The 226,239-nt window shown below is 72.5% G+C and carries 219 protein-coding genes, 5 tRNA genes and 1 pseudogene (2 of these 225 running past the window's edge); 94 read left to right on the top strand and 131 right to left on the bottom strand.

Annotated elements, in window-relative coordinates; translation table 11 throughout:
* From ABD230_RS08430 to ABD230_RS08395, 8 genes are all read right to left on the bottom strand, one after another.
* Positions 1-1,076: the 5' portion of a hypothetical protein gene (locus ABD230_RS08430; protein WP_344371704.1), read on the bottom strand. The gene continues 52 nt to the left of window position 1, outside the view; only the first 1,076 of its 1,128 coding nucleotides appear in the window; it begins with the start codon at positions 1,074-1,076; its stop codon lies beyond the left edge, outside the window.
* A 153-nt stretch (positions 1,077-1,229) separates the two neighbouring features.
* Positions 1,230-2,051: a mechanosensitive ion channel family protein gene (locus ABD230_RS08425; RefSeq protein WP_344371702.1), complete on the bottom strand. Its 822-nt coding sequence runs from the start codon at positions 2,049-2,051 to the stop codon at positions 1,230-1,232.
* An 85-nt stretch (positions 2,052-2,136) separates the two neighbouring features.
* Positions 2,137-2,544: a DUF7144 family membrane protein gene (locus ABD230_RS08420; RefSeq protein WP_344371696.1), complete on the bottom strand. Its 408-nt coding sequence runs from the start codon at positions 2,542-2,544 to the stop codon at positions 2,137-2,139.
* Between the two features lie 93 nt (positions 2,545-2,637).
* Entirely contained in the window at positions 2,638-3,135 is a 498-nt protein-coding gene (locus tag ABD230_RS08415) for a DUF2017 family protein (protein ID WP_344371694.1), read from the bottom strand.
* Positions 3,132-3,428, bottom strand: a complete 297-nt coding sequence (clpS, locus tag ABD230_RS08410) for an ATP-dependent Clp protease adapter ClpS (protein ID WP_425546206.1) — start codon at positions 3,426-3,428, stop codon at positions 3,132-3,134. The genes ABD230_RS08415 and clpS overlap by 4 nt, the downstream gene beginning before the upstream one ends.
* A gap of 63 nt (positions 3,429-3,491) precedes the next feature.
* Positions 3,492-6,182 carry an adenylate/guanylate cyclase domain-containing protein gene (locus ABD230_RS08405; RefSeq protein WP_344371692.1) on the bottom strand — a complete coding sequence of 897 codons (2,691 nt, stop codon included), beginning with the start codon at positions 6,180-6,182 and terminating at the stop codon, positions 3,492-3,494.
* A gap of 69 nt (positions 6,183-6,251) precedes the next feature.
* Positions 6,252-7,409 carry a class I SAM-dependent methyltransferase gene (locus ABD230_RS08400; protein ID WP_344371689.1) on the bottom strand — a complete coding sequence of 386 codons (1,158 nt, stop codon included), beginning with the start codon at positions 7,407-7,409 and terminating at the stop codon, positions 6,252-6,254.
* A gap of 9 nt (positions 7,410-7,418) precedes the next feature.
* The gene (locus tag ABD230_RS08395) at positions 7,419-8,783 is read right to left on the bottom strand and encodes an ion channel protein (protein ID WP_344373272.1); all 1,365 of its coding nucleotides are present in this window, start codon (positions 8,781-8,783) and stop codon (positions 7,419-7,421) included.
* A gap of 313 nt (positions 8,784-9,096) precedes the next feature.
* On the opposite strand from ABD230_RS08395, the gene ABD230_RS08390 reads away from it, so the two are divergent.
* A complete protein-coding gene (locus ABD230_RS08390; protein ID WP_344371687.1) occupies positions 9,097-9,690 on the top strand; it encodes a hypothetical protein in 594 nt (197 codons plus the stop codon).
* A gap of 37 nt (positions 9,691-9,727) precedes the next feature.
* Here ABD230_RS08390 and ABD230_RS08385 read toward each other — a convergent pair whose 3' ends face one another.
* Positions 9,728-10,096, bottom strand: a complete 369-nt coding sequence (locus ABD230_RS08385; RefSeq protein WP_344371684.1) for an ArsR/SmtB family transcription factor — start codon at positions 10,094-10,096, stop codon at positions 9,728-9,730.
* Between the two features lie 87 nt (positions 10,097-10,183).
* Here ABD230_RS08385 and ABD230_RS08380 point away from each other — a divergent pair, with 87 nt between their 5' ends.
* The 6 genes from ABD230_RS08380 (at position 10,184) to ABD230_RS08355 (ending at position 14,440) form a co-directional block, all read left to right on the top strand.
* The gene (locus ABD230_RS08380; RefSeq protein ID WP_344371679.1) at positions 10,184-11,584 is read left to right on the top strand and encodes an FAD-dependent oxidoreductase; all 1,401 of its coding nucleotides are present in this window, start codon (positions 10,184-10,186) and stop codon (positions 11,582-11,584) included.
* Entirely contained in the window at positions 11,581-11,871 is a 291-nt protein-coding gene (locus ABD230_RS08375) for a GNAT family N-acetyltransferase (RefSeq protein ID WP_344371676.1), read from the top strand. The genes ABD230_RS08380 and ABD230_RS08375 overlap by 4 nt, the downstream gene beginning before the upstream one ends.
* A gap of 90 nt (positions 11,872-11,961) precedes the next feature.
* Positions 11,962-12,858, top strand: a complete 897-nt coding sequence (locus ABD230_RS08370) for a metalloregulator ArsR/SmtB family transcription factor (RefSeq protein ID WP_344371673.1) — start codon at positions 11,962-11,964, stop codon at positions 12,856-12,858.
* Between the two features lie 66 nt (positions 12,859-12,924).
* Complete coding sequence (locus ABD230_RS08365; protein ID WP_344371670.1) at positions 12,925-13,341, top strand: arsenate reductase ArsC; 417 nt, start codon at positions 12,925-12,927, stop codon at positions 13,339-13,341.
* Complete coding sequence (locus ABD230_RS08360) at positions 13,338-14,012, top strand: arsenate reductase ArsC (protein WP_344371668.1); 675 nt, start codon at positions 13,338-13,340, stop codon at positions 14,010-14,012. Before ABD230_RS08365 ends, ABD230_RS08360 begins: the two co-directional genes overlap by 4 nt.
* A 110-nt stretch (positions 14,013-14,122) precedes the next feature.
* Positions 14,123-14,440 carry a hypothetical protein gene (locus tag ABD230_RS08355; protein ID WP_344371666.1) on the top strand — a complete coding sequence of 106 codons (318 nt, stop codon included), beginning with the start codon at positions 14,123-14,125 and terminating at the stop codon, positions 14,438-14,440.
* Between the two features lie 57 nt (positions 14,441-14,497).
* Here ABD230_RS08355 and ABD230_RS08350 read toward each other — a convergent pair whose 3' ends face one another.
* From ABD230_RS08350 to dnaK, 4 genes are all read right to left on the bottom strand, one after another.
* Positions 14,498-14,920: a heat shock protein transcriptional repressor HspR gene (locus ABD230_RS08350; RefSeq protein ID WP_344371663.1), complete on the bottom strand. Its 423-nt coding sequence runs from the start codon at positions 14,918-14,920 to the stop codon at positions 14,498-14,500.
* Positions 14,920-15,918, bottom strand: coding sequence for a DnaJ C-terminal domain-containing protein (locus tag ABD230_RS08345; RefSeq protein ID WP_344371659.1), 999 nt, complete (start codon positions 15,916-15,918; stop codon positions 14,920-14,922). Before ABD230_RS08345 ends, ABD230_RS08350 begins: the two co-directional genes overlap by 1 nt.
* Before the next feature lie 94 nt (positions 15,919-16,012).
* Complete coding sequence (locus tag ABD230_RS08340) at positions 16,013-16,660, bottom strand: nucleotide exchange factor GrpE (protein WP_344371655.1); 648 nt, start codon at positions 16,658-16,660, stop codon at positions 16,013-16,015.
* A 2-nt stretch (positions 16,661-16,662) separates the two neighbouring features.
* Positions 16,663-18,546, bottom strand: a complete 1,884-nt coding sequence (gene dnaK, locus ABD230_RS08335; RefSeq protein ID WP_344371651.1) for a molecular chaperone DnaK — start codon at positions 18,544-18,546, stop codon at positions 16,663-16,665.
* A gap of 628 nt (positions 18,547-19,174) precedes the next feature.
* On the opposite strand from dnaK, the gene ABD230_RS08330 reads away from it, so the two are divergent.
* The 8 genes from ABD230_RS08330 (at position 19,175) to ABD230_RS08295 (ending at position 26,541) form a co-directional block, all read left to right on the top strand.
* Positions 19,175-20,056: a DUF559 domain-containing protein gene (locus ABD230_RS08330; protein ID WP_344371648.1), complete on the top strand. Its 882-nt coding sequence runs from the start codon at positions 19,175-19,177 to the stop codon at positions 20,054-20,056.
* A gap of 157 nt (positions 20,057-20,213) precedes the next feature.
* The gene (locus tag ABD230_RS08325; protein ID WP_344371646.1) at positions 20,214-20,768 is read left to right on the top strand and encodes a hypothetical protein; all 555 of its coding nucleotides are present in this window, start codon (positions 20,214-20,216) and stop codon (positions 20,766-20,768) included.
* 81 nt (positions 20,769-20,849) lie between these two features.
* On the top strand, positions 20,850-22,124 hold the full coding sequence (gene rlmN / locus ABD230_RS08320) for a dual-specificity RNA methyltransferase RlmN (protein WP_344371644.1): 1,275 nt from the start codon (positions 20,850-20,852) through the stop codon (positions 22,122-22,124).
* A gap of 34 nt (positions 22,125-22,158) precedes the next feature.
* Positions 22,159-22,425 carry a hypothetical protein gene (locus ABD230_RS08315; RefSeq protein ID WP_344371641.1) on the top strand — a complete coding sequence of 89 codons (267 nt, stop codon included), beginning with the start codon at positions 22,159-22,161 and terminating at the stop codon, positions 22,423-22,425.
* A 90-nt stretch (positions 22,426-22,515) separates the two neighbouring features.
* Entirely contained in the window at positions 22,516-23,082 is a 567-nt protein-coding gene (locus ABD230_RS08310; RefSeq protein WP_344371639.1) for a hypothetical protein, read from the top strand.
* Between the two features lie 274 nt (positions 23,083-23,356).
* Positions 23,357-24,250: a serine protein kinase RIO gene (locus ABD230_RS08305; protein WP_344373270.1), complete on the top strand. Its 894-nt coding sequence runs from the start codon at positions 23,357-23,359 to the stop codon at positions 24,248-24,250.
* Between the two features lie 89 nt (positions 24,251-24,339).
* Positions 24,340-24,915, top strand: coding sequence for a YceI family protein (locus tag ABD230_RS08300; RefSeq protein WP_344371636.1), 576 nt, complete (start codon positions 24,340-24,342; stop codon positions 24,913-24,915).
* 231 nt (positions 24,916-25,146) lie between these two features.
* Positions 25,147-26,541, top strand: a complete 1,395-nt coding sequence (locus ABD230_RS08295; protein WP_344373268.1) for an MFS transporter — start codon at positions 25,147-25,149, stop codon at positions 26,539-26,541.
* Positions 26,542-26,643: 102 nt separating this feature from the next.
* On the opposite strand, the gene ABD230_RS08290 is transcribed toward ABD230_RS08295, so the two are convergent.
* Both ABD230_RS08290 and ABD230_RS08285 read right to left on the bottom strand, forming a co-directional pair.
* Positions 26,644-29,838, bottom strand: coding sequence for an ExeM/NucH family extracellular endonuclease (locus ABD230_RS08290; RefSeq protein ID WP_344371632.1), 3,195 nt, complete (start codon positions 29,836-29,838; stop codon positions 26,644-26,646).
* A gap of 156 nt (positions 29,839-29,994) precedes the next feature.
* Entirely contained in the window at positions 29,995-30,318 is a 324-nt protein-coding gene (locus ABD230_RS08285; RefSeq protein ID WP_344373266.1) for a MarR family winged helix-turn-helix transcriptional regulator, read from the bottom strand.
* Positions 30,319-30,837: 519 nt separating this feature from the next.
* Here ABD230_RS08285 and ABD230_RS08280 point away from each other — a divergent pair.
* On the top strand, positions 30,838-31,776 hold the full coding sequence (locus tag ABD230_RS08280) for a hypothetical protein (protein WP_344371629.1): 939 nt from the start codon (positions 30,838-30,840) through the stop codon (positions 31,774-31,776).
* A 34-nt stretch (positions 31,777-31,810) separates the two neighbouring features.
* On the opposite strand, the gene ABD230_RS08275 is transcribed toward ABD230_RS08280, so the two are convergent.
* From ABD230_RS08275 to ABD230_RS08255, 5 genes are all read right to left on the bottom strand, one after another.
* Entirely contained in the window at positions 31,811-32,413 is a 603-nt protein-coding gene (locus tag ABD230_RS08275; RefSeq protein ID WP_344371626.1) for a nucleoside deaminase, read from the bottom strand.
* A 45-nt stretch (positions 32,414-32,458) separates the two neighbouring features.
* Entirely contained in the window at positions 32,459-33,259 is an 801-nt protein-coding gene (locus tag ABD230_RS08270; protein WP_344371622.1) for an ABC transporter permease, read from the bottom strand.
* A gap of 10 nt (positions 33,260-33,269) precedes the next feature.
* The gene (locus tag ABD230_RS08265; RefSeq protein ID WP_344371619.1) at positions 33,270-34,259 is read right to left on the bottom strand and encodes an ABC transporter permease; all 990 of its coding nucleotides are present in this window, start codon (positions 34,257-34,259) and stop codon (positions 33,270-33,272) included.
* Between the two features lie 86 nt (positions 34,260-34,345).
* Entirely contained in the window at positions 34,346-35,527 is a 1,182-nt protein-coding gene (locus ABD230_RS08260) for an ABC transporter substrate-binding protein (protein WP_344371616.1), read from the bottom strand.
* A gap of 39 nt (positions 35,528-35,566) precedes the next feature.
* Entirely contained in the window at positions 35,567-36,616 is a 1,050-nt protein-coding gene (locus tag ABD230_RS08255; protein ID WP_344371614.1) for an ABC transporter ATP-binding protein, read from the bottom strand.
* A 153-nt stretch (positions 36,617-36,769) separates the two neighbouring features.
* Between ABD230_RS08255 and ABD230_RS08250 the strand changes: the two genes are divergently transcribed.
* From ABD230_RS08250 to ABD230_RS08185, 14 genes are all read left to right on the top strand, one after another.
* Entirely contained in the window at positions 36,770-37,576 is an 807-nt protein-coding gene (locus ABD230_RS08250) for a FadR/GntR family transcriptional regulator (protein WP_344371612.1), read from the top strand.
* A complete protein-coding gene (locus ABD230_RS08245) occupies positions 37,573-38,376 on the top strand; it encodes a cache domain-containing protein (protein ID WP_344371609.1) in 804 nt (267 codons plus the stop codon). Before ABD230_RS08250 ends, ABD230_RS08245 begins: the two co-directional genes overlap by 4 nt.
* A gap of 158 nt (positions 38,377-38,534) precedes the next feature.
* The gene (locus ABD230_RS08240) at positions 38,535-39,089 is read left to right on the top strand and encodes a hypothetical protein (protein WP_344371606.1); all 555 of its coding nucleotides are present in this window, start codon (positions 38,535-38,537) and stop codon (positions 39,087-39,089) included.
* Positions 39,090-39,251: 162 nt separating this feature from the next.
* A complete protein-coding gene (locus ABD230_RS08235; RefSeq protein WP_344371604.1) occupies positions 39,252-41,153 on the top strand; it encodes a vWA domain-containing protein in 1,902 nt (633 codons plus the stop codon).
* 61 nt (positions 41,154-41,214) lie between these two features.
* Positions 41,215-41,955 (top strand): sirohydrochlorin chelatase, encoded by a 741-nt coding sequence (locus ABD230_RS08230; RefSeq protein ID WP_344371602.1) that lies wholly within the window; start codon positions 41,215-41,217, stop codon positions 41,953-41,955.
* Positions 41,956-42,140: 185 nt separating this feature from the next.
* Positions 42,141-43,901, top strand: coding sequence for a nitrite/sulfite reductase (locus ABD230_RS08225; RefSeq protein WP_425546205.1), 1,761 nt, complete (start codon positions 42,141-42,143; stop codon positions 43,899-43,901).
* Positions 43,898-44,689: a phosphoadenylyl-sulfate reductase gene (locus ABD230_RS08220; RefSeq protein WP_344371600.1), complete on the top strand. Its 792-nt coding sequence runs from the start codon at positions 43,898-43,900 to the stop codon at positions 44,687-44,689. The genes ABD230_RS08225 and ABD230_RS08220 overlap by 4 nt, the downstream gene beginning before the upstream one ends.
* Positions 44,686-45,618 (top strand): sulfate adenylyltransferase subunit CysD, encoded by a 933-nt coding sequence (cysD, locus tag ABD230_RS08215; RefSeq protein WP_344371599.1) that lies wholly within the window; start codon positions 44,686-44,688, stop codon positions 45,616-45,618. Before ABD230_RS08220 ends, cysD begins: the two co-directional genes overlap by 4 nt.
* Entirely contained in the window at positions 45,618-46,985 is a 1,368-nt protein-coding gene (locus tag ABD230_RS08210; RefSeq protein ID WP_344371597.1) for a sulfate adenylyltransferase subunit 1, read from the top strand. Before cysD ends, ABD230_RS08210 begins: the two co-directional genes overlap by 1 nt.
* A 340-nt stretch (positions 46,986-47,325) precedes the next feature.
* On the top strand, positions 47,326-48,081 hold the full coding sequence (locus ABD230_RS08205; RefSeq protein WP_344371594.1) for an ABC transporter substrate-binding protein: 756 nt from the start codon (positions 47,326-47,328) through the stop codon (positions 48,079-48,081).
* Positions 48,078-48,821 (top strand): ABC transporter ATP-binding protein, encoded by a 744-nt coding sequence (locus ABD230_RS08200; protein WP_344371592.1) that lies wholly within the window; start codon positions 48,078-48,080, stop codon positions 48,819-48,821. Before ABD230_RS08205 ends, ABD230_RS08200 begins: the two co-directional genes overlap by 4 nt.
* Positions 48,822-48,900: 79 nt before the next feature.
* Positions 48,901-49,833, top strand: coding sequence for an ABC transporter permease (locus ABD230_RS08195; protein ID WP_425546204.1), 933 nt, complete (start codon positions 48,901-48,903; stop codon positions 49,831-49,833).
* A complete protein-coding gene (gene cobA / locus ABD230_RS08190; RefSeq protein ID WP_344371587.1) occupies positions 49,830-50,684 on the top strand; it encodes a uroporphyrinogen-III C-methyltransferase in 855 nt (284 codons plus the stop codon). The genes ABD230_RS08195 and cobA overlap by 4 nt, the downstream gene beginning before the upstream one ends.
* 32 nt (positions 50,685-50,716) lie before the next feature.
* A complete protein-coding gene (locus ABD230_RS08185; protein WP_344371585.1) occupies positions 50,717-52,141 on the top strand; it encodes an FAD-dependent oxidoreductase in 1,425 nt (474 codons plus the stop codon).
* A 423-nt stretch (positions 52,142-52,564) separates the two neighbouring features.
* Here the strand turns inward: ABD230_RS08185 and ABD230_RS08180 are convergent, their stop codons facing one another.
* Positions 52,565-53,242, bottom strand: a complete 678-nt coding sequence (locus ABD230_RS08180) for a TetR/AcrR family transcriptional regulator (RefSeq protein WP_344371583.1) — start codon at positions 53,240-53,242, stop codon at positions 52,565-52,567.
* 72 nt (positions 53,243-53,314) lie between these two features.
* On the opposite strand from ABD230_RS08180, the gene ABD230_RS08175 reads away from it, so the two are divergent.
* A complete protein-coding gene (locus tag ABD230_RS08175; protein WP_344371581.1) occupies positions 53,315-54,307 on the top strand; it encodes an alpha/beta fold hydrolase in 993 nt (330 codons plus the stop codon).
* On the opposite strand, the gene ABD230_RS08170 is transcribed toward ABD230_RS08175, so the two are convergent.
* Together ABD230_RS08170 and ABD230_RS08165 are read right to left on the bottom strand one after the other, a co-directional pair.
* Positions 54,268-55,476, bottom strand: coding sequence for a glycosyltransferase (locus ABD230_RS08170; protein WP_344371579.1), 1,209 nt, complete (start codon positions 55,474-55,476; stop codon positions 54,268-54,270). The two genes, ABD230_RS08175 and ABD230_RS08170, sit on opposite strands and share 40 nt — an antisense overlap.
* Positions 55,473-56,192, bottom strand: a complete 720-nt coding sequence (locus tag ABD230_RS08165; protein ID WP_344371576.1) for an arsenate reductase/protein-tyrosine-phosphatase family protein — start codon at positions 56,190-56,192, stop codon at positions 55,473-55,475. Before ABD230_RS08165 ends, ABD230_RS08170 begins: the two co-directional genes overlap by 4 nt.
* Positions 56,193-56,270: 78 nt before the next feature.
* On the opposite strand from ABD230_RS08165, the gene ABD230_RS08160 reads away from it, so the two are divergent.
* Genes ABD230_RS08160 through ABD230_RS08140 form a run of 5 tightly spaced genes read left to right on the top strand, consistent with a single transcriptional unit; the run spans position 56,271 to position 62,767 of the window.
* Positions 56,271-58,283, top strand: a complete 2,013-nt coding sequence (locus tag ABD230_RS08160) for a glycosyltransferase (protein WP_344371573.1) — start codon at positions 56,271-56,273, stop codon at positions 58,281-58,283.
* On the top strand, positions 58,280-59,455 hold the full coding sequence (locus tag ABD230_RS08155) for a glycosyltransferase family 4 protein (RefSeq protein ID WP_344371570.1): 1,176 nt from the start codon (positions 58,280-58,282) through the stop codon (positions 59,453-59,455). The genes ABD230_RS08160 and ABD230_RS08155 overlap by 4 nt, the downstream gene beginning before the upstream one ends.
* A complete protein-coding gene (locus ABD230_RS08150) occupies positions 59,452-60,582 on the top strand; it encodes a glycosyltransferase family 4 protein (protein ID WP_344371568.1) in 1,131 nt (376 codons plus the stop codon). Before ABD230_RS08155 ends, ABD230_RS08150 begins: the two co-directional genes overlap by 4 nt.
* A complete protein-coding gene (locus ABD230_RS08145; RefSeq protein WP_344371565.1) occupies positions 60,579-61,637 on the top strand; it encodes a glycosyltransferase family 4 protein in 1,059 nt (352 codons plus the stop codon). Before ABD230_RS08150 ends, ABD230_RS08145 begins: the two co-directional genes overlap by 4 nt.
* Positions 61,634-62,767, top strand: a complete 1,134-nt coding sequence (locus ABD230_RS08140; RefSeq protein WP_344371563.1) for a glycosyltransferase — start codon at positions 61,634-61,636, stop codon at positions 62,765-62,767. Before ABD230_RS08145 ends, ABD230_RS08140 begins: the two co-directional genes overlap by 4 nt.
* A gap of 105 nt (positions 62,768-62,872) precedes the next feature.
* Here ABD230_RS08140 and ABD230_RS08135 read toward each other — a convergent pair whose 3' ends face one another.
* From ABD230_RS08135 to ABD230_RS08125, 3 genes are all read right to left on the bottom strand, one after another.
* Positions 62,873-63,457, bottom strand: coding sequence for a hypothetical protein (locus tag ABD230_RS08135; RefSeq protein ID WP_344371561.1), 585 nt, complete (start codon positions 63,455-63,457; stop codon positions 62,873-62,875).
* A gap of 120 nt (positions 63,458-63,577) precedes the next feature.
* Positions 63,578-64,738, bottom strand: a complete 1,161-nt coding sequence (locus ABD230_RS08130) for a glycosyltransferase family 4 protein (protein ID WP_344371558.1) — start codon at positions 64,736-64,738, stop codon at positions 63,578-63,580.
* Between the two features lie 91 nt (positions 64,739-64,829).
* Positions 64,830-65,417 (bottom strand): hypothetical protein, encoded by a 588-nt coding sequence (locus tag ABD230_RS08125; protein ID WP_344371556.1) that lies wholly within the window; start codon positions 65,415-65,417, stop codon positions 64,830-64,832.
* A gap of 344 nt (positions 65,418-65,761) precedes the next feature.
* Here ABD230_RS08125 and ABD230_RS08120 point away from each other — a divergent pair, with 344 nt between their 5' ends.
* Complete coding sequence (locus ABD230_RS08120; RefSeq protein WP_344371554.1) at positions 65,762-66,826, top strand: glycosyltransferase; 1,065 nt, start codon at positions 65,762-65,764, stop codon at positions 66,824-66,826.
* A 17-nt stretch (positions 66,827-66,843) separates the two neighbouring features.
* On the opposite strand, the gene ABD230_RS08115 is transcribed toward ABD230_RS08120, so the two are convergent.
* Genes ABD230_RS08115 through ABD230_RS08105 form a run of 3 tightly spaced genes read right to left on the bottom strand, consistent with a single transcriptional unit; the run spans position 66,844 to position 70,514 of the window.
* Positions 66,844-67,749 carry a polysaccharide pyruvyl transferase family protein gene (locus ABD230_RS08115; protein ID WP_344371551.1) on the bottom strand — a complete coding sequence of 302 codons (906 nt, stop codon included), beginning with the start codon at positions 67,747-67,749 and terminating at the stop codon, positions 66,844-66,846.
* Positions 67,746-68,957 carry a glycosyltransferase family 4 protein gene (locus ABD230_RS08110; protein WP_344371549.1) on the bottom strand — a complete coding sequence of 404 codons (1,212 nt, stop codon included), beginning with the start codon at positions 68,955-68,957 and terminating at the stop codon, positions 67,746-67,748. Before ABD230_RS08110 ends, ABD230_RS08115 begins: the two co-directional genes overlap by 4 nt.
* Before the next feature lie 3 nt (positions 68,958-68,960).
* Entirely contained in the window at positions 68,961-70,514 is a 1,554-nt protein-coding gene (locus ABD230_RS08105; protein WP_344371545.1) for a tyrosine-protein kinase domain-containing protein, read from the bottom strand.
* A gap of 69 nt (positions 70,515-70,583) precedes the next feature.
* Between ABD230_RS08105 and ABD230_RS08100 the strand changes: the two genes are divergently transcribed.
* Positions 70,584-71,729, top strand: coding sequence for a hypothetical protein (locus tag ABD230_RS08100; protein ID WP_344371541.1), 1,146 nt, complete (start codon positions 70,584-70,586; stop codon positions 71,727-71,729).
* A 37-nt stretch (positions 71,730-71,766) separates the two neighbouring features.
* Here ABD230_RS08100 and ABD230_RS08095 read toward each other — a convergent pair whose 3' ends face one another.
* Positions 71,767-73,140 carry an O-antigen ligase family protein gene (locus ABD230_RS08095; RefSeq protein ID WP_344371539.1) on the bottom strand — a complete coding sequence of 458 codons (1,374 nt, stop codon included), beginning with the start codon at positions 73,138-73,140 and terminating at the stop codon, positions 71,767-71,769.
* A 96-nt stretch (positions 73,141-73,236) separates the two neighbouring features.
* Between ABD230_RS08095 and ABD230_RS08090 the strand changes: the two genes are divergently transcribed.
* Positions 73,237-74,265, top strand: a complete 1,029-nt coding sequence (locus ABD230_RS08090) for a glycosyltransferase family 2 protein (RefSeq protein ID WP_344371537.1) — start codon at positions 73,237-73,239, stop codon at positions 74,263-74,265.
* Here ABD230_RS08090 and ABD230_RS08085 read toward each other — a convergent pair.
* Positions 74,220-75,095, bottom strand: coding sequence for a glycosyltransferase family protein (locus ABD230_RS08085; RefSeq protein WP_344371534.1), 876 nt, complete (start codon positions 75,093-75,095; stop codon positions 74,220-74,222). The genes ABD230_RS08090 and ABD230_RS08085 overlap by 46 nt on opposite strands.
* Positions 75,092-76,096, bottom strand: a complete 1,005-nt coding sequence (locus ABD230_RS08080; protein WP_344371531.1) for a glycosyltransferase family 2 protein — start codon at positions 76,094-76,096, stop codon at positions 75,092-75,094. The genes ABD230_RS08085 and ABD230_RS08080 overlap by 4 nt, the downstream gene beginning before the upstream one ends.
* A gap of 97 nt (positions 76,097-76,193) precedes the next feature.
* On the opposite strand from ABD230_RS08080, the gene ABD230_RS08075 reads away from it, so the two are divergent.
* Entirely contained in the window at positions 76,194-77,210 is a 1,017-nt protein-coding gene (locus ABD230_RS08075; RefSeq protein WP_344371528.1) for a beta-1,6-N-acetylglucosaminyltransferase, read from the top strand.
* A gap of 64 nt (positions 77,211-77,274) precedes the next feature.
* Here ABD230_RS08075 and ABD230_RS08070 read toward each other — a convergent pair whose 3' ends face one another.
* From ABD230_RS08070 to ABD230_RS08040, 7 genes are all read right to left on the bottom strand, one after another.
* Positions 77,275-79,086, bottom strand: coding sequence for an ABC transporter ATP-binding protein (locus ABD230_RS08070; protein WP_344371526.1), 1,812 nt, complete (start codon positions 79,084-79,086; stop codon positions 77,275-77,277).
* A 98-nt stretch (positions 79,087-79,184) separates the two neighbouring features.
* Positions 79,185-79,451, bottom strand: a complete 267-nt coding sequence (locus ABD230_RS08065) for a PqqD family protein (RefSeq protein WP_344371524.1) — start codon at positions 79,449-79,451, stop codon at positions 79,185-79,187.
* Complete coding sequence (locus ABD230_RS08060; RefSeq protein WP_344371522.1) at positions 79,451-80,332, bottom strand: nucleotidyltransferase family protein; 882 nt, start codon at positions 80,330-80,332, stop codon at positions 79,451-79,453. Before ABD230_RS08060 ends, ABD230_RS08065 begins: the two co-directional genes overlap by 1 nt.
* A complete protein-coding gene (locus ABD230_RS08055; RefSeq protein WP_344371520.1) occupies positions 80,329-81,396 on the bottom strand; it encodes a glycosyltransferase in 1,068 nt (355 codons plus the stop codon). Before ABD230_RS08055 ends, ABD230_RS08060 begins: the two co-directional genes overlap by 4 nt.
* Positions 81,393-82,598 (bottom strand): hypothetical protein, encoded by a 1,206-nt coding sequence (locus ABD230_RS08050; protein WP_344371516.1) that lies wholly within the window; start codon positions 82,596-82,598, stop codon positions 81,393-81,395. The genes ABD230_RS08055 and ABD230_RS08050 overlap by 4 nt, the downstream gene beginning before the upstream one ends.
* Before the next feature lie 5 nt (positions 82,599-82,603).
* Complete coding sequence (dcd, locus tag ABD230_RS08045) at positions 82,604-83,209, bottom strand: dCTP deaminase (RefSeq protein ID WP_344371514.1); 606 nt, start codon at positions 83,207-83,209, stop codon at positions 82,604-82,606.
* A 29-nt stretch (positions 83,210-83,238) separates the two neighbouring features.
* A complete protein-coding gene (locus ABD230_RS08040; protein ID WP_344371511.1) occupies positions 83,239-83,439 on the bottom strand; it encodes a hypothetical protein in 201 nt (66 codons plus the stop codon).
* Between the two features lie 128 nt (positions 83,440-83,567).
* Here ABD230_RS08040 and ABD230_RS08035 point away from each other — a divergent pair.
* Positions 83,568-83,638: transfer RNA gene (locus tag ABD230_RS08035), tRNA-Gly, on the top strand.
* On the opposite strand, the gene ABD230_RS08030 is transcribed toward ABD230_RS08035, so the two are convergent.
* Positions 83,630-85,489 (bottom strand): glycoside hydrolase family 15 protein, encoded by a 1,860-nt coding sequence (locus tag ABD230_RS08030; protein WP_344371509.1) that lies wholly within the window; start codon positions 85,487-85,489, stop codon positions 83,630-83,632. The genes ABD230_RS08035 and ABD230_RS08030 overlap by 9 nt on opposite strands.
* 145 nt (positions 85,490-85,634) lie before the next feature.
* On the opposite strand from ABD230_RS08030, the gene ABD230_RS08025 reads away from it, so the two are divergent.
* The 4 genes from ABD230_RS08025 to ABD230_RS08010 all read left to right on the top strand — a co-directional run bounded on the left by ABD230_RS08025 (position 85,635) and on the right by ABD230_RS08010 (position 88,222).
* Entirely contained in the window at positions 85,635-86,327 is a 693-nt protein-coding gene (locus tag ABD230_RS08025; RefSeq protein WP_344371505.1) for an ion transporter, read from the top strand.
* A gap of 121 nt (positions 86,328-86,448) precedes the next feature.
* On the top strand, positions 86,449-87,024 hold the full coding sequence (locus ABD230_RS08020; RefSeq protein WP_344371502.1) for a helix-turn-helix domain-containing protein: 576 nt from the start codon (positions 86,449-86,451) through the stop codon (positions 87,022-87,024).
* On the top strand, positions 87,021-87,590 hold the full coding sequence (locus ABD230_RS08015; RefSeq protein WP_344371500.1) for an SRPBCC family protein: 570 nt from the start codon (positions 87,021-87,023) through the stop codon (positions 87,588-87,590). Before ABD230_RS08020 ends, ABD230_RS08015 begins: the two co-directional genes overlap by 4 nt.
* On the top strand, positions 87,587-88,222 hold the full coding sequence (locus tag ABD230_RS08010) for an N-acyl homoserine lactonase family protein (RefSeq protein WP_344371498.1): 636 nt from the start codon (positions 87,587-87,589) through the stop codon (positions 88,220-88,222). Before ABD230_RS08015 ends, ABD230_RS08010 begins: the two co-directional genes overlap by 4 nt.
* Positions 88,223-88,413: 191 nt before the next feature.
* On the opposite strand, the gene ABD230_RS08005 is transcribed toward ABD230_RS08010, so the two are convergent.
* The 11 genes from ABD230_RS08005 to ABD230_RS07955 all read right to left on the bottom strand — a co-directional run bounded on the left by ABD230_RS08005 (position 88,414) and on the right by ABD230_RS07955 (position 98,223).
* Positions 88,414-89,793 carry a cation:proton antiporter gene (locus tag ABD230_RS08005; protein ID WP_344371495.1) on the bottom strand — a complete coding sequence of 460 codons (1,380 nt, stop codon included), beginning with the start codon at positions 89,791-89,793 and terminating at the stop codon, positions 88,414-88,416.
* 299 nt (positions 89,794-90,092) lie between these two features.
* Positions 90,093-90,512 (bottom strand): hypothetical protein, encoded by a 420-nt coding sequence (locus ABD230_RS08000; protein ID WP_344371492.1) that lies wholly within the window; start codon positions 90,510-90,512, stop codon positions 90,093-90,095.
* Positions 90,513-90,529: 17 nt separating this feature from the next.
* Complete coding sequence (locus ABD230_RS07995; RefSeq protein ID WP_344371490.1) at positions 90,530-90,691, bottom strand: hypothetical protein; 162 nt, start codon at positions 90,689-90,691, stop codon at positions 90,530-90,532.
* Positions 90,692-90,741: 50 nt separating this feature from the next.
* Positions 90,742-90,867 (bottom strand): hypothetical protein, encoded by a 126-nt coding sequence (locus ABD230_RS07990; RefSeq protein WP_268865831.1) that lies wholly within the window; start codon positions 90,865-90,867, stop codon positions 90,742-90,744.
* Between the two features lie 53 nt (positions 90,868-90,920).
* Positions 90,921-92,591 (bottom strand): FAD-dependent oxidoreductase, encoded by a 1,671-nt coding sequence (locus tag ABD230_RS07985; protein WP_344371486.1) that lies wholly within the window; start codon positions 92,589-92,591, stop codon positions 90,921-90,923.
* Between the two features lie 148 nt (positions 92,592-92,739).
* Complete coding sequence (locus ABD230_RS07980; RefSeq protein ID WP_344371483.1) at positions 92,740-93,474, bottom strand: hypothetical protein; 735 nt, start codon at positions 93,472-93,474, stop codon at positions 92,740-92,742.
* A gap of 1 nt (position 93,475) precedes the next feature.
* Positions 93,476-94,123: an RNA polymerase sigma factor gene (locus ABD230_RS07975; RefSeq protein ID WP_344371481.1), complete on the bottom strand. Its 648-nt coding sequence runs from the start codon at positions 94,121-94,123 to the stop codon at positions 93,476-93,478.
* A gap of 81 nt (positions 94,124-94,204) precedes the next feature.
* The gene (locus ABD230_RS07970; protein ID WP_344371479.1) at positions 94,205-95,791 is read right to left on the bottom strand and encodes an ABC1 kinase family protein; all 1,587 of its coding nucleotides are present in this window, start codon (positions 95,789-95,791) and stop codon (positions 94,205-94,207) included.
* A 92-nt stretch (positions 95,792-95,883) separates the two neighbouring features.
* Positions 95,884-96,267, bottom strand: coding sequence for an SHOCT domain-containing protein (locus ABD230_RS07965; protein ID WP_344371477.1), 384 nt, complete (start codon positions 96,265-96,267; stop codon positions 95,884-95,886).
* A gap of 137 nt (positions 96,268-96,404) precedes the next feature.
* Positions 96,405-97,973 carry a multicopper oxidase family protein gene (locus ABD230_RS07960; RefSeq protein WP_344371475.1) on the bottom strand — a complete coding sequence of 523 codons (1,569 nt, stop codon included), beginning with the start codon at positions 97,971-97,973 and terminating at the stop codon, positions 96,405-96,407.
* A gap of 64 nt (positions 97,974-98,037) precedes the next feature.
* The gene (locus ABD230_RS07955; RefSeq protein WP_344371473.1) at positions 98,038-98,223 is read right to left on the bottom strand and encodes a hypothetical protein; all 186 of its coding nucleotides are present in this window, start codon (positions 98,221-98,223) and stop codon (positions 98,038-98,040) included.
* Between the two features lie 147 nt (positions 98,224-98,370).
* Between ABD230_RS07955 and ABD230_RS07950 the strand changes: the two genes are divergently transcribed.
* The gene (locus ABD230_RS07950; RefSeq protein WP_344371470.1) at positions 98,371-99,153 is read left to right on the top strand and encodes an SDR family oxidoreductase; all 783 of its coding nucleotides are present in this window, start codon (positions 98,371-98,373) and stop codon (positions 99,151-99,153) included.
* A 4-nt stretch (positions 99,154-99,157) separates the two neighbouring features.
* Here ABD230_RS07950 and ABD230_RS07945 read toward each other — a convergent pair whose 3' ends face one another.
* From ABD230_RS07945 to ABD230_RS07905, 9 genes are all read right to left on the bottom strand, one after another.
* Positions 99,158-100,945: a SulP family inorganic anion transporter gene (locus ABD230_RS07945; RefSeq protein WP_344371468.1), complete on the bottom strand. Its 1,788-nt coding sequence runs from the start codon at positions 100,943-100,945 to the stop codon at positions 99,158-99,160.
* Positions 100,946-100,965: 20 nt separating this feature from the next.
* Positions 100,966-101,745 carry a phosphatase PAP2 family protein gene (locus ABD230_RS07940; protein ID WP_344371466.1) on the bottom strand — a complete coding sequence of 260 codons (780 nt, stop codon included), beginning with the start codon at positions 101,743-101,745 and terminating at the stop codon, positions 100,966-100,968.
* The gene (locus tag ABD230_RS07935) at positions 101,732-102,565 is read right to left on the bottom strand and encodes a phosphatase PAP2 family protein (RefSeq protein ID WP_344371464.1); all 834 of its coding nucleotides are present in this window, start codon (positions 102,563-102,565) and stop codon (positions 101,732-101,734) included. Before ABD230_RS07935 ends, ABD230_RS07940 begins: the two co-directional genes overlap by 14 nt.
* Positions 102,566-102,652: 87 nt before the next feature.
* Positions 102,653-102,820 carry a methionine/alanine import family NSS transporter small subunit gene (locus tag ABD230_RS07930; protein WP_344371460.1) on the bottom strand — a complete coding sequence of 56 codons (168 nt, stop codon included), beginning with the start codon at positions 102,818-102,820 and terminating at the stop codon, positions 102,653-102,655.
* Positions 102,817-104,418 carry a sodium-dependent transporter gene (locus ABD230_RS07925; protein WP_344371457.1) on the bottom strand — a complete coding sequence of 534 codons (1,602 nt, stop codon included), beginning with the start codon at positions 104,416-104,418 and terminating at the stop codon, positions 102,817-102,819. Before ABD230_RS07925 ends, ABD230_RS07930 begins: the two co-directional genes overlap by 4 nt.
* Before the next feature lie 110 nt (positions 104,419-104,528).
* Entirely contained in the window at positions 104,529-106,019 is a 1,491-nt protein-coding gene (locus ABD230_RS07920; RefSeq protein WP_344371454.1) for a DUF2252 domain-containing protein, read from the bottom strand.
* Complete coding sequence (locus tag ABD230_RS07915; RefSeq protein ID WP_344371450.1) at positions 106,016-107,743, bottom strand: MFS transporter; 1,728 nt, start codon at positions 107,741-107,743, stop codon at positions 106,016-106,018. The genes ABD230_RS07920 and ABD230_RS07915 overlap by 4 nt, the downstream gene beginning before the upstream one ends.
* Positions 107,718-108,557, bottom strand: coding sequence for a class II glutamine amidotransferase (locus ABD230_RS07910; RefSeq protein ID WP_344371448.1), 840 nt, complete (start codon positions 108,555-108,557; stop codon positions 107,718-107,720). The genes ABD230_RS07915 and ABD230_RS07910 overlap by 26 nt, the downstream gene beginning before the upstream one ends.
* Positions 108,558-108,639: 82 nt before the next feature.
* Positions 108,640-109,926, bottom strand: coding sequence for a serine hydrolase domain-containing protein (locus ABD230_RS07905; RefSeq protein ID WP_344371446.1), 1,287 nt, complete (start codon positions 109,924-109,926; stop codon positions 108,640-108,642).
* Positions 109,927-110,155: 229 nt separating this feature from the next.
* Here ABD230_RS07905 and ABD230_RS07900 point away from each other — a divergent pair, with 229 nt between their 5' ends.
* Together ABD230_RS07900 and ABD230_RS07895 are read left to right on the top strand one after the other, a co-directional pair.
* Entirely contained in the window at positions 110,156-110,563 is a 408-nt protein-coding gene (locus tag ABD230_RS07900; RefSeq protein WP_344371443.1) for a DUF4383 domain-containing protein, read from the top strand.
* Positions 110,564-110,574: 11 nt separating this feature from the next.
* On the top strand, positions 110,575-111,129 hold the full coding sequence (locus tag ABD230_RS07895; protein ID WP_344371441.1) for a hypothetical protein: 555 nt from the start codon (positions 110,575-110,577) through the stop codon (positions 111,127-111,129).
* An 87-nt stretch (positions 111,130-111,216) separates the two neighbouring features.
* Here ABD230_RS07895 and ABD230_RS07890 read toward each other — a convergent pair whose 3' ends face one another.
* Positions 111,217-111,552: a DMT family transporter gene (locus tag ABD230_RS07890; RefSeq protein WP_344371439.1), complete on the bottom strand. Its 336-nt coding sequence runs from the start codon at positions 111,550-111,552 to the stop codon at positions 111,217-111,219.
* Positions 111,553-111,593: 41 nt separating this feature from the next.
* Positions 111,594-112,910: an ATP-dependent DNA helicase gene (locus ABD230_RS07885; RefSeq protein ID WP_344371437.1), complete on the bottom strand. Its 1,317-nt coding sequence runs from the start codon at positions 112,908-112,910 to the stop codon at positions 111,594-111,596.
* A 170-nt stretch (positions 112,911-113,080) separates the two neighbouring features.
* Here ABD230_RS07885 and ABD230_RS07880 point away from each other — a divergent pair, with 170 nt between their 5' ends.
* Complete coding sequence (locus ABD230_RS07880) at positions 113,081-114,130, top strand: hypothetical protein (protein ID WP_344371435.1); 1,050 nt, start codon at positions 113,081-113,083, stop codon at positions 114,128-114,130.
* Between the two features lie 14 nt (positions 114,131-114,144).
* Here ABD230_RS07880 and ABD230_RS07875 read toward each other — a convergent pair whose 3' ends face one another.
* From ABD230_RS07875 to ABD230_RS07820, 12 genes are all read right to left on the bottom strand, one after another.
* Positions 114,145-116,142, bottom strand: a complete 1,998-nt coding sequence (locus tag ABD230_RS07875; RefSeq protein WP_344371433.1) for a bifunctional copper resistance protein CopD/cytochrome c oxidase assembly protein — start codon at positions 116,140-116,142, stop codon at positions 114,145-114,147.
* Between the two features lie 109 nt (positions 116,143-116,251).
* Positions 116,252-116,539: an HU family DNA-binding protein gene (locus ABD230_RS07870; protein ID WP_129233735.1), complete on the bottom strand. Its 288-nt coding sequence runs from the start codon at positions 116,537-116,539 to the stop codon at positions 116,252-116,254.
* A 226-nt stretch (positions 116,540-116,765) separates the two neighbouring features.
* Entirely contained in the window at positions 116,766-116,972 is a 207-nt protein-coding gene (locus ABD230_RS07865; RefSeq protein WP_344371431.1) for a cold-shock protein, read from the bottom strand.
* Positions 116,973-117,092: 120 nt separating this feature from the next.
* Positions 117,093-118,199 carry a fatty acid desaturase family protein gene (locus ABD230_RS07860; RefSeq protein WP_425546218.1) on the bottom strand — a complete coding sequence of 369 codons (1,107 nt, stop codon included), beginning with the start codon at positions 118,197-118,199 and terminating at the stop codon, positions 117,093-117,095.
* A 170-nt stretch (positions 118,200-118,369) separates the two neighbouring features.
* Entirely contained in the window at positions 118,370-118,675 is a 306-nt protein-coding gene (gene rpsN / locus ABD230_RS07855) for a 30S ribosomal protein S14 (RefSeq protein WP_344371424.1), read from the bottom strand.
* 3 nt (positions 118,676-118,678) lie between these two features.
* Positions 118,679-118,846, bottom strand: coding sequence for a 50S ribosomal protein L33 (rpmG, locus tag ABD230_RS07850; RefSeq protein WP_021760158.1), 168 nt, complete (start codon positions 118,844-118,846; stop codon positions 118,679-118,681).
* The gene (gene rpmB, locus ABD230_RS07845; RefSeq protein WP_344371420.1) at positions 118,846-119,082 is read right to left on the bottom strand and encodes a 50S ribosomal protein L28; all 237 of its coding nucleotides are present in this window, start codon (positions 119,080-119,082) and stop codon (positions 118,846-118,848) included. The genes rpmG and rpmB overlap by 1 nt, the downstream gene beginning before the upstream one ends.
* Before the next feature lie 147 nt (positions 119,083-119,229).
* Positions 119,230-119,949 carry a hypothetical protein gene (locus ABD230_RS07840; protein ID WP_344371413.1) on the bottom strand — a complete coding sequence of 240 codons (720 nt, stop codon included), beginning with the start codon at positions 119,947-119,949 and terminating at the stop codon, positions 119,230-119,232.
* A gap of 13 nt (positions 119,950-119,962) precedes the next feature.
* A complete protein-coding gene (gad, locus tag ABD230_RS07835; protein ID WP_344371409.1) occupies positions 119,963-121,330 on the bottom strand; it encodes a glutamate decarboxylase in 1,368 nt (455 codons plus the stop codon).
* A 170-nt stretch (positions 121,331-121,500) separates the two neighbouring features.
* Complete coding sequence (locus ABD230_RS07830; protein WP_344371407.1) at positions 121,501-122,403, bottom strand: glycine betaine ABC transporter substrate-binding protein; 903 nt, start codon at positions 122,401-122,403, stop codon at positions 121,501-121,503.
* 157 nt (positions 122,404-122,560) lie between these two features.
* Positions 122,561-123,532: an ABC transporter permease gene (locus ABD230_RS07825; RefSeq protein WP_344371405.1), complete on the bottom strand. Its 972-nt coding sequence runs from the start codon at positions 123,530-123,532 to the stop codon at positions 122,561-122,563.
* Positions 123,529-125,001, bottom strand: coding sequence for a quaternary amine ABC transporter ATP-binding protein (locus ABD230_RS07820; protein WP_344371403.1), 1,473 nt, complete (start codon positions 124,999-125,001; stop codon positions 123,529-123,531). Before ABD230_RS07820 ends, ABD230_RS07825 begins: the two co-directional genes overlap by 4 nt.
* Before the next feature lie 508 nt (positions 125,002-125,509).
* On the opposite strand from ABD230_RS07820, the gene ABD230_RS07815 reads away from it, so the two are divergent.
* On the top strand, positions 125,510-126,127 hold the full coding sequence (locus ABD230_RS07815) for a DUF2202 domain-containing protein (RefSeq protein WP_344371401.1): 618 nt from the start codon (positions 125,510-125,512) through the stop codon (positions 126,125-126,127).
* Between the two features lie 63 nt (positions 126,128-126,190).
* On the opposite strand, the gene ABD230_RS07810 is transcribed toward ABD230_RS07815, so the two are convergent.
* The 5 genes from ABD230_RS07810 to ABD230_RS07790 are packed head-to-tail and all read right to left on the bottom strand — an operon-like array spanning position 126,191 to position 130,192.
* Complete coding sequence (locus ABD230_RS07810) at positions 126,191-126,610, bottom strand: Fur family transcriptional regulator (RefSeq protein ID WP_344371398.1); 420 nt, start codon at positions 126,608-126,610, stop codon at positions 126,191-126,193.
* On the bottom strand, positions 126,607-127,449 hold the full coding sequence (locus ABD230_RS07805) for a metal ABC transporter permease (RefSeq protein WP_344371396.1): 843 nt from the start codon (positions 127,447-127,449) through the stop codon (positions 126,607-126,609). Before ABD230_RS07805 ends, ABD230_RS07810 begins: the two co-directional genes overlap by 4 nt.
* A complete protein-coding gene (locus ABD230_RS07800) occupies positions 127,449-128,324 on the bottom strand; it encodes a metal ABC transporter permease (RefSeq protein ID WP_344371394.1) in 876 nt (291 codons plus the stop codon). The genes ABD230_RS07805 and ABD230_RS07800 overlap by 1 nt, the downstream gene beginning before the upstream one ends.
* A 37-nt stretch (positions 128,325-128,361) precedes the next feature.
* Positions 128,362-129,129: a metal ABC transporter ATP-binding protein gene (locus ABD230_RS07795; protein WP_344371392.1), complete on the bottom strand. Its 768-nt coding sequence runs from the start codon at positions 129,127-129,129 to the stop codon at positions 128,362-128,364.
* A 4-nt stretch (positions 129,130-129,133) separates the two neighbouring features.
* A complete protein-coding gene (locus tag ABD230_RS07790; RefSeq protein ID WP_344371388.1) occupies positions 129,134-130,192 on the bottom strand; it encodes a metal ABC transporter substrate-binding protein in 1,059 nt (352 codons plus the stop codon).
* Between the two features lie 130 nt (positions 130,193-130,322).
* On the opposite strand from ABD230_RS07790, the gene ABD230_RS07785 reads away from it, so the two are divergent.
* Positions 130,323-130,820: a GNAT family N-acetyltransferase gene (locus ABD230_RS07785; RefSeq protein ID WP_344371385.1), complete on the top strand. Its 498-nt coding sequence runs from the start codon at positions 130,323-130,325 to the stop codon at positions 130,818-130,820.
* A gap of 15 nt (positions 130,821-130,835) precedes the next feature.
* Here ABD230_RS07785 and ABD230_RS07780 read toward each other — a convergent pair whose 3' ends face one another.
* From ABD230_RS07780 to ABD230_RS07765, 4 genes are all read right to left on the bottom strand, one after another.
* On the bottom strand, positions 130,836-132,248 hold the full coding sequence (locus ABD230_RS07780) for a dihydrolipoamide acetyltransferase family protein (RefSeq protein ID WP_344371383.1): 1,413 nt from the start codon (positions 132,246-132,248) through the stop codon (positions 130,836-130,838).
* 55 nt (positions 132,249-132,303) lie between these two features.
* Positions 132,304-133,263: an alpha-ketoacid dehydrogenase subunit beta gene (locus tag ABD230_RS07775; RefSeq protein WP_425546217.1), complete on the bottom strand. Its 960-nt coding sequence runs from the start codon at positions 133,261-133,263 to the stop codon at positions 132,304-132,306.
* Between the two features lie 65 nt (positions 133,264-133,328).
* Complete coding sequence (locus ABD230_RS07770; RefSeq protein ID WP_344371379.1) at positions 133,329-134,462, bottom strand: thiamine pyrophosphate-dependent dehydrogenase E1 component subunit alpha; 1,134 nt, start codon at positions 134,460-134,462, stop codon at positions 133,329-133,331.
* 43 nt (positions 134,463-134,505) lie between these two features.
* Complete coding sequence (locus ABD230_RS07765) at positions 134,506-135,531, bottom strand: histidinol-phosphate transaminase (protein WP_425546216.1); 1,026 nt, start codon at positions 135,529-135,531, stop codon at positions 134,506-134,508.
* A gap of 142 nt (positions 135,532-135,673) precedes the next feature.
* Between ABD230_RS07765 and ABD230_RS07760 the strand changes: the two genes are divergently transcribed.
* On the top strand, positions 135,674-136,054 hold the full coding sequence (locus ABD230_RS07760; RefSeq protein ID WP_344371374.1) for a phage holin family protein: 381 nt from the start codon (positions 135,674-135,676) through the stop codon (positions 136,052-136,054).
* Positions 136,055-136,059: 5 nt separating this feature from the next.
* Here the strand turns inward: ABD230_RS07760 and ABD230_RS07755 are convergent, their stop codons facing one another.
* The 3 genes from ABD230_RS07755 to ABD230_RS07745 form a co-directional block, all read right to left on the bottom strand.
* Positions 136,060-137,574: an alpha/beta hydrolase family protein gene (locus ABD230_RS07755; protein ID WP_344371372.1), complete on the bottom strand. Its 1,515-nt coding sequence runs from the start codon at positions 137,572-137,574 to the stop codon at positions 136,060-136,062.
* Complete coding sequence (locus ABD230_RS07750) at positions 137,544-137,927, bottom strand: hypothetical protein (RefSeq protein WP_344371370.1); 384 nt, start codon at positions 137,925-137,927, stop codon at positions 137,544-137,546. The genes ABD230_RS07755 and ABD230_RS07750 overlap by 31 nt, the downstream gene beginning before the upstream one ends.
* Positions 137,928-138,070: 143 nt before the next feature.
* Positions 138,071-138,985, bottom strand: coding sequence for a phosphotransferase (locus ABD230_RS07745; protein ID WP_344371368.1), 915 nt, complete (start codon positions 138,983-138,985; stop codon positions 138,071-138,073).
* Between the two features lie 79 nt (positions 138,986-139,064).
* Here ABD230_RS07745 and ABD230_RS07740 point away from each other — a divergent pair, with 79 nt between their 5' ends.
* Complete coding sequence (locus ABD230_RS07740) at positions 139,065-139,592, top strand: low molecular weight protein-tyrosine-phosphatase (RefSeq protein ID WP_344371364.1); 528 nt, start codon at positions 139,065-139,067, stop codon at positions 139,590-139,592.
* Complete coding sequence (gene purB / locus ABD230_RS07735; RefSeq protein ID WP_344371362.1) at positions 139,589-140,974, top strand: adenylosuccinate lyase; 1,386 nt, start codon at positions 139,589-139,591, stop codon at positions 140,972-140,974. The genes ABD230_RS07740 and purB overlap by 4 nt, the downstream gene beginning before the upstream one ends.
* A gap of 9 nt (positions 140,975-140,983) precedes the next feature.
* Here the strand turns inward: purB and ABD230_RS07730 are convergent, their stop codons facing one another.
* The 6 genes from ABD230_RS07730 to ABD230_RS07705 form a co-directional block, all read right to left on the bottom strand.
* On the bottom strand, positions 140,984-141,634 hold the full coding sequence (locus tag ABD230_RS07730) for an HAD family hydrolase (RefSeq protein WP_344371359.1): 651 nt from the start codon (positions 141,632-141,634) through the stop codon (positions 140,984-140,986).
* A gap of 60 nt (positions 141,635-141,694) precedes the next feature.
* Positions 141,695-141,979 carry a hypothetical protein gene (locus ABD230_RS07725; RefSeq protein WP_344371356.1) on the bottom strand — a complete coding sequence of 95 codons (285 nt, stop codon included), beginning with the start codon at positions 141,977-141,979 and terminating at the stop codon, positions 141,695-141,697.
* Positions 141,976-142,581 (bottom strand): hypothetical protein, encoded by a 606-nt coding sequence (locus ABD230_RS07720; RefSeq protein WP_344371355.1) that lies wholly within the window; start codon positions 142,579-142,581, stop codon positions 141,976-141,978. Before ABD230_RS07720 ends, ABD230_RS07725 begins: the two co-directional genes overlap by 4 nt.
* 167 nt (positions 142,582-142,748) lie before the next feature.
* Positions 142,749-144,164 carry a Re/Si-specific NAD(P)(+) transhydrogenase subunit beta gene (gene pntB / locus ABD230_RS07715; RefSeq protein WP_344371353.1) on the bottom strand — a complete coding sequence of 472 codons (1,416 nt, stop codon included), beginning with the start codon at positions 144,162-144,164 and terminating at the stop codon, positions 142,749-142,751.
* A 32-nt stretch (positions 144,165-144,196) separates the two neighbouring features.
* Positions 144,197-145,756: a Re/Si-specific NAD(P)(+) transhydrogenase subunit alpha gene (locus ABD230_RS07710; protein ID WP_344371350.1), complete on the bottom strand. Its 1,560-nt coding sequence runs from the start codon at positions 145,754-145,756 to the stop codon at positions 144,197-144,199.
* A gap of 236 nt (positions 145,757-145,992) precedes the next feature.
* Positions 145,993-147,063, bottom strand: coding sequence for a hypothetical protein (locus tag ABD230_RS07705; RefSeq protein ID WP_344371346.1), 1,071 nt, complete (start codon positions 147,061-147,063; stop codon positions 145,993-145,995).
* 30 nt (positions 147,064-147,093) lie between these two features.
* On the opposite strand from ABD230_RS07705, the gene ABD230_RS07700 reads away from it, so the two are divergent.
* Positions 147,094-147,453: a GntR family transcriptional regulator gene (locus tag ABD230_RS07700; protein WP_344371342.1), complete on the top strand. Its 360-nt coding sequence runs from the start codon at positions 147,094-147,096 to the stop codon at positions 147,451-147,453.
* 24 nt (positions 147,454-147,477) lie between these two features.
* On the opposite strand, the gene ABD230_RS07695 is transcribed toward ABD230_RS07700, so the two are convergent.
* The 3 genes from ABD230_RS07695 to ABD230_RS07685 are packed head-to-tail and all read right to left on the bottom strand — an operon-like array spanning position 147,478 to position 150,158.
* Positions 147,478-148,209, bottom strand: coding sequence for a trimeric intracellular cation channel family protein (locus tag ABD230_RS07695; protein ID WP_344371338.1), 732 nt, complete (start codon positions 148,207-148,209; stop codon positions 147,478-147,480).
* A gap of 60 nt (positions 148,210-148,269) precedes the next feature.
* Positions 148,270-148,935 carry a hypothetical protein gene (locus tag ABD230_RS07690; protein ID WP_344371336.1) on the bottom strand — a complete coding sequence of 222 codons (666 nt, stop codon included), beginning with the start codon at positions 148,933-148,935 and terminating at the stop codon, positions 148,270-148,272.
* Between the two features lie 29 nt (positions 148,936-148,964).
* Complete coding sequence (locus ABD230_RS07685) at positions 148,965-150,158, bottom strand: adenylate/guanylate cyclase domain-containing protein (RefSeq protein WP_344371333.1); 1,194 nt, start codon at positions 150,156-150,158, stop codon at positions 148,965-148,967.
* 116 nt (positions 150,159-150,274) lie between these two features.
* Here ABD230_RS07685 and ABD230_RS07680 point away from each other — a divergent pair, with 116 nt between their 5' ends.
* Positions 150,275-150,991 (top strand): IclR family transcriptional regulator, encoded by a 717-nt coding sequence (locus tag ABD230_RS07680; RefSeq protein WP_344371331.1) that lies wholly within the window; start codon positions 150,275-150,277, stop codon positions 150,989-150,991.
* Positions 150,992-151,039: 48 nt separating this feature from the next.
* Here ABD230_RS07680 and ABD230_RS07675 read toward each other — a convergent pair whose 3' ends face one another.
* Positions 151,040-153,001: an FAD-dependent monooxygenase gene (locus tag ABD230_RS07675; protein ID WP_344371329.1), complete on the bottom strand. Its 1,962-nt coding sequence runs from the start codon at positions 152,999-153,001 to the stop codon at positions 151,040-151,042.
* A 164-nt stretch (positions 153,002-153,165) separates the two neighbouring features.
* Here ABD230_RS07675 and ABD230_RS07670 point away from each other — a divergent pair, with 164 nt between their 5' ends.
* Both ABD230_RS07670 and ABD230_RS07665 read left to right on the top strand, forming a co-directional pair.
* The gene (locus ABD230_RS07670) at positions 153,166-154,512 is read left to right on the top strand and encodes an aspartate aminotransferase family protein (protein ID WP_344371327.1); all 1,347 of its coding nucleotides are present in this window, start codon (positions 153,166-153,168) and stop codon (positions 154,510-154,512) included.
* A gap of 25 nt (positions 154,513-154,537) precedes the next feature.
* On the top strand, positions 154,538-155,845 hold the full coding sequence (locus ABD230_RS07665) for an FAD-dependent oxidoreductase (protein ID WP_344371324.1): 1,308 nt from the start codon (positions 154,538-154,540) through the stop codon (positions 155,843-155,845).
* A gap of 87 nt (positions 155,846-155,932) precedes the next feature.
* On the opposite strand, the gene ABD230_RS07660 is transcribed toward ABD230_RS07665, so the two are convergent.
* A complete protein-coding gene (locus ABD230_RS07660) occupies positions 155,933-156,592 on the bottom strand; it encodes a fasciclin domain-containing protein (protein WP_425546202.1) in 660 nt (219 codons plus the stop codon).
* Positions 156,593-156,759: 167 nt separating this feature from the next.
* Between ABD230_RS07660 and ABD230_RS07655 the strand changes: the two genes are divergently transcribed.
* Positions 156,760-158,472 (top strand): cytochrome c biogenesis protein CcdA, encoded by a 1,713-nt coding sequence (locus ABD230_RS07655; RefSeq protein WP_344371320.1) that lies wholly within the window; start codon positions 156,760-156,762, stop codon positions 158,470-158,472.
* 65 nt (positions 158,473-158,537) lie between these two features.
* Positions 158,538-158,909 carry a hypothetical protein gene (locus tag ABD230_RS07650; RefSeq protein ID WP_344371318.1) on the top strand — a complete coding sequence of 124 codons (372 nt, stop codon included), beginning with the start codon at positions 158,538-158,540 and terminating at the stop codon, positions 158,907-158,909.
* A gap of 79 nt (positions 158,910-158,988) precedes the next feature.
* On the opposite strand, the gene ABD230_RS07645 is transcribed toward ABD230_RS07650, so the two are convergent.
* From ABD230_RS07645 to ABD230_RS07610, 8 genes are all read right to left on the bottom strand, one after another.
* The gene (locus tag ABD230_RS07645) at positions 158,989-160,131 is read right to left on the bottom strand and encodes an aminotransferase class I/II-fold pyridoxal phosphate-dependent enzyme (RefSeq protein WP_344371313.1); all 1,143 of its coding nucleotides are present in this window, start codon (positions 160,129-160,131) and stop codon (positions 158,989-158,991) included.
* Between the two features lie 166 nt (positions 160,132-160,297).
* Positions 160,298-161,671 (bottom strand): replicative DNA helicase, encoded by a 1,374-nt coding sequence (gene dnaB, locus ABD230_RS07640; protein WP_344371310.1) that lies wholly within the window; start codon positions 161,669-161,671, stop codon positions 160,298-160,300.
* A gap of 476 nt (positions 161,672-162,147) precedes the next feature.
* Positions 162,148-162,600 carry a 50S ribosomal protein L9 gene (gene rplI / locus ABD230_RS07635; protein ID WP_344371308.1) on the bottom strand — a complete coding sequence of 151 codons (453 nt, stop codon included), beginning with the start codon at positions 162,598-162,600 and terminating at the stop codon, positions 162,148-162,150.
* Positions 162,601-162,611: 11 nt separating this feature from the next.
* Positions 162,612-162,866 (bottom strand): 30S ribosomal protein S18, encoded by a 255-nt coding sequence (gene rpsR, locus ABD230_RS07630; protein ID WP_189083988.1) that lies wholly within the window; start codon positions 162,864-162,866, stop codon positions 162,612-162,614.
* Between the two features lie 65 nt (positions 162,867-162,931).
* A complete protein-coding gene (locus ABD230_RS07625) occupies positions 162,932-163,453 on the bottom strand; it encodes a single-stranded DNA-binding protein (RefSeq protein ID WP_344371300.1) in 522 nt (173 codons plus the stop codon).
* Positions 163,454-163,458: 5 nt separating this feature from the next.
* Complete coding sequence (rpsF, locus tag ABD230_RS07620; RefSeq protein ID WP_344371298.1) at positions 163,459-163,830, bottom strand: 30S ribosomal protein S6; 372 nt, start codon at positions 163,828-163,830, stop codon at positions 163,459-163,461.
* 143 nt (positions 163,831-163,973) lie between these two features.
* On the bottom strand, positions 163,974-164,597 hold the full coding sequence (locus ABD230_RS07615) for a DJ-1/PfpI family protein (RefSeq protein WP_344371296.1): 624 nt from the start codon (positions 164,595-164,597) through the stop codon (positions 163,974-163,976).
* A gap of 59 nt (positions 164,598-164,656) precedes the next feature.
* Positions 164,657-166,090, bottom strand: a complete 1,434-nt coding sequence (locus ABD230_RS07610; RefSeq protein ID WP_344371294.1) for a CCA tRNA nucleotidyltransferase — start codon at positions 166,088-166,090, stop codon at positions 164,657-164,659.
* Positions 166,091-166,221: 131 nt separating this feature from the next.
* Here ABD230_RS07610 and ABD230_RS07605 point away from each other — a divergent pair, with 131 nt between their 5' ends.
* From ABD230_RS07605 to ABD230_RS07580, 6 genes are all read left to right on the top strand, one after another.
* A complete protein-coding gene (locus ABD230_RS07605; protein WP_344371292.1) occupies positions 166,222-168,399 on the top strand; it encodes a DUF6049 family protein in 2,178 nt (725 codons plus the stop codon).
* Positions 168,392-170,014, top strand: a complete 1,623-nt coding sequence (murJ, locus tag ABD230_RS07600; protein ID WP_344371289.1) for a murein biosynthesis integral membrane protein MurJ — start codon at positions 168,392-168,394, stop codon at positions 170,012-170,014. The genes ABD230_RS07605 and murJ overlap by 8 nt, the downstream gene beginning before the upstream one ends.
* 173 nt (positions 170,015-170,187) lie before the next feature.
* Positions 170,188-171,198, top strand: a complete 1,011-nt coding sequence (gene trxB, locus ABD230_RS07595; RefSeq protein ID WP_344371288.1) for a thioredoxin-disulfide reductase — start codon at positions 170,188-170,190, stop codon at positions 171,196-171,198.
* A gap of 79 nt (positions 171,199-171,277) precedes the next feature.
* Positions 171,278-171,601: a thioredoxin gene (trxA, locus tag ABD230_RS07590; RefSeq protein ID WP_344371286.1), complete on the top strand. Its 324-nt coding sequence runs from the start codon at positions 171,278-171,280 to the stop codon at positions 171,599-171,601.
* 169 nt (positions 171,602-171,770) lie between these two features.
* On the top strand, positions 171,771-173,096 hold the full coding sequence (locus ABD230_RS07585; protein ID WP_344371281.1) for an aminotransferase-like domain-containing protein: 1,326 nt from the start codon (positions 171,771-171,773) through the stop codon (positions 173,094-173,096).
* Positions 173,097-173,112: 16 nt separating this feature from the next.
* Positions 173,113-174,072 carry a D-alanine--D-alanine ligase family protein gene (locus tag ABD230_RS07580; RefSeq protein WP_344371278.1) on the top strand — a complete coding sequence of 320 codons (960 nt, stop codon included), beginning with the start codon at positions 173,113-173,115 and terminating at the stop codon, positions 174,070-174,072.
* Positions 174,073-174,153: 81 nt separating this feature from the next.
* On the opposite strand, the gene ABD230_RS07575 is transcribed toward ABD230_RS07580, so the two are convergent.
* The 8 genes and pseudogenes from ABD230_RS07575 to rpmH form a co-directional block, all read right to left on the bottom strand.
* The gene (locus tag ABD230_RS07575; protein WP_344371276.1) at positions 174,154-175,131 is read right to left on the bottom strand and encodes a ParB/RepB/Spo0J family partition protein; all 978 of its coding nucleotides are present in this window, start codon (positions 175,129-175,131) and stop codon (positions 174,154-174,156) included.
* Complete coding sequence (locus tag ABD230_RS07570) at positions 175,131-176,033, bottom strand: ParA family protein (RefSeq protein ID WP_344371273.1); 903 nt, start codon at positions 176,031-176,033, stop codon at positions 175,131-175,133. Before ABD230_RS07570 ends, ABD230_RS07575 begins: the two co-directional genes overlap by 1 nt.
* Before the next feature lie 3,192 nt (positions 176,034-179,225).
* Positions 179,226-179,882 (bottom strand): 16S rRNA (guanine(527)-N(7))-methyltransferase RsmG, encoded by a 657-nt coding sequence (rsmG, locus tag ABD230_RS07565; protein WP_344371269.1) that lies wholly within the window; start codon positions 179,880-179,882, stop codon positions 179,226-179,228.
* 29 nt (positions 179,883-179,911) lie between these two features.
* Positions 179,912-180,409 (bottom strand): Jag family protein, encoded by a 498-nt coding sequence (locus tag ABD230_RS07560; RefSeq protein WP_344371264.1) that lies wholly within the window; start codon positions 180,407-180,409, stop codon positions 179,912-179,914.
* A 5-nt stretch (positions 180,410-180,414) separates the two neighbouring features.
* Positions 180,415-181,392 carry a membrane protein insertase YidC gene (gene yidC, locus ABD230_RS07555; RefSeq protein WP_344371263.1) on the bottom strand — a complete coding sequence of 326 codons (978 nt, stop codon included), beginning with the start codon at positions 181,390-181,392 and terminating at the stop codon, positions 180,415-180,417.
* Positions 181,393-181,578: 186 nt separating this feature from the next.
* A pseudogene (gene yidD, locus ABD230_RS07550) lies at positions 181,579-181,866 on the bottom strand (membrane protein insertion efficiency factor YidD); the annotation flags it as partial.
* Between the two features lies 1 nt (position 181,867).
* Positions 181,868-182,284, bottom strand: a complete 417-nt coding sequence (rnpA, locus tag ABD230_RS07545; protein ID WP_344371260.1) for a ribonuclease P protein component — start codon at positions 182,282-182,284, stop codon at positions 181,868-181,870.
* Positions 182,285-182,292: 8 nt separating this feature from the next.
* Entirely contained in the window at positions 182,293-182,430 is a 138-nt protein-coding gene (rpmH, locus tag ABD230_RS07540) for a 50S ribosomal protein L34 (RefSeq protein WP_019181680.1), read from the bottom strand.
* A gap of 412 nt (positions 182,431-182,842) precedes the next feature.
* Between rpmH and dnaA the strand changes: the two genes are divergently transcribed.
* The 13 genes from dnaA to ABD230_RS07480 all read left to right on the top strand — a co-directional run bounded on the left by dnaA (position 182,843) and on the right by ABD230_RS07480 (position 195,025).
* On the top strand, positions 182,843-184,345 hold the full coding sequence (dnaA, locus tag ABD230_RS07535; RefSeq protein WP_344371256.1) for a chromosomal replication initiator protein DnaA: 1,503 nt from the start codon (positions 182,843-182,845) through the stop codon (positions 184,343-184,345).
* 467 nt (positions 184,346-184,812) lie between these two features.
* Positions 184,813-185,967: a DNA polymerase III subunit beta gene (gene dnaN, locus ABD230_RS07530; protein ID WP_344371251.1), complete on the top strand. Its 1,155-nt coding sequence runs from the start codon at positions 184,813-184,815 to the stop codon at positions 185,965-185,967.
* A 70-nt stretch (positions 185,968-186,037) separates the two neighbouring features.
* Entirely contained in the window at positions 186,038-187,270 is a 1,233-nt protein-coding gene (recF, locus tag ABD230_RS07525) for a DNA replication/repair protein RecF (RefSeq protein WP_344371248.1), read from the top strand.
* Positions 187,263-187,745, top strand: a complete 483-nt coding sequence (locus tag ABD230_RS07520; RefSeq protein WP_344371245.1) for a DciA family protein — start codon at positions 187,263-187,265, stop codon at positions 187,743-187,745. The genes recF and ABD230_RS07520 overlap by 8 nt, the downstream gene beginning before the upstream one ends.
* Before the next feature lie 123 nt (positions 187,746-187,868).
* Positions 187,869-188,219: an ATP-binding protein gene (locus ABD230_RS19120; RefSeq protein ID WP_425546201.1), complete on the top strand. Its 351-nt coding sequence runs from the start codon at positions 187,869-187,871 to the stop codon at positions 188,217-188,219.
* Positions 188,201-189,847 (top strand): DNA gyrase subunit B, encoded by a 1,647-nt coding sequence (locus ABD230_RS07515; protein WP_425546200.1) that lies wholly within the window; start codon positions 188,201-188,203, stop codon positions 189,845-189,847. Before ABD230_RS19120 ends, ABD230_RS07515 begins: the two co-directional genes overlap by 19 nt.
* A gap of 76 nt (positions 189,848-189,923) precedes the next feature.
* Positions 189,924-192,437 (top strand): DNA gyrase subunit A, encoded by a 2,514-nt coding sequence (gene gyrA, locus ABD230_RS07510; protein ID WP_425546215.1) that lies wholly within the window; start codon positions 189,924-189,926, stop codon positions 192,435-192,437.
* 5 nt (positions 192,438-192,442) lie between these two features.
* Positions 192,443-192,847 carry a DUF3566 domain-containing protein gene (locus ABD230_RS07505; RefSeq protein WP_344371239.1) on the top strand — a complete coding sequence of 135 codons (405 nt, stop codon included), beginning with the start codon at positions 192,443-192,445 and terminating at the stop codon, positions 192,845-192,847.
* Between the two features lie 65 nt (positions 192,848-192,912).
* Positions 192,913-192,986, top strand: a tRNA-Ile gene (locus ABD230_RS07500).
* Positions 192,987-193,028: 42 nt separating this feature from the next.
* Positions 193,029-193,101 (top strand) — tRNA-Ala (locus tag ABD230_RS07495).
* Positions 193,102-193,204: 103 nt separating this feature from the next.
* Entirely contained in the window at positions 193,205-193,720 is a 516-nt protein-coding gene (locus ABD230_RS07490; RefSeq protein ID WP_344371237.1) for a tetratricopeptide repeat protein, read from the top strand.
* Positions 193,721-193,741: 21 nt separating this feature from the next.
* The gene (locus ABD230_RS07485) at positions 193,742-194,569 is read left to right on the top strand and encodes a N5-glutamine methyltransferase family protein (protein ID WP_344371234.1); all 828 of its coding nucleotides are present in this window, start codon (positions 193,742-193,744) and stop codon (positions 194,567-194,569) included.
* Positions 194,570-194,581: 12 nt separating this feature from the next.
* Positions 194,582-195,025 (top strand): NUDIX hydrolase, encoded by a 444-nt coding sequence (locus ABD230_RS07480; RefSeq protein ID WP_344371232.1) that lies wholly within the window; start codon positions 194,582-194,584, stop codon positions 195,023-195,025.
* A 121-nt stretch (positions 195,026-195,146) separates the two neighbouring features.
* Here the strand turns inward: ABD230_RS07480 and ABD230_RS07475 are convergent, their stop codons facing one another.
* Positions 195,147-195,383: a hypothetical protein gene (locus ABD230_RS07475; protein ID WP_344371231.1), complete on the bottom strand. Its 237-nt coding sequence runs from the start codon at positions 195,381-195,383 to the stop codon at positions 195,147-195,149.
* A 549-nt stretch (positions 195,384-195,932) separates the two neighbouring features.
* Positions 195,933-196,466, bottom strand: coding sequence for a hypothetical protein (locus ABD230_RS07470; protein ID WP_344371230.1), 534 nt, complete (start codon positions 196,464-196,466; stop codon positions 195,933-195,935).
* A 119-nt stretch (positions 196,467-196,585) separates the two neighbouring features.
* Here ABD230_RS07470 and ABD230_RS07465 point away from each other — a divergent pair, with 119 nt between their 5' ends.
* Both ABD230_RS07465 and ABD230_RS07460 read left to right on the top strand, forming a co-directional pair.
* Positions 196,586-197,125: a peptidylprolyl isomerase gene (locus ABD230_RS07465; RefSeq protein WP_344371228.1), complete on the top strand. Its 540-nt coding sequence runs from the start codon at positions 196,586-196,588 to the stop codon at positions 197,123-197,125.
* A gap of 235 nt (positions 197,126-197,360) precedes the next feature.
* Positions 197,361-197,990, top strand: coding sequence for a rhomboid family intramembrane serine protease (locus ABD230_RS07460; protein WP_344371226.1), 630 nt, complete (start codon positions 197,361-197,363; stop codon positions 197,988-197,990).
* A gap of 323 nt (positions 197,991-198,313) precedes the next feature.
* Here ABD230_RS07460 and ABD230_RS07455 read toward each other — a convergent pair whose 3' ends face one another.
* The gene (locus ABD230_RS07455) at positions 198,314-198,553 is read right to left on the bottom strand and encodes a cell division protein CrgA (protein WP_344371225.1); all 240 of its coding nucleotides are present in this window, start codon (positions 198,551-198,553) and stop codon (positions 198,314-198,316) included.
* 71 nt (positions 198,554-198,624) lie between these two features.
* On the opposite strand from ABD230_RS07455, the gene ABD230_RS07450 reads away from it, so the two are divergent.
* Genes ABD230_RS07450 through ABD230_RS07440 form a run of 3 tightly spaced genes read left to right on the top strand, consistent with a single transcriptional unit; the run spans position 198,625 to position 200,236 of the window.
* Entirely contained in the window at positions 198,625-199,440 is an 816-nt protein-coding gene (locus tag ABD230_RS07450) for a class E sortase (RefSeq protein ID WP_344371224.1), read from the top strand.
* Complete coding sequence (locus ABD230_RS07445) at positions 199,437-199,601, top strand: hypothetical protein (protein ID WP_166548281.1); 165 nt, start codon at positions 199,437-199,439, stop codon at positions 199,599-199,601. Before ABD230_RS07450 ends, ABD230_RS07445 begins: the two co-directional genes overlap by 4 nt.
* Positions 199,598-200,236: an anthranilate synthase component II gene (locus ABD230_RS07440; RefSeq protein WP_344371220.1), complete on the top strand. Its 639-nt coding sequence runs from the start codon at positions 199,598-199,600 to the stop codon at positions 200,234-200,236. Before ABD230_RS07445 ends, ABD230_RS07440 begins: the two co-directional genes overlap by 4 nt.
* Before the next feature lie 33 nt (positions 200,237-200,269).
* Here the strand turns inward: ABD230_RS07440 and pknB are convergent, their stop codons facing one another.
* The 9 genes from pknB to ABD230_RS07395 form a co-directional block, all read right to left on the bottom strand.
* On the bottom strand, positions 200,270-201,964 hold the full coding sequence (gene pknB / locus ABD230_RS07435) for a Stk1 family PASTA domain-containing Ser/Thr kinase (protein ID WP_425546199.1): 1,695 nt from the start codon (positions 201,962-201,964) through the stop codon (positions 200,270-200,272).
* Between the two features lie 34 nt (positions 201,965-201,998).
* Positions 201,999-203,690 carry a serine/threonine-protein kinase gene (locus ABD230_RS07430; RefSeq protein ID WP_344371207.1) on the bottom strand — a complete coding sequence of 564 codons (1,692 nt, stop codon included), beginning with the start codon at positions 203,688-203,690 and terminating at the stop codon, positions 201,999-202,001.
* The gene (locus ABD230_RS07425) at positions 203,687-205,141 is read right to left on the bottom strand and encodes a peptidoglycan D,D-transpeptidase FtsI family protein (protein WP_344371193.1); all 1,455 of its coding nucleotides are present in this window, start codon (positions 205,139-205,141) and stop codon (positions 203,687-203,689) included. Before ABD230_RS07425 ends, ABD230_RS07430 begins: the two co-directional genes overlap by 4 nt.
* On the bottom strand, positions 205,138-206,469 hold the full coding sequence (locus ABD230_RS07420) for an FtsW/RodA/SpoVE family cell cycle protein (RefSeq protein WP_344371174.1): 1,332 nt from the start codon (positions 206,467-206,469) through the stop codon (positions 205,138-205,140). Before ABD230_RS07420 ends, ABD230_RS07425 begins: the two co-directional genes overlap by 4 nt.
* 61 nt (positions 206,470-206,530) lie before the next feature.
* Complete coding sequence (locus ABD230_RS07415; protein WP_344371167.1) at positions 206,531-207,763, bottom strand: PP2C family protein-serine/threonine phosphatase; 1,233 nt, start codon at positions 207,761-207,763, stop codon at positions 206,531-206,533.
* Between the two features lie 3 nt (positions 207,764-207,766).
* Positions 207,767-208,303 carry an FHA domain-containing protein FhaB/FipA gene (locus tag ABD230_RS07410; protein WP_344371161.1) on the bottom strand — a complete coding sequence of 179 codons (537 nt, stop codon included), beginning with the start codon at positions 208,301-208,303 and terminating at the stop codon, positions 207,767-207,769.
* The gene (locus ABD230_RS07405) at positions 208,300-209,049 is read right to left on the bottom strand and encodes an FHA domain-containing protein (protein ID WP_344371151.1); all 750 of its coding nucleotides are present in this window, start codon (positions 209,047-209,049) and stop codon (positions 208,300-208,302) included. The genes ABD230_RS07410 and ABD230_RS07405 overlap by 4 nt, the downstream gene beginning before the upstream one ends.
* A gap of 99 nt (positions 209,050-209,148) precedes the next feature.
* Positions 209,149-211,671 (bottom strand): glycoside hydrolase family 65 protein, encoded by a 2,523-nt coding sequence (locus ABD230_RS07400; RefSeq protein ID WP_344371140.1) that lies wholly within the window; start codon positions 211,669-211,671, stop codon positions 209,149-209,151.
* Positions 211,668-212,456, bottom strand: a complete 789-nt coding sequence (locus ABD230_RS07395; RefSeq protein ID WP_344373254.1) for an HAD family hydrolase — start codon at positions 212,454-212,456, stop codon at positions 211,668-211,670. The genes ABD230_RS07400 and ABD230_RS07395 overlap by 4 nt, the downstream gene beginning before the upstream one ends.
* Before the next feature lie 296 nt (positions 212,457-212,752).
* Between ABD230_RS07395 and ABD230_RS07390 the strand changes: the two genes are divergently transcribed.
* Positions 212,753-212,839: transfer RNA gene (locus ABD230_RS07390), tRNA-Leu, on the top strand.
* A 44-nt stretch (positions 212,840-212,883) separates the two neighbouring features.
* Here the strand turns inward: ABD230_RS07390 and ABD230_RS07385 are convergent.
* The gene (locus tag ABD230_RS07385; RefSeq protein ID WP_344371116.1) at positions 212,884-213,423 is read right to left on the bottom strand and encodes a YaeQ family protein; all 540 of its coding nucleotides are present in this window, start codon (positions 213,421-213,423) and stop codon (positions 212,884-212,886) included.
* A gap of 56 nt (positions 213,424-213,479) precedes the next feature.
* Between ABD230_RS07385 and ABD230_RS07380 the strand changes: the two genes are divergently transcribed.
* The 4 genes from ABD230_RS07380 to ABD230_RS07365 all read left to right on the top strand — a co-directional run bounded on the left by ABD230_RS07380 (position 213,480) and on the right by ABD230_RS07365 (position 217,340).
* On the top strand, positions 213,480-214,157 hold the full coding sequence (locus ABD230_RS07380; protein WP_344371088.1) for a phosphatase PAP2 family protein: 678 nt from the start codon (positions 213,480-213,482) through the stop codon (positions 214,155-214,157).
* 134 nt (positions 214,158-214,291) lie between these two features.
* Positions 214,292-216,079: a substrate-binding and vWA domain-containing protein gene (locus ABD230_RS07375; protein ID WP_344371081.1), complete on the top strand. Its 1,788-nt coding sequence runs from the start codon at positions 214,292-214,294 to the stop codon at positions 216,077-216,079.
* A gap of 10 nt (positions 216,080-216,089) precedes the next feature.
* Positions 216,090-217,127 carry a hypothetical protein gene (locus tag ABD230_RS07370; RefSeq protein WP_344371076.1) on the top strand — a complete coding sequence of 346 codons (1,038 nt, stop codon included), beginning with the start codon at positions 216,090-216,092 and terminating at the stop codon, positions 217,125-217,127.
* 137 nt (positions 217,128-217,264) lie between these two features.
* Positions 217,265-217,340, top strand: a tRNA-Gly gene (locus tag ABD230_RS07365).
* A 51-nt stretch (positions 217,341-217,391) separates the two neighbouring features.
* On the opposite strand, the gene ABD230_RS07360 is transcribed toward ABD230_RS07365, so the two are convergent.
* On the bottom strand, positions 217,392-218,555 hold the full coding sequence (locus ABD230_RS07360; RefSeq protein ID WP_344371072.1) for an integrase core domain-containing protein: 1,164 nt from the start codon (positions 218,553-218,555) through the stop codon (positions 217,392-217,394).
* 232 nt (positions 218,556-218,787) lie between these two features.
* On the opposite strand from ABD230_RS07360, the gene ABD230_RS07355 reads away from it, so the two are divergent.
* On the top strand, positions 218,788-219,408 hold the full coding sequence (locus ABD230_RS07355) for a hypothetical protein (protein ID WP_344371055.1): 621 nt from the start codon (positions 218,788-218,790) through the stop codon (positions 219,406-219,408).
* A 9-nt stretch (positions 219,409-219,417) separates the two neighbouring features.
* Here the strand turns inward: ABD230_RS07355 and ABD230_RS07350 are convergent, their stop codons facing one another.
* Positions 219,418-219,960, bottom strand: coding sequence for a YbaK/EbsC family protein (locus ABD230_RS07350; RefSeq protein WP_344371053.1), 543 nt, complete (start codon positions 219,958-219,960; stop codon positions 219,418-219,420).
* Positions 219,961-220,054: 94 nt separating this feature from the next.
* Between ABD230_RS07350 and ABD230_RS07345 the strand changes: the two genes are divergently transcribed.
* Together ABD230_RS07345 and ABD230_RS07340 are read left to right on the top strand one after the other, a co-directional pair.
* The gene (locus ABD230_RS07345; protein ID WP_344371051.1) at positions 220,055-220,693 is read left to right on the top strand and encodes a DnaJ family domain-containing protein; all 639 of its coding nucleotides are present in this window, start codon (positions 220,055-220,057) and stop codon (positions 220,691-220,693) included.
* A gap of 147 nt (positions 220,694-220,840) precedes the next feature.
* Positions 220,841-221,125, top strand: a complete 285-nt coding sequence (locus ABD230_RS07340) for an SHOCT domain-containing protein (protein WP_344371049.1) — start codon at positions 220,841-220,843, stop codon at positions 221,123-221,125.
* Between the two features lie 12 nt (positions 221,126-221,137).
* Here ABD230_RS07340 and ABD230_RS07335 read toward each other — a convergent pair whose 3' ends face one another.
* Together ABD230_RS07335 and ABD230_RS07330 are read right to left on the bottom strand one after the other, a co-directional pair.
* Positions 221,138-221,524, bottom strand: a complete 387-nt coding sequence (locus ABD230_RS07335) for a DUF2255 family protein (protein ID WP_344371047.1) — start codon at positions 221,522-221,524, stop codon at positions 221,138-221,140.
* 35 nt (positions 221,525-221,559) lie between these two features.
* Positions 221,560-222,282 carry an SOS response-associated peptidase gene (locus ABD230_RS07330; RefSeq protein ID WP_344371045.1) on the bottom strand — a complete coding sequence of 241 codons (723 nt, stop codon included), beginning with the start codon at positions 222,280-222,282 and terminating at the stop codon, positions 221,560-221,562.
* Between the two features lie 254 nt (positions 222,283-222,536).
* Between ABD230_RS07330 and ABD230_RS07325 the strand changes: the two genes are divergently transcribed.
* Complete coding sequence (locus ABD230_RS07325) at positions 222,537-224,312, top strand: hypothetical protein (protein ID WP_344371042.1); 1,776 nt, start codon at positions 222,537-222,539, stop codon at positions 224,310-224,312.
* A 108-nt stretch (positions 224,313-224,420) separates the two neighbouring features.
* On the opposite strand, the gene ABD230_RS07320 is transcribed toward ABD230_RS07325, so the two are convergent.
* The gene (locus tag ABD230_RS07320) at positions 224,421-225,080 is read right to left on the bottom strand and encodes a DUF305 domain-containing protein (protein ID WP_344371040.1); all 660 of its coding nucleotides are present in this window, start codon (positions 225,078-225,080) and stop codon (positions 224,421-224,423) included.
* 254 nt (positions 225,081-225,334) lie between these two features.
* Between ABD230_RS07320 and ABD230_RS07315 the strand changes: the two genes are divergently transcribed.
* Positions 225,335-226,239, top strand: partial view of an ABC transporter substrate-binding protein gene (locus ABD230_RS07315; RefSeq protein ID WP_344371037.1) — the 5' portion only. The gene runs 376 nt beyond the window's last position; 905 of the gene's 1,281 nt are visible here — the first part of the coding sequence; the start codon lies at positions 225,335-225,337; the stop codon falls past the right edge of the window.

Raw genomic sequence — 226,239 nt, 5'->3', positions numbered from 1 at the left:
AGGAACAGGATGATCCAGCTGAAGATGAGCAGCCCGGCGACCAGTTCGACCGCGGTGAGGTTGTAGTAGCCCGTCGCGAAGAAGATCGCCAGCACGACGATCACGCCGACGTAGACCCAGCCGAGGATCACGAAGACGCGGGGCATCGAGGGCAGGAAGCGCGGCAGGCCGATCACGATGACGGCGTAGACCACCGCCATGCCAGTGGCGACCGTGTTGTGCACCGCGAAGAACTCGTCGACCGGGAAGATCCCCACGCACGCGAGCAGGATGCCGATGAGCACGAGCCCGTACCGGACGAAGTCCCGACCGCGGCGGTCCTTCTCCGTGGTGGCCGGCAGGCCCGCGGTCGCGTACCTCGCCACGATCGTGACGATCGCGCCGGCGATGACGAGCGTGAGGTTGAACGCGAGGGCCGAGATGTCGTCGGTCATGCCGAGCGCACTGAGGTTCATCTGCCACCAGTGCGGGTCCACGGAGCTGAGCATCGCGGTGAGGACGCCGAACACGAGGAACACGGCCAGCACGATCGACAGGAGCATCGGCGTCATCCGGACCGCGGAGAGGAAGCACACGTAGGCGGTCAGCGCGAGGGCCACGCCGAACAGGAGCGCAGCGGGCAGCGGGTACACCGGCGCGTCGACGAAGCTCTCGTCGAGCACGTCGGCCAGCGCCACCCAGCCGAGCATCGCGATCACGCCGTGCGCCGCGGACAGGGCGATCACGTCGAACCAGTGCAGCCTCGGCGCCTCCGCGCCCCGCGGGCCGGTGGCGCTGCGCGCGGCCGCGGCGTCCTCGACGGCCGGGTCGTCCGGCGCCGGGCCGAACCGCCGGCGCAGCAGCAGGCGCCCGGCGACGAACGCGAGCAGGGCGATGACGGCGGACCCGAGCGCGATGGACATGCCGAGCGAGTCGGGGCCCGAGATCGCCAGGTCGCGCCCCCAGAAGACCAGGAGGCCCAGGGGCGCGGCCACCACGAAGACGACCGCCGCGACGATGAGGGCGGACGACTCGGTCGACTCGGTCGTGCGCGTGGGCTCCCGCAGGATCCGCGCGATCGAGGACGGCTGGGACATCGCTCCTCCGCTCCGCGGTCCCGTCGCGCCGTCCGCCGGCGCGGGCGCCGGGTCCCGCGGCACCAGACTGCCAGTCCGGCGCAGCCGGGTCGAGGACCCCGTCCGGGTCCGCCCGGCGCGCCGCCCGGCCGCGCCGGCCGGGAGCATGCGGTGTCAGCGGCGGTCGGCCTGCACGACCGAGTCCGGCAGCACCGACGTCACCAGCAGCTCGCCGCGCCCGCCGAGCGCGTCCCCGAGCTCCCGGACGACCGCGGAGCACGCGCTCCGGCTCGAGCCGGGATCGTGCCAGACGAGCAGGCGCGCCGTGAGCCGCCCCGCACCGGTCGTCACGGCGAACGCGGTGGGCGCTCGGTCGGCCGGCGCGGTCCGCACGCCGTCGGCCCGGCCGGCCGCCGCGGCCAGTGCGGCGAGTTCCTCGGTCGCGTCCGGCGAGGCCAGCGGCATCCGCACCTCGAGCTCGCTGCGCGAGGCGCCGAAGGCGCTGACGTTCGCGAACGGCGAGTTCAGGAACTCCGCGTTCGGGATGTGGACGGCGCGGCCGTCGTACGTGCGGACGACGACCGCGCGGCTCGTGAGCGCCTCGATGGTGCCCTCGTAGCCGGACGACGTGACGTGGTCGCCGGGCTGCACCGGATGCCGGGTCTGCAGCACGATGCCCGCGGAGAAGTTGTCGGCGATCCCGCGCAGGACCAGCACCACGATGGCGCCGAGGATGAGCACGAGCGCGATGAGCGGCTGCAGCGGGGCGCCGAGGAACGCGAGCCCCACCCCGACGCCGAGGAGGATCACGAACGCGCCGGAGGCGCTGACGATGCCGTCGGCCATCGCCGGCGGGACCCCGGTGAGGCGCGCCAGCAGCGCGCGGACGCCGCGCCGTGCGAACCGCGAGGCGATCCACGCGGCGAGCACCGACGCGACGGCGAAGACGACGTCCCACGGGTCGAGGCTGCCCGTCCAGTCGAGGAGGTCGGTCATGCCGCCACCCTAGTGAGCGCGCGTCGGCGCATCGGCCGCGCACGCGGGCGGGGCGGATGTCGCCACCCGCCCCGCCGCACGATGATCACCTCGCCCTGGCGAGCTCCTTGCCGTGCACGGTGAGCGCGTAGATGACGAGCACGTCGACCGCGATCACGATCGCGGACCACCACGGCTGCAGCGGGAGCACCATGAGGTTCGCGAGCGCGCTGAACGCGGCGAGCACGATCGCGATGACCTGCGCCCATGCGGCGCCGCCGAGCAGCGCGATGCCGACGATCACGAGGCCCGCGCCGACGAGCAGGTGCACCCAGCCCCAGCCGGCCGCGTCGAGGATCAGCAGCTGACCGCTCGACGGCTTCAGGAAGTAGGTGTTGTCGGGGAGCAGGATCGCGATGAACCCCCGGATGGCGTCGATCACGCCCACGAGGATCAGCATCACCCCGGCGAACCACCCCCAGCCGACCCATCCGGTGACGTTCGCGTCGGACATCCGCGTCCCCTTCCGTCCCGCGCGACCTCCGTGGACGCGCTCCCAGCCGCATCGTCCTCCTGATGGACGGCGGGCGGGCGGGACCTTCGGCCCCTACCGGCCGATCGGGTCGAGCACCTCGAGCATCGATCCCTGCACGATCCCGGCCCATTCGTACGCGGCGCGCAGGTAGTCGTCGCGCTCGTCGTCGGCCGGCTCGGCCTCGTCGGGGTCGGTCACGCCGACGCGCTCCGCGAGGATCAGCCGGAGGTCGGTGAGGAAGGTGAGCCAGCCCCATGCCTGCGACTGGTCGAGCTCGATCTCGACCACCCCGGCCCCGCGGTCGGTCGCGGTCGCGTCGCGCACCGACTGGGCGGCCTGCCGCTTGCCGTCGACGAGGCTGTCGCGCGTGTACCGGGTGAAGTCGCGGGCGGCGGCCTGGTCCTCGGGGTAGGCCGACGGGAAGAGCCGGCCGAGCGCCGGGTCGTCGTCGCCGCCGAGCAGCAGCACGGAATCCACCTGGTCGGCGAGCTCGGAGAGCAGCATCGCCTCCTCGGTCTCCAGCACGATGCGCACGCCGTCCGCGCCGCCCTCGCGTCCGGCGACGATCACGGCTCGACCTTCGAGACGGTGGCCTGGAGGCCGTAGCCGTGCATGGCCTGGACGTGCCGCTCCATGGCCTCGCGGTTGCCGGAGGCCACGACCGCGCGCCCCTCGTGGTGGACCTGCAGCATGAGCCGCTCGGCCTCCTCGCGCGGGTAGCCGAAGTAGCTGCGGAACACGTAGGTGACGTAGGTCATGAGGTTCACGGGGTCGTCCCACACGATCGTCTGCCAGGGCAGGTCGGGCCGCACGGCCTCGTCGGCGACGAGGTCGGCGTCGAGCTGCTCGATGGTGGACGTCACCCTCCCAGCCTGACACCTTCGCGGCGCGCTCGCACGTCCCCAGTCGGCCCGACCGACGGGGCCTCAGAGGCCCGGGACGTCGCTCACGTCGCGGCCCAGTGCATAGGCGACGGCCTCCTCGAGGCCCATCGACATGCCCTCGCGATACAGCGGCTGCAGGTCCAGTCGAGACGGGTCGAGCTCGTCGAGCGCGAGCCCCCTGATGCGCGTGATCTCGTGGTCGACGATGTTGGTGCCGGACGCGTTCCGCAGGCCGCGTGCGGCGCCGGCGAGCCGCGCGCCGCGCTCCTCGTCGGCCGACAGGTTCGCGAGGGCGGACGCGAGCGCGAGGAACAGCACGATCGCCGAGACGTCGTGATGGCGGGCGAAGAGCTCGAGCCCCTGCACGAGGTAGTCGGAGGACGTGTCGATGTCGTCGAGCCGCGCCGAGAAGATCGCGACCTCGAACATGCCCCAGCCCATGCCGAACTCGTTGCCGGCGCGGCGGTAGTGGTCGATGCTCTCGTGGAAGAGGTCCAGGGCCCGCTGCACGTCGTCGTCGAGGTCCGAGACGGCGATGCCGCGACCCCAGACGATGTTGCCGAGGCCGTTCTCGTCGCCGAGCCGACGGTAGATCGCCTCGCCCTCGTCGAACAGGGCGTACACCTCGCCCTTCACGACGTCGGGCGGGGGGCCCTCGTCAGGGTCCCCGGTGCGGTTGGCTGCGACGGCCTCGCCGATCGCCGCGTTGTAGATCGCGTTCGCGATGGCCGCGGGATCGCCGAGCTCGCGCTGGATCGCCAGGGCCTCCCGGTACGGCGCGACGCAGCGGTCGATCTCGCCCTGCCACCAGTACACGCCGCCCAGCGCCTCGAGCGCCGCCGCGCGCGATGCGGGCTCGCCGCCGGCGAGCGAGACCACGGTCTGGAGCCGGCTCTTGCCCTCCTGCAGGTGGCCGCGGGACTGCCAGAACCGCCACGACGACGCGGCGAGCCGCAGCGCGAGGTCGGTCTCGCCGTGCACGGCCGCCCAGTCGAGCGCCGTTCGGACGTTGTCGTGGTCGACGTCGAACCGGTCGAGCCAGACCTTGCGGTCCTCGCCCATGAAGTGCGGCACGAGCTCGTCGGCCCACGCGACGTACGCCTCGAGGTGACGGCGGTGCACCTCGGTGCTCGTTCCGCTCGCCTCGAGCTTCACGAGCGCGACCTCGCGGATCACGTGGAGGGTGCGGAACCGGGCGCGCCCGCCGGGCGCGGCGACCTGCCGGAGCAGGCCCTGGTCGACGAGTTCGGCGAGGCCGCTGAGGATGTCGACGCCCACGTCGCCGCAGACCGCCTCGATCTGCTCGAGGTCGGCGCCGCCCGCGAACACGCCCAGTCGCGCGAAGAGCGCCTGCACGGGCGCATCGAGCAGGTCGTGGCTCCACGCGATCGCGCCCTCGATGGTGCGCTGGCGTTCGGGGAGGTCGACGGCTCCCGTGCCCGGGCTCGCGTAGTCGAGCCGGGCGAGGATCTCGGGCACCGGCAGCAGTCGCACGCGCGAGGCGACGAGCTCGATCGCGAGCGGCAGGCCGTCCAGGCCCCGGACCAGCTCGGAGACGGCGGCGGCGTTGTCGTCGGTCACCCGGAAGTCGGGTCGCACCGCGACCGCCCGGTCGATGAAGAGCGCGACCGCATCGGAGCCCTCGAGCGACGCCGGGTCGGGCGCATCCGGGAGCAGCATCGGCTCCAGCGGCAGCTCGTGCTCGGCGGCGATGCGGAGCGGGCCGCGCGAGGTCACGAGGAAGCGCGAGCGCGGCGACGCCGCGACGAGGTCCGCGACGACGGGCGCCGCGGCGATCACCTGCTCGAAGTTGTCGAGGATGAGCAGCACCTCGCGCTCGGCGATCCGCTCGAGGAGCGCGTCGCGCGGCGTGCGGTTGCCCGGTGACGACGAGTCGCCGAGCGCGCGGAGGACCTGCGACGGCACGAGGTCGGCGTCGTGCACCGGCGCGAGGTCGACGAAGAACACCCCGTCGCGGAAGCGGCCGCCGATCTCGGCGCCGACCTGCAGCGCCAGCCGGGTCTTCCCGGTGCCGCCCGTCCCGGTGACGGTGACCACGCGCGACGTCTCGAGCAGTTCGCGCACCCGCGCGCTCTCGGCGCGCCGTCCGACGAAGCTGGTGACCTGGAGCGGCAGGTTGTTCGGCACCGCGTCGAGCGTGCGCAGCTCGGGGAACTCCGTCTCGAGTCCGTCGATGTCGAGCTGGTAGATGCTCTCCGCCTGCGAGAGGTCCTTCAGGCGATGGCGGCCGAGGTCGCGCAGCGCGACGCCGTCCGGGAGGTCGCGTTCGACGAGCGCGACCGTGGGCTCGCTGAGCACGACCTGCCCGCCGTGGGCTGCGGCCGTGATCCGGGCGGCGCGGTGGACGTCGATGCCGACGTAGTCGTCGCCGCCGAGGAGGCCGAGGCCCGTGTGCACGCCGATCCGCACCTTCGGGGCGAACCCCTCCGGCCAATGGTGCGCGATGAGGGCCCGCTGGATCGCGGTCGCGGCGGCCACCGCGGCGACGGCGGACCCGAACGCGGCGAAGAAGCCGTCGCCCTCCGTCTTGACCACGACCCCGCCGCTGCCCGTGATCGCCTCGCGGAGCAGCCGGTCGTGCGCCTCCAGCAGTGCCGGCCAGCGGTCGGCGGCAGCCTGCACCAACCGGGTCGATCCCTCGACATCCGTGAACAGGAACGTGACCGTCCCCGTCGGGAGACGACGACGGCTCGTTGCGGCCGTGGTGGTCACCCTTCGAGGGTGGCACGTCCGGGCGCGGAGCGCATGCCCCAGTTCACGGCATGTCACCCGGCGAGCGCGTCACGGGCGACCCGACGGGGCCCCGTGCCGTCGCACCGACGCCGTCACCGTGAACTTCGGATTGCGCGCCACCTGCCGCGTCGGACCGACGATCCGCTCGAGCAGCGGACGGTAGCGGAGATGCGAGTTCCAGACGCACCAGAGCTCGCCGCCGTCGGCGAGCACTCGGGCCGATTCGGCGAACAGGTGCGAGGCGATGCCCGTGTGCACCGCGGCGTCGGAGTGGAACGGCGGATTCAGCACGACGAGCCGCTCGCTCGCGTCGGCCAGGTGCTCGAGTCCGTCGGCGCGGGCGACGCGCACCCGGTCCGTGACGCCGTTCGCGTCGGCGGTGAGCGGGGCGGATGCCGCGGCCGCGGCGCTCCGGTCCGAGGCGTGCACCACCAAACCCGGGCGCTCGCGCGCCAGCCAGGTCGCGACCACGCCCGAGCCGCACGCGAGGTCGACGGCGGTCGGCGCGTCCGGCACCGCCCCGCCGAGCACGCCGAGGAGGAACCGCGTGCCGATGTCGACGGCGGTGCCCGCGAACACCCCGCCGTGCGCGACCACGACGAGTCCGAGCCCGTCGTCGCGGCGCGCTCGCGGCCAGGACGGCGCGGCGGGCGCGCGCTCGGCCCGGGGCCGCGACGCGACGAGGGCCCGCGACTTCTGTCGCGCGTGGGTGACGTCGACGCGCTCGAACCAGGCGCCGAGCACCTCGTTCATGGCGAGCGACATGTGCTTGATCCGGCCGCCGGCCACGACCCGCACGTCGGGGTCCGCATGGCGCGCGACGAGCCCGGCGACCTCGTCCAGGCGATCGAGCGAGCGCGGCAGGCGGAGGAGCACGAGGCGGGCTCCGGTGACGAGCTCCGGCGAGAGGGGGCTGCTGCGCGGGCGGTCGCGCTCGGGGACGCCGAGACGGGCGGCGTTCTCGGCGAGCGCGCGCTCGCCCGTGATCGGGTCCTGGTGCACCCGCACGCCGCGCGCCCCCGCGTCGACGGCACCGAGCGCGAGCGCGCCGTAGGCGTCGTCGATGACGACGACGCTGCCCGGTTCGTCGCGGAGGGCGGCGAGCGGGTCGGCCGCCTCGTCGAGGATGAGCCGGTCCGCGGCATCCGCTGCGGCGAGGCCGGGCGCCTCGAGGTCCGGCCGCCGTCGGAGCGCGTCGAAGTCCACCTCGGAACCCTATCCGCGCTCCTCTCGCTCCTCGTGCTCCTCTCGCGGCTCGGGGCGGGCGTCCGCCGCGGCCGCCGGATCGGCTCCCGGCGCTCCGGCCGCGGACGTTGCGGGCGGGATGATCCGGAACTCGGGCGCCTTGGAGACCAGCAGCCAGGCGGGCAGCACGATGGCGCAGAGCCAGGCGAGCAGGCTGATGTCGCCGGAGACGGCGATCGCGAGGAACAGCGCGAGCCAGCCGTCCCTCGTCACCACGAGCAGCAGGCCGAGCAGCCCGCACGCCACGGCGAGCGCGAGCGGCACGTCGGGGATGATCGCGTGGGCGAGCATGCCGAACGCGACGCCGACGAACGCCGCGGGGAAGACGCGTCCGCCGCGGAAGGCGGCGCTCGCGGCGACGAGCAGCGCGGCGACCTTGACGACCACGATGAGGGCGAGTTGGCCGGCGTCGTACTGGTCGGGGTCCTGAAGGAGCTCGCCCATCTGCTCGAGGCCCTTGAACAGGGTGATCGGTCCGCCGAGCATGCCGAGGAGGCCGAGCACGAGGCCGCCGGCCGTCGCGATGAGCACGGGCTGCCGCAGTCCGTGGAAGGCGCGGTGGACGAGCGGGAACAGGAACGTCGCGATGAGCCCGAGCACGACCGCCGCGACCGCGATCAGGACGCCCCAGAGGAGGTCGATGGGCTCGAGGTCCTCCGGCGGGATGCTGAACTGCAGGGGCGGGGCACCGAGGAGGTGCATCGTCAGCGCCGCGGCCGTGGCCGAGGCGAGCGGCAGGAACAGCTTGTCCCAGAGGGCGCCGCCGCCGCGGACGGCGGCGAGGATGCCGGTGAACAGCAGCGCCGCGGCGACCGGCGAGCCGAACAGCGCGCCGATGGTGCCGGCGCCGGCCATGAGCATCGCGAGCCGCGGACCGATCCGGGGCATGAACCGCCCGAGCGCCGCGACCGCGATCGCCACGTTGACCGCGATGATCGGGTTCTCGGGGCCGAGGCTGACGCCTCCGGCGAGGCTGAGCGCCGTGACGAGGAGCAGCCCGGGGAGGGTGCGCAGCGGAAGCGGTTCCGAGACGAGCTCGGTCGTGGCCGAGTCCGGGCCGCCGTGGCCCGGCAGGAACTGCAGCGCGAGGCCCACGAAGAGGCCGGTCGCGGTGAGCACCACCACGATCCACCAGCCGTCCGAGGGCACGCCGAGGGCACCGGGGAGGGCGGTCCACACGAACTGCTCGACGGTCGAGGCGATGAGGTCGAGCGCCCTGAGCATGAGGGCGGAGGCGATGCCCACGAGCGCCGCGGGGATCGTGAGGAGGGCGAGCTGCCCGGGCGTCGGCGCCGGCATCGGCTGGGCCGCCGGGTCGTCGGCCGGCTCGGTCATCACGACTCCCCCCTGCGCACGGGCGTGCCCCCTGCGCCGCCGCACCCGCCGACGCGGGCCCGGCCCCTCCGTTCACCATAGGGCTCGGCGGATGCGGCGCCCAGACCGGTTTGCTACCCTCGGCCCCCGAATGCACGACATGGCGGGGCACCAGGGGGAGCGCCGCGCGGCGAGGGACTCGACCACGCGGCGTTCGTCGTCTGCGCCCTCCGGTCGCCGAGCCGCTCCGACCGGCCGTCGGTCCGCGACGCGTCCCGCCCGCCGCCGTCACCGCGCGGGCGCCGCGCTCGCCGCGACCGCGGCCGTCGCCGGGATGCTGGCCACGCTCGCGCTGGCGCCGCTGCCACGGGCGGACTCGCCGGTGGCCGAGGCGTCGGCCACGAGCCTGTCGCCCTTCGTCGGCGACGTGCAGGAGATCCGGGTCGACGGCGACGTCGCCCCGGCGGCCGTCTCGCGCGAGAGCTACGCGAGCGCGACCGGACCGGAGACGCTCGTGAGCTCCGGCACGAACTACGACTGGGCGAAGCTGGTGCTCGTCTCGGGCGGCTGGCCGCTGACGGACGAGAACGTCCGGCTCATGGTCGAGTGGATGCGGGAGGAGAACGGCCCCGACAACTGGTGGAACCGCAACAACCCGTTGAACAACGGGTACGGTTCCGGCGGCGGCAGCGGGCTGGGCAGCTACGACACGCTCGTGACCGCGGCCGAGTACGCGGCGTCGAACCTGCAGAAGCGGTCGTTCTACGCGGACATCGTGGCCGGCCTCGAGGCCGGCACGTCGGCCGCCGTCACGGCGCAGGCGATCTGGGCCTCGCCGTGGGCGTCGAGCCACTACGGCTACGGCTCCTGGTGGTCGACGGCGCCGGTCCCGGTCGTCGCGGCACCGGCGTCGGCCTGGGGCCGCTGAGCGGCGTCGGCCTGGGGCCGCTGAGCGGCGTGCGGCCTCAGCGGGTCGCGTCGGCGGGCACCTCGGCGAGCAGCGCCGCGAGGTCGTCGAGCGCGCCGGGCACGAGGGCGTAGTACGCCCAGGTGCCGCGCTTGCTGCGGGTGACGAGGCCCGCGTTCGCGAGGATCTTCAAGTGGTGCGACACGGTCGGCTGGCTGAGCCCGACGGGTTCGACGAGGTCGCACACGCACGCGCCCTGGCCGTCGGCGGCGGCCACGATCGAGAGCAGCCGGAGCCGCGTGGGGTCGGCGAGCGCCTTGAAGCGGCTCGCGAGCTCGTCGGCTCGGCCGACATCCATCGCCTCGGTGACGAGCGGGCTGCAGCAGACCGCGCCGGGGGTGGGCGTGAGGTCGAGCATCGTCGTCATGGTCCCCATCGTAGCCCATATATTGACAAACTTCGATGTAAGGGCGATGCTGTGCATCGAAGATCATCGATATCCGAGAGGCCCGCCATGACGCTCGTCCATCCCATCCGCACCGCCGACCGGGCCGACGCGCTGACGTCCCTGCCGGTGGCGATCATCGGCGCCGGCCCGACCGGCCTCGCCGCGGCGGCGCACCTGCTCGAGCGCGGCATCGACGTGACGGTGCTCGAGGCGGGCGACGAGGTCGCCTCGAGCGTGCGCGACTGGGGCCACATCCGCCTGTTCTCGCCGTGGCGCCTGCTCGTCGACCCCGCCGCCCGACGGCTGCTCGAGGCATCCGGCTGGACCCGTCCCGACGAGGACCGCCTGCCGACCGGCGCCGAGCTGGTCGAACGCTACGTCGCCCCGCTCGCCGCGCTCGAACCGCTCGCCTCGCGCATCCGGACGGGCGCCGAGGTCGTTGCGGTGACCCGGCAGGGCAAGGACCGCACGCGGACCGCCGCGCGCGCCGCGACCCCGTTCCTCGTCCGCGTGCGCACCGCCGACGGCCTCGAGGACCTCACCGCGCGCGCCGTCATCGACGCGTCCGGGACGTGGCGGACGCCCAACCACCTCGGCTCGAGCGGCCTCGACCCACTCGGGTTCGACGAGGTCGCCGGCGACGTGACGCACGCCCTGCCCGACGTCCGCGGTCGAGACCGCGATCGGTTCGCCGGGCGCCGCGCGCTCGTCGTGGGCGCCGGCCACTCGGCGGCGAACACGCTCCTGCACCTCGCGGCGCTCGCACGCGAGGAGCCGGGCACGCGGATCACGTGGGCGATCCGCAACGCCACGGCGGTCCGCGTGACGACCTCGGAGGACGACGGCCTCGCGGCACGCGCGACCATCGGGCGGCGCGTCGACGACCTCGTCGCCGCCGGCCGGATCGAGGTCCTGGACCGCTTCGAGATCGTTCGGCTCGGCCGCGCCGACGACGGCGCCGTCCGGGTGGTCGGGGCGCGGGCCGGCGAGCTCGTCGAGCACGACGCCGACGTGATCGTCAACGCGACGGGCTTCCGGCCCGACCTCGACCTGCTCCGCGAGATCCGGCTCGAGCTCGACGACGTCGTCGAGGCGCCCCGGAGGCTCGCCCCGCTGATCGACCCCAACGTGCACACGTGCGGCACGGTCGAGCCGCACGGCTTCGCCGAGCTGCGCCAGCCGGAGGACGGGTTCTTCATCGTGGGCATGAAGAGCTACGGCCGAGCGCCGACGTTCCTGCTCGCGACGGGATACGAGCAGGTGCGGTCGATCGCCGCCTGGCTCGCCGGGGACCTCGCCGCGGCGGCGGACGTGCGGCTCGAGCTGCCCGCGACCGGCGTGTGCTCGACGGGGCTCGCGACCGCCGATCCCGACGGCGGCGCCGCCGCGTGCGGCAGCGCCGGCGTCGAACGCGGACCGGCGCCCGCCGCCGCCTCGGCCTCCGTGGCCGACGGATGCTGCGGGTGAGCATCCGGGGCCTCGTCGATGCCGACTGGCCCGGGGTGGCCGAGGTCTTCCGCCAGGGGATCGCGACGGGGGACGCGACCTTCGAACCGGAGCCGCCCGACTGGACCACGTTCGACGCGACGCGGGTCGAACGGCCCCGGCTCGTCGCGGTCGAGGGCGACCTCGTGCTCGGCTGGGCGGCGGCCGTGCCGGTCTCCGCGCGGCGCGCGTACCGCGGGGTCATCGAGCACTCGGTCTACTGGCGCGACACGGTGCTGATCGAGCGCCGGGCGCACCCGATCGCCTGACACGGAGGGTCGGTCGCCACCTCGGGGCCCGTCGGCCTGTCGGGCGGGGCCACGGCGTCCGTGCCGGCACCGTCCCATAGACTCGCATCTATGGAGACGGGCGGGGCGGATGCCGCGGCCGGCGGCCTCTCGCTGATCGCCGAGCCGACGCGCGCCCGCATGCTCGCGCTCATCCTCGCGAGCCCCGCGGGCCGGGCGACCGTGACGGGCCTCGCGGCCGAGCTCGGCCTCCGTCAGCCGACCGTCTCGCACCACGCGAGGCTCCTGCTCGACCACGGCGTGCTCGAGCGGATCCCCGAGGGTCGTCGCGCCTGGTACTCGGTGGCGCCGGGCGAGGTCGATCGGGTGCGCGACCTGCTCGGCACGCCGTCCGTCGCGACCGCTCCGGCCGAGGACGTCGTCACCCGCATCGTCGACGACCTGGCACTCCGCTTCGCGGGCACGTTCGGCCGCGAGACGGTGGCCCGCTACGTCCGCGAGAGCCTCGACCTCGTCGCCGGCCACGCCGCGGGTTCGGCCCGGCTCGCCTCGCGGGCGGCCGGATTCGCGGCCGAGCGCCTCGCGGCCCTCGCCGCGCAGCGCGCCGACGGCGGCGGCACGCCCTCCGAGGTGCTGTTCGTCTGCGTGCAGAACTCCGGCCGCTCGCAGATGGCCTCCGCCATCCTCCGGCAACTCGGCGGCGACCGCGTACACGTGCGGACGGCGGGCTCCGAGCCGGCGGCCGAGGTGAGCCCGGCCATCGTCGCCGCGCTCGACGAGATCGGCGTGCCCGTGGGCGGCGAGTTCCCGAAGCCGCTGACCGACGAGGTCGTCCGGGCGGCCGACGTCGTCGTGACCATGGGCTGCGGCGATGCGTGCCCGGTGTACCCCGGCATCCGGTACCTGGACTGGGAGCTCGACGATCCGGTCGGCCGTCCGTCCGACGTGGTCCGCGGCATCCGCGACGAGATCGACGCGCGCGTGCGCGACCTCCTCGCGTCGCTCTGACCTCGACATCGCATAGATGCTGATCTATGCTTTCTTCAGACCCACCCCAGCGAATCGAGGTTCCCCGTGTCCGAGAAGCCCACCGTCCTGTTCGTCTGCGTCCACAACGCCGGACGGTCGCAGATGGCCGCCGGCTGGCTGCGCGAACTCGGCGGCGACCGCGTCGAGGTCCTGTCGGCCGGATCGGCGCCGAAGGACGAGATCAACCCGGTCGCGGTGCAGGCCATGGCCGAGGAGGGCGTCGACATCGCCGGCAACACGCCCAAGGTGCTCACCACCGAGGCCGTCGAGGACTCGGACGTCGTGATCACGATGGGCTGCGGCGACGCCTGCCCGGTCTTCCCCGGCAAGCGCTACGAGGACTGGGAGCTCGACGACCCCGCCGGGCAGGGCATCGACGCGGTCCGGCCCATCCGCGACGAGATCCGCCGCCGGGTCGAGGGACTGCTCGGCGAGCTGCTGCCCGAGAGGGCCCGAGCGTGAGCACCCGCGACGGGCAGCTCGCCCTCGACGACCCGCACGCGGTCCTCCACCGCGGCGCCGAGCGACTCGCGGCCCACTACGACGGCATCGTGAACGCCGAGACCGTCGAGCGGACCGTGTTCGAGTCCTACGCCGCACTCGCGCGCACCGCGAAGGTCTCCGTGCACCTGCCGAGCCTGGCCGCCAGGTTCGCGAATGAGCGACTCACCGCGCTCGCGCAGTCGAAGGGCGCGATCCCGAAGCCGGTGCCCGAGGTCCTGTTCGTCTGCGTGCAGAACTCCGGCCGCTCGCAGATGGCAGCCGCCCTCGCCCGCGAGCTCGGCGCGGGCCGCGTGCACGTGCGGTCGGCCGGGTCCGAGCCGGGCAGCGGCATCCTCCCGTCGGTCGTCGCCGTCATGGCCGAGCAGGGCGTCGACCTGGGCGAGGAGTTCCCGAAGCCGCTGACCGACGACGTCGTGCGGGCCGCCGACGCCGTGATCACGATGGGCTGCGGCGACGCGTGCCCCGTGTATCCCGGCAAGCGGTACCTCGACTGGCGACTCGACGACCCCGCCGAGCTCGACCTCGACGGCGTCCGCCGGGTCCGCGACGAGATCCGGCGGCGGGTCGAGGAGCTGCTCGCCGAGGTGCTGCCGGCCCCGGTCGCGCACGGCGCAGGTCCGACGGCCTGACGGCCCGACCACGTTCGCGAGGCGGCCCGAGCACGGCCAGGAAGCCCCGCGAACGAACCGGGGACCCTCGGACCCTCGACGCGCACCGTCGCGCGTGCGATCATCGCCGCATGACGCCAGACGTCGAGCCGGTCGGACCCGGCGCCACCGCCCGTGACTGGGCAGGGCTGCTCTTCATCTTCGGGGTGCTGGTCGCCGCCGTCTGCGGCGGGCTCCGGATCCTCGCCGACGGCGCCGTCGGCGCCGACCCCGCTTCGGACGCCTGGCTGTGGCTCGTCGCCGTCGTCACGACGGCGTCCACGGCCGGCCTCGCGGCGCTCGTGCGTCGGGAGTACCGTCGCGACCGGCGCTTCGCACTGGGGCTCGCGCTCATCGCGGTCGGCGTGGGCGCCACGGCCGTCATCTGGGCCGTCATCGGCGCGGCCTGAGCGCAGTCCGCGGCCGGTGACTCACGGCCGAACGCGCGCCTCCGCGGTCGGGGCGCGTCAGCCGCGCTCGAGCGGGCGCCACACGACGACGGCGTTCTCGCGCCGCACCCGCGTGCCCGCGCGGAGCGAGACGACCTCGCCCTCCGAGCCCGCCGCGAACACGCGGCGGCCGGGGCGGTTCAGCATCTCGTCGGCGAGCGCCCGCTCGAGCTCGCGGACCCGCTGCCGCAGCTCGTTCACCTCGTTCTCGAGGCCGAGCACGCGGCGGATGCCCTCGAGGCTGACGCCCTCGCTCGAGAGCTGCTGGATCTCGCGGAGCTGCGCCACGTCGCGCATCGAGTAGCGACGGGACTTGCCCGCGGTGCGCTTGGGCGAGACGAGGCCCATGCGGTCGTACTGGCGGAGCGTCTGGGGGTGCATGCCCGCCAGCTCGGCGGCGACCGAGATGACGAACAGCGGGCTCTCGCCGTCGACCTGCATCAGGCGCTCCGGGCCTTCGCGAGGAGGTCGTCGCGCGGATTCTCGTCGGGCAGCTGCGCGGCGAACTCGCGGAGCTTCTCCTCGGCGTCCTTCGACAGGTGCGCCGGGACGGCCACCTGCACGACGGCCAGCAGGTCGCCCGTGCCCTTCTTCGTCTCGACGCCGCGGCCCTTCACGCGCAGCACGCGGCCGCTCGGCGTGCCGGGGGCGACGCGCAGCTTCACGGGCTCGCCGCCGAGCGTCGGCACCTGGATGGTGGCGCCGAGCGCCGCCTCCGCGAACGTGACCGGCACGTTCACCCGCAGGTTCAGTCCGTCGCGCTCGAACACGGGGTGCTTGCGGACCGACACCGTGAGCACGATGTCGCCGGGCTCGCCGCCGTCGGGCGAGGGGTGCCCCTTGCCGCGCAGGCGGATCTTCTGGCCGTCGGCCACGCCGGCGGGCACGTTGACCGTGATCTCGCGGCCCTCGGCGGTCTGCAGCGTGATGCGGTCGCCCTTGGTGGCGGTGATGAAGTCGAGCGTCGTCGACGCCGTGACGTCACGTCCGCGGGTCGGACCGCCGAAGCCGCGGTACCCGCCCGTCGGCTGGCCGAAGCGGCCGCCGCCGAACAGCCCGCCCAGCAGGTCGTCGTAGTCGCCGCCACCGCCTCCGCCCTGGCGGAAGGTGTAGCGGGTGCCGCCCTGCTGGCCGAACATGCCGCCGAAGACGTCCTCGAACCCACCGGATCCGGCCCCGCCGGGGGCGGTGAAGCGCGCCCCGCCGCCCATCGCGCGGACCGCGTCGTACTCCTTGCGCTCCTCGGGGTCGGAGAGCACCGAGTTCGCCTCGCTGATCTCCTTGAACTTCGCCTCGGCCGCGGCATCCCCCGGGTTCTGGTCGGGGTGGTACTTGCGGGCGAGCTTGCGGTACGCCTTCTTGATGTCGGCGTCGCTCGCGTCCTTCGAGACGCCGAGGGTGGCGTAGAAGTCCTTGTCGAACCAATCCTGGCTGGCCATCGGCGCCTCCTCTCTGCTGAATGTAGTGGTTCGTGGGCGGCCGGCCCGCGGCATCGGGGGACTCGAACGGATGCCGCGGGCCGACCCGGGCGCGTTACGCGGGCGTCTTGACGACGACCTTGGCGGCGCGCAGGAGCGTGCCGCCGAGCAGGTAGCCCGTCTCGACGACGTCGGCGATCGTGTCGACCTCGACGTCGTCGGAGTGCTGCTGGAAGATCGCCTCGTGGCGCTGCGGGTCGAAGGGCTCCCCGACCTCGCCGAACTTCAGGAGGCCCAGCTTGCCGACCGACGCGCGCAGCTTCGCCGCGATCGTCGCGAACGGGCTGTCGCCCTCGAGGTCGCCGTGCTTCTCGGCACGGTCGAGGTCGTCGAGCACCGGCAGCAGCGCCGCCACCGCGGCGCCCATCGCGCGCTCGCGCTCGAGCTCGCGGTTCGCCTCAGTGCGCTTGCGGTAGTTCGCGTACTCGGCGGTCACTCGCTTGAGGTCGGCGAGGTGCTCGGCCGACGGGTCCTCGACCTCGGCCTGCGCCGCGTTGAGGATGTCGTCGACCGTGAGCTGCTCCTCGTCGGCCTCCGCGACGGCGTCCTCCGACGGTGCGGATGCCGCGGCATCCGTGGCCTCTGGGGCGGACCCGACGTCCGCCCCCTCGCCCTGCGGTGCGCGAACCTCACCCGTCTCGGGGTCGATCCGCCGCTTGTCCCGGATGATCGGCTCGTCGTGGTTCTGGTTCTCGTCCGTCATGGTTACTTCTTCTCGTCCTCGTCGTCGATGACCTCGGCGTCGACCACGTCCTCATCGGAGGACTCGGCGCCCTCGGAGCCGGACGCGGTCGCGTCCTCGCCCGGGTTCGCGCCGGCGGCGGCATCCGCCTGCTGGCCCTGCGCGTAGATCGCCTCGCCGAGCTTGCCCTGCGACTGCGAGAGCTTCTCGAACGCAGACGTCACCGCGTCGTCGTCGTCGCCCGCGAGGGCCGACTTCAGCGCGTCGACGTCGCCCTGGACCTCCGACTTCACGTCGGCCGGGAGCTTGTCCTCGTTGTCCTTGATGAGCTTCTCGACCGAGTAGGCGAGCTGCTCGGCCTGGTTGCGCGTCTCGGCGGACTCGCGGCGCTTCTTGTCCTCGGCCGCGTGCTCCTCGGCGTCGCGGACCATGCGCTCGATGTCCTCCTTCGGCAGCGACGAGCCGCCGGTGATGGTCATCGACTGCTCCTTGCCGGTGCCCTTGTCCTTCGCGGACACGTGCACGATGCCGTTCGCGTCGATGTCGAAGGTGACCTCGATCTGCGGGATGCCGCGCGGGGCCGGCGCGATGCCGGTCAGCTCGAAGGTGCCGAGCGGCTTGTTGTCGCGGGTGAACTCGCGCTCGCCCTGGAAGACCTGGATGGCGACCGAAGGCTGGTTGTCGTCGGCGGTCGTGAAGGTCTCGCTGCGCTTCGTCGGGATGGCCGTGTTGCGCTCGATGAGCTTGGTCATGATGCCGCCCTTGGTCTCGATGCCGAGGCTCAGGGGGGTGACGTCGATGAGCAGCACGTCCTTGCGCTCGCCCTTGAGGACGCCGGCCTGCAGGGCGGCGCCGACGGCGACGACCTCGTCCGGGTTCACGCCCTTGTTGGGCTCCTTGCCGCCGGTCTCCTTCTTCACGAGCTCGGAGACGGCGGGCATGCGGGTCGAGCCGCCGACGAGGACCACGTGCGCGATGTCGGACACCTTGATGCCCGCCTCGCGGATGACGTCCTCGAAGGGCTTCTTGGTGCGGTCGAGCAGGTCCGAGGTCATGTTCTCGAACTGCGCGCGCGTGATCGTCTCGTCCAGGTTCGCCGGGCCGTTCTCGGTGAGCGAGAGGTAGGGCAGCTGGATGGTCGTGCTCATCGAGGAGCTGAGCTCCTTCTTGGCCTGCTCCGCGGCCTCCTTCAGGCGCTGGAGGGCGATCTTGTCCTTCGAGACGTCGACGCCCGTCGAGTCCTTGAAGCGCTTGATGAGGTGGTCGACGATCCGCTGGTCCCAGTCGTCGCCGCCGAGGCGGTTGTCGCCGGCGGTCGCGCGGACCTGGATGGTCGAGAAGTCGTCGTCCTTGCCCACCTCGAGGAGGGAGACGTCGAACGTGCCGCCACCGAGGTCGAAGACGAGGATGAGCTCGTCCTCCTTGCCCTTGTCGAGGCCGTACGCGAGCGCGGCCGCCGTCGGCTCGTTGATGATGCGGAGCACGTTCAGGCCCGCGATCTCGCCGGCCTCCTTCGTCGCCTGGCGCTCGGCGTCGTTGAAGTACGCCGGCACGGTGATGACCGCGTCGGTGACGGTGTCGCCGAGGTACTGCTCGGCGTCGCGCTTGAGCTTCTGGAGGATGCGCGCCGAGATCTCCTGCGGCGTGTACTCCTTGCCGTCGATCGCGGGCGACTTCCAGTCGGTGCCCATGTGGCGCTTGACCGACGAGATGGTGCGGTCGACGTTGGTCACGGCCTGGCGCTTCGCGGTCTCGCCCACGAGCACCTCGCCGTCCTTCGTGAATGCGACCACCGAGGGGGTGGTCCGGAAGCCCTCGGCGTTCGCGATGACGACGGGCTCGCCGCCCTCCAGGACGCTCACGACCGAGTTGGTGGTGCCGAGGTCGATTCCGACTGCACGTGACATGTGTGTATCTCCTTCTGCCAGGAGGTCTCGAGTCTCGCCCCCCGGCGATCGGCCCGGCGTTCCCCGCCCGCGGCCGAAGTCAATGATCGACGAGACTTGAGCCTCGCCGACTCAAGTGTCCGATCCGCCCGAATCGATGTCAAGTCGAGACCGGAAAACTTGAGTGCACTTGACTCAACTCTCGGCGCACTCCCAGTATTCCGCCTGCGCTCCGCCCCCTCCGCCCACGGCCGCCCGCCCCGCTCACCCACACCCGCACCCGCACCCGCACCCGCACCCGCACCCGCACCCGCACCCGCACCCGCACCCGCACCCGCCACCCCACACCCCCTCACCCCCTCACCCCCTCACCCCCACCGAGTGTCCAGTGGATGTCGGGCGGCGCGCCGACAGGCGGCATCCATTGGACGCTCGGGCCCGCTCGGGCCCGCGAGGGCGGGGCGACGTGGCGGGGTGGGCGGCTGGAGCGACCGGGCGGACGAGATGCGGTGGCTGGACGAGGGTGGGGGGATGCGGTGGGCGGGAGCGACTCGGGGAGCCGGCCTCCACAGCGGGAGGGTCGCGCGCGGAGCGCACCGCTCACGGCGGCGTCGCAGCGCCCGCGGGCGCGCCGACGCACGGTGGAGCGATGCGACCCCGACCGCTGCCCCCACCCCTCCGCGCCGGGGCGTTCACCGTGCACGCCGCCGATGCCCTCGGCGTGACGCGGGGGCGACTCCGGGCATCGGACCTCACCGCGCCCTATCCCGGCGTCCGCATGGTCGGCGCACCCGTGGGGTTGGAGGAGCAGTGCCGTGCGTTCGCGCGGCGGATGCGACGCGAACAGGTCTTCAGCCACATGACCGCCGCGTCCCTGTGGGGACTCCCGATTCCCGTCGAGCACGAGGGCGCACCGCTGCACGTGACGGCGCTGAACGGCCGCGAGCCCCGGGTCGACGGCGTGATCGGGCATCGCGTCCGACCGGAACGGGTGCGGTGGCTCGTCCTCCGCGGCCTTCCCGTGGTGTCCGCGGCGGACGCCTGGTGCCAACTCGCGACCACGCTGCGCCCCGACGACCTGATCGCCGCCGGCGACGCGCTCCTCGGTTGGCCCGTTCCGATGATCCGGACTGAGGAGCTCGATGCGGCGATCGAGCGGCACCGCCGAGGCCGCGGCGCCCGAGCGCGCGACGCGGCGCGGCAGGACGTGCGCCCCGGTTCGGCGTCGCGTCGCGAGTCGTTGCTGCGCCTGGCGGTCGTGCGCGCCGGACTTCCGGAACCCGAGTGCAACGGGCGGATCCGGCTTGCCGGCGGCCGGACGGTCCACGGCGACCTCGTGTTCCGCGCACAGCGCGTGCTGCTCGAGTACGACGGCGATCACCACCGGACGGATACCGCGCAGTTCGCCCGTGACGTGGATCGGCTGAACGCCCTGGCCGCGGCGGGATGGACGGTCCTGCGCGTGCGCTCCGGCGTCGACCCGCGACCCCTACTGGCCCAACTCGCCGGTGCGCTCGCCCGGCGCGCCTGATCTCCCGCACGCGCCCACGGCTCACGAACGTCCAGAGGATGCGGGATCGAACGCTCGCCGTCGGCGTTCTCTGGACACTCGAGGTGCCGCGCGGCATCCGGTCGACGACCTGTGGGGAGTCCGCCCGAGCGTCGGTGCCGCCGCCTAGCCTGAGCCCATGACCCGACCGACACTCCGGCGCACCGTCGCGCCCGCCATCGCCCTGCTCGCCCTGGCCCTCGGCCTCACCGGCTGCGACGCATCGACGTCGCCCGCGTCGAGCGCCTCGGAGACACCGCCCGCGACATCCGACGCCACCGCCGAGCCGACCGAGTCGACCGAGCCCGTGACGATCCCGGTCACGTGCGACACGCTCATGACGCCCGATGCGTACGCGAAGCTCGCCGACGACGGGCTCGAGCCCCGCCAGGCCACGCTGTTCGACCCGATCGCGCTGCGCATCGCCGACGAGGGCGGGCTCGTGTGCTCCTGGGGCAAGCCGCAGACCGACGTCACCCTCGACGTCGCGCAGGTGCCCGCGGGCGACGAGGCGACGTGGACCGCCGCCCTCGCCGACGCCGGCTACGAGCAGGGCGACGACCCGGTCGCCGGCGGCTGGGTCGGCCCGGCCGACGCGGGCAACGGCATGACGCCGGTCGTCGTCATCGCCGACGGCACGGTCACGTGGTTCAACTCGCCGACGTTCGCGGGCGACCTGCGGCCGACCAGCTGAGGGGCTGACGAGCCGACGGCGGGGTGCTGCGGCGCGGACTCGCCCAGCCCGCCTGCAGCACCCCGCGCGTAGGCTTGACGCATGCCGACCGAGTCGCCCGAGAGCACCACGCCCGCCGACGGGGGCCGGGCGACGCCGCCGCGCTCGACCGGCATCCGCCAGGTCCGTCCGAAGACCGAGGGCTGGAAGCAGCAGAAGGGTCCCGACGGGCGCCCGCTCCTGCAGTTCGCCTCACCCAAGCGCGGCAAGCCGCCGGCCCACCTCGCCGACCTCGCGCCCGAGGAGTGGAAGGCGCGTGCCGAGGAGCTCGGCATCCCCGCGTTCCGGCTCAAGCAGGTCGCGCGCCACTGGTTCACACGCTGGACGAGCGACCCGGCCGAGATGACCGACCTCCCGGCCGCCGGGCGCGAGGAGCTGGTCGCCGGCCTCCTGCCGCCGCTGCTGACCGAGGTGCGCCGCCTCGAGACCGACCGCGGCGACACGATCAAGTTCCTCTGGAAGCTGCACGACGGCGCCCTCGTCGAGTCGGTGCTCATGCGCTACCCCGGCCGCATCACGCTGTGCGTGTCGAGCCAGGCGGGCTGCGGCATGAACTGCCCGTTCTGCGCGACCGGCCAGGCCGGCCTCACCCGCAACATGTCGGCCGCCGAGATCCTCGCCCAGGTGGTCGAGGCGAACCGCGTGATCGCCTCCGGCGCCCTGCACGGCAAGCGCGCCGACGACGGCACGCCCGAGCGGGTGTCGAACATCGTGTTCATGGGCATGGGCGAACCGCTCGCGAACTACGCCCGGCTCATGCGCGCGGTCCGCACGATGGCGGCCCCCGCCCCGAACGGGCTCGGGATGTCGGCGCGCAACATCACGGTCTCGACGGTGGGACTCGTGCCCGCCATCCGCAAGCTCGCCGACGAGCACGTGCCGGTGACCTTCGCCCTCAGCCTGCACGCGCCCGACGACGGCCTGCGCGACGAGCTCATCCCCGTGAACTCCCGCTGGAAAGTCGACGAGGCGCTCGACGCCGCGCGCGAGTACTTCGAGAAGACCGGTCGCCGGGTGTCGATCGAGTACGCGCTGATCAAGGACATGAACGACCACGGATGGCGCGCCGACCTGCTCGCCGAGAAGCTCAACGCGCGCGGGCACGGCTGGGTGCACGTCAACCCGATCCCGCTGAACCCGACGCCCGGCTCGATCTGGACGGCGTCCGAGGTGGACGTGCAGCGCGAGTTCGTGCGGCGCCTCTCCGACGCCGGCATCCCGACGACCATCCGCGACACGCGCGGCAAGGAGATCGACGGCGCCTGCGGGCAACTCGTCGCGACCGAGGAGGACGAGGCCGCCGCCGCCCGAGCCTGAGCGTCGACGGCCGGAAGAGGAAGGGGAACCCGTCATGGCCGAACCGATCGAGGTCGGGATCGTCTCGTACACCCTGTCGGCCGACGTCTACGAACGCGTGGGCGCCGACTTCGACACGGAGGCCGTCGACGATGCGATCCTGTCGCGGCTGAACCAGCTCGTTCCGAGCGGGGTCGTCGTGCATCGCAACGGCAAGGCGTTCGCGGACCCCGAGGTCGCCGACGTCGCGCGCGGGCTCGATTGGCAGCACCTGCTCTCGCAGATCGACGTCGACCAGATCCTCGCCGACCACAGCCGCTGACGGCGACCACAGCGGCTGACGGCGACCACGGCCGCCGACTCAGGGCGGGCCCGGACGACACCGGACTGCCGGGCCCCTAGGGTGCGGGACATGACCCGACACCTCGCACCTGCCACGATCTCCTCGGCGATCCTGCTCGCCGCCCTGCTGAGCGGCTGTACGCCGACCGGACCCGCGGATGCCGCACTCGAGCCCGCCGGGGCGACGTCGGCGTCGCCCGCCCCCGAACCCGAGGCGACCCCGACCGCCTCCGCGGCGGCTCCGGCCGCGGACGCGACCTGCGACGACCTGCTCACCGACGCCGGGGCCGCGGCGCTCGACGAGGATGGACTCGCGCTGCAGTCGGACCCGAGCGCACTCGGCGCAGCCATGGAGGACCTGCTCGCTCACGGGGCGATGGGATGCCGCTGGGCCAAGCCCGACAGCGACATCGCCGTCTGGGTCGCGCGCCTGCCCGAGGCCGACGACGCATGGTCTTCCCGCCATGACGCGCTCGTCGCCGCCGGATGGTCGGAGACCGGCGATCCGATCGCGGGCACGCTCATCGCCCCGGCCGACTACGACGCCAACTACCGGCCGTCGATCGTGCACGCCGACGGTGCCACGACGTTCGCGAGCTCGGCCGCGTTCCTCGTGTCGCTCGACGGCATGGGCTGACGACGCCACCCGCCGAGCCGATGCGGTCGGCGGCGATCCCTTTACGGATGCCGCGCCCGGGCGTATGCTCGTGCGGGCTGCGGCGTCCGCCGCGGCATCCGTCGCCCGATGGGCGACCACGCACCGACGAGCACCGCACCGCGGGCCGAGACCGAGGGGAGTGAGCGATGAACACCGTCATTGTCGCGCGTATCGCAGACACCCTTCCCTGCGAGGCCGCCCGCTAGCATCCGCGAACGGTGGCCTCCACGATCTCGGAGACACCACCGTGAACATGCTGTCGTCCCTCGACGATTCCGCCGCGCGCGCCCGCGCGGCCACCGCCGCGTCATCCGTCGCGGCGTTCGAACCCCTCGCCTTCGCCGACGTCGAACCCGGCGAGGACCAGCGCTGGTCGACCTGGCCGGCCACCCAGCCGAGCGAGCGCGGGCCGGAGCCCCGGCCCGACTGGCTCGTGACGTCCGCCGCCGCACTCGACACCGAGCTCGGCATCGTGAAGACCGGCAAGGAGGCCGACCTCTGGCTCATCGAGCGCGCCGTGCCCGGTGCCCCGCCCGATGCGCCCGGCACCCGGTCGCTCCTCGCCGCGAAGCGCTACCGCGGCACCGAGCACCGGATGTTCCACCGCTCGGCGATCTACACCGAGGGTCGCGCCGCCCCGCGGCGCTCCCGCGACGTGCGCGCCGTGCAGCGCTCCTCCTCGTACGGCCGCGAGGTCGCCCGCACCGAGTGGGCCTACGCCGAGTTCGCGGCGCTGCGCCGGCTCACCGAGCTCGGCGCGCCGGTGCCGTACCCCGTGCAGGTCAGCGAGACCGAGGTGCTCATGGAGTTCATCGGCGAGGGCCGCACGGCCGCGCCGCGCCTCGCACAGGTGCGGGCGACGCCCGACGAGCTCCGCGACCTGTTCCACCAGGTCATGGACCTCATGCGCACCCTCGCGCACGCCGGACTCGCGCACGGCGACCTCTCGCCGTACAACCTGCTCGTCCACGCCGGCCGGGTCGTCGCCATCGACCTGCCGCAGGTGGTCGACGTCGTCGCGAACCCGAACGGGTTCGACCTGCTGCACCGGGACTGCGTCAACGTGTGCGAGTGGTTCACGCGGCAGCGACTGGAGTGCGACGCCGAGGAGCTGTTCGCCGAGCTCGTCGGCGACGTGACGCGGTGAGCGTGCACGGGCGCCCGGCCGCCCGTGCACGTCACCCAGTCGGGGGGATGAGAGACTGATTCGGTCCGTGCAACGACCCTGGGGAGATCATGACCGACATCGGACCCGAACTGAGCGGCGACTGGGACCTCGATCCGGCGCACACGCGCATCGGCTTCTCGGCCAAGCACGCCATGGTCGCCAACGTCCGCGGCGCCTTCAACGAGCTGACCGGGACCCTGCACGTCGACTTCGACGCCCCGGAGCAGTCGACCGCCGAGGTCGTGCTCAAGGTCGCGAGCATCGACACGCGCAATGCGCAGCGCGACGAGCACCTGCGCAGCGCCGACTTCTTCGACGTCGAGCAGTGGCCCGACATCACCTTCCGCAGCTCGCGGATCGAGGAGGTCGGCGAGCACGCGCTCGTGGTCTCCGGCGAGCTGACGATCCGCGACGTGACGAAGCCGATCACCATCCCGATCGAGTTCACCGGCGCGCAGGTCGACGCGTTCGGTGCGCTGCGCGCCGGCTTCCAGGGCACCCGGCGCATCGACCGCCGCGAGTTCGGCCTGGAGTGGAACATGGCGCTCGACGCGGGCGGATGGCTCGTCTCGGAGAAGATCACCCTCGAGTTCGAGCTCTCGGCGATCAAGCGCGACGAGGACGCGGCGGAGCAGGCCGCCTGATCCGCGGGTGCACGGGCGCCGACCGCACGTCGGCGCCGGGCTGTCGCGGACGGAGCCGGAGGCGCTAGCCTTCACGGGATCGACGCGGATCGGCTGGGCCGGGCGCGCCGTCACCGCCCGTTCACCCCACGTCGGGAGACTCCCCCCATGACCGACCAGCCCACCCCGCCCGAGCCGAACGCCTCCGAGTCGTCGGGCGAGCCCCACGCGCCGTTCTCGACCCGTCCGGGCATGGTGACCCCCGCGCTCTCCACCGCCGAGCTCGGCGTCCTGACCGGCCTCGAACTCCAGGCCGAGCGCCGGGTCCCCCGCCGCCAGGTCTGGTCGTGGGCGCTGTGGGACTGGGCGACGCAGCCGTTCAACTCGGTCATCCTCACGTTCGTCTTCACGGCGCTGTACCTCACGAGCGACTGGTTCCTCGACCCCGCGGTCGCAGCCCTCGAGGAGGGCGACCCCGTCCGCGAGCGCGGCCTGGCCGACCTCGCGAGCGGGCTCGGCTGGGCGATCACGATCGCGGGCGTGCTCATCGCCGTGCTGGCGCCCGTGCTCGGGCAGCGAGCGGATGTCGCGGGGCGCCGCAAGCTCTGGCTCGGGGGCGCCACCGCGGCGCTCGTGGCCTGCATGGCGGCGCTGTTCTTCGTGCAGGGAACGCCGTCGTACTTCGTGCTCGGCGTCTCGCTCATCGCGGCCGGCACGGTGTTCAGCGAGATCGCGGGCGTGAACTACAACGCGATGCTCGTGCAGGTCTCGACGCCGCGCACGGTCGGCAAGGTCTCGGGGCTCGGGTGGGGCCTCGGCTACCTCGGAGGCATCGTGGCCCTCGTGCTCGTGGTCGTGGCGACCGCGTTCGACTGGTGGGGCATGCCGACCGACGACGGCCTCGTCTTCCGCGTCATCGCGGTCGGCTGTGCGGTCTGGACCGTGGTGTTCGCGTGGCCCGTGCTGGTCTTCGTGCCCGAGGCGCCGCCCGCGGCCGGTCGCGAGCGGGTCGGGTTCCTCCGCAGCTACGGGGTCCTCGTGCAGGACATCGTGCGGCTGTGGCGCTCGTCGCGCCCGACGTTCTGGTTCCTCCTCGCGAGCGCCGTGTTCCGCGACGGCCTCGCCGGGGTCTTCGCGTTCGGCGCGGTCATCGCGGCGGTCGTGTTCCACTTCACCTCGAACGAGGTCATGATCTTCGGCATCGCCGCGAACCTGCTCGCGGGCGTCTCGACGATCGTCGCCGGCTGGTTCGACGACCGGTTCGGCCCGCGGGCCGTCATCCTCACCTCGCTCGCGGGGCTCGTCGGTGCCGGCCTCGTGGTGTTCTTCCTGCACGACGCCGGGACCGGGCCGTTCTGGGTCTTCGGGCTCGTGCTCACGCTCTTCGTGGGGCCCGCGCAGGCGGCCTCGCGATCGTTCCTCGCCAGGGTCACGCCGGCCGGGCGCGAGAGCGAGATCTTCGGCCTGTACGCGACGACCGGGCGCGCCGCCAGCTTCCTCTCGCCGCTGCTGTGGTCGTCGTTCATCGCCCTGTTCGGCGCGACCTACTGGGGCATCCTCGGCATCGTGCTCGTCCTGCTGGCCGGGCTCGTGCTCATGCTGTTCGTCCGCGTGCCCCAGCGCGCGGCGGATGCCACGGCCGTCTAGTCCCCGCTCCACGGCTCGTCCGGGGACGGCGGTGCTCTTCCGGACATGACGACGGCGCGTCGCCCCGGGGAGGGGAGCGACGCGCCGTCGGGTCGGTGCGGCTTACGGTCCGACCGTGACCGTCACCTCCTTCGTGGTGGTGTTGCCGTACGGGTCGGTCGCCTCGAACGTGAACACGTAGACGGCGCCGTAGCGGGCGAGCACGCGCGCCTCGGTGTCGGAGACGATCTCCACGTCGGCCTTGTGGCCGCTCGCGGTGGCGTCGACGAGCGAGACCTCGACCTCACCGGAGGCATCCGTCGCCTGGATGTCGAATCCGACCGTGACCCACTTGGCGTTCGGCGGGAAGACGACCGACGGGTCGGCCGCGACCTCGAGTTCCGGCGCGGTGAGGTCGAAGCCGACGATCACCGGGTCGTGGTCGCTCGACCGGTACGGATCGGGCGCGAAGATCGCGTCCTGCGCGTCCTGCTTGAACTCCATGAGGTAGTCGAGCAGGTCGGGCTCGTCGGCGTTGATCGCCCAGGTCGACGCGCCCGTCACCTTCGCCGCCAGCTCGGAGCCCACGAGTCCGTAGTCGAGGTAGCCGAGCTGGCCGTCGAACACGTACGAGTACGCCTCCTCGCCCTGCTCGCGGAGGAGCAGGTCGGTGTAGCCCGCACTGGTCAGCACCTCGATCGGGTCCTCATGGTCGTACGAGTTGAGGTCGCCGATGATGAGCTCGCGCCCGGGCTCGGCACCGGTCGGGCCGGTCGCCAGCCAGTCGACGAGCGCCTCGGCGGCCGCGGTGCGCACGCCGTTGCAGTTGCCCTGGCCGTCCGGGTCCTCCGGGTCGCCCACGTCGTCGCAGCTGCTGCCCTTCGACTTGAAGTGGTTCACGACGACCGTGACCTCCTCGCCGTTCTCGAGGTCGGCGAACGTCTGGGCGAGCGCCGGACGGTTCTTGTCGTCGTCGAAGGCCGGGTCGACCGAGCTGTCGAGGACGGCGAAGTCCCCGACCGCCTCGACGGCGGACGGCTTGTAGATGAACGCCGTCGTGATCTCGTCGGTGCCGACGACGCCGGTGTCGATCGCCGAGTAGACGTCCTCACCGAGCGCGTCGTTGATCGCGTCGACCAGCGTCTGCACGGCGGTGCCGTTGTTCTCGATCTCGATGAGGCCGAAGACGTCGGCGTCGATCGCCGTGATCGCGCTGACGATCTTGGCCTCCTGGCGGTCGAACTCCTCCGGCGTCGACGCGCCGCGCGAGCCCAGCGTCGTGAAGTAGTTCAGGACGTTGAAGCTCGCGACCGTGAAGTCGCCGCCGACCTCGGGCACGTCCGTGCGCGGGTTGACCGGCGTGTACTCCGCCCCCTGCGTGGGCTGCACGCGCCACAGGTCGAACCGGTAGTCGAGGATGCCGGTCGCGTCCGTCACGAGGTCGCCGCCGCGGAAGCGGTTCTCGAGCGTGAACTCCTCGCCGTTCGGGTGGATCGCCGGGTCGGGGTTCTGCACGCTGCGGCCGTCGTCGAGCGTGATGCGGTTCGCCGCGTTCTCGGCGGCGAGTTCCACGGCCTCGGGCGACCCGGGCTCGTACAGCGCGGTGGGCTGGTACTGGCGCTCCGTGCCGAGGACGATCTCACCGAACCGGTCGAAGTTGAAGTACTCGATGATGGCGAGGTCCTGCGGAAGCGTCACCCGCATGCCCTCGAGCGACTCGTAGGTCGCGTCATCCGCGGGGAGCGTGACCTCGGCGACGGGCGGGAGCGCCACGCCGCTGTCGCAGACCTCGACGTCGGCGGCGGTGATCTCGGTCAGGCCGTTGAACTCGCTCACCGACCCGAGGACGTGCACGAGGTCGCCCTCGGCGACGTCCGCCCCGCCCGGTGCGTAGACGAAGATGCCGTCCGAGGTCGCGGCGTCGCCGTCGCCCTCGTCCTGCACGTAGTAGCCGTTGAAGCCGCCGACCTGGAAGTCGCCGGTCACGACGCCCTCGATGCGGACGGTCTGGCCGACGACGGGCGAGGTCGCACCGGCGCCCTGCACGGATCCGATCGAGGCGGCGTCCACGTCGCAGTCCGCCACGGCGGGCGGCGGCTCCTCGCCGACCGAGTTCAGCTCGCCCGGCGTGTTCAGGGCCTCACCGCTCACGAGCGAGCCCGTGAAGCCGGGGATGCCGGCGAGGTCGAAGTCGTTGCGCACCCAGTCGGAGGTCGAGTCGGTGTCGGTGCCGTCCGGGATGCGCGAGGCGCCGCCCGGGGCGAACGACAGGCCGTCATAGGCGACCGCGAGGGTCGTGCCACCGAAGGTCCGGTCGAGGCTGTTGCTGCCGTCGTCGACGGCGATCGCGTCCACGATCATCGGTCGGCCGGGGCCGTCGTCGAAGACGCCGTCGTCGTCCGAGTCGAGGTCGTCGCCGAGCGCTCCGGTGAAGCCCTCGACCAGGAGCAGGCTCATGGTGCCGTTCTCGAGCGCATTGGCCGGAAGGTTCACCAGGAGCCGGCCGTCGGCGTCGGCGGTGCCGAGCGTGATCACCTCGTCGACCGTCCCGATCGGCGCCGTGGACGTCGACGTCGCGTCGCCCTCGATCTCGAGGACGACGTAGCCGGAGAGGTCGGCACCCGGCGCACCGAGGAGTTCGACGTACTCGACGTCGGCCCCGGTCGTGCTGGCGGAGAACTCGTTGATCACCGGCGTCGCCGGCTCGACGTCGCCGCAGGCCGCGGTGTGCGACCCGAGGCCGTCGAAGGTGTCCTGCGCGAAGCCCGTCCACTCCACCGTCGGGTCGAACACGTCGTCCACGATCGTGTCGCCGACGCAGACGTCCGCGTTCCGGCGCAGGGTGTTGTCCTGCGTCGAGGTCAGCCCGGTGCCCCACTGCGCGCCGGGATCGAATCCGACCTGCCCGAGCGAGTCGACGACGACGTCGCCGCGCCGGAGGACGATCGCGTCGTCGCCGTTCCACAGGCTGCTCGCGGTGACCTGGTCGGCGTAGGCGGTGAGGTCCTCGTCGGCGAAGACGAACGTCCCGCCGGCGGCGACGGTGCCGGAGAGGGCGAAGGTGCCACCCGACGTGAGGGTCGGGCTCCCGTTGAAGTAGACCCCGAGCGAGTAGCTGTCGAGCGGGATGTCGGCGTCGGTCGGGTTGTAGAGCTCGACCGCCTTGTTGAAGGACGAACCCTCGACGTACTCGCTGATGATCAGGTCGCTCGGGCCTGCGTCCGCGGCGACCGCGGCGGTGGCCGGCACGGCGAGTCCCACCCCCATCAACGCTGCGGCCGTGACCCCGACGGTCAGGCGACGGACGGTTCGTTGCATGCTGGCACCTCCGGCAACCGGCGGGCCCCCATGACCCCCCGGACGCGGTCAGCCTAGGGAAGGGCATCGGCGCCGCGGAAGACCTCGTCACGAGACGTTCACGCGATGCAGGCGAATGTGCAGACAACCGCCTCCTGCGTGCTCACATGAGCACGGTCATCGATGCGCGCGGTGCAGGCCCTCCGCGAACCTCGCCAACAGGTCGGCCAACTGCGCGCGTTCGTCGTCGCTGAAGCCGTCGAGCGCGGCCTCGATCGTGCGCCGTCGAGAGGTGGTCGCGCTCCGCACCGCCCTGCGGCCGGCGTCGGTGAGCCGGATCCGGGTGCGCCGGGCATCCTCCGGGTCCGCCTCGCGGACGACGAGCCCCTCGTCGACCCCCGCCTGGACGAGACGACTCGCCCTCGGCTGGTCGACGCCGATCGCGCCGGCGAGCTCGGTCACGGACATCGGCCGGTCCGCCGCGTCGAGCATGGCGAGCAGCCGCGCGCGTGCGACCGGCCCGACGCGGAACTCCCACGGCCCCCGGCCGCCGCGTCTTCCCCGACCGCCGCCCCACGGCCCGCCCGGGCCGCCGTCCGGCGCCCGATCGGGGTCGGACTCCTCGTGCGGTCGCCCGCCCCATGGCCCGCCGTGCGGGCCGCCGTGAGGTTCGCCGTGGTGGTGCGGACCACCGGGTCCCCCGGGACCGCCGCGGCCGAAGGGGCTGCCCGGCCCGTCATGGCCGCCCCATGGCGGCCGACCTCCGCGCCGGAGCGATGCCAGCGCCGCCTCGATCCGCTCGACCGGATCGCCCGAGTCCGCCGTCTGCCCGTCATCCACCTCCTCAGGATACATGTCACTTGACATGCAACCCAAGTGCATGTCATGCTGCATGTACTTGTCACATGACATGCATCATCCGGTCGGGCCGGTCCGCCCGACGCCGCACTCGCGGCACCGGCCCGCCGAGGAGCGGACCGAGACACCCCGCGCCGGAGGGCGCGAACGAGAGGATTCCCGATGAACACCGACGAACGATTCGACACCCCCGAGGACGACGCCGACCGCCCCGAGGACACCGGCGCCACCGACACCGGCGCACCCGACACCGGCGCCACCGGTGACACCACCGGCGCCGCCGACGCGAGCGAGCCGTCGCACGGCCGCTCCGCGAGCGACCGACCCCTCGGCTTCTGGCTGAAGACGGTCGACCGGTTGATCGCCGCGGAGGTCGAGGCGGCGCTGGCCGACCTCGACGTCACGCGCCGCGACTGGCGCCGGCTGAACCTGGTCGCGGGCGAGGTCCGCGACGAGCACCTGCTCACCCGCCTCGACGCCCGCCCCCACAAGCTCGACGACCTCGTCGAGCGCGGCTGGGTCGCCGGCGGCCCCGGCGACTGGTCGCTGACCGACGCCGGGCGCGAGGCGCTCGACCGCCTGACCGACCGTGTGGGCCGCATCCGAGCCCGCGTCGCCGGCACGGTGACCGAGGAGGACTTCGCGACCACCGTCGCGAGCCTCGAGGCCATCGCGCGCGAACTCGGCTGGGACGCCTCGGCGCCCGAGCCGAGCGGGCGCGGACCGCGCGGCGCCCGGTTCGGCGACCGCCGCGGGCCGTGGGCCGGGCGGGCCTGGTCGGGCCGGCGCGGCATGCCCCCGTGGTTCGCCGAGGCGCCGCAGGGCGGGCCGCGCCGGCACCCCGACCGCGGCGACGAGCGGGGCGACCGCGTCCGCCGCCACGACGGCCCGTGGGGGCACGACCACCGGCACGACGGCCCGTGGGGCCGCGAGCCGTGGGGCCATGAGCACCCGGGGCACCCGCGCGACGGGCACGCCGCGCACGAGCACGGCGACCACCCGCACCGCGGTCGCGGTCGCGGTCGCGGGCGGCGCGAGGACGTGCACGTGCATGTCCACGTCCACCACGACGGCCCTCGCCGTCGCGGCCACGACCGCTGATTCCGGCGGATCACCCCCAGCGGCGCGCCCGGGCCTACCGCCCGGTCGCGCCGCGCGCGTTGTAGACGACCGCGTCCGACGCGCCGAACGCCCGGAACACCTCGACCGCCTCGTCGCGACGCACCCCCGAGTGCACGCGGATGCCGCGGCGCTCGAACTCGCCCATCCAGTCGTCGGGCATCGGGCCCTCGTCGAAGCCCGTGAGCCGCTCGCACTCCTCGCCGTGGCCCGCGAGCACCAGCCTGCGGACACCCGACCACATCGTCGCGCCGTAGCACATCACGCACGTCGCCCAGTTGACGACGAGCTCGAGCTCCGCGCCGTCGGCGCCCAGGTCCCAGCGACCGAGCCGCCGTTGCGCCAGGCTGATCGCGGTCACCTCGGCGTGCAGCGAGCTCAGCCCGGTCGAGAGCACGAGGTTGACGCCCGCCGAGACGAGCTCGCCCGTCGCCGGGTCGACGACGAGCGCCGCGAACGGCCCGCCGCTGCCCTCGCGCCAGTTCCGGTCCGCGAGCTCGATGGCGAGTGCCATCCGCGACTCGTCGTCGGGCAGCGGTCTCGCCGCCAGCGCGGGCAGCTCGGCGACCAGCCACTCGGGCAGCGCGGCGGAGAAGGACGACGACACCGTGGCATCCATGCCCTCATTGTCCTCCGTCCGGCGCGCAGGCCCGACCACGCGGCCTCAGCGGCGCTGCTGCTCCTCGCCGGAGAGCCGCTGCGCGAGGTAGATCGGGATGATCGAGACGAGTACGAGCACGACCGCGATCACCGACACGATCGGCGCCTGGCTCGGCCGGAACATGTTGTTCAGGATGAAGATCGGCAGCGTCGTGACGCCCGAGCCCGCCGTGAATGTCGTCACGATGATCTCGTCGAACGACAGCGCGAACGCGAGCAGGCCGCCCGCGAGCAGCGCCGAGCGCAGCTGCGGGAAGGTGACGAGCCGGAACGTCGTCCAGACGCCCGCCCCGAGGTCGGCCGACGCCTCCTCGAGCTTGGTACCGGTGCGCCGCAGGCGGGCGATCACGTTGTTGAAGACCGTGACGATGCAGAACGTCGCGTGGGCGATGACCACCGTCCAGATCGACAGCGGCACGCCCATGATCGTGCGGAAGAAGTTGTTCAGCGCGATACCGGTGATGATGCCCGGCAGCGCGATCGGCAGGATCACGAGCAGGTTGACCGTGTGCCGGCCGAAGAAGTCGAAGCGCTGCAGGGCGAACGAGATGAGCGTGCCGAGCACGAGCGCGACCGCGGTCGCGATGATCGCGACGAACACGCTCGTGCCCACCGCCTCCATGGCGCCGGCGCTGCGGAACGCGCGCTGCCACCACTCCAGCGTGAACCCGGGCGGGGGCCAACTCAGCGACGTCGAGGTCGAGAAGGAGTTGACGAGCACGACGCCGAGCGGCACGTAGACCACGACGAGGATGAGGCCGGCCACGACGGCGAGCGTCGTGCGCGAGAGTCGGGAGAGTCGCATCCGTCGCCCCTCAGAGGTTGTCCAGGGCGCCCGTGCGACGCACGAGCGCGAGGTAGCCGAAGATGATCGCGATCGGGATGAGCGCGATCGCCGCCGCGAGCGGCAGGTTGTTGGCCGCGCCCACGTTCGTGTAGACGAGGTTTCCGAGCATCTGGCTCGCGCCGCCAACGATGTTGACGGTGATGTAGTCGCCGAGCGAGAGCGAGAAGCTGAAGATCGTGCCGGCGATGATCGCGGGCAGCGCCAGCGGGAGCACGACGTGTCGGAGCGTCGGCCAGGTCTTGCCGCCGAGGTCGGCCGACGCCTCCAGGAGCGAGTCGGGCACGCGCTCGAGCCCCGCGAAGATCGGGAGGATCACGTACGGCAGCCAGAGGTACGACAGCGTGATGACCGTGGCGGGCAGCCCGTAGCCGGGCGTGTGCAGCCCGAACGGTGCGAGCACCCACTCGAGGATGCCGTCCTGCGAGAGCACGGAGCGCCATGCGTAGGCCTTGACGAGGTAGCTCGCCCAGAGCGGCATGAGCACGGCGATGACGAGGAGGCGCCGGGCACGCGGGGAGGCGACCTTCGCCATGTAGAACGCGATTGGCAGCGCGAGCGCGACGTCGATGATCGTCACGAGCAGGGCGACGCCGATGGTCCGCAGCGTCACGGTCTGGTACAGCGAGCCGGTGAGCACCGTGACGATGTTGTCGAGGGTCCACTCGGTGCGGATCTGCCCCGTGAAGCTGTCGACGGTCCAGAACGCGGTGACGAGCAGCGCGGCCAGCGCGACGACGTAGACGAGGCCCAGCCAGAACAGCGGCGCGGCGAGCAGCAGGCCGAGGCGCACCCGGGGGTGCGCACTGAGGAACACGGACCCGCGGCGTGCGGGCGTCGGCTTCGGCCTGGGGATGCCGCGGCGGGGCGCACCACCGGGTGCGGTGGCGGCCCGGTCGGGCTCGGGCGGCTCGGAGGCCGCGCCGCGAGCGGATGCCGGTGCCGTCGCGTTCATCGTCATGCTGCTTCCTGTCGGTGGTGCCGGGGAACGGGGGTGTGCGGGCCGGGGAGGAAGGGAGGGCTCCCCGGCCCGCGGAGGAGGGGGCGTCAGCCCTTGATCTCCTGCCACGCAGCGGTCCACTGCGCGTAGTCGACGCACTCGACGTCGGTGCGGCCGTCGACGCACTCGGCGATCGGCGTCGTCCAGTACCAGATCTGCGACGCGTACTCCTCGTCACCGGCGTGGTAGGCCTCGCAGTCCTCGCGGAAGTCGCAGGCCGCCTCGCTCGAGGGCGCCTCGCCGAAGTAGGAGGTCGCGGTGGCGTTCGCCTCCGGGCTCGCGATGTAGTTCAGCCACTCGTAGGCGCAGTTCGGGTTGGCGGCGTCGGACGCGATCATCCAGGTGTCCGACCAGCCGGTCGCGCCCTCGGCGGGCAGGACCACGTCGGTCGGGGCGCCGGAGTCGGCGAGCACGTTCTGGATGACCTGCCACGTCGTGCCGACGACGGAGTCGCCGGACTCGAACGCCTGGATCTCCTTGAGGTAGTCCGACCAGTACTCGCCGACCGACTGGCGCTGCTCCTTGAGCAGGTCGACCGAGGCCTGGAACTGCTCCTCGTCGAGGGCGTAGGGGTTCTCGATGCCGAGCTCGGGCTGGTGGGCCATGAGGTAGACCGCAGCGTCGGCGATGTAGATCGGCGAGTCGTAGGCCGTCACCTTGCCGGCGTTCTCGCTCGCCTTGTCGAACACGACGTCCCATGAGGTGGGCGCCTCGGTGAACACCTCCGTGTTGTACATCAGGAGGTTCGCGCCGTAGCCGTGGGGCACGCCGTAGGACTGCCCGTCGACCGAGTTCCACTCCTTCTCCTTGAGGAAGTCGAAGACGCCCTCGTAGTTCGGGATGAGGTCGGTGTTCACCGGGGCGACCTCGCCGCCGGCGATGAGGCGGAGGGTCGCGTCGCCGGATGCGGCGACGACGTCGTACTCGCCGGTCTTCATGAGGTTGACGGCCTCGTCGGAGGTGCCGTAGGTCTTCGAGGTGACCTCGCAGCCCGTCTCCTCCTCGAACGGGGTGACCCAGTCGACCGTGGGGTCGTTCGAGCCGTCCTCGACGTAGCCGGGCCACGCGAGGATCGAGACCTGCCCCTCGCCGTCGCCGAGCTCGGTGAGGGCGTCCTCGGTGGCGGTCGGCGAGCCCGAGGTGGTGCCACAGGCGGTGAGCAGCGCGACCGAGCCGATCGCGAGGCCGACGGTCACGCCGCGGCGTGCCGTGCGCGTGATGCGCATCATGGTTCTCTCCTGGTTTCTGTGTGGTGGTGTGGTGCGGGTTCAGGCGGCCGGAGCCGGTGCGGGTTCGGCCCCGCCGAGGGTGACGACGTCGTCGTCGTGCCAGCTGACGACCACGCGGTCGCCGCGCTCGTCGTCGTGGACGCGGTTGCGGTCGTTCTGCTCGAGCACGCTCACGCGGACGCCGGCGTCGAGGTCGACCACGAGGCGGATGCCGCTGCCGAGGTAGATCGTCTCGACGACCGTGCCTGCGGCGTTGCGCACGCCCGCGCCGGCCTCGCCCGAGCCGACGGCCATCTTCTCGGGGCGCACGGAGTGGTGGCCGCCTCGGCCGAGCAGCTCGCGCGACACGGCGTCGTCGAACAGGTTCGACGTGCCGACGAAGTCGGCGACGAACCGGGAGGAGGGGCGCTCGTAGAGCTCGGCGGGCGTGCCGAGCTGCTCGATGCGCCCGTTGTTGAAGACCGCGACCCGGTCGGAGAGCGTCAGCGCCTCCTCCTGGTCGTGGGTGACGAAGATGAAGGTGATGCCGAGGTCGCGCTGGATCTCCTTGAGCTCGACCTGCATCTGCTCGCGGAGCTTGAGGTCGAGCGCGCCGAGCGGCTCGTCGAGCAGCAGCACCTTGGGCTCGACCACGGTCGCGCGGGCGAGCGCGACGCGCTGCCGCTGGCCGCCGGAGAGCTGGGCCGGCTTGCGGTCGGCCATCTGCTCGAGCCGGACGGACGCGAGCGCGCGGCGGGCCCGCTCTGTGCGCTCCCTGCGGCCGATGCCGCGGACGCGCAGCCCGTAGGCGACGTTCTCGAGCACGTCCATGTGCGGGAACAGCGCGTAGTCCTGGAAGACGGTGTTGACGTCCCGGTCGAACGGGGCGCGTCGCGTGACGTCGTCGCCGAAGAGCTCGATCGTGCCGCTCGTCGGCTGCTCGAAGCCCGCGATGAGCCGGAGCACGGTGGTCTTGCCGGAGCCCGAGGGCCCGAGCATGGAGAAGAACTCGCCCGCGGCGATCTCGAGATCGACGTGGTCGACGGCGGTGACGGCGCCGAACTCCTTCGTGAGTCCGGTGAGCCGGATGGCCGGCTGCGGGTCGGTCATGGGCCTCTCCTTCGATGGCGTGGTTCTAAATCATATGGATTCATATGTCATAGTCCAGAGGTTCGTGTTACGGTCGCATCACGCTTGCGCCGGAGGCCGTCCCCAGTCCGGGGGGGGTGGGCGGACCCGGCGGCGCACGATCGAGGAGGACGGATGCCGCACGCGACCGCGCGCGCCGATGCGGCCCGCGCCGTGATCTTCTCCCCGCTCGAGGGCGCCGGCCGCGCCGAGCTCGTCGAGCAGCGGCTGACCGACGCGATCGTCTCCGGCGTCCTGCGCGACGGCGAGCGGCTGCCGAGCGAGGCCGAACTCGCGAAGCTCCTCGGGGTCGCCCTCGTCACCGCCCGCGAGGCGCTGCTGGCGCTCCGTCACAAGGGCCTCGTCCGCACGCGTCGCGGCCGCGACGGCGGCAGCTTCGTCACCAGCGACCGCGACACCTCGGCCCGCCTGCTCGACCAGCGCCTCCTCGCCGCGAGCCGCATCGCCCTGCGCGACCTGTCGCTGCACGTCGCCGCCATCGCCGGCATGGCCGCCGAGGTGGCGGCCGACCGGGCGAGCGACGACGACGTCCAGAGCCTCGTCGACATCGACGCGCGCGCCGACCTGGCCACCCCCGGCGGCGCGCGGCGCGCCGTCGGCCGCTTCGGGCTCGAGGTCGCGGCCGTCAGCCAGTCGCCCCGGCTCGTGCACGAGGAGCTGCGGCTCCAGGCCGAGACCGGCGCCCTCCTCTGGATGTGCCTGCGCGAACAGGAGTACCGTGACCGGAGCAGGGAGGCTCGCCTCGAGGTGATCGACGCGATCCGCCGCGCGGACGGCACGTCGGCGCGGCGCGCGACGGTGGCCCACGTCACGTCGGCGGTCGAATGGCTGATCGACGAGAAGGCCCGGATCGAGGCGGCATCCGTCATCGACGATGCCGCGCCGACGCGGCCACACCCGTCCGAAGGGAGCCGGACATGACCCGCGTGACCACCCCCGCCGCGACGATCGCCGAGCGCATCGCCGCCACCATCGATCCGGTCTTCGCGGTCATAGAGGACTGGCGGCGCGAGGTCGCCGCACTGCTGGCCGCCGACGACGAGCCGCGAGCCGGGCGCATCGACCCCGTCATCGCGGACCTCGTGGGCGGCGAGCTCGAGCGCCCCGGCACGCTGATCACGGGCGCCGGCTTCGTCGCCGCACCCGGATTCCTCGCCGACGCCCCGTGGCACCTCGCGTGGTGGCTGAGCGGCGCCTCGCCATTCCGGACCGACGTGCTCGGCACGGGCCTGCGCCGGCTCGACGCCGTGAGCGACCCCGACGCCGAGGCGTTCCGCGACTACACGACGCTCGAGTGGTGGCGTGTACCCGAGCGCACGCGCCGCCGCCACCTGACCGGACCGTACGTCGACTACCTGTGCACCGACGACTACACCGTGACCATCACCTCGCCGATCGTGCTCGACGGCGAGATGGCGGGGCTCGTCGGCGCCGACGTCTACGTCGCGAAGCTCGAGCAGGCGCTGCTGCCCGAACTGCGGGCCGCGGACCGCACCTGCACCGTGGTCAACGCGTCGGGACGCATCGTCGCGTCGACGGACCTGCATCGCGCGACCGGCGCGCTGCTGCGGGCCGAGGGCCTCGCCGATGCGCTCGCCCCGCTGCGCGAACGCGAGGCCGACGGCGACCCACGGGCCGGCGAGGCGCAGGCGACGACCCTCCCGGGCGGCGCCGAGGTGGTCGCCTGCGGCGACACGTCGCTCGCGCTCGTGCTCGAGTAGCCGGCGGAGGCGACGCGTCGGAGTCGACGCGGCGGACGGCGGACGCCCCGGATGGGTCGCGCGACCCGGCGATGCGGACGGGCCGCGGTATCGTGAGCCAAGCGGAACCGGAGCGCCCGGAACCCGGGCGTGATCGACGAGAGACCGGCGGTCACCTCGTGACGACGACGATCAGGCAGAAGCAGCGACGGCGGCAGCGCCGCCGCGGGATGGCGTACGCCGCCGTCACGCTCGCCTGGGCGCTCACGCTCGTGCTCGGCGCGATCCTCTCGCCGCCCGAGCTGGTGCACGACATCGCGCTGTTCGTCCACCTCGCATCGCTCGTCGTCGGACTCGGAGCGGTGCTCATGATCGAGTGGAACGCGGCGCTGTGGGCGACGGGGTGGAGCACGGTCCGCGAACTGCGGCAGGCCGACCGGACGATGATCCTGCCCGTGTGGATCGGGCTCGGCGGGCTGCTCGTGAGCGGCGCCCTGCTCTCGCCCGACCTCACGGCGCCGGCGACGCTGCTCAAGCTCGGCGCCGTGCTCGTACTGAGCCTCAACGGCGTCGCGCTGACGAAGTGGACCTCCGACCTGGCGCGGCTGCCGGCCCGCGCGACCTTCCGGAGCCTCCCGCGCCGCGCCAAGTTCGGCTTCGTCGCGAGCGCGGTGATCTCGCAGCTGGCGTGGTGGACGGCCGTGCTCATCGGGCTCCTGAACACGAGCCGGTGATCGGGAACCCCCGACCGGTACCCCCGTCCGGGGGTCTGAGATAGGCTCACGAACGGACCCAGTCACGACTGGAGGACGAGCGATGCGCGACCGACGAGCACCGGACACGCCCCACCTCGAGCCGTCCGCGCGTCCGCGCCGCGACGCCCCGGGAGCTCGGGCATGAGCGGGCACGGCGCACCGGTCCGTCGTGACCGGCACCGCATCCGCCAGGAGGGGCGGCAGCGGCGGCGGCGCACGCTCTGGATCGCCGGTGCGATCGCCGCCGTCGCACTCCTCGCCCTCGGCGGCGCGGTTACCGCGGCCCTCCTCGGCTCGGACGCGCCGCAGGCCGCACCCGGCACGCAGGAACCAGAGCCGATCGTCTTCCCGGAGGACGAGCCGGCCGCCACGCCGGGCGCCGAGCCGTGCACGACGGTCCGGGTGCTCTCGTCGTTCGAGAACGCCGGGATGGTCGAGCGGCTCGCCGAGGCCTACGCCGCGGAACCCCGTGACGTCGACGGCGCGTGCGTCGAGGTCGTCACCGCCAAGGACAAGTCCGGGGTCGCTGCCGAGGACGCCGCGGTCGGCTTCACCGAGGTCGACGAGGACGAGCGCCCCACGCTCTGGATCCCGGACGCGTCGTCGTGGCTCGGCGTCGCCCGCGAAGCCGGCGGCTCGGCCAACGTGCCGGAGAGCGGGACGTCGATCGGGTCGTCCGAGATCGTGCTGGCGATGCCCGAGAGCCTGGCCGCCGCCATCGGCTGGGACGAGGACCCGCCGACCTGGGCGGAGGTGTTCGAGACTTCCGAGGACGAGGCCGTGTGGGAGGACCTGGGGCACCCGGAGTGGGGCGAGTTCAAGCTCGGCAAGACGAGCCCGCTCGTCGCGAGCTCGGGTGAGGCGGCCATGCTCGCGTCGTACGGCGCCGCCGCGGGATCCGTCGCCGACCTCAGCGCCGCCGACATCGCCGACGACGAGATCACCGACGAGGTCCGGGCGCACGAGCTGGCGACCAGCCATTACATGGCCACGCCCGAGCACTTCCTCTGGCACGCCCGGCAGTCGGAGGACTCGGGCGGCGAGGCGGCGGACTTCCTCTCGGCCGTGATCGTCGACGAGAAGTCGGTCTGGGACTACAACCGCGGCATCTCCAGCCGCGACGGCGTGACCCGGACGGAGGGCGATCCGCCCGCCGAGCAGCTCGTGCCGATCTACCCGTCGGACGGCTACTACGTCTCGGACAACCCCGCGGTCGTGCTCACGGGCGGGTGGGTGTCCGATGCGGAGGACGCGGCCGCACAGGACTTCGTGCGGTTCGCGGGCACGGCCCAGGGCCAGGCCGTCGTGCGCGAGACCGGCTACCGCGACCTCAACGGCGAGCTCGACCCCGACGTCGCCGAGGTCGGCGGGCTGGCCGAGTCGGCCGACGGCGGGCTCCCGTTCCCGGCGCCGCAGGTCGTCGTGGCGATGCACGACGCGTTCGCCGACGTCCGCAAGCGCGCCCAGGTGCTGTTCCTCATCGACGTCTCGGGATCGATGGGCGACCCGATCGAATCCGGCGACACGAAGCTCGCGGCGGCGAAGCACGCGATCACCCTGGCGCTGGACCACTTCGCCGCGGGGGACGACGTCGGCCTCGCGGCCTTCTCCGCCGCCGACGACGGCAAGATCACGCCCGGCGAGGTGGCCCCGGTCGCGGACATCGTCGACACCCGCGACGACTTCGAGCAGGCGCTCGGTGCGCTGAAGCCGATCGAGTGGACGCCGCTCTACGCCGCGGTGGACCGATACGCCACCGAGCAGGGCGAGCGCTTCGACCCCGACCGCATCACGGCGCTCGTGCTGCTCAGCGACGGCCGGAACGAGACGGCTGCACCGGGGGTGACCGAGCAGCAGATGCTGGGCACGCTCGAGGAGCTGCACCACTCGACCCCCGTGCTCGTGTTCACGCTCGCGTACGGCGCCGACGCCGACGTCGACACCCTGCGCGCGATCTCGAGTGCGACGGGCGCGCACTACTACGACGCGACGGACCCCACCGAGGTCGACGAGGTGCTCGGCGACCTCGTGACGAGCTTCTGAGCGCACCGTCACACGGCGAGACATCCACCGGCGCCGGCGCGCCGGATGCGAGCATGTGCGGATGACGCCCCGCCCGCCCGCACTCGTCGCCGTGTCGCACGGCACGTCGTCCTCCGAGGGACGCGCTGCGGTGCGCGCGCTCTTCGACGCGGTGGTCGGGGCGGCCGCCGAGCGGTGGGGGGATGCCGCGCCCGCGACGCGGCTCTGCCACGTCGACGTCGAACAGCCCGACGTGCCGGCCGCCCTCGCGACGCTGCCGCCCGGCGAACCCGCCGTGCTCGTCCCCCTGCTGCTCTCCGCCGGCTACCACGTGCACGTCGACCTGGCCGAAGCGGCAGCGGCGGCGCGATCGGCGGGCCGCGACACGGTCGTCGCGGAGGCGCTCGGACCGGACCCGCGCCTGGTGGCCGTCCTGCGCCGTCGACTGGCCGAGGCCGGAGCCGCGCAGACCGACCCGGTGGTGCTCGTCGTGGCCGGCTCGAGCGACGCGCGCGCCGTCGAGGCGTGCCGCCGTGTGCGGGACGACCTCGCCGCGGCATCCGCCCGGGAGGTCTCGCTGGGCTTCCTCTCGGCCGCCGAGCCGCGGCTGCCCGACGCCGTGGCGGCCGCCCGCGCGAGCCACGGAGCCGAAGCCCGGATCGCCGCGGCCAGCTACCTGCTCGCGCCCGGGTACTTCCAGGACCTCGCGTCGAGCGCCGGCCCCGACGTGCTCGCCGCACCGCTGCTGCGCCCCGACGACGCGCCGCCGGAGCTCGTGGAGATCGTGCTCGACCGCTACGCGGCATCCGCCGGCCTGCGCTGAGCCGCACGGCCCTCGCGCGTCGTCCGCCTCCGCCGTCGGCGTGCGAGGAGGGCGCGTCATGTTTCGTCGTGCGACGCCCCGTGACACGGGGTGACCGTACGTGACGCGGTCGGGTTCCGGCATCCGCGGCGCCCCCGTAGCTTCGTCGGCACGTACCCCGAACGGGGTGCCCGAGAGGGGGAACCGTGACGATCGAGACGACGGATGCCGCGACCCGCGGTCCGCGGACCGAGCGCGCCGCGCGCGGCGACCGCCCGGCCCGCGAGGCCCGCACGCCGCGCCCGTCGACGCGTCCCAACGGGCAGTGGAAGGTCGACGGCACGGCCCCGCTCAATGCGAACGAGGAGTGGAAGCAGGTCGACGGCGGCCTCGCCGTGCGCGAGCGCATCGAGACGATCTACGCCGACGGCGGTTTCGCCTCGATCGACCCGACCGACCTGCACGGCCGGTTCCGGTGGTGGGGGCTGTACACGCAGCGCAAGCCCGGCATCGACGGCGGTCGCACCGCGACGCTCGAGCCGCACGAGCTCGAGGACGAGTACTTCATGCTGCGCGTCCGCATCGACGGCGGTCAGCTCACGACCGAGCAGCTGCGCGTCATCGGCGGCATCTCGACCGAGTTCGGCCGCGACACCGCCGACCTCACCGACAGGCAGAACATCCAGCTCCACTGGATCCGCGTCGAGGACGTGCCCGAGATCTGGCGGCGGCTCGAGTCGGTCGGGCTCGGCACGACCGAGGCGTGCGGCGACGTGCCCCGCGTCATCCTCGGCTCGCCGGTCGCTGGCATCGCGGCCGACGAGCTCATCGACCCGACGCCGCAGATCGACGAGATCACGTCGCGGTTCATCGGCGACGAGTCGCTCGCGAACCTGCCCCGCAAGTTCAAGTCGGCGATCACGGGCCACCCGAGCCAGGACGTCGTGCACGAGATCAACGACGTCGCGTTCGTGGCCGTCGAGCACCCGTCGCTGGGCGTCGGCTACGACCTCTGGGTCGGCGGCGGCCTCTCGACGGCGCCGCGGCTCGCGGAGCGGCTCGGCGTGTTCGTCTCGCCCGACCGGGTGGCCGACGCATGGCACGGCGTCGCGCAGATCTTCCGCGACTACGGCTACCGGCGACTGCGCAACAAGGCGCGCCTGAAGTTCCTCCTGGCCGACTGGGGCGTGGAGCGGTTCCGCGAGGTGCTCGAGACCGAGTACCTCGGGCATGCGCTCCCCGACGGCCCGGCCGCGCCGACGCCGGCCACGACCGGCGACCACGTCGGCGTGCACCGCCAGAAGGACGGCCGGTTCTACGTCGGTGCGACGCCGATCGTCGGCCGCGTCTCCGGACCGACCCTGACGAGGCTCGCCGACCTCGTCGAGGCGCACGGCTCGACCCGGCTGCGCACGACGCCGCACCAGAAGGTCGTCATCCTCGACGTCCCCGAGGAGCGGGTCGAATCACTCATCGCGGGCCTCGACGAGCTCGGGCTCCAGGCGCGGCCGAGCCTCATCCGCCGCGGCACCATCGCGTGCACGGGCATCGAGTTCTGCAAGCTCGCGATCGTCGAGACCAAGGCCTTCGCGACCGCGGCGGTGCTCGAGCTCGAGGAGCGGCTCGACGCGTTCGACCTGCCGCACCCGATCAGCCTGCACGTCAACGGATGCCCCAACTCGTGCGCGCGCATCCAGACCGCCGACATCGGACTCAAGGGCCAGCTCGTCACGATCGACGGCGAGCAGGTGCCCGGCTACCAGGTGCACCTCGGCGGCGGCCTCGCCTCGCAGGACCGCGACGAGGCCGGCCTCGGCCGTACGGTACGCGGCCTCAAGGTCACGGCGGACGGCATCGCCGACTACGTCGAGCGCGTCGTGACGCGGTTCCTCGGCGAGCGCGACGCGGACGCCGACGAGACGTTCGCCCAGTGGGCGCACCGCGCCGACGAGCAGGCCCTGCGATGAGCGCGCGGAACATCGGGATCGCGGCGCCGGGTGCCGGCCCGGCATCCGTCGGCGGTTCGCCCGACGACCGCGTCGCACGCCGGTCGCCCGACGAGCTGCGCGCCCTCGCCGAGGCGGGGAACGCCGCGCTCGGCAGCCTCACCGACCACGAGGCGTCCCCTGCCGAGGTCGTCGCCTGGGTGGCGGCGAACTTCGACGCGGATGCCGCGGCCGTCGCCTGCTCGATGGCGGATGCCGCACTGCCGCACCTCGTCGCCGCGCAGCTGCCGGGCGTCGACGTGCTCTTCCTCGACACCGGCTACCACTTCGCCGAGACGTACGTCACGCGCGACGAGGTCGCCCGGCAGCTCGACGTGCGGATCGTCGACGTGCTCCCCGAGCAGACCGTCGCCGAGCAGGACGCCGAGTTCGGCGCCGAGCTCTTCGCCCGCGACCCGGGCCTCTGCTGCGCGCGCCGCAAGGTCGAGCCGCTGCAGCGCTCGCTCGGCGGGTACGAGGTGTGGTTCACCGGCGTGCGCCGCGACGAGGCGCCGACGCGCACGCTGACCCCGCTCGTCACGTACGACGAGCGGAACGGGCTCGTGAAGGTCAATCCCGTCGCGGCATGGACCTTCGACGACCTCGTCGAGTACGCGAGCGCCAACGCCGTGCCCGTGAACCTCCTCATGTCGCACGGCTATCCCTCGATCGGCTGCGAGCCGTGCACGACGCCCGTCGCCGCGGGCGAGGACCCGAGGTCCGGCCGCTGGGCCGGCCTCGCCAAGACGGAATGCGGGTTGCACCTATGACCGAGATCCAGGCCCAGGCCCCGGCGCCGACCGCGTCGGTCCTCGACACGCTCGACGCGCTCGAGGCCGAGGCGATCCACGTGATCCGCGAGGTCGTGGCGGAGTTCGAGCGACCCGTGCTGCTCTTCTCGGGCGGCAAGGACTCGGTCGTCGTGCTGCACCTGGCCGCCAAGGCGTTCTGGCCGGCGAAGGTGCCCTTCCCGGTGCTGCACGTCGACACCGGCCACAACTTCCCCGAGGTGCTGCGGTTCCGCGACGAGACCGTCGCGCGGCTCGGCATCCGCCTCGAGGTCGCCTCGGTGCAGGACTACCTCGACGACGGTCGCCTGCAGGAGCGCGCCGACGGCACCCGGAACCCGCTGCAGACGCAGCCGTTGCTCGACGCCATCGCCGCGGGCCGCCACGACGCCGTGTTCGGCGGGGCGCGCCGCGACGAGGACAAGGCGCGGGCGAAGGAGCGCATCATCTCGCTGCGCGACGAGTTCGGCCAGTGGGACCCCCGCAACCAGCGCCCCGAGCTCTGGAGCCTGTACAACGGGCGCCACACGGTCGGCCAGCACGTGCGCGCGTTCCCGATCTCGAACTGGACCGAGCTCGACGTGTGGCGCTACCTCGAGCGCGAGGGCATCGCGCTGCCGCCGCTGTACTTCGCGCACGAGCGCGACGTGTATGCGCGCGACGGCATGTGGCTCGCCGTGAGCGACGTGTCGCCGCCGCGCGAGGGCGAGACGGTCGAGCGCCGCACCGTCCGGTACCGCACCGTGGGCGACCTGAGCTGCACGGGCGCGGTCGTCTCGACCGCGTCGACGGTGTCCGACATCGTGCGCGAGGTCGCGGCATCCACCCTCACCGAACGCGGCGCGACCCGCGCCGACGACCGCCTCTCCGAGGCGGCCATGGAGGACCGCAAGAAGGACGGGTACTTCTGATGAGCACGACGACGCCCGCTGCGACCGGCACCCCGGCGACGGATGGCGCGACCGCGCCCGCCGGCACCCTCTTCCGCTTCGCGACCGCCGGATCGGTCGACGACGGCAAGTCCACGCTCGTGGGCCGCCTGCTGCACGACTCGAAGGCGATCCTCGCCGACCAGCTCGAGTCCGTCGCGCGCACGAGCGCGGAGCGCGGCTTCGGGGGCGAGCCCGGTGCGATCGACTTCGCGCTGCTCACCGACGGCCTGCGGGCCGAGCGCGAGCAGGGCATCACGATCGACGTCGCGTACCGGTACTTCTCGACCGGGCGCCGGTCGTTCATCCTCGCCGACTGCCCCGGCCACGTGCAGTACACGCGCAACATGGTCACCGGCTCGGCCACCGCCGACGCCGTCGTCGTGCTCGTCGACGTGCGCAACGGCGTGCTGGAGCAGACCCGGCGGCACCTCGCGGTCGTGCAGCTGCTGCGCGTGCCGCACGTGATCGTCGCGGTGAACAAGATCGACCTCACGGGCTACGACCGCGACGCGTTCGCGGCGGTCGCCGACGAGGTCGCCGGGCTCGCGCGCGACCTCGGCCTGCCGGACGTCCACGTCGTGCCGGTCTCGGCGCTCGCGGGCGACAACGTGGTCGAGCGCTCCGCGAACACGCCCTGGTACGACGGACCCGCGCTGCTCGAGCTGCTCGAGGGCCTGTCCACGATCGACGAGCTCGAGACCGACCTCGAGGCGCTGCGCCTGCCGGTCCAGCTCGTGGTGCGCCCGCAGGGCGCGCTCTCCCCCGAGCTCGCGGCCTCCGGCGCCGACGACGTGTTCCGCGACTACCGCGCCTTCGCGGGCCGGATCGAGTCCGGCACGGTGCGCGTCGGCGACGCCGTCGAGGTGTTCCCCGCCGGTGTGACGACGACGGTCGTCGGCATCGACCGCGGCCCCGTCGCCGTCGAGGAGGCCTCCGCGCCGCTGTCGGTGTCGCTCCGCCTCGCCGACCCCGTGGACGCCGCACGCGGCGCCGTGATCGCGGCCGCCGGGTCGCTGCCCGCCCCGCGCCGGCAGCTCGAGGCCGCCGTGTTCCAGCTCGATGCGCGCCCGCTGGCGCCGGGCGCTCGCGTGCTCGTGAAGCACGGCACGACGACCGTGCAGGCCCTCGTCGCCGACATCCGCGGGCGCCTCGACCTCGACACGGTCGACACCGTGCCGGCGGACCGGCTCGCGACCAACGACATCGGGCTCGTGTCGCTGCGGCTCTCCGCCGACCTGGTGGCGGCGCCGTACGCCGAGCACCGGCGTGCGGGCGCGTTCCTCGTCATCCACCCGCAGGACGGCGCGACGCTGGCCGCGGGCATCGTGGTCGAGGCTCCGGCGTGACCGCGCGCGGGCTCGGTGGACAGGTCGGCGAGCTGCTCGCCGGCGTCGCGGTCGCGGCCGCGATCGTCATCGTGCCCGTGCTCATCGGATCGGTCGGGCGTGCGGCCGCCGTGGATCCCGTCGCGAGCGCGACGACGGAGGCGCCGGCGGGCGCGCTCCGCCTCGGGTACTCGCCGAACGTGACCCACCTGCCCGCGCTCGTCGGGCTCGAGACCGGGCTGCTCGCCGCCGCGCTCGGCGACACCGCGCTCGAGCCGCAGCCGTTCGCCGCCGGGCCCGCCGCGGTCGAGGCCCTGCGCACGCGGCCTACCTCGGCCCGAATCCCGCGATCAACGGCTTCGTGCAGTCGGGAGGCACGTCGCTCCGGATCGTCGCGGGCGCCGTGGGCGGCGGCGCGGCGCTCGTCGTGCGCGACGGCCTCGATGCTCCCTCCGACCTCGACGGCGCGACGCTCGCGACGCCGCAGCTCGGCAACACGCAGGACGTGGCGCTGCGCACCTGGCTCGCCGACCACGGACTCGACACGTCGCCCACCGGCGGCGGCGACGTCGACGTCGTGCCGACCGACAACGCCCGCACCCTGCAGCTCTTCACCGCCGGCACGATCGACGGCGCCTGGCTGCCCGAGCCCTGGGCGTCGCGGCTCGTGCTCGAGGCGGGGGCGCACGTGCTCGTCGACGAGGCCGACCTCTGGCCGGACGGCGCGTTCCCGACGACGGTGCTCGTCGTGGGCGCCGACTTCCTCGCTGCGCATCCCGATACGGTCCGCGCGCTCGTCGCGGGGAACGCGGCCTCGGTGGACTGGATCGCCGCGCACCCGGAGGAGGTGGCCGACGTCGTGAACGCCCGGCTCGCGGCCGACGCCGGCGCCCCGCTGCCCGAGGCGGTGCTCGCACGGGCGCTCGCCCACGTCGAGCCGACGGTCGACCCGTTCGCCGCGGCGCTCCCGGTGCTCCAGCGTCACGCCGCCGCCGTCGGCACCACGACGGCCGGCGACCTCGACGGCCTTCTCGACCTCGACCCCCTGGGCGACGTCCGCGCCCAGGGCGGCCTCGGTCCGATCGACGACGCCGGACTGGGAGGTGGTCCGCGATGACGACGGCACCCGCCATCCGCCTGGCCGGGGTCGGCAAGCGCTACGCCGCCGACGGCCCGGTGGTGCTCGACGGCATCGACCTCGAGGTCGCGCCGGGCGAGTTCGCGTGCCTGCTCGGCGCCTCGGGCTGCGGCAAGTCGACGCTGCTCTCCCTGATCGCCGGGCTCGAGCGGCCGACCGTCGGCACGGTCGACGTCGACGGGCGTGCCGCGGTGATGTTCCAGGAGGCGTCGCTGCTGCCGTGGCTGAGCGCGCGCCGCAACGTCGAACTCGCCCTGCGGTTCGGCGGCGTGCCGCGCACCGCGCGACGCTCCCGCGCCCTCGAGCTGCTCGACCTCGTGCACCTCGCGGATGCCGCGGAGAAGCGCCCGCACGAGCTCTCGGGCGGCATGCGGCAGCGCGTCGCGCTCGCGCGCGCCCTCGCACAGGACCGCTCGGTGCTGCTCATGGACGAGCCGTTCGCGGCGCTCGACGCGATCACGCGCGACCTGCTGCACGAGGAGCTCGAGCGCGTCTGGCGCGAGACCGGCCGCACGATCGTCTTCGTCACGCACAACGTGCGCGAGGCCGCCCGGCTCGGGCAGCGCGTGCTGCTCATGTCGAGCCGCCCGGGCCGGATCGTCGACGAGTGGCGCATCGCCGACGACGGACCGCGGCGCATCGAGTCCCCCGCCGTCTCCGCGCTCTCGGTGGAGATCACCGAGCACCTGCGAAGGGAGATCCGCCGCAATGCCGCATGACACCCTCAGCACGCGCACCGCCGCTGCCTCCAACTCCAACTCCGCCTCCAACTCGACCTCGACCTCCACCGAGCGTCCGATGGATGCTGCCGATGGCCGGTTCGAGCCGCGTTCCGTGGACACTCGGGCACGTTCGGGCGCGGGCGGGAGCGGCGACGACCTGCGCACGCTTGAGGCGGGGCTCGACCGGTTGCAGACGGATGTCGCGCTGCGCACGCCGTGGTGGCGGCGCGCGATCGACGGCGTGCTCCCGCCCGTGCTGCTCGTCGTCGTGCTCGTCGCCGCGTGGCAGGCGTACACCGTGATCGCCGAGCCGCGCCCCGACCTCGCGCCCGGTCCGCTCGACGTGGCCGCGGCGCTCGGCGGGGCCTGGCAGGACGGCCGGCTCCAGCTCGCCGTCGCGACGAGCCTCGAGCGCGGCATCCTCGGCTTCCTGATCGCGGTCGCCGTCGGCACGCCGCTCGGCCTGCTGCTCGCCGAGTGGGCGCCGCTGCGGCGCGCGCTCGGCCCGCTCGTCTCGGGCCTGCAGGTGCTGCCGTCCGTCGCGTGGGTGCCCGCCGCCATCCTGTGGTTCGGGCTCTCGGATGCCACGGTCTACTTCGTCGTGCTCATGGGCGCGATCCCGTCGATCGTGAACGGCCTCGTGGCGGGCGTCGCGCAGGTGCCGCCGCAGCTGCGCCGCGTGGGCACGGTGCTCGGCGCGTCCCGGCTCCAGCTCGCGGCATCCGTCGTGCTGCCCGCCGCCCTGCCCGGCTACCTCGCCGGGCTCCGCCAGGGATGGGCCTTCTCGTGGCGCTCCCTCATGGCCGCCGAGATCATCGCGTTCGGCGGCTCCATCGGCTTCGGCCTCGGCTCGCTCCTGCAGCAGGGCCGCGACCTCGCCGACCTCGCGAGCGTGCTCGGCACGATCCTCGTGATCCTCGCCCTCGGCGTGGTCATCGAGCTGCTCGCCTTCGCCCCCCTCGAGCGCGGCATGCTGCGCCGCCGCGGACTGACCGGAGGACCCCGATGACCGACCACCAGAACCGAGCCCGGCACGAGCGTCGAGCGGATGCCGCGGCCCCCCGCGGCCACGTCGCCCTCGTCGGCGCCGGCCCGGGCGACCCCGGCCTCATCACCCTGCGGGGCCTCCGCGCCCTCGAGTCCGCCGACGTGATCGTGGCCGACCGGCTGGGCGCGCGCTCGGTGCTCGACGGACTCGCGGCCGAGGGCGTGGACCTCGCCGCCGAGGTCGTCGACGTCGGCAAGCTGCCCGGCCACCACGCCGTGCCGCAGGACGCGATCAACGAGCTGCTCGTCTCGCTCGCGCAGGGCGGCAAGCGGGTGGTGCGGCTGAAGGGCGGCGACCCGTACGTCTTCGGCCGCGGCGGCGAGGAGCTCGCGTACTGCCGCGAGCGCGGCGTCGACGTCGAGGTCGTGCCGGGCATCACGAGCGCGGTCTCGGTGCCCGCGATCGCCGGCATCCCGCTCACCCACCGCGGGCTCGCGACGACGTTCACGGTCGTCACCGGCCACGACCAGATCCGCGCGCTCGGCGGCGCGCGCGACCACACCGTCGTGCTGCTCATGGGCGTCGGCACGCTCGCGAACTCCGCGATCACGCTCGCCCGCGGCGAGCGCGGTGCCGACTGCCCCGTCGCGATCGTGGAGGATGGATACGGCCCGCGCCAGCGGGTCACCATCGGCACGCTCGAGACGATCGCCCACCAGGCGGCGGCCCGCGGCGTCCGTTCACCGGCCGTCGTCGTGGTCGGCGACGTCGTGCGGCTCAGCCCGTACGCGCCCGCCGAGCTCGCGGCATCCGCCCTCGCCGGTGGCACCCACCCGTCGACGACGACCACGGCCCGACCGGCCGCGTCCTGACCCTGCCCGCACCCCGAAAGGCCCACGTCACCATGACCCTCTCCCTCCGTGTCGCGATCGTCGGCGCCGGCCCCGCCGGCATCTACGCGGGCAACATCCTGCGCCGCCAGGTCGACGAGGCCGGCGGCGAGGTCGCGATCGACCTGTTCGAGTCGCTGCCCGCGCCGTACGGCCTGATCCGCTACGGCGTCGCGCCCGACCACCCGCGCATCAAGGGCATCGTCAACTCGCTGCACGAGATGCTCGACGAGGGCACGATCCGCCTCATCGGCAACGTCGAGGTGGGCCGCGACGTCACGGTCGACGAGCTGCGCGAGCGCTACGACGCGGTGATCTTCGCGACCGGCGCGCTGAAGGACGCCCCGCTCGACATCCCCGGCATCGACCTGCCCGGGTCGTACGGCGCGGCCGACCTCGTCGCCTGGTACGACGGGCACCCCGACGTGCCGCGCGACTGGCCGCTCGAGGCCGAGTCGATCGCCGTCATCGGCAACGGCAACGTGGCGCTCGACGTCGCCCGCGTGCTCGCGAAGCACCCGGCCGACCTGCTCTCGACCGACATCCCGGCGAACGTGCACGCGGGACTCCTGGCCTCGCCCGTGACCGATGTCCACGTCTTCGGCCGGCGCGGCCCGTCGCAGGTGAAGTTCACGCCGATCGAGTTGCGCGAGCTCGGCGAGGTGCCCGACGTCGACCTCGTGGTCTACGACGACGACTTCGCCCGCGCCGAGGGCGACGCGCACGCCGCGCACCTGCTCGCCACGAACAACCAGGTCAAGGTCATGACCCGCACCCTCAACGGATGGCGGCGCGCCGACGACCGGCCGTACACGGCGTCGCGACGCCTGCACCTGCACTTCTTCCACGCGCCCGTCGAGGTGCTCGGCACCGACGCCGTCGAGGGCGTGTGCTTCGAGCGCACCCGCCCGGTCGGCGACGGCTCGGTCGCGGGCACGGGCGAGTTCGTCGACGTGCCCGTGCAGGCCGTGTACCGCGCGGTCGGGTACGCGAGCTCGCCTGTTCCGGGCGTGCCGTTCGACGAGCGGTCGCGCGTGATCCCCAACGACGGCGGGCGGGTGACGGATGCCTCCGGCGCCCCCGTCGCCGGCGTCTACGCCACGGGCTGGATCAAGCGCGGCCCCGTCGGGCTCATCGGCCACACCAAGGGCGACGCGCTCGAGACCATCACGAACCTCGTGGCCGACGCGCAGGCGGGCGTGCTCGCCGCGCCCGGCGTCGCGCCGGTCGTCGAGGCGGACGGTGGCGACGAGGTGCTCGAGCTGCTCGAGGCCCGCGGCATCCGCTTCACGACCTGGAACGGATGGCTCGCCCTCGATGCGCACGAGCGCGCGCTCGGCGAGGCGTTCGAGGGGCCGGTCGCGCGCGAGCGCGTGAAGGTCGTGCCGCGCGACGAGCAGGTCGACCTGTCGCGCTCGGGCGCCCTCGTCGCCGGCTGATCGACCCGGGCTGGTCGAACTGGGCCGGTCGGACAGGGCCGGTCGATCCGGCGCGGTCGACCGGGCGGCGGGGACGTCCCGAGGGCCGCGATGCCCTCGTCGGCGCCGGCCCGGTGCGCACTCACCCGACGAGTGCGTATCCCGGGCGATGCAGGGACCCGTCGGTGCGATGACGACGGCGAGGAGTATCGGCGAGACGCCATCCCTCCGCAGATGCTGGTGGAAAGGTATCCGGCGGATACCTTTCCACCAGGTCTGGCCGGCGGACTTCATCGCAGGTAACCGCAGAGATGCCGCGCAGCCGAACGCCGAGCGGTCCCTCGGCGCGCCGTGCATTCATGGCACAGCGGCACAGCGGCCGGACCAAGAGCAGCTGGACCAGGAGCGGCCGGCAGAGGGCACGGCGCGGCGGCGCGGGCAGCGTCAGGCGTCGGAGACGGCGGCGAACGGGGCGAGCACGTCGGACGCTGCGCCGGCGGCGCGGAGGCGCGCGGCGATGCCGGCGCGGGCGCGCGCGTAGGGGGCGCTGGTGTCGCGCATGACCGAGTTGCGGTTGGCCAGGTCGAGCAGCGCCGAGAACTCGAAGGCGAGCTGCTCGGGATCGTCCAGGTCGGCCAGCTCGCCGCGATCGCGGGCGTAGCCGAGCGACACCGCGAGGTAGCCGTTCCACTGGTCGAGCGCGTGCTCGATGGCGTCGCGGACCTCGCCGGGCTTGGCGTCGAAGTCGGCCGCGGCCTCGGCGAAGAAGCAGCCGCCCGGGAACACGCGGTCGCGCGAGTAGGCGATCCAGCCGTCGACGAGCGCGAGCACGCGCCCGAGCCCCCTGGGCAGCTCGCGGGCGGGAGTGATGACGGTCTCGACGAAGCGCTCGCGCGCGGCTTCCACGGTGGCGAGCTGGAGTCGCTCCTTGCTCCCGAACAGGGTCGCGACGCCGCTCTTGCTGACCGCGGCCGCGTCGGCGATCCGCCCGATCGAGAGCTGGTCCAGGCCCTCGACCGACGCGAGGTCGACGGCCGCCGTGAGGACGGCGCGACGCGACGCGTCGCCGCGGGCCCTCCGCCCGTCGGGTCGGACCCGCGAATCCGTGCCGATGCTGCTCACCCTCTCGATTTTACGCACGAACGTTCGTATACTCAACGTACGACCGTTCGTATTCATTGATCGGAGCCCGCCGTGACCACCGTCGCCGAGACCGCCACCACCGCCGCACTCCTGACCCGGGTCGCCGCGATCCGAGCCGCCGAGCTCGGCTCGCCGCGTGCCGCGGCCGCCGCGGCCCTCCCGCTCTTCATGCGCGTCGGCAGCCGCCTGCCCGTGCGCCCCGCCGACCGCGCCGTCCACGAGTCGGCCCGGCGCGGCACCATCCGGGCACGCGGTCGCGAGATCGTCACCTACGAGTGGGGGTCAGGGGGCGACACCGTCCTGCTCGTGCACGGATGGCGCGGCCGCGCCTCGCAGTTCGCGCCGATCGTGCGCGAACTCCGCTCCGAGGGCTTCCGGCTCGTCGCCTTCGACGCGCCGGCCAACGGTGCGTCGGCCGGCCGTCGTAGCGACATCCGCGACTGGACGGCGGCGATCGAGGCGGTGCAGGCGCGTGAAGGCCGGTTCCACGCCGTCATCGGCCACTCGTTCGGCGCGATGGCCGCGCGCGGTGCCGTGCACGAGGGGCTCTCGACCGGGGCCGTCGTCGCGATCGCCGGACCGGCCGGTGCGCGGTACCTCGTCGACGCGTTCTCGGGGCGGATCGGCATCCGCGAGGCCACGGCGGATGCGCTCGCGGAGCGCTTCGCCCGGCGGATCGTCCCCGACCTCGCCGACCCGTGGACGCGCTTCGACGGCGTGGCCGCGCCACTGCCGGCATCCGTCCCCCTCCTCGTCGTGCACGACCGCGGCGACCGCGAGGTGGCGGTCGGCGAGGGCATCCGGCTGCACGAGGCCCACGGCGACCGCTCGCGGCTCGTCCTCACCGAGGGGGCCGGGCACAACCGCGTGCTCGGCGCGGATGCGACGCTCGACGCCGTGACCGCGTTCGCGACGCGCGGGCTCGACGGGCTCGACGCGCTCCGGCGGCTCGGGGGCTCCGGGGGCACCTGGGCGGTGTCGGAAACCGCGCCGCAGACCGCGGTTCAGTCCGTCGCGCCCCGCGCCGCGAGCACGCGACGGTAGACCTCCAGGTGCGCCCGGGTCACGTCGGCGTCGTCGAGGAGCCCGGGCGTCTCCGCCGCCGCCGCCGCGAGCCGGGCGCGGAGCGCGGGGTCCTGGTCGAGCCGGGTCAGCGCGGCGGCGAGGGCGTCGACGTCCCGCGGCGGCACCAGCAGCCCGTTCACGCCGTCGTCGATCCACTCGGCGGGCCCGCCCTCGTCGGCCGCCACGACCGCGCGACCCGCGGCCAGGTACTGCAGCACGTTCTGCCCGAGCGGTTCCGGCCGCACGGATGCCTGCACCGCGACCTCCCATTCGTCGAGCAGCCGGTCGACGTCGTCCACGTGCCCGAGCACGTCGACCTGCGGCCCGACGCCGAGCTCGGTCGCCCGCGCCCGAAGCGCGGCGAGCTCGCCCTCGTGGCCGAACGGCGCACCGCCGGCGAACTGCAGGCGGATGTCGCGGCCGCGGAACGCCCGCGCGAACGCCTCGAGGAGCTGCGCCTGGCCCTTCCACGGGTCGATGCGGGCGAGCATCCCGACCGTGCGGAGCGGCGCGTCCGGGTCGAGCGGCAGGGCCGCTCCGACGACGAGGCCCGACGCGCTCGGCACGACCTCGGCGACCGCGTCGTCGCGCAGGTACGGCCGCGCCAACTCGAGCGTCGCGCGGGAGTTCGCGATGACGCCGTCGGCCCGTGGCAGCACGAGGCGCGTCATGATCGCGTGGCCGGCCCCGCCGAGCGCCTCGGGGTCGACGAGGTCGCGGAGGTGCACGACGAGGGCGATGCGCGACGCGCGCGCGGCGAGGGCGGCGTAGGCGGCCGCGCGCGCCGTGTTGGCGTCGACGAGGTCCGCTCCGCGGAACGCCGCCGAGGTGCGCACCGCGAGCGCCTGCACGACCAGCCGGGCGCCGAACGCGAGCGACGCGAGGCGCCCGCCCGAGCTGGCACCGGCGGGCTGCGGGATGCCGGCGGCACGACGCGGCACGCGATCGGGCACGGCGTCCCAGACGGTCGGGCCCGGCCCGAGCGGCGGCGTCTGCAGCACGGCCGACCACTCCGGCCCCGCCTGGAGCATGCGCACGAGCGCGAGCTCGGCCCCGCCGGCCGCCGAGGTGTGGTCCAGGTGCAGCACGCGCGGCCGACGATCGCCCGGTGCGGCCCCGCGCGAGTGCGCGCCTCGGATCGCGCTCACGAGTCCCGCCGTCCGAACCAGCGCCGCCGCGGGCGCTCGGCGGATCCTCCGGACCCGCGCTCCGACGACGGGCCGAGGCCCTCGAACGGGAACGCGTCCGGGTCCGCGACGATCGCGCCGACCGCCTCGACCTCGCCTCGGGGCATCCCGAACAGCAGCGCTGCGAGCGCCGCGAGCGGCGGCACCTCCTCGCGCGCCATCGCGCGGAACGCCTCGTCGTCCTTGCCCTGCGGGTCGGTGATGTCGCCGTCCCCGGCCGTTCCGAGCGACCGACGGTCGGAGAGCAGCGCGATACGGGCCCGGAGTTCGGCGACGGACTGCGGCACGGCGGCGACGCCCAGTGCGGTCGCGATCGCCCCGGCCTCGCGGATCGTGTAACTCGACCGGAGCATCGAGGGCACGAGGCCGAGCACGCCGTCGCGATGCGCGACATCCGCCGCGAGCACGAGGTCTGCCGAACGGACCTGCGCCTCGTCGACCTGACGCGCGCGATGGCCGTGCCCGTCGGCGCCGAGCCGCTCGGCGATCGCCTGCGTCCGCCGTCGCATGGGACGCCCGGCCGGGGCCGCGAGCCCGGCGCTCGAGACGACGACCCGCCCCGCGAGTTCCCCGGGGAGGTACCAGTCGGCCCAGGTGCGCAGCAGCGCCGCGCCGAGCGCGGACCGGTTGAGGTTGCCGGTGCAGACCACGAGGACGCGGAACGTCTCCGGATCCACGCGATCACCCCCCGGCTCGCCCGCGACCGGGAAGCGCGCCCCGGATAAGGTTTCTGCAAGGAGTCTAGAGGGGGTGCCGTGCGCGTACTGAGGGTGTCGCACAGCGCCGTCGTGGATGAGTGGCGCGGACGTGAGCGCGCGCTGTCCGCGCTCGGCGTCGAGGTCGCACTGGCGTGCGCGCGCCGCTGGCATGCCGGGGGCGTCCCGGTGGCCCTGGAGGCCCGCCCCGACGAGCGCGTGCAGGGGGTCCGCACCCTCGGTCGCCATCCCGCGCTCTTCGTCTACGACCCGCTCCCGCTGTGGCGACTGCTCGGCGAGGACTGGGACGTCATCGACGTGCACGAGGAGCCCTTCTCCCTCGCGACCGCCGAGATCCTGCTGCTGCGCGCCCTGCGCCGGATGCGGCCCCCCGTTGTGCTCTACACCGCGCAGAACCTGCGCAAGCGCTACCCGTTCCCGTTCGGCTGGCTGGAGCGCCGGGCGCTGCGCACCGCCGCGGGGATCTCGGCGTGCAACACCGAGGCCGCGCGCATCGTCGAGGCCAAGGGCTTCGCCGGCCGGGCACGCGTGATCCCGCTCGGCGTGGACCTCGCCCGGTTCACGCCCGCCGAGGCCGAGCCGCCGACGACGGATGCCGCGGGCGCGGCCCCCACGGACGCCGCGCCCGCCGGCGGCGACGGCGCGCCGATCACCGTGGGCTTCATCGGCCGGCTCGTCCCGGAGAAGGGCGTGCTGCTGCTCCTCGACGCGCTCGCGCGCGAGCCGCGCCTGCGGCTCCGCATCGTGGGCAGCGGGCCGCTCGCCGACGACCTGCCGGCGCGTGCGTCGGCTGCAGGCGTCGCCGATCGCGTCGAGCTCGTCGGCGCCGTGGAGCCGTCCGGCATCCCCGACGTACTGCGGTCGTTCGACGTGCTCGCCGTCCCGTCCATGCCGACCGCGACCTGGACCGAGCAGTTCGGCCGCGTCGCCGTCGAGGCGATGGCGTGCGGCGTTCCCGTCGTGTCGAGCGATGCCGGCGCCCTGCCGGACGTCGTGGGCGGCGCGGGCCTCCTCGTCCCGACCGGCGACGCGGGCGCGCTGGCCGCGGCGCTCGTCGAGGCCGCCGGGCCGCGGGCGGAGTCGCTCCGCGCCGCCGGCGTCGTCCGCGCCGAGGAGTGCAGCTGGGGCGCGGTGGGCCGCGACTACCTCGACCTCTACCGATCGATCCTGCGCGAGGCATCCCCCGCGCCCGAGCCCGAGGCCGGCCTCGAGATCGTCGTCGTCGCCTACGGTGCGCCGGACCTGCTGCGCCGAGCGCTCGCGCCGGTGGCGTCGCTGCCGGTGACCGTCGTCGACAACTCGTCGATGCCCGAGATCGCCGCGATCTGCGAGGAACTCGGCGTGCGCTACCTCGACCCCGGCCGTAACGGCGGGTTCGCCGCCGGGGTGAACGCGGGGCTCGCCGACCGCATCGCGCCGGGCGCCGACGTGCTGCTGCTGAACCCCGACGCCGAGATCTCCGCCGACGACGTGGCGGCCCTGCACGAGGCGCTCCGCGCCCGCCCCGACCTGGCGAGCGTCGGACCCGCGCAGGTCGACGAGGACGGTCACGAGGCCCGCGTCGAGTGGTGGCTGCCCTCGCCGACCGGCACCTGGCTCGAGGCGGTCGGCCTCGCGCGCCTGCGGCGCGACCCCTCGTACGTGATCGGCTCGGTCATGCTGCTCCGCGCCGAGGCGCTCGAGCACGTCGGCGGGTTCGACGAGCGGTACTTCCTGTACGCCGAGGAGGCCGACTGGGCCTATCGCGCCCACCGGCTCGGGTGGCGCCACGGCGTCGTGCCCGAGGCTCGGGCCGTGCACACGGGCGCGGGCACGGGCGGTGACCCGCGACGGCGCGAGGCCCACTTCCACGCGTCGCAGGAGCGGTTCCTGCGCAAGCACTTCGGCTCGGTCGGCTGGCAGTCGGCTCGAGCCGGGCAGTGGGTGGGCGCCATGGCGCGGTCGCTGGTGCTCGGCGGCGAGCGCGGACGCGCGGCGCGTCGGCGGGCGGCGATCTACCGCCTCGGCCCGGTGCGGGTCGAGGCGCGGTTCCGAGGGGAGTCGTCGACGTGACGCGGATCGTGCAGGTGGTGCCGTTCATCGGACCGGGCACCGGCGTGGCCGGCGTGGCCTGGAACCTCGAGCAGCGCCTGCGGGCACTGGGTGCCGAGATGGACCGGTTCACGTTCGACGACGCCCGCCACGGGCGCTCCGTGCCGTGGCCGCGGAACGCGTTCCTCGCCCGGATCCGCGGCGGCTGGCGGATGATCTGGTTCAGCACGGTCGGCACGCGCCGCGCGAAGCGGTTCCTCGCCGAGCGCCCCGACGCCGTCTCGATCTGCCACAACAACGTCGTGGCGGGCGACGTGTACGTGAACCACGGCGTGCTGCTCGCCTCGATGCGCGCCCGGGGCCGCTCGCCCTGGCGCATCTACCGCAACCCCGTGCACCTGTTCATCTACGTGCGCGACCGCATCCGCTACCGCGGACACGCGCACCGCGTCGTCGTCTGCCTCTCCGAGCGGGACGCGGCGGACCTCCGCGCCACGTACGGCCCGATCGGCCCGCGCATCGAGGTGATCCCGAACGGCGTCGACCTGGAGCGCTTCCGCCCCCCGACGCCCGAGGAGCGCACTGCGGCGCGCGCGGAACTGAAGCTCGGCACGGAGGAGCGCGTCGCCGTCTTCGTCGGCCACGAGTTCTCGCGGAAGGGCCTCTCGTTCGCGATCCGCGGCCTCGTGCACGCGCCGAGCGTGCTGCTCATGATCATCGGCGGCAACGACGCGATCATCGCCGAGGCGTACGAGGAGGCCAAGCAGCACGGCGTCGGCGACCGGGTGCTCTTCCTCGGCCCCCGAGGCAACCTGACGGCGCACCTCGCGGCGTGCGACCTCTTCGTCTTCCCGAGCGCGTACGAGGCGAACGCGCTCGTCGTGCTCGAGGCCCTCGCGAGCGGCCTCCCCGTGGTCGCGACGCCCGTCGGCTACGCCCCCGAGATCATCGTCGACGGCGAGAACGGCTACCTCGTGGACCGCGATCCGCAGGCGGTGGGCGAGCGGATGGAGCAGATCGCGAGCCTCGACGACGCCGCGCTCGCCGCACTGCGCGAGCGGGCCCGTGCCTCGGTCGTGCCGCTCGGCTGGCCGACCATCGCACAGCGCTACCTCGACCTGCTCGAGGGCGTGCGCGCGGAGCGCGAGGCGTCGGGCGCCCCGGGTGCGTCGGCGGAGCGGTCCGGCGGATGACGCGGATCGTCCAGATCGCGCCGACGATCGAGCCCGGGAGCGGGGTCGCCGGGGTGGCGTACGCACTCGAGCAGGAGTTCCGGGCCGCCGGCGTGCCGGTCGAGCGCTTCACGGCCGCCGACGCGGGCCGGACGCTCGCCCGCCCGCACCGGACCACGCTCGGCCTGCACCTCCAGCGGGCCGGCAACGTCATCTGGTTCAGCACCGTCGGCACACGGCGCGCGAAGCGGTTCCTCGCCGAGCGGCCCGACGCCATCGCGTTCACCCACAACGACGTGATGACGGGCGACGTGTACGTCAATCACGGCCTCCTGCAGGCGGCGATGCGCGCCCGCGGCAACTACTGGTGGCGCATGGTCCGCAATCCCGTGCACCTCTTCACCGCGCTGCGCGACCGCATCCGCTATCGCGGCCGCACGCACCGCGCGGTGGTGGCCCTCACCGGCCGCGAGGCCGAGCTGCTGCGCGAGGTCTACGGCCGCGTGCGGCCGCCGGTCACGGTCATCCCCAACGGCGTCGACATCGAGCGCTTCAGCCCCGGCGACACCGCCGGGCGCGCGGCGGTGCGTCGTGGGCTCGGCATCGCCGACGACGCCACGGTCGCCGTCTTCATCGGCCACGAGTTCGAGCGGAAGGGCCTCCACCTCGCCATCGAGGCGCTCGGAGCGGTGCCCGGTGTCGTGCTCCTGGTCGTCGGCGGCACGGCCGACATGATCCGCCGTGCGACGGCGCAGGCGCGGCGGGCGGGCGTCGCCGAACGCGTCGTCTTCGCCGGGGAGCAGCCCGACCCGGTGCCGATGCTGCGCGCCTCGGACGTGCTCGTGCTGCCGAGCGCCTATGAGGCGAACGCGCTGGTCGTGCTGGAGGCGCTCGCGTGCGGGGTGCCCGTGGTCTCCACGCGCGTGGGCTTCGCCCCGGACCTCGTGGTCGACGGCGAGAACGGGTTCCTCGTCGAGCGCGATGCCGCGGCGATCGGCGCCCGGCTCGCCGAGCTCGACGCGCAGCCCCTCGACGCCTGGCGCGAGCGGGCCCGCCGATCGGCGGAGCAGCACTCGTGGCGCGAGGTGGCGTCGCGGTACCTCGAGCTGGCGCGCTCGCTCGAACGCGGGCGGACGGCTCCGGCGTGAGCGACCGCCTGCGGATCCTGCACGCCGTCCGGTCGGACGGTTTCTCGGGCGTCGAGCAGTTCGTGCTGCGGTTGGCCCGGACGCAGGCGGCCGACGGGCACGAGGTGCACGTCATCGGCGGCGATCCGCCGCGCATGCGGCCCGGGCTCGACGAGGCGGGCGTCGCGCACACACCGGCGGCGCGCACGATGGAGGTGCGTCGTGCGGTGCGGCGGCTCGCCGACGAGGTCGACGTCGTGAACACGCACATGACCGCGGCGGATGTCGCGACCGTCGCCGCACTCGCGACCCGTCGGCGCGCGCGCCGGCCCGCGGCGGTCGCGACCTGCCACTTCGCTCGGCCGCGCGGCCGGGTCGGCCCCGTGCCCATCGACGCCCTGGTCCGCGGTCGCATCGACGCGCAGGTCTCGATCAGCGCCGCCGTCGCGGCGGCCGTCGCCGGACCGAGCACGGTCGTGCACACGGGCATCGAGCCGCGGCCGGCGGGGGCACCGGGCTCGCGCGAGCGCACGGTGCTGATGGCCCAGCGCCTGCAGCCCGAGAAGCGCACCGACGTCGGGGTGCGCGGGTTCGCCGCATCCGGGCTCGCCGCGCAGGGCTGGACGCTCGACGTCGCGGGCATCGGCCCGGAGCGGGCGTCACTGGAGGAGCTCGCTGCCGAGCTCGGCATCGCGTCATCCGTGCGCTTCAGCGGCTATCGCACCGACCTGCCCGAACTGCTGGCCCGGTCCGGCCTGCTGCTCGCGCCGTGCCCCGTCGAGGGGCTCGGGCTGACGCTGCTGGAGGCGATGGCGACGGCGCTGCCGCCGGTGGCCGCCGACGCGGCCGGTCACGTCGAACTGCTCGACGGGCTCGACGCCCGCGCGCGCTTCGCCGCGAACGACGCGGATGCCGCGGGCGCCCGCCTGCGCGACCTCGCCGCCGACCCTGCGGGACGGGCTGCCCTGGGCGATGCGGCGCGCGAGCGGCAGCAGCGGCACTTCTCGCTCCGCGCACAGGCGGACGGCACCGAGGCGGTCTACCGCGAGGCGATCGCACGGAAGGGGCGGCGATGACCGATCTCGTGGTGCTCTCGCTCGAACGCTGGGACCGCGTCTGGCGGCGCAACCAGCACCTCGTGGCCGGCCTGCTGCGCGCCGACCCGTCGCTGCGCGTGCTGTTCGTCGAGCCGGCGGCGGACCCGACGCACGACCTCGCGTCGCGCCGCCGCCCCTCGCTCGGGCGCGGCGTGCAGGAGGTCGGGGACCCCGCGCCGGGCCGGCTCTGGACCGTCCGACCGACCAAGTGGCTCCCGCGGCGAGTCGACCGGCGCGCCGACCAGCGGCTCGCCACGGCGGTGGAGCGCGCCGCGGCCTCGCTCGGCATGCGGCATCCGCTGCTCTGGATCAACGACCCCGGAGCGGTCGGACTCGCGGAACGCACGGGCTGGCCGACGCTCTACGACGTCACCGACGACTGGCTCGCGGCCGACCGTCCGGAGGGGGAGCGAGCGCGCGCCGCGGCGAACGAGGCGAGGCTGCTCGAGCTCGCCGGCGAGGTCGTCGTGTGCTCACGTGAGCTGGGGCGTCGGAAGGGGGCCGACCGTCCCGTGACGCTGATCCCGAACGGCGTCGACGCCGCGGCCTACCGCGAGCCGGCCGACCGGCCTGCGGACCTGCCCGAGGGCCGCACGGCGCTGTACCTCGGCACCGCGCATCCCGACCGCGTCGACGTCGACCTGTGCGAGGCGACGGCGCGGGAGCTGGGGGAGGCAGACACGCTCGTGCTCGTCGGTCCGAACCTGCTCGGCACGGAGGCGACGCTGCGGCTGCGGGACGCGGGGGTGGAGCTGCTCGGCCCGCGCGCGAGCGACCACGTCGTCGGCTACCTGCAGCACGCCGACGTGCTCGTCGTGCCGCACGTGGTCACCCCGTTCACCGACAGCCTCGATCCGATCAAGCTCTACGAGTACCAGGCCGTCGGCCGACCGGTCGTCTCGACGCCCGTGGCCGGGTTCCGGGACGTGGACGACCCGCGCGTGACCATCGCGGATGCCGCCGCGTTCCCGGGCGTGGTCGCCGCGGCCCTCGCGGCGGCGCAGCCGTTCCCACACGGGGCGGACGGGCCGACGAGCGATTGGAGCGAGCGGGTCGCGGCGATGCGCGCGGTGCTCGACCGGCTCGACGGCGGCCGCGACACCGCCTGATCCGGTTCCACCCAGGGCGCCGGAGCCGTCACCCCATCGGCGGTACCGACCCACGACGGAAGGGTGCGCTGCCCAGCAGCGCACCCTCGAAACCGTGTCGCCGGCCTACTGGTAGAACGGCGGGTCGCAGCTCGGCGCGCCCGTCGGGAACGGCACGTTGCTCGAGCACGGCGGGAAGCTCGAGATCTGGATGTTCGGAATGAAGATCGGCGCGTGGTCGGTGTCGGCGCAGTCGTGACCCCACGGCACGGTCAGAGCGAGGGTGACCGCCGTGTTCGCGCTGTTGTCGGAGTTCGCGTAGACGATGACCTTCACGCACTCGGTCGGGGCGATCGGGGTGCAGTAGTCGGGGATGATCCCCACGACGTTGAACGGCAGACCCGACGACTCGATGCCGATCGTCGGCTTCAGCACGATGTCCTTGCTCGTGTTGTTGCAGATGAGCAGCGGGATCGCGTACGCCTTGCTGGTGTCGAGGCCCGGAAGCTGGGCGAACACGTCGGCGCACTTCTGGTTGACGCTGTTGCCGGGCAGCTTGCACGCGACGCCGACGGAGACGTCCGGCGGCGGGCCTGACGCCGCGTAGGCGGGCGCCGGGACGGCCAGCGCGACGGCCGGAACCGACCACGCCATGGCCTTGGCCACGGTGCGTCGCGAGACGCCGGGCTTCGGCTCTTCGAGATCACTCATGTGGATCCTCCTTCGCAGCCTGTGGATCGGGTCGATCTGCGGACAAGGCCGTTAAGCGCGCACGCTAGCGCGTTCGTGATGCTGACGCTAGGGGGCGAACACCCCCCGAATGGGCGGTGCTCAGAGTCCGGACAACACCGTTCGGAGGTTCGACCAGGCCCACGACCAGTCGTGCGCCAGCGCATGCGCACGCGATGCCACGGCACGGCGGAGACGCTCCTCGGGGTCGTCGGCCAAGCGCGCGAGCGCCGCCGCGAGCGCGTCCGGGTCGTCCGGCGGCACGAGGAGGCCGGCGTCCCCGACGACCTCGGGGAGACCGCCGATGCGGCTCGCGACGACGGGCACGCCGGACGCCATGCCCTCTCCGGCGGTCAGCGGACACGGGTCGGGCCAACGCGACGGCACCACGAACACGTCGAGGTCGCGGAGCAGCGCAGGCAGGGCTTCGCGGTCGACGAAGGGCTCGAACCGCACCCGCGCGCCGCTCTCGTCGGAGAGCCGGCGGAGCTCCTGCTCGTAACCGGACAGGGCGGCGTCGCGCGCGAACCCGTGACTGCCGACCACGAGGAACTCCACATCGTCTCGGGCGAGCTGCTTCGCGGCGCGGAGGAGCACGTCCGGACCCTTCTCCGGGATCACGCGCCCGACGAATGCGACGCGGAGGGGACGGGCGGGGTCGACCTGCCGTATGCCAGGGTCGCCGGCAGGGCGGAACCGCTCGACGTCGACGCCGTTGCCGACGACGTGGACCCGGCCGGCGAGGCTCGAGGGGAGCGAGTCCCGCAGCTGCGTCGCGAGCGAGTGGCTCACGCTGATGATGCCCGCGACGTCACCGAGGGTGCGTCGCACCTCGGCGCGGGTGTAGCTGCGGAGCACGTCGTTGTGCGCGTAGAGCAGCACCCGGTGAGGCGTGTCGCGCAGCAGTCGCGGAAGCACCGGCGAGTTGTGCGCGAGCACGAATGACGGAGGGAGGCTCCGCAGCACGTCGGCGGCTGACCCGTGGAAGCGGGCCGTCGCCGTCCGCGGGAGGCCGACGCGCCCACGGGCGACGTCGATGGCGCGGTCCCTCCGCGTCAGCCACGGACCGCGGTCGTACTCGATGGCCTCCGCGCTGTCGTAGCGCGGCCGCATGGTCGACCGATCCAGCAGCACCGCCTGGGGCACCGGGTCGGCGTCGCGCGCAGCGGCGCTCGCCAGCCCGTGCACGACCGTGGGAATTGCCGAGCCCGTCAGCGGGGAGAAGTGGTCGCCGGGCGTGATGGCGTGGATGACGGGCCTCACCCGGCTGTCTCCTTCGGCCTGAGACGGTCGGGGGAAACGGAAGAGGGTGCGCTGCCGCAGCAGCGCACCCTCGAATCCGTGACGCCGGACCTCAGCTCTGGTAGAACGGCGGGTCGCACGAAGGCGCACCCGTCGGGAACGGCACCTTGCTCGAGCACGGCGGGAAGTCGTCGATCTCGATTCCGGGAATGAAGATCGGCGCGTGGTCGGTGTCGGCGCAGTCGTGGCCCCACGGCACGGTCAGCGAGAGCGTGACCGCGGTGTTCGCACTGTTGTCCGAGTTCGCGTAGACGATGACCTTGACCGACTCGGTCGGCGCGATCGGCGTGCAGTAGTCGGGGAGGATGCCCACGACGTTGAACGGCAGCCCGGACGAGCTGATGCCGATCGTCGGCTTCAGGACGATGTCCTTCGACGTGTTGTTCGTGATCAGCAGCGGGATGGCGTAGGCCTTGCTGGTGTCGAGGCCGGGAAGCTGCGCGAAGATGTCGGCGCACTTCTGGTTGACGCTGTTGCCGGGCAGCTTACAGGCCGTGCCGACCAGCACCTCGGGGGGCGGGCCGGACGCGGCGTAGGCGGGAGCGGGAACGGCGAGGGCCACGGCGGGCACCGACCACGCCATGGCCTTGGCCACCGTGCGCCGCGAGACGCCGGGCTTCGGCTCTTCGAGGTCGCTCATATGGGGATCCTCCTGGACTTTCGCTGTGGTTGGGCGACCCTCCGCCGGAGCTGTCGGGTCATCGGGTTTGCGCACTGCGTGCGGTCTGCAGTACCTGCCGCACACTATCGGGTTTTCACAGGCAACTCTAGAGGTTGAGGCTTCCTCGCCCGAATCGGGATCACCCCACGTTCGGGTGACAGATCCGCAGGTCGCCGGATGATTCCGATACGCACGCATGTTCCCGCCGTCGTCTCACGGACGATCTCCGCGCTGGTGCGCGGAACCGGGTCCGTCGCTAGATTCGGAGCACCGGTCGGACGATCCGACGGCCGGTGGGCCACGCAGCCGGAGGGACCGCCCAGATGACGCCCCGTGACGCGCCCCGCCTCACGATCGCGACGATCGCGACCGACACCCCGATGGGCGCCCAGGCGTACCAGGAGCAGGTCGCGAGCCGCGCGGCATCCGCCCTCGCCGCCGTCGACCCACGGGCATGGCGCTACCGCCGCCTCGTGCTCCGATCGCTCCGCTCTCGGCTCGACGGCAACCGGCGACTGCCGCTCGGCCGCATCGCACGGGCCTCGGCCGCGCAGCGCCGCGCGATCGGCCGGCTCCTCTACGCCGGCGACGCGGTGGCGCACCGGATGGCCCTCGAGCTGCCGCCGGCGCCGACCGACGTCATCACGATCCACGACGTCGTCTCGTGGCGGTTCCCCGACGAATCCGCGCCGGTCCCCGCGGCGATCGAGGAGGCCCGACGCGCCGCCGCGGTCATCTGCGTCTCGGAGTTCAGCGCGCGCGAGGCCGTCGAGCTGCTCGGCATCCGCGACCCGCACGTCGTCCACAACGGCGTCGACACGAGATTCTTCGACGCCGCGCCGCTCGACGCGGCGACGCGACGCGCGCACCGACTCCCCGAGCGCTACGTGCTGCACGCCGGCGGCGCCACGCGCCGCAAGAACCTCGAGGGGCTCGCCGAGGCGTGGCCGGCCGTGCACCGGGAGCGCCCCGACCTGGAGCTCGTGCTCGCCGGGCCTCCACACCCGCGGCGGACGGCGTTGTTCGACGGGATGCCGGGCACGCGCCTGGTGGGCCGCCTGCCCGACGAGGTCATGCCCGGGCTCGTCGCCGGCGCCGAGGTCGTCGTCGTGCCGTCGCTGTACGAGGGCTTCGGGCTCCCCGCGCTCGAGGCGATGGCCGCGAACGTGCCCGTGGTCGCCGCCGCGACGAGCTCGCTCCCGGAGGTCGTCGGCGACGCCGGCATCCTCGTGGAGCCGGCCGGCGCGGCGATCGCCACCGGGCTGCTGGATGCCACAGCGGGCGCGAGCCTCGACGCGATGGTGGCGGCCGGGCGCGCCCGTGCAGGCGAGTTCACGTGGGAGCGCTGCGCCGAGGCCCACGCCCGGGTCTGGACGTCGTTGGCCTGACCGTGCGTCCGCCGGGCCTACGCTCGCCCGGCGAGCACGCCGAGCGCCCCGCCCGGGAAGCGCGGCAGTCCCGGCACGGCGTCGCCCAGTCGCGCGATCGAGTGCTCGAGGTCGTCGCACGCGCGCTCGACGGTCTCCCGTCGCGCAGTGGATGCCCCCTCGAGCATCCCCGCGAGTCCGCGGCGCTCGTCGAAGGGCGTGAACCGGCTCGTCCCCGGCGTGATCACCGACTCGTAGTCGTGGAACTTGAACGGCCCCCCGCTGAGCGGCGGCTCGAGCATGGTCCAGGTCGCGGGGATCCCGTAGGCGTCGGCCGTGACGAGGCCGTGGAGCGACGTCGTGACCACCGCGTCGGCCGCGGCGATCTCGCGCACGACCCGCGCTGCGGGCTGGTGCACGTTCACGACGTGCACGCGGAGGCCCGCGGCATCCGCCATCGACATGAACGGCACGTGCTGCCGGTGGTGCCCGTGGGGCACGAGGGCGACGTCCCAGCGCACCCGGGGCCGACGCGCCCGCCGCGCGACGAGGATGCCGGGATCGCCGAGGGCGACGTCGTCCGGCGCGCCGATGAGCTCGCGCGTGAGGTGCCCGCGCACCGCGAGCACCGTCGCGCGCGGAAGCGGATGCGGCCGGCCGTACATGAGCCCGCTGCCCCAGATCGCCCCGTCGAAGTCCTCGGGGAGGAACTCGAGGATGCTCCCGACGCCGGACAGGCGCGCGCGGCCGGCGACTCGGTGCACCGGCGCGACGCCGTACCCGGGCAGGAGCCACGGCGTGAGGTCGTCGCCGAAGTTGGGGTGGCCGTCCCACCACGTGGTCGGCACGACGAGGCCGCCGCGCCACATCTCGGGTCGCGTCGCGGCCGCGGCGAGCCGGCGCACCTGGCGGGCGCGACGGCGCAGCGGGTTCGTGTAGGTCATGCCGCCGCCTCCGTCCCGGCGCCGCCGACCCGGGCGGGGAGCACCGCGTCGTAGCGGTCGAGGTAGGCGCGCGCCACCCGGGCCCACGTGAACTCCGGCACGCGCTCGCGACCGGCCGCCACGAGGCGGGCGCGGAGTGCGCCGTCACGTGCGACGCGCTCGATCGCGCCCCGGAGCGCCTCGCTGTCGAGCGGGTCGACGAGGATCGCGTCCGCCCCGTCGCGCACGAACCCCGGCGCGCCGCCCCGGTTCGTCATGACGAGCGGCGCGCCGCTCCGCCAGGCCTCGAGCGCCACGATGCCGAACGCCTCCATGCGGCTCGGCACGACCACCGCGATCGCCCCCGCCATCGCGTCGGCGACGTCGGCGGGCTGCAGGCGTCCCGCGAACTCGACGCGATCGCCGAGCCCGCGATCGGCCGCCAGCGCCTCGAGGCGCTCGCGCTCGGGCCCGTCGCCGACGACCACCAGTCGCACGTCGGGATCCAGGTCGACGCCGTCCATCGCCGCGACGAGCAGGTCGAACCCCTTCACGCGACCGAGCCTCCCGACGGCGAGCAGGTAGCGGCCGCCGAACGGACTCCCGGCCGGATCGCCCACGAGTCCAAGCTCGACACCGTTCGGCACGACGTCACCACCCTCGAGTCCGTAGTCGGCGCGGAGCTCGTCGATGACGAACGCCGACGGTGCCGTCACGGCGGACGCCGCCGCGAGCGCCCGTCGCAGCGCGGTGCGCAGGACCGCCGAGCGCTGGAAGACGGCGTGGTCGTCGGCGACCGTCTCGCCGTGCGACGTCACGACGAGCGGCAGCCGGAAGCGGCGATGCATCGCGAGCGCGTACGCCCCGTTCGGGCCGAAGCAGTGCACGTGGAGCAGCTCGGGACGGAAGGACGCGCGGGCAGCCGTCCAGTGCCGCCATGCGCCCGGGAGGGCGCGCAGGAATCGCCCGATGCCCCCCACCGAGCCCGAGGGCAGTGGCGTCGGCAGGTAGCGCACCGTGACGCCCTCGACGTCGCGGACGACCGGGCCGGTCCCGCGATCGACGGACCAGACCTCGACGGCGCACCCCGCCTCCTGCAGCTCGCGCGCGACCTGCCGGACGTGCTCCTCGACGCCGCCGACGTGGGGCGCGTACGACGAGCTCACGAGTGCGATGCGACGACGATCGGATGCCGCGACGGCTGGGCCGTTCCGCTCGGGTCCGGCCACGCGTCAGCCGTGTGCGCCGTGCTCGTCCGACGACGGCTCGGTGACCAGGTCGCCCTCGTCGTCCTTCGGCGCCGCCTTGCCGCGACCGCGCGGCTTCCTCGGCTTCTTCTTCTTCTTCGACCCGGCGTCCGAGCCCTCCGCGGTGTCGCCCACGGCCGCGGCGTCGGCCGAGGAGGTGTAGTCGCGTCGGTACTCGTACGAGTACGTCGCGGCATCCGCCCCTCGGATCGGCGCCTTGTTCAGCACGATGCCGAGCGCACGGCCGCGCGCCTTGCGGAGCGTGTCGAGCGCCTTGTCGAGCAGGTCGTAGGTCGTCTTGCCGAGCGTGACGACGACGAGTGCGCCGTCTGCCTGGTGCGCGAGCACCGCACCGTCGGTGACGGGCAGCAGCGGCGGTGCGTCGATGATCACCGTGGCGTGCTTGGTCAGGTCGGCCACGAGGGTGTGCATGCGCTCGGAGCCGAGCACCTCGCTCGGGTTCGGCGGCACGCTGCCGGCGGCGAGCACGAGCAGGTTGTTGGACTTCGGCGTGCGCTGCAGCACCTCCGAGAGCGCCGCGCGCCCCGCGAGGACATCGCTGAGGCCGGCGCCGCCCGGCAGGCCCATCGTCTTCGCGACCATCGAACGCCGCAGGTCGCCGTCGACGAGCACGACCGTCGTGCCGGCCGCGGCGAGCGTGAGCGCGAGGTTGCACGCGATGGTGGACTTGCCGTCCCCCGGAAGCGGGCTCGTGACGACGATCGTCTTCGGCGGGTGGTCGACGTCCATGAACTGCAGGTTGGTCCGGAGCGAGCGGAGCGCCTCCGAGACCGCGAAGGTACCCGAGCGACCGGTGCGGTTCGCGGCGGACGTGTCGACCAGCCGCTCGCCCGCATCGAAGCCAGCGACCCACGGGATGGTGCCGACGACGGCGACGCCGGTCTTCGACTCCGTGTCCTCCGCGTTGCGGATGCGGCGGTCGGCCGCCGTCCGGATCATCGCGAAGGCGACGCCGAAGCCGAGGCCGAGCACGCCGCCGACGATGAGCGCGGTCTGCACGTCGGGGAACGCCGGGCTCGTGGGCAGCGAGGCGGACTCGCGCGTGACGACCTGCACGGGCGCGGCGCCGGTCGGGCTGCTCTCGACCTCGACCTCGTCGACCACGTCGCCGAGCGAGTTGAGCCAGGCCTCGGCGAGCTGGCGCGCCCCCTCGGCGGTCGGGGCCTGGGCGGCGACGCTCAGGATCACCGTCCCGGTCGGGTTGGTCACCTCGACGCGCTGGATCAGCGCCTCGGGCGTCGTCTGCAGGTCGAGCTCGTCGATGACGCCCTGCGCGACGTCGGTCCAGCCGGCCATGACCAGGTACGACGGCACGCGCGAGCGGGCGACGCTGTCACCGAGCGACACATTCGCGACGTCGCCCTCGCCGGTGGACTGGACGATGCCGCTCGCGCTCGCCACGTAGACGGGCGTCTGGAGCACGGTCCAGCCGTAGCCGGCGCCCACGCCGACCAACGTGAGGAGCAGGATGGCGAACCAGTGCCGGCGCAGCCCGCGGAGGTAGTCGCGCAGTTCCATGGACACCTCCGGGTCGTGCCATCGTCCCCTCCGCCGTGCGGTGGACCATGAGCGAGTAGGGTCCATGGTATGTCAACCGCTTTCGACGTGCGCGTCCTCGACTCCGTGGTCCGCGTGGACTTCGACGCCTCCGTGCCCGACGACGTCCGCGACCGGATCCGCGGTCACTGGGTCGATCTCGTCGAGGACGGAGCGGAACCGACGGTCACGCTGACCGCCAACCTGGGCAACGGCAGGCTCTCGACCGACCCGCAGCATCGCATCGTCTCGGCGACCTCGCCGGAGCAGCTCGCCGCCCGGGTCGTCTCCGAGGCGACGCTGGTCGGCATCGCAGGGCTGAGCGGTTCGGCCCTCATGCTGCACGCGGGCGCGGTCGCGCTCGACGACGGCCGCGTCATCGCGCTCGTCGGCCCGTCCGGTCGCGGCAAGACGACGGCCTCCATCGCGCTCGGCCGCCGCTTCGGCTACGTGACCGACGAGACGCTCGCCGTGTACCCGGGCGGCGAGGTCGTGCCGTACCGCAAGCCGTTGTCGGTCGGTACGGACCCCGACTCCAAGACACAGCTGCCGGCCTCCGCGGAGGGCCTGCGCGGCCTGCCCGACGCCCCGCTCGTGCTCGACGCGATCGTCGTGCTCGACCGTCGCGAGGGCGTCGCCGAGCCGTACGTCGAGACCGTGCCGGTGCTCGAGGCACTCGAGGCCCTGGTGCCGCAGACGAGCTTCCTCTCGACGATGCGCAAGCCGATGCGGACGCTGGTCTCGACCATCCTCTCCACCGGAGGCGTCCGCCGCGTGGTGTACTCCGAGTCGGAGACCCTCGGCGACCTCGTCGACGAGATCCTCGCGGCCGCCACCGACGAGTCGCCCCACCTGGTCGACGTCGGCGTGTCGACGAGCGACTGCGACTGCGGCGCCAAGCTCGGTGAGGAGCCGGTCGTCGTCGAGGCGGCCCCCGGCACCCTGTACCGGCGCGGCGAGTACCGCGACGCGTTGAGCGTCGACGACGCGCTCGTCGTGTTCCGGCAGAACCGCGTCACCGTGCTCGACGGGCTCGGGCCGGTCCTCTGGTTCGCCGCCGCCGACACGACCGCGTCCCAGATCACCGATGCCGCGCTGCGCGAGATGCCGGCGCCGCCCCCGGACGTCGACCCGGCGGCGATCGTCGACGCGACGCTCGACGAGCTCGTGACGGCCGACGTGCTCGTCCGGGCCTAGCGGCTCCCGGTCGGCGGCCCCCGCTCGGCGGCTCCGGTCAGCGGACGCCTCGCGACGCCGGCCCGACCAGGGCCCGCCCCGGCGGACCCAGCGCCTCCGCGTCCGCTCGGCGTTCCTCGCGGGCCATCGCGCCGAGGCAGACGCCGGCGATCACGAACGGGATCGAGACCTGCGCCGCGACCCAGAACAGGTCGAACTGCGCCTGCACGAGCCGGGAGAACACGACGGCGACGGCGAGCGTGCCGAACCGCGGATCGATGTGCCAGAGCACGAGCAGGACGCCGATCCACATGACGACGAACGCCGCGAGCCCGACCACCCCGGCGCTCGCGAGCACCTCGAGCTCGCCCTGGGGAGGCTGGTAGGGCAGGTTGCCCGGCTGGTACCAGTACCGAAGGCCGTGGCCGAAGATGGGCGCCTCCCGCCAGAAGCGGTAGACCTCGCGGAACCAGTCGAGGCGCTGGAAGACCGAGTTGTGCTGGTTCTGCGACTGGACCTGCTCGACCACCATCGAGATGATCAGCCACGCGGCCGGGATGAGCAGCAGCAGGATCAGGATCCGCGACCGGCGCGAGGTGCTGCGCCGGATCACCGCCACCATCACCGCAGCCATGAGGCCGATGAGCGCCTGGCGCGACTGCGACGCGACGGTGCCGGCGACGAGCATCCAGAACGCGAGCCGCGACCAGCCCTTCGTCCATCCCACCCAGTCCGGGTTGAGGTAGGCGATGATCGCCGCGAACGCGAAGACCGTGCCGACGAAGTTCTTGTGCATCGAGATCGGCCACGACGGCGCCGCCGGACCGAAGTTGCCGACCGCGTACTGGCTCACGGCCTGCACGAGCGTGATGAAGGCGAGCACGCAGGCGGTGAAGACGATGAGCGACAGTGCCAGCCGGCCGTAGCCGGCGGCACCCAGCGCCCAGCCGACGATGAGTGCACCCGACACGAGCAGCCAGGCGTGGAACCACTCGAACGTGTTCGCCAGGTACGGATTCGCGATGACCGTGATCAGGGTTGCGAACTGGTAGACGAGGCTGAGCATCAGCAGGCGGCGGAGCGGCGGGCTGTAGGGTCGCTGCCCGAGCAGCAGCGCGGTGCCGAACGCCGCGGCGAGCGCCGCGTCCGAGACGGAGAGGTCGCCGCCGCCGATCCCGATGCGCTGCGGGATCAGCAGGCCGGGAACGGCGAAGAGCGCGATCGCCAGGGGCTTCGACCCGGTCAGCGAGGCGGCGACGATGAATGCCGCGAGGACGACGGCCATGACGGCACCGCCGCTCGCACCCCGGTCGAGCAGGAGGTAGATCACCGCGACGGCGCCGAAGGCCATCAGCACCCAGCGCCAGACGCCGGACCACCACTCGACGATGCGGAGGTGCCGGATCGCCCGGCGCTCCTTCGTCGAACTCATGGCCCCGGTCCTTCAGTGAGATTCGCTCCAGTATCGCAGGTGGTCGTCGCGGCGCGACCCGCCGCGACGATGCGACCCGCCGCTACGATGACACGCGTGTCAGAGGATCGCGGGCCGGGCGACGGCCGAACCACGTTCGCGCTCGTGATCCCGACCCATCGGCGGCCCGATCTCGTGACGCAGGCGGTCGAGAGCGCGCTCCGCCAGACTCGACCGTTCGACCAGGTCATCGTGGTGCCCGACGGGGTGGACGACCCGGCCATCGGAGTGCTGGACGCGCGCCCGATCGAGGTCGCCCCGATCGAGAAGGCCGGCGTCGCCGCCGCGCGGAACGCCGGCCTCGCGCGTGCGAGCACCGACTGGGTCTGCTTCCTCGACGACGACGACCTCCTCGATCCCGGGTACCTCGCACGCATCGAGGCCGAGGCGGCCACAGGCGCGCTCGCGATGAACACGGGGTACTGGAGCTTCGCCGCGGAGGCGGGGCCGGGCGACGAGTTCTCGGCCAGCACGCTCGACGAGTGCCTCGCCGCGGCCCGCACGGCCGAGCCCCGGAAGGACCTGTCGTACCTGCAGATCGAGGGCCGCAGCTTCGACCTGCTGCTCGAGCGGATGCGCGGCTCGATGAGCACGACGGCGGTGCGTCGTGACGTCATCGTGCGCGCGGGCGCCTTCCCGCACGGCTTCGTGACCGCGCAGGACTGGGTGATGTACGTCAACGTCGCACGCCTCGCCGAGTGGCGCTCGCTGCCCGACCGCCTCGCCTACTTCCGCGACGACGCGCGGTCGATCACGCGGACGGGGTCGCCGCTCAAGGGCCTCACCGCACTCCGCGCCATCCGCTCCTTCTGGCAGCCCACCGACCTGCCCACGCCCCCGCACCGACCGCTCGAGGCGTACTCGCCGTACTACCGCCACGTGCTCGAGTGGGCGCTGCGCGCGTGCCGGAGGGCGCGCGACCTGCGCGCGTACCGCGAGGCGCTCGCACTCGCGCGCGACATCCTCCCCCGGCGGCGCGACCGCGCGGTCGCGATGCTGCCCCGGTGGATGCGGCGCCTCGGCCGGCGCCTGCGCCCGGCTCAGGGCTGGGCGCCCTCGAGCCGTGGCACGCGAACGGGGCGGTAGCGATCCCACCACTTCCGGCTGACGGGCGCGCCGGCCGCCGTCAGCCACGGGTGCCGTGCGCGCCACCGCCAGCGTGCGAGGTCCCGGTCCCAGTCGCGGTTCGCGGCGTAGCCCGAGACGTCGCGCTTCTCGCGCATCTGGTCCTCGGTGCGGACCCAGCTCAGGTGCAGGACCGCCTGCTCGGTCGGCACGACGGCGTCGACCGTCGTGTCGCGCGGGTGAGCCGGGTCGGTGTTGCGCGGCGCGACGTCGACCCGGCGGTGCGGGACGCCGCGCGCCTGCCGCGCCACGGTCAGCGTCGTCCCGGCGCGCACCGCGATCGGGCCCGGGTAGGCGGCCTGCGTGGTCCAGAAGCGGCCGCACTGCTCGAGGAACCGGCCGTCGCCCGTCATCGCGTAGAGGTTGCGGAGGGGGAAGGCGACCGCGTCGGCCCCGTCGGCGTCGGCGATCGTCAGCTGCTCGAGGAACGCCTCGGGCGCGGGGAGCACCTCGTCGGTGTCGAGCTGCAGGACCCAGTCGGCACCCCGGGACGCCGCGTCGAGGGCGGCCTGGCGCTGCGCGGTCTCGGTGGCCATCAGGGAGCGCTCGCCGGCGACATGGTCGCCCGGGAGCAGCTCGACCGTACCCTCCGGTGCGGCGGCGGCGATGCGGCGGAGCGACTCGTCGACCGAGAGCGGATGCCCCGACCACGAGCGGTGGGAGCGGTCGTACGAGACCACGATGCGGTCGACGAGTGCGGCGTACGAGCCGATGCTCGCCTCGATCCACGCGGGGTCGCCCGCGAGCACGTAGGCGTTGAGCCGGATCGCCGGCCGCTCGGGTGCCGTCATGCGTCGCCCTCCTCGTCGGTCCCGCGCCGGACCTGCCGGACGCCGTCGGCCTCCGCGGCGACGTCTGCGCGGAGCGCCGCACGCAGCTCCCGCCCGAGCGCGTCCTCGCGGCGCGGGGGGAGCGGATGCCACTTCGCCTGCCGCGCCGCGGCGCCGGCGCCCCAGGCGACGCCGACGACGGTCACGCCGAGGCGCTTCGCCTTCGCAGCGAGCCCGTGCGAACGGCCGACCGCGGCGAACTGGCCGCCCACCCACCTCCGCAACTGCGCCGAGCCGAGGCCGCCGTCGCGGGCGAGCAGCACCATGTGGTTCCGCCGGCCGTAGAGCTTGTAGCGGGTGTCGAACCGTGCGCCGCGCACGTGGGGCGCGGGCAGGTGGTCGACCGCGGCGTCGGGGGCGAACACGGCGCGGCCGCCGAGCGCCCGCACCCGCAGGAAGACATCGGTGTCCTCGCGCAGCGCCGTGCCGGGGTAGTCGTCGCGGAAGCCGCCGAGCTCGGCGAGCACCGAGCGCCGGAACGACATGTTCGCGCCGATGCCGTGGTCGATGTCGACGAGCCCGTCCTGCAGCGAGGCGAAGCCGTCGGTGAGCCGGCCGTCGGGGAGCACCCGGCCGACGGGCGGCTCGTACCGCTCCTCGCCGGGCAGCCCGTTGCACGTCCGCCCGGCGACCGCCGCCACGGTCGGGTCGGCGAACGCGGCGAGGAGCGCCGCCTCCCAGCCCGGTCGCAGCACGACGTCGTCGTCGAGGAACGTCACGATGTCGCCGCGCACGTGCCGGAGGGCCTCGTTGCGCGACCGGGTCATCCACCCCGCGAGGTGCGGAGCGTGGACGAACACCGCATCCGAGCGGATCGACCGGACGAGGTCGCCGCGGTCCTCCGCGGAGGCGTCCACCACCACGACCTGCGCCGAGGGGTCGAGGCCGGCGTCGAGCGACCGCAGGCAGCGCTCGAGGAAGGCCGGACGCTCGTAGGTGACGATGCACACGCTGAGCTTCATGCTCCCCCGTCCCGACTCGGTGGACGCGCCGATTCTATCCACGGCCGCGACCGCCCTGCCGCGCCGGTCGGCCCCGGAGGGCCCCTAGGCTGGCCGCATGACGACGAACCCGGACGCCCGGCGTGACGCCGGAGACCCGGTCCGGGCGGCCTACGTCGTCCTCACGCACGACGACTGGAACCAGGCCGCGCGCCTCGTCCGCGCCATCCGCTCGTCGAGCCCCGACGCGTACGTGCTCGTCGCCCACGACGCGCGGACCACGCCGTTCCCCTCCGCCACGACCGACCCCCACGTCGAGGTGCTGGCGCACGGGCTCGCCACCGACTGGGGGTCGTGGGAGCTCGTCGAGGCGACCCTCCTCGCCTTCGAGCACGTCCGCGACCGCGTCGACCCCGACCTCGTCTGCCTGGTCTCGGGCCGCGACTACCCGGTGCGGCGGCTCGACGAGTGGGAGGCCGAGGCGGTCGCCGCCGGCGGCTGGATCGGCGAGGCCCGCGAGCTGCACTACACCCCGCACTGGGGACGCCGCCGGGGCGAGGGCGACGACCAGCTCACCCGATACACCTACCGCTGGTTCCGTTCGCCCGCCGCACGACTCGGCCTCCGGCCCGGCGCCGGAGCGGCGAACCGGCTCTGGCGACGCATCCGCGGTGCGGTGGCGCTCCGGGCCGAGCCACTGCTCGGGGTGCGCGTCGTGACGCGCGGGCGCGGCCTGCACTACGGGGTGCGCCGGCTGCGCACGCCGTTCTCGGACGAGCGCCCGTGCTTCGGCGGGAGCCAGTGGATCGCGCTCGGGCGCCCGGAGCTCGACCGGCTGCTCGACGAGGACCTCGCCGCCGGGTCGCCACTGCGGCGGCTCTACCGGCGGTCGGTGATCCCCGACGAGTCGGCGCTCGTGACGGCGCTGTCGTGGAACGCCCCGCCGAACGGCATGCCGCCGGTCACCCAGGTGCAGTGGGACGTCGCCGAGGATCGGCCGACGACCCGTACGCTCGCCGACCTGGAGGCGCTGCGCGCGTCGGGCTCGCCGTTCTGCCGCAAGGTCGATCCCCGCGAGAGCGCGGAGCTGATGGACGCCCTCGACCGGGTCACCCGGGCGGCGCCGGCAGTCTGAGCCCGGCCGCTCCGGCCGACACCGCCACGACCGGTGTCGCCCCGTCGACCGGCGTCGCCTGGTGTCAGTCGAGCTCGCCGAGCTCGACGAGCCGCGCGAAGTCGGCGTTCTGCGCCCGGACCTCGTCGAACGTGCCCTCGGACTCGATGCGGCCCTCGGCGAGGAAGACGAGCGTGTCCGCGTGCCGGACCGTCGAGAGCCGGTGGGCGACGATGAGGATCGTGAGGCTGCCCTGGAGCCGCGCGAGCGTCGCCGCGATCTCGTGCTCGGTGAGGTTGTCGAGCGCCGAGGTCGCCTCGTCGAGCACGAGCACGCTCGGGCGACGGTACAGGGCCCGGGCGAGCCCGATGCGCTGCCGCTGGCCGCCCGACAGCCGCACGCCCCGCTCGCCCACCATCGTGTCGAGGCCCTGCGGGAGGTCGGCCACGAGCGCGTCGAGCTGCGCCATCGCGATCACCTCGGCGATGCGCTCGGGGTCGACTTCGTCGGCCGGGACGCCGAACGCGATGTTCGCCGTCAGGGTGTCGTTCAGCAGGAAGACGTCCTGCGGCACCACCCCGAGCTCGGCGTACCAGGACGCGAGGTCGTCGCGGATGGACCGGCCGCCGACCTCCACCACGCCCTCGGTCGGCTTCAGCAGGCCGAGCACGAGGTCGAGCAGGGTGCTCTTGCCGGCCCCGCTCGAGCCCACGAAGGCGGTCGTCGCGTTGTGCCGGATCCGCAGCGAGATCTCGCGCAGCACGAACTCCTCGGCGTCGGCGTACCGGAACCCGAGGTCGCGGAGCTGGATGTCGCCCTCGTAGCGCTCGCGGCTGTGCGGCTGCTCGTCGTGGCGTCCGCCCGCGTCGAGCTCGGCGACGGCACGCGAGACGATGTCGAGCCCGGCCCGGCCGGTGCGGATCGTGGCGAAGCTGCCCGAGATGCGGTTCAGTGTCGGGAGGGCGCGGAGCGACGCGGCGGCGAAGACGCCGAGCACCGTGATCGCCTCGGCGGGGGTCGACGTCGTGAACAGGATCGCCGAGATGCCGAGGATCGCGAAGACGAACCCGATCTCGAGCAGGTAGCGGGGTGCGTCGGAGAGGATCCCCATCTCCCGCGAGGCGCGGGCCCGGCGGAGCCGCGAGTCGCGGAAACCGTCGATGAACGCGTTCGAGCTGCCCGTGAGCCGCGCCTCGCGGAAGCCGTCGAGGCCGGGCAGCAGGAACTGCCAGGACGCGAGCCCCGCGGCCGCGATCTCCTCGCCGATGCGGTACTGGCGGCGGCGGAGGCTCATCTGCACGCCGAACACGAGCAGCGCGAAGAGCGCGACGGCGAAGAGCGTCACCGCCGGCGACGCGATCGCGAGCACGATCGTGATCGCGACGAGCACCAGGGCGTCGGTCGCGATGCTGACGAGCCCGAGCAGCACGCTCGCCGACTGGTTCGTGGCGTCGTTGATGTTGCGGTAGATCTCGCTCATGCGGCGAGCGCGGTGCTCGGCGTACGGGGCGAGCGCGTAGCGTCGCGCGAGCTCCGCCGACGAGAGCGCGGAGATCTTGGTCGTGCGGCCGAGCAGCCACCATCGGAAGAGGATCGCGCCGAGGCTCTTCACGATGAACACCCCGGCGACGAACATCGCGACGATCGGGATGAGCGTCGACCGGTCGGTCGTGCCGAGGACGTCGGAGATCCAGCCGAGCGTGCCGGTGTCGAGGTCGCCGCCGGTGGCGAGCTGGGTGAGCGGCACCATGGCCGCGACGCCGAGCGTGTCGAGCGCGGCGAGGACCACCGATGCCGCCACGGTGCCCGCGAGCCAGCGCTTGGGGTCGACGTCGGCCATGTGCAGCATCAGGCGCAGCTGGGCGATCAGGCCGCCTCCGACCCGGGCTCGTGCCATCCTTCGCCTCCACGGCCTCCGCCCGGGGCTCCCGGTCGGGCGGGCCTCCCGGAATCATAGCCGCGGCCCGGCACGCCGCCGACCGGCGACGGATGCCGTCAGCCCGCGATCGGCCGGAGCAGCCCGCGTCGCACGAGGTCGTCGAGGAAGCGCTCGACCTCGGCGCGGATGTCGCCCGGTTCGGCCCCCGTCAGCTCCGCGACGCGGTCGACGACGGAGTCGTCCGACGGCTCGCACGCCACTTCCCAGATGAGTCCCGCGATGCCGTCGAGCACGAGGATCGGCCCGTCGGGCAGGGTGGCGGCGTAGAGCACGTCCTCGTGCTCGACCACCCCCGTGGCATCCGTCGGCCGGTAGCCGCCCATCAGCGCACCACCCGCCTCGGCCGGAGGCGACGACCCGCGCCCTTGACGCCCTCGAACACCGCGGCGAACGGCCGTCGCACGAACTCGACCGAGATGTCGAGCGGCGTCGGCGTCCGGCCGAGGCGATGGGCGAGGTGGTCGACGTTCACGAGCGGCGCGCGCAGGGCGATCCGGACGCCCGCCCACGTGGTCGGAGCGGAACGGATGCGCGCCCACCACTCGGCCGACCGCGACCCGCCGTCCGAGACGACCTTCCACAGCCGGTACTCCCGGTCGTGCCGGAACCGCTCGAGCCCGCCGGCCGCCGCGGCGAACGCGACGTCCGCATGCAGGTGCTCGACCAGCCTCGCGATCTCGACGCGGCGGTCCGGCTCGGCCTCCTGCCAGACCGTGATCACGTCGACCCGGGCGCCCTTCGCGGAACGCGCCGCGTTGAGCACCAGGATCACGGCCTGCGCGGGGTCGCTCGGCACCTGGCAGGCCACGCCGGCGATCTCGTACGCATGGCGGTCGCCCCAGAACAGCTCGAACGCCTGGTCCGGTCGCAACCGGATTCCCGGGAACCAGCGGTGGATGTCGATGTAGCCCCACGCGTCGTGGACGTAGGTTTGCGCGTGGCCGAACGGCGAGCCGTGCTCGAACGTGCTGTACAGCGTCCAGCCGTGCTCGCGCAGCGCGGCGTCGATCGCATCGACGTGATCGGGGCGGACGAGCACGTCGACGTCGCTGCCGAGGTACCCCTCCGGGCGCAGCGCCGGGGTGACGGCGGCGCCCTTGATGTGGAGCAGGTCGACGCCCGCGGCGGTCGCCACCCGCTGCACGGCGGCATGCCCGAAGCGCAGGCGCACCTGCAGCGGCACGCTCACCTGCGATTCGTTCACGCCCGCTCCACCGCCTCCTCGATCAGGCTAGCGAGCCGGGCGACGTGCGCGTCGCGCCGGAACGCGCGTCCCCAATCACGGACGCTCGCGGGGTCCACGCCCCGCGCGATCCGGATCGCCTCGGCGAGGTCGCCGACCGTGGCGGATGCCGCGTGCGCGCCGCTCACGCCCGGACGCACGGTCTCGAGGTAGCCGCCGGCCGCGACCGTCGCCGCGGGCGTGCCCTCGAGCGCCGCCTCGAGGACCGTCAGGCCGAAGTCCTCGCGACCGGCTCCGATGACGACCGCGGCGTTCCGATAGACCCAGCACAGCTCGCCGTCGCTCACCCGGCCGAGTCCGTGCACGCCCGCGGCCGGGTCGTCGAGCGCCTCCGAGCCGGACCCGACCACGGCGATCGCGAGCCCCGCCTCGCGGGCCGCGTCGACCGCGAGGGGTACGTTCTTGTACCCGCGGTCGCGTGCCACGACGACCGCGAACGCATCGGGCAGCTCGCGCGGCGGCGCCGTCGCCTCGGCGGCGACGGGCTCCACGGGCGGGTGCACGACCGTCGAGTCGAGGCCGTAGGCGGCACGGATGCGCTCGCGCGTCACCTCGGAGTTCGCCACGATCGCAGTCGCCCGCGCCATCGCCTCGGCGTCGCCGCGTCGCAGGATCGGCGTGCTCACCGCGAGACCGGCACGTCGCACGGCGCTCAGCCGCATCCGGTAGTCGTCGGCGGCGTAGAGCCAGCGCGCCGGGCTGTGGACGTAGACGACGTGCGGCATCTCGAAGCGGAAGCGGTGCGCCCAGCCGCTCGACGAGGCGAGGGCGACGTCGCCGCCGGAGACCCGCGTCCGCGCCGCGATGGCCGGCAGCGCCGGCAGCATCCGCTCGACCTGGCCGGACATCGCGGTGGGGATGGAGGCCTCGACGTCCATCGCGCCGAACGCGTCGAACGTCGACTCGGGCCGGTACGCGAGCGTGACCACGCGGTGCGTGTCGAAGCCCGCCGCCCACTCGGCGACGACGCGCTCGGCGCCGCCCACCTGCACGAGGTAGTCGTGGGCGAGGACGAGGTCGGTCATGCGCCGGCGCCCTTCGGACGCACGGCGTGCGCCGCCCGCCGCGCGGTCGTCCTGGCACCGTCCCGGAGGGATGCGACGGACCTCCGCGCGCCGGCGGCGAGGCGCCACGACCGCGGGATCCCGACGCGCTCGTCGTACATGCCGACGATGCTCCGGGTGCTCGGCAGCGACTGCCGCAGGAGCGCGGCTCGGATGTAGTCCGCCTTCCACCGCGGGTCCTCCGGCACGTCGAAGACGCCCCGATAGCGGTCGAGGGCGCCGAACAGGTCGAGCGTGAGCATCGTGCGCCGGCACTTCCAGCAGCGCGAGCAGTTGGTGCCGTCGACCGACTCGATGCAGACGTCGAGGCGCTCGTAGGAGTGCGGCACGTGGGTCACCAGCTCGGTCTTCTGCGACCGGTCCAGGTCGGTGACGGCCGGCTGGAGGGTGAGCGACCGGTGGGACAGGAACGGCAGCAGCAGCGGGTCGGCGAAGGAGACGTCGAAGATCGGCGTGGCCGCGACATCCGCGTACGGGACCGACGAGGCGTACAGGAAGTGGCGGATTCCCGCGGAGAGCAGGTGCGCGACCGCGGCGTTGCGCATGGTGTGGGTCTGCTGGAAGCCGAGCCCCGGCGCGGTGTAGAGGTCGTCGACGTTGGAGTCGACGTCGAACAGCGGCAGCCCCATGGTCGACGCCCCCGAGCGGATCGGTGCGAGGCGGCGTCGGGAGAGCTGCCGGCCGCGCTCGCCGCGACCGTGGGACCCGACGTTGTTGAAGAGCAGGTGCGTGACGCGAACCGACGCCGGCACGTCGCTCGCGAAGTGGTGCCGTGCGAGCGTCGCGTACGAGTCGATGCCGCCCGAGTACCCGGTCGTCACCGCCGAGCCCGCGGGCGCCGGGGGGACCGCGTCGCGCACTTCGAGGTCGACGGCCGACAACTCGGGACGCACGCCGCGCAGCACCGCGGGCACGTCGCGGGCGAGGTTCCACGCGAGCTCGTCGGTGACGGGCCCCTCGACGACCAGGTCTCGCCCGAGCCGCATCGCCGGCATGAGCAGCGCGAGCATCGCGGCATCCGCCCTCGGGTTCACGAACCCCGCCGCCGCCTCGGGCACGGAGAACCAGAGGCGATCGACGCCGTCGACCCCGTCGAGGCCGACCTCGTAGGTGACCCGGCCGTCGCCGGCCCCCACGGCCGGCGTCCCGATGACGATCGGCATCCGCGCTAGCTCCCGGCAGCCCCGGCGTCGGTCACGCCCACGTCGGCACGCGAGAAGTTGCGGAACGACCGCGACGCCGTCGGACCGCGCTGGCCCTGGTAGCGCGAGGAGTACTCGGCCGAGCCGTACGGCCGCTCGCTCGGCGACGAGAGCCGGAAGAAGCACAACTGGCCGATCTTCATGCCCGGCCAGAGCTTGATCGGGAGGGTCGCGACGTTGCTGAGCTCGAGCGTGACGTGGCCCGTGAAGCCCGGGTCGATGAACCCGGCCGTCGAGTGCGTCAGCAGGCCGAGCCGGCCGAGCGAGCTCTTGCCCTCGAGGCGCGCGGCGACGTCGTCGGGCAGCGTGACCGCCTCGAACGTCGACGCGAGCACGAACTCGCCCGGGTGCAGCACGAACGCCTCGTCGGGTCGCACCTCGATGAGGTGCGTGAGCTCGGGCTGGTCCTCGGCGGGGTCGATGAACGGGTACTTGTGGTTGTCGAACAGCCGGAAGTAGCGGTCGAGGCGCACGTCGATCGACGACGGCTGGACCATGCCCGGATCGTAGGGCTCGAGCCGGATGCGATCGCGCTCGACTTCGGCCCTGATGTCGCGATCCGAGAGAAGCATGACCCTCAGCGTACCGATCGCCGGGGCGCTCAGAGCGACGCCGCGAGATAGGCGGTCGCGCGCGTCCGCTCGTCGTCGATGATGCGGTTGACGGCGCCCCGGTCGGGCGTGAAGACGCGGTCGTCGAGTCGCGCGCCGGCGCCGCGGACGGCGTGGTGCGCCAGGCCGGCGACGTCGAGGAGCGTCTCGAACCGACTCGCCCCACGACGCTCGTTCACGGTGCGGGACACGGCGCGAAGCCACCAGCGCCGTCCGACGGGGAGCGGACCCGTTGCCCGCCGGCCTTCGCCCTGCCGACGGCTTGCTATGCTGACCTACGTCGGTTCCGGGCCCCCGCGGGGGCCGACGGATGCCGCCTGCCGATGTAGTTCAATGGTAGAACTTCTGCTTCCCAAGCAGACAGCGCGGGTTCGATTCCCGTCATCGGCTCCGTTCGCTCGTTCCGGCCTCGCCCGCCGCGGCCCGCTCCTCGGCACGCGCGATCTCCCACGCCGCGTTGACGAGCCCGACGTGGCTGAACGCCTGCGGGAAGTTGCCGAGCAGCTCGCCCGTCTCCGGGTCGGCCTCCTCGGCCAGCAGCCCCACGTCGTTCACGTGCGCGACGGCCCGTTCGAACACGGCCCGGGCCTCGGGGACGCGGTCGTCCTGGGCGAGCACGCGCGCGAGCCAGAAGCTGCAGAGCAGAAAGCTCCCCTCGCTCCCGTCGAGGCGATCGACGTCGGGACCGGCCAGGTACCTGCGGACGAGCCCGCGATCGTCGACGAGCCCGGCGGTCACGGCGTCGACCGTGGCGCGGATCCTGGGGTCGTCGGGCGGGAGGAACCCGACCAGGGGGAGCATGAGCGCCGAGGCGTCGAGGTCGTCCGACCCGAACGACTGGGTGAACGCGCGGACGGCCGGGTTCCAGCCCTCCGCGAGGATCGCGTCGCGGATCCGGTCGGCCTGGGCGCGCCATCCGTCGGCCCGGTCCGGCATGCCGATCCGGTCGGCCATCATGCTCGCCCGGTCCAGCGCCACCCAGCACATGAGCTTGGAGAACAGGTAATGGCGGGGTGCGCCCCGGATCTCCCAGATGCCGTGATCGGGATCGTGCCAGTGGGCGGCGGCGGCATCGGCGAGGCGGGCCACGAAGTCGCGCAGCGTCGGCGTGAACGGGTCGAGCTGGTCGATGAGGAGGCTCACGGCGTCGAGCAGGTCGCCGTAGACGTCCAGCTGGGGCTGGTCCCAGGCGCCGTTGCCGACCCGGACGGGCGCGCTGCCGCGCCACCCGGACCAGTGCGGGATCGTGCGCTCGGTGAGGTCGAGTTCGCCGCCGACGCCGTACATGATCTGCAGGTGCCGCCCGGGCAGGGCCGTGGCGCCGGCCTCGGCGATGAAGTCGAAGAAGTCGCTCGCCTCGTGGGGGCAGGCGGCGACCCAGAGCGCCCGCATCGTGAAGCTGGCGTCGCGGACCCACGCGTACCGGTAGTCCCAGTTCCGCCCGCCGCCGACGACCTCGGGCAGGGAGGTCGTCGCCGCGGCGATGATCGCCCCGGTCGGCTGGTAGCTGAGCGCCTGCAGGACGCGTCCCGAGTGGTGGACCAGGTCCCTCCATGGCCCCTGGTACCGCTGGTGCAGCTCGGACCATCCCCGCCACGCGGCCACGGTGGTCTCGATCGCCGCGGCGATCCGGTCGGCGTCGTACGGCGCGGCGGGCGACTCGTCCGCCGCACGGTACTGCACCGCCATCGCCTGTTCGTCGCCGGCCCCGAGCCGGAACCGCCCGGTGGCCGTGCCCTCGGGGCCGACGACGAGGGGCACCGCCGTCGAGAGCGTCAGCGTTCCCGTCCCTCCGACCGCCTGCAGGCCCCCGTCGACCCGCACGAGGCGGGGCACGACGGTGCCGTACCCGGGCCGGGGCCGAAACTCGGTTTCGAGGTCGACCGTGCCGCTCGTGCAGCGGACGGTGCGCAGCAGGGTGTGCGGCGCGCCCACGCCGAGTCGGTGCGGGTCCGTCGGAGCCCGGAGCTCGAGCGCCTCGACGAGCTCGAACGCGCCCGTCTCCGTGCGGTACTCGCTGCGCAGCACCATGCTCCCCTCGAGGTACCCGCGTCCGACCGTCGCCCGCCCGCTCGGTCGGATCCACCAGTGGCCGCCCCCGTCGTCGAGGATCGACGCGAAGACGGACTCGCTGTCGAACCTGGGCAGGCACAGCCATGCCACGCACCCGTCGCTGGTGACCACCGCGGCGGAGTGCCGGTCCGAGAGCAGCGCATGCTGTCCGATCGGCAGGTCGCTCATGTCGGGACTCCTCGCCTCGTCGCACCGCCAGCCTAGGCACGCCCGGCGTGCGACGGTCCACGGGCGGGCCGTCATGCCCGACCCGCATCGCCGACGCCCCTCGTGGCTCCCGTTGCGCGCGGCGTGCGCGTGCCATGATCCACCCATGCCGAAGCCGCGCAGCGAGCTGAAGAGCACCGGGTACGAGATCTTCGTCGGCGCACTGTCGGTGCTCTCGATCGTCAACCTGGTCCTGATGTACGCACTGGTCGACGCGGCGCTCGACACCGTGCTCCAGGTCATGAACGCGCTGTTCAGCGTCATCTTCCTCGTCGACTTCGCCTATCGGCTCTTCACGGCGCCGCGCGCCGGCGCCTACTTCTTCCGCCACTACGGCTGGGCGGACCTCCTCGCGAGCCTGCCGTTCGCCGAGCTCAAGATCCTGCGGCTGTTCCGGGTCGTCCGCGTCATCCGCCTCATGCGCGAGGTGGGACCGCGGACCGTCTGGCGCACGCTCGTGCACGACCGGGCGGGCAGCGCGCTCTACGCCCTCCTGCTGATGGGCGTGCTGGTCCTGCAGTTCGGCAGCCTCACGATGCTCTTCCTCGAGCAGGATGCACCGGGCGCGAACATCACGTCGGCGTCGGACGCGCTCTGGTACACGGTCGTCACGATCTCGACCGTCGGGTACGGCGACGAGTACCCGGTCACGAATGCCGGCCGGCTCGCCGGCGCCCTCATGATCGTCGTCGGCGTCGGCATCTTCGGCACCTTCACCGGGTACCTCGCGAACCTCTTCCTCTCGCCGCGCAAGGGCGACCGCGACGAGGCCGCCGCGCAGGAGCCGCCGAGCGCCTGACCGTCGGCAGCGGGTCCGCACCGCACGGCATGGCATGGCGGCGCACCGACCGACGCGGCGCATCGAGGCATCCGCTCTCCACCCTTGACAACTTTTCCTGTCAAGGCGTACCGTGCGACTCGTGGACGAACTGCGCGTGCTCGACGACCCGGCCGCGGTCGAGGCGGCGCTGAGCCCCGTGCGGGCCGCGATCCTCGACGCCCTCGCCGAGCCCGCGTCGGCCGCCGCCGTCGCGGCGGCCGTCGGATCGACCCGCCAGAAGGTGAACTACCACCTCAGGGCGCTCGAGGCCCACGGCCTCGTCGAACTCGTCGAGGAGCGCACCTGGGGCGGCATCACCGAGCGCGTCCTGCGACGTTCCGCCCGACGCCTCATGGCGTCGCCCGACCTCGTGCAGCGCACGGCCGCCGGTCCCGACGAGGTGTCCGACCGCCGGTCGGCGGCATACCTGGTCGCGGTGAACGCCCGCGCCGTCGCCGAGGTGGGCGCGATGGCGAACCCCGCGGAGGCGGGGACGCGAGTGCCGACCCTGACCATCGACACCGTGATCGGGTTCGCCTCGCCCGAGGATCGCGCCGCGTTCGCGGCCGACCTGCAGTCGGCCGTCGCGGCGCTCGCGGCCAGGTACCACCACGACGACGGGCGACCCCACCGACTGACCGTGTCGTCGTATCCCCGACCGAAGGAGTCGTCATGAACGAGCCGGAGCGGCCGGCGGCGTCGGCAGCGGAGGACCCGCTCGCAGGGCCGGGGCGCGTCGAGCACCGGATGGAGCGCACCTACGCGGTGGCCGCCGATCCGGACGAGGTGTGGGAGGTGATCGCGACCGCCGAGGGGATCTCGTCGTGGATGGTGCCGACGCAGCTCGACCCGCGGGTCGGCGGCGAGGTGTCGTTCGACCTGGGCGGATGGACGTCGACCGGGGTCGTGACGGACTACACCCCCGCCGCCCGCTTCGCCTACGAGGAGCCGTGGCCGATCGCCGAACGACCCGAGGAGCTCGCCCCCGACATGGCGCAGTGGTTCGACGCGATCGGTGTCCCGCTGGCGGAGGTCTACGACGGCCTCCCCCAGGTCACGCCCATCGCCACGGAGTTCCTCATCGAGTCCGCCTCGGGCGGCAGCTGCGTCATCCGCGTCGTCACGAGCGCGTACGGGACCGGCGCCGACTGGGAGCGCGAGTTCTTCGACGAGATGGTCGCCGGCCTCGTCCCGATCCTCGACCGGATCGCGACGCGCCTCCCCGTGTCGGTGGAGCCATGAGCGCCCCGGCCCAGATCCGCATCACGCCGCTCGTCGTCGCGGAGCTCCTCGCTGAGGGCGAGCGGATGCCGGTGTGCGTGCACGTCATCGACCATCCGGACGGCCGGGTGCTGGTCGACACCGGGTTCACGCACCTCCACCCGGCCGTGGCCGACATGGATCCGCGTCTGCATCCGCTCCCCGAGCACGACCTCGACCTCGCCGGCATCGACCTGGTCGTCAACACCCACCTGCACTTCGACCACTGCGGCGGTAACCACCTCTTCCCGGGAACGCCGATCCACGTCCAGCGGCGGGAGCTCGAGGACGCCCGCACGCAGGAGGACTACACGATCCGCGAGTGGGTCGACCCGCCCGGCGTGCGGTACGTGCCGGTCGACGGCGAGCTCGAACTGCTGCCCGGCATCCGCCTCGTCCCGGCGCCCGGCCACACGCCCGGCTCGCAGGTCGTGGTCGTCGGGACGGGCGGTCGACCGGCCGTCATCGCCGGCGACGCGGCCGTCTGGTACGGCGAGCTCGAGGAGCCGAGCACCGACGGCCAGCGACTGATCCTCGCCCTCGATCCCGATGAGGTGTGGCTCGCGCACGTGCGCGAACCGTGGAGGCCGGGCGACCGGACCGCGTCGACCTGAGCGACGCGACGCCCCGCGGCAGCGCCGCCGACGGAGAGCCGGGAGCGCGTCCTGGAGTCCCCCTCGGACTCTCTGCACCCCCGGACCCACCGGAGAACGGCGAGAACGGATCTGCCCCCAGCGCATCCGTCCCGCCGCTTCGAGTCTGACCGACGCGCCGCAGGACGACGAATCCTCGGCCGAGGCTTGACTCACGACCCGGAAGGTGAGACGACGTCGCCGTGGCCGTCGTCGCCATGCCCCTCGTCGCCGCCGTTCATGCCGGGGAACTGCCGTCGACGACGCGGCAGCCGCGTCGGCACCGACTCCCCCGAGGTCGAGTCGGTCGGCGTGTTCGCGTCGTACCAGCGGTGGTAGAGGTCGACGAGCGGCGCCGAGGTGAGGCCGTGCAGGATGATGCTCATCGCGACGGTCACGACGACCGTGGTGAGCACGGTCTCGCCCTCCGGCACGCCGCGGTCGGCCGCGAGCAGCGCGAAGACGAGCGAGGCGAGTCCGCGCGGCCCGAACCATCCGACGAACGCGACGGTCGGCGCGCGCGCGCCGCTCCCGGCGAGCGCGAGCGCGACCGGCACCATCCGCACGACGGTGAGGCTGAGGGCGGCGTAGAGGAACACCTGCCAGGTCACGTACGGCAGGGCGAGCGCGAGCGCCAGCGCACCGAACGCGATCCACGTGATCGCCGCGAGCAGGTCGCCCGCCGCCTCGGAGAGCACCGTGACCTTCGCGCGGCTGGGTCCGGCGAGGCGGCCGAACGCGAGGCCGCCGGCGAAGGCGGCGATGAAGCCGCTGCCATCCAGCCCCTGCGCGATCGAGTACGCCAGCAGTGCCACCGCGAGCGGCAGGATCTGGCGCCACTCCCGCGCGACCCAGCCGCGGCGGTCGGCCGCACGGAAGAGCAGCCCGCCGAGGATGCCGGCGACGAGCCCCGCCGTGAGCCCCCAGCCGATCTGCGCCGCCATGCTGCCGGCCACCACGCCGCTGAGCCCGAACTCCAGCTCGGCGTTCGCGATCGACAGCGCGACGAGGAACAGCGGCACGGCGAGGCCGTCGTTGAGGCCGCTCTCGACGTCGAGCGCCTGGCGGACGCGGGCGGGGACCCGTGGGTCCGCGACGACCTTCTGGCCGAGCGCGGCGTCGGTCGGGGCGAGCATGGTGGCCAGCAGGAACGCCGACGCGAACGCCATGCTCGGGAACACGAGGGCGGCGATCCCGGATCCCGCGAGGATCGTCAGCGGCAGCCCGATCAGGAGCAGGCGGCTCGGCCAGCCGAGCTGGTGCCGCAGCACGCGGAGGTCGATGCGGGTCGCGTCGCTGAAGAGCAGCAGCACGAGCGCGATCTCGGCGATGCGCTCGGCGACGACGGTCTCGAGCGACACGTCGAGGACGCCCGGCGCGACGACGCTCACCGCGAAGCCGACGACCATCAGGAACAGCGCCGGAGTGACGCCGTGACGGTCCAGGGGCTTCGACAGGGCGCTCCAGACGACGATGATCGCCAGCACCACCGTCACCGCGAGCATGCCGACCCCGCCCCCGATCGCCCACGCGGCCGCCCCTGGACGGCCCACCGCCATCGTACGGATGCCGCCGCCGCGCCGACCAGCCGCCGCGCCCGTGCTCACGACCTCGCGTGCCACCCCCACGGGGGACTTCCGGACACCGCGTCCCGATCACTAGCGTGAGTTCACTTCGCCGCGCTTCGCACCGGAGCGCGGCGTTCGCGCGTCGGGGGGCGCAGTTCGTGCGTCCCGGAAGGACCGACTCGAGGATCGTCCTCGAGTCCGCAGGCGCGGGCGGGGTTCGGCCGGGGAGGTCGGGCCCCGCTCGTCATGCGCGGCCGCCATGCGCGGTGCAGGTCCGCCACGGCTCAGGACGCCGCGACCTCGCGCAGCGCCTCGATGCCGCCTGCGCGGTAGCTCTCCCAGTCGCGGCTGCCGCCGCCCGGCACGGCCCGACCGGCCCACTCGTCCGCCAGTGCGGCGGCGAGCGCGGTCGCCGAGGGGGCCGTGGCATCCGCCGGACAGGCCCGCATGAGCTCGCCGAGCGCGGCGGTCCGCCCCTCGTGGAACTTGCCGGCGGGGTGCGACCGGCCGTCCTTCGCGAGGGCGCAGGACGTGGCATCCCCCATCGTCGCCGCCCACGCCTCGGCCGCCCGCGCACGCCGCTCGCGGAGGTCGTCGCGCACGGCGACGGGCCGGACGGGAGGGAGTTCCCGCCCGGGCGCGGCGTGTCGGGGGGTGACACGCCGGCCCGCGGTCGGGAACTCCTCCCGTTCGGCCCGTGGCATCGGCTCAGCGGCTCGGCTCAGCGGCCGAAGAGCCGCGCGAAGAAGCCGGTCGACGGCTCGTCCTCGTGGCCCGCGCAGCGCTGGGCGCGCGGCACGCCGCGCATGACCTGGTCGACGTGCTGGCCGCAGCCGGCCCAGGTGGTCTTGCCGCACTTGCGGCAGGTGACGGCTCGGCACATGTGATGCTCCTCGGTGCGAAGTGGTCGGTGGGTGGGGCGGATGCCGCGGCTCAGCGGTCGCCGTGGTCGCCGTCGCACCACCGGTCGGCGGGGACGACGTCCTTGACCGAGTCGATGTGCTGGCCGCAGCCCGACCAGGTGGTCTTGCCGCAGGAACAGGTGACGGGACTGCACATGATGGGTTCTCCTCAGGATCTGGTGTGCGTGGGTGGTCGGTGGGCCGGTCGCGTCAGGCGGCGGCCGCGGTCTCGCGCGCCTCGGCGTCGAGGCGGGCGGACTCGCCCGCCTGCCACGTCAGGTAGCCGCCGTCGAGGTTGGCGGCCTCACGACCGAGCTGGGCGAGCAGGCGCACCGCGGTGTGGCCGCGCTGGCCGACCTTGCAGTGCACGATGACGCGCCCCTCGGGCAGTTCGTCGATGCGCGTGCGAAGGTCGTCGAGCGGGATGTTGATCGATCCCGGGATGGCGCCCGCGGCGACCTCGTCCGGGGTGCGGACGTCGACGAGGACGTCGCCGGCCGCCATCGCGTCGTCGAGCTCGTGCCACTGGATCGAGGGAGTGAGCCCCTCGGCGGCGTTCAGCGCGACGTAGCCGAGCATGTTCACCGGGTCCTTGGCGGACGAGAACTGCGGCGCGTACGCGAGCTCGAGGTCGGCGAGGTCGGAGGCGGTGAGGCCGCCGGCGATCGCCGTCGCGATGACGTCGATGCGCTTGTCGACGCCCTCGCCGCCGATGCCCTGGGCGCCGAGGACCTCGTCGGTGCGCGCGTCGACGACGAGCTTCAGCGCCATCGACTGCGCCCCCGGGTAGTAGCCGGTGTGCGAGGCGGGGTGGGTGTGGATGACGCGGACCTCGCGGCCGACGCGGCGCAGCAGCTTCTCGGGCCAGCCGGTCGTGGCGATCGTGAGGCCCATGAGGCCGACGACCGCGGTGCCGAGGGCGTCGCGCACGCGGATGTCGCGACCGGTGATCGCGTCGGCGGCGAGCCGCCCGTGGCGGTTGGCCAGGCCCGCGAGGGCGACCAGTCGCGGCTCGCCGCTGATCGCGTCGACCTTCTCGACGGCGTCGCCGATGGCCCAGATGTGCGGGTCGCTCGTGCGGAGCCCGTCGTCGACGCGGATGCCGCCGCGCTCGCCGATCTCGAGGCCCGCGGCCGCGGCGAGGGACGTGTCGGGCCGCACGCCGATCGAGCCGAGCACGAACTCGGCGGGAACGGTGGTGCCGTCGCTCAGCAGCGCCGAGTCGGCGTGCAGCTCGGTCACCTGCGTGCGGAGTCGCACGTCGACGCCCGCGTCGCGGAGGCGCTCGGCGACCGGCGACGCCATCTCGGGGTCGAGCGGCGGCAGGACCTGGTCGCCGAGTTCGACGAGCGTGACCTCGAGGCCGCGGTGCACGAGGTTCTCGACCATCTCGAGGCCGATGAAGCCCGCGCCGATGACGAGCGCGGTGCGCGGTGCGACGTCGAGCTCGGCCATGGCGCGGTCGACGTCGTCGATGTCGCGGAGCGTCAGCATGCGGTCCCCGCCCGGCATGGGCGGGCGGACCGGCGTGGCGCCGGGCGAGAGCACGAGGGCGTCGTACGCCTCGACGGTCTCCTCGCCGGTGGCGAGGTCGCGAACCAGCACGGTCTTCGCATCGCGGTCGATCGAGACGGCCTCGGTGCGGACGCGCACGTCGAGGCCGAACCGGCTGCCGAGGGATGCGGGCGTCTGGAGGAGGAGGCTGGAGCGCTCCTCGATGACACCGCCGAGGTAGTAGGGCAGGCCGCAGTTGGCGAACGAGACGTGTCCGCCGCGCTCGAGCACGATGATGTGGGCCTGCTCGTCGAGGCGACGGAGTCGGGTGGCGGCGGACATGCCGCCTGCGACGCCGCCGATGATGAGGTACCGCTTCGAGGTCATGTCAGTACGGTAGCAATACCCCAGGGGTATTGTCAAAATACCCTTCAGGTATCGCTCCGGCAGGGCGGGCGGATGCCTGGGATGAACGACGACGGGCCCCCGCCGAGATCGGCGAGGGCCCGTCGAGCATGCGATCGGGCGGTGACGGTCAGTCGTCGCCACCCGACGCGGGACGGTCGCCCGCCTGCGAGCCCGCGTCACCCGCGTGGGAACCCGCATCGTCGGCCTGGTCGCCGGCACCCTCGGGCGCGCCGGCGCCGTCCGACGCCTCCTCGCCCATGCCGATGCCCGAGCCGGCGTGCTCCTCGGCGGTCTCGAGTCCGAACTCGGCGTGCTCGTCTGCGTGCTCCACCGCGGTCTCGAGGCCGGAACCGGCCTTCTCCTCGGCGTTCTCGAGACCGGTGACGGCCTCGTCGCCGGTCGCGTCGTCGGTCGGGCTCGAGTCACCGGCCACCTCGGACTCCGTGCCGGCCATCTGGTCGAACACGACCTGCGCGGGCTCGGGCAGCACACCCACCGCGCCGGCCGCACCGGCACCGGTCGCACCGACGGCCACCGCCGCGGCGGCACCCATCGCGATCTTCGTCGCCAGGCCGAGGCCTGCGAACCACTCCATCACTCGTCTTCTCCTCACCGACGACGTGCGCGCGAGCGCCGCCGTCGTGTCCGGGTCCTGTCGGGGAGCGGACCCGACCGTCGACACCAGGTCGGGGTCGAGTCGGGATGCCACCGCGGTGGAGGGCCGCGGTGGCATCCCAGACGAGGACTCGGCGCGGAACGCGACGACGGCATCGGCGAGGGGGGAGAGCTCGCCGCGGGCGCGGGGGGAGTGCCCGCGGAGGAGTGCCTCCGCGACGTCGTCGGTGATCCGGTTCGTCCTCATCTCACTCCCCGCCATCGTCGAAGGTGCCCCGAGGGATACGGCCGTTCGCCAATCTCCTGCGCAAGGTCTCGAGCGCGCGTCGCTGCAGCGCCTTGACCGCCCCGGTGCGCTTGCCGAGCACGGCCGCCGCCTGCTCGAGCGTGAGGTCGGCGACGACCCTCAGCACCATGACGTCGCGCTGGTCGGGCGAGAGCCCGTCGAGCAGCCGTCGCGCCGCGGCATCGCCGATCCGGGCGATCGCCTCCTGCTCGGCGCTCGGCGCGCGCCGATCGTCGAGCTCGTCGTGCCACTCCTCGCTCTCGCCCCGTCGACCGCGACGGCGCAGCTCGTCGGTGAGCCGCCGGTAGGCGATCGTGAAGACGAACGCACGGAAGTCGCCCTCATCGCCCGAGAACGTCGACAGGCGGTCGAAGACCGTCAGGAACACCTCGCTCGTCAGGTCGTCGGGCTCCCGCGAGCCGCGGGCCCGGAGGAACGCGGCGACGGCCGGGGCGTACTCGTTCCAGATCCGGGTGTTCGCCCACCGCGCGCCCGCCTGGGCCGCGAGCAGGATGGTGCCGAACTCGCCGGCGAGCGGCGTCGCGGGCGCGCGGGACGCGCGCTCGGTGCGGAGCGAGGGGCTGGCGAGTGCGCCGTCGGGGTCGGCCACCCGCCGAGTGTAGGTCAGGCGACGGTCCGCCGGCATCCTCGTCCACAGTCCGTGACGACGGACCCGGTCACTCGGCCCGGCTCACCGCGCGCGGCGCGACCCCGTCCGGCGCATCGTCCACGCCAGGTATCCGCCGAGCGAGCCGATGACGCCGAGGCCCGTGCCGAGCATGACGCCCTCCCACGACCGCCACCGGCGCTCGCTCGCGACCAGGCTGCCGACCCCCGTGATGAACGCGGCGCTGAGCATCCCGGCGACCAGGCGGTTGCCGATCCGCTCCGCCCGCCCCATCAGCGGCTCCAGCTCGGCGGCGCGCAGGTGCACCTGGATGCCGCCCTCGTCGGCGTGCTCCAGCAGCCGCCGGAGCGTGCCGGGCATGTCGAGCGCCAGCTCGCCGAGGTCGGCGGTCGCCTGTGCGATGCGCTTCGCGAGCACGATCGCGCTGAGCCGCTCGCGTGCCAGCCGCTGCGCGTAGGGGCGCAGCGTCTCGCCGAGCCGGAACTCCGGATCGAGTCGCAGCGCGAGGCCCTCGATGACCAGCAGCGCCTTGAACAGGAGCGCCATCTCGCGCGGGAGCCGGAGCCGATGCCGGCGCAGGATGCCGAACAGCTCGGCGATCATGCGGGCGAACGGCGTGTCGCGGAGCGAGTCCAGCCGGTACCGCGAGAGGAAGTCCGCCAGGTCGTCCTGCAGGAGCTCGCGGTCGACGCCGGCGGAGGTCGGCGACAGGTCGATGAGCGCCGACGCGAGCCGCTCCGGGTCGCCGCGGACGAGTGCGACGAAGAGCGCGCCGAGGTGGTCGCGCAGCGACGCGTCGATCTCGCCGACCATGCCGAAGTCGATGAGCGCGATCGTGCCGTCGGGCTGGACGAAGAGGTTCCCGGGGTGCGGGTCGGCGTGGAAGAAGCGGTCCTCGAACGTCATCTTGAGCACGATCTCGGCACCCCGGCGGGCGACGCGCCTGCGGTCGACCCCGGCGGCGTCGAGCGCGGCCGCGTCGCCGACGTTGAGTCCCGTCATGCGCTCGAGGGTCAGTACCCGCGAGGTCGTGTAGTCCCAGTACACGCGCGGGATCGCGACATCCTCCTCGAACGCGAAGTCCTCGGCGAAGCGCTCGGCGTTCCGGCCCTCCTGCAGGTAGTCGAGCTCGGCGAGCAGCGTCTGCGCGAACTCCTCCGCGAGTCCGCGCGCGTCGTGGTCGCGTGCCAGGCTCCACGTCCGGCTCGCGCGGTCGGCGAGGTTGCGCAGGATCTCGAGGTCCTGCTGCACCTGCGCGACGGCGCCCGGTCGGCGCACCTTCACGACGACCTGCGTGCCGTCGTCGAGCACCGCCGCATGCGCCTGGCCGATCGAGGCGGAGGCCAGCGGCTCGTCCTCGAAGGCGGCGAACAGCTCGTCGGCGTCCGCGCCGAGCTCGCTCCGGATGACGGCGCGGACCTGCTCGACCGGCACGGGCGGAGCGGCGTCCTGCAGCTTCGCGAGCTCGTCGGCGTACGCGGGAGGCACCAGGTCGGAGCGCGTGGAGAGCAGTTGCCCGAGCTTGATGAAGGTCGGGCCGAGCTCCTCGAGCGCGAGCCTCAGGTGCTCGGGCGGCGCGATGATGCCGCCGGGCGCGGCGTCGCCGTCGGGCGACGCACGCCGGAACGGGGTGCGTCGGCCCGCGCCCATCAGCCCGGCGAGCAGGCCGAGGCTGTGCCGACGCAGGACCGCCGCGATCTCGCGGTACCGCGCACGGTGCCGCGCGTCGGTCGACCCGCTGCTCAGAACTTCGACCCCAGCGCCTTCGCCTTGATCGCCTCGAACTCGCCGTCCGTGATGACGCCCCGCTCGCGCAGCGCCTGCGCCTTCGCGATCTCATCGGCCGGGTTCGCGAACGAGATCTCGCGGTACTCCTCGGCCGTGCGGTGCTCGTACTCGACCTGCTTCCGCTGCGAGCGCTCCGCCATGCCGCGTCCCCGGGCGATGAGGTAGACGAGCCCCGTGATCCACGGCAGGAAGAAGAGGAAGATCAGCCAGAGCGCCTTCCACCAGCCGTTCAGCGAGTGGTCGCGGAAGATGTCGATCACGATGAAGACGAGGACCATCAGGTACGCCACGTAGGCGAAGGTCCAGAAGAAGAACCAGATCCAGTTCCAGAAGTCCACGGGGGTCCCTTCGTCGGGCGGCGCTGACGCCTCACACGGTACTCGCGACGACCCGCACGGGACGGTCTTTGGTCCCGGACCGGGATCGGCGTGTCGGAGCCGTTCCCGAGCCGTCCGCGGGGCGGAGGGTTCCGCGCTCAGACCCGGATGACGCCCATCATGCCGAGGTCCTCGTGGTCGAGGATGTGGCAGTGGTAGACCGTGCGCCCGGTGATTCCCTCGAACGCGATGCGGACGACGACCCGGCCTCCGGCCGGCACGGGCACCACGTCGCGGCGATCGACGCCGTCCACCGGCGCCCCGTCGACCTCGACCAGCTGCATCGGCCAGACGTGCAGGTGGAACGGATGGTCCATGGTGCTCGTGTTCACGATCGTCCACTCCTCGATCGCACCCGCCGCCGGTTCGAGGTCGATGCGGCCCTCCGCGAAGGTCCGGCCGTCGATCGTGAACGCCATGCCCTGACCCATGCCGCCGCCCATTCCGCCCATCGCGAGGGTGAGGGTCCGGCGCGCCGTCACCTCCTCCTCGCGCAGGTCGCGGGGCGCCGCGGTGGTCGCGGGCGAGGGTGCCGCGGATGCCGCGGCATCCCCCCGGACGACGAACCTCGCCAGGTCGGCACCGGTCGTGGCACTCCGCGGCGCGCCCATCGCGCCCATGCTGCCGCGGTCGAACGGCAGGGTGCGCAGCACGGCCGTCTCGCCGGGAACGGCCTCGACGATGACATCGGCCCGGTTGCCCGGAAGCAGGACGAGCTCGTCGACGTCGCGCGGCTCGGCGTACCGTCCGGCGTCGATGCCGAGCAGGCGCATCCGGTGCCCGTCGAGCCGCAGGCGCAGGTACCGGGAGGTGCAGGCGTTCACGATGCGCCACCGCTCGCGCTCCCCCGGCGCGGCGACCATGGTCGGGAGCGCCTGCCCGTTCACGAGCACGAGGTCGCCCTCGCGGCCGAGCATCCGGTCGAACCGGGTCGCGGTCGCGACGTCGCCGTTCGCGTCGAAGGAGATGTCGGCGATGGCGAGCACCCGCTCGCGGTCGACCGGGAGCGGGTCCGCCTCCTCGACGATGATGGCCCCGTACAGGCCCGCGAACAGCTGCTCCGCGGTGGTGCCGTGGTGGTGGGGGTGGTACCAGAACACGCCGGGCGGGTGGTCGTCACCCAGCTCGTACGCGTAGTCGAAGGTGCCGCCGGCGGGGATCATCACGAAGACGTTGTCCGAGTTCCCCTCGGGCGAGACCTCGAGGCCGTGCGTGTGCAGGTTGGTCGTGACGCCGAGCCCGTTCCGGAACCTGAGCGCGATGCGGTCGCCGGGACGGACCCGCAGCGTGGGACCGGGCATGGCGCCCTCGAACCCGAGGACGCGCACCCGCCGACCGTCGATCGTCATGCTCGTCACCGCGGCGGAGAGCTCCAGGTCGAGGCGACCGGCGGTGCTCGAGCGCACCTCCGGCTCTCGGAAGGTCTCCTCCGTGGAGTCGTCCTCCGCGCCGCCCGACGGCTCCGTCCGGCCGGTCGCGAGGGGCGCGGCCGGGTCCGGGCCGGCGACCCGCGATGCGGTCCACCACGCGAGGCCGCCCGCGCCGACCGCGATGGCGCCGGCCGCCGTCGCGCCGACGGCCAGCACGGTGCGGCGGCTCGGGCCGGACCCGGGGCCGGCCTGCGGCCCCGACGGGTCGTTCGGGTCGTCCGGGCGTGACTCAGGCATACCCCGAGGGTATCCGGGAGACCGGCGCCGCGGCCGGGACCTTCTTCCTCCCGGTCGGTCGACGTCAGTCGCCGAGCGCCGCGAACAGGTCGTAGACCATGAACGCCGGCCAGAACAGGCCCTGGAAGATCGCCCAGACGTACTCCCAGAACGCGTCGGCCTGCTGCCAGAAGTACACCCACGCGCCGAAGATCCCGAGGCCGTAGATCGCGCCGCCCCCGGCGAGTCCCGCGTTCGATCCATTGCTCATCCCGCACCTCCTGCCACGACGGTACGGGCCGGCCCCCCACCGCGGCGGGCCGAACGACCCTCCTGCCTGCGCGCGTCGCGGCGAGGCTGGAATCCGGCGCCCGATCCGCGGGACCGACTCACCACCGCAACGAAGCTGGAGCACGCCATGCCACGCACGTACGTCGTCACCGGATCCGCGAGCGGCATCGGCCGCGCGACCGCGGACCTCCTCGTCGAGCGCGGGCACCGCGTCATCGGGGTCGACCTCCACGACGCCGACGTGACGGCCGACCTGTCGACCGCCGAGGGCCGCAACGCGCTCGTCGCCGGGGTCACCGAGGCGAGCGGCGGCACGATCGACGCGATCATCGCCAACGCGGGCCTCGCCGCACCCGTCGCCACCGCCGCCGCGGTGAACTTCTTCGGCACGCTCGCGACCCTCGAGGGCCTCCGACCGCTGCTGGCGGGATCCGAGGCGCCGCGCGCGGTCGCGACGGCGTCGATGGCCTCGCTCTACCCGCCGGACGACGCGCTGCTCGAGGCCTTCCTCGCGGGCGATGAGCCCGCCGCACTCGCCCGCGCCGCCGAGCTCGAGGCCGGCGCCCCCGAGCAGGCGAACCTGATCTACGGCACGAGCAAGCGGGCCCTCGCCCGCTGGATCCGCCGCTCCGCGACCACCGCGGACTGGGCCGGTGCCGGCATCCCCCTCAACGCCATCGCACCCGGCGTGGTCGAGACGCCCATGACCGAGGCGTACACGAGCACGCCCGAGGCGCGCGAGGCGATCCTCGAGATGGTGCCGATGCCGCTGAACGGCATCTTCCGGCCGCGCGACGTCGCCTACCTGCTCGCGTGGCTCACGAGCGAGGAGAACGCGCACCTCTGCGGCCAGGTCGTCTTCATCGACGGCGGCTCCGACGCGATCATCCGCGGCGACGCCACCTGGTGAGCCGTCAGCGACGCGGTCGGCCGGCATCGGCGCCCGGAGCGCCCCCGCCGTCGTCCTCGTCCTCGTCCTCATCCCACCGGGTGCCCTCGAGGTCGCCCCGCAGCGTGCCCGTCACCTCGTCGACCGCCGCGCCGACCGTCGGCGCGAAGCGGTCGGGCGTGAAGCGGTCGCCGACGCCGTAGCGGCGCAGCACGTCGACCACCGGGTCCTTCATCTCGGCGATGACGAGGCGGATGCCGCGGGCGTCCAACCAGTCGTCGAGCTCGACGAGCTCGTCGATCGCGGTCGTGTCGACGTCCGTGATCGGCTCGGCCGCGAGGATCACGGTGCGCACGTCGTCGCCGGCGTCGCCCACCCGCGAGCGCACGAAGTCGTCGAACAGGCCGCCGTTCGCGAAGAAGAGCGGCGCGTCGAAGCGCACGATCACGACACCGGGGATCCGCTCCCCCTCCGGATACCGGGAGAGGTCGTGGTATCCGCGCAGGCCCGTCACGCGTCCGAGCTCCGCGCGGTACGGCCGCCACGACCGGAGCACGAACGCGAGCAGCGATAGCCCGATCGTCACCGCGATGCCCTCGATGACGCCGAAGACGAACACGCCCACGAACGCCGCCGCCGACAGGGCGGCATCCACCCGATCCATCCGCACCAGCCGCAGGACGCCGCGGACGTCGAGGAGCCGCGCGACCGCCGTGATCACCACGGCCGCGAGCGTCGCCGACGGCAGGAAGGCGGTGACGCCGGGCGCCACGAGGATGAACGCGACGATGAGGACCGCCCCGACGATGCCCGTCAACTGCGACTGCGAGCCCGCCTGCTCCGCGACCGGCGTCCGCGACGACGAGGCCGAGATCGGGAAGCCCCCGAACAGCCCCGCGGCGAGGTTCGCGCCGCCGATGGCGGCCATCTCGGCACTGCCGTCGACCGTCTCGCCGCGCCGTGCCGCGAGCGAACGCGAGAACACTGCGGTGTCGGTGAACGCGACCAGCGCGATGCCCGCCGCGGGCAGCGCCAACGCCGCGAGGTCGCCCCACTCCAGGCCGCCGAGCGCAGGCGCCGGGAGCCCCTGGGGCAGCGCGCCCACCACCGGGAGGCGGTCGCCGAGCCCGAGCACCGCCGTGAGCACCGTCGCCACGACGACCGCGACGAGCACCCCTGGCACCGGCGAGCGGAGGGCCTGCAGGACGACGATCACCACGAGCGAGCCCACCCCGAACGCGACGGCGAGCAGGTCGGCCTCCCCGCCCACGAGGGCGTTCCAGATCGCCACGACCTCCTCGACGGGGGACCCGGCGTCGACCGAGAAGCCCAGCAGGGCCGGCACCTGCGACACGGCCACCAGCACCGCGATGGCGTTGAGGTACCCGACCCGGATCGGCTTCGACAGCAGGTCGGTCACGAACCCCAGCCGCAGGACCCCGCCGAGCAGCAGGACACCGCCGACCATGAGCGCCAGCAGCCCGGCGAGCGCGACGGCGCGCTCGTCGCTCCCGGCCGCGAGCGGGATGATCGCCGCCGCGATGATCGGGACGAGCGCCGAGTCGGGCCCGAGCACGAGGATCCGGCTCGGGCCGAAGAGCGCGTAGGCGAGCAGCGGCACGATCGTCGCGTAGAGGCCGGTCTCCGGAGGCAGCCCCGCGACCCGCGCGTACCCCATGCCGGCGGGGATGAGCAGCGCCGTGACCACGAGGCCGGCCCGCAGGTCGGGCACGAGCCACTCCCGGCGGTAGTGCATCGCCGTCCGCACGCCGGGCGGGATCCATCGCGAGTCCCGCGTGCGGTTCGTGCCCACTGCGCCGCCTCCTCGCCGCCTCAGCGGTCCGCGGGCGACGGGGCCGAGTCGGCGGGCCGCCAGACGGGGGCGTGGGGCAAGCGGTTCTCACGGTACAGGCGGTACGCGAACGGCGCCCAGACGATGAGGGCGGCCCCGGCGCCGACTAGGGCGCCGCCCACGGTGTCGGAGAGCCAGTGCGCGCCGAGGTACATGCGGCTGAGCATCATCAGCACCAGGTACGCGATGCCCGCGACCCACACCCACGTGCGCATGAAGACCACGCCGAGCGCGACCACGATGACCGCGGCGGCGGAGCTGTGCCCCGACGGGAACGACCCGTAGTCGGGCTCGACCAGGATGTCCTCCGGCCGCACGCGGCCGACGAGCACCTTGACGAGCCGCGTGACCCCCGCGCTCGCGGCGACCGCGATGCCGAAGTAGAGCGCCGCCCACGGACGGCGCCAGACGAGGAGCGCGAGCACGATCAGGATCGGGAGCACGACGTTCGACAGCAGGCCGCCCCCGATCACGTTCAGCACCAGCGCGAACGTGGTCACCGGCGTCGTGCGCACTGCGGCGAGCCCGGTCATCAGGTCGACCTCGAAGCCGAACGGCCGACGGCCCTCGGCGTACACGATCACGGCGCCGAAGGCGGCCACCGCGACCAGCGCGATGACGCCCGCCGCGAGCCACGGACGCCGGCTGACGCGCAGCGGCGTCGGCGCGTGCGGTCGGCCGTGCCCGCCGGACCGCTCCGCGGGCGTCGACGCCGGGGCATCCGTCGCGGCGCCGGGCTCGGCCGGGTCAGCGTCGCTCATCGCGCCCCCAGGCCTCCGGTCGGCGGTCGGACTCCGCGATCTGCTCCGCGGTGCCGACACGGACGGTCCGCCACGTGTCGACGGCGATGACGAGCCCGAGCACGACCAGCGAGAGGAAGATCGAGCCGAGCGCGTCGGTCGCCCAGTGGTAGCCGAGGTAGATCCGGCACGCTGCGGTGAGCAGCACGACGAACGAGGCGGCGACGAACGCGAGCGTCGTCACGACGGGGCGGCGGTGCCGGGAGAACACGAGGTACGTGCCGATGAACAGGAAGTCGGCGACGCCCATGACGTGGCCGGACGGGAACGACGAGGTCGGGTCGTAGCCGAACAGCATCTCGTCGGCCGGCGGTCGGTCCCGCGAGATGACCGGCGCGAGCACCTGCACCGTGATGACGCCGAGGATCATGCCGCCGGCGAGCAGCAGCGGTCGCCAGGCGTGCTTGGCGAACACGCCCCACGCGACCGTCGTGACGAGGATGATGATCGGCATCGAGATGGGCCCGAACCCGACGGCGAGCACGATCATGAACGTCGTGAGCCACCCGTCCCGACCGGACTCCAGCCACGCCTGCACGGGCGCATCGATCACCGACAGGTCGTCGGCCTCGAGGATCGAGTCGAGCACCACGAAGAACCCGGCGAGGCCCACGACGACGAGCGCCGCGGCCGTCACGTAGAGGTTCCGCCGCGCGGTCGACGACAGGTAGCGCTCCTCGACGATGAACCGCTCGTGGAACCGCTGCCAGCGGCCCGGCTTCGAGTCGTCCGCCTCCTCGCCGACGGATGCCTCCGGCGAGCCGGTCTCCTGTTCTCCCACGACGCCCTCCTTCCGCCCCCGCCGCGCGGGGGTGCCCACAGTATGCCGCGAGCGGCCGGGCGGTCTCGCGGGGTTGCGCCGCGCGGCCTACGTGTCCCGCTCGACGGGACCGATGTCCTCGCGGTGGTCGTCCTCGCCCCCCGGCGGGAAGTCGTGGCGATCGGGGCGGCGGCTCAGCGCGAACACGCTGACCGTGAACCCGCCCCAGACGAGCACGATGGCGAGCACGAGGAAGACGATCGCGGTGCCGGTCATGACCGACCCCCTTCACTCGGAGCGGCATCCGGTCGCGGCGATCGCTCGGGCAACGGCGGCCACGGCCGGAACGAGTCCGGACTCCGTCGCCACGGGAGGCCGGTCAGCACGGCCGCCGCCACGACGAAGAACAGCACCGTGCCCCACCCCATGACCGCCAGGTACCAGTCGGGGTAGCCGCCGTAGCCCTCGACGACGAGCGAGGCGATGCGCTGGATCAGCATGTAGCCGAGCACGATCGGCGCGAGGACGCCGGCCAGCAGCGTCCACACTCCGCCCACCCGGAAGGTCGAGACCGCGTTCAGGTGGTACCGCAGCTCCGGTCCCTTGCCCAGGATCCAGAACGCGAAGACGCCCGCGAGCACCGCGGAGAGCACGATGCCGATGTTGTTGGCCCAGTTGTCGACGGTGTCGAGCGCGATGAGCCCGCTCGTCGTCGCGAACAGGAGGACCGACAGGATCATCGACACGATGCCGACGCGGGTCGCCGCCTGCCGCGGCGAGAGCCCGAACTTCTCCTGGAACCCGGCGGAGACGACCTGCAGCACGGACAGGAGCGAGGTGAACCCGGCCATCGCGAGGGAGCCGAAGAAGAGGATGCCGAAGATCGGCCCGCCCGGCATCTGCGAGACGATCGCCGGGAAGGTGATGAACGACAGCCCGACGCCCGTCAGGCCCTCGAGCTCCGCGACGTCGACGCCCTGCTCGAACGCGAAGAAGCCGAGGGTCGCGAACACGCCGATGCCCGCGAGGATCTCGAACGACGAGTTCGCGAACGCGACCACGAGTCCCGGCGTCGTGAGGTTCGAGCGGCGCTTGCGGTACGAGGCGTAGGTGATCATGATGCCGAACGCGATCGACAGCGAGAAGAAGATCTGGCTGTAGGCCGCGATCCACACGTCCGGGTCGGCGAGCGCGGCGAAGTCGGGCGTGAAGAGCGCGTTGAGCCCGTCGCCGGCGCCCTCGAGGAAGAGCGAGCGGATCACGAGGGCGGCGAACGCGACGACCAGCAGCGGCAGGAAGATCACGTTGATGCGCTGCACGCCGCGCGCGACGCCGAAGGCGAGGACCACGATCGCCGCGAGCCAGATGAGCACGAGCGGGATGAGCACGGCCGGCACGAACGTGAACGACAGCCCCGGCTCCCCCACCTGCAGGAAGTCGCCGGTCAGGAAGCCGGCCGTGTCGTCGCCCCAGCGCAGGTCGAACGAGAAGACGAAGTAGCTCGCCGCCCAGGCGATCACGACCGTGTAGTACAGCGCGATCACGAAGCAGATCATGACCTGGAACCAGCCGAGGCTCTCGAGCCACTTCAGCCGGCCCCCGCCGAGGCGCCGGAACGCGGTCGGCGCCGCCCCGCGGAACCGGTGTCCGAGGGCGTAGTCGAGGAAGAGGATCGGGATGCCCGCGGTCACCAGGGCGACCAGGTAGGGGATGATGAACGCCCCGCCGCCGTTCTCGTACGCGACGCCCGGGAACCGCCAGATGTTGCCGAGGCCGACCGCCGAGCCGATCGCCGACAGGATGAAGCCGACCTGGCCGGTCCACTGCTCGCGCGGCTGCACCGCCGTCGCGTGCTCGCCTGCGGATGCTGACATCGCGCCTCCCCCTGGCCGTCGCCGCCGGGGCCGCGGCATCCTCGCCGACGGCCGATCCATTGCACGCTACCAAGGGTGCGACGGATGGCGCAGCCTTTCGTCGGCGGGCGTCACTCCGCGTCGGCGGCGACGAGCCGACCTGAGGCGACAGCGCGCGCGAACGCGTCGTAGTCGCGCTCGTTCTGGTCGGCGTAGTCGGCCGCGAACGCCGCGATCGCGACGTCGAAGCGGTCGGACCCGCCGAGGTATGCGGCGATCGCGACCCGGTCGCCCGCCCGGGCGTGCGCCCGGGCGAGCGTGGCGCCGCACATCTGGGCGTAGAGCACGCCGGCCTTCGGCGTCATGAGCTCGACGTCGGCCGCGCCCTTGCCGTCGGCGAGCTGGCGCAGGTAGAAGTCGCGGCGGACCCCGTCGACGCCCGTGACCCGCTGCCACCCGAGGAAGAGGTCGCTCGCGGCCTGCATCAGGCGCTGGCCGCGCACGACGCGCTCCCCGTGGTTCGCATAGGGGCTCGGCGGCAGGAACCGTTCGAGCACCGACGCCTGCGCCTCCTTGGCCTGCAGCATGAGCGGGTCGCGGTCGTCGCGGCCGCGCATCAGGATGACCCAGGCTCGCGTGCCGACGCTGCCGACGCCGACGACCTTGCGTGCCATGTGCACGTAGTCGTACTCGGCGATGGGGTGCCGCTCGAGCGGCAGCGTGGTCCGGTACTCCTGCAGGAGGCCGCGCATGATGCGCTCCTCGTCCGCGCGGGTCAGCTCGTCCGCGGCGAGCTCCTCGATCGGGACGATGAGCGGCGGATCGGCGGCGATGCGCATGACGCCGCCCTCGCTGCGGACGAGCTTGCTGAACGCGCGCACGCTGTCCCGCCGGCGGGCCTTCGCCAGCGTCTGCTCGCTCCGCTTCAGCTGCTTCCGGCCGATCCGGCTCGCCGTGCGCTCGCGCTCGAACCACTCGCGCAGCGCCGCCGCGTCGAGGTGGTCGTACCAGGCGTCGAGGACGCGTGCCGTCGCCGCCCGCCGCATCTGCTCGCGGTAGGCCGCAACGCTCGCGAGGACCACGCGGCGTCGGTCGCGGTCGTCGAAGCCGCGGTAGCGGGCCGCGATCTCGAAGCTCGCGGCGAGGCGCTTCACGTCCCACTCCCACGGACCCGGGAGCGTCTCGTCGAAGTCGTTCACGTCGAAGACCTGGTCGCGCTCGGGCGACGAGAACAGCCCGAAGTTCGACAGGTGCGCGTCGCCGCAGATCTGGGCGACGATGCCCGAGACGGGAGTGCTCGAGAGGTCGGACGCCATGATGAGCGCCGCCCCGCGGTAGAACGTGAACGGCGAGGCGAGCATGCGCGCGTAGCGGATGGGCACGAGCTCCGGCACACGGCTCGCGGCCTGCTCCTCGAGCAGCGAGACCGGGTCGGGTCGGTCGGCGGGCGGTGACCAGCCGGCGTGGGATCGGCGCGGGGCGTTCGCCCGGGCGGCGCGCCCCGCGGCCGCGCGGCCGGCGAAGTCGTGTCGCGGCGCCGGGTCGGGGATGCCGGACGAGGAGGGACGGGGCGCGGGGTCCGGTCCGCTCGGCGGGCGGTCGAAGCCGGTCGTGCTGGTCATGGTCGTTCCTCGATCTCCTCGGGTACGGTCGCTCGCCCCCCGCCGCGCGGCGGGGCGCGCCCCTCGACCTCGTCGGGGATGCGCCGCGAGAGCAGCAGCGCGAGCAGCGCGATGGCGACGAGCCCGACGAACGCGACCCGGAGCGCCTGCAGCTGCGATTCGCCGTAGACCCTCGAGAGCTCCGCTGCGTCCGCGTCGGACAGCCCCGCGGCGGTGCCGATGTCGGCGACGGTCGACGCGGGCACCAGGTCGACGCCGTCATGGGTCGCCGCGTCGACGGCGGTGCGCACCTCGCCCGGCAGGTCGCTCGAGGCCACCCCGCCCGCGAACGACGTCGCGAGCGCGCTGATCAGCATCGAGCCGATGAGGGCCGTGCCGAGCGACGAGCCGAGGTTCTGGAAGACGCCCTGCATCCCGCCGACCTCGCTCGACTTCTCGGGACCGGCGCTCGACATGTTGACGTTGCCGAGCTGGGAGGCGAGGAGGCCCAGGGCCGCGCCGGCGATGAACATCCCGATGCTGAACGCCACCTGCCGCAGCTGCTGGTCGACCGACCCGAGCAGGAGCAGTGCCGCAGCGGCCAGCACCACCTGGCCGGTGACGACGATCCTCCGCGGCGACCAGCGGTTCGACAGCCGCGTGCCGGCGAACGAGAACAGGATGAGGGAGATCGACAGCGGGAAGATGCGCAGCCCCGTCTGCAGCGCGTCGAGTCCGAGCGTCATCTGCAGGTAGACGGGGACCATGAAGAACAGGCCGGCGGTCACGGCGTACTGCGCGCCGAGCGAGGACAGCCCGCTCCGCAGCCGGCCGATGCGCAGCAGCGAGACGTCGAGGAACGGTTCGCGGCCGGAGTCGATGAGCCGCCGCTGCCGGAACCCGAACCAGGCGAGCAGCCCGACGCCGGCGATGATCAGCCATGCCGTGAGCGACACCCCGAGCGGGGCGATCTCGACGCCGCCGATCTCCGGTGACTGCAGGGGGATGATCCAGCCCCAGGTCTTGCTCTGCAGCATCCCGAGCACGACCGCGATGAGCCCCGCCGACGAGAGCAGCACGCTGAGCACGTCGATCCGCAGCCGCACGGGTTCGTGCCGATCGGTGATGCGGCGGGCGAACAGCACCACGACGGCCATGACGACGACCTCGCCGATGAAGACGTACCGCCACGACGCGTACGTGGTCAGGAACCCGCCGATCAGCGGTCCGGCCGCGACCGCGGCACCGGATGCGGCGCCGATCATGGCGTAGGCGGTCACGCGCCGGCGTCCCTCGTAGTTGTCGGCGATGAGGGCGGCGATCGCCGGGATGACGAGCACCGCTCCCACGCCCTCGATGACCGACCATCCCGTGAAGAGCACGACGATGTTCGGGCTGAGGGCCGTCGTCAGCGACCCCAGGGCGTAGATGATCGCGCCGATCACAAACGCCCGCAGCCGACCCCAGACGTCGCCCAGCTTCGCGCCGACGAGCATGAGCGCGGCCATGGTGAGCGTGTAGAACGTGATCGCGGCCTGCATGGCCGACACCGTCGTGCCGAGGTCCTCGACGACCTGCGAGATCGAGACGTTCATGACGGTGCTGTCGAGCACCATGACGAACTGGGCGGCGGACAGTGCGGTGACCACGGCCCATCCGGCCGCGCGCGGCGCCGGAGGCGCGGCGTCGGGTGCGTCGCCGGGCGCCTCGCCGTCCGGCTCAGGCGGCGGAGCGGAAGGGCTCATGGTGGTATCCCTCACGGTCGAGGATCGCGATGGTCGACTCCGGGACCTCGATGAACAGCCCCGGCAGGTCGTTCAGGGGTTCGGAGACGACGAGCTGCGCGTGGTCGCCGAACTGGGACAGTCGCTCGGCCTCCGGGTACATCTCGCGGATGGTCGGGACGTCCCGGGAGTGGAAGAGGGTCCGCGACCGGCCCTGCGACGAGTACCGCAGTGCCCAGATCGTGGCACCGTCCGTGACGGCGATGGTGCCCTGCATGGGGAAGAGCACCCCCTGGTCGCGCCCGACGCGCTCGACCTGGTCGACCGCCGCCGTGAGTGCGGCGACGGGATCGTCGGCGAGCCCGTGCGTGATCGCGAGGTGGAAGAGCACCTCCGAGTCCGTGGTCCCCGTCACGTGCGGGTAGAGCGACGGATCGATCGCGAAGGTCAGGTCGCGCTTCACCTTCGCGAACTCCGCGAGGAAGCCGTTGTGCATGAACAGCCAGTTCTCCCACCGGAACGGGTGGCAGTTCGTGCGCTGGATCGGCGGGCCCGCCGCCGCGCGCACGTGGCTGAAGAACAGCGGGCTCTCGATCGACCGGGACAGCTCCCGGACGTTCTCGTCGTTCCAGGCGGGCTCGACGCTGTGGAACACCGCCGGGATGCTGCCCGCGACGGCGCCCTCCGGGTACCAGCCGACGCCGAACCCGTCGCCGTTGACGGTCTCCGCGCCCATCGGCGAGTCGAGCGACTGGGCGACCAGCGAGTGCGTCGCGTCGAGGAGCACGGCGGAGGCCCGCAGCGGCTCGCCCGAGTACGCCAGCCAACGGCACATCCGCGCCCTCCCCCGGCCGCGGCGCGCGCAGCCTCTCAGCGCGAGTCTGCCCCGCGTCGCGCGGCGCGCCATGGGTCCAAGGTCACCCGTCGGAGCCCGTGTCCTCCTCCTCGGGGGCGGGCGCGCAGGGCGCGGCCTCCGCCATCCGCTGCATCGCCTGGTCGAGCGACCAGGGCAGCTCCACGAGCGGGAGGTCTCGGCCCTCGGCCGGCGCGGCCTTCGAGGCGATCGAGGCCAGGGCGAACGCCGCCTCGCGGACGAGTTCCTCGCCGCCCGTCGAGTTGTTCAGCGCGACCACGACGGTGAGGCCGGTGGTGGGGTCCGTGAACATGGCCGACAGCGCCCCGACCGACTCGCCCGCCACGCCGCGCAGCGGCCCGTACTGCTGGGCGCCGATCCCCTGGCCCTGCCATCCGGGTGCGTCGCCGCCGAGCGGCGCGACCGTCCACGCCTCGCGCGCCGTCGCCTCCTCGAACAGCGACCCGTTCGCGAACGCCTCGCTCAGCGCCTTCGCGTCGTCGATCGTCGTGCGCGCGCCGCTGGCCGTGCCGCCGATCGAGCTCGACCGCGCCGAGACGTCGACGACCGCATCGCAGGACACCGAGCCGTCGGTGCCGATGCGCGACGAGTAGCCGCCGAGGGCGCCGGCGTACGACGTGCTGGACGGGGCGGGGATCGAGGTGTCCTCGAGCTCCAGCGGGTCGAGCACGTACTGCGTCGCGAGGTCCTTCCAGGTGCGGCCGGTGTGCTGCTCGAGCGCCATCGCGAGCAGCAGGATGCCGGTGCGCGACTCGACCCACTTCTCGCCCGGGTCGCCCTTCCTTCCGGCCGCCAGGCCGCTCGCGACGAGCTCGGCGGCGGGCCACACGCGCTCCGGGTTGCCGACGAAGTAGCGCCGCAGCGGCCCGTAGTAGTCGGCGATGCCGGACTCGTTGCGGCAGAGCTGCTCGAGCGTGATCCCCTCGAGTCCGGGGATGCCGCGGACCATCGACGACACCCGCTGGTCGAGTTCGACGACCCCGGCGTCGACGAGCCGCAGCATCAGCGCGCACGTCAACTCGCCGGTCCCCGCGGCGAGCTGGAAGCGGGTGTCGGCGGTGACCTCGTCGGCGCCGTCCGAGAAGTCCACGGTGCCGATGCCGGCCGTCCAGGATCCCGCCCAGGGCGCCCAGACGCCCGCGACCGCACCGCTCGAACCGCTCAGGCGCACGGCCTCGGCGAGCGCGGCGTCGAGCTGGTCGGCGACGTCGCCGCCGAACGGGCCGTCGACCTGCTCGTAGTCGACCGCCGGCCCGTCGGACGCCGTGCAGGCTGAGAGGCCGACGAGCGCGCACGCCGTCGCGACGGTCGCGGCGATCAGCCGACGCATCCGCCCTACCCCTGCAGCCACCGTGCCCCCCGCCGTGTGTCCGGAGTGATTGTAACCCGATCATCGTCGCGGGCCACGGGACGCCACGATCCCGCCCCGCACCGGACGCGGGGCCCGCCCCGTCGGTGTCCCCCGAACGCCCGACCGGTCGCGATCCAATCCGGTCCGGTGCGGGCGCCGAACCCCTCCCAGCACGGCGACCGCCGCGCGACGACAAGGAGGCATCGCCATGAAGAACTCACCCAACCGAATCGCCGCGACCGTGTTCGGCGCGGTCTACGTCCTCGTGGGCCTGCTCGGCTTCGCCGTGACCGGCGGCGTCGGCTTCATCGCCACCGAGGGCGGCCTGCTGCTCGGCATCTTCGCGGTCAACCCGCTGCACAACATCGCCCACCTGGCGATCGGCGCGGCGCTGCTCATCGCCGGCCTCGCCAACGTCGCGGCGGCCCGGACCGTGAACACGGTCGTCGGCGCGGCGTACCTGCTGCTCGGCGTCGTCGGCTTCTTCATCGCCGGCACGCCGGCGAACATCCTCGCGCTCAACACGCCCGACCACTTCCTGCACCTCGCGAGCGCGATCGTGCTGCTCGGAGTGGGACTCGGCGCCGAGCGCACCGCACGCGTGGCGACGGCGTAGGGGGCCGGGCCATGCAGGCACTGGCGACGATCACGCGCACCTGGCCCATGCTCGCCGCGCTCGGCGGCGGCCTGGTGCTGACGGCGCTCGGCGCCGGTGCCGGGGGTGCACCGCGGGTCGTCCTGGCCGGGCTCGGCGTCGCCGCGCTCGGCTGGGGCGCCTGCGCCCTCCGCGCGGGACGGGTGCTCGCCCCGCGCGCCACGCTCGCCACCGCGGTGGGCCTGCTCGTCCTGGGCGGGGCGGCGGCCGCGGCCGGTGCGCTCGCCATGCTTCCGGGCGCCCCGGTCGCCGCGGCGGCCGCGTTCGTCGCCGTCGTCGCGCTGTCGGCCGCGACGATGCTGCGCGCGGACCGGCGCCGTCGCGAGGACCCGGCGCCCGCGGCATCCGTCGGCCGGAACCGCTCGCCCGGCGGCGAGACGGCGCGCTCCCTCACCGGCCTGGCCGCGGGTGCGATCCTCGTGTCCGCGCTGGCCACGCCCGCCCTCGCCGCCACCGAGGCCGGGCGCTCCGCCGCGCCGCACGGCGAGCACGTGATCGCGCCCGCGGATCGGGACCACCACCACTGACCACTCCGACCGCGGCCGGGGGCGCGTGGCGATGACGCCCCCGGCCGCACCTTCCGGCGGCGGCACCGTCGGGCGGCGCTGCGCCGATCAGCCGTGCGCCGCCGACTCGCCCGCGAAGATGTTGAGCACGAGCACGCCGGCCACGATCAGTCCGATCCCCAGCAGCTTCGCGACCGAGAGCGATTCGCCGAGGAAGAGCACCCCGATGGCGACGATGGCCGCGGTGCCGACGCCCGACCAGATCGCGTAGACGATGCCGATCTCGAGCTCGCGCACCGTGAGCGCGAGCATCCAGAACGAGAGCCCGTAGCCCGCGAGGACGACGAGCGTCCACCACAGCCGGGTGAAGCCCGCCGTGAACCCGATGAGGCTCGTCGCCGCGACCTCGGCCGCGATCGCGACGCCCAGGTAGACCCATGCCATTCGGCGAGTCTGGCAGATCGCACGGCGTGCCCGGCGGGGGCTCAGGCCGGCAGCTCGTCGGCGGCGCCCCGCTCGCGCGCCGCCCCCGACATGAACCGCTCGACGTCGCGGTCGACGATGATGTCGCGCGGCACGAGCGGGCGCGCGAGGTACAGGCCCTCGAGGCTCGTGAGCCGCGACAGCGCGACGTAGGTCTGGCCGGGACTGAACACGCGCGAGCCGAGGTCGACGATCGCGGCGTCGTAGCTCGCGCCCTGCGACTTGTGGATCGTGACGGCCCACGCGAGCCGGAGGGGGAACTGCGTGAACTCCGCCACGATCTCGCGCTCGAGCTTCTTCGCGACCGGGTCCCATGTGTACCGGTACTTCTCCCAGGTGGCCGGCTCGACCTCGTGCTCCTCGCCGTCGACCTCGACCCGAACCTCGCGATCGAGCGAGGTCACGGTGCCGATCGTGCCGTTGACCCAGCGCGGGCCCTCGTTCCAGGTGCCGGTGTCGTTGCGGAGGAACATGACCTGCGCCCCGACCTTGAGCTCGAGCCGCTCGTCGGCCGGGTAGCCGCGACCGCCGAACTCGCCGTTCACCTCGGCCTCGTTCGCGAGCGACTGCCCGGGGAGCCGGTGCAGGGCCGCGTGGTTGATGCGGTTGACGGTCTGGTTCGTCGTCGCGAGCGTGATGGCGCCCTGCTCGGGCAGCGGCCGCCGGGCGCCGGTCTCGTTGAGCGCTCCCGCGATCTCCGCGGTCACCATGCCGTGGCGGACGGCGTTGAGCATGTGCTTGAAGGCGTCGTCGTGCTGGCGGTGCACCTCGCCCAGCTCGAAGATGCGGAGGTCGGCCTCGTCCCACACCCGCGCATCGAAGAACCACATGGAGCGGTACGTGTCGGCGAAGTAGCGCCGCTCCTCGCCGGACCCCGGCACCGGCGCCAGCTGGTACGGGTCGCCGAACAGCACCACCTGCACGCCGCCGAACGGCTCGTGCGGGCGCTGGCGGGCCTGCCGGAGCGACCGGTCCATCGCGTCCATCAGGTCGGCGTTGACCATCGAGACCTCGTCGACGACGAGGGTGTCCATCGCGTTCAGCAGCTTCCGGACGGCGTCGTTCTGGTCGATCTCGCGGTCGGCGACGACCCCGATCGGGAGCCGGAAGAGCGAGTGGATCGTCTGCCCGCCGACGTTGAGCGCGGCGACGCCCGTCGGCGCGCAGATCACGATCTGCTTCGACGTGTTCCAGTTCAGGTGGTTCAGCAACGTCGACTTGCCGGTGCCCGCACGGCCCGTCACGAAGACGTGCTCGCGCGTGTGCTCGATCGCCCGGAACACCGCCTCCTGTTCGGCGGTCAGGGTGACGTGCTGCACGGGTCGGCCTTCGGGGTGCGGGTGGCGGATGGGCGATCGGATGCCTCGGGCGGGCGTCTTCACTGTAGACCGCGATGCCGGGGCGGCGGTCCGAGCCGCGGCATCCGTCGGTCGTCACGCGACGTTGTGGAGAACCGGGCCCGCGGGAGGGCCCCGTCTAGACTTGCCGGGTGGGGAGTTCGGGCCGACGAGAGGGACGCCTGTCGCCGGCCGCGATCGCGGGGTGGACGGGCCTCGCCGTCATGGTCGTGGGCGCGTTCCTCGCGGCCCTCGGCGGTCTCAACCAGAGCATCTACGGCGCCCCCGCCTTCGTCGAGCGCTACCTCGACGCCATCGCCAGCGACGACATCGTGAGCGCGGCCGCGACGCCCGGCGTGCGGATGGACGAGGGGCATCTCGCGGCCGCCGGCCTGCCGGCCGACACGTCGACGGCGATGCTGCGCTCCAACGTGATCGACGCCGGACCCGAGGACGTGCGGATCATCTCGGACGAGGCGCACGAGGACGGCGGGCACACCGTCACGGCCAGTTACCGCCTCGACGCCTCGATCGTGCAGACCGAGTTCGAGGTCGAGCCGATCGAGCCGCTCTACGGCGTGCTGCACCGGTGGAGGTTCTCGACGAGCCCGCTCGCCGTCATCCAGGTGACCGCCGCGCACAACCCGCTCTTCACGGTGGGCTCGCTCACGCTCGACACGCGTGCGACGAAGTCCGGCGACGACCTGACCGCGTTCTCGCAGACGGCGCCGTACCTGGCGATCGCGCCGGCGGCGTACGAGTTCGGCTACGACTCCACGCTGCTCGAGGCCGTGCCCGCGCAGGTGATCGCCGAGCCCGGGACGACGGCCGAGGCCACGGTCGACGCGCTGCCGACCGAGGCGTTCGTCGAACGCGTGCAGGCGAAGGTCGACGAGTACCTCGAAGACCAGTGCGCCAGCCAGCGCGTGCTGCAGCCCGCCGGCTGCCCGTTCGGCGTCGTGATCGACGACCGCGTGGTGAGCGAGCCGGTGTGGACCATCGTCGAGTCGCCCGAGGTGACGCTCGTGCCCGGAGACACGACGTTCGAGATGCCGCCGACGCCCGGCGTCGCGCACATCTCGGTCGACGTGCAGTCGCTGTTCGACGGCACCTTCTCGACCCTCGAGCAGGACGAGGGCTTCACGCTCGCCCTCGACGCGACGGTCCGGCCCGACGGGTCGATCTCGATCCAGCTCCGCTGAACCGCGTCGCCGCGTCAGTGCACCCCGTCGCGCTCCGCGAGCGCCGCGAGCCGGGCGTTGTACGCCTCGAGCTCGGCCTCGCCGGTGCGGTCCGCGTGCCGGTCGCGGCGCTTCGTCTCCTTCGCGTCGGACCGCGACCACTGCACGGCGACCGTGATCGCGAGGGCGACCGTGGGGATCTCGCCGATCGACCAGGCCACGCCGCCGCCGACCTGCTGGTCGACGAGCGCGTCGGTGCCCCAGCCCATCGCGCCGTACCAGTCGGCGAGCATGAGGCCGGTGCCCATCATGATCGCGAGGCCGAAGAAGGCGTGGAACGCCATGGTGCCGAGGAGCAGCAGCAGCCGGAACGGGTACGGCAGCCGGTAGGGCACGGGGTCGATCCCGATGAGCGACTGCACGAACAGGTACCCGGTGATCAGGAAGTGCACGACCATCCACTGGTGCCCGATGACGTGGTCCTCCATCGACCACCGGAACAGCGGCGAGTAGTAGAACGCCCAGAGCGAGCCCGCGAACAGCACCGCCGCCACGATGGGGTTCGCGATGACGCCCGCGAAGCGGGAGTGCACGGCGAGCAGGATCCACTCGCGCCCGCCGCGGCTGCCGTCCTTCCGGGGATGGATGGCCCGGGCCGCCAGGGTCACCGGTGCGCCGGGCACGAGCAGCACGGGCACCGCCATCGTGAGGATCATGTGCCCGAGCATGTGCGCCGAGAAGAGGTACTGCTCGTAGACGGCGACCCCGCCGCTCGTCACCCACGCGAGCAGGAGCAGGCCCGACACCCACAGCACCGTGCGGTAGATCGGCCACCGGTCGCCGCGACGGTGCAGGCGAAGCACGCCCGCGACGTAGAAGAAGATGCCGAACCCGCAGGCGATCAGCCAGATCAGGTCGGGCCGCCACTCCGTCAGGTACCGCCACCCGTCGGGCCACGGCGGCAGCGGCTCGCCCGTGAGGATCTCGGCCGGCGTGCGGGCGAGGCCGCCGGAGACGTCCTCCGGCACCGGGGTCGCGGTCCGGGCGAGGGCCGCGGCGACACCCGACGCGATGCCCATGAACGCGAGCTCGACGACGACGAGCAGCCAGAAGGTCCGGTCCGCCGACCGACCGGCGGCGGCGCCCGGCGGCGTCGGGCGCGACATCCGCCCGATCATGAACCGGCGCTGGACCGCGCCGAACAGGCCGAGCGCGATGAGCGCGGCGACCTTGAGCGCCACGAGCACGCCGTACTGCGTCGCGAGCTGGTCCCACGTGCCGATGCGGAGCGCCGCGCTCGCGTAGCCCGAGATCGCGACCACGATGAACGAGATCAGGGCGACCGTCGAGTACCGCGAGAGCACGACGACGAGCCGCTCGCCGTCGAGCGCGGGCTTCAGCAGCACGATCGTGAGCAGCCCGCCGAGCCAGGCGGCGACGAACACGAGGTGCAGTCCGAGGGCGGCGACGGCCTCGTTGTGGCCGGTGGTGCCGGCCGCGTGGCCCTCCTGGGCCATGGGCACCAGCGCGATCACCGAGAGCACCGCCACGAAGACGAGGGCGGTGTGGTTGCGGACCGCGAACGCCAGCACCGTGACCGCGGCGGCGATGAGCGTCGTCGCGAGCCACGCCTGGCCGAGTTCGATCGAGGTCACGAACTGGCCGAGCTGCTGCCCGAATCGGTCGGTCAGGGAGAACTCGACGCCCGTGACGAGCACGAAGGTGAGCACGGTGGTCGCGGCGCTCGCGACCGTGAGCACCGCGGCGGACGCCGCGGCCACGTCGAGGGCCAGCTCGAACTCGCGGCGCTTCGGGCTCAGGGCCCAGACCGCCAGCACGAGCGCGCCGATCATGCCGGCCGCGCCGAGGTTGACGAACAGCTTGGCGATCGGCACGCCCCAGCGCGCGACGGGGCCGGGGTCCTGGATCGGGTACGGCTCCGCGCCGCCGCCGTAGGCGAGGCCGACGATCGTCGCGACGAGCGCGACGGCGACGATGACGGCGGGGCCGAGCACGCGGGCGGTACGGATCACCGTACGAGCCTAGGCGAGCCGGCTGGGAGCCCGGACACGACGAAGGGGCGCCCCGGATGGACCGGGCGCCCCTTGTCAGAGTCTCGGGTGCGTCTGGCGACGCCGCAGACTACTTCGCGGCGGCCTTGAGCTTCGAGCCCGCGGTGACCTTGACCGAGTTGCCGGCGGCGATCTGGATGGTCTCGCCGGTCTGCGGGTTGCGGCCCGTGCGGGCGGCGCGGTGGGTGCGCTCGACGGCGAGCCAGCCCGGGATGGACACCTTGGTGCCCGAGCCGACGGACTCGGCGAGGGTGTCGAAGAAGCCGTTGAGCACGGCGTCGACGGCCGTCTGGCTCTGGCCAGTCGACGCGGCGATCTTGGCAACGAGCTCCGACTTGTTGAGCGACTTGTCAGCCATTGAATGTCCTCCTCGGACCTTCGCTGTTGGTACAGCTGTCGTGTGGAAACACGGGGAACGTCACGTTCCGATCCCCCGTAGCCGTTCAGGCCGCCTCGAATGTAGCAGAGTCCCGCGGAATCACGCGGATTTCCGGGCCTTGTACGGCGGTTCGGGCGGGGGTTGACGCGGACCGCGGCACCCATCACGCGAAACGTGACGGATGCCGCGGCAGGTCGGGGTCGGACTAGCCGATCACCCGGATGTTCGCCGCCTGGAGGCCCTTCGGGCCGCGCTCGGTGTCGAACTCGACCTTCTGGTTCTCCTCCAGCGAGCGGAAGCCGCCCGACTGGATGGCGCTGAAGTGCGCGAAGACGTCGGCGCTGCCGTCGTCGGGGGCGATGAAGCCGAAGCCCTTGTCGGCGTTGAACCACTTGACGGTTCCGGTTGCCATGCTGTGTTTTCCTTCTGTGTTCATGTCACCGACGAAGATCGGCGGCGACGGCACGACCGTGGTGGCCGTGCGGGTTCGGAGGCGACATCCGCCCCCGAAGCCTGGTGCACTCTGCGAACCTCACGTGCGCCGGAATCGCTCGACCATCGGGCAGTCGAACGGGTCACGGGCCGCGAGGCCCACTCGGTTCAGGTATCGGATGACGATACCGTACGATTCGGCCATCGTGGCCTCCGTGTACGGCAATCCGAGGGTTCGGCAGTGCTCGCGGACGATCTCGCGGGCCTTCGCGAGGTGGGGCCGAGGCATCGAGGGGAACAGGTGGTGCTCGACCTGGTGGTTGAGCCCGCCGTAGAGGGCGCTCGCCCACCATCCGCCGGAGATGTTGCGAGAGGTCAGGACCTGCTTGGAGAGGAAGTCGAGCTTCGCGTCGGCGGGGACGATCGGCATCCCCTTGTGGTTCGGGGCGAACGAGGCGCCCATGTAGATGCCGAAGACGGCGAGCTGCACGCCCAGGAAGGCGAAGGCCATGCCGAGCGGGAGCATCCAGAACACGGCCGTGAGCACGACCCCGAAGCGCAGGGCGATCGACCCGATCTCGATCCAGCGCCCCTTCACGGGGCGTCGCTCGAGCAGCGCTCCGAAGGAGCGCACGTGCAGGTTCAGTCCCTCGAGGGTGAGCAGCGGGAAGAACAGCCAGCCCTGGCGACGGGTGAGGGCCGCCATGAACCCGCGCTGGCGCGCGGCATCCGACTCGATGAACGAGATCGTGTCGAACTCGATGTCGGGGTCCTTGCCGATCCGGTTCGGATTGGCGTGGTGGCGCGTGTGCTTCGTCATCCACCACGCGTAGCTGATGCCCACGAGGTTCGCGAGCGTCCGCCCGACGCGGTCGTTGGCCCGCCCGGAGGCGAAGACCGCTCGGTGCGACGCCTCGTGCGCGATGAAGGCGAACTGGGTCAGGATGATGCCGAGCGCCGCCGCGATGAGCAGCTGGTACCAGGAGTCCCCGAGCAGGATGAACCCGGCGATCGCGCCGGCCAGGGCCAGCGTGAGGCCGGTGATCATCAGCACGTAGAAGACGGGCGTGCGATTGAGCAGTCCCGATTCGCGGATGACGCGAGCCACGGCGGTGTAGCTCCCGGTGACGTCGGTCGTGGTCGTTCGGGGCTTCGTTGCCCGGAAGCCGCCGAGGCGTGGCTCCTGGGAGAGGAGGTGTGAGGAGATGCGGGTCGTCCCAGCTGGTCGTCGACTTCCCAGCCGGTTCACGCGGGCGAACGCCCACTGCAGATACCGAGAACCCTACGCCATCCCCGGTGGGAGACGACTGGGAACCCGTCGCATGCGAGAGGGGCGCCCCGGAAGACCGGGACGCCCCTCTCGGGAAGGCGCGTGGCTTACCAGCTCGACTTGGTGATGCCGGGCAGCTCGCCGCGGTGGGCCATGTCGCGGAAGCGGACACGCGAGATGCCGAACTTCGTCAGCACGCCACGGGGGCGGCCGTCGATGGCGTCACGCGAACGCAGGCGGACCGGCGACGCGTCGCGCGGCAGCTTCTGCAGGCCGACGCGGGCGGCCTCGCGGCTCTCGTCGGTGCCGTTCGGGTCCACGAGGGCCTTCTTCAGCTCGGCGCGCTTGGCGGCGTAGCGGTCCACGACCTCCTGGCGCTGCTTGTTGCGCGCGATCTTGCTCTTCTTCGCCATGACTTAGCGCTCCTCTCGGAAGTCGACGTGCTTGCGCACCACGGGGTCGTACTTCTTGAGCACGAGACGGTCGGGGTTGTTGCGACGGTTCTTGCGGGTCACGTACGTGTACCCGGTGCCGGCCGTCGAGCGGAGCTTGATGATGGGGCGGATGTCCTGCTGCTTGGCCATCAGATCTTCTCCCCACGGGCCAGGATGTCCTTGACGACGGACTCGATGCCGCGCGCGTCGATCACCTTGATGCCCTTGGCGGACACGTTCAGGGTGACGTTACGACGCAGCGAGGGCACGTAGTAGGTCTTCTTCTGCACGTTCGGGTCGAAGCGGCGCTTCGTCCGGCGGTGCGAGTGCGAGATGTTGTGTCCGAAGCCGGGGGTGGCTCCGGTCACCTGGCACACTGCTGCCATTGGTCTTTCCTCCAATACCGAGGGGCCGGACGGCCCCTCCCAAGGTCACTTGTCTGCAGACGAGCCCTCCGCTCGCGCGGTAGATACAGGGGATTCGTCCACGGTCTGGACGGTGGAAGCGTCCAGCCAAACGGAAAGCCTAGCAGATCAGGGCATCGAGCCCGAATCCGTGCCGGGCGGCGCAGCGGGTTCCGCGTCGACCCTCGTCGGCCCGGACCGCGTCGGCTCGCCGCGGTCGACCCAGCGCCGCGACATGACGGCCGCGAGCAGGAAGCACAGGGCGCCGAGCATGGTCCCGAGGTTCGCCCAGAGGAGGCTCAGGAGCGTGCCCGTCTCGGGGAGCACGTAGGCGCCGATCGCCGACGCCCCGAAGAAGATCGAGCCGAGCATGCCGAGCCACGTCCCGTGCCAGGTTCGCGCGTCGGTGTCCCACAGCTCGCCGCGGTGCGTCGTCGCGACCATGGCGAACGCGCTGGCGGCGAGGAACGCGAGCGATCCCCACGCGTCCGGCTTCCAGCCCGCGCCGACGTAGTCGGGGTCCGCGATCGCCGCGAGGAGGGCGAGCGTGGTGCTCAGGTTGAAGAGCAGCGTCCCGATGAACTGCACGGCCGCCGCCCACCAGTCCCACCAGTCGGCACGGTTCGTGACCCGCCGTCGCGGCAGGTGCCGGCCGCTCAGGCTGAGCTGCACGAACGCGGCGAGGGTGAAGAACACCGACCCGACGACGAAGGTGATGTTCACCCCCACCGGCCCGAGCCACTCGGCGTAGAACGGGAACGCCGCCACGAGGAAGCACAGCGACCCGATCGCGAAGCCCCATGCCTCGCGACGCAGCCGACGCACCCGGCCGACGCGCCCCCGGCTCACGCGCCCGCCGCCATCAGTGGTGGAACGTCTGGACGAGGCCCTCGTGCGGCATCGGCGCGTCGAGGCCGTCGAGGAACTCGGTCTCCTCGCGGATGTCGCGCAGCAGGTCCTCGGCGAGGTCGTGACTCAGCCCGTTGCGGCACACGATGCGCATGACGGTCTGGTCGGACTGGTCGCCCGAGAGCGGGTAGGCCGGCACGAGCCATCCCTTGATCCGGAGCCGTTCGGCCAGGTGGTAGAGCGTCCACTTGTCCGTGTACCCGGGCACCTGGCGCCAGGCGAAGACGGGGATGTCGGTGCCGTCGGTCAGCAGCTCGTACGCATCGAGCTTGCCGATCTCCCCCGAGAGGAACACGGCGACGTCCTGCGACGCCTGCTGGATCGCGGTGTACCCGACCCGGCCGAGCCGCACGAACCGGTAGTACTGCAGGAGCACCTGTGCGCCGGGGCGGGAGAAGTTGATGGCGAACGTCGGCATCGAGCCGCCGAGGTAGCTCACCCGGAACACCAGGTCCTCGGGGAGCGCGGCCGCCGAACGCCAGACGACCCAGCCCACGCCCGGGTAGACCAGGCCGTACTTGTGGCCCGAGGTGTTGATCGACTGCACCCGCTCGACCCGGAAGTCCCAGTCGAGGTCGGGCTGCAGGAACGGCGCGATCATCGCGCCGGAGGCCCCGTCGACGTGGATGGGGATGTCGAGGCCGGTCGCCGCCTGGATCTCGTCGAGCTTCGCCGCGACCTTCGCCACGGGCTCGTAGGAGCCCGTGTAGGTGACGCCCATGATCACGACGACGCCGATCGTGTTCTCGTCGACCACGTCCTCGAGGCCGTTGCCGTCCATCAGCGGGTGCTCGTCGCTGGTGGGGATGAAGCGCATCTCGATGTCGAAGAAGTTGCAGAACTTCTCCCAGCAGACCTGCACGGCGCTCGACATGATGAGGTTCGGGGTCTCGGTCGACTTCCCGGCCGCCCGCCGGGCGTGCTGCCAGCGACGCTTCAACGCCAGTCCGCCGAGCATGCAGGCCTCGCTCGACCCGATGGTCGACGTGCCGATCGCGTCGTCCGGGTCGGGTGCGTTCCACAGGTCGGCGAGGATCCGCCAGCAGTGCTCCTCGATCGCCGCGGTCGCCGGGTACTCGTCCTTGTCGATCATGTTCTTGTCGAACGCGTCGTGGTACAGCCGGTCCCCGTGCTCGTCCATCCACGTCGTCACGAAGGTCGCGAGGTTCAGGCGCGCATTGCCGTCGAGCATCGACTCGTCGTGGATGATGCGGTACGCGGTCTCGGGGAGCATCGGCAGCTCCGGTATCCGCGTGTAGCGCGCGGTGGTCGCCTCCCCCGCCCGTGTGAACGTCGGCTGGAGCTCGTCGTCGTGGCGCATGGTTCCCCCTCCATCGCGTCGGCCGCCGGCGGCCGCACCGATGCGGACGTTAGTCCCCGGTCGACGGCGCCTCAAGAGTCCGACGGACGACGAAGCGGATGCCGCGGGCACGACCTGTGCCCGCGGCATCCGCTCTTCGCCTCATCGCGCCGTCACGGCGCGGCGCGGCGTCAGGAGGTCAGGGAGTCGACGTACTCCTGGTTGTCGGCGATCCACTGCTCGACGATGGGGCCGTAGTCGTCCGAGTCGTTCTCGTTGAACATGGCGTTCTCGAGCGAGTAGAGCAGTTCGCTGTCCATCTCGAAGCCCTCGAGCCAGCCGGAGAGCGTCGGGAAGTTCTCCTCGAAGCTCTTGCCGCCGAACGAGTGGATGCCCTCGGCGTCGCCGAGCATGCCCTCGGGGTCCTCGAGGTCCTTGATCGGGAACGCGTCGTACGCCCAGTGCGGACGCCACAGGGTGACGGCGATGTTCTCGTCCGCGTCGGTCGCGGCGGTCAGCTCGGCGAGCATCGCCGGCGTCGACGAGGTCAGGTAGTCCATGCCGTCCAGGCCGTAGGTCGGGATGACGCTGTCGGTGGTGACGCGGTTCAGGCCCGAGCCCGGCTCGATGCCGACGAGGCGGTTGTCGAACGCGTCGGCGTTCGCGGCGAGGTCGGCGAGCGAGTCGACCGGGGCGTCCTCGTTCACGGCGATCGTGAGCTTGGCGTCCTCGTTCCAGGCGCCGAGGTCGACGAGGTCGTCGCCGTACTCGTCGATGTAGTCCTGGTGGGTGATCGGCAGCCAGGTGTCGAGGACCACGTCGTAGTCGTCGGTGGACAGGCCGGAGTAGACGGGCGCGACGTCGGCGTACTCGAGCTCGACGTCGTAGCCCTGCTCCTCGAGCACGGCCTTCCAGAGCTCGCTCGCGGCGATGCCCTCGTCCCAGCCGTTGAACACGGCGATGGTGAGGTCCTTCTGGTCGCCGTTGGCGACGGTCTCGGCCTCGGCGTCGGCGCCGCCGGCGGTGCAGCCGGTGAGCGCGAGCGCCGCGGCGCCGCCGAGGGCGAGGGTGGAGAGCAGGTGACGCTTGGTCATGTGCAGGGTGTTTCCTTTCCTCCCGTGTGCTGAGGCACGGGCGTCGGGGCTCCGCGCGAGGGTCCGCGCGGGGGTTCCCGGAGTCGGCGTCCGCCGGCTCCGGGGCATGCCGGTCACCGCCGTCGACGTGCGACGCGGCGGTGACCGGATGGTCTGGTTACTTGGAGCCGACGGGCGACTTCGCGGCCGAGTGCTTCAGCGCCAGGCCGGAGTCGTCGGTCTCGGCGAGGGCGGTCGCCTTCGAGGCATCCGTGATCGTGCCATCCGAGGCATCCGAACGGCGCAGTCGCGGGAGCACCCGCCGGCGGCCGGAGCCGAACGCGCCGGTGATCCGGTCGAGCACGATCGCGAGGATCACGACCGACAGGCCCGCCTCGAAGCCGAGGCCCACGTCGATGCGCGTGAGCGACTGCACGACCTGGCCGCCCAGGCCGCCCGCGCCGACCATGCCGGCGATGACGACCATCGAGAGCGAGAGCATGATGACCTGGTTGACGCCGGCCATGATGCTCGGCATCGCGAGCGGGAGCTGGATCTGCCGCAGGATGCGCCACGGCGACGACCCGAAGGCCTGGCCCGCCTCGACGACCTCGCGGTCGACGCCGCGGATGCCGAGCTCGGTGAGGCGCACGCCCGGGGCCATCGCGAACACGATCGTCGCGACGATGCCCGGCACCACGCCGACCCGGAACAGGATGAGCGCGGGGATCAGGTAGACGAACGCCGGCATCGTCTGCATGAAGTCGAGGATCGGCCGGATGATGCGGCTCGCGACGTCGTTGCGGGCGGCGAGGATGCCGAGCGGGATCGCGATCACGACCGCGATGGCACTCGAGACGAGCACGAGCGCGAGCGTGTCCATCGCGTTGTCCCACTGGTCGACGCCGACGATCACGAGCATCCCGAGGAGCGTGCCGACGGCGAGCTTCCAGCCCCTGGCGAGCCAGGCGACGGCGGCGATCACGAGGATCACGGCCCAGAACGGCGGCGTCGACAGCACGAGGTCGACGAGGTCGTAGAAGCCGGCGAAGACGGCGCGGATGACGGCGAAGAGGCCGTCGAGCGCATCGGTGAGGACGTCGATGGCGCCCTCGACGACGTCGCCGAGCGGAAGGCGGAACTCGTTCATGCGCGGCTCCCTTCGATCGGGGCGGCGCCGTCGTCGGCGAGCGCCTCCTCGAGGCCCGGCGCGGGCTCGGCCTCGGCCGGCTCCGTCGAGCGCAGCGTCTCGGTGATCACGTCGACCGGGACGGTCGCCGGCGGGGTGAGCGCCGGGAGCTCGCCGGTGGTCGCCGGCACGTTGCCGAGTGCGGCGAGCAGGGTGACGCGCGGCACGGCGCCGAGCAGGCGGCTCCGGTCGTCGACCACCGCGAGCGGCAGCTCGTGCTCGACGGCGCTCCCGAGGAGGTCCGACAGGGCCACGTCGGGGCCGACGGTCGCGACCTCGTCGCGGATGGCGGGCTCGAGCGAGCGCTCCCCGCGCTGCACGAGGCGCAGCACCTCACGGTCGTGCGCGACGCCGAGCAGGCGCCGGCCGGGGGCGACGACGAACACGGTCGAGGTCTGCAGGTCGCGCATGGTGCGCAACGCGGCGCGGGGACCGGCCGACGACGACACGATGGCGCGCGGCGCCTCCATGACGTTGCCGGCGGTGAGCACCCGGGCGCGGTCGACGTCCTGGACGAACTGCGCGACGTAGTCGTCGGCGGGGTCGGTGAGGATCTCCTCGGCCGTGCCGAGCTGGACGATCCGGCCGTCGCGCATGACCGCGATGCGGTCGCCGAGGAACATCGCCTCGTTGAGGTCGTGCGTGATGAAGACGATGGTCTTGCCGAGCTCCTGCTGCAGCTCGACGAGCTGCTCCTGCATCTCGCGGCGGATGAGCGGATCGAGGGCCGAGAACGCCTCGTCCATGAGCAGGATGTCGGTGTCCGCGGCGAGCGCGCGGGCGAGGCCGACGCGCTGCTGCATGCCGCCGGAGAGCTCGTCGGGCATCTTGTCGCCCCAGCCGCCGAGCCCGACGCGCTCGAGCACGCGGCCGGCGCGTTCGCGGCGCTCGTCGGCCGGAACGCCCTGGATCTCCAGGCCGTAGGCGGCGTTGTCGAGCACCGTGCGGTGCGGCAGCAGCGCGAAGTGCTGGAACACCATCGAGACGTGGTCGCGGCGGATGGCGCGCAGGCGCTTGGGCGAGACGCCGGTGATGGGCTCCCCCATGACCTCGACCGAGCCGGCGGTGGGCTCGAGCAGGCCGTTGAGCATGCGGATCAGCGTCGACTTGCCGGAGCCGGACAGGCCCATGACGACGAAGATCTCGCCGCGGCGGACGTCGAACTCGGCATCGACGACGGCCGCGGTCCCGAGGTGGGCGATGTCGTCGCGCGTGGCGCCGGCGGCGAGCCGCTGGAGCGCCTCGGCGGGACGACGGCCGAAGAAGCGGGTCAGGCCGCGGACCTCGAGTGCGCGGGCGGCGCGCCGCGCGGCCTCGGCGGCGCGCTCGTCGGCGCGGTCTGCGCCGGCCGGCTCCGGCGCGGGGCCGGGCGGCGCTGCGGCGTCGCGGGTCGCGGCGCCGCCGGTGGTGGTGACGGACGTTTCGAGCATGTGTGAAGGCACTCCGAGGCGCGCTCGCAGTCCGGCCATGGTGCGGTGCGGCCGGCAGGCGGGAGCGTGCTCGTAGGTCACGGCCGGGTTCCTGCGATCCGGGAGACGGGCTCGAGCCGCGGTGGTGCTGTGCCACTGGGCGAGCGCCGAATCCAGCGCATCCGGCCATCCGGGCCGGATACCACGCAAGGAACCGTACGACCCCTGAGGAACGGCGGAACAGGCCGTTGCGACCGAGGGCGCGGACTGGGCGGTCTGGTCCACACGGACCGTCGTCCACCGTATCCACGTCGGCGGCGGAATGTCGAATCGAGATCACGGAAACGTCCATGATCGGGTGTTTCGCATTCCGGGTGGACCTGCGCGCCGGAGCGCTCCCGGGCTGCACGACCCGTGGGACCTCCGTCCCGATAATACCCATGGGGTATTTATACGATGGTCTCGTGGCCCGGATCCGGGCCGTCGGCGCCGCGGATCGACCGCGGGCCGTGACGAGGAAGGCATCCCCATGCGCACCCGCATCACCCCCGTCGTCGGCGCCGTCGCCGCGTTGCTCCTCGTCGGAGTCGGATCGACCCTGACGGCCTGCACGTCGGCCCCCGACGCCCCGGCCGCCGGGCCTGCGACCGTGGCGACGGTTCCGGCCGAGCCCGACGGCGGGAACGCGGGCGCCGAGTCGGAGGACGGCACGGCCACCGCGCCGGAGTACGACACCGCGGCCGCGCTCGCCTACCTCATCGAGGAGGAGAAGCTCGCCCACGACGTGTACGTGACGCTCGGCGACCTCTGGGGCGCGAACGTCTTCACGAACATCACCGCGAGCGAGACCACGCACCAGGAGCTGGTCCGCCCCCTCCTCGACGCTCGCGGCATCGACGACCCGCGGTCGGACGAGGTCGGCGTGTTCACCGACCCCGAGCTCCAGGCGCTGTACGACGAGCTCGTGGCGCGCGGGTCGACCAGCCTCGACGAGGCCATCCAGGTCGGCATCGCGATCGAGCAGAAGGACCTCGACGACCTCGGCGCGGCCATCGCCGCAGAGGACGAGGCGGACGTGGTGAGCGTGCTGGAGCGCCTGTACGCTGGCTCCGAGAACCACCTGGCGTCGTTCGAGCGGCTCGCCTGACCGCCATCCGCCCCGACCCGGAGTCCTGGCTGCGCGCCCGCCGCAGGGCCCGCGGACCGTCGCTCAGGCGGACGCGGACTCGGCGGACGCCGGCTCCGCGGCCTGGCGCGAGCAGTCCGCGCACAACCCGAACACGTCGACGACGTGGGCGGCGGAGGTGAACCCGTGCTCGCCGGCCACGCGCTGCGCCCACGCCTCGACCTCGTCGGCCGCGATCTCGACCGTGAGGCCGCAGTTGCGGCAGATCAGGTGATGGTGGTGGCCCGTGCTGCACGCGCGGTAGATGGCCTCGCCCTCGGGCGACTGCAGGCAGTCGGCGTCGCCGCTGGCGGCCAGGTCGCCGAGCGCGCGGTACACGGTGGCGAGGCCGATCGGCGAGCCGCTCGCGTGCAGCGCCGAGTGCAGCGCCTGGGCGCTGATGAAGCCCTCGGTGCCGTCGAGCGCGTCGCGCACCGCCTCGCGCTGCCAGGTGTTCCGTTTCATGCGATCCGTGCGTCCTCCGCGGTCTCCACCGGAATGGGAGCCCGCCTCGAGGGTAGCCGTCGCAGCTGGGAGCCGAGGAGCGCGACGAGCAGGAACGCGGCCGCCGCGAGCGCGATGGCCGGCCCCGCGGCGACGGCGGCGACCCGGGAGACGAGCACGCCGATCACGCCCGCGGCGGCGCCGATCACCGGCGCCGCGAGCAGCACGCCGCGGTAGGTGGGCACGACCGCGCGCGCCGCCGCCGCCGGTGCCGCGATCAGGGCGATCGCGAGGATCGCGCCGACCGCGGGGAGCGAACTGACGACGGATGCCGCCGTGAGCCCGAGCACGAGCAGCTCGACGGGCCACTCCCGGAACCCCGCGGCGCGGAACCCGCCGGGGTCGAACGTCGAGAACGCGATACGCGGCCCGAAGGCGGCCACGATCGCGACCGAGGCCACGAGGACGACCGCCGCGAGCGCGATGTCCGCGTCGCTCACGGTCAGGATCGACCCGACGAGCAGCGACTCCGGTCGCACCGGCAGGCCCGGGATCATCGCCTGCAGGATGGCGCCGGCCGCGAACCCGGCCGTCAGCACGATGCCCGCCGCCACCTGCGCACCCTGGCGGCGCACCCGCGCGATGGCCGCCATCACCGCGACGATCGCGACGGATGCCACGGCCGCGCCGAGCGGCACGCTGACGCCGAGTGCGGCGGCCGCCACGGCGCCGGGGTAGGTCGCGTGCGTGAGCGCCTGGGCGAAGAACGTGCGGCGACGCAGCACGACCAGCGCGCCGACGAACCCGGCACCGGCTCCGATCACGACGGCGGCGAGGAGCGCGCGCTCGAAGTACCCCATCAGCGCTCCCCCGCCGCCGCGGCTCGGGCGGCCCGGTCGCGGACGAGTCGGCCGACGAGCATCAGGGCGTAGACGGCGACGAACACCGCGACCACCGTCGCGCCGGCCGGGAGGTCGACACCGGCGCCCACCGAGGCGGCGAAGCCGAGCGCGAGGCCGAGCCAGGCGCTCACCGCACCCACGGCGACGGCGACGGGGAAGAGGCGCCAGAGGCGCTCGGACGCGAGCCGTGCGGCGGCACCCGGGACGATGAGCAGTGCGAGCACGAGCAGTGTGCCCACGGTGCTCGCGCCGGCGACGACGACGAGGGCGATGGCGCCGTTCAGCACGAGGTCCAGCACGAGTCCGCGGTCCCCGGCCGCACGGCTGCCCTGCGGGTCGAACGCGCGGAACACCTGCTGCTTCATCGTGGCGGCCACGAGGGCGGCGGCGGCGAGGGCGACCACCACGAGCGGCACGACGTCGCCCGGTGCGATCGTGAGCACCCGGCCGAACAGCAGCGCCTCGAGCTCGCCCGCGTAGTCGTCGCTCCGCGACACCACGATCACGCCGACGCTGAAGGTCGCCGTGAGCACGACGGCGACCGCCGCATCGGAGGTCACCCCGGCGCGAACGAAGAGCGTGAGCAGCACGGCGCCCGCGAGCGCGGCGATCGCGGCACCCGGGACGAGTCCCGCCGTCCCGCCGACGGCCAGGCCGATCGCGAGCCCCGGGAACACGGCGTGCGTCAGCCCGTCGCTCACGAACTCCAGCCCGCGCAGGTTCACCAGCACCCCGACGACGGCCGCGACGACCGAGAGCACGAGCAGCACGAGCAGCGCACGGCCCATGAACGGGAGCGCGAACGCCGCGAAGAGCGCGTCACCGGGGCTCATCGCGCGCCACTCCCCCGCGCGCATGCCGGACCCGGCATCAATGGCCCTCGTGGTCCGGGACGACCACCGTGTGCTCGTCGATCTCGACGCCGACGCCCTCGAAGCACTCCTGCACGTTCTCGAGCGTGAGCACGTCGTCGACCGGTCCGCAGCCCACCTGCGACTCGTTGATGAGCAGGACCGTGTCGCACACCTCGCGGGCGAGCTCGAGGTCGTGCGTCGAGACGAGGATCGCGACGCCCCGCGACTTGAGCGTGCGGATCGTGTCGAGCAGCGCATCGCGGTTGGCCTGGTCGAGGCCGTTGAACGGCTCGTCGAGGAGGAGCAGCGCCGGCTCCGAGGCGAGCGCGCGGGCGAGCAGGCCGCGCTGGCGCTGACCGCCCGAGAGCTCCCCGAAGCGGCGGCGGGCGCGGTCGGCGAGGCCGACCGTCTCGAGTGCGGCGCGCACCACCTGCCGGTCGTGGCGCCCGGGCCAGCGCAGGAGGCCGAGCCGCCGGTAGCGACCCTGCATCACGACCTGCTCGAGGCTGATCGGGAAGTCGGGATCGAGCTCGGCCGACTGCGGCAGGAACCCGACCATTCCGTCGGGAGCATGCGATGCGCCTGCAACGCGGAGCTCGCCGTCGACCAGCGGGACGAGGCCGAGGATGCCGCGCAGCAGCGTCGACTTGCCGGCGCCGTTCGGTCCGATGACCGCGACCGCCTCGCCCGGTCGCACCGAGAGCCGAAGCTCGGTGACGCCCGCGCCGCCAGGGTGGCGGAACGCGGCGCCCTTCAGGACCAGCACGGGTCCGACGTCGCTCATGCGGTCATCCTCCCAGTCCCGCCGGGAGCGGGGAAGGCTCGACGCCCCACGACTCGAGGATGAGCCGGACGTTGTGCACCTGGCTGCCCACGTAGGTGTCGCCGTCGGTGCCGGGCTGCCCGAGCGAGTCGCCGTAGAGCGCGTCCTCGCCCGAGTACACGGCGACGCCCGCCTCCTCGGCGATCGTCTGCGCCGCCTTCGGCGAGATGGAGGCCTCCGAGAACACGGCGCGCACCCCGGTCTCGCGGATCTTCGCGACGAGGTCGTCGATCTCGGCGGCGCTCGGTTCGGCGTTGTCGTCGAAGCTCGGGATCACGCTCCCGACGAACGTGAGGTCGTACGCGTGGACGAAGTACGTGAACGCGTCGTGGTTCGTCACGAGAAGCCGGTCCGCGACCGGCACCTGCGCCACGTTCTCGGAGATCCAGGCGTCGAGGGCGTCGAGCTCCGCCGTGTACGACGCGGCGTTCGCCTCGACGGCCCCGGCGTCGATGCCGGGCACCTCGGCGAGCCCGTCGGCGATCGTCTGCACCATCCGCTCGGCGAGGACCGGGTCGGTCCACACGTGCGGGTTCCCATCGGCGTGGTCGTGGTCCGCGGCGTCGCCCTCCGCCGCGTGCTCGTCGTCGGCGATCGCCCCGTCGGCGTGGTCGTGGTCGTGGTCGTCGTCGGTGGCCTCGAGCTCGATGCCCGTGCTCGCGTCGATCAGCACGCCGTCGAACCCGGACGCCTCGACCGCATCGTCGATCCAGGATTCGAGCCCGGCCCCGTTCACGACGAGCGCGTCGGCGTTCGCCAGTGCGAGCAGCTGGGCGGCCGACGGGTCGAACGAGTGCGCGCTCTGCCCGGGCTCGAGCAGGCCGGTGACCGAGGCCGACTCCCCCGCGACCTCGCGGGCGAAGTCGGCGACCTGGGTGGTGGTCGCGACGACGGAGATGCCGTCCGCGCCGGTCCCCGCGCCGGACGTCGCGCCGGGCGTCGCGCACCCCGCGAGCAGGGCGACGGATGCCGCGGAGACGGCGATCGCGGACAGGCGGAGACGTCGGGTCGGGGCGCTGGGCATGTGGGAATCCAATCACTATTGATAATGATTGTCAAAACCATCTGGGCGGATCGTCCGGCCTTCGGCGGGAACATGACGGTTTGTGGAGAGGGGGTGTCGTTCGTCGGTCGTCCATGCGAGAGTGTCAGCCGTGGAAACCGCCACGAGACCCATCGCCCTGCACCCCTTCACCGTCGCCGACGCCGAACGCCTCCTCGAGGGCCGCGTCGATCCCCTCGACGGCTGGGAGGGCGGGTACTCGTTCACCGACGAGCCGGAGCTGCTCGCCGAGTACCTGCGCACGGTGCAGCGCGACGGCGACCCGGCCCCGTTCGGGCCGTACCTCGTGCGCCGGCACGCCGACGGCCCGGGGGAGGGCGCGGCCATCGGCGGCGTCAACCTCTTCGGTCCGCCCGACGAGCGCGGCGCGGTCGAGTTCGCCTTCGGCCTCGTGCCCGCCGCACGCGGCGAGGGCCTCGCGCACCACGTCGTCGACGCCGCCCTCGTCGTCCTGCGGGACGCCGGAGCGGCGGTCGCCCGTGCGGAGTGCGACATCGCGAACCTGCCCGCCCGACGGGTCCTCGAGGAGGCGGGGCTCGTCGAGGTCGGCCGCGTCGACGGCCAAGTGCTCCTCGAGACCCGGCTCTGACGGTCGCGGCGCGCCTCAGTCGAGCAGGAGCGCCGGCTCCTCGATGATGGCCGCCACGTCGGCGAGGAAGCGGCTCGCGACGTCGCCGTCGACGACGCGGTGGTCGAACGACCCGCCGATCGTCGTGACGTAGCGCGGACGCACCTCGCCGTCCACGACCCACGGCTTCTGCCGGATCGTCCCGAGCGCGACGATCGCGACCTCGCCCGTGTTCAGGATCGGCGTGCCGGTGTCCATGCCGAACACGCCGATATTGGTGATGGTGATCGTGCCGCCCTGCATCTCGGCCGGCTGCGTCTTGCCCTCGCGGGCCGTGAGCGTCAGCTGCTCGAGCGCGGTGGCCAGCTCGACCATCGACATCGACTGCGCCTCCTTCACGTTCGGCACGATGAGGCCGCGCGGCGTCGCCGCGGCCACGCCGAGGTTCACGTAGTGCTTGACGATGATCTCCTCGTCGGTCCACTGCGCGTTCACCGTCGGGTTGCGACGAGCCGCCCAGATCATGGCCTTCGCCATGATGAGCAGCGGCGACACCTTGACGCCCGCGAAGTCCGGCGAGGCCTTCAGCCGCTTGACGAACTCCATCGTGCGGGTCGCATCCACGTCGACGAAGACCGATACATGCGGTGCGGAGTATGCGCTCTGCACCATGGTCTGCGCGATCGCCTTGCGCACGCCCTTGACCGGGATGCGCGTCTCGCGATCGGTCGGCAGCTCGGGCGTCTGGATGTTGCGGAAGACGCTCGCCTGGCTCGCCTCGCGGATCACGTCGTCGCGTGTGATGTCGCCGATCGGCCCGGTCGGCGTGACCCGCGACAGGTCGACGCCGAGGTCCTTCGCCAGCTTGCGGATCGGCGGCTTCGCGATCACGGGCACGCCGTCGTCCGTGCGCTCGGGCTGGCGCTTCGCCTCGGCGGCCACGGCAGGGGCCTCCGAGGGCGCGGCCGCCATCGGGGCCGCCGGTGCCGGCGGCGCGGGGGGCGGAGGCGGGGGAGCGAGGTGCTCGTGCGCGCCGCCCGGCGCGGGATGCCGCTGCCGGCGGCTGCGCGCCGGACCGCTGCTGCCGTGGCCGACCAGCACGGCGCCGCCGCCCTCCCCGTCGGAACCGGGCGCGGGCGCAGCGGCCTGCGGGGCCGGCTCGGCGGCGGTCGTCGGAGCCGATCCGTCGGAGGACATGCCGCTCGCGGCATCCGTCTGGATCACGAGGATCGGGGTGCCGACGTCGACGGTCCGTCCCTCGTCCACCAGGAGCTCGGTGACGGTGCCCTCGTACGCGCTCGGCAGCTCCACCAGCGACTTCGCCGTCTCGATCTCGACGAAGACCTGGTCGAGCACCACGTGATCGCCGGGCGACACGCGCCACTGCACGATCTCGGCCTCGGTGAGGCCCTCGCCCACGTCGGGCAGGGGGAACCGGATCTCGCTCATCGTGCTCCTCGGAATCGGATCGGACGGTGGTCCCGGGCCCTGGCGGCCCGGAGGATCAGTAGGACAGCGAACGGTCCACGGCCTCGAGCACGCGGTCCGCGCTCGGGAGGTACTCGGTCTCGAGCGCTGCGGGCGGGAACGGCGTGTCGAACGCGGACACGCGCAGCACCGGCGCCTCGAGCGAGTAGAACGCGCGCTCGGCGACCGTCGCCGCGATCTCCGAGCCGACGCTCACGAATCCGTACGCCTCCTGCGCGACGACGAGCCGACCGGTGCGCTGCACCGAGTCGACGATCGGTCCGAAGTCGATGGGGGAGAGGGAGCGGAGGTCGACGACCTCGAGGCCGCGGCCCTCCTCGGCCGCGATGTCCGCCGCCTGCAGCAGCGTCGCGACCATGGCTCCGTGGCCGACGACCGTGACGTCGTCGCCGCGCCGGACGACACGGCTCGCGTGGAGCGGGAGGCCGGCGTGGTCGTGGTCGACCGGACCCTTGGGCCAGTACCGGCTCTTCGGCTCGAAGAACAGGACGGGGTCGTCGGAGGCGATCGCCTCCTGGATCATCCAGTACGCGTCGTGCGGCGTCGAGGGACTCACCACGCGCAGGCCCGGCGTGTGCGCGAAGTACGCCTCCGGGCTCTCCTGGTGGTGCTCGATCGAGCCGATGTGCCCGCCGTACGGCACGCGGATCACGACCGGCATCGGCGTCGTCCCCTCGTGGCGCAGGTTCATGCGCGCCAGCTGGGTCGTGATCTGGTCGAACGCGGGGAAGATGAAGCCGTCGAACTGGATCTCGAGCACCGGCCGGTAGCCGCGCATCGCCATGCCGATCGCAGTGCCGACGATGCCCGACTCGGCCAGCGGCGAGTCGAGGACCCGGCGGTCGCCGAACTCGGCCAGCAGGCCCTCGGTCACGCGGAACACGCCGCCGAGCGCGCCGATGTCCTCGCCCATGAGCAGGACCTTGGGGTCCGCGCGCATCGCGTCGCGGAGGCCGGCGTTGATGGCCTTCGCCATGGACAGCGTGTGCACGCCGCGCAGCTCGCCCTGCTCGGCCGGAGCGCCGGCGACCGTCTCGACCGTCATGCCTGGCCTCCCTCGAACGAGTTCTCGTACTCCTCGAGCCAGGCGGCCTGCGCCTCCATGAGCGGGTGCGGCTCGTGGTACACGTGCTCGAAGATCGTGTTCCGCGTCGGAGCGGTAATCTCCAGCGCCCTCGCCCGGACGTCGGCGGCGGTGTCGGCCGCCTCCTCGTCGACGCCCGTGAAGAACGCCCCCGAGGCGCCGCGGCCCTCGAGCCACGTGCGGAAGCGCGGGATCGGGTCCCGTGCGGTCCAGTACTCCACCTCGTCGTCGGTGCGGTACTTCGTCGGGTCGTCGGCGGTGGTGTGGGCACCGAGCCGGTACGTGACCGCCTCGATGAGCGACGGGCCGTCGCCGGCGCGGGCCTCCTCGAGCGCCTGACGGGTCACCGCGTAGCTCGCGAGCACGTCGTTGCCGTCGATGCGGATGCCCGGCATGCCGAAGCCGCCGCCGCGGAGCGAGAGCGGGCTGCGCGACTGCCGGGAGACCGGCACCGAGATCGCCCACTGGTTGTTCTGCACGAGGAACACCTGGGGGGTCTGGTAGCTGGACGCGAAGACGAGCGCCTCGTTCGCGTCGCCCTGCGAGGTCGAGCCGTCGCCGTAGTAGACGAGCACCGCGGCATCCGCCTCGGGGTCTCCGGTGGCGGTGGCGCCGTCGAACTGGAGGCCCATGGCGTAGCCGGTCGCGTGCAGCGTCTGCGACGCCAGCACGAGCGTGTACAGGTGGAAGTTGCCGTTCTCCTCGGGGTTCCAGCCGCCGAGGGTGACACCCTTGAGCAGGCGGATGATCGCGACCGGGTCGAGGCCGCGGATCATGCCGACGACGTGCTCGCGGTACGAGGGGAAGATGTGGTCCTGCGGGCGCGTGGCGCGCGCGGAGCCCACCTGTGCGGCTTCCTGGCCCGAACTCGGCACCCAGAGTGCGAGCTGGCCCTGCCGCTGCAGGTTGGCGCCGGCGACGTCGATGCGGCGCGAGACGACCATGTCGCGGTAGAACTGCTCGAGCACGGCGTCCGGCAGGGCCTCGACGATCGGCAGGTAGGCCTCGGCCTCGGGGCTCGGCCGAAGCTCGCCCTCGGGCGTCAGGAGCTGGACCGTCGGAGCGGTGAAGTCGCGTGAGGGGGCTGCCACCGTTCCACGGTACCCGCTCGGTGTGGGCCCATTCTTGTGGAGGTCAGACAAGACCCTCAAGAACGCTTAGGAGCACCTCCACAGACTCCTCCTCGCCGACCGAGACCCGGATGCCGTCGCCCGGGAAGGCGCGCGCGACCACTCCGGCCTCGAACAGCCGCTCGGCCACCTCGACGGTGCGGTCGCCGGTGGGCAGCCAGACGAAGTTGCCCTGCGCCGCGGGGATCTCCCAGCCCTGGGCGATGAGCGCCTCGCGGAGCGCCTCGCGACGATCGGCGAGCACGTCGACCCGACGCAGCAGCTCGGCCTCGTTGGCGTCCTCCAGGGCCGCGATCGCGCCGGCGGTCGCGACCGCGGTCACGCCCAGCGGGATGGCGGTCGAGCGGGCCGCGTCGAGGATGGGGACCGGACCGATCGCGTAGCCGACGCGCACGCCCGCGAGACCGTAGGCCTTGGAGAACGTGCGGAGCACGACGAGGTTCGGGTAGCGGCCGATCAGGGTGCTGCCGTCGACGGACGCGTCGTCGCGGACGAACTCCGCATAGGCCTCGTCGAGCAGCACGAGGCGGTCGGCCGGCACCCGCTCCATGAACCGCTCGAACTCGGCCGCCGTCACCGGCACGCCGGTCGGGTTGTTCGGGGAGCAGACGATGACGACCCGCGTGCGATCGGTGATCGCGTCGGCCATCGCGTCGAGGTCGTGGCCGTGGTCGGCGCGATTGGGCACCTGCACGCTCGTCGCACCGGCGACCGTGACGAGCCCGGGGTACGCCTCGAAGGAGCGCCAGGAGTAGACCACCTCGTCGCCCGGCGCGCAGGCGGCCAGGATGAACTGCGCGAGCAGCGAGACCGAGCCGGCGCCGACGAGCACGCCGTCGGGGGAGACCCCGTAGCGCTCGGCCAGTCGCTCGCGGAGCACGAGCGCGGTGGCGTCCGGATAGCGGTTGACCTCGAGGGCAGCGGCCGCGATCGCCTGAGCGACACCGTCGACGGGCGGCCAGGGATTCTCGTTGCTCGACAGCTTGAAGCCGTCCGCGGGGGCCGGCCGGCCCTGTCGGTACGCCGGCAGCGCGGCGATCTCGGGGCGCAGGCGGACCTGCGTGGTCGTGGGCTCCGATGCGGTCACGGCATCCACCGTACCCCTTCGCCCGGGCCGTCCCCGCCCCCGCGAATCCCTTCGCCCGCGCGGCCTCCGCTGCCATAGTGGGGGCATGCGATTCCTCCTCAAGGTCATCGTCTCGGCGTTCGCGCTGTGGCTCACGACGCTCCTCGTGTCCGGCGTCCGGGTCGTCCCCTACGAGGACACGGAGCTCGCGACGGTGCTCACGTACCTGCTCGTCGCGGCGATCTTCGGCATCGTGAACGCGACGCTCGGCACGCTCATCCGCATCGTCGCGTTCCCGTTGTACGTCCTCACCCTCGGCCTGCTGTCGTTCATCGTGAACGGCCTGCTCCTGCTCCTCGTGGACTGGATCAGCGGTCTCATGGGCTTCGGGCTCGAGGTGGACGGCTTCTGGTGGGGCGTGCTCGGCGCCCTCGTCCTCGGATTCATCAGCTGGCTGATCGGGCTGGTGGTCCGCCCGCAGGACTGACGCGGTCACGGGCCCGTGCCCGTGGGAGCCGAGACCCCCGCGGCGGACGCCGCGGGGACGCGCATCGCCCGCCAGAGCGTCGCCTCGGCCGCGCCGCCGTCCGTGAAGCCGGCGAGCGTCCGGCGGAAGTCCGCGAGCCGGGGGTCGTCGGAGGCGTCGACGAGCTCGGCCGTCGCGCGGTACTCGCGCAGCGCGTGCGCCGGCACCGGGCTGCCCGGCTGCGGGGCGATCGCGCCGACGCTGCGCTCGACGTCGATGCGACTCGCCGACGCGACGCCCGATCCGCCCGTCGCCGGCACGAGGTCCTCCGCGTGCGTCACCGAGAGCATCGGGACCTCGCCCGTGTCGACCTGGGCGGCCGGCCCGCCGAGGTTCACCGCGGCGACCACGTGGAGATCGGGGTCCGCCGCGAGGTTCGCGGCGATGATGCCCCCGCCGGAGTGGCCGACCACCACCAGTTCGTCACCCGGCCGGACTCCGGCCTGCGACATGGCATCGCGCACCGCACGCTCGCCCGCGGCCAGGTCGACCGCGAGCGGCAGCGACGAGGCTCCGGCGACGGCGTGCAGGTTCGACGTCATGTCGTAGGGCTGGGCGGCGGGTTCCAGCCCGAAGTCCTTGGTGCCGGCGGAGTAGACGATCCACCGCGGACCGTCCGGGCCCGCGTACCGCTCGATGCGGACCTGCGGCGCATCGGCACCGCCGGACGGGATGCGGTCGGCGAGGTCGCCGACGCCACGCGGCGGGGGCGCGATGCCGGCCGGGCGCCCGTCGCGTCCCGGCGCGATGTCGACGCGACGCACCTCGACGGGCGTCTCGCGCAGCGCGCGACCGCCCGAGGCCAGTCCGACGACCCCGGCCGCCGCGAGGAGCAGTCGCGCGTTCTCCGGCGCCTCGAGCGCCCCGCCGGCCACGAACAGCGCCTCCGACCCGAGGAGCCCCGCGATCACCTCGTCGGTCCCGTCGGCGGCGGCGCGCACCAGCGAGACGAAGGCGGGGTCCGACAGCATCGGGAGGCCGCGCTCGAGGACGAGGCCCTCGAGCGCGGCGTCCACCGCCGCGCGGCCGTCGACCGCGGACACCAGCTGCGAGACGAGCCACGCCGGCCCCAGCGCGATCGACGCCCCGGACGCCGCGGCGAGGGCGAACGCGGGTGCAGCGCTCCCGATGATCCCGGCGGCGATCCTCCGGCCGACGTCCGCGAGGAGCTCGGCGCGCTCGTACCCCGCGGCGGAAGCGCCGAGGTCGGTTGCGCGGCGTGCCGCCCCGCGGGCGACGGCGCCCAGCCGGTCCCTGGCGAGGGCGATCGCGGCCCGTGCGGCGTCCGGGGCGAGGGCGGGCCCGCCGCAGGGATCGACCCGGCTGCGTTCGAGCACGCCCGTGGCGCGGACGGCCCACTCGTCGACCACATGGGCGACCGCCGACAGGCGCACGGATTCGAGCCGGACGGCGTCGGTCTCGACCGACGTGGCGGCACCGGAGGTGACGGTCAGCCCGTCCACGGCGCCGTCCCCGCCCACGCCGTCCCGGCTCCCGCGGTCGACACCGCATCATGAGGTGTCGCCGCCGCGTGCCGCGCCGAGGCCTCCTCGGCCGCCAGCCGTTCGCAGGCCTCCGCCATGAGCCGCTCCGCGTCGGCCAGCTCCCGCGCGGCCTCGTCGAGCGCGGCTGCGAGGTCTCGCATCCGATCGCCGAAACGATCGGCGGCGGCATCTCGCCATCCGTCGATGCGCTCTCGGAGCAGCCCGGGCCGGGTCTCGGCGAGCTCGGCACGCAGCACCCGAAGCGCGAACACCTCGGGCAGCAGCGCCTCCCGCCTCCGGGCGGCGAGCGTGGCCGCGACCTCGAGGCCGAAGGGGTCGGTGACATCCACCGTGGCATCGTCCACCCCGGCGGCCGCCTCGCCGTCCACCCGCGGCTCGCGCGGGATCGTCCGCCGCCGCGACGCCCTGTGGAGGGCGGGCCCGAGGGCGCCTCGGCCGGCGCTCCGGCTCCGGCGCCGGCGCCGGCGCCGGCTCAGTCCAGCAGCACCTGTGCGAGCGCGTGCGCGCCGACCCGCCCGATCGGTCCGCCCACGCCGACGGTGTCGACGATGGCCGATCCCATGGCGAGCGCCCACCCCCGCGCTCGGGCCCAGTCCCCTGCATCCGTCGGTCGCAGCGCCTCGACGCGCGCACGGAACCGGGCGCGGCCCGGCGGGTCGAAGACGAGCCAGGCGGCGGCCAGGTCGGTCGCCGGATCGCCCGCCGTGAGGTCGCCGAAGTCGAGCAGCGCGACGAGCCGCAGCCCATCCGCGGCATCCCCGTCGACGAGCAGGTTGCCGGGGTGCGGATCGCCGTGCACCCAGCGCGCCGCGCCGGCCCACGGGGGCGCCGCGAGGGCGTCGCGCCAGACGGCGGCGAGCGCCGCGGCATCCGTCGGCACGACCCGCTCGAGACGACCCGAGGAGAGCCGCTCCGACAGGACGTCGTCCCGGTAGGACAGGGGCACGCCGCGGAACGGGTTCGCCGGCGCCTCCGCCGGCGCGGGCCGGCCGAGCGCGACGAGCACGTCGGCGAGCGGCTCGGCGATCGCGCGACGCTCGGCGGGATCGACGGAGGCCGCGGCTCCACCGTCGAACCACGGCGTGATGCTCCACGCGTACGGGTAGCCCGCTCCCGGGGCGCCCGCCGCGACCGGCACCGGCGCGGCCACGCCGTCGGGGAGGGATCCGGCGACCTCGCGGAGCCAGCGCTGCTCGGATCGCACGAGCCGATCGGCGAGCCCGCGTCGCGGCATCCGCGCCGCCCACCGCTCCCCGATCCGCATGATCACGTTGTCCCACCCGGAGGCGGCGGGACGGACCGGTCCGAGGAAGGCCGGATGCTGCGCCGCCACGAGGCGGGCGACCAGCTCGGCGTCGACCTCGACGTCCGCCTCCGGCGCATCCATGCCGGCACCCCCCTCGCGGATACCCGCACCCGATCCCGCTCTGTTCGCGACCCCCCGGTCGGGTCCAGAATAGGGTTCCATGACGCGAGCGGAACCCGCGGGGGAGTCCGCGCAGCGCTTCCGGGTCTCGTTCGTATGCACCGGCAACATCTGCCGGTCGCCGATGGCGGAGGTCGTGCTGCGCTCCCTCGCCGACGACGCGGGCCTCGCAGACCGGCTCAGCATCGAGTCGGCGGCGACCGGCGACTGGCACGTGGGCGAGCAGGCCGACCACCGCACGCTCGAGGCCCTGGAGCGCGCCGGCTACGACGGCAGCCGGCACCGGGCGCGCCAGTTCGACCCGGAGGACTTCCCGGACCTCGACCTGGTCGTGGCGTTCGACCGCGGCCAGTCGCGCGTGCTGCGCAACTGGGCGCGCACGCCCGTCGACGCCCACAAGGTCCGACTGCTGCTCGAGTTCGATCCGGAGCTGGCGCCGCTGCAGGACGTCCCGGACCCGTACTACAGCGACGATGCGACCTTCGATCGGGTTCTTGGGATGATAGAGCGGTCGACGTCGGCCCTCTTCCGGCAACTCGCTCCCGCTCTCAGACAAGGAAACCGATGACCTCGCTGCCTCCCCAGCCGCTCAGCCCGCTCGACGGACGCTACCGCGCCGCCGTCGGCGACCTCGGGGAGCACCTCTCCGAGGCGGGCCTGAACCGGGCACGCGTGCACGTCGAGATCGAGTGGCTCATCGCGCAGACCGATCGCGGCGTCTTCGGCACGGCCCCGCTGGCGGATGACGCGAAGCAGGCGCTCCGCGCGGTCGTCACCGGTTTCGGGCAGGCCGACATCGACGAACTGGCGCGGTTCGAGGCGACCACGCGCCACGACGTCAAGGCTGTCGAGTACTACGTCCGAGGCAAGCTCGACGAGCTCGGCCTCGCGGAGCTCGCCGAGCTCACGCACTTCGCCTGCACGAGCGAGGACATCAACAACCTCTCGTACGCGCTCACCGTGCGCGACGCGGTGGCGCAGGTGTGGCTCCCGAAGTACCGCGCGGTCATCGCGAAGCTCATCGGCATGGCGCAGGAGCACCGCGACGCCCCGATGCTCTCGCGCACGCACGGACAGCCGGCGACGCCGACCACCATGGGCAAGGAGCTCGCGGTCGTCGCGTACCGCCTCGAGCGGATCCTGCGCCAGGTCGAGGCGACCGAGTACCTCGGCAAGTTCTCGGGCGCCACCGGCACCTTCTCGGCGCACGTCGTCGCGGCGCCCGACGTCGACTGGCCCACGGTCTCGCGCGAGTTCGTCGAGTCGCTGGGCCTCACCTGGAACCCGCTCACCACGCAGATCGAGTCGCACGACTGGCAGGCCGAGCTCTACGGCCGCATCTCGCACGCGAACCGCGTGCTGCACAACCTCGCGACCGACGTCTGGACGTACATCTCGCTCGGCTACTTCCGCCAGATCCCCGCCGCCGGCGCGACGGGCTCGTCGACCATGCCGCACAAGGTCAACCCGATCCGCTTCGAGAACGCCGAGGCGAACCTCGAGCTCTCGAGCGCGATCCTCGACTCGCTCGCGGCGACGCTCGTGACCAGCCGCCTGCAGCGCGACCTCACGGACTCGAGCTCGCAGCGCAACATCGGCGTGGGCTTCGGGCACTCGCTGCTCGCGCTCGACAACATCCTGCGCGGCCTCGGCGAGATCGACCTCGACCGCGACCTGCTGCTGGCCGACCTCGACGGCAACTGGGAGGTGCTCGGCGAGGCGATCCAGACGGTGATCCGGGCCGAGGTCGCCGCCGGCCGCTCGTCGATCGCCGATCCCTACGCCCTGCTCAAGGAACTCACGCGCGGCAAGCGGGTCGGCGCCGCCGACCTGGCCGAGTTCGTGCAGGGCCTCGACATCTCCGACGACGCGAAGCAGCGGCTCCTCGCGCTCACCCCCGCGACGTACACCGGGCTCGCCGACGAGCTGGTCGATCGCCTGCAGGCGTGACCGCGGCGCTCAGGCGCCCGCGACGACGTCGGGCGTGAGCTCGCGTATGGACTCGAGCACCACGTCGGCGAGCGCGAGGGCGTCGTCGGCGGGCGGGTACGCGCGGTTGGGCACGGCGACGACCGCCATGCCCGCGGCCTTCGCCGACCGGAGCCCGTTCGACGAGTCCTCGACCGCCACGCAGCGCTCGGGGTCGATGCCGAGGCGCGACGCCGCCTCGAGGTAGACGTCCGGCGCGGGCTTGCCCCGCGCGACCTCCTCGCTGGAGACGACGGCACGGAACGATCCGGCCAGTCCCGCCGCGTCGAGCACCGCCACGATCAGGTGACGGTTCGACGATGAGGCGACGGCGAGCGGATGGCGCTCCGCGAGTGCGCGGACCGCCTCGACCGCACCGGGGATGAGCGGGAGGTCGTCGCGGTACGACGCCTCGATCTCGGCGACGACGCGGCGGCCGATCTCGGCCGGGGAGCCGGGCACGCCGAGCTCGTCGTGCAGGTACGCCTCCCACTCGGGGGCGCTCATGCCCTGCATCTTCCGCGTCGCCTCGTCCGGGTAGTCGCGACCGGAGTCGAGCACGAGCCGACGGCGGACGTCCTCCCAGCGCTCCTCGCTGTCGACGATCACGCCGTCCATGTCGAACACCACTGCCTCGACCATGCCGGGAAGCCTATCGAGCGGCGCCACGTGCCGCGGCCTGCGGAGGCGTCCGCAGTGCGGTCAGTGCCCGGAGCCGTCGCCCCGGCGCCGGTCGGGGTCGCCCCCGGTGCCGTCGCCGTGCTCGCCCGGGTTGGGCTTGACGGCCATCGTCAGCAGCGCGAGCACCATGAGCACGATGATGAACACGCCGCCCAGCGTGATGAGCGCGATGTTCCAGTCGCGGGTGCCGAAGAAGACGATGAACGCGGTGAAGACCGCCGCGATGGCGGCACCGCCGACGTACTCCACCGGGCGCAGCGCGTCGCGGCGGTTCGGACGGGAACCGCCGTCGCGGGGGTTGGTCACGATCGCTCCGATCCGGATGCCGCGTCGTCGGAACCGACCGGTCCCGACGCGGCCCACTTCAACGAGAACCCGCCGATCACGAACAGCACCCCGATGAGCACGAGGTAGGCGCCGAAGAGGCCGACCGCGGTCACGGGATCGAGCGGGAGGAGGACGAACACGAGCGCCAGGACGGCGGTGAGGCCGCCCGCCGCGAGCCAGTCGCGGGCGGCGGGGACGCGTCCGCGGGCGCGCACGCCGACGATGAGCTCGAGGATGCCGGTGACGGCCGCCCAGACGGCGACCGTGAAGGTGAACAGGGCGACACCGGCCGAGACGGTGTCTGCCAGCCAGATGGCGACGAGGCCTGCGGTGGCGCTGATCACGCCGTTCGCGACGAAGGCCCAGCGCGCCGCCCGGTCGGCCACGAGGCGGAGGGCGAGCGCGCCCACGACCACGCCGGAGACGACGGCCCACCAGCCGAACACGGTGAGGCCGAGGGCGGGGGAGTGCTCCTGCGTGAAGGTGATCACCGCGGAGGGGACGAGCGCCAGCGCGCCGCGGACGACCGGAAGGAGCCAGGCGCCGGCGCGCTCGGGCGCGGCATCGCGGGCATCGGCCACGGCGACCTCTTTCGACTGGGGAACCGTTCAATCCTACGCGCCGGGTTCCCGGGCGAACGCCGAGAGCAGGCGCGGGGGGCGGATGCCCGCGGCGACCGGGGCGGATGCCGCGACGCGAGCCGCGGCATCCGACACCGGTCGAGCCGGTCACCGGCCGGCGCGCCGCGTCAGAGCGCCTTGAGGATGTCCTCGACCCGCTCCTTCGCGTCGCCGAACAGCATCTGCGCGTTGTCGCGGAAGAACAGCGGGTTCGGCACGCCCGCGTAGCCCGACGCCATCGACCGCTTGAAGACGATCACGTTGTCGGCCTCCCAGACCCGCAGCACCGGCATGCCGGCGATCGGGCTGCCCGGATCCTCGGCCGCGGCCGGGTTCACCGTGTCGTTCGCGCCGATGACGAGCACCACCGAGGTGCCGGCGAGGTCGTCGTTGATCTCGTCCATCTCCTCGACGATGTCGTACGGCACCTTCGCCTCGGCGAGCAGCACGTTCATGTGGCCGGGCAGGCGGCCGGCGACCGGGTGGATGCCGAAGCGCACCTCGATGCCGCGCTCGCGGAGCTTCTGGGTGAGCTCGGCGACCGGGTACTGCGCCTGCGCGACGGCCATGCCGTAGCCGGGCGTGATCACGACGCTCGAGGCGTTGACCAGCAGCTCCGCGGCATCCGTCGCCTGGATCTCGCGGTGCTCGCCCAAGTCCTCGTCGCCCTTCGACGGCGCCTCGATGCCGAAGCCGCCCGCGATGACCGAGATGAACGACCGGTTCATGGCCTTGCACATGATGTACGACAGGTACGCACCCGAGGAGCCCACGAGGGCACCCGTGACGATCAGCAGGTCGTTGTCCAGCAGGAAGCCCGCGGCCGCGGCCGCCCAGCCCGAGTAGCTGTTGAGCATCGACACGACGACCGGCATGTCGCCGCCGCCGATCGAGGCCACGAGGTGCCAGCCGAGTGCGAGCGCGAGGGCGGTCACGAGCACGAGCAGCCACAGGTCGGGCGTGATCACGTACCAGACGGTCAGCACGACGAAGGCGACGAGGGCGCCGAGGTTCATCACGTTCTTGCCGGGCAGCACGAGCGGCGCCGACTTCATGCGCGCCGACAGCTTCAGGAACGCCACGATCGAGCCGGTGAAGGTCACCGCGCCGATGAAGACCCCGATGAAGACCTCGGCGTGGTGGATGTCGCGCAGCGCCCCCTCGAGCTCGGGCTCGGCGAGCGCGCCGTTCCAGCCGACGAGCACTGCGGCGAGGCCGACGAAGCTGTGCAGGAGGGCGATGAGCTGCGGCATCCCGGTCATCTCGACGCGGCGGGCCCGCCAGAGGCCGATGGCGCCGCCGACGAGCACGGTGACGACGAGCAGCAGCAGGCCGAGCGGGGCGCCGGGCTCGCCCCATCCGTCCAGCACGGTCACCCAGACGGTCGCGGCGAGGGCGATGGCCATGCCGGCGATGCCGTAGCCGACACCGCGCCTGGCGGTCTCGTGCCGGCTCAGGCCGGCCAGGCTCAGGATGAAGGCGAGCGCCGCGACGAGGTACGCGGCACCCGCGACGGAGGCGGGGGTGATCAGGGTCTCAGGCACGCTGGGGGCTCCTCAGTGACGTTCTCGTCGGGTCAGTTCGTCGCTCGGTCGCCCTTGGCGAACATGCCGAGCATGCGCCGGGTGACACTGAAGCCGCCGAAGATGTTGATGCTCGCCAGCAGGATGGCCACGGCCGAGAGCACCTGCACGATCGGGACGTCGCTCGTGACCTGCACGATCGCGCCGACGACGATGATGCCCGAGATCGCGTTCGTCACGCTCATGAGCGGAGTGTGCAGCGCGTGCGCCACCTTGCCGATGACGTAGAAGCCGATCACGATCGCGAGCGCGAGCACCGTGAAGTGCTGGGGGAGCGGCGGCGGCGCGATCGCGTTGACCACGAAGAGGGCGACGATGCCGGTGGCGATGAGCGCGGTGCGGCCGCCGGCCGTGAGCGTGCGCGACGTCTTCGCCGGGGCGGATGCCGCGGCACCCGCTGCCGCCGCCGCGCCGGGCGCGGGCGCCGCCGAGACCTGGACGGGCGGAGGCGGCCACGTCGTCTCGCCGTCGCGGACGATGGTCACCGCGCGCTGCACGACGTCGTCGAAGTCGATGAGGAGCGCGCCGTCCTTTCCGGGCGTGAGCAGCTTGACGAGGTTCACGAGGTTCGTGCCGTAGAGCTGCGACGCCTGCGCGGGCAGGCGGGACGCCAGGTCGGTGTAGCCGAGGATGATCACGCCGTTCGGCGTGACGACCCGCTCGCCCGCGACGGAGCCCTCGACGTTGCCGCCCTGGCCCGCCGCCATGTCGACGATGACGCTGCCCGGCTTCATGCTCGCGACGTCCGCCGCCGTGATGAGCCGCGGGGCGGGCCGGCCCGGGATCAGCGCGGTGGTGATGATGATGTCGACGTCGGCCGCCTGCTCGGAGTAGATCTCCGCCGCCCGGCGGTCGTAGGCCTCGCTCGTCGCCTTCGCGTACCCGTCGGTGGACTGCTCGACCTCGACCTCGACCTTCAGGTACTCGCCGCCGATCGACTTGACCTGGTCGGCGACCTCGGGTCGCGGGTCGGTCGCCCGCACGATCGCGCCGAGGCTGGAGGCCGCGCCGATCGCGGCCAGGCCCGCGACGCCCGCGCCGGCGACGAGCACCTTCGCCGGCGGCACCTTGCCCGCGGCGGTGACCTGGCCGGTGAAGAAGCGACCGAACTCGTGCGCGGCCTCGACGACCGCACGATAGCCGGCGATGTTCGCCATCGAGCTCAGCACGTCCATCGACTGCGCCCGTGAGATCCGCGGCACCGCGTCGAGCGCGAGCGCCGTGACCCCGCGCGCCGACAGTGCCTCGACCAGGTCGGGGCGGAGCGCAGGGCTGAGCAGGCCGATCAGGGTCGTGCCCGGCGCGAGCATCGCGATCTCCTCCGGCGTCGGCTGGAGCACCTTCAGCACGATCGGGCTCGCGAACGCCTCCGAGCGGGGCACGATCCGCGCGCCGGCCTCGGCGTAGGCGTCGTCGAGGAACGAGGACCGAGCACCCGCGCCCGACTCGACGACGACCTCGTAGCCGAGTGCGATCAACTGCTTCACGGTCGCCGGCGTGGCGGCGACCCGGGTCTCCGAGCCGGGCTCGGTGACGACGCCGATGCGCGTCATGCGTACTCCTTCTCGCCGCGCCGACCGATGGTCGGGCGAGGCGGCACCTCGTGGACGGGTTCGTGCGAGCCCGTCGTCCGGTGGGGTCCGGAGCCGCGACGCTGCTGCACGCGATCACCCTATGTCGCCGGACGGCGAGGACTCCACGTTTCGGCGGCTCGGAGCGTCGAAACTCCGGCGGTTCTTTCGCGGAGCGGAAGGCGGGCCCGTTCGCCCGCTCTCCCCAGCGCGAACCGTCAGCTCAGGCAGGCGCACTCCACGACGCCGTGCGGAAGCACGGGCAGGAACTCGTAGTCGGTGAATGCACGGCCGGGGATGGGCAGCCGGAGCGCGACGTTTCCGGAGGTGTCGGCGAGGAGCGCCGCGCCGTCTCGGTACTTCCCGGGTCGATCGGCGACGTCCGGCCATGCGGCCGCGACCAACGCGTCGGCGACCACGGCGGCGTCCGTTGCGGCGAGGCGGTAGCAGCCTGGCCGCGCGACGGGGAAGTCGCCGTACTCGGCCGCGAGATCGGTCCCCGGCGACGGTGCCGTCATCGGCGGGGCCGCCTCGAGGATGTCGCGAGCCGCGCGTGACAACGCCCTGGTCGATTCGGCGGCGCCGACCGTACCGGATTCCTCAAGGGCGTCGGGGCAGAACTCGTACTCCGCCGGTCGATAGGGCACGGGTTCGACCTGGACCCAGGCCTCCGCGGAGAGCCAGTACTCGGGCTCGTCGAGCACTCGGGCCAACCGGTCGAAGCCCAGCGTCCGGGCTCCGTCGCCCACCGATCGCCGCACGAGCACGAGCGTGTCACCCACGCGGAGCTGGAGCGAGGCCATCGACCAGTGCTCCGGTTCGCCGGTGGGCACCGGGTGCTCGGGATCGAAGAGCCCCGACGCGCCGAAGGCGGTCCGCACAGCCTCTACGCCGGCCGTCGAGAGGCGTCGCTCGGACCATCCGGTGCTGATGGTCCGGCTGACGAGTCGACCGTCGTCGAACACGTACGCCCAGGTGTCCGGGTCGTCGGTCACGCTGTGGTGCGTCCACATCGAGGCGACCAGCTCACCCGAACCGAGTCCGGCTGCCGCACCGGCGCCGGCGCCGGCGGCCCCGGCGTCCGGCGCCACAGTGGACGCGGACCACCTGGCGAGCCCGATCGCCGTCGCGACGATCACCGACGCCACGACCGCGGCCGCGGCCGCCGCGGATGCGAGCGCGAGTCGCCGCCGCCGGGCGAGCCGCCGTGCCTCCCCGATGAGGGCTTCGGCGGCATCGTCGACGCGTCGGGCGCCTTCGGTACGGTGCGGGGGAGCAGTGAGCGACATGCGTTGCTCCATTCACTACATGAAGATAGTATGACTAGCATCATGCGACCCGTCAAGATCGATCGACACGACCCGACCGACTTCTACGAGCAGGTCGCCGGGCAGATCCGGCGAGCGATCGCCGAGGGCGAGGCGAAGCCGGGTGAGCGGCTCCCGCCCGCCAAGGACCTCGCGGCGGTGCTCGAGGTCAACACGAACACGGTCCTGCGCGCGCTCCGCCTGCTCCGCGACGAGGGCCTGCTCGAGTTCCGTCGCGGCCGGGGCGTCTCGGTCGCCGCGAGCCCCGAGCGCGGGGCGGTGCTCCACAAGGCCCGCGAACTCGTCGAACTCGCGCGCAGGAACGGGTATGCGCTCGACGAGGTCGTGGACATCGTCCGAAGCCTCGGGTAGGTTCGCCGGACCAAGGCCGGCCGCTCAGCCGCTCCCGCCGCGCTCCGCCCCTCCCACGGGGCCCGCTCCGTCGTCCGGTGCTCCGTACGAGAACGTCGGCACGCCCCACCCGAAGCGCAGCGAGACCAGCCGGATCACCAGGATGAGGACGATCGGGATCCAGAAGACCAGGAGCGGGTCGACGTCGAGCGCGAGCAGGCCCACGTACACCGCGGCACCCGCGAGCGCGGCGGTCGCGTAGAACTGGCCGCTCCGCAGCACGTCCGGGACCTCGTCGGCGAGGATGTCGCGGATGATGCCGCCGCCGACCCCGGAGAGCACGCCGATGATCGCCGCGCTGATGTCGCTCGCGCCGGCGGCCAGCGCCACGTTCGTGCCGGTGACGACGAACACGGCCATGCCCGCGGCATCCGAGACCTGGATCACGTGGAAGCGCTGGAGCACGTCGAGGGCGCGGGTTCGGGTGAGCGCGACGACGGCGATCGCAGTGAGGATCGCGACGAGCAGGTAGGTGGGGTTGCGCACCCAGAACACGGGGAGGTTGCCGACGAGGACGTCGCGGAGCGTGCCGCCGCCGACGGCGACGAGGCAGGCGAGCACGACGACCCCGACGAGGTCCATGCGCTTGCGTCCCGCCGCGACCGCACCGGAGATCGCGAACGCGATGGTGCCGACGTACTCCAGGACCACCTGGATCACGCCCATGACCGACGTCAGCGGATCGTCCGCAGCCGATGCGGCGACGACCTCGAGCAACGCCCCCCACCCCCTTCGATCGGACGGATGCCGCGGGGCACCGCTCGTCCTCCGGCGATGCTACCCACGCCCGGCGCCGGGCGCCGCGACGCCGACCACCCGGCGGAACGGGATCGACGCGGCCAGCGCGAGCACCGCGAACGCCGACGCGGCGAGGGTCGCCGCCCAGGCCCCGCGCGGCTGGTCGAGCGAGAAGCGGATGCCGCCGACGACCGCCGTCGTCGCGACGAGCGCACCGGCGAACGCGACCGCGAGCACGCCGAGCGGGATCCGCGCCCAGAGCGATCCGCGCCCGGACAGGGCGAACCCGCCGGCGATGGCGGCGAGCGGCACGGCGATCGCCCCGCCCCCGAGCGCCTGCGTCAGGAGGGCCTCGATCGCACCGGGCAGGAGCAGCGGGGCCACCGCGAACGCGAGCGGCGCGAGCGCGAGCCATCGCCAGTGCGGCCGGCCGCCCCGTCGACGGATCGCTTCCGCGAGGCCGAGCAGGCCGCCCGCGACGACGCCGGGCAGCAGCACGGCCAGGAACGTGCCCGCCCAGCCGAATGCGGAGGCGCCGCCGGCGATGGACGCCATCCACCCGCGGAACGCCGCCGCCCAGGCGAGCCCGCAGACGGCGCCGACGAGCATCGCGGTGCCGAGCGCCGGCGCACCCGGCACGGCCGGGCGACGGTCGCCCCGGTCCGCGACGACGCCGACGTCCGCGTCCGCGTGCGGCTCGTCCATGGTCGCTCCCTCCTCGGCATCCGGGGTGGTCAGGCGAACTCGGCCCGGAACAGGTGCATCGACTCGGAGACGCCCTTGAGCTCGGCCGGGCCGACGTCGCGGAAGACGATGCCCTCCTCACCGCCGGCCTCGGCGACCGCCTCCGTCACGAGCACCTCGCCCGGTCGCGCGTAGTCGGCGATGCGCGACGCGAGGTTCACGGTCTGGCCGAAGTAGTCGCCCTGCTGGAAGAGGACCGGTCCCGTGTGCAGGCCGACGTGGGCCGGCGGCAGGCCGGCGGTCGTCAGCTCGTCGACCATCTCCAGCCCGGCGCGAACGGCCGGACCGGGATCCCGGAAGTGGAACATGACGCCGTCGCCCAGCCACTTGATGGGCTTGCCGCCGTACCGCACCGATCCCCGCTGCACGAGCCGCGCGAGCGTGGCCGCCAGGTCGGCCGCGGCCTCGTCGCCGCGCTCCTGCGTGAGCCGCGTGTAGCCCGTGATGTCGAAGAAGCAGATCGCCGGAGGGCGCTCGAGGTGGCTGTGGATGCCGGCCCGCGCCATCAGGACCTCGAAGCCCTCGATGATGTTGGCCGTCCACGCCCGCGCCTGCTGGGCGTGGTAGAGCCCGAGCATCGCCCGCTCGGCGAGCGGCGCGCTTCGATCGGCGAACTCCGGATTGGCGATCTCGTCGGGCGAGCTGCCGGCCGCCATCGCCGGCTCGACGACCTCGGAGTTCCACCACGCGCCCTCGGCCTCCGCCAACCGGCGCGTGCTGTCGCCCTGGACGCGGAGCAGGCGCTCGATGGCCGACGGGCGGAAGCCCTCGGCGATCTGCAGTTCGAGGAACGGCACGACGGCCATCTCGTCCTCGCGCACCAGGTCGTCGGGCGACGGCAGCGGCGATCCGATCGCCTCCCGGATCGTCGTCAGGAGGTCGAGCGGCACCCCGGTGCGCTCGCTCACCTGCTGGAAGGTCTCGCCGGACAGCGGCGCGAAGCGCTCGTAGGCCTCCGCGTCGAAGAACCCGAGCGAGAGCGCGCCGTGCTCGATGGCGGCGGCGAGTCGCTCGAGCGGGATCGCGGCGTCCTCGAGGGACTGCGCCATGAGCACGCGGCGCACGTCGCCCTCCGAGAACCGGTCGCGGTCGGGCGCGACGATGCCGAGCCGCACCAAGCGGTCGACGTAGGGCACGTCGACCCCGGCGCGCTCGGCCGCCTCCTCGCGTGAGAACCCGCTCACGCGAGCGAGCCTAGTCCTTGGACCCCGGCGGTTGTTCGGATTCCGTGCGTCGCGTTCTACTATCGACCGAGCGCCCGTGGCATCCGCTCGGGCTCGAGACGCGACGGAGGACCACCGTGGACGCACCGAAGCCGGCCGCGCCGACGGGTTCGCAGACGCTCAGCCGCGGCATCCGCGTGCTGGAGGTGCTCGCCGACGCCGACCGCAACCTCACGATCGACGAGGTCGCCGCCGGGCTCGGGGTCCATCGATCGGTCGCCTACCGGCTCGTCCGCACGCTCGAGGAGCACACGCTCGTGACTCGCGACGCCAGCGGGCGGCTCGCGCTCGGCACCGGACTCGCGGCCCTCGCGGCGGGTGTCGCCCGCGACCTGCAGCAGGTCGCCCTCCCCGAGCTCACCGAAGTCGCGAACGAGCTCGGCATGACCTGCCTCATCGCCGTGCTCGCCGACAACGAGGAGGCGGTGACCCTGCTCAGCGCGGCGCCCCGCCAGACGATGACGGTGGTCTCGTACCGGCCGGGGCACCGGCATCCGATCACGAGGGGCGGTCCGGGCAAGGCGATCCTGCTCGCCATGCCCGAGAGCTCGTGGCCGGTCGACGTGCCCGAGGACCTGCGCGCCGAGATCGCCGAGTCTCGCGCACGCGGATACGCGCTCAGCCACGACGAGGTCGTACCCTCGCTGCGATCGGTGGCCGTCCCGCTGACGCTCCCCGGGCAGCCTCCCGCGGCCATCGCGGTCATCCACGTCTCGATGCCCCGGCCCGAGGACGAGATCGCGGCGCGACTGGCCGCCGCGGCGCGCGCGGTGTCCCGCAGCTACGGGGCCTGAGCGCACCGCGTTCGGCCACGGGGCCACCGCTCCCGGCCGAACCCGCGGTCAGCGGCTGACCAGGTCGCCTCCGACGGTCGCGTCGGCCGAGGCCTCCGCCGCCGCGCGCTGCGGCAGCAGGTGCTGCGCGAAGAACGCGGCGAGTTCGTCGGTCGCCGTCAGGGGCAGGACGTGCGCAACGTACTGGTCGGGCCGCACCACGACGACGACGCCGTCGCGTGAGATGCCCCGCTCGTCGAAGATGTCGGTGGGGCACCACACGCTCGGCCCGGCCGCGAACACCTTCTCCCAGTCCATGAGCGCGAGCGGTCCGGTCCTCGGCCGGAACACCTCCGGCGCGGCCATGATGTCGACGCCCTCGTGCGGCTGCTGGTAGACGACCTTGACGTCGAACACGGCGTCGACGTCGACCCCGTCCGGCGTGTACCGCGCCGGCGGGGCATCGGGCGACGACATCCACTCGGCCCAGTCCGCGAGAGCGGATGCCTCGCCGGCCGCGGGCGCGTCCGCGAACGCGTAGATCCGCCACCGTCCGTCGGCCCGCGCGTGGTGGCCGAGGTGCACGGCGTTCCCGTCGCACACGAGCGACACCGGCGAGGACTTGAAGCGCATGCCGATCGGGAACCCGGTGGCGAGCGCCTGATGCTCCGCGTCGCCGGTGATCATCGACGGGCCGTAGTGCGTCATGAATCCCGACGGGAACTCGGCGGTGCCGAGGTAGTGCTGCGCCAGTTCCTGCGGATCCGAGATCTCCTCCGGCTTGCGCGCCATGAGCGAGGACCACTCGCGGTCGAAGTCGATCAGCTGCTGCGCGACCGGCTGCCGTTCCGACGAGTAGGTCGCGAGCAGGTCGGCGGGTGCCAGGCCGGTGACGACCGAGCCGAGCTTCCACCCCAGGTTGAACCCGTCCTGCATCGAGACGTTCATGCCCTGCCCGGCCTTCGCGCTGTGCGTGTGGCACGCGTCACCGGTGAGGAACACCCGCGGAGCGACATCCGCCCCCTCGTCGCGGTCGTCGAAGTGGTCGGTGACCCGATGGCCGACCTCGTAGACGCTGAACCAGGCGACGTTGCGCACGTCGAGCGTGTACGGGTTCAGGATGTCGTTCGCCTTGGCGATGATCGTCTCGATCGGCGTCTTGCGCACCTCGTGGTGGTCGTCGTCGGCCACCTCGCCGAGGTCGATGTACATGCGGCAGAGGTACCCGCCCTCGCGGGGGATGTGCAGGATGTTGCCCGCGGCGGAGTTGATCGCGCACTTCGTGCGCCAGTCGGGGAAGTCGGTGTTCACGACCACGTCCATGACTCCCCAGGCGTGCGCCGAGATGCCTCCGACGTGCTTGCGGCCGATCGCCTCGCGGACGCCGCTGCGGGCGCCGTCGCTGCCCACGACGTACTTGGCGCGCACGGTGCGCTCCTCGCCCTGGCGCTCCCCGGCGGCGTAGCGCAGGTGCACTTCGACGGGGTACTCGCCCGCAGCGTCGGAGCCCTCGTCGTGCACGGTGAGGCCGGCGAACTCGACGCCGTAGTCGGGCACGATCCGCCCCGGCCCGTTGGCGGCGGCTTCGGCGAAGTAGTCCAGCACGCGCGCCTGGTTGACGATGAGGTGCGGGAACTCGCTGATCTTGAACCCGTAGTCCTCGGTGCGGGAGGTGCGGATGATCTTCGTCGGGTCGGCCGGGTCGGGTCCCCAGAAGTTCATGTAGCCGATGTTGTAGGCCTCGGCGATGATGCGCTCGGCGAACCCGAACGCCTGGAACGTCTCGACGCTGCGCGGCTGGATGCCGTCGGCCTGGCCGAGCACGAGTCGCCCGTCGCGGCGTTCGATCACGCGGGCGACGACGTCGGGGTACTGCGAGAGCTGCGCGCCGAGCAGCATGCCGGCCGGGCCCGAGCCGACCACGAGCACATCGATCTCGTCGGGCAGTTCCTCGGGGCGGTCGATGCCGACGCCGGCAGCGGGCTTCACCCGGGGATCGCCGGACACGTAGCCGTGGTGGTGGAACTGCACGTGGTGCTCCTCACGTCGTTGTGGTGCGAGTCTGCGCGTTCGATAATCGAATGGGACTTTCTATTATCGCGCGGAGTCATGGTAGGCCGTGATCCGGCGGGACACAAGCGCACGGTTCGGAGCCGGCTCTGGATGCCGCGAGGCCGGTGCGTTAGCGTCACGTCATGTCGCTCGCCGCATCCTCCCGATCCACCGACGCCGCCTCGGCGGAGTCGTTCTGGTCGGACGCCGACCGCCACCTCGTCCGCTACGGCGCCCGGTTCACGCCCGAGATCATCACGCGCGCCGAGGGCAGCTGGATCGAGACGGAGGACGGGCGTCGCCTGCTCGACTTCACGTCCGGCCAGATGAGCTCGATCCTCGGCCACGCCCACCCCGACATCGTCGCGACCGTGCAACGGCAGGTGGCGACGCTCGACCACCTCTTCAGCGGCATGCTCTCGCGCCCGGTCGTCGACCTCGCGCGACGCCTCGCCGACTCGCTGCCCGACCCGCTCGAGAAGGTGCTCCTGCTCACCACCGGCGCCGAGTCGAACGAGGCGGCGATCCGGATGGCGAAGCTCGTCACCGGCCGGCACGAGATCGTCTCGTTCGCCGGATCGTGGCACGGCATGACGGCCGCCGCCGCAGGCGCCACCTACAGCTCGGGCCGGAAGGGCTACGGGCCGACGGCGCCCGGCAACTTCGCCATCCCCACGCCGAACGCCTACCGCCCGGACTTCACGACGCCCGACGGCGCGTTCGACTGGCGGAAGCAGCTCGACCACGCGTTCGCGCTCGTGGACGCGCAGTCGGTCGGCAGCCTCGCGGCCTGCATCGTCGAGCCCATCCTGAGCTCGGGCGGCATCATCGAGCCGCCGGTCGGCTACCTCGCCGCCCTCCAGGAGAAGTGCCGCGAGCGGGGGATGCTGCTGATCCTCGACGAGGCGCAGACGGGCATGTGCCGCACGGGCACCTGGTACGCGTTCGAGCGCGACGGCGTCGTGCCCGACCTCCTCACCCTCTCGAAGACCCTCGGCGCCGGCCTGCCGCTCGCCGCCGTCGTCACGAGCGCCGAGATCGAGGCCGAGGCCGCCGACCGGGGCTTCCTGTTCTTCACGACCCACGTCTCCGACCCGCTCGTGGCGGCGGTCGGCAACACCGTGCTCGACGTGCTCGAACGCGACCGGATGGACGAGCGGGCGCGCGTGCTCGGCGACCGCCTTCGCACCGGGCTCCTCGACCTGCAGGACCGGCACGCGGTCGTCGGCGACGTGCGCGGGCGCGGGCTGCTGCAGGGCGTCGAACTCGTGCTCGACCGGGAGACGAAGGAGGGCTCCGACGAGCTCGGCGCCGGCGTCACGCGACGCTGCCTCGAACTCGGGCTGCACATGAACGTCGTGCAGCTGCGCGGCATGGGCGGCACGTTCCGAATCGCGCCGCCCCTGACCTCGAGCGAGGATGAGATCGACCTCGGCGTCGAGATCCTCGACCGCGCGATCGGCGAGGTCTCGCGCGAGCTGCTCGGCTGAGCGCGGCCGCGAGGGGAGCATCGAGGTGGGGTCGAGCACGACCGACGAGACCGACGTCGTCGTCGTCGGCGCGGGGCTCGCCGGCCTCCGCTGCGCCGCCCGGATCGCGGCCTCCGGCCTCGCCGTGACCGTGCTCGAGGCGGCCGACGTCGTCGGCGGGCGGCAGCGCACCGACGAGGTCGACGGCTTCCGGCTCGATCGCGGGTTCCAGGTGCTCAATCCCGCCTACCCCGCAGTGCGACGCTGGGTCGACGTCGACGCGCTCGACCTCCGGCACTTCCCGGTCGGCGTGCAGGTCCGGCGAGACGGCCGGCTCGTCCGGCTCGCGCACCCGCTGCGTCATCCCGGCGAGCTGCCCCGCACCCTGGGCAGCGGGCTGGTCGCGCCACGCGACCTCGTCGCGCTGTCGCGCTGGCTCGCGCCGGTGCTGGTCCGGCCGCGAACGGTCGTCGCGGGCCCGGATCGCACGCTCAGCGAGGCCTGGGACCGCGCCGGGCTGCGCGGACCGCTGCGGACCGAGGTGCTCGAACCGTTCCTCGCCGGGGTCCTCGCCGACGACCGAGGCGAAACGTCGGACGCCTTCGCCCGCCTGCTGATGCGGATGTTCGCGCTCGGGTCGCCGGGCCTGCCCGCCGCGGGCATCGGGGCGCTCCCGGCGCAGCTCGCCGACGCGGCGCGCGGGGCGGGAGCCGTCGTACGCACGGGGACGGTCGTCGAGCGGATCGGAGCACGCGGGCCGACGGGCCGACGCCACATCCGCCTCGCCGACGGCGGGCGCATCGCAGCATCCGCCGTCGTCGTCGCCGTCGGTCCCGAGGCCGTCGCCGGCCTCCTGGACGTGCCGGCCCCGGCCACCCGCGGGCTGCAGACCTGGTGGTTCGCGGCCGACGATCCGCCGACGGCGTCGGCGATGCTCTCCGTGGACGGCCGCCGGCGCGGCCCGGTCGTGAACGCCGTGGTGCTCTCGCACACCGTTCCGCGGGCCGCACCGCCGGGGCGCCATCTCGTCGCGGCCACGGCCCTGCTCCCGCCCGCTGCCCGCACCGATCCGGCCGCCGCGCCGCAGGAGGCCGACGTGCGCCGGCAGCTCTCCGAGGTCTGGTCGACGGATGCCTCCGGCTGGCGGCTGCTCCGACGCGACGACCTGCACGACGCCCTGCCCGCGCAGCTCCCGCCGCTGCGGACCCGGCTGCCGGTCCGGCTGGGTGACGGCCGCTACGTCGCCGGCGACCACCGGGACACCGCGTCGATCCAGGGGGCCCTCGTGTCCGGAGATCGCGTGGGCCGGGCCGTCCTGCGCGACCTGTCGGGCTCGCCCGGCGACGTCGCCTGACACGCACGCGCCCCGGAAACGGCACGGCGGCGCCGACCGGCACGGTCCTCCATACCCGTCGGCGCCGCCCTCGGAGCGGGTCCTGCGTCACATGGGCATCAGCACGCCGTCGATCAGGTAGACCGTCGCGTTCGCGGTGTGCACGCCGCCGCAGATCACCTCGGCATCGCCGACCATGAGGTCGTCCCCCGAGCCGGTGACCTCGACGGTGCCGCCCTGGACGGTCGTCTGCGCGCCCACGACCTCGTCCGGCGAGAGCTGCCCCGGCACCACGTGGTAGGTCAGGATCGAGGTGAGCGTCTCGGAGTCGGTCTTCAGCGCCTCGATCGTCGCCGGGTCGATCTGGGCGAACGCGTCGTCGACCGGCGCGAACACCGTGAACTCGTCGCCGTTCAGCGTGTCGACGAGGTCGACGTCGGGGTTCAGCCCGCCCGACACCGCCGCCACGAGCGTCGTCAGCAGCGGATTGTTGGATGCCGCGACGGCGACGGGGTCCTGCGACATCCCGACCACCGAGCCGGGCCCGTCGGGCACCGCCTCGGCGTAGGCGGCGCAGCCCGGCCCCACGAGGTCGGCGGCCGGGTCCGCCTCCATCGACTCGGCCTCCTCGCTCATCGTCGGCTCATCGGTCATGGTGTCGGACGCCTCGCCGCCGCCGCCGCTGCTGCAGGCCGTCAGGCCCAGCGCGAGGACGGCCGTGATCGAGAGCGCCGTCCCGGCGGAACGGATGCTGCGCATGGATCGCATGGATCTCCCCTTTCGGTTCGTCGGCCCCGTCGGGCCGTCAGGTGGGGTTCGGCGCCCTCGCCGGGTCGGTTTGCCCCGATTCCGACCAGGGTGCGCTGCCGATCCCGACCAATCGGATCCCGGGTGCCGCTCCGAACCCCGATCGAATCCACGACCGAGGAGGTCCCGTGCTCGCTCTCGCCCTGATCGGACTGGCCGGTGGGCTGATCACCGGCATCTCGCCGTGCATCCTGCCCGTGCTGCCCGTCATCCTGCTCTCCGGCGGCGCCCAGGGCGCACGACCGGAGGACGGCGACGGGACGCGTGCGAGCGGATGGCGCCCCTACCTGGTGATCGCCGGGCTCGTGGTGAGCTTCACCGTCGTGACGCTCGTCGGCTCGCTGCTGCTCAGCCTCCTCGGCCTTCCGCAGGACGTGCTGCGCTGGGCCGGGATCGTCGTGCTCGTGCTCATCGGCATCGGGCTCATCGTGCCCCGCTTCCAGGAGCTGCTCGAGGCGCCCTTCTCGCGCATCCCGCGGCGCGAGGTCGGCACCGACCGGGGCGGCTTCGGGCTCGGGCTCGCGCTCGGCACCGTCTACGTGCCCTGCGCCGGCCCGGTGCTCGCCGCGATCACCGTCGCCGGGTCGACGGGCCGCATCGGCGTCGAGACCATCGTGCTCACCGCGTCGTTCGCGGTCGGAGCCGCAGCACCGCTGCTCGCGTTCGCCCTGGCGGGGCGCGGGATGGCGGAGCGGCTCGCGGCGTTCCGGCGCCGGCAGCGCGGCATCCGGCTCGCGGGCGGCGTCGTGATGATCGCCCTCGCCGTCGGGCTCGCGTTCAACCTGCCGCAGCTCCTCCAGCGGCTCGTGCCCGACTACACGGCCGACCTGCAGCGCGAGCTCGCAGGCTCCGACGAGGTCGCCGAAGCGCTCGACCTCGGCGGGCTCGTGAACGACGAGAACCGCCTGCTCTCGGAGTGCACGAACGGCGCGGCGGAACTCGAGTCGTGCGGTCCCGCACCGTCGATCCGCGGCATCTCGAGCTGGCTCAACACGCCCGGCGGCGAGTCGATCGACCTCGACGACCTGCGCGGCCGCGTCGTGCTCGTCGACTTCTGGGCCTACTCGTGCATCAACTGCCAGCGCTCCATCCCGCACGTCGTCGCGTGGGACGAGGCGTACCGCGACGCCGGGCTCACCGTCATCGGAGTCCACTCGCCCGAGTACGCCTTCGAGAAGGAGGCCCGGAACGTCGCGGCGGGGGCCGAGTCGTTCGGCATCGAGTACCCCGTCGCCCTCGACGACTCGCTGTCGACCTGGACGAACTACCGCAACCGCTACTGGCCGGCGCACTACCTCATCGACGCCGACGGCACCGTCCGGCACGTCGCATTCGGCGAGGGCCACTACGACCGCACCGAGCGGCTGATCCGCGAGCTGCTGCGCGCGTCCGACCCCGGCGTCGCGCTCCCCGAGCCGACCGACGTCGCCGACGAGACGCCGTCGGCGGGCGCGCTCACGCCCGAGACCTTCCTCGGGACGACCAAGCAGGTGAACTTCGCCGGCGACGAGCCCTACCGTCGATCCACGAGCGCGTTCACGCTGCCCGAGCACCAGCCCCAGGACTCCTTCGCGCTCGATGGGGAGTGGTCGCTCGACACCCAGTCGATCGCGCCCGTCGCCGACGGCGCCGTCCGGCTGCGCTACACCGCCGCGGAGGTCCGCATGGTCGTCTCCGGCACGGGCACCCTCGTCGTGCGCGAGGGCGACGAGACGCGCCGGATCGACGTCGACGGCGTGCCGCGCTCGTACCCCGTGCACCAGGGTGGCGACGTCCGCGACGGCGAACTCGTCGTCGAGGTCTCGGCAGGGGTGACGGCGTACTCCTTCACGTTCGGATGAGCCCGCACCGATCGGATCGCCCGACGACCTGTCGATCCGACGCGTTCGCGCGTACCGTCGTTCGCATGGGGAAGCTCATCGAGAACCTTGCGGAATCGGTCCCCTCGTGGGGCGCACGCGTCGCCTACGGCGACAAGACGAGCATCGACGGCCAGGAGGCGGTGCCCGTCGCATTCGTCGTGTTCGGCTTCGGCGGCGGTGAGGGGTCGGGCGAGATGCCCGAGGCCGGCAGGGCCGTCGCAGGCCACGGTGAGGGCAGCGGCGGTGGCGGCGGCGGGTTCTCCGTGCCGATCGGTGCCTACATCAACGGTCCGGACGGCCTGCGCTTCCGGCCGAATACGATCGCCCTCGCGGTGGCCGCGGTGCCGCTGGTCTCGGCGATCGGCGGCGCGCTGGCGCTCATCGTCGGCGCAGCGCGGTTCCGCGGCATGCGCTGACGAGGGCGTGGCACCGACCCGCTGCTCGCCGGCCGGGCCGGCCCGCGGGGCGTGCGACCCGCGGCGGACGACGTCGGCCCTAGGCTGCGTCGACGAGCATCGGCAGCGCGCGCTCGATCGTCTCCATCGTCGCGGTCAGCGAGATCCGGAAGTGGGCGGGCTGGTCGAACAGGGTGCCGGGCATGAGGTGGACCCCGCGTTCCGCGAGGGCCGCGCAGAACGCCGCCCCGTCGCCGCCGGGCGCGCGCCCCCACAGGTAGAACGTGCCCTCGGGCTTCGTCAGCGTGTACCCGGCCCCGTGCAACGCGCCGTACATGCGGTCGCGCCTGCGTGAGAGTTCCGAGACGTCGATCGAGACGTGCTCGAGCGCCGGCACCGAGTACTGCATGAGCGCGTCGGGGAAGCCCCACCCGATCGCCAGCTGCAGTGGCGTGGCCGCCTCCCGCAGGGTCGTGCGCTCGGCCGGTTCGAGCAGCGGGGAGATGGCGAGGTATCCCAGCCGCTGGCCCGGGGCGAGCAGCACCTTGCCGTAGCTGTAGTCGACGACGGTCCAGGGGTAGGAGCCGGCCGGGCTCGCGAACCCGATGCCGTCGAAGCGGATGCGGCGATAGGGCTCGTCCGAGAGCAGCCAGATGCGACGCCCGTGCCGCCGCGATGCGTCGTCGAGGACCTGCGCGAGCGCGTCCCACGTCTCCTTCGGGTAGACGCGACCGGTCGGGTTCGCCGGCGAGTTCACGACGACGATGCGCGTGCGCGGCGTGATCGCGCGCTCGATCTCCTCCACGTCGAGGCTGAAGTCGACCGGTGCGAGCGGGGCGCCGACCGGCACGAGGTCGGCCGCGTGCAGCATCGGCGCGTAGCAGAACCAGCCGGGCACCGGGATGACGACTTCGTCGCCGGCATCGGCGAGCAGCGCGAAGGCGAGCTGGATGGCGCCGAAGGCGCCCTGCGTCATCGCGATGTCCTCGGGCTCGAAGTCCAGGCCCAGTTCCCCGCGCAGTCCCGCCGCGACGGCCTCCTGCGCCTCGCGCTCGCTGGTCTTGTAGGCGAACCAGTCGACGGATCGCGGCTCGAGCTGTGCGCGCATCGCGTCGACCAGGCCGGGCAGGGCCGGTTCGTGCGGGTTGCCGAACGTGAAGTCGAGGGCATCCGGGTCGTCGGCGGCGGCCTGCATGCCGGCGAGGAACGTCGTCATCGACCGGATCGAGTCCCTGGATGCCACGGCTCGACTCGACAGGACCATCTTCGACCGCCTCCCGGCTGTGTTCGACTCGGATGGTGTCACCATGCCAAGCGGCGGGAGCGACGTCAATGGCGCGTCCGGGCGCGGACCGCACGAGGATGCGCGCGGCCCCGGGGGCGGGACCGCGCGCAGTGGGGGCAGTCGATCAGACCTGCACCATGTCTGCGAAGCGCGAGAAGTGGCCGTGGAAGGCCACCGTGACGGTGCGGGTCGGGCCGTTGCGGTGCTTGGCGACGATCAGGTCGGCCTCGCCTGCGCGCGGGCTGTCGCGCTCGTAGGCCGACTCGCGGTGGAGCAGCACCACCATGTCGGCGTCCTGCTCGATCGAGCCGGACTCTCGGAGGTCGGAGAGCGCCGGCATCTTGTCGGCCCGCTGCTCGGGGCCGCGGTTCAGCTGCGACAGTGCGAGCACCGGCACCTGGAGCTCCTTGGCGAGGAGCTTCAGCGCCCGGGAGAACTCCGAGACCTCCTGCTGGCGGCTCTCGACGCGCTTGCCGCTCGTCATGAGCTGGAGGTAGTCGATGACGACCATCTTCAGGCCGACGCGCTGCTTGAGCCGGCGGCACTTCGCGCGGATCTCCACGAGCGTCATGTTGGGGGAGTCGTCGATGTAGAGGGGAGCGTCGTTGATGCGCCCGCGCGTCGACGCGATCGTGGTCCAGTCGCGGCTGTCCACGGTGCCCTTGCGCATGTTCTGGAGGGGCACGGAAGCCTCGGCCGACAGCAGTCGCATGGCGATCTCGCTGCGACCCATCTCGAGCGAGAAGAAGATCGTGGGCATGTCGTGCGTGATCGCGGCGGAGCGCGCGAAGTCGAGGGCGAGCGTCGACTTGCCCATCGCGGGACGCGCGGCGACGATGATCATCTGCCCGGGGTGGAACCCGTTCGTCAGGTCGTCGAGGTCGGCGAAGCCGGTCGGCACGCCGGTCATCTTGCCGTCGGTGTGCTTGGCGGCCTCGATCTCGTCGATCGCCGTGCCGATGGCATCCGTCAGCGGGACGTAGTCCTCGCTCTCGACCGAGCCGGTCACGTTGTAGATCTCGGCCTGCGCGTTGTTGACGAGGTCGACGACCTCGCCCTCGCCCGAATAGCCCATCTGCACGATGCGCGTGCCCGCCTCGACCAGGCGGCGCAGGAGCGCGCGCTCGGCCACGATCGAGGCGTAGTAGCCGGCGTTCGCGGCCGTGGGGACGAGGCTCGTGAGCGTGTGCAGGTACTCGACGCCGCCGGCGCGTTGCAGGTCGCCGGTCTTCGTCAGCTCGTCGGTGACGGCGATGACGTCGGTGGGCTCGCCGTGCGAGTACAGCGCGAGGATGGCGTTGAAGACCACCTCGTGCTTGGGCACGTAGAAGTCGATGCCCCGGAGGGTCTCGATGACGTCGGCGACGGCGTCCTTCGAGAGCATCATGCCGCCCAGCGCACTCTGCTCGGCGAGGAGGTCGTGGGGCGGCGTCCGCTCGCCCCGGCGGGCCTCGGAGTCGTCCGCGGATTCGGCGATCCCGATGTGCGCGATCGACAACTGCTACCTCCGACATCGCTCCGTGGGCGGCGTTCCCGCCTGGTCCAGACCTATCAGGACCCGCCCACATGTCCCCCATGCGACCCGCCGCAGGAAGCCGGTTCGGACGGTCTCCCGCGGGACGCTGACTCAGGTTAGGGAAGGGGTTCCCACAGCACAAGCCAGCCTGTGGATAACTCTGTGGAACGTGTGGGCGAAACGCCGTGGAACATGTGCACACAGCCTGTGGAGAACTGTGGAAATCATGTGAATGACACGGTGTGAATTCGGCTTTGATCTGGTGTTTTTAGAATCCACACCTGTGGGGGAAAAGTTCTTCCGGTTTCTCACCGCGGCCGAGCCGCTCCTGTGCACAAACCTGAGGACAGCGCCCCGAAAGGTGGACTTGCGCAGGCCCTTCCAGCGGGTGTAGAGAGGCCTCGCACGACGACGCGGCGGGGGCATCAGCCCACCGCCGCGTCGTGCGTTGCCGGCGACTACTTCGCCGCGACCACCTGGAGGGTGATCGTCGCGGTGACGTCCTCGCGAAGACGGACGGTGACCTCGTGGTCGCCGACCGACTTCACCGGGGCGGGGAACTCCACCTTGCGCTTGTCGATCTCGCCGAGACCGGCGTCGGCGACCGCAGCCGCGACATCCGCCGGCTTGACCGAGCCGAAGAGCCGACCGCCGAGGCCCGCCTTGACGGACATGCGGACCTTGCCGTCCTCGAGCTTCGCCTTGAGCGCCTGCGCGTCCTCGAGCGAGTGCAGCTCGCGCGCGGCGCGCGCGGCCTTGATCTGGTCGACCTGCTTCTGGCCGCCGCGGGTCCACGGCGTCGCGAAGCCCTGCGGGACCAGGTAGTTGCGGGCGTACCCGTTCTTGACCTCGACCACGTCGCCGGCGGCGCCGAGACCCGAGACCTCGTGCGTGAGGATTACCTTTGCCATTGTCGTGCTCCTTAGCGGCCGGAGCCCGAGTAGGGCAGGAGCGCCATCTCGCGCGCGTTCTTCACGGCACGGGCGATGAGGCGCTGCTCCTGCACGGAGACACCGGTGATGCGACGGGCGCGGATCTTGCCGCGCTCCGAGATGAACTTGCGAAGCGTCGCGACGTCCTTGTAGTCGATGACGCCGACCTTGACGGACTTCGCCGGGGCGGCGTTCTTCGCCCCCTTGCGAGGCTTGCGGCGGTCGCCGCTGCTCTTTCCAGCCATTGTGTATTCCTGTCTTGGAGTGTGTGGTTCGGGCGGCGCGGGTCATCCCGCGGCGGCCCGGTCTGTCAGAAGGGCGTCTCGTCGCCGTAGTTCGTGCCCGGCGTGTTCCACACGTCGGCACCGGACGAGGACGACTGCGACGGTGCGCTCGGCGCCCACGCGTCATCGGACTGCTGGCTGCCGCCCCCGTAGGAGGAGCTGCCGCCGCCGACGCCGCGGTTGGACTGGGCGCGCGTCACGGACGCGGTGGCGTAGCGCAGGCTCGGGCCGATCTCGTCGACCTCGAGCTCGATGGTGGTGCGCTTCTCGCCCTCCTTCGTCTCGTAGGAGCGCTGCTTGAGACGCCCGGAAGCGATGACACGGGTTCCCTTGGTGAGCGATCCCGCGACGTGCTCGGCGAACTCGCGCCAGCAGCTCGCCCGCAGGAAGAGGGCCTCGCCGTCCTTCCACTCGTTCGCCTGGCGGTCGAACGTGCGAGGGGTCGACGCGATCGTGAAGTTCGCGACCGCGAGCCCGGACTGCGTGTAGCGCAGCTCGGGGTCGGCGGTGAGGTTGCCCACCACGGTGATGACGGTCTCGCCGGCCATGGGGACTAGGCGTCCTTCTTGGCGGCGGCGGTCGCCTTCTTGGCGGCGCGCTTGGCCTCGTCGGCGCGGACCTTCTCGGCCCGGGCCACGGCCTCTTCGGCGCGGAGGACCTTGGTGCGCATGACGGCCTCGCTGAGGTTCAGCTGGCGGTCGAGCTCGTTGGTCGTGGCCGACTCGGCGGTGAAGTTGACGACGGCGTAGATGCCCTCGGACTTCTTGTCGATCTCGTAGGCCAGGCGACGCTTGCCCCAGATGTCGACGGTGTCGACGGTGCCGCCATCGTTGCGGATGACGTTGAGGAACTTGTCGAGGCTCGGAGCAACGGTGCGCTCGTCGATCGACGGATCGAGGATCACCATCAGCTCGTACTGGTGCATGACAGACCCACCTCCTTCGGACTCAGCGGTCACAGACGGTCTGTGACAGGAGGGTGTTCATGCGTCGCTCCGAGGAGGCCGCGACTGCGGCGCACGGGCAACCTTGACATCGTAACGGATGCCGCGAGCCGGCGCCATTCGGGTCAGCCGTCGAGCCGCGACAACTCGGCGAAGTGCGTCGGGTCCCCCGTCGAGTGGAGCAGGTACCACGCCTCGAGCACGTCGGGCCGAATGGAGCCGAGCGCCTCGAGCGCGGTCCTCGCGAACTCCAGCGGCGCCATCGCCGACGCCGTGATCACCCCTCGGTCGGCGACCGCGGGCACCTGCTCGTACCGGTCGGCTCCGCGGTACTCGGCCGCGAAGGCCGGGTACTCGGCGGCGTTGCTCGTATGGCGGCGGTCGTCGAGCATGCCCGTGCGGGCCAGGCCCAGCGTGCCGCCGCAGATCGCGGCCACCGGGACACCGGTGCGTTCCAGGCGTCGTGCGAGCGCGAGCACGGCGTCGTGCCCGCTCGCCCAGGTGGCAGCGCCCGGCAGCACGAGCATGGCGAGGTCGTCGACGGCGACCTCGTCGAGCGCGGCATCGGGTCGCACCGTGAGCCCGCCCGCCGTGCGCACGTCGTCGCGGGTCTCACCCACGACGATCACCTGATGCGCACCGTGCGACATGCCGACGCCGGCGACCAGGTGGCCGTACTCCCAGTCGGACATGGTGTCGGTGGCGTAGAGCGCGACCAGTCGGGCTCGTGCATCGGACGTGGACGGCATGGGACCCATGCTCCGCCATACCGCCGACATCCGGACGCCGCGCCGGCGCGGCCTCGCGGCTACGCCCCGTCGCGGGCGGCCCACCAGGCGAGCAGGCGCTCACGCGCGGCCTCCTCGCCGATCGGGCCCTCGTCCAGCCGCACGTCGAGGAGGTACCGGTACGCCTGCCCGACGACGGGGCCGGGGCGGATCCCGAGGATCGACATGATCTGCTGCCCGTCGAGCTCCGGCCGTACGGCGGCGAGCTCCTCCTCCTCGGCGAGCCGGGCGATGCGCTCCTCGAGGTCGTCGTACGCGAAGCCCAGCCGGTCGGCCTTGCGGCGGTTGCGCGTCGTGACATCCGCCCGGGTGAGGATGTGCAGCCGCTCGAGCTGGTCGCCCGCATCGCGCACGTAGCGTCGCACCGCGGAGTCCGACCAGGCGCCGTCGGTGTAGCCGAAGAACCGCAGGTGCAGCTCGATGAGCCGCGCGACCGCCTTGATCGTGTCGTTGTCGAAGCGGAGGGCGCGGAGACGCTTCTTCGCGAGCTTGGCGCCGACCATGTCGTGGTGGTGGAAGGACACCGCGCCGCCCGACTCCAGCCTGCGGGTCGCGGGCTTGCCGATGTCGTGCAGCAGCGCGGCGAGGCGCACCACGAGGTCGGGGGAGTCGAGCCGGCCGCGGGCGACCTCGTAGTCGACCGCCTGGTCGAGCACGGTGAGGCTGTGCTCGAAGACGTCCTTGTGGTGGTGGTGCTCGTCGATCTCGAGGCGCAGGGCGGGGATCTCGGGGAGCACGCGCGCCGCGATCCCGGTGTCGACCAGCAGGCGGATGCCGCGGCTCGCCTCGCCGGTGCGGAGCAGCTTCGACAGCTCGTCGCGCACGCGCTCGGCCGAGATGCGGTCGATCTGCGGGGCGAGGGCCCCCATCGCGGCGAGCGTGCCGGGCTCGACGTCGAAGTCGAGCTGCGCGGCGAAGCGGGCCGCCCGCATCATCCGGAGCGGGTCGTCGCCGAAGGAGACCTCGGGCGGAGCCGGGGTGCGCAGGACGCCGGTGAGCAGGTCCTCGACACCCCCGGACGGGTCGACGAGGGCGAGTCCGGGCAGGCGGAGCGCGAGGGCGTTCACCGTGAAGTCGCGGCGCACGAGGTCGTCCTCGAGCGACGTGCCGAACACGACCTCGGGCTTGCGCGAGTTCCCGTCGTAGGCGTCGGCGCGGTACGTGGTGACCTCGACGGTGTGGCCGCGGACCTTCGCGCCGATGGTGCCGAACGCCCGCCCGATGTCCCAGTGCGCCTCCGCGATCGGTCCGACCACGCCGAGGATCTCGTCGGGCGTGGCATCCGTGGTGAAGTCGAGGTCGTTCGTCGAGCGGCCGAGGAAGGCGTCGCGGACGGGACCGCCCACGAGGGCCAGTTCGAAGCCGGCCGCCTCGAAGGCGTCGGCGAGCGTGGCGACCGTGGGCGAGGCCGCCAGGTCCCTCAGCCGGTCGAGGGCCTCCGCGACACTCTGCATTGCTCCATGTTAAGCAGCGGCGAGGGACCTTCGCGGACGCGGTGCCCCGCGGGACGCCCCTCGCGACGGCGCGGGGGACCCCGGTGCGGTGCCCCGCATCCTCCCGGATGCCACGCCGTAGAATCGCCTCCATGCCGGCCTCGTCGACCCCGCCTCGACGCCTGCGCCGACTCCTCGCCCTCATCTCCGCCGGGGCCGCGACCGTGGCCCTCGGGGTCGCCGGCGCGGTCGCGCCGCTCGACGGCCCCGCCGGGACGCCCGGCGCCGTCGCCCTGGAGCCCGAGGCCGGAGTCCGCGTGAGCGTCGCCCCCGCCGACGGCGCCGCCGTGTCCGCCGGCGCCGCGATCGAGGTCGAGGTCGAGGTCGTGAACGGGTCGGATGCGATCGTGCCGGCCGGCACCCTCGCGCTGGGGGTCGCCGCGTCCGGCATCGCCGATGCGGACGACCTCGACGCCTGGCTCGACGCCGACGACCGGCCCCCCGGCAGCCGCGAGATCGAGGAGCGGCCGTCGACCGCGCTGCCCGTCGGCGCCGCCGTCACCTACCGCTTCACCCTGCCGGCCGACGCGACGGACGCCGGCGACCCGGTGATCGGGCTCGCCGCGTCGCTCGAGGTGGAGGGCGTCGCCGTCGCTGGCGGCACGACGGCCGTCGCGAACACGAAGGTCGCCGACGACTCGCGGCCCGGGCTCGCGCTGGCGTACCCGCTCACGGTGCCCGCCGGCGTCGACGGCCTGATCCCCGCGGACCGGCTCGAGTCGTGGACGGGCCCGTCGGGCCTCCTCACCCGCCAGCTCGACGCGGTCACGGGACTGCCCGTCGCCATCGGCATCGATCCGCGCATCCCCGCATCGATCCGCGCGCTCGGCACGACCGCGCCGGAATCGGCCGTCTCGTGGCTCGAGTCCCTCTCGCTCATGCCGAACGAGGTCTTCCCCCTCGCCTACGCCGACGCCGACCTCGCCGTCCAGTCACAGGCGGGACTCACGGCCCCGCTCGAGCCGCTCGGATTCGCCGACGCGCTCGACCCGGCCGACTTCGGAGGCGACCAGGGCGTCGCGGCGGCGACCGCCGAACCCGGCGAGGCGCCGACCGACGGCCAGCTCCTCGACTGGGAGTTCACGAGGAGCGACCTCGCATGGCCCGCCGACGACACCGTGGCCGGCGGCGACCTCGACGCCTTCGCCGCGGGCGGCCTGACGACGGCGATCCTCGCGCCGGGCAACGTCGAGGCGGTCGACGGCGCGCCGGGCGCGGCATCCACGATCGACGGCCGCGGCGCCGTCGTCGCCGATGCGCGGGTCCAGCAGGCACTGCGCGGCGCCGCGGCCGCGGAGACCGGGACCCAGTGGCGCGGGGCCGCGTCGCGCCTGCTCGCGGAGCTCGCCGTGTCGCCCGCCGACGGCGACGTGACGCTGCTCGCCACCTTCGCCCGCTCCGCCGGCGCCGACGCGGAGCACGTCGGCGACACCCTGCGGGCACTGAACGGCTCGACGTGGTCCCGCCCGGCGACGCTCGCCGAGGCCGTCGGCGCCCCGCCGACCGCCCGCACGCTCGTGTCCCTGCCCGAGGACGGCCAACGGGTCGACAACGTCGGACGGCTGCTGACGGCCGAGGCCGGGGTGGACGAGTTCTCCGACGTGCTCACCGACCCGAGCCGCCTCACCTGGCCCACGCGCCGCGAGCTGCTCGCACTGCTCGCCACCGGATGGCTGGCCGAGCCGACCGAGTGGACCGCGGCGGTCGGCTCCTGGCTCGTCGACCAGCGCGCCGTCACCGACTCGGTGCGGGTGGTCCCGAGCAGCAGCGTGCTCGTCGTCGCCAGCGAGACCGGCATCCCCGTCACGGTCGAGAACGACCTCCCGTACGCCGTCGACGTCATCGTGACCGTCGACCCGTCCAACGGCCGCCTGCTCGTGCAGGACTCGGTCGAGGCGACCGTCGAGGGCCAGAGTCGTCGCACCATCCGCGTGCCCGTCGAGGCGGGCGTCGGCAGCGGCGAGGTCGACCTCGAGGTCTCCCTCGCCTCGCCCGGCGGCACGCCGATCGGCCGGACCGAGACGATCCCCGCCAACGTGCACGCCGACTGGGAGGGAGTCGGCGCGGCAGTGCTCGCCGCCGTCGCGATCCTCGTCTTCGCCGTCGGCGTGATCCGCACGGTGCGCCGCCGACAGCGCGAGCGGTCGGGCGCGGGCACGGATCCCACGGACGCGCCGTCCACGACCGAGGCGGACTCGACCGAGGCCGCACCAGAGCCCCCCGCCGACGCTCCGCGTCCCGACCGACCGGAGGACCCCTCGCATGGCTGAGGACCGCATCGCCCGCGCCAGCCTGTTCCTGGCGTCGGGCACGATCGTCTCGCGCGTGCTCGGCTTCCTGAAGGCGATCGTGCTCGCGGCGACGATCGGCGTCGTCGGGTCGGCCAGCGCCGACGCCTTCGCCGTCGCGAACGGCCTGCCGAACACGGTCTACGTGATCGTCGCCGGAGGCGTGCTGAGCGCCGTGCTCGTGCCGCAGATCGTGCGGGCGAGCGCGCACGCCGACGGCGGCAGCGCCTACATCAACAAGCTCGTCACGCTCGCCCTCGTCGTGATCGGGGCGGCGACCGTCGTCGCCACGGCGCTCGCGCCGCTCCTGGCCTGGATCTACGGATCGCAACTGCCGCCGGCGACGCTGCAGCTCGCGATCGCCTTCGCGTTCTGGTGCCTGCCGCAGATCTTCTTCTACGGCCTCTACACGCTGCTCGGCGAGGTGCTCAACGCCCGCCGGAGCTTCGGCCCGTTCACCTGGTCGCCGGTGCTCAACAACGTCGTCGCCCTGCTCGGCCTCGTGGCCTTCGGCGTCGCGTTCGGCTTCGACCCCGACGGCACGCGCAGCGCGGGGGAGTGGACGCCGGGGATGATCGCGCTGCTCGCCGGGTCGGCGACGCTCGGCATCGTCGCGCAGGCGGTCGTGCTCTTCTGGTTCTGGCGGCGGATCGGCCTGCACTACCGCCCGGACTTCGCGTGGCGGGGCGTCGGGCTGGGCTCGGCGGGCCGGATGGCGGGCTGGACGTTCGGCATGCTCCTGCTCACCACCTTCGCCGGAATCGTGCAGACGAACGTGCTGAGCACCGCGTCGGGCGAGGGCGCGTCGATCGCGGCGGTCGACAACGCGTGGCTCATCTTCATGCTCCCGCACTCGGTCATCACGGTGTCGATCGCGACCGCCTACTTCACGCGCATGAGCGAGCACGCCCGCGACGGCGAGTTCGGTCGCGTCCGCGATGACCTGTCCGGCGCGATCCGGGCCGTCGGGCTCATCCTGATGCTGGCGTCGGCCGTGCTCGTGGTCGTGGCGTACCCGTTCGCCGCGGTGTTCCAGCCCGGCAACCTCGCGAACGCCTCCGCACTCGGCAACGTGATCATCGCCTTCGCGATCGGCCTCGTCGGATTCAGCGTGCTGTTCGTGGTGCAGCGCACGTTCTACGCGCTCGGCGACACGCGGACGCCGTTCGTGTTCACCCTCGTCCAGGTCGCCGTGTTCACGACGGCCGCACTGATGACGCTCCTGCTGCCCGTGCAGTGGGTCGCCGTCGGCGTCGCCCTCGCGACGACGCTCGCCACCACCATCCAGCTCGCATTGGCCGTGATCCTGCTGCGCCGCAAGCTCGGCCGCCTCGACGCCAGGCGCGTGCTCACGAGCCTCGTCCGCGACCTCGCCGCCGTCGTGCTGCCCGTCGCCGTCGGACTCTGGATGGTGACGGCGTTCGGCGCGTTCACCCCGGGCGGATTCGCCATCGCCGACCGATGGGGCGCGATCCTCGTCATGGCCATCGTCGGGACCGTGATGCTCGTGCTCTACGGCGCCGGCCTCTGGCTGTTCCGCTCACCCGAGCTGCGAGGCTTCGCGGCGCCCGCGCTGGCCCGTCTCCGGCGTCGATGACGACGGATGACGCGGGGCCGGCGTCCGTGTCGTCAGGCCGCGACGCGACCAGCCTGTGACCCACCCGTGAGCGGCGCGAGGGGCGGAATAGCCGCCGCCTAGACTGTGTTCACCATGTCGTGGCATCCGTCGGACGGGTGCCCGAGCAGTGCACAGGAACGACAGGAGCGGCTTTGCGCGACATCATCATCATCGGATCGGGGCCGGCGGGCTTCACCGCCGCCATCTACGCGGCCCGCGCCGAGCTGAAGCCGCTGCTGATCGCCAGTTCGGTCGAGATCGGCGGCGAGCTGATGAACACGACCGAGGTCGAGAACTTCCCCGGCTTCCCCGAGGGCATCATGGGCCCCGACCTGATGGGCAACATGCAGGCCCAGGCCGAGCGCTTCGGCACCGAGGTCGTGTACGACGACGTCGTGGAGCTCGACCTCGAGGGCCCGGTCAAGCGCGTGAAGCTCGGCAGCGGCGACGCGCACGAGGCGAAGTCGGTCATCTTCGCGACGGGCTCGGCCTACCGCAAGCTCGGCCTGCCCGAGGAGGAGCGGCTCTCCGGCCACGGCCTGTCGTGGTGCGCGACGTGCGACGGCTTCTTCTTCCGCGAGAAGACGATCGCGGTCGTCGGCGGCGGCGACTCCGCGATGGAGGAGGCCACCTTCCTCACGCGCTTCGCCGACAAGGTCTACGTCATCCACCGCCGTGACCAGCTCAAGGCGTCGAAGATCATGCAGCAGCGCGCCTTCGACAACCCGAAGATCGAGTTCGTCTGGAATGCCGAGGTCTCGGCGATCCACGGCGACACCGCCGTGACCGGTGTCACGCTCCGCGACACCGTCTCGGGCGACGTCCGCGGGCTCGACCTCGACGGCCTGTTCGTCGCGATCGGCAACGACCCGCGCACCCACCTGGTGCACGGCAAGCTCGACCTGACCGACGAGGGCACGATCGCGGTCTCCGGCCGGTCGTCGCGCACCTCGGTGCCCGGCGTCTTCGCCGCGGGCGACGTGATCGACCCGACCTACCGCCAGGCCGTGACGGCCGCCGGCTCCGGCACCGTCGCCGCGCTCGACGCGGAGCACTACCTCGCCGCGCTCGAGGACACCGACGAGGAGCCGTCCGCAGCGTCGGCCGAGGCTGCGGAGGTCGACCACCTCGTCGCCGTCGACCTCGCGGACGCGGCCCGCTGACCACCCCGCGGTCGCATGCCGTCGGGGACATGAACCGGCGGATGCCTCGCGGCAACGCTTCCACCAAAAGGAGACAACCATGACTGCACGTGCAGTGACCGAGGCCACCTTCGACCAGGAGGTCCTCAGCAACGACAAGGCCGTCCTCGTCGACTTCTGGGCCGAGTGGTGCGGCCCGTGTCGTGCCGTCAGCCCGATCCTCGACCAGATCGCGACGGAGCACTCCGACAAGCTCGACATCGTCAAGCTCAACGTCGACGAGAACCCGGGCCTCGCCATGAAGTACCAGATCACCGCGATCCCCGCCATGAAGGTGTTCAAGGGCGGCGAGGTCGTCCGCACCGTGATCGGCGCCAAGCCGAAGCCGATCCTCGAGCAGGACCTCGCCGAGTTCATCGGCTGACGATCCCTCGATCGACTCGATCCGGGCCCGTAACCGCATTTCGCGGTTCCGGGCCCGTCGTCGTCTCGGCGCGCCGCACGGCGGCAGGCGGGTCACAGAGCGGCATCCGGTTCGGGCGCCCACCCGGCGCTGGCTAGCATGGAATGCCTGAGCAGAACGGAATCCAGCAGTGACCTCTGACGGAGTGCCCCAGCGGGCCGGCAACAACCTCGATCCGTGGTACGCGAACTACGCCGACCGAGCGGCCGGGTTCGCAGCCTCCGAGGTCCGCGCCCTCTTCGCCGTGGCGTCGCGTCCCGAGGTCGTGTCGCTCGCCGGCGGCATGCCGTACGTGTCCGCGCTGCCGCAGGAGCTCATCACCTCCGCGTTCGAGCGGACGATGCGCGAGCAGGGTCCCGTCGCGCTGCAGTACGGCTCGGGGCAGGGCATCCCGTCGCTGCGATCGCACATCCTCGAGGTGATGGCGCTCGAGGGCATCCGCAACGCGTCGGTCGACGACATCGTCACCTCCACGGGCTCGCAGCAGGCGCTCGACTTCGTCGCGAAGCTGTTCCTGGACCCCGGTGACGTGGTCCTCGCCGAGGCGCCGTCGTACGTCGGGGCGATGGGCGTCTTCCGCTCGTACCAGGCCTCCGTCGTCCACGTCGCGATGGACGACGAGGGGCTCATCCCCGAGGCGCTGCGCGAGACGATCGCGGTGCTGCGCGGCCAGGGCCGGCGGATCAAGTTCCTGTACACGATCCCCAACTTCCACAACCCCGCGGGAGTCACCCTGTCGGCGGCCCGCCGGCCCGAGATCCTCGAGATCTGCCGGTCGAACGAGATCCTCGTGCTCGAGGACAACCCCTACGGCCTGCTCCACTTCGACGAGCCGGCGCCGAACGCGCTGCGCTCCATGGATCCCGAGGGCGTCGTGTACCTCGGCTCGTTCTCGAAGACGCTCGCGCCCGGCTTCCGGGTCGGCTGGGCGCTCGCCCCGCACGCGATCCGCGAGAAGCTCATCCTCGCCGCCGAGTCGGCGATCCTGTCGCCCTCGTCGTTCAGCCAGCTCGTCGTGTCCGAGTACCTCTCGGAGGCCGACTGGCGTGGACAGATCGACGCCTTCCGCGGGGTCTACCGCGAACGCAAGGAGGCGATGGTCGAGGCGCTGGGGGAGTACCTGCCGCAGCTGTCGTGGACCGACCCGAACGGCGGGTTCTACGTGTGGGTCACCCTGCCCGACGTGCTCGACTCCAAGCAGATGCTGCCGCGAGCGGTGCGCGAACTCGTCGCGTACACGCCCGGCACGGCGTTCTTCGCCGACGGTCGCGGCCGCCACGCCATGCGGCTGTCGTTCTGCTACCCGACGCCGGAGCAGATCCGCGTCGGCATCCGGCGGCTGGCCACGGTGGTCAACGGCGAGCTCGACCTGCTCGACACGTTCGCCGGCACCGGCACCCTCCAGACGCCCGATCGTCCCGGCATCGAGCCGGCCCCGCCAACCGACATGAAGTAGTGGAGAACCCCTGATCATGAGCGATTCCACCGGTCTCTCCGTCGTCGTGCTCGCCGGAGGGATCTCCCACGAGCGGGACGTGTCGCTGCGCTCGGGGCGGCGCGTCGCCGACGCCCTCACGCAGGCGGGCCACCGTGTCGAGCTGCGCGACCCCGACGCCGGGCTGCTCCCGTACCTGGCCGAGCAGCGGCCGGACGTCGTGTTCCCCGCGCTCCACGGGTCGAGCGGTGAGGACGGCACGCTCCTGGAGCTGCTCGCGGCCCTCGGCGTCCCGGCGGTCGGTTCTGACGGAGCCGCCGCCCGCCGCGCCTGGTCGAAGCCGGTGGCGAGCTCGATCGTGGCCGCTGCGGGCGGGTCCGTGCCCGAGTCGATCGTGCTGTCGCACGAGTCGTTCCGCGAGCTCGGCGCGCCGAGCGTGCTGCGCGTCATCCGCGAGGCGCTTCCGGGCGACCTCGTCGTGAAGCCCGGGTCGGGCGGTTCCGCGCAGGGCGTGACCATCGTGACCGACTCGGCCGACCTGCCGAGGGCCATGGTCGATGCGTTCACGTACTCCGACGTCGCCGTCGTCGAACGGCGGATCGTCGGCAGGGAGGTCGCGATCGGCATCGTCGAGACGGATGGCGCTCCCCGTGCCCTGACCGTGGTCGAGATCGTCCCGTCCGCCGGCGTCTACTCGTTCCAGGCGCGGTACAACGCGGGGGAGACGACCTTCTTCGCACCGTGCCGGCTCGACGAGGAGGCCGTCGAGCGGGCCACCGCCGCGGCGCTCGCGGCGCACCGCGCGCTGGGCCTCCGCGACCTGTCGCGGGTCGACCTCATCGTCGACGACGACGGCACCCCGTGGTTCCTCGAGGCGAACGTGCTGCCCGGCCTCACCGAGACGTCGCTCGTGCCGCTCGCGATCGAGGCCTCGGACACGGACGCCTCGGCGGTCTACGACGCGTTGGTCCGCACCGCAGCGCGTCGCGGCGCCTGACCGGTCGTTCGGAGGTCGTGGCGTCCCCCTCCACCGACGCCGGCCCGACCGGGTCGGAGCGGCGGCGTCAGGGGCTCGTGATCAGAGGCCCTCGAGGTTCTCGCCGAGTTCGGTGAGAATCCGCCTGAGGTCCTGGACCGTGGCGAAATCGATGTTGATCTGGCCTTTTCTGGAGCCGAGCGAGATCTTCACGCGGGTGTCGAGCCGATCCCCGAGGCGGGTCGAGAGATCCTCGAGGAACTCCTGCCGCTTGCCCGCCGCCGGCTTGATCCGCGTCGGCTTCGGCGCCTGGGCGACGATCGCCTCGGCGGCACGGACCGAGAGGTCCTCGTTCACGATCTTGTCGGCCAGGCGCTGCATCGCGTCGGGATCGCCCGCGGCGAGGATGGCGCGAGCGTGCCCGGCGGTGAGCACGCCGGCCGCGACACGGACCTGCACGCCCTCGGGGAGCTTCAGCAGGCGCAGCGTGTTCGAGATCTGCGGGCGCGACCGCCCGATCCGCGAGGCCAGCTGTTCCTGCGTGATGCCGAAGTCGGCCAGCAGCTGCTGGTAGGCCGAGGCCTCCTCGAGGGGGTTCAGCTGCGAACGGTGGAGGTTCTCGAGGAGGGCGTCGCGGAGCATCGCCTCGTCGGCCGTGTCCTTGATGACGGCGGGGATGCTGTCGAGCCCGGCCGCCTTCGTGGCGCGCAGTCGCCGCTCGCCCATCACGAGCTCGAACTTGCCCGGCTGCTCGGGGTGTGGCCGGACGACGATCGGCTGGAGCACGCCGAACTCGCGGACCGAGTGCACGAGTTCAGCGAGGTCGTCCTCGTCGAAGTTCGTTCGCGGCTGCTGGGCGTTCGGGACGATGTCGTCCGGGCTCAGCCGGGCGAGGTGCGCACCCGGGACCGTGACGAGGCCCTGGTCCGCCGCGGTCTCGACCGCGGCCATCGCCGTGGCCGGCGTCTCGGCGTCGGGGAAGAAGACGTCGACCGGACGGTTGGCCCGAGGGGGAGCGTCCTCGGTGGTCGGGATCAGCGCGCCGATCCCACGTCCGAGCCCGGTGCGCTTGGTCGCCATCAGTTCGACTCCTTCTGCTCCTCGGTGCGCTGCGCGCCCCGCCATGCGATCTCGGCCGCAGCCTCACGGTACGAGAGCGAACCGGTCGAGGTGAAGTCGTAGGTGATGACGCTCTGCCCGTAGCTCGGTGCCTCGGAGACGCGGACCGAACGCGGGATGATCGTGTCGAGCGTCTGGGTGGGGAAGTGGTCCCGGACCTCCTGCGCCACCTGCTGGGCGAGGTTCGTCCGCGAGTCGTACATCGTGAGCAGGATCGTCGTCAGGCGCAGCTGCGGATTGAGGTGTCGCTCGATCAGCTCGATGTTGCTGAGGAGCTGGGAGAGGCCCTCGAGGGCGTAGTACTCGCACTGGATCGGGATCAGGACCTCGCGCGCCGCGACGAAGGCGTTGATCGTCAGGAGGCCGAGCGACGGCGGGCAGTCGATGAAGACGTAGTCGTACGGGCGCTCCATGGCCGCGAGGTGCGCATCGAGCGCACGACGCAGACGTTGCTCGCGGGCGACGAGGGAGACGAGCTCGATCTCGGCACCCGCGAGGTGGATGGTGGCCGGGACGCAGTCCAGGTTCTCGTGCTCGGTCGACGGTCGGACCACCTCGGCGATGGGCAGGTCCGAGACCAGCACCTCGTACACGCTCTGCTGGTCGGAGCGGTGCTCGACGCCCAGCGCCGTGGAGGCGTTGCCCTGGGGGTCGAGGTCGACCACGAGCACCCGGGCGCCGGCGCGCGCGAGCGCGGCGGCGAGGTTCACCGCGGACGTCGTCTTGCCCACTCCGCCCTTCTGGTTGGAGATGGTGAAGATGCGCGGGGCGGTCGGGAGCGGCAGCACCGCCTGATCGAGCGCGATGCGCCGGCGGGTCTCGTCGGCAAGCTGGTCGGCCAGGGGAGTTCCTCCGTCTGTCATTGATGTTTCACGTGAAACCGGCGCATCCGTGCCGGGAGCGACGACCTGACTCGTCGGTGCGGCAGGGGCATTGAGTGCGGGCGGCGCCGTCTCGACGTCATCGCCGACCGCGACCTCGGTCGTCGGTTCGGAACCCGCCACGACAGCATACGGCGCCTCTGCGCCCGGCGTTGCGTCGAGCGAGCGATCGTCCGGCTCGCCGACTGACCGGGACCCGCCGGCGCGTGCAGCTTCGTCCGGCGAGCCCGTCGAATCCTGCGGGCCGGATTCGACGGGTTCGCGTCCCGGAGGTGACGGCGCGGTCGTCGGCGCCGAATCCTCCACCGCGGATGCGCCGCGGGCGGGCGACACGGAGTCGCCGGTGCCTGCCGTCGACCGCGGTTGGTGGAGACTCGACACGGTCTCCGCCGTGGCGTCGCCGACGATCTCACGGATGATGTCCTCGAGCAGCTTGTCGGGATCACCGTGCGCGGTGCGCTGACCCGACGGACCGGACTCCGGCCCGTCGTCGCCTGAGAGGGCGGCGGCAGTGGCCGCGTCCCAGTCGAATCGCCCCGGGGTCGGCGCGGGGTTCGGCGCGGGTTCGGATCGGTCGTTCCGATCGGGCGCGCGGTTCGGTGCGGCCGCGGACGACGGTGGCGCCGGTGGCTGCGGTGGGCGATTCACCGGTGTCGTCGGCGGGGGAGCGGTCGGCCGGTCGTCCTGCGGCGGTGCCGGTCGGCGCCAGGCCTCCTCGGGCGGCGCCCATCGCCGGTCGGCGTCTGACGAGCTGGAGCTCTCGGCCATCCGCGAGGCAGTCGGCCGCTCCGGAGCCGATTGGCGAGCCGATGAGGCTGGAGTGGGCGCTGACCCAGGCGTCCCGGAGGAACGGTCGTCCGACCTCGGCTCCGGCGCGCGGAGGATGGAATCGAAATCCGGGCCTCCGCCGAATGCGCCGCCATCGGCGCGACGCTGCGCCTCGTACGCCTCGATGCGCGTCGGTTCCGGCGTCCGCTCGGTGGGCTCCGGTCGGGGGGTCTCCGGCTGCGGCTTCCTCCGCTGGAACCAGCCCCGCCCGCCGTTCGCCATGCCCCACTCCTGACCGATCCGAGATCGCGCCCGCGGCGTCGATCGTCTCCGACACCCCAGCCTAATCGCCGCGTGGGATGCGTGAACCGAGGCACCGCCGGGCAACCCGAGCGCGGTCGCGAACGCGCAGGCGTCAGCCGGGAGACGACGCACCTCCCGGGCGTCGGAGCGGGATTCGGCGTCGCCGATCCAGCCGCGGACGCGCTCGGTCGCGGCGCAGGATGCCCGCTTCATGGTGTGTTCATCGCGGCCGAACCGAGCCGTTTCACGTGAAACATGCGATGCCGAGTCCGTCCACCGTCCGCTTCGGCGCGCTCCACTCGAAGCGGGCCCTGTCGGCGACCGCGTGCTCGTCGACGGGTTCGATCGACCGGGGCCCTCGCGGTCGATGGGCGGTCGGGGGTGACGAGAGAGGCCGTCCGACACCGCGCCCTGGTCCGAGCTCATCGATCCACGGCACGGCCCCGGACTCAACGGCCTGCTGGGCCAGACGCGTCGGCCCCCCGGGCCCTGGCGGGTGCGTCGAGCCCGTGGCCCGCCGGCGCAGCGCGCGTCGTCCTCCCAACGAAGCGGACCTGCCCGAGGTCGGTCGATGTGAAGCCACTCGGCCGCGGCGCTCGGCTCATACGGGACGTGGGCGTCATGTTTCACGTGAAACGGACCCACTCGTTCGCTGCGGTCACGGGCACGGCCCGGGGGCACCGAACTGCCAGACGACGACCGCTCGACGCACGACCCGGCTCGGTGAGAGGACGCGCCCGGGCTCGAACGCCTCGACCGCCCGAACGCCGCGATTCGGACCGATCGAGCCACGCGATCCGTGGCGTTCACGACGGGCTCCGGCCTGGACCGACCGCCGACGACCGCACAGTCCGAGCACCGGTGGCGCATCGGTCGCGTGATGAGACCTCTGATCCCGGCGTCGGAACACTCCGCCGGGCTCCACGCCGGCTCCATCGCCGACCTCACCGACCGATCGCACGACCGAGGATCGAGTTCCGTCTCCGACGTCTGCCGATGCGTGTCGATGTCGCTCGAGGATGCACCGCGCCGTCGCCCAACCCGGCGAGGTCGGCACGGACCGTGGCAGCGAGGTCGCATTCCATCAAGCGGTCACCCATGCCACGCGCGGGCTCCGACTCCTCGAACGGTGGGATGACGTCGCTCGCGCACACCGAAGGGTCCGCACGCCCGACGTCATCGTCGAGGGGCTGGTCAGATCGACCTCGAACCGAGCACGTGCCGCGCGCACGGACCGCAGCTCACGTATCAGGGGGTCGCCCGACCGTCCCCGTCGAAGCGCCGGCCCTCGTGAAGCGCACTCCACTGCCGCCGATCCCGAGCGCGAACGGCCTCGCATCCGGTCCGTTGCTCAGCCGCTCCGGACGCGAACCGGAGTACGGGTGCCCTCCGCAGGCCGGCCCGGGAAATCGATCGGCTCGAACCGTTGCGGGAGGCGCTGATCGGTCGGTCCAGCCTCGCTCGGCGCGCGCCGGGTCGACTCGGGGACTGCGCGCTGCGATCCTGCGATGTCGGTGCGATCGGACGAAGCGCGTGGACCGCTGAGGAGGTGCGTCCCGACGCCCGTACCGCACCCAGGGCATACGTACCCGGTGGCACGCATGTCGGAGATCCGATGCCGAGAATCCGCCGGCGACGTGCAGACACCCCAGCAGACCCGAGGAGTCGCGTCGCGGTCTGCCGCCCCGGATGGAGTCGCGCACCTCGCTCAGGAGTAGTGAGGAGCATGGAAAGGAGCGCGCTTGCGGCCGATGCCGCCTTCGTTTCACGTGAAACACCGGACCCGCTCACAGCTCGCCGGCCGTCTCACCTGCGCTCGGCGCCAGCGAGCCAGGGCGACAGCACGGCACCCGTCCCATCGACGCGCGAAACGACCGTCGGCGTGGATGAGTGGTTCCGCCGTCGTGACTGCGCGGACGCGGCAACTGGGGAGCAGCGAACGTCGGTGACCCGCGCCGCCACGACACCCGCGACGACCGCCGTCACGCTCCCCGGCGCGTGCTCACGGACCCGCGGATGCCGACAGGAGCCAGGGCCCGAGGCACACTGCGTTTCACGTGAAACGCAACGATCCGAATGCAGCGCGGCCGCGCATCGTCGCGGCTACGCCTCCGGGGTGCGAGCGCGGAAGACCCGGGTCACGTCCTCGACGACGCCCTCTCCGAGCACCAGCACCTCGACGTCCTCGAGCCGGTACTTGCGGATCGCCTTCTCCGCGGCGCCGATCTCCCCCTGCACCCCACCGCCCTTCATGAGGACGAGCTCGCCGCCGGGGCGGAGGAGCGGAGCCGTGATCGGAATCAGGGTGCGCAGCGCGCTCACCGCGCGCGCGCTCACCTGGTCGAGCCGGCCCTTGAGCTTCGCCTCCTCGGCGCGCGCGCGAACCACGTCGACGTTCTGGAGTTCGAGCTCGTCGACCTGACGCTCGAGCCACGCGACCCGACGCTCCATCGGCTCGATGAGGGTGAGGTGCACGTCGGGACGCGCGATCGCCAGCACGATGCCGGGAAGACCGGCGCCGGAACCGACGTCACCGACTCGGCCGGGACGCAGCAGCGGGGCCACCAGCCCCGAGTTCACGACGTGGCGCGACCACAACCGGGGCAGCTCGAGCGGGCCGATCAGCCCGAGTTCCTCGCCGTGGCGCGCGAGGTTCTCGGTGAAGCGCCTCGCCAGGTCGAGCTGCGACCCGAAGACGGTGGCGGCTGCCTCGGGCTCGGGCTCGAGGGCGTCGCGCCAGTCGGGGGAGTCGTCAGTCATGTTCCACGTGAAACGGTGCGCCTGCCGGCTCAGCCGACGCGGGTGATCACGGTGTGCCGGTCCGGGCCCTCGCCGCGGGACTCGGAGTGGAGGCCGCGCTCGGCGACGAGGTCGTGCACCAGCTTGCGCTCGTAGGACGACATCGGCGGCAGCGCCGCCTCGGCAGCGCCGTCCTCGAGGCGATCGGCAGCCCGGGCGACGAGCCGGGCGAGCTCGTCGCGACGCGCATCGCGCGATCCACCGACATCGAGGATCAGGCGGGAGAACGCTCCGGTCTTCGTCTGCACGGCCAGGCGCGTGAGTTCCTGGAGGGCCGTGACCGTGTCGGGCCGTGAGAGCACGGCCAGGTTCGCCGCCTCGGCAGCGTGGACCGAGACGTACGCGCGCCCGTTCCGGGCATCGATGTCGATGTCGCCGTCGAGATCGCAGATGTCGAGGAGTTCCTCGATGTAGTCGGCCGCGATGTCGCCCTCTTCCTCGAGCTGCTCGAGGGTCCGGGTCGCGGCGTCGTGCTGGACGTCGGTCATCGGGGTCACTTCCTGTTCTGCTTCTTCGAGCGGTTCTTGCTCATCGGCTGCTGCCGCTGCGTCGTGGTCGGCTTCTGCGGTTCGGCATCCTCGCCGTCGGACTTCGTCTCGACGACGAGCTTGCCCTTGCGGGCGAGGCGTGCCTCGCGGGCCTTCGCCGCGTCGCTGCCGGGCGTGGGCATGTTGCGGATGACGATGAACTGCTGGCCCATCGTCCAGAAGTTCGAGACGAGCCAGTAGAACATCACGCCGAGCGGGAACGCCACGCCCGAGAACGCGAACACCAGCGGGAGCAGGTAGAGGAGGATCCGCTGCTGGCGGAACATCGGGCTCGCCTTGGTCTCGGGCGACATGTTCTTCGAGACGATCTGGAGCTGGGTGATGAACTGCGACGCCGTCATCAGGATGATCATCGTGACGGCCACGATCATGGTCGAGGCGCTGAACGGGGCGCCCGCGATCATCGCGTTCCACTCGCCGATGAAGGTCGAGTTCAGCGGGGCGCCGAGGAACGTCGCGTTCGAGAACGACTCGGCGAGTGCCGGGGTGAGGACGCCCACACCGCCGCGCTCCGCATTGCGGGTGGCATCGTTCAGCACCGAGAAGAGGCCGAAGAAGATCGGCATCTGGAGCAGGAGGGGCAGGCACGACGACAGCGGGTTGGTGCCCGTCCGCTTGTAGAGCTCCATGGTCTCGCGCGACATCGCCTCGCGCGAGAACTGGTCCTTCTTGCCCTTGTACTTGTCCTGGATCTTCTTCAACTGCGGCGCGACCTCGAGCATCCGCCGCTGGCTCTTGATCTGCCGGACGAAGATCGGGATCAGCGCGGCACGCACCACGACGACGAGGCCCACGATCGAGAGGACCCAGGTCAGGCCGGCATCGAAGGGCAGGCCGAGGAACGTCCAGAGCGAGTGGAACGCGACGAGGATCAGCTCGATGACCCATTTGATGGGCCACAGGATGATGCTGAAGATGTCCATTGGAACGGGTCAGTCCTTTCGGGACGTGGTGGGGGAGAGGTGCGGGCCGACGACGTCGTGGTCGTGGGTGTGGTCGTGCCGCGGAGCCGAGGGCGCCGACGTGGGCATCGGGGCGCCGACGCGGCGACGGCCACTGCGGCGGGTGTGCCGACCGCGGGTCGGGGCGGTGCCGGCCCAGCCGGCGGGGATGACGAAGCCGAAGCGCGTCACGTGGAACCGGCGGACCTTGGGCAGCGGCACGTCGTCGATGCCGCCGGCCGACCATGGGTTGCAGCGCACGATGCGCCAGGCCGTGAGGCCGGAACCGACGACCAGGCCGCGGTGCTGCACCGCGCCGAGGCCGTAGGCCGAGCAGGACGGGTAGTAACGGCAGACGTCGCCGTAGAGGGGGGACACGACCGCCCGGTAGGCGCGGATCAGGACCACTCCCGCGTTGCGGGGCAGCAGCCACACGAACCAGGCGAGATCGCGCATGTCAGGCGTCTTCCGATGAGGCGCCCGCGGGGACGTCCCCGACGACGGATGCCGCGGTGCGCGGCGGCCGCGCACGCTCGCGTCGACGGTCGCGGGCGGCGAGCGCCGAGGCGAGGTCTCCGCGGAGGGCGGTGAAGTCGGCGCTCGCTGCGGACGGCAGAGCGCGGACGACGACGCTGACGGCGGTGATCCCGCCGTCGACGGCCTCGCGGCCGGCCGCCTTCAGTCGCCGCCGCACGAGGTTGCGGCGGACGGCGGTGCCGACCTTCTTGGACACGATGAAGCCGAAGCGCGCGTCGGTGCCGGGCTCACGTGAGCGGATGTAGCTCACGGTGTGGGCTCCGGCGACCTTCGCACCACGGCGCACGATGAACCGGTAGTCATCGGCGCTCGTGATGCGGTTGGCTTTGGCGAGCACCGAGGAACTTACGCGGAGAGCTCGGTGCGGCCCTTGCTGCGACGGGCGGCCAGGATGGCGCGGCCCGCGCGGGTGCGCATGCGGGCGCGGAAGCCGTGCTTCTTGGCGCGACGACGGTTGTTGGGCTGGAAGGTACGCTTGCTCATTCTTCTTCTCCGGCTGGGAACTTCCGCGCACGGACGCGTCACAGGTGCGCCGGCGGGGAAAACTCGGTGCCCGAAAGGGCTGCGGTCAACTGATTAAAACTACGGCCTGCGGATGCCACGGTCAAACCGAGGCGCACCCCGGACCGAACATTCTCCACCGATCCACAGGTTCGCGCCCGGAACGACACGCCGGGGCGTGTCCGATCACCGGCGCGGCATTTGTCGGAGCAGGCCCGATTCGCTAGCGTGTGACACCAGTTATCCCCAGCCTGTGCGGCGGAATCCCGCGGATCTCGCGATGCTGCTCACAGGCGGTGGACAACGCTGTGAACAGACGCCTTCGGGCCGCTCCTCAGATCGTTCGGGGGAGCGACGAGCGGCCACCGAACGGTGCGGGAGATTGCGGGGAGCGATGACGGAACAGCCCATCGGGGAGACGTGGGCGACGGTCCTGGAGCGACTCTCGGACGACGATGCGATCACGCCCATGCTGCAGGGGTTCCTCAACCTCGTGGAGCCCAAGGGCATCGCCGCCGGCACCTTCTACCTGGAGGTCCCGAACGACTTCACGGCCAGCATGCTGAACCAGCGCATGCGGGTCTCGCTCCTCTCGGCGATGAGCGCCATCGACGCGCCGGCACCGGTGACCTCGTTCTACGTCGTGGTGAACCCCGAGCTCGAGGAGCTGCGCCAGCCCGACGCGCCGGGCCCGATGGGCGGGGCCGGCGGCGGTGCGGGCATGGGCGGCACGGGCATGGGCGGCGCCGGGATGGGCGGCGTGGGTCTCTCGGCGGTGCCGATGGGGGCCGAGGTCTCCGCCGAGTCGCCGGCGGGCCCGCAGCCGATCTTCGACAGCGGGAGCGTGGACCGCCCGCGCGACGCGCGGCTCAACCCGAAGTACTCCTTCGACAGCTTCGTCATCGGACAGTCCAACCGGTTCGCGCACGCGGCCGCGGTGGCGGTGGCCGAGGCGCCGGCCAAGGCCTACAACCCGCTGTTCATCTACGGCGACTCGGGCCTCGGCAAGACGCACCTCCTGCACGCGATCGGGCATTACGCCCAGAGCCTCTACCCCGGCATCCGCGTGCGGTACGTGTCGTCCGAGGAGTTCACGAACGACTTCATCAACTCGATCGCGAACAACCGGGGCTCGCTCTTCCAGCAGCGCTACCGGAACATCGACATCCTCCTCATCGACGACATCCAGTTCCTGCAGGGCAAGGCGGAGACGCAGGAGGCGTTCTTCCACACCTTCAACACGCTGCACGACCACAACAAGCAGGTCGTGATCACCAGCGACGTGCCGCCGAAGCACCTCACCGGCTTCGAGGACCGGATGCGGAGCCGCTTCGAGTGGGGTCTCATCACCGACGTCCAGGCGCCCGACCTCGAGACGCGCATCGCGATCCTCCGCAAGAAGGCGCAGAACGAGCACCTGCAGGTGCCCGACGACATCCTCGAGTACATGGCGTCGAAGGTCTCGAGCAACATCCGCGAGCTCGAGGGCACGCTCATCCGCGTGACGGCGTTCGCGAGCCTGAACCGGACGCCCGTCGACATGCCCCTCGTGCAGACGGTCCTGAAGGACCTCATCACGGATGACACGGACAACGTCGTCGCGCCGGTCGACATCATCACGGCGACCGCCGACTACTTCAAGCTCACCGTCGACGACCTCTACGGGTCGAGCCGATCGCAGGCGGTCGCCACGGCGCGCCAGATCGCGATGTACCTGTGCCGCGAGCTGACGAGCCTCTCGCTTCCCAAGATCGGGCAGCTGTTCGGCAACCGCGACCACACCACGGTGATGTACGCCAACAAGAAGATCTCGGAGCTCATGAAGGAGCGCCGCTCGATCTACAACCAGGTCACGGAGCTGACCGCGCGCATCAAGCAGAACGCGCGCTACCGCTGAGTCCGGATCGACGGATGCCGCGCGCACGCGCGGCCCGTCGACGCGCCTCCGACCGCTCGCCGACCCTTTCCGGGAACCCGCCGACACGATTCCACACAGGTGTGGACAATCTGTGGATTGTTAACGAGCAACCGCGCCACGACTGTTGAGACGGCCCGCGCGCCTGTGCACAACTCCGAACGGGCGTCGACGACGACGACCGCCGTCCGCACCGCTTTCCACACCCCGTGCACAGCCGGGACGGCCCGCGATCGGCGCGCTCATGCGGATCTCCGAACGCCATCCACAGTTTCCACACCGGTTAACACCGTTAAGAGATAACTGGATTAATGCACGGCGTTCGGCAACCTCGGACGGGGACCGCTCGAGGCGGACGGATCACTGCACGACCGGCGCGATTGCCCGGCTCCGGAAGGGGCCATCCGGATAGCATGGGAGCCACCCAGCACCTCCACGACGGGAGAACCGTGAAGTTCCAGGTCAATCGCGACGTCTTCAGTGAGGCCGTGTCGTTCGCCGTCAAGCTCCTTCCGCAGCGCACGACGCTTCCGATCCTCTCGGGCGTGCTGATCCAGGCCGAGGGCGACGGGCTCGTGCTCTCCTCCTTCGACTACGAGGTGTCCTCGCGCACCGAGATCCAGGCCGACGTCGAGGAGCCGGGCACCGTGCTCGTGTCGGGTCGCCTCCTCGCGGAGATCGCGGGTCGCCTGCCGAACGCGCCGGTGCGCGTCTCGACGGAGGAGTCGCGCATCTCGGTGACGTGCGGGTCCGCGAGCTTCACCCTGCTGTCCATGCCCGTCGAGGAGTACCCGTCGATCCCCGAGATCGGCGAGCAGACCGGCGTGGTGCCGGCCGAGGAGTTCGCGTCGGCGGTCGCGCAGGTCGCGGTCGCCGCCTCGCGCGACGACGTCACCCCGGTGATCACGGGCGTGCAGCTCGAGGTGCGCGAGACGAACCTCAGCCTGGTCGCGACGGACCGCTACCGCGTCGCCATCCGCGAGATCGACTGGGACGGCGGCGGAGCGGCCGGCGCCGACGACGCTCCCGCGACCGCGCTCGTGCCCGCGCGCACGCTGCAGGAGGTGGGCAAGACCTTCGGCCACTCGGGCACCATCTCGGTCGCGATCACGAGCCGCGACGACCGCGAGCTCATCGCGTTCTCGGCCGACCGCAAGACCGTCACGAGCCTGCTCATCAAGGGCAACTTCCCGCCCGTGCGCCGGCTCTTCCCCGAGACCGTCGAGAACTACGCCGTCATGAACACCGCGGAGCTCATCGAGGCGACCCGACGCGTCGCCCTGGTGCTCGAGCGCGAGGCCGCGCTGCGGTACTCGTTCACGAGCGAGGGGCTGACCCTCGAGGCGATCGGGAGCGAGCAGGCCCAGGCCTCCGAGTCGATCGACGCGATCCTCACCGGGGACGAGACGGTCGTCTCGCTGAAGCCGCAGTTCCTCCTCGACGGACTCCAGGCGGTGCCGAGCGAGTTCGTGCGCATCTCGTTCACCAAGACCGAGAATCCGAACAAGCCCGGCCCGGTGCTCATCACCAGCCAGACCTCGCGCGAGCAGGCCGGCGCCGACAGCTACCGCTACCTGCTGCAGCCGAACCTGCTGCTCCGCTAGGCCCGACGTCCCGGCCGAGCATGTCGGCGAGTCCGGGTAGCGTGGTGGTTCGCGAGAAGGGAGCCGCACCGTGCACGTCGCGAGGCTCTCGCTCACCGACTTCCGCAACTACGCCTCGGCCGAGCTCGAGCTCGAGCCGGGTGCGACCGTCATCGTCGGCCGCAACGGACAGGGCAAGACCAACCTCGTCGAGGCGATCGGGTACCTCGCCACGCTCGGCTCGCACCGGGTCTCCGGCGATCAGGCGCTGATCCGTGCGGGGGCGGATGCCGCCATCATCCGTGCGCTCCTGGCGTCCGGCGGTCGCGAGGTGCTCCTCGAGCTGCAGCTGAACCGCAAGGGCGCGAACCGCGCGCAGGTGAACCGTGGCGCGGCGAAGCCGCGGGACCTCCCGCGGTACGCGCACACCGTGCTCTTCGCGCCGGAGGACCTGGCCATCGTGCGCGGGGAGCCCTCGGTGCGGCGGCGGATGCTCGACGGCCTGCTCGTGCAGCGCGCGCCGCGGCTCGCCGGCGTCATGGCCGACTACGACCGCGTGCTCAAGCAGCGCAACTCGCTGCTGAAGAGCGCCCGCGCGCGCGGACTCGCGACCGCGCAGCTCACCACGCTCGACATCTGGGACGAGCGGCTCGTCGAGCTCGGCGCCGAGCTCATCGACCGCCGAGCCGAGCTGGTCCGCGAACTGCGCGCACCGCTCGCCGACGCCTACCGGGCGATCGTCGACGCCGACCACCGACCCGAGCTGGAGCCCGTGCTCTCGATCGACGGCGCCGATCCCGACGACGAGGGCGAGGTGGCGGGCACCGCAGGATCCGGCGACGCCGCGTCGTCCGACGCACCCACGGCGGAGCGCTTCGCCGCGGCGCTGGCCGCGCTCCGCCGCCGGGAGCTCGAACGCGGCATCACGCTCGCCGGACCCCACCGCGACGACGTGCGGCTCCTGCTCAACGACCTCCCCGCGAAGGGGTACGCCAGCCACGGCGAATCCTGGTCGTTCGCGCTCGCCCTCCGCCTCGCCTCGGCCGAACTGCTCCGGCGCGACTCGAGCACGGGCGATCCGGTGCTCGTCCTCGACGACGTCTTCGCCGAACTCGACCGGCTGCGCCGGGAACGGCTCGCCGAGGCGGTCGGCGGCTACGAGCAGGTGCTCATCACGGCGGCGGTGCTGGAGGACGTGCCGGCGCCGCTCGCGGAGCGGGTCGTGCACATCGCCGGCGGTCGCATCGTCGACGGGCCCGCCGATGCCACCGGACCTGCCGACGACCACGCCGGACGCATGCCGTCGGAGGCATCCGGTGTCTGAGGCCGCGCGCACGTACCAGCACTTCCGGGAGATCTTCGGCGGCGAGCCCCGGATCCGCCCCGGTCGCAGTCGGTCCCGCGCCGCCCGCGAGACGGAGGGGAGCGAGCCGTTCACGCCGGGCCGCGACCCCAAGCCGCTCGGCGCGGCGATCGACGCGCTGACCGCGCAGCTCGGCTGGACCGGCGCGCTCTCGCAGCAGGACCTGCTCTCGACGTGGTCCGAGATCGCCGGCGAGGAGATCGCGCGGCACTCGGAGCCCATCGCGATCGAGGGCGGCGTGCTCCAGGTCCGCTGCGAGTCCACGGCGTGGGCCACGCAGCTGCGGATGATGCGCGACGAGCTGCTCCGGGCGATCATCGACCGCCATCCGTCGGCCGGCGTCGACACCATCCGCTTCCAAGGCCCGGATGCCCCCACCTGGAAAAGGGGTCCCAGATCGGTTCCAGGGCGCGGCCCGCGCGACACCTACGGCTGAGAAGGCAAATTCGGTCACTGGCGCCGTCTCGGGCCCGCAGATCGGCGCGGAGCGGTCGATCGGCAGCGGGGACTTGATAGGATCGAGAGTCGCCAGAACGACGGTTTGGAGCCCGATTCACCCATGACAGCGGAACCGACGAAGGCCCAGGGTGCGCCTGAATACGGCGCCGACGCGATCCAGGTTCTCGAGGGCCTCGAAGCGGTTCGGAAGCGCCCCGGCATGTACATCGGCTCGACCGGGCCGCGCGGGCTCCACCACCTGGTCTACGAGATCGTCGACAACTCGGTCGACGAGGCGCTCGCGGGCTACGCCGACGACATCGACGTGACGATCCTCCCCGACGGCGCCGTCCGGGTCACCGACGACGGCCGCGGCATCCCGGTCGACCGGCACCGCACCGAGGGGCGGTCGACGGTCGAGGTCGTCCACACGATCCTCCACGCCGGCGGCACGTGGGCGCCTCCGTCGTGAACGCCCTGTCGTCGCGGTTCGAGGTCGCGGTCAAGCGACAGGGCCACGTGTGGCGGCAGTCGTACACCGTCGGCGTTCCCGACGCGCCGCTCTCGAAGGACGAGTCGATCCCCGAGTCGGAGACCGGCACGACCACGACGTTCTGGCCGAGCACCGACATCTTCGAGACCGTCGACTTCGACTACGAGACGCTCCGCACCCGGTTCCAGCAGATGGCGTTCCTCAACAAGGGCCTGCGCATCACGCTGACCGACATGCGGGCCGGCCACGTCGAGATCGACCCCGACGACACCCCGACGACCGGCGCCATCACCATCCCCGTGCAGCGCACCGACACGTTCCTCTACGAGCGCGGCCTGGTCGACTACGTCGAGTACCTCAACAAGTCGAAGAAGGTCGAGCTCGTCAACGACGAGATCATCTCCTTCGAGGCGGAGGACACCGAGCGCCACATCGCGCTCGAGGTCGCGATGCAGTGGACGACCGCGTACACCGAGTCGGTCCACACCTACGCGAACACGATCAACACGCACGAGGGCGGCACCCACGAGGAGGGGTTCCGGGCGGCGCTCACGACGCTCGTCAACCGCTACGCGCGCGAGAAGGGCATCCTCAAGGAGAAGGACGACAACCTCTCCGGCGACGACGTGCGCGAGGGCCTCACCGCCGTCATCTCCGTCAAGCTCTCCGAGCCGCAGTTCGAGGGCCAGACGAAGACCAAGCTCGGCAACACCGAGGCGAAGTCGTTCGTGCAGCGCGTCGTCGGCGACCAGCTCGGCGACTGGTTCGACCGCAACCCCAACCAGGCCCGCGACATCATCCGGAAGGCGCAGCAGGCCGCCACCGCACGCATCGCGGCGCGGAAGGCCCGTGAGGCGACCCGCCGCAAGGGATTCCTCGAGACCAGCGGCATGCCCGGCAAGCTCAGCGACTGCACGAGCAAGGACCCGACGATCTCCGAGATCTTCCTCGTCGAGGGCGACTCGGCCGGCGGCTCCGCGAAGACAGGCCGCAACCCCGAGACCCAGGCGATCCTGCCGCTGCGCGGCAAGATCCTGAACGTCGAGAAGGCCCGCCTCGACCGCGCGCTCGGCAACGCCGAGATCCAGGCGATGATCACGGCGTTCGGCACGGGCATCGGCGAGGACTTCAACGCCGAGAAGGCCAGGTACCACAAGATCGTGCTCATGGCCGACGCCGACGTCGACGGCCAGCACATCACCACGCTGCTGCTCACCCTGCTGTTCCGCTACATGAGGCCCCTCATCGAGATGGGCTACGTGTACCTCGCGCAGCCGCCGCTGTATCGCATCAAGTGGTCCAACTCCGACCACGACTACGTCTACTCGGACCGGGAGCGCGACGCCGTGATCACCGACGGCCAGGCATCGGGCAAGCGTCTGCCGAAGGAGAACGGCGTCCAGCGGTACAAGGGCCTCGGCGAGATGAACCACCAGGAGCTGTGGGACACGACGATGAACCCCGAGTCCCGCACCCTGCTGCAGGTCACGATGGACGACGCGGCCGCGGCCGACGAGATCTTCTCGACCCTGATGGGCGACGACGTCGAGAGCCGCCGGGCATTCATCCAGAAGAACGCGAAGGACGTGCGTTTCCTTGACATCTGACACCATCGAGCCCGGCGCGGGCGGAGAGTCCTTCGGCGTGCACGGGCGCATCGACCAGGTCGACCTGCACCTCGAGATGCAGCGCTCGTACCTCGACTACGCGATGAGCGTCATCATCGGCCGCGCGCTGCCCGACGTGCGCGACGGCCTGAAGCCCGTGCACCGGCGCGTCATCTACACGATGTACGACGGCGGCTACCGCCCCGATCGCGCGTTCTCGAAGTGCACGCGCGTCATCGGCGACGTCATGGGCCAGTTCCACCCGCACGGCGACAGCGCAGTCTACGACTCGCTCGTCCGGCTCGTGCAGCCGTGGTCCCTGCGCTACCCGCTGGCGCTCGGCCAGGGCAACTTCGGGTCGCCGGGCAACGACGGCGCCGCCGCCCACCGGTACACGGAGACCAAGATGTCGCCGCTCGCCATGGAGATGGTGCGCGACATCGAGGAAGAGACCGTCGACTTCCAGGACAACTACGACGGCCGCACGCAGGAGCCGACGGTCCTGCCCAGCCGGTTCCCGAACCTCCTGGTGAACGGCTCGGTCGGCATCGCGGTCGGCATGGCCACGAACATCCCGCCGCACAACCTCCGCGAGGTCGCCGACGGGGCGCTGTGGGCGCTCGAGCACCCGGACGCCACGCGCGAGGAGCTGCAGGACGCGCTCATCCAGCGCATCAAGGGCCCGGACTTCCCGACGGGCGCGCAGATCCTCGGCGTCAAGGGCATCCACGACGCCTACCGCACGGGCCGCGGCTCGATCACGATGCGCTCCGTCGTCGAGGTCGAGGAGATCCAGGGCCGCACCTGCCTCGTGGTCACCGAGCTGCCGTACCAGGTCAACCCGGACAACCTCGCGATCAAGATCGCCGACCTCGTCAAGGACGGCAAGCTCGCCGGCATCGCCGACATCCGCGACGAGACCTCGGGCCGCACCGGCCAGCGCCTCGTGATCGTCCTGAAGCGCGACGCGGTCGCCAAGGTCGTGCTGAACAACCTGTACAAGCACACGCAGCTGCAGGAGAACTTCGGCGCGAACATGCTCGCGATCGTCGACGGCGTTCCCCGCACGCTCTCGATCGACGGCTTCATCTCGCACTGGGTCGACCACCAGGTCGAGGTCATCGTGCGGCGCACCGAGTACCGCCTCCGCAAGGCGGAGGAGCGCATGCACATCCTGCGCGCCTACCTCAAGGCGCTCGACGCGCTCGACGAGGTCATCGCGCTCATCCGCCGTTCGGCGACGGCCGAGGACGCGCGCGACGGCCTGATCGACCTGCTCGAGATCGACGAGCTCCAGGCCCGTGCCATCCTCGAGCTGCAGCTGCGCCGCCTCGCCGCCCTCGAGCGCCAGAAGATCATGGACGAGGCCGCCGAGCTCGAGCGCCAGATCGCCGACTTCCGCGACATCCTCGCCACGCCGGCGCGCCAGCGCGCGCTCATCTCCGCCGAGCTGCAGGAGATCGTCGACAAGTACGGCGACGAGCGCCGCACGCACATCATCCCCGGGTTCGACGGCGACATGTCCGTCGAGGACCTGATCCCCGAGGAGGAGATGGTCGTCACCGTCACGCGCGGCGGCTACATCAAGCGCACGCGCAGCGACAACTACCGCTCGCAGCACCGCGGCGGCAAGGGCGTGCGGGGCGCGCAGCTGCGCGCCGACGACGTCGTCGACCACTTCTTCGTCACGACGACGCACCACTGGCTCCTCTTCTTCACGAACATGGGCCGCGTGTACCGCGCGAAGGCGTACGAGATCCAGGAGGCCGGTCGCGACGCGAAGGGCCAGCACGTCGCGAACCTGCTCGAACTGCAGCCCGATGAGGAGATCGCCGAGATCCTCGACATCCGCGACTACGAGGTGGCGCGCTACCTCGTGCTCGCGACGCGCGAGGGACTGGTCAAGAAGACCGAGCTGACGGCGTACGACACCAACCGCTCCCGCGGGGTCATCGCCATCAACCTCCGCGACGGCGACGAGCTCGTGTCGGCGATGCTCGTCGACGAGCACGACGAGATCCTGCTCGTCTCGAGGAAGGGCATGTCGCTGCGGTTCGAGGCGACGGATGACGCGCTCCGCCCGATGGGACGGTCGACCTCGGGCGTGAAGGGCATGAGCTTCCGGCCCGGCGACGAGCTGCTGTCGGCATCCGTCGTCCCGCACTCCAACGGCGACGAGGAGGCCGCAGGCGGCCCCGACGTGACCGGCCAGAAGCACAGTCCGGCGAACGTCTACGTGTTCGTCGTGACCGAGGGCGGGTACGCCAAGCGCACCCGGATCGAGGAGTACCGCAAGCAGCAGCGCGGCGGCCTCGGCATCAAGGTGGCCAAGTTGAGCGACGACCGCGGCGACCTCGTCGGCGCGCTGACCGTCGCCCGGGAGGACGAGGTCCTCGTGGTTCTTGCCAGCGGCAAGGTGGTACGCTCTGACGTCGCCGAGGTCCCGGCCAAGGGCAGGGACACGATGGGCGTCGTGTTCGCGAAGTTCGTCGCGGACGATCGCATCATCGCGATCGCGAAGAATTCCGAGCGGAACCTGGTGGAAGAGGCCGCAGAGTCCGATGCGGCTGAGACCGCGGGAGAGGAGTGACCGTCATGAGCAGCGTCGCCGAGAAACTGGCCGGGAAGTCGAACAAGAAGCCCCCGGCCAAGCAGGTGCGACTGCGCCTGGTCTACATCGACTTCTGGTCGGCCGTGAAGCTGTCCTTCCTCGTGGCGGTCTGCCTCTCGGTCGTGAACATCGTGGCGTCGTTCCTGGTGTTCACCATCGTGCAGTCGACCGGCCTGTTCGAGAACCTGAACAGCCTCGTGCAGGACGTCGCGGGCGCCGGCACCGACCTCCGGTCGATCCTGTCGATCGGCAACGTCATGGGCTTCGCCGTCGTCGTGTCGCTGCTGAACCTCGTCGTGACGACCGCGCTCGGCGCCGTCGTGGCGGTGCTCTACAACCTCAGCGTGAAGATCACCGGCGGCATCCTGGTCGGCTTCACCAACAACTGACGCCGGACTTCGGCTCGATTCGGATATTCGCCACCCTTCGGGTAGTGTTTCCTTCGGCCGAATTCGGGGCTATAGCTCAGGCGGTTAGAGCGCTTCGCTGATAACGAAGAGGTCCGAGGTTCAAGTCCTCGTAGCCCCACTCCGATAACTCCACAAGCGGGTGCCCGAGGCGCCCGACCAGGGGGCCTTAGCTCAGTTGGTAGAGCGCCTGCTTTGCAAGCAGGATGTCAGGAGTTCGATTCTCCTAGGCTCCACTCCGATCGCCCTCCGACGCCCCGTCTCCGACGGGGCGTTCGCGTCTCCACCGACATCCGCAACCCGGTCCCCGGTCGGCGAGGGCTTGCTACGGTCGTCGTCATGCGTGCGCAACTGACCCCCGAGCTCGAGGATGCGATCCGCGCCGGCTACGACCGCCGCGACCGATCGGACATGGCGCCGACGATCGCATACTTCGAGGACCTCCTGGCGCGGAACCCCGAGCACCCGGTGCTCACCTACGAGGTGGCCGGCGCCTACGACACCGCCGGCGAGGAGGCGGCCGCGCGTGAGCACTACGAACGCGCGCTCGCCCTCGGACTCGAGGGCGACGCGCGTCGACGGTGCCTCTGCCAGTACGCGAGCACCCTGCGCTGGCTGGGGGAACTCGACGCGTCGCGCGAGGTGCTCGAGCAGGCGCGCCGGGAGTATCCCGGGTCCGACGCCGTGCGGGTCTTCTCGTCGCTCACGCACCTCGACGCGGGTGCGTCGGATGCGGCGGTCGCGGAGCTGCTCGGCATCGTGACCGACCACGCCGAGGTCACCGACCTCGGTCGATGGGCGGAGGGGCTGCGGGGGCTCGCGGGCTGGCTCGCCGACGGACGTCCCGAGGACTGAGCGCTGCGCCAGACTGGGGGAGTGGACCCGACCGATGTGCCGCTCGACGACGTCGTCGCCCGGTTGCGCGCCTCGGGGAGCGTGTTCGCCGAGGATGAGGCTGCGATCCTCGTGCGCGCAGCGGCGGATGCCGGCGAGCTCGAGTCGCTCGTCTCCCGTCGCGTCGCGGGCGCGCCGCTCGAGCCGCTCGTCGGTCGCGTCCGGTTCGGCCGGCTCGACCTGGAGGTCGGACCGGGCGTCTTCGTGCCACGGCAGCGCAGCCGGCGCCTGGCGCACCTCGCGGTGCGGCGGATGCGACAGCGCGTCGGCGGGGAAGGGTCGTCGCCCGCGCCCGTGATGCTGGAGCCCTACTGCGGCGTCGCGCCGCTCGCGGCGACCGTCGCGGCGTCCGTCCCGCGCGCGGAGGTGCACGCGGCCGACGTGGACGCGGCGGCGCTCGCGTACGCCCGTCGCAACCTCCCCGAGGGCGCAGGCGTGCACGTCGCCGACGGACTCGCCGGACTCCCGTCTCGCCTGCGCGGCCGGATCGACGTGATCGCCGCCGTTCCGCCGTACGTGCCCGGGGCCGAACTGGAGCTGATGCCGCGCGAGGCGCGCGAGTTCGAGCCCGCGGCCGCCCTCGTCGGCGGCGGCGCCGACGGACTGGACCACGTGCGCCGGATCGTGCGCGACGCCGGTTCGTGGACGGCGCCGGGCGGATCGGTGCTCGTCGAACTGCACGCCGCGCAGCTCGTCGTCGCGGCGCGCGCGGCGCGCCCCGCGGGGTGGACGGTCCGGATCCATCCCCCGTCGGCGTCGCGGACCGGGGTGCTCGAGCTCGTCGCCGGGTCGGAGCCCATCGCCGGGTAATACAGTGGCGGAATGGACATCCGCATCGCCGCGTACGGAGTCATCATCCGCGACGGCGAGATCCTGCTCTCCCACTGGAACGAGCACGGACGATCCGCCTGGACGCTGCCGGGCGGCGGTATCGAGGGAGCGGAGCATCCGCTCGAGGCGGCGCGCCGCGAGATCCGGGAGGAGACCGGCTACGACGCCGAGATCGATCGCCTGCTCGGCATCGACACGATGATCGTGCCGGCAGCGAAGCGCCACCACGGTTCGGCGCCGCTGTACGCGATGCGCATCGTGTACCGGGCCCACGTCGTCGGGGGCCGCTTGGAGAACGAGGTCGGCGGTTCGAGCGACGAGGCCCGCTGGTTCCCGCTCGGCGAGGTGGACTCGCTCACCCGCGTGAGCCTGCTGGACATCGCGCTCCGCATGAACGCGGAGGAACCTGCCGACGGAGCCGTGCGGCGCGGCTGATCCCATCGCCGCGCCCTCGGCGAGGTGCCGCGCAGCGCGTCACGACCCGGAAACGGCCGACGGCCCTGTCCGAGACCGGACAGGGCCGTCGTGATCGGGACGGACGCGACGCTCATGCTGATCAGAGCGTCCTGGCCACGAGGGCGAGCGTGGTGAAGTTCGCCTCGCGGAGGCGGTCCGCCTCGCGGGTGAGGCGTGCGGTGCGATCGAGCTCGGTGCGAGCCCTTCGCTCCTCGGCGGCGCGGCTCCAGGCGAGCAGCGCGAGCCCGGCACGGCGCGCGAGGCGCTCCTGCAGGCGGCCGGCGTCGGCCGCGGCCTGTTGCGCGGTCGAACGGGTGGCGGTCAGTGAGGTGTTCACGGTGACTTCCTTCATCGGATGGTGGACGGATGGCGCGCGCGGATGCGACACGCCGGGAGGTGACGTACATGACGGGCTCCCGTGCCGTCGCGCGCGCCGTTCGTCGCCCGTTCGACGGGCGTGAAGGGGTGCGCACACGGTGGTGGGAGAGGTCGGCGAGCCCGGTGATCGCGCGACGTCGGAGACGTCGGTCAGGCGATCGGGAGCCGATGCGACGGCGGGCGGCTCGCGGGGCGAGCGGTCGTCGTCAGGCGGAGGGCCGTGCGGTCAGCGCGTGGCGCGGACTCAGCAGGCCGCGAACGGGGCGCCGAGGAAGGCGACCTCCGTCCGGACGGAAGCGTGGATTCGCTGCATCATCATCGTGGTCTCGCCTCCTCTCCGTGTGCCGTGTGTGGCGGGCCGAGTCACGACCATAGCGCTGTTCACTCCTGACGCGCAAGAGGATTCCGCGAATTCCGTCGGGAATCAGTGCGGGCACTGAGCGGGCGATGCTCGGAGACGGCGACGGCCCCCACCCGGTGCGGGTGGGGGCCGTGGTGAAACCGTGGGTCAGATGACCGGCGAAGGCGACGACGTCGAGGACGACGACGAGGTGCCGTCGGACTCCTCGTCGGCCACCCAGAGCTCGTCGTCGGCCCGGAACGTCTGCCAGACCGCGTACGCGACACCGGCCGCGGCGACGATCCCGGCACCGATGGCGAGGTAGGTGCCCACGCCGGGGCCCTTCTTCTCGGGCACGGCGCTCGGCGCCACGCGCTGCAGCGCCCGACGCACCCGGGTGTCGTTGGCGATGTCGCCGATCGACAGGATCGAGCCGAGCGCCGAGCCGAGCGTGCGCTCGACCTGGTCGCCGGCACTCCTCGCGAACACGCGCGCCTGGTCGACGCCCGGCCGGACGTAGCTCTCGTAGCCCGTGCGCACCCGCGGAACGACCTCCTCGCGGGTGAGCAGGTTGAGCTGGCGGCTCGCCTCGCGGGCCACGTCCCTCGACGTGTCGAGGACGTCTCGCTGGTTCCCCCACAGTTCCCCTGCACTGCTGCGCAGCCGCTTGAGTTCCTTCCGGCGCTTGCGTGACAGGCTCATCTCGACCTCCATCTTGTGCAGCGAACTCCTCCATCCTGCCACCGAACCGGCTGGATGTGGGGTGGGAAGGGCGGGGGTTGCGCCCATCGTGCCGAATCCCGCATGAGAGAATCGTCGGTATGCCGAATCCCACCGCAGTCGCGACGATCACCACGAATCACGGCGACATCAAGGTCGACCTCTACGGGAACCACGCGCCCAAGACGGTCGAGAACTTCGTCGGCCTCGCGACGGGGCGGATCGAGTGGACCCACCCGGGCACCGGGCAGACCACGACCGACCCGCTCTACGACGGCGTCGTCTTCCACCGCATCATCCCCGGCTTCATGATCCAGGGCGGTGACCCGCTCGGTCAGGGCGTCGGCGGACCCGGGTACCGCTTCGACGACGAGATCCACCCCGAGCTCGACTTCACCGAGCCCTACGTCCTCGCGATGGCCAACGCCGGCATCCAGGGCGGCCGCGGCACCAACGGCTCGCAGTTCTTCATCACGGTCGGCCCGACGACGTGGCTGCAGGGCAAGCACTCCATCTTCGGCAAGGTGACGGATGCCGCCAGCAAGGCCGTCGTCGACAAGCTGGCGTCGGTCCCGACCGACGGTCGCGACCGTCCGCTCGACGACGTCGTGATCGAGAAGATCACCGTCGAGCAGGTCTGAGCACGACCCGGTGAGCGACCAGGCGACGCAGGCGAGCACCTGCTATCGGCACCCCGATCGGCAGAGCTTCGTGCTGTGCCAGCGTTGCGGTCGCACCATCTGCGGTGAATGCCAGACGCCGGCCCCGGTCGGCGTCATCTGCCCGGAGTGCATGCGCGAGCAGCGTGCTTCCGCGCCGCGCACCCGTCCCGCCGTCCTGACGCGCGCCCGCGCGGCGGCGGGACGCGGTGCGCCCGTGGTGACGTATTCCATCATCGGCATCACGGTCGCCGTCTACCTGCTCCAGCTCATCCCGGGCCTCGCGGTGACGGACCGCCTGCTCTATGCGGGCGTGTACTCGCTGCCGTTCAACTTCGAGCCGTGGCGCATGATCACGTCGATGTTCGTCCACTCGACGGGCCTGATCTTCCACATCCTGCTCAACATGTACACGCTGTGGATCTTCGGCCAGCTGCTCGAGAACGTGCTCGGTCGCTGGCGGTTCCTCGCGCTGTACCTCATCTCGGGCCTCGCCGGCTCGGTCGCCGTGCTCTGGCTGTCCGATCCGCGCAGCGGCGTCGTCGGCGCGTCCGGTGCGATCTTCGGCCTCATGGGCGCATTCCTCGTGATCCAGCGCCGACTCGGCGGCAACGCGACGCAACTGCTGATCCTCGTCGGCATCAACCTCGTGATCGGCTTCGTGCCGGGCTTCAACATCGCGTGGCAGGCCCACCTGGGCGGCCTCGTCGCGGGCGGCCTCATCGGGCTGATCTACGTCGAGACGCGCAAGCGCGACCAGCGCGTGCTCCAGTTCGTGCTGCTCGGTGCGCTCGTCGTGCTGCTGATCGTGCTGAGCCTGCGGTACTTCCTCTTCCCGCCCTTCTAGGCGGATCGCGACCGGCAGGCGAGCGGCGCGTCGGGCACGCCGGCTCCGCCCCTTCCGGCGACCCCGTGTGCCTGCGGCGACACCTCCCGGCCCGGTCACTGTGGGCGGACGACGAAGGTTATCCACAACGCTGTCCACAGTTGGGGAGAGTTACACGGGTGTGATTCTTCACATCGTCCGGAATTCCGCGCTTTCCATGTCTCCACAGGGTGTGGAGAGTGTGGACAACCCTGTGGATGATGTGGATAACCCTGTGCAGAGATGACGGAAGCGGGGCGGATGCCGCAGCATCCGCCCCGCTTCGAGAGGTGTTCGGGCCGGCGTCAGCGCCAGCGTGTGGTCATGAGGAAGCCGACGAAGGCGATGCCGAAGCCGACCAGGATGTTCCAGGAGCCGAGCGCCGGCACGGGCAGCGCACCCTGGCTCACGTAGAAGACGATGATCCAGATCAGGCCGAGCAGCATGAAGCCGAACATGACCGGCTTGAACCAGACGGGATTCGGCGCGTCCTCGCCGCTCGGCTGCTCCGCGCGCGCGGGCTTCGAAGATTTCGTGCGTGCCATGCGGGAGATTCTAGTGCACCGGCCTGCGTCCGCGAGCCGCGGGGGCGACCGGCGGCCCTAGACTCGCGGATGTGGCTGGCGAGGCGGGGACGACGCTCGACGGAGCGGCGAGTCCCGGGCCGGTGCGGCGCGTGTCGGTCGTCGGGGTGCTCGGCGAGGTGCTCCTCACCGCCGGCGCGCTCGTGCTGCTGTTCCTCGGCTGGCAGCTCTGGTGGAACGACGCGATCGCCGACGCGCAGCAGTCGGCCGCGGCATCCGACCTCTCGGCCGAGTGGCAGGAGCAGGCACGCGCCGATCCCGACCGGGGCGCTGTGAGCGACGAGCCCGCCGACGCGGGATCGAACGACGACGACGGCGCCGGGTCCGTCCTCGTCGACGAGACGGTGCCCGAATACGGGGAGGCGTTCGCCGTGATGTACGTCCCGCGCTTCGGGGACGGCTCGCAGCGCCGGATCGCCGAGGGCACGGGGCTCGACGTGCTGAACAGCACCGAGACCGGCGTCGGCCACTACGAGGGCACCCAGATGCCCGGCGCGGTCGGCAACTTCGCGATCGCGTCGCACCGCAGCGCGTACGGCGGAGGCATGCACGAGATCGACCTCCTGCGGCTCGGCGACGGCATCTTCATCCAGACGCCCGCAGGGTGGTACACGTACCGGTTCCGCGACCGCGAGTACGTCACGCCCACAACCACGGGCGTGCTCGCCCCGGTGCCCCACCATCCGGATGCGGCCCCATCGGACCGCATCATCACGCTCACGAGCTGCAACCCGCTGTACTCGACCGCTGAGCGCATCGTGGCGTACGGCGTGCTCGAGTCGTGGCGACCCGCCTCCGACGGACCGCCCGACGAGATCGCGACGGCCGTCGCCGACTGGGGGCGATGAGCGTGTACGCGGCGTTGTGGCGTATCCTGCCGGGACCGGTCTGGTTCCGCGTCATCCTCGTGCTGGCGATCCTCGCCGGCGTGATCTTCGTCCTGTTCACCTGGGTGTTCCCGTGGGTGGACGGGATCGTGAACCCAATCGACGTCACGGTGGAGCAATGACCCGGATCCTCGTCATCGACAACTACGACAGCTTCGTCTACACCCTCAACGGGTACCTGCAGGAGCTCGGCGCCGAGACCGAGGTCGTGCGCAACGACGACATCCCGGTCGACGAGGTCGCCGAGCGCATCGCGCAGTACGACGCCGTCCTGATCTCGCCCGGGCCGGGCAAGCCCGCCGATGCGGGCGTCTCGATCCCCGTGGTCGAGGCCGCGGTGGCCTCCGGCCAGCCGCTGCTCGGCGTCTGCCTCGGCCACCAGGCCATCGCGGAGGCGTTCGGCGCGGTCGTGACGAACGCCGAGGAGCTCATGCACGGCAAGACGTCGAAGGTCGTGCACGACGACAGCCCGTTCTACGACGGCGTGCCCCAGCACTTCACCGCCACCCGGTACCACTCGCTCGCCGTGGTCGACGGCACCGTGCCGGACGACCTCGTCGTCACGAGCCGCACGGAGGGCGGGGTCATCATGGGCCTCCGGCACGCCACGGCGCCGATCCTCGGGGTGCAGTTCCACCCCGAGTCGGTGCTCACCGAGGGCGGCTACCGGATGCTCGGCAACTGGCTCGCACTGGCCGGCCTTCCCGAGGCGAAGGAGCGCGCGACCTCGCTGAACCCGCTCGTCCGGGCCAGCTAGGCCCGCCCGCCGTCGCGGCGTCGCCGCTCGGCGTCAGCCGGCGCAGTAGACGAGCTCGACCTCGGACTTCTGCGGCACGTCGCCCGGTGCCAGCGACTGCCGGATGACCGGGGAGCCGGGCTGCGACGGGCAACTGCCGTCGGGCGTCGGCACCGGCGTGAGCTGGAGCGACGACGTGCCGAGGTAGTCGGACGCGGCCTGCAGCGACTGCCCCGTGAGGTCCGGCAGCGTCACGTTGCCCGACGAGATGACGAAGTTCACGGTGCTGCCCGTCTCGACCGAGGACCCCGGCTCCGGGTCGGTCGACATCACGGTGCCGCCGGACACGGTCGGCGAGTTCTGTCGCGTCTCGGTGCCCGGCGAGAGGCCCGCGTCCGTGATCGAGGTCTTCGCCGCATCCAGCTGCATGTTGACGACGTCGGGGACCTTCACGGCCTCGCGACCCGTCGACACGAACACGCTGATGGGCGTGCCCGTGTTCACGATCTCGCCCGCCTCCGGATCGGTGCGGATGACCTCGCCGGCGGCGACCGTGTCGCTCACCTCGTCCATCCGCGTCGGCGGCAGCGTGAGGGCCTGCAGCTCGTTCGCCGCCTCCTCCCACGTTGAGCCGGTCAGGTTCGGGACCTCGCGCGCGTTGGACGGCAGGTCGTCGGTCGGCTGCAGGTTGAACGCCCAGTACATGACCGCGACCACGATCATGATGACCGCGATGATGCCCGACCAGATCCAGATCGCCGGAGGGCGACGCTGCGTGCGCGTCATCGTGTCGTCCTCGGTGAGTTGCCGCAGGGCGAGCTCGGAGGTCGAGAGGGCGCCGGTCGGGGTGCCGAAGAACAGGGCGGTCTCGTCGACGGTGCGCTGCGTGGGCACCCGGCCGGATGCCGCGGTCTCGACGTCGGCGCGGAACTCGGCCGCCGTCTGGTACCGGGCGGTGCGGTCCTTCGCGAGCGCGTGCATCACCACGGCGTCGAGCGCGGGCGACACCTTCGGGTTGATCACGCTCGGCTTGACCGGTCGCTCGCTCACGTGCTGGTACGCGACGGCGACGGGCGTGTCGCCGCGGAACGGCGGCCGGCCCGTGAGGAGTTCGAACAGCACCACGCCCGTGCTGTAGAGGTCGGTGCGGGCGTCGACGGTCTCGCCCTTCGCCTGCTCGGGCGAGAAGTACGACGCCGTGCCGAGGATCGCGGTCGTCTGCGCCACCGTCGTGGCCGAGTCGGAGACCGCGCGCGCGATCCCGAAGTCCATGACCTTCACCTGACCGCCGGTGGTGATCATGATGTTGCCGGGCTTGATGTCGCGATGCACGACGCCGGCGCGGTGCGAGTACTCGAGCGCGGTCAGCACCCCATCGATGACGCGCGCCGCCGCGGCCGGCTCGAGCGGGCCCTCGTGGATGATGTCCTTCAGCAGCCGCCCGTCGACGTACTCCATGATGATGAAGGGGAGCTGGACCTCCTGGCCCGCGTTGTCGACGACCGTCTCCTCGCCGGCGTCGAAGACGCGGACGATGGTCGGGTGCGCCATCCGTGCGGCCGACTGCGCCTCCTGCCGGAACCGCATGCGGAAGGTCGGGTCGGTCGCGAGCTGCGGCTTCAGCAGCTTGATCGCGACCTGGCGCCCGAGCCGGGAGTCGGTGCCGACGTGCACGTCGGACATGCCACCGCGCCCGATGAGCGCACCCACGCGGTACCGACCCGCGAGCATGCGACCTTCATCGTTCACGGTGCCTCCGATCGTGTAGGGCTCGTCCGGGGAGTCAGGGCTGGACCGTCACCGGCGCGGCCGGCGAGAACGGCGAGTCGAGCTGGCCGCAGAAGTACCGGTAGGTGACCTCGAACGACTGGCTGCCGGCCTGCACGTTCACGCTCGTGGTGCCGGCGCCCACCGGGCTCGGTGCCGTCGCGTCGTTCGTCACCGCGACCTCGTAGCCGCTCAGCTGCTGGCCCGACGGGCACGACGCGGCCGGCCAGCTCACCTGCACGATGCCGCCCGATGCGACATCCGCCGGGTTCACCGTGGGCGGGTTCGACGGCGCGCTCGGGCTCTCGGGCTGGCCGAGGTAGGTGACGGTGATCGTGGAGCCGAGCGGGACGGGCCCGGTCGGGTTCACGTCCGACACGGTGTTCGCCTCGTCCGGCGTCGTCGCGGGCGCGCCCTCCTGGGTGTCGACCACGAATCCCATCGCCGTGAGCTCGGCGCGCACGTCGTCGACGCTCCGGCCGAGGTACGCGTCGCGGTCGACCTGGGCGGTCGTCGGCGCCTCGGTCGTGGGCTCGGGCGGCGGCGCGCTGCTCGTGGTCGGTGGCGCGCTCGTCGTCGTCGGCGGTGCGGAGCTCGTGCTCGGCGCGGGCGAGTTGCCCCCGTTCAGCGCGAGTGCGATCAGCGTGCCGATGAGGACGAGCGCGAGCAGGATGATCAGGATGATCAGCGGCCACGTCCACGGGCTGCGCTTGCGCTCCTGCTCCTCGTCCTCCTCGCCCTCGGGCACGCCCGCGGCGCCGGCGGCGCCGGCGGCCAGCACCGTCGTGGCGGCGGTCGGCGCGCCCGCCTGCGGCATGAGCATCGTGGCGGCCGTCGCGCCGGCGGCGACGCCGAGCACGGCGGGAACGGCGGCGGCCGCAGCCTGCACGTCGCCGCGGCGCAGGGCCGTGGCGGCTCGTGCCAGGTGCGCGGCGGTCTGCGGCCGGTCGGCCGGGTTCTTCGCGATGCACGAGTAGACGAGGTTCCGCACGGGCTCGGACACCGTGACCGGCAGGTCGGGCGGCGTCTCGTTGATCTGGGCCATCGCGATCGCGACCTGCGACTCGCCCGTGAACGGGCGACGGCCGGCGAGGCACTCGTACGCGACGATGCCCAGCGAGTAGATGTCGGTCGTCGGCGACGCGGGGTGGCCGGACGCCTGCTCGGGCGAGAGGTACTGGACCGTGCCCATCACCTGGCCGGTCGCCGTCAGCGGCACCTGGTCGGCGATGCGCGCGATGCCGAAGTCGGTGATCTTCACGCGGCCGTCCGGCGTGATGAGCAGGTTGCCCGGCTTGATGTCGCGGTGCACGAGGCCCGCGGCGTGCGCGGCCTGGAGCGCACTCGCGGTCTGCGCGACGATGTCGAGCACCTTGTCGGTCGAGAGCACGTGCTCGCGCTCCAGGATCGTCGACAGGGCCTCGCCGGGCACGAGCTCCATGACGAGGTAGGCGCTGCCCTCCTCTTCGCCGTAGTCGAAGACGTTGGCGATGCCCTCGTGGTTCACGAGTGCGGCGTGGCGCGCCTCGGCGCGGAAGCGCTCGAGGAATCCGGGGTCGCCGAGGTACTCGTCCTTGAGGATCTTGAGCGCCACCTGGCGTCCGATCACCAGGTCGGTCGCCTGCCAGACCTCGCCCATGCCGCCGATGGCGATACGGGACTGCAGCTCGTATCGTCCTCCGAAGGTGAGCCCAGCACTCGGTCTCATTTGTTCAGCACCGCCTCTAGTACCTGTTTCGCCAAGGGCGCGGCGAGCAGATTGCCGTACCCCTCCTGACCAAGCCCTCCGCCGTCTTCCACGAGTACCGTGATCGCATACTGAGGGTCGTCGGCGGGGGCAAAACCGGTGAACCACAAGGTGTAGGGATCGTCCTCGCCGTTCTCCGCTGTACCCGTCTTACCGGCCACGCTGACGCCGTCTATTGTTGCATTACTCGCGGCACCGTCATTGACGTTGTTGACCATCATCTCGGTCATCGTCCGGGCCGTCGACTCGCTGATCGCGCGTCCGAACTGCGTGCCCTCGAACTCCTCGATGGGACGGAAGTCGGGTGCGGTGATCGACTCGACGAGGTCGGGGTCCATCACGATGCCGCCGTTCGCGATCGCGGCCGAGACCATGGCCATCTGCATGGGGGTCGCGCGCACGTCGCCCTGCCCGAAGCCGCTGAGCGCGGTCTGCGGCGCGTTCGGGTTGGCCGGGTAGGTGCTCGTCTCGGTGGGGTTGGGGATCGTGAAGTCGGAGTTGAAGCCGAACTTCTCGGCCTGGGCGCGGATGGCGTCGTCGCCGAGCTCCAGCGCGAGTTCGGCGAACGGGATGTTGCACGAGAGCCGCAGGGCGGTCGCGAGCGTGACCTCCGACCCGCCGCCGCAGGAGCCGCCCGAGGAGTTGCGCACGATCGAGCTCGACTCCGGCAGCGTGAACTCCGCGGGGTTCGGGAAGGTGGAGTCCGGCGTGTACTGGCCGGATTCCAGCGCCGCGGCCGTCATCACGAGCTTGAAGACCGAGCCGGGCGGGTTCATGTCGCCGCCCGTCGCACGGTTGTACAGCGGGTCCGACGGGTCGTCGAGCAGGGTCTGGTACGTCTCCTCGACCTCCTCGCCGTTGTGCACCGCGAGCGTGTTGGGGTCGTAGGTGGGCTTGGTGACCATCGCGATGATCCGGCCCGTCTTCGGCTGCGTGACGATGATCGCGCCGGTGTAGTCGCCGAGGGCGTCCCACGCGGCCTGCTGCGCGACGGGGTCGATCGTGACCTCGACCGAGGCGCCCATCGGGTCCTGGCCCGAGATCAGCCGGTTCAGCGAGTCGAAGAACTGCGACTCGCTGCGGCCGCTGAGCACGTCGTTCAGCGAGCCCTCGAGTCCGGTGGGCTCGCCGTTGACCGGGATGAAGCCGGTGATCGGCGCGTACAGCGGGCCGTTGGAGTAGATGCGCTGGAACTTGTAGTCGTCGTCCGACGCCTCGGAGAAGGCGATCGGCTCGCCGCCGACGAGGATCGGCCCGCGCTCGACCGAGTAGCTCTCGTAGAGCGTGCGCGCGTTGCGCGGGTCGGAGGCGAGGGCATCCGCCTGCACGTACTGGATGATCGTCGACGCCACGAACAGCGTGAGGAACATGAGGAGGGCGACGATCGTCACCCGCTTGAGCTCGCGGTTCATCCGTCGATCACCAGCCTCGGGTGGTTCCGGACCGTGTCGGAGAGCCGGAGCAGGAGCGCGACGATGATCCAGTTGGCCACGAGGGAGGAACCGCCAGCCGCGAGGAACGGCGTCGTCAGGCCCGTGAGGGGGATGACGCGCATGACGCCCCCGACGACGATGAACACCTGGAGCGCGACCACGAACGCGAGGCCGACGCCGAGCAGCTTGCCGAAGTCGTCCTGCCCGGCGAAGCCGATGCGGAAGCCGCGGGCGACGAACAGCACGTACAGGGCGAAGATCGCGAACAGGCCGGCCAGCCCGAGCTCCTCGCCGAGGCTCGCGATGATGTAGTCGGACTGCGGCACGGGCGTGAGGTCCGGTCGTCCCTCGCCGAGGCCGGTGCCGATCAACCCGCCGTTCGCGAGGCCGAACAGGCCCTGGACCAGCTGGAACGAGCCGCCCGCCGCGTCGTAGACGTCGGCGGCGAAGGGGTCGAGCCAGTTCCGGAAGCGGCCGTTGACGTAGTCGAGGGTCTGGCTCGCGATGATCGCGCCGGCGAAGAACAGGCTGAGTCCGAGGACCACCCACGACAGCCGGCTGGTCGCGACGTAGAGCATGACGAGGAACAGGCCGAAGTAGAGGAGGGCGGTTCCGAGGTCGCGCTGGAACACGATGACGGCCATCGACAGGGCCCACACGACGAGGAGCGGACCGAGGTCGCGCGCCCGCGGGAACCGCATGCCGAGGAACGTGCGGCCGACCATGGACAGGGAGTCCCGGTTGCGCACGAGGTAGCCGGCGAAGAACACCGCGAGGGCGATCTTCGCGATCTCGCCGGGCTGGAAGGTGACCACGTCACCGATCCCGATCCACACCCGGGCGCCGCTCACCTCGCGGCCGATGCCGGGCACGAGCGGCAGCAGCAGCAGCACGATGGCGATCAGGCCGGAGAGGTAGGTGTACCGGAAGAGGACGCGGTGGTTGCGGATGAGCAGGATCGTCGCGAGCGCCGCGGCGATCGCGATCGCGCTCCACACGATCTGGCGGACCGCGGCGCTGTCCCAGCCCGCGTCGCCGTAGGCGATGTCGATGCGGTAGATCATCGCGATCCCGAGGCCGTTCAGGACCGTCGCGACCGGCAGCAGGAACGGGTCGGCATCGCGCGCGACGAACCGCATCGCGATGTGCAGGCCGAACACGAGCACGGACAGGCCCGCGCCGAGCAGGATCAGCTGGGTGTCGACGCGGCCCAGCGCGCCGAGCTGCACGAGCACGATCGCGCCGGCGTTGATGACGCACGCCGCGAGCAGCAGCCCGAGCTCGAGGTTGCGCAGCTTCTGCGGCATGCGGATCCGCCGCACGCTGCCGGTAGCGGGAGCGCGGTCCGGTGCGCGCGTCGCGCTTCGGTCAGTCAACGGACTCCTCCAATCGGTTCACGATGCGGAAGGCCTCGTCGAGCGTGCCGGCGGTGATCGTCTGCTCCACGCGCTGCTGGTCGTAGACCTTCAGGTCGGCGATGTCGACGGTGGTCTCGGAGTGCAGTCGGTGCAGCGAGATCGGCCCGAGGTCCTGCTGGATGCCCTGGTAGATCGCGACGCGGCCGTTGTACTCGCCGACGTAGTACCGCGTCTGCGTCCACTGGTAGCCGAGCACTGAGACCGTCGCGATCGCGCCGACGACCAGCGCGATCCAGACGCCCCACATCACGCGCCGGCGTCGCCGACGCCGCTCGTCCTCCTCGATCAGCTCGTCGAAGTACTCCTCCGAGTCCGGCTCGAAGTGCGTCTCCTGGACCGGGTGCGGACGGAACGGCGTGAGGCGGATGCCGGGGCGGCGCACGGGCTCCGGCGCGGTGCCGAACGCGAGCGGCGCGGCCGCCGATCCCACGATGAGCGGCGGGGTCTCCGGGGCCGGCGGGTCCCCGATGTCGACGACGACGACGGTGACGTTGTCGGGCGCGCCGCCGTCGAGCGAGGCCTTCACGAGCCGGTCCGCGACCTGCTTGGCGCCCGCGTCGCTCGAGAGCATCTCGTGGATCTCGTCGAACGGCACCACGCCCGAGAGGCCGTCGGAGCAGATCATCCAGCGGTCGCCCGGGTGGGTGTCGATGACGAGCGTGTCGATCTCGGGAGACGCCTCGACGTCGCCGAGGACGCGCATCAGCACCGAGCGCCGCGGGTGGACCATGGCCTCCTCGGCCGTGATGCGGCCGGCGTCGACGAGGCGCTGCACGAACGTGTGGTCGGTCGAGACCTGGCTGAGTTCACCGCCGCGGAGCAGGTACACCCGGGAGTCGCCGATGTGGGCGAGGATGACGCGGCCCTGCTGCACGAGCATGGCGCTCGCCGTCGTGCCCATGCCGGTGAGCTCCGAGTGCTCGGCGACCGTCTCCTCGAGCGTGCGGTTGGCGGCGAGCAGGGCCGACTCGAGGGCGGATGCCGCGTCGGCCGACGAGGCGTACTCGTCATCGGCCTCGGCGATCCGGCGTGTCGCGATCGCGCTCGCGACGTCGCCGCCGGCGTGGCCGCCCATGCCGTCGGCCACGAGGAACAGCCGCCGACCCGCGTAGCCGGAGTCCTGGTTGTTCGACCGGACCCGGCCGACGTGCGAGACCGCCGCGCTCGCCTTGACGCTCGCCATGGGCTACCGCCGCAGCTCGAACGTCGTCGCTCCGACCTTGACGGTGGCTCCGAGCGGGATGGGCGTCGGCACGGTGACTCGGGAGCCGTTGAGGAACGTGCCGTTCGTGGAGTCGAGGTCCTGGATCATCCAGCGACCGTTCCACAGCATGAGACGGGCGTGGTGGGTGGAGGTGTAGTCGTCGCGGATGATGATCGCCGAGTCGCTGGACCGGCCGATCGTGATCTCGTCGCGCCCGAGCGGGAACTCGGCGCCGGACTTCGCGCCCGACGTGATGACGAGGCGCGACGCGTTCTCGGTGGTCGCGTCGTCGCCGTCGCCGCCGGACGGGGCGGGGCGGGAGACCGCGGCAGTGGGCGCGGTCGGACCGGCGGCGGGCGCGGGGGCCGGAGCCGGTGCGGCAGCCGCGGCCTCGGGCTGGAGCTTGCGCACCCGCTGGCCGAACAGGTCGCTCCGCAGCGCGTACACGATCGCGAAGACGAACACCCACAGCAGCAGCAGGAAGCCGAGCTGGAGGACGAGCAGCGTCAGTTCACTCATCGATCCGGCCCCCAGGATCCGCCGTCGTCACGGCGCTGGGCGGCCGGGTCCGCGCGTCGGGACGCGGACGTGTCGTTCGGGTCGGCTTGGGCGAGCACGCGGAACACGATACGCGAGCGCCCGATGGTGATCACGGAATCCGGCTCGAGCACCGACTCCGTGACCGGGGAGCCGTCGAGCTCGGTGCCGTTCGTGGAGCCGAGGTCGCGCAGCCGGGCGCGCTGGCCGTCCCACTGCACCTCGGCGTGCCGGCGGGAGGCGCCGGAGTCGTCGAGCGTGACGTCGGCCTCGCTGCCGCGGCCGATGACGGTGCGACCCTTCAGGAGCGGGAACCGCCGGCCGTCGACGTCGAGCACCGGGGTCCAGGCCACGCGGCCCTTCACGTTGTGCGAGTCGACCTGCACCATGCCCTCGGAGAGTCCGGCATCGGCGTGCAGCCCGATCTGGATCCCGCCCGCGAACTGGAAGTGCTGGCTCGCGGCGTGCTTCTGGACGATGTCGACCAGTTCGTCGATGAGCGCCGGCCCCAGCGTGCTCATGCGCTGGTGGTCGGCGGGCGACATCCGCACGGTGAAGCGGTTCGGCACGAGCACGCGGTCGCGCGAGACGACCGCCGCCTTGGTGTCGATCTCGCGCTTGAGCGCCGCGGTGATCTCGACCGGCTGCAGCCCGGAGCGGAAGGTCTTCGCGAACGCGCCGTTCACGACGCGTTCGAGACCCTTCTCGAAGTTGTCCAGTAGGCCCACAGGTCTCCCGTCCGGTGCGTTTTTCGACTCACATGCTAACCGCAGCCCGGCCGAACCCGCCCGGGCGAACGTGGAACGATGCCGTTCCGAGAGGTTCCCTCAGTCGAACACCGCGGCGGCCTCCTCCTCCTCCGAGTCGAGCGAGAGCGTCGGGATCGAGGCGGTGAGCAGCGTGCCGTCGGCGCGGCGGGCGCCGCGGACGTTCTGCATCGTCGGGGCGCCGACGCGGCGGGCGCCGTGCCCGTCGAGCGCCACCCGGACCGGCTCGCCCATCGCCACGAGGAACTCCTGCCCCCGCACCTCGATCGGCAGCGCGGCATCCTCGTCGCCGGTCTCGAGCTCGAACCGGATCGCGTCCTCGGTCAGGTCCACGCGGACGCGGCTCCCGCGGATGGTGAGGCGGAAGCTGAGCCGGTCCCAGCCGTCGGGCAGGCGCGGATCGAAGGTGAACCGGCCGTTGTGGTCGCGGAAGCCGCCGAAACCGGACACCAGTCCCGCCCAGACGCCGCCCGTGGACGCGACGTGCACGCCGTCGGCTGCGTTGTGGTGCAGGTCGGCGAGGTCGACGAACAGCGCCGAGCGGAAGTACCGCAGCGCGAGCTCGTGGTAGCCGACCTCCGAGGCGATGATCGACTGCACGACGGCCGACAGCGTCGAGTCGCCCGTGGTCAGCGGATCGTAGTACTCGAAGTCGGCGAGCTTCTCCTCGGTCGTGAACCGGTCGCCCTGGAGGTACAGCGCGAGCACGACGTCGGCCTGCTTGAGCACCTGGAAGCGGTAGATGACCAGCGGGTGGTAGTGCAGCAGCAGGGGCAGCCGGGTGTCCGGCGTGTGCTCGAGGTCCCACAGCTCCTTCTCGAGGAACGCGGCGTCCTGCGGGTGCACGCCGAGCTTCTCGTCGAACGGGATGTGCATGTAGGCCGCGGCGCGGCGCCATCCGGCGACCTCGGCGGGCGTCACGCCGAGCCGCTCGACGAGGTTCTTGTGCGCGTGCGGGTCGAGCACCTGGAGGTTGTCGACCGCGGCGGCCGCGCCGGCGAGGTTCGCCCGGGCCATGACGTTCGTGTACAGGTTGTCGTTCACGACCGTGGTGTACTCGTCGGGACCGGTCACGCCGTGGATGTGGAACACGTCGTCGCTGTTCGTGCGCCAGAACCCGAGGTCCTCCCACATGCGGGCGGTCTCGACGAGGATGTCGATCGCCCCGCGCGCCAGGAAGTCCTCGTCGCCGGTCGCCGCGACGTACTGGCACAGCGCATACGAGACGTCGGCGTCGATGTGGTACTGCGCCGTTCCGGCCGCGTAGTACGCGCTCGACTCCAGGCCGTTGATCGTCCGCCACGGGAACAGGGCGCCGCGCTGGTTGAGCTCGAGGGCGCGCGCGCGTGCCGGCTCGAGCATCCGCTGCCGGAATCGCAGGACGTTCCGGGCGACGATCGGCGCCGTGTAGGAGAGGTACGGCATGACGTAGATCTCGGAGTCCCAGAAGTAGTGCCCGCCGTAGCCGGAGCCGGACACGCCCTTCGCCGCGACGCCGCCGCCGTCGGTGCGGGCGGTCGCCTGCACGAGCTGGTACAGGTTCCACCTCGTCGCCTGCTGCAGCTCGGGCTGCCCGGCGATCTCGACGTCGGAGCGGGCCCAGAAGTCCTCGAGCCACGCGCGCTGCTGGCCGAACAGCTCGGCGATGCCGACCTCCATGCCGCGGTCGAGCGTGCGGTCGCAGCGGTCGACGAGCTCGCGCGCGGGCACCTTGCGGGCGGTGTGGTAGCTGATCAGCTTCGTGATCCGGATCGGGACGCCCTGGCGTGCCCGGACGCGGTAGATGTGCTTGGCGAGGTCGTCGCCGATCGAGCTGCTCTCGCTGAACTCGTTGTCGGTGACGATCGAGTGCTGCGCGCCGACCGCGATCGCCATCTTCGAGTTCGTGGTCTGGTACCCGAGGATGTACCGGCCGTCCTCGGTCTTCTTCTGCACGCGGGGCTGCAGCACGCGCTCGGTGAACGTCTCGGCCTTGCGGGGGTCGAACGCGCCGACCGGCTCGGTCACGCCGGACCGGTACTCGTCGCGGCCGTCCTGGCGGTTGAGCATCTGGCTCGAGATCGTGACCGCGGCGTCGGCATCGAGCAGCTCGACCTCGTAGTCGATGACGCCGAGGTGGCGATCGGTGAAGCTCACCATCCGCCGGCTCGTGATGAGCACGCGCTTGCCGGACGGCGTGCGCCACTCGATGCGGCGGCTCAGCACGCCCAGCCGGAAGTCGAGGCGCCGCTCGTACGACATGATCTCGGCCTCGGTGATCACGAGCGGCTCGTCGTCGATGTAGAGGCGGATGACCTTGGCATCCGGCGCGTTCACGATGGTCTGGCCGACGCGGGCGAAGCCGAACGCCTCTTCGGCGTGGCGGATGGGCCACGTCTCGTGGAAGCCGTTCACGAACGTGCCGTGCATGTGGCCGTCGCGGCCCTCCTCGACGTTGCCGCGGAGGCCGAGGTATCCGTTCCCGACGGCGAAGAGGGTCTCGGTGCGGCCCATGTCGTCGACGCCGAACTCGGTCTCGACGAGGGCCCACTCGTCGACCGGGAAGACGGTGCGGTTCAGGGGATCGGTGTCGGCGAACCTCATGCGCGGTCCTCCTCGGTGGGGGTGGGGGAAGGGGTCTGGGGGTCGACGCCGTCGTTCAGGGCCGCGGAGGTCTCGCCGGCGCGCTCGAGTGCGGGGATCAGCTCGTCGAGCTCGTCGACGATGACGTCCGCGCCGAGCTCGGCCAGGGCCTCGCGACCGACGCCCCGGTCGACGCCGACGACGACGCCGAACGGCCCGCTCGCGCCGGCCTTGACGCCGGACTCGGCGTCCTCGATCACGGCGCACTCCTCCGGAGGGAGGCCGAGCAGCTCGGCGGCGCGCTCGAACATGTCCGGCGCGGGCTTGCCCGGGATGCCCTCCCTGGCCGCGACCGCGCCGTCGACGACGACCTCGAACCGCTCGGCGATGCCGGCCGCCGCGAGCACGGCGGGCGCGTTCTTCGAGCTCGAGACCACGGCCACGTCGCCGCCCGCGCGCTCGATCGCGTCGAGCAGCGCGACGCTCGCGGGGTAGGGCTGCACGCCCTCCTCGGCGAGCGTGGCGTTGAAGGCCTCGTTCTTGCGGTTGCCGAGCCCGTGCACGGTCTCCTCGGTGGGGGCGTCGGAGACCTCGCCCTCGGGCAGGCGGATGCCGCGGCTCTCCAGCAGCGAGCGCACCCCGTCGTAGCGCGGCTTGCCGTCGATGTACGCGAAGTAGTCGGCGTCCCGGTACGGCTCGGCGCCGCGCTCGTCGAGGAACGGCGCGAACAGGCGCGCCCACGCGTGCATGTGGACGATCGCGGTCGGCGTGAGCACGCCGTCGAGGTCGAACAGCCAGCCCCGGATGCCTCCGAGGTCGACCTCGCGCGGATCGACGGGCGCGTGCGCGTCGCGAGGGTGGGTCACGGGCGGTCCTTTCGGTCGGAGGTCTGTCGAGGCGCCGGTGCCGGGTGGTGCAAGGCTATGCCCGGTGCGCCCGCGGCGCGAGGCGGTTGCGCGACTCGAAGCGGATGCGGAGGCGCGCGGGTCGGGGGAGGGGAACGGGGTCCGGGGGAGCGGCCGCGGCATCCGCCCGGTGAACGGAGGCGCAGTCGAGGTATGTTAGTCTCTGTTGGCTGGTTCGCACCCGTGCGAAGCGGTATGCGCAAGTGGCGGAATAGGCAGACGCGCACGGTTCAGGTCCGTGTGCCCGTGAGGGCGTGGGGGTTCAACTCCCCCCTTGCGCACCATTCGAGAACGGCTCGATCCCCGGTGGGGTCGGGCCGTTCTCTCGTCAGCCCGCCCGCTGCTCGTGGATGGCCGTGCTGAGGCTCGACCCGTTGAGCTCGAGGTACGCGTGGCGCTCGGTGATCGACATCGTCATCGCGTTCCGGCGCTCCAGCATCGCCGCGACGTCGTCGACGAATCCGGGATCGAAGCTGACGAGCGGGATCTCCTCGGCGCGATGGATCCGCTTCCCCGCCCATGCCGCGGCGACCTTCGCGGGGTCGCGGTGCGTGTAGACGGCGGCGCGGTCGGCGAGCTTGGCGCCGCGGTGCAGCCGTTCGGCGTCCGGGGCGCCGATCTCGATCCATGCGACCATGCGTCCGGTGTCGTCGCGCACCAGCACGGCGGGCTCATCGGTGGCGGCGATCCCCTCGCTGAAGGCGATGCCCTCCTCGTACTCGAGGCAGTAGGCGAGCAGGCGCGTCACCATGAACGCCCCCGTCTCGGAGGGGTGGCGTGCCATGCGGAGCGTCAGGCTCTCGTAGCGTCCGCGGTCGACGTCCGCGAGTTGCACGTCGAACGTGTGGATCGTCGCACCGAGGGCCATGGCCCGAGCCTACGGGTCGCCTCGGCATCCACGGTCCGATCGGTAGGCTGCGGGGCATGCAGCCGATCCTGCGCTCGATCGTCCTCCCGGCGCTCGGAGCGATCGCCGTGCTCGCGGCGACGGGTCGGGCGGTGCGGGTCATCGGCGGCGACGATCCGGCCGAGGACCGAGCGGTGCGCGCGCTCCAACTCCGGTCGGGCCATGCTCCGGACCGCGGCGCCGTCGACGGGCCGCTCGAGGCGGTCGCGCCCCCGGAACCGCTCGATCGGATCACGGCTCCCCTCTCGTGGTACTCCGGGGTTCCGCAGACGATCGCGAACGGCGCCCTCTGGTGCGGCGTGACCTGGTGGCTGACGCGCGACCGGCGCTCCGCAGCCGCTCCCGCTGCGGCGCTCGCGCTCGAGACCGCGTGCTTCGTCGGCGCCGCGGCCCTCGTCGACCGGCCGCGACCCCGGCGAGTGTGGCGGCCGGAGCCGCCGCACGCGACCTCGTCGTTCCCGTCGGGGCACACGGCCGCGGCCGTCGCGCTCCACACCGCCCTCGCAGACCTGCTCGATCATCACGGGGTCCGTGGAGCGCGCGTCGCCGGGCCGGTGCTGCGCTACGCGATCCCCGGCGCCATCGCGTTCTCGCGGATCCACCGCGGCCAGCACCACATCTCCGACACGGTCGCAGGGGCCCTGCTCGGGCGCTGGAGCGCCGCGACCGTCCGGCGGGCGCTGCGCTCGTCGTAGGCCGGGCACCCAACCGTGATGCGTTCGATATTCGCGGGACCTACCCTGTTGACATGGCACCCGTTCCGCGGCGCGCGGCCGCTCGACCCTCGATCACGTCGGCGCCCCGCCGGGGGGTCCGGGGAGTTCTCGCGGTGGCCGTCCTCGCCGTCACCGCGCTGGCGCTGAGCGCCTGCACCTTCGGCCAGGACGACGTCGATCGCGGCACGGTCGACGGCGACTTCTCGGACGACGGCTGCACGAGCGTCGTCGTCGCGACCTCCTCCGAGAAGGTCAACATGCTCGACGCCCTCGCCGCGGCGTTCAAGGAGTCGCCGGAGCACGCGGGGCTCGACGAGTGCGCCACCATCCGGCCGGTGAACGTGTCGTCGGGCGACGCGACCCGGTTCCTCACCGCGGGCGGCGACTGGCCCGACGAGGACCCGCGCCGCTGGCCGACCCTCTGGTCGCCGGCCTCCACGGTGTGGACCGAGCGGGTCGCGGCCGCGGCATCCGCGTCGCTCGTCGGCGACCCCGTGTCGTTCACCCACACGCCGATCATCTTCGCGATGCCGGAGACGATGGCCAAGGCGCTCGGCTGGCCCGACGCCGAGATCGGCATCTCGGACTTCGAGCGGCTGTGCGCCGACCCGGACGGCTGGAGCAGTGCGGGCAAGCCCATCTGGGGCTCCTTCAAGATCTCGAAGACGAACCCGAACACCTCGACCACCGGGCTGTCCGCGATCCTCATGCAGTCGTACGAGGCGTCGGGCAAGACCGACGACCTCACGGCCGCGGACGTCGCGGCCGCCGAGGAGTTCTCGCGGGTGTTCGAGGAGTGCGTCATCCACTACGGCGACACGACCGGGAAGGTGCTCACGACGCTCTACGACGAGACGCAGGAGGGCGCCGGCGGATCCGGCTACGTCTCGGTCGTCGCGCTCGAGGAGACCTCGATGCTGAACTACAACCAGGGCAACCCGGACTCGCACACGGTGCAGCCCGGCGAGACGCTGACGCCGCCGAAGGAGAAGCTCGTCGCGATCTACCCCTCGGGCGGGTCGATGTGGTCGGACAACCCCGTCACGGTGCTCGGCGCCGACTGGGTCACCGAGGTCCAGCGCACGGCGGGCGAGGCCTTCGTCGACTTCCTCGCCACCGAGCCCGCCCAGCGCATCCTGCCCGAGTACGGCTTCCGGCCGCTCGACCAGTCGGTGCCGCTCGGCGACCTCTTCACGGAGCAGTACGGCGTGGATCCCGCCGGCCCGGCGATCACGCTGCCCCGCCCGGGCGTCGACGTCGTGTCGGCCGCGCTCGATCAGTGGACGCAGATCCGCAAGCCGTCGTCGGTGCTCGAGCTCATCGACGTGTCCGGCTCGATGGACGACCCGATCGGCGACGGCCGGTCGAAGCTCGACGGCGCGATCGAGGGCGCCCAGGCCACGCTCGGCCACTTCCGTGGAACCGACGAGGTCGGCATGTGGGCGTTCACCACCGGCGTGGACTCGACCGCGGGAGAGAACCTGATCGTGCTGCGCGACGTCTCGCCGCTCGGGTCCGACCGCGAGACGCTGAGCGCGTCCGTCGACGACCTGCGCTTCGCGAACCGCGAGGGAACGCCGCTCTACGACGCGATCGCCGTCGCGTACGACGAGATGGTCGCCCGTGCGGAACCCGGTCGCATCAACGCGATCGTGGTGCTCTCCGACGGACAGGACACCGACTCGTCGATCTCGATCGACTCGCTCATCGCGAAGATCGGCGGATCGTCGCGCGAGGGCGGCGACGCGGCTCCGGTGCGGATCTTCCCGATCGCCTACGGCGAGGGCGCCGACACCGGTTCCCTGAGGCGCATCGCCGAGGCGACCGGCGGACAGTGGTTCGACGCGTCGGATGCCGCGAAGATCGACCTCGTGTTCGCGTCCGTGATCAACAACTTCTAGGGGCCGGCGCATGGATGCCCTGATCTTCGCGGCGGCGGACGGATACATCGACGATGCATCCGAGGCGCTCCAGACCTCGCCCGTCTACGTGTCGGCCGAGGTCGGTGGCGCGTCGGCGCTGCGGGACGAGCTCCTGGCGCAGGTCGGGGACGACTCCATCGGCGTCGCCGTGTTCTCCGACAACGCCGCGCTCGAGGCATCCGGGACCGAGATCCTGGGCCGGCTCGCCGAGACGACGACCTACGACACCATCATCGTCGCGGTCGGCGACGACCTGGTCGCCGGGTCGAGGGTGCTCGACGCGGGCGAGGCGATGCAGATCGCGAACGAGGCCGAAGCCGGCGCCGACGACCTCGACGCCGCGCTCACCGAGACGGTGCAGGGCGTTCAGGTCGCGGCCGAGCCCGCGCCCCTGGTCGGAGACGGCGATGCCGGCGGCGGCGGAATCGGACTGGGGCTCGTGATCGGCGCGGCGGTGCTCGTCGCCGCGGGCGCGACGGTCTTCGGCGTGCTCGGTGCGCGTCGGCGCCGTGCGCGCCGCGCGCGCGACGCGCGGCTCCCCGAGCCGATCGGCCGGCACGTGGCGGCGCTGCGATCGCTCGCCCGCGAGTACGCGCAGGTCGGTGCCGGCGGCGACGCGGTCGCCGCGCGGACTGCGAACGACACCATGCGGATCGCCGAGAACGTCGAGGAGCTGTTCATCAGGCTCGACCGGGCCGGCGGCAGCCAGCGCGGGGCCGCCGCCATCGAGGTCGACGACACGCTCCGCAAGCTCACGGCCGCGCTCGACCGCGACTACCTGCTCGACATCCTCACCCACCCGCATCTCTGGGACGACCCCGAGGAGCGCGTCCGGGAGGTGCGTGACGCGGTCGTCGCGGTCTCCGACGACCTCGTGCGGAACATCAAGCAGGTCAACGCGAGGCGGGGGCTGCACTTCCAGGTGTCGCTCGACGGGCTCATCGGCGGGCGGAAGGAGCTGCAGGAGTGGGACCGGGCGTTCCAGCGTGCGTCGGGCGACGACGAGGAGCCGCACCAGGGCGGATGACCGCCGCGCGGCCCGACGGGGCTGGGCCGTGACCGTCGGGGGCGAGGACCAGGGCGCGGTCATCCGGCCGGTCGCGCGTCCGCTAGGATCGACCAGTCGGCCCGATGGCCGGCACCGGAGCGGCGGAGCCGCTCCACGCGGATGTAGCGCAGTTGGTAGCGCGTCACCTTGCCAAGGTGAAGGTCGCGGGTTCGAACCCCGTCATCCGCTCCATCTGTGATGTCTCAGGACATTGTGAACGGCTGAACCCGCGGAAACGCGGGTTCAGCCGTTTTTCGTTGCTGGCTGGTAGGTGCGTTCTGGGTCGATTCGGTGTTCGCTGAGCACGGTTCCGTCGGGGTCGATGACGGTGGCTTCGGTGTTGTGGATGAGCACGATGATGTCGGTGCCGGCGTGGGGTCTTCCGACGCCCAGGTGCAGCATCCGGTTGGCGTAGCGCAGTGAGACCTTTCCGCCGGGGTCGACGCGGTCGTAGCGGACCCGCCACAGGTTCGGGTCGTCCGGAGCGGTCGGGAATGCCTTCGGAATGAGCTCGTACGCGAACGCGGGGGTGCGCCGGCTGATGGCCCGGTGCGGGCGGCGGGTGTTGTAGTAGTCGCGGAAGCCGTCCAGCACGGCCTGCAGCTCCTCGACCGTCGCTGCGGGGTGCGCGTGCAGGTGTTTCTTCAGGGTCTGCCAGAGTCGTTCGATCTTGCCCTGCGTGGTGGGCTTGTAGGGCAGCCCGTTCTTCTGCGCGATGCCGTACAGGGCCAGCAGGGTTTCGAACGCGTTCGGGTTGCCGGTGCCGGTGGCGGTGCCGGCGTACCGGGTGGTGTAGACCATGCCGTTGTCGGTCAGCGTCGATGCGGGATACCCGTGCTCGTCCGCGGCGGCGGTGAACGTGTCGGTGACGGTGCGACCGGACACCCGGCGATGCGCCGTCAGGTGCAGCAGGTAGCGGGAGTGGTCGTCGAGCCAGCCGATGATCTCCACCCCGACCCCGGTGGTGAGGGTCCAGTGGGTGAAGTCGGACTGCCACATCTGGTTGGGCCGGTCCGCGGCGAACCGCAGGTACGAACTCCTCGGGCGCTTCTGCGGTTGCGGCGTGATCCGATCGGCGCGTTTGAGGATCCGCCACACCGTGGCCTTGCCGATCGTGTGACCCTCGCCGGCCAGGTGGGTGTGGATGGTGTCGCATCCGGCGTCCAAGCCGTCCGCGGTGAGCTGGTCGCGCAACGCCAGGACTCGCTCCTGGATCGCCGCGGACGTGCGCGTCGGGCTCGAATGGGGTCGTGAGGATCGTCGCTGGAACGCGGCATCGCCTTCCTCGAGCCACCGGTGATGCAGCCGGTGCACCAATGTCTTGGACACCCCGTACCGGCGAGCGACCTCACCGTACGAGAGTCCCTGCACGGTCACGGCCTTGATCAGCACCTCGGGCTTGCTCACCCTCCGACCGTGCCGAAGAGGCGTTCACAATGTCTTGAGACATCAGCGCCAGGCCCGCCCAGCCGTTCACAATGTCTCGAGACATCCGTTCACAAGGTCCTGAAACCAGACCCCGTCATCCGCTCCATCCACTCAATCTCCGTCCGCCGCGGCCCGGGCTCGACGTGCCCCGGCGGCGACCGTCTAGTCTGGGCTGACTGACCGCATGCTCGGCGATCGGACGGGGCGACGGATGGGACGACGGAACGGCCGGATGATCGGCGCAGCGCTGGTCGCGCTCGCCGCGCTCGGGCTCGTCGCCTGCACGGAGGTGCCGGTCACGCCCCGGACCACCGACCCCGCCACGTCGGCCGAGGACCTGGCGGATGCCGCGGGGTACTGCGAGCAGCAGGGCGGCGAGGTGCAGCAGCGCCGTCCGGCCGCGCAGACCAACCTCGACGAGGGCGACTGGGTGCCGCTCGGCGACCCGATCGCGGTCTGCCGGTTCCAGACCCTCGGCGACGACGCCGACTCGCGCATCTACGTGGACCTCGTCACCATCACCTCAGACGAGCCCACGCTCGCCGCGCTGGCCTACCTGTCGCGCACCGAGATCCCGAAGGACCCGCCGGGCGATCCGGCATCCGCCCAATGCGCGGCGCTCGGCGGCACCGGCACGTTCGGCACGAAGGGCCAGGGTGGCCTGACCCTCGCCGACGACCCCGACGACCCCGTCGTCGTGCCGTGCACCTTCGCGGACGGGTCGTTCATCGACCAGTGGGGCATCGCGTACCACTCCGGCGGCACGGTCCGCGGGAAGGACCTCGCCGCGGTGTTCCAGTTCGACCAGTCGACGCTGCCCGAGGTGTTCTGACCGCCGCGGTCAGCTCGCCTGCGCGAGCGGCAGCACCTCGGCGTTCGGCAGGGCGGCGAGGCGCGCGCCGGTGACCAGCAGCTTCGACCCGCGGATGCCGCTGCCCACGATGAGGCGCGGGTGCGCCGCGACGGACTCGTCGACGAGGATCGGCCAGTCCGACGGCAGGCCGACCGGCGTGATGCCGCCGTACTCCATGGCGGTGAGGGAGACCGCGTCGTCCATCGACGCGAACGACAGCTTGCGGGCGCCGAGGTGGCGCCGGACGGCGCCGTTGACGTCGGCGCGGTCGGACCCGCGGACGAGGCACGCGGCGTACCAGGTCCGTTCCCCGCGCCGCGCCTGGACGATCACGCAGTTCGCGCCGTCGGCCATCGAGATCGCGTAGTGCTCGCAGAAGGCCGCCGTGTCGGCGAGTCCCGGATCGATCGCGGCGACGAGCACGTCGGCGGCCTCGCCCCCCGGCATCGCGGCGACGGCGTCCGCGGTCGGGGCGGCGAGCAGGTCGGGGGCGTCGAGGGCGGGCCCGAAGTCGAGCGTTCCGAAGCGCATGGGGCTCAGGCTACGACGGATGCCGCGACTGCGGCGCCGCGGCCGCGGAACTAGCATCGACCGCATCGATCGATCCGGACGGGAGGTCGGGCACGTGGTCGACGACGCTCGGCGTGACGCCTGGCGCTACCGCATCGAGCAGGCGGAGCGCGCGGAGGCCCGTGCCCGCGGCGAGGACCCCGACGCCGACGCGACGGAGTCCGCCACGACCCGCGTCGGCGGCCGCGAGGAGGGTGACGCGTCCGAGCGATCCAGGTCGTCGGGGCCGACCGCCGTCGACCGCGCCGCGTACGTCGAGGTCGTCATCCAGCAGGCGATCCGTCGCGGCGAGTTCGACGACCTGCCGGGCGCGGGCAAACCGCTCGAGGGGCTCGGCCACCACGATCCCGACTGGTGGATCCGCCGCAAGATCGAGCAGGAGCGACTGACGGGACTGGGTCCGCCCGCCCTGACGCTGCGGGTCGAGTCGGCGGAGCTCGAGGAGCGGCTCGATCGGATGCACCGGGAGCGCGAGGTGCGCGATGCGCTCGTCGACTTCAACCGCCGGGTGGTCGAGGCGCGCCGGCAGCTGCTCGGCGGCCCGCCGGTCGTGACGCCGACCCGCGACGTCGACGGCGAGGTCGCGGCGTGGCGGGAGCGACGCGAGGCCCGTCAGCGGGTCGCGGCCGCGGAGGCCGAGCGGCGCCGCCTGGACGAGACGTCCACGCGGCGGCGCCGCCGCCGCCGGGGCTGAGCCCGTCCGGCGGGAGCGGGGCCGCGACGCGGCATCCGTCGGCCTCCGCTGCCGCGCCGGGCCGAAGGGCCCGCGGTGCCCGCGCCGCGTCGGGTTGGCTTGGAGTGGACCCGCGGTGATCGGCGGTCCACCGAGGAGATGGTGACGATGATGTGGGACTACGGGGTCGGGACGTGGTGGCTGTGGATCCCGGGGCTCCTCTTCTTCCTGCTCGTGATCGCCGGGATCGTGGTCCTCGTCGTGCTGCTGGTGCGGTCGACGGGCTCGGCCGCGTCCGGCCCGCATCACACGCAGCCTCCGCACGCCGCGGCGGGGGACCCCGCCCGGCGGATCCTCGAGGAGCGGCTCGCGCGCGGAGAGGTCACCCCGGAGAAGTTCCGCGAGCTCGTGGCGACGCTCGACGAGTCCCGGAGGCAGGGACCGGTCGCGTAGCCGCGGTCGGGCTCAGTCCGTCGCGTCGAGCCGCAGCGTCGTCGCACGCACGTCGTCGCCGAGCACGGTCGCCACGATGGCGGGGGAGTGGTCGGCGTACTTGCGCCGGAACTCGGCGTCGAGGGCGGTGTGCAGGTCGTCGTCGCCCTCGGGCATGTGCACGAACCGGACGTCCCGGATGACGCCCGCGGACTTGATCCGGCCCGCGCCGCTCGTCTTCGCGCGCCGGTACCAGCCGTTCCGCGGGCCGTAGGCGGACCGCACGTAGAGGTCGTCGCCGACCCGGGCCACCCAGACGGTCGTGAAGGGGCGGAGGGAGCCGTCGGATCGCTCGGAAGCCACGAGCAGCTGCTCCGCGTCGCCGATCAGGTCGAGTTGCTCGTCGGTCCAGGGGCTCATGCGGCGCGGTCCTTCCAGGGCGGTCGGTTCGGGGGTCAGGTGAGCGTCGGCGCCTCGCCGAGCGGCTCGATGAGGGTCGGATCGCGGGGGTCGATCCGCCGGTGGTTGTTCACCCGCGGGTCGACCTCGTACTCGGAGATCGTCGGGGCGACCCGGTCGGACTGGGCGATGAGGAAGTCGACCATGCCCGCGGCCTCGTCGGGGGAGAGCTTCGCGGGGTCGAGGTACCGGTCGATCGCATCGAGGGGGAGGTAGACCGGCATGCGGTCGTGGACCTCGCCGGAGGCGTCGCGTGCCTCACGCGTGATGATCGAGGTCGACACCTCCCACGAGCCGTCGTCGAGCTTGCGCGCCGTCGAGATGCCGGCGGCGGCGAGCAGGTCGTCAGGGCCGTGCAGGTAGTGCGCCCGCTTCTTGCCCGGTTCGCCCGTCCACTCGAAGTAGCCGCGCATCGGCACGATGCACCGCCCGGAGGCGAAGGCGCCCTTCCACAGGCCGTTCGTCGCGACGGTCTCGATGCGGCTGTTGAACTGCGGGCGCTTGGAGTCCTTCATGAACGCGGGATGGAAGTCCCACCGCGCCGGCTCGAGGCGCCGGACGAACTCGCCCGTGTCGGCTCGGGCGCGCTCGCGCACGATCGGCACGGTGTCGGTCGGCGCGAGGCTGTACGACGGCTGCCAGTCGGCGAAGTCGTTCTCGGCATCGAACACCGCCGTGAGGTCGTCGGCCTGCTGCGAGACCACGAAACGTCCGCACATGGAGGGCCCTCCGATCGGATGCGTTCGAGCCTACGTCGGGCCGCCGACACCTGCACCGGGTCGCCGGGATCCGGACCGAAACGGAGGAGACCCTGTCGCTGATGCGTATGCATCGATACGGTGAGATCAGAGATCGGCCCGTCCGAGGGCCGCGGGTCGCACGAAGGCGTGCGGCCCGCCCTGTCGGTGGGTTCGATCGCCGTCGTCCGACGTCGCACGACGGCATGCGAACACGACCGGAGGGGGTACCACCGATGAGATCCGACCACCGACCCGTCCGATGGCGCAGGCGCGCCGTCGCGGCATCCGGCGCACTGCTGCTGGGCGTCTCGCTCGTGACGGCCACCGCGGCCTCCGCCGCGGACGACCCGCGCGAGGGACTCGCGGCCGGCCTGTTCGACGCCGGGCTCGCCGAGGGCAACGTCGACCTGCTCTCGAGCACGCCGAAGGTGTCGCCGTTCGACGTCTCGTTCAACTCCGACCTGGCGTTCACCGGCGACTTCGCGATCGGCGGAAGCTACGCCGGGTTCCAGGTGTACGACGTCTCCGACCCGGCCTCGCCGTCGTTGCGCGGCACGTTCGTGTGCCCCGGCGGCCAGGGCGACGTGTCGGTGTACGGCGACCTGCTCTTCATGTCGGTCGAGCAGACGAGCGGCCGCATCGACTGCGGGACCGGGGGTGCGTCGGGCTCGGTGAACCCCGACCGGTTCCGGGGCGTGCGGATCTTCGACATCAGCGACATCGACAACCCGGTGCAGTTGCCGGGCGTCCAGCTGTGCCGCGGATCGCACACGCACACCCTGGTCACCGACCCGAACGACCCGGACAACATCTACGTCTACAACTCGGGCACCTCGAGCGTGCGCTCGCCGCTCGAGCTCGAGGGCTGCGAGAACGCGGCGCTGACGACGGAGCCGGTGACCGAGGGCAACCCGACGCAGTGGCGCATCGACGTCATCCAGGTGCCGTTGGCGGCGCCCGAGACGGCGGCGGTCGTGAGCCAGCCCCGCATCTTCACGGATGGGGAGACCGGCGCGTTCAACGGCCTGCAGAACACGCTGCCGGGTTCGGCGCAGCACCCGAGCGGCGCGACCTACTCGCCGACGCCGAACACGAACACGTGCCACGACATCACCGCCTACCCCGAGCTGGGCATCGCGGCGGGCGCGTGCCAGGGCAACGGCATCCTGCTCGACATCACCGACCCGGCCGACCCGGTGCGGACCGACGCGGTCTCCGACCCGAACTTCTCGTACTGGCACTCCGCCACGCTGAACAACGACGGCACCAAGGTCGTGTTCACCGACGAGTGGGGCGGCGGCGGCGGGGCACGATGCCGCGACATCGACCAGCCGGAGTGGGGCGCCGACGCGATCTTCGACATCGTCGACGGCAAGATGGAGTTCGCGAGCTACTACAAGCTCCCGGCAGTGCAGACCACGACCGAGAACTGCGTCGCGCACAACGGGTCGCTGGTCCCGATCCCGGGTCGCGACGTCATGGTGCAGGCCTGGTACCAGGGCGGCCTGTCGATCTGGGACTTCACCGACTCGGCGAACCCGGTCGAGATCGCCTACCTCGACCGCGGCCCGATCAACGAGGCCTTCCTCGCGCTCGGCGGCTACTGGTCGACCTACTGGTACAACGGCAACGTGTTCGGCAGCGAGATCGCGCGCGGCTTCGACAGCGTGGCGCTCACGCCGAGCATGTACCTCTCGGAGAACGAGATCGCCGCGGCCGGTGAGGTCCAGCTCGACGAGTTCAACGCGCAGATGCAGACGATGCTCGTGCACGCGCCGAGCTTCGCGCTCTCGCGGGCCTACGTCGACCAGGCCGAGCGCGACGGCAGCCTGAGCGGCAACGCGCTCAAGCAGGTCCGGAAGGCGATCGACCAGGCCGAGAGGCTCGCGGCCAGGGGAGACGACGACTCGGTCGTCGACCAGCTCGTGAACGCGGAGCGCAAGTCCGGCGCCGCGCCGGACTCGAACCTCGCGCAGAGCCTGCAGGGCCTCGCCGCGATGTACTCCTGATCCGGCCGGGGAGGCCGGGCGACCGGCCTCCCCGCACCCGGCCACGATGCCCGGCGATCCTCGGATCGCCGGGCATCCGTTGGTTCGGCCGGGGTGTCGGCGGACCGGTCAGGACGAGCGCTCGGCGAGCATGCCGAGCATCCGCGAGATCTCGATGCCCTGGTCGCCCTCGACGTGACGCGCGAAGTCCGAGATCGTCGGTTCCTCGCCGCCGCCCGCCGAGTAGAGGTCGCCGACCATCTCGAGGGCGCCCCGGTGGTGCTGGATCATGTATTCGAGGAAGAGGCGTTCGAACTCGACGCCCCGTGCGGCCTCGAGGCGCTCGAGCTGCTCGTCGGTGAGCATGCCGGGCATCAGCTCGCCGCCGTGGTCGTGGCCGCCGCGCAGCGGCTCGACGCGCTCCTGGAGCCACGACGCCATGAGCTCGATCTCGTCCTGCTGGCTGATGCTCATGCGCTCGGCGAGCAGGCGCAGGTCGCGGTCGGTCGTGCGCTCCTCGACCCATCCGGTCATCGTGATGGCCTGGTCGTGGTGGTGGATCATGTCGCGCATGAACTGCGCGTCGGCCTCCACGTAGGCCGGCGGGTCGAAGCCCTCCGCGGCCTCCTCGGGGGAGAGCGTCCGGTTGGGTTCCCCCGGCGCACCGAGTTGCACGACCGGCCCGGTCGCCTGCGGGGCGTCTTCGTCGGACACCGTGCAGGCCGCGAGTCCGAGTGCGAGCATCGCGGCCGTCGCCGCACCGAAGGTCCGGGCCACTGGGGTCCTCATGCAACTCCCTCGTCGTCGCCGGGTTCGCAGGCCCCGTCGGCGACTCGACCGGGATCCTGGCGTCGTCGTCGATGACGCGCCTCGGGCCAGCGTAACCGTCGGCGGCCGGCCGCGCTCGCCGGAGCCGCGAGACCCCGTTTCCGAATCGAGACTTGACCGATCTGCGTTCTGTATACAAAATACTGAGTGCTCGGAAGGATCCGGGCGACACATCGACGAGGAAGAGGTGGGGCGCGATGCGCCGTGCGAACTCAATGACGAGGCGTCTGCTCGCGGTCGGAGCGGTGGGCGCGATGACGGTGGGCCTCGCGGCCTGCAGTGGTGGCGGAGGCGGGTCCGACGAGGACACCGTCGTCTGGTCGACCTGGGGGACCCCTGAGGAGCTCACTCGATTCGAGGAGTTCAACCAGGAGTTCATGGAGCGCCACCCCGACATCACGGTGGAGCTGCAGCCGGTCGCCAGCTACGGCGACTACCACTCGAAGCTGCTCGCGCAGCTCACGAGCGGCACGGCGCCCGACGTCTTCTACATCGGAGACGACAAGATCGGCCAGTTCGTCGACGCGGACGTGCTCCTCCCGCTCAGCGACCGCATGGCCTCGGACGCGAGCGAGACCCACCCCGACGACTTCTTCCCCGGCCTCTTCGGCGCGGCGGAGACCGACGGCGAGATCTACGCGGCCCCGAACGACTCCAACCCCGACGTGCTCTGGTACGACCGGCAGGCCCTCGAGGCCGCCGGCATCACCGAGGACCCGGCCACGCTCGCCGAGAACGGCGAGTGGACGACCGAGAAGTACCTCGAGATGAACGACGCGCTCGCGGACGCCGGCCTCGTCGGCTCGATGTTCTGGAACTACTGGGCGACGCACTACAGCTGGATCTCGGCGCAGGGCGGTACCGCCTACGACGAGTCCGGCGCGTTCGTCGGCAACGAGGACGCCGCGACGGTGGACGCCGTCGAGACCCTCGGCGGCTACTTCCAGGACGGCACCTTCGTCGTGGCCGACACCATGCCCGAGGGGGCGGGCGCGGACAGCGTCTTCGTCACCCACAAGGCGGGCTTCTTCTCGCAGGGCCGCTACACGATCGGCACGGTCTCGAGCGCGGGCGAGCAGGAGAGCTACGACATCGTGCGCTGGCCCACGCCCGACGGGCA

Origin of the sequence: Agromyces tropicus, from assembly GCF_039531345.1 — a bacterium.
Taxonomy (GTDB): Bacteria; Actinomycetota; Actinomycetes; order Actinomycetales; family Microbacteriaceae; genus Agromyces; species Agromyces tropicus.
Note: the sequence above shows the minus strand (reverse complement) of the source record. Positions and strands in the feature narration are given on the sequence as shown.

Excerpts from the sequence above, each read along its gene's own strand:
- ABD230_RS08425 (WP_344371702.1), bottom strand. The coding sequence starts at position 2,051 with ATGACCGACCTCCTCGACTGGACGGGCAGCCTCGACCCGTGGGACGTC.
- ABD230_RS08420 (WP_344371696.1), bottom strand. The coding sequence starts at position 2,544 with ATGTCCGACGCGAACGTCACCGGATGGGTCGGCTGGGGGTGGTTCGCC.
- ABD230_RS08395 (WP_344373272.1), bottom strand. The coding sequence starts at position 8,783 with ATGACCGAGCCGGCCGACGACCCGGCGGCCCAGCCGATGCCGGCGCCG.
- ABD230_RS08390 (WP_344371687.1), top strand. The coding sequence starts at position 9,097 with ATGCTGGCCACGCTCGCGCTGGCGCCGCTGCCACGGGCGGACTCGCCG.
- ABD230_RS08385 (WP_344371684.1), bottom strand. The coding sequence starts at position 10,096 with ATGACGACGATGCTCGACCTCACGCCCACCCCCGGCGCGGTCTGCTGC.
- ABD230_RS08380 (WP_344371679.1), top strand. The coding sequence starts at position 10,184 with ATGACGCTCGTCCATCCCATCCGCACCGCCGACCGGGCCGACGCGCTG.
- ABD230_RS08370 (WP_344371673.1), top strand. The coding sequence starts at position 11,962 with ATGGAGACGGGCGGGGCGGATGCCGCGGCCGGCGGCCTCTCGCTGATC.
- ABD230_RS08355 (WP_344371666.1), top strand. The coding sequence starts at position 14,123 with ATGACGCCAGACGTCGAGCCGGTCGGACCCGGCGCCACCGCCCGTGAC.
- ABD230_RS08350 (WP_344371663.1), bottom strand. The coding sequence starts at position 14,920 with ATGCAGGTCGACGGCGAGAGCCCGCTGTTCGTCATCTCGGTCGCCGCC.
- ABD230_RS08345 (WP_344371659.1), bottom strand. The coding sequence starts at position 15,918 with ATGGCCAGCCAGGATTGGTTCGACAAGGACTTCTACGCCACCCTCGGC.
- ABD230_RS08340 (WP_344371655.1), bottom strand. The coding sequence starts at position 16,660 with ATGACGGACGAGAACCAGAACCACGACGAGCCGATCATCCGGGACAAG.
- dnaK (WP_344371651.1), bottom strand. The coding sequence starts at position 18,546 with ATGTCACGTGCAGTCGGAATCGACCTCGGCACCACCAACTCGGTCGTG.
- ABD230_RS08330 (WP_344371648.1), top strand. The coding sequence starts at position 19,175 with ATGCGACCCCGACCGCTGCCCCCACCCCTCCGCGCCGGGGCGTTCACC.
- ABD230_RS08325 (WP_344371646.1), top strand. The coding sequence starts at position 20,214 with ATGACCCGACCGACACTCCGGCGCACCGTCGCGCCCGCCATCGCCCTG.
- rlmN (WP_344371644.1), top strand. The coding sequence starts at position 20,850 with ATGCCGACCGAGTCGCCCGAGAGCACCACGCCCGCCGACGGGGGCCGG.
- ABD230_RS08315 (WP_344371641.1), top strand. The coding sequence starts at position 22,159 with ATGGCCGAACCGATCGAGGTCGGGATCGTCTCGTACACCCTGTCGGCC.
- ABD230_RS08310 (WP_344371639.1), top strand. The coding sequence starts at position 22,516 with ATGACCCGACACCTCGCACCTGCCACGATCTCCTCGGCGATCCTGCTC.
- ABD230_RS08305 (WP_344373270.1), top strand. The coding sequence starts at position 23,357 with ATGCTGTCGTCCCTCGACGATTCCGCCGCGCGCGCCCGCGCGGCCACC.
- ABD230_RS08300 (WP_344371636.1), top strand. The coding sequence starts at position 24,340 with ATGACCGACATCGGACCCGAACTGAGCGGCGACTGGGACCTCGATCCG.
- ABD230_RS08295 (WP_344373268.1), top strand. The coding sequence starts at position 25,147 with ATGGTGACCCCCGCGCTCTCCACCGCCGAGCTCGGCGTCCTGACCGGC.
- ABD230_RS08290 (WP_344371632.1), bottom strand. The coding sequence starts at position 29,838 with ATGCAACGAACCGTCCGTCGCCTGACCGTCGGGGTCACGGCCGCAGCG.
- ABD230_RS08280 (WP_344371629.1), top strand. The coding sequence starts at position 30,838 with ATGAACACCGACGAACGATTCGACACCCCCGAGGACGACGCCGACCGC.
- ABD230_RS08275 (WP_344371626.1), bottom strand. The coding sequence starts at position 32,413 with ATGGATGCCACGGTGTCGTCGTCCTTCTCCGCCGCGCTGCCCGAGTGG.
- ABD230_RS08270 (WP_344371622.1), bottom strand. The coding sequence starts at position 33,259 with ATGCGACTCTCCCGACTCTCGCGCACGACGCTCGCCGTCGTGGCCGGC.
- ABD230_RS08265 (WP_344371619.1), bottom strand. The coding sequence starts at position 34,259 with ATGACGATGAACGCGACGGCACCGGCATCCGCTCGCGGCGCGGCCTCC.
- ABD230_RS08260 (WP_344371616.1), bottom strand. The coding sequence starts at position 35,527 with ATGATGCGCATCACGCGCACGGCACGCCGCGGCGTGACCGTCGGCCTC.
- ABD230_RS08255 (WP_344371614.1), bottom strand. The coding sequence starts at position 36,616 with ATGACCGACCCGCAGCCGGCCATCCGGCTCACCGGACTCACGAAGGAG.
- ABD230_RS08250 (WP_344371612.1), top strand. The coding sequence starts at position 36,770 with ATGCCGCACGCGACCGCGCGCGCCGATGCGGCCCGCGCCGTGATCTTC.
- ABD230_RS08245 (WP_344371609.1), top strand. The coding sequence starts at position 37,573 with ATGACCCGCGTGACCACCCCCGCCGCGACGATCGCCGAGCGCATCGCC.
- ABD230_RS08235 (WP_344371604.1), top strand. The coding sequence starts at position 39,252 with ATGAGCGGGCACGGCGCACCGGTCCGTCGTGACCGGCACCGCATCCGC.
- ABD230_RS08230 (WP_344371602.1), top strand. The coding sequence starts at position 41,215 with ATGACGCCCCGCCCGCCCGCACTCGTCGCCGTGTCGCACGGCACGTCG.
- ABD230_RS08220 (WP_344371600.1), top strand. The coding sequence starts at position 43,898 with ATGAGCGCGCGGAACATCGGGATCGCGGCGCCGGGTGCCGGCCCGGCA.
- cysD (WP_344371599.1), top strand. The coding sequence starts at position 44,686 with ATGACCGAGATCCAGGCCCAGGCCCCGGCGCCGACCGCGTCGGTCCTC.
- ABD230_RS08210 (WP_344371597.1), top strand. The coding sequence starts at position 45,618 with ATGAGCACGACGACGCCCGCTGCGACCGGCACCCCGGCGACGGATGGC.
- ABD230_RS08200 (WP_344371592.1), top strand. The coding sequence starts at position 48,078 with ATGACGACGGCACCCGCCATCCGCCTGGCCGGGGTCGGCAAGCGCTAC.
- ABD230_RS08195 (WP_425546204.1), top strand. The coding sequence starts at position 48,901 with ATGGATGCTGCCGATGGCCGGTTCGAGCCGCGTTCCGTGGACACTCGG.
- cobA (WP_344371587.1), top strand. The coding sequence starts at position 49,830 with ATGACCGACCACCAGAACCGAGCCCGGCACGAGCGTCGAGCGGATGCC.
- ABD230_RS08185 (WP_344371585.1), top strand. The coding sequence starts at position 50,717 with ATGACCCTCTCCCTCCGTGTCGCGATCGTCGGCGCCGGCCCCGCCGGC.
- ABD230_RS08150 (WP_344371568.1), top strand. The coding sequence starts at position 59,452 with ATGACGCGGATCGTCCAGATCGCGCCGACGATCGAGCCCGGGAGCGGG.
- ABD230_RS08140 (WP_344371563.1), top strand. The coding sequence starts at position 61,634 with ATGACCGATCTCGTGGTGCTCTCGCTCGAACGCTGGGACCGCGTCTGG.
- ABD230_RS08135 (WP_344371561.1), bottom strand. The coding sequence starts at position 63,457 with ATGAGTGATCTCGAAGAGCCGAAGCCCGGCGTCTCGCGACGCACCGTG.
- ABD230_RS08125 (WP_344371556.1), bottom strand. The coding sequence starts at position 65,417 with ATGAGCGACCTCGAAGAGCCGAAGCCCGGCGTCTCGCGGCGCACGGTG.
- ABD230_RS08120 (WP_344371554.1), top strand. The coding sequence starts at position 65,762 with ATGACGCCCCGTGACGCGCCCCGCCTCACGATCGCGACGATCGCGACC.
- ABD230_RS08115 (WP_344371551.1), bottom strand. The coding sequence starts at position 67,749 with ATGACCTACACGAACCCGCTGCGCCGTCGCGCCCGCCAGGTGCGCCGG.
- ABD230_RS08105 (WP_344371545.1), bottom strand. The coding sequence starts at position 70,514 with ATGGAACTGCGCGACTACCTCCGCGGGCTGCGCCGGCACTGGTTCGCC.
- ABD230_RS08100 (WP_344371541.1), top strand. The coding sequence starts at position 70,584 with ATGTCAACCGCTTTCGACGTGCGCGTCCTCGACTCCGTGGTCCGCGTG.
- ABD230_RS08095 (WP_344371539.1), bottom strand. The coding sequence starts at position 73,140 with ATGAGTTCGACGAAGGAGCGCCGGGCGATCCGGCACCTCCGCATCGTC.
- ABD230_RS08085 (WP_344371534.1), bottom strand. The coding sequence starts at position 75,095 with ATGACGGCACCCGAGCGGCCGGCGATCCGGCTCAACGCCTACGTGCTC.
- ABD230_RS08080 (WP_344371531.1), bottom strand. The coding sequence starts at position 76,096 with ATGAAGCTCAGCGTGTGCATCGTCACCTACGAGCGTCCGGCCTTCCTC.
- ABD230_RS08075 (WP_344371528.1), top strand. The coding sequence starts at position 76,194 with ATGACGACGAACCCGGACGCCCGGCGTGACGCCGGAGACCCGGTCCGG.
- ABD230_RS08070 (WP_344371526.1), bottom strand. The coding sequence starts at position 79,086 with ATGGCACGAGCCCGGGTCGGAGGCGGCCTGATCGCCCAGCTGCGCCTG.
- ABD230_RS08065 (WP_344371524.1), bottom strand. The coding sequence starts at position 79,451 with ATGGGCGGCTACCGGCCGACGGATGCCACGGGGGTGGTCGAGCACGAG.
- ABD230_RS08055 (WP_344371520.1), bottom strand. The coding sequence starts at position 81,396 with ATGACCGACCTCGTCCTCGCCCACGACTACCTCGTGCAGGTGGGCGGC.
- ABD230_RS08050 (WP_344371516.1), bottom strand. The coding sequence starts at position 82,598 with ATGCCGATCGTCATCGGGACGCCGGCCGTGGGGGCCGGCGACGGCCGG.
- dcd (WP_344371514.1), bottom strand. The coding sequence starts at position 83,209 with ATGCTTCTCTCGGATCGCGACATCAGGGCCGAAGTCGAGCGCGATCGC.
- ABD230_RS08030 (WP_344371509.1), bottom strand. The coding sequence starts at position 85,489 with ATGAGCGACCTGCCGATCGGACAGCATGCGCTGCTCTCGGACCGGCAC.
- ABD230_RS08025 (WP_344371505.1), top strand. The coding sequence starts at position 85,635 with ATGCCGAAGCCGCGCAGCGAGCTGAAGAGCACCGGGTACGAGATCTTC.
- ABD230_RS08015 (WP_344371500.1), top strand. The coding sequence starts at position 87,021 with ATGAACGAGCCGGAGCGGCCGGCGGCGTCGGCAGCGGAGGACCCGCTC.
- ABD230_RS08010 (WP_344371498.1), top strand. The coding sequence starts at position 87,587 with ATGAGCGCCCCGGCCCAGATCCGCATCACGCCGCTCGTCGTCGCGGAG.
- ABD230_RS08000 (WP_344371492.1), bottom strand. The coding sequence starts at position 90,512 with ATGCCACGGGCCGAACGGGAGGAGTTCCCGACCGCGGGCCGGCGTGTC.
- ABD230_RS07995 (WP_344371490.1), bottom strand. The coding sequence starts at position 90,691 with ATGTGCCGAGCCGTCACCTGCCGCAAGTGCGGCAAGACCACCTGGGCC.
- ABD230_RS07990 (WP_268865831.1), bottom strand. The coding sequence starts at position 90,867 with ATGTGCAGTCCCGTCACCTGTTCCTGCGGCAAGACCACCTGGTCGGGC.
- ABD230_RS07985 (WP_344371486.1), bottom strand. The coding sequence starts at position 92,591 with ATGACCTCGAAGCGGTACCTCATCATCGGCGGCGTCGCAGGCGGCATG.
- ABD230_RS07980 (WP_344371483.1), bottom strand. The coding sequence starts at position 93,474 with ATGAGGACGAACCGGATCACCGACGACGTCGCGGAGGCACTCCTCCGC.
- ABD230_RS07970 (WP_344371479.1), bottom strand. The coding sequence starts at position 95,791 with ATGGGCGCGGGCCGACGCACCCCGTTCCGGCGTGCGTCGCCCGACGGC.
- ABD230_RS07960 (WP_344371475.1), bottom strand. The coding sequence starts at position 97,973 with ATGCCTGAGTCACGCCCGGACGACCCGAACGACCCGTCGGGGCCGCAG.
- ABD230_RS07955 (WP_344371473.1), bottom strand. The coding sequence starts at position 98,223 with ATGAGCAATGGATCGAACGCGGGACTCGCCGGGGGCGGCGCGATCTAC.
- ABD230_RS07950 (WP_344371470.1), top strand. The coding sequence starts at position 98,371 with ATGCCACGCACGTACGTCGTCACCGGATCCGCGAGCGGCATCGGCCGC.
- ABD230_RS07940 (WP_344371466.1), bottom strand. The coding sequence starts at position 101,745 with ATGAGCGACGCTGACCCGGCCGAGCCCGGCGCCGCGACGGATGCCCCG.
- ABD230_RS07930 (WP_344371460.1), bottom strand. The coding sequence starts at position 102,820 with ATGACCGGCACCGCGATCGTCTTCCTCGTGCTCGCCATCGTGCTCGTC.
- ABD230_RS07925 (WP_344371457.1), bottom strand. The coding sequence starts at position 104,418 with ATGTCAGCATCCGCAGGCGAGCACGCGACGGCGGTGCAGCCGCGCGAG.
- ABD230_RS07920 (WP_344371454.1), bottom strand. The coding sequence starts at position 106,019 with ATGACCAGCACGACCGGCTTCGACCGCCCGCCGAGCGGACCGGACCCC.
- ABD230_RS07915 (WP_344371450.1), bottom strand. The coding sequence starts at position 107,743 with ATGAGCCCTTCCGCTCCGCCGCCTGAGCCGGACGGCGAGGCGCCCGGC.
- ABD230_RS07910 (WP_344371448.1), bottom strand. The coding sequence starts at position 108,557 with ATGTGCCGTTGGCTGGCGTACTCGGGCGAGCCGCTGCGGGCCTCCGCC.
- ABD230_RS07905 (WP_344371446.1), bottom strand. The coding sequence starts at position 109,926 with ATGCGTCGGCTGATCGCCGCGACCGTCGCGACGGCGTGCGCGCTCGTC.
- ABD230_RS07900 (WP_344371443.1), top strand. The coding sequence starts at position 110,156 with ATGAAGAACTCACCCAACCGAATCGCCGCGACCGTGTTCGGCGCGGTC.
- ABD230_RS07895 (WP_344371441.1), top strand. The coding sequence starts at position 110,575 with ATGCAGGCACTGGCGACGATCACGCGCACCTGGCCCATGCTCGCCGCG.
- ABD230_RS07890 (WP_344371439.1), bottom strand. The coding sequence starts at position 111,552 with ATGGCATGGGTCTACCTGGGCGTCGCGATCGCGGCCGAGGTCGCGGCG.
- ABD230_RS07870 (WP_129233735.1), bottom strand. The coding sequence starts at position 116,539 with ATGGCTGACAAGTCGCTCAACAAGTCGGAGCTCGTTGCCAAGATCGCC.
- ABD230_RS07865 (WP_344371431.1), bottom strand. The coding sequence starts at position 116,972 with ATGGCAACCGGAACCGTCAAGTGGTTCAACGCCGACAAGGGCTTCGGC.
- rpsN (WP_344371424.1), bottom strand. The coding sequence starts at position 118,675 with ATGGCGAAGAAGAGCAAGATCGCGCGCAACAAGCAGCGCCAGGAGGTC.
- rpmG (WP_021760158.1), bottom strand. The coding sequence starts at position 118,846 with ATGGCCAAGCAGCAGGACATCCGCCCCATCATCAAGCTCCGCTCGACG.
- rpmB (WP_344371420.1), bottom strand. The coding sequence starts at position 119,082 with ATGGCAGCAGTGTGCCAGGTGACCGGAGCCACCCCCGGCTTCGGACAC.
- gad (WP_344371409.1), bottom strand. The coding sequence starts at position 121,330 with ATGCGCCACGACGACGAGCTCCAGCCGACGTTCACACGGGCGGGGGAG.
- ABD230_RS07830 (WP_344371407.1), bottom strand. The coding sequence starts at position 122,403 with ATGACCAAGCGTCACCTGCTCTCCACCCTCGCCCTCGGCGGCGCCGCG.
- ABD230_RS07825 (WP_344371405.1), bottom strand. The coding sequence starts at position 123,532 with ATGAACGAGTTCCGCCTTCCGCTCGGCGACGTCGTCGAGGGCGCCATC.
- ABD230_RS07820 (WP_344371403.1), bottom strand. The coding sequence starts at position 125,001 with ATGCTCGAAACGTCCGTCACCACCACCGGCGGCGCCGCGACCCGCGAC.
- ABD230_RS07815 (WP_344371401.1), top strand. The coding sequence starts at position 125,510 with ATGCGCACCCGCATCACCCCCGTCGTCGGCGCCGTCGCCGCGTTGCTC.
- ABD230_RS07810 (WP_344371398.1), bottom strand. The coding sequence starts at position 126,610 with ATGAAACGGAACACCTGGCAGCGCGAGGCGGTGCGCGACGCGCTCGAC.
- ABD230_RS07805 (WP_344371396.1), bottom strand. The coding sequence starts at position 127,449 with ATGGGGTACTTCGAGCGCGCGCTCCTCGCCGCCGTCGTGATCGGAGCC.
- ABD230_RS07800 (WP_344371394.1), bottom strand. The coding sequence starts at position 128,324 with ATGAGCCCCGGTGACGCGCTCTTCGCGGCGTTCGCGCTCCCGTTCATG.
- ABD230_RS07795 (WP_344371392.1), bottom strand. The coding sequence starts at position 129,129 with ATGAGCGACGTCGGACCCGTGCTGGTCCTGAAGGGCGCCGCGTTCCGC.
- ABD230_RS07790 (WP_344371388.1), bottom strand. The coding sequence starts at position 130,192 with ATGCCCAGCGCCCCGACCCGACGTCTCCGCCTGTCCGCGATCGCCGTC.
- ABD230_RS07780 (WP_344371383.1), bottom strand. The coding sequence starts at position 132,248 with ATGAGCGAGATCCGGTTCCCCCTGCCCGACGTGGGCGAGGGCCTCACC.
- ABD230_RS07775 (WP_425546217.1), bottom strand. The coding sequence starts at position 133,263 with ATGGCGAAGGCCATCAACGCCGGCCTCCGCGACGCGATGCGCGCGGAC.
- ABD230_RS07760 (WP_344371374.1), top strand. The coding sequence starts at position 135,674 with ATGCGATTCCTCCTCAAGGTCATCGTCTCGGCGTTCGCGCTGTGGCTC.
- ABD230_RS07745 (WP_344371368.1), bottom strand. The coding sequence starts at position 138,985 with ATGGATGCGCCGGAGGCGGACGTCGAGGTCGACGCCGAGCTGGTCGCC.
- ABD230_RS07740 (WP_344371364.1), top strand. The coding sequence starts at position 139,065 with ATGACGCGAGCGGAACCCGCGGGGGAGTCCGCGCAGCGCTTCCGGGTC.
- purB (WP_344371362.1), top strand. The coding sequence starts at position 139,589 with ATGACCTCGCTGCCTCCCCAGCCGCTCAGCCCGCTCGACGGACGCTAC.
- ABD230_RS07730 (WP_344371359.1), bottom strand. The coding sequence starts at position 141,634 with ATGGTCGAGGCAGTGGTGTTCGACATGGACGGCGTGATCGTCGACAGC.
- ABD230_RS07710 (WP_344371350.1), bottom strand. The coding sequence starts at position 145,756 with ATGACGCGCATCGGCGTCGTCACCGAGCCCGGCTCGGAGACCCGGGTC.
- ABD230_RS07705 (WP_344371346.1), bottom strand. The coding sequence starts at position 147,063 with ATGTCGCTCACTGCTCCCCCGCACCGTACCGAAGGCGCCCGACGCGTC.
- ABD230_RS07700 (WP_344371342.1), top strand. The coding sequence starts at position 147,094 with ATGACTAGCATCATGCGACCCGTCAAGATCGATCGACACGACCCGACC.
- ABD230_RS07690 (WP_344371336.1), bottom strand. The coding sequence starts at position 148,935 with ATGGACGAGCCGCACGCGGACGCGGACGTCGGCGTCGTCGCGGACCGG.
- ABD230_RS07670 (WP_344371327.1), top strand. The coding sequence starts at position 153,166 with ATGTCGCTCGCCGCATCCTCCCGATCCACCGACGCCGCCTCGGCGGAG.
- ABD230_RS07660 (WP_425546202.1), bottom strand. The coding sequence starts at position 156,592 with ATGCGATCCATGCGCAGCATCCGTTCCGCCGGGACGGCGCTCTCGATC.
- ABD230_RS07650 (WP_344371318.1), top strand. The coding sequence starts at position 158,538 with ATGGGGAAGCTCATCGAGAACCTTGCGGAATCGGTCCCCTCGTGGGGC.
- rplI (WP_344371308.1), bottom strand. The coding sequence starts at position 162,600 with ATGGCAAAGGTAATCCTCACGCACGAGGTCTCGGGTCTCGGCGCCGCC.
- rpsR (WP_189083988.1), bottom strand. The coding sequence starts at position 162,866 with ATGGCTGGAAAGAGCAGCGGCGACCGCCGCAAGCCTCGCAAGGGGGCG.
- ABD230_RS07625 (WP_344371300.1), bottom strand. The coding sequence starts at position 163,453 with ATGGCCGGCGAGACCGTCATCACCGTGGTGGGCAACCTCACCGCCGAC.
- rpsF (WP_344371298.1), bottom strand. The coding sequence starts at position 163,830 with ATGCACCAGTACGAGCTGATGGTGATCCTCGATCCGTCGATCGACGAG.
- ABD230_RS07615 (WP_344371296.1), bottom strand. The coding sequence starts at position 164,597 with ATGCCGTCCACGTCCGATGCACGAGCCCGACTGGTCGCGCTCTACGCC.
- ABD230_RS07610 (WP_344371294.1), bottom strand. The coding sequence starts at position 166,090 with ATGCAGAGTGTCGCGGAGGCCCTCGACCGGCTGAGGGACCTGGCGGCC.
- ABD230_RS07605 (WP_344371292.1), top strand. The coding sequence starts at position 166,222 with ATGCCGGCCTCGTCGACCCCGCCTCGACGCCTGCGCCGACTCCTCGCC.
- murJ (WP_344371289.1), top strand. The coding sequence starts at position 168,392 with ATGGCTGAGGACCGCATCGCCCGCGCCAGCCTGTTCCTGGCGTCGGGC.
- trxA (WP_344371286.1), top strand. The coding sequence starts at position 171,278 with ATGACTGCACGTGCAGTGACCGAGGCCACCTTCGACCAGGAGGTCCTC.
- ABD230_RS07580 (WP_344371278.1), top strand. The coding sequence starts at position 173,113 with ATGAGCGATTCCACCGGTCTCTCCGTCGTCGTGCTCGCCGGAGGGATC.
- ABD230_RS07575 (WP_344371276.1), bottom strand. The coding sequence starts at position 175,131 with ATGGCGACCAAGCGCACCGGGCTCGGACGTGGGATCGGCGCGCTGATC.
- ABD230_RS07570 (WP_344371273.1), bottom strand. The coding sequence starts at position 176,033 with ATGACAGACGGAGGAACTCCCCTGGCCGACCAGCTTGCCGACGAGACC.
- rsmG (WP_344371269.1), bottom strand. The coding sequence starts at position 179,882 with ATGACTGACGACTCCCCCGACTGGCGCGACGCCCTCGAGCCCGAGCCC.
- ABD230_RS07560 (WP_344371264.1), bottom strand. The coding sequence starts at position 180,409 with ATGACCGACGTCCAGCACGACGCCGCGACCCGGACCCTCGAGCAGCTC.
- yidC (WP_344371263.1), bottom strand. The coding sequence starts at position 181,392 with ATGGACATCTTCAGCATCATCCTGTGGCCCATCAAATGGGTCATCGAG.
- rpmH (WP_019181680.1), bottom strand. The coding sequence starts at position 182,430 with ATGAGCAAGCGTACCTTCCAGCCCAACAACCGTCGTCGCGCCAAGAAG.
- dnaA (WP_344371256.1), top strand. The coding sequence starts at position 182,843 with ATGACGGAACAGCCCATCGGGGAGACGTGGGCGACGGTCCTGGAGCGA.
- ABD230_RS19120 (WP_425546201.1), top strand. The coding sequence starts at position 187,869 with ATGACAGCGGAACCGACGAAGGCCCAGGGTGCGCCTGAATACGGCGCC.
- gyrA (WP_425546215.1), top strand. The coding sequence starts at position 189,924 with ATGCAGCGCTCGTACCTCGACTACGCGATGAGCGTCATCATCGGCCGC.
- ABD230_RS07505 (WP_344371239.1), top strand. The coding sequence starts at position 192,443 with ATGAGCAGCGTCGCCGAGAAACTGGCCGGGAAGTCGAACAAGAAGCCC.
- ABD230_RS07490 (WP_344371237.1), top strand. The coding sequence starts at position 193,205 with ATGCGTGCGCAACTGACCCCCGAGCTCGAGGATGCGATCCGCGCCGGC.
- ABD230_RS07480 (WP_344371232.1), top strand. The coding sequence starts at position 194,582 with ATGGACATCCGCATCGCCGCGTACGGAGTCATCATCCGCGACGGCGAG.
- ABD230_RS07470 (WP_344371230.1), bottom strand. The coding sequence starts at position 196,466 with ATGAGCCTGTCACGCAAGCGCCGGAAGGAACTCAAGCGGCTGCGCAGC.
- ABD230_RS07465 (WP_344371228.1), top strand. The coding sequence starts at position 196,586 with ATGCCGAATCCCACCGCAGTCGCGACGATCACCACGAATCACGGCGAC.
- ABD230_RS07455 (WP_344371225.1), bottom strand. The coding sequence starts at position 198,553 with ATGGCACGCACGAAATCTTCGAAGCCCGCGCGCGCGGAGCAGCCGAGC.
- ABD230_RS07445 (WP_166548281.1), top strand. The coding sequence starts at position 199,437 with ATGAGCGTGTACGCGGCGTTGTGGCGTATCCTGCCGGGACCGGTCTGG.
- ABD230_RS07440 (WP_344371220.1), top strand. The coding sequence starts at position 199,598 with ATGACCCGGATCCTCGTCATCGACAACTACGACAGCTTCGTCTACACC.
- ABD230_RS07430 (WP_344371207.1), bottom strand. The coding sequence starts at position 203,690 with ATGAGACCGAGTGCTGGGCTCACCTTCGGAGGACGATACGAGCTGCAG.
- ABD230_RS07425 (WP_344371193.1), bottom strand. The coding sequence starts at position 205,141 with ATGAACCGCGAGCTCAAGCGGGTGACGATCGTCGCCCTCCTCATGTTC.
- ABD230_RS07420 (WP_344371174.1), bottom strand. The coding sequence starts at position 206,469 with ATGCCGCAGAAGCTGCGCAACCTCGAGCTCGGGCTGCTGCTCGCGGCG.
- ABD230_RS07415 (WP_344371167.1), bottom strand. The coding sequence starts at position 207,763 with ATGGCGAGCGTCAAGGCGAGCGCGGCGGTCTCGCACGTCGGCCGGGTC.
- ABD230_RS07410 (WP_344371161.1), bottom strand. The coding sequence starts at position 208,303 with ATGAGTGAACTGACGCTGCTCGTCCTCCAGCTCGGCTTCCTGCTGCTG.
- ABD230_RS07400 (WP_344371140.1), bottom strand. The coding sequence starts at position 211,671 with ATGAGGTTCGCCGACACCGATCCCCTGAACCGCACCGTCTTCCCGGTC.
- ABD230_RS07385 (WP_344371116.1), bottom strand. The coding sequence starts at position 213,423 with ATGGCCCTCGGTGCGACGATCCACACGTTCGACGTGCAACTCGCGGAC.
- ABD230_RS07380 (WP_344371088.1), top strand. The coding sequence starts at position 213,480 with ATGCAGCCGATCCTGCGCTCGATCGTCCTCCCGGCGCTCGGAGCGATC.
- ABD230_RS07370 (WP_344371076.1), top strand. The coding sequence starts at position 216,090 with ATGGATGCCCTGATCTTCGCGGCGGCGGACGGATACATCGACGATGCA.
- ABD230_RS07355 (WP_344371055.1), top strand. The coding sequence starts at position 218,788 with ATGGGACGACGGAACGGCCGGATGATCGGCGCAGCGCTGGTCGCGCTC.
- ABD230_RS07350 (WP_344371053.1), bottom strand. The coding sequence starts at position 219,960 with ATGCGCTTCGGAACGCTCGACTTCGGGCCCGCCCTCGACGCCCCCGAC.
- ABD230_RS07340 (WP_344371049.1), top strand. The coding sequence starts at position 220,841 with ATGATGTGGGACTACGGGGTCGGGACGTGGTGGCTGTGGATCCCGGGG.
- ABD230_RS07335 (WP_344371047.1), bottom strand. The coding sequence starts at position 221,524 with ATGAGCCCCTGGACCGACGAGCAACTCGACCTGATCGGCGACGCGGAG.
- ABD230_RS07330 (WP_344371045.1), bottom strand. The coding sequence starts at position 222,282 with ATGTGCGGACGTTTCGTGGTCTCGCAGCAGGCCGACGACCTCACGGCG.
- ABD230_RS07325 (WP_344371042.1), top strand. The coding sequence starts at position 222,537 with ATGAGATCCGACCACCGACCCGTCCGATGGCGCAGGCGCGCCGTCGCG.
- ABD230_RS07320 (WP_344371040.1), bottom strand. The coding sequence starts at position 225,080 with ATGAGGACCCCAGTGGCCCGGACCTTCGGTGCGGCGACGGCCGCGATG.